The 230686-nt window shown below is 64.7% G+C and carries 196 protein-coding genes (1 of these 196 cut by a window edge); 95 read left to right on the plus strand and 101 right to left on the minus strand.

The features are described from left to right. Window positions 1-14 precede the first annotated feature (14 nt). The 10 genes from phoB to CIT40_RS31685 form a co-directional block, all read right to left on the minus strand. Window positions 15-722, minus strand: coding sequence for a phosphate regulon transcriptional regulator PhoB (gene phoB, locus CIT40_RS31640; protein WP_014491300.1), 708 nt, complete (start codon window positions 720-722; stop codon window positions 15-17). Window positions 723-745: 23 nt separating this feature from the next. Continuing rightward, on the minus strand, window positions 746-1462 hold the full coding sequence (phoU, locus tag CIT40_RS31645) for a phosphate signaling complex protein PhoU (protein WP_094892504.1): 717 nt from the start codon (window positions 1460-1462) through the stop codon (window positions 746-748). An 11-nt stretch (window positions 1463-1473) separates the two neighbouring features. Next, window positions 1474-2295 (minus strand): phosphate ABC transporter ATP-binding protein PstB, encoded by an 822-nt coding sequence (pstB, locus tag CIT40_RS31650; protein ID WP_063199660.1) that lies wholly within the window; start codon window positions 2293-2295, stop codon window positions 1474-1476. After that, window positions 2292-3143, minus strand: a complete 852-nt coding sequence (gene pstA / locus CIT40_RS31655) for a phosphate ABC transporter permease PstA (protein WP_094892505.1) — start codon at window positions 3141-3143, stop codon at window positions 2292-2294. Before pstA ends, pstB begins: the two co-directional genes overlap by 4 nt. Window positions 3144-3147: 4 nt before the next feature. Continuing rightward, on the minus strand, window positions 3148-4137 hold the full coding sequence (gene pstC, locus CIT40_RS31660) for a phosphate ABC transporter permease subunit PstC (RefSeq protein WP_162307771.1): 990 nt from the start codon (window positions 4135-4137) through the stop codon (window positions 3148-3150). A 200-nt stretch (window positions 4138-4337) separates the two neighbouring features. Further along, a complete protein-coding gene (gene pstS / locus CIT40_RS31665; protein ID WP_094892569.1) occupies window positions 4338-5351 on the minus strand; it encodes a phosphate ABC transporter substrate-binding protein PstS in 1014 nt (337 codons plus the stop codon). Window positions 5352-5495: 144 nt separating this feature from the next. After that, window positions 5496-6794, minus strand: coding sequence for an ATP-binding protein (locus CIT40_RS31670; RefSeq protein WP_094892507.1), 1299 nt, complete (start codon window positions 6792-6794; stop codon window positions 5496-5498). A gap of 29 nt (window positions 6795-6823) precedes the next feature. After that, window positions 6824-7876: a lysylphosphatidylglycerol synthase domain-containing protein gene (locus CIT40_RS31675; protein ID WP_094892508.1), complete on the minus strand. Its 1053-nt coding sequence runs from the start codon at window positions 7874-7876 to the stop codon at window positions 6824-6826. A gap of 462 nt (window positions 7877-8338) precedes the next feature. Further along, window positions 8339-8635, minus strand: a complete 297-nt coding sequence (locus CIT40_RS31680; protein WP_162307772.1) for a hypothetical protein — start codon at window positions 8633-8635, stop codon at window positions 8339-8341. A gap of 2 nt (window positions 8636-8637) precedes the next feature. Beyond that, complete coding sequence (locus CIT40_RS31685) at window positions 8638-10032, minus strand: OmpA family protein (RefSeq protein WP_094892510.1); 1395 nt, start codon at window positions 10030-10032, stop codon at window positions 8638-8640. A gap of 164 nt (window positions 10033-10196) precedes the next feature. Between CIT40_RS31685 and CIT40_RS31690 the strand changes: the two genes are divergently transcribed. Next, complete coding sequence (locus CIT40_RS31690; RefSeq protein WP_094892511.1) at window positions 10197-11255, plus strand: polysaccharide deacetylase family protein; 1059 nt, start codon at window positions 10197-10199, stop codon at window positions 11253-11255. Between the two features lie 271 nt (window positions 11256-11526). Beyond that, window positions 11527-12327, plus strand: coding sequence for an SDR family oxidoreductase (locus CIT40_RS31695; RefSeq protein WP_094892513.1), 801 nt, complete (start codon window positions 11527-11529; stop codon window positions 12325-12327). A gap of 227 nt (window positions 12328-12554) precedes the next feature. Here CIT40_RS31695 and CIT40_RS31700 read toward each other — a convergent pair whose 3' ends face one another. The 6 genes from CIT40_RS31700 to CIT40_RS31725 form a co-directional block, all read right to left on the minus strand. Next, the gene (locus CIT40_RS31700) at window positions 12555-13544 is read right to left on the minus strand and encodes an alpha/beta hydrolase (RefSeq protein WP_094892514.1); all 990 of its coding nucleotides are present in this window, start codon (window positions 13542-13544) and stop codon (window positions 12555-12557) included. Between the two features lie 130 nt (window positions 13545-13674). Then, window positions 13675-15126, minus strand: a complete 1452-nt coding sequence (gene boxB, locus CIT40_RS31705; protein WP_094892515.1) for a benzoyl-CoA 2,3-epoxidase subunit BoxB — start codon at window positions 15124-15126, stop codon at window positions 13675-13677. A gap of 161 nt (window positions 15127-15287) precedes the next feature. Then, window positions 15288-16976 (minus strand): 2,3-epoxybenzoyl-CoA dihydrolase, encoded by a 1689-nt coding sequence (gene boxC, locus CIT40_RS31710; RefSeq protein WP_094892516.1) that lies wholly within the window; start codon window positions 16974-16976, stop codon window positions 15288-15290. Window positions 16977-17087: 111 nt separating this feature from the next. Next, complete coding sequence (locus CIT40_RS31715; protein ID WP_094892517.1) at window positions 17088-17615, minus strand: DUF309 domain-containing protein; 528 nt, start codon at window positions 17613-17615, stop codon at window positions 17088-17090. Window positions 17616-17633: 18 nt separating this feature from the next. Further along, entirely contained in the window at window positions 17634-18452 is an 819-nt protein-coding gene (locus CIT40_RS31720) for an alpha/beta fold hydrolase (RefSeq protein WP_094892518.1), read from the minus strand. Between the two features lie 237 nt (window positions 18453-18689). Next, window positions 18690-20231 (minus strand): benzoate-CoA ligase family protein, encoded by a 1542-nt coding sequence (locus tag CIT40_RS31725; protein WP_094892519.1) that lies wholly within the window; start codon window positions 20229-20231, stop codon window positions 18690-18692. 134 nt (window positions 20232-20365) lie between these two features. Between CIT40_RS31725 and CIT40_RS31730 the strand changes: the two genes are divergently transcribed. Genes CIT40_RS31730 through CIT40_RS31740 form a run of 3 tightly spaced genes read left to right on the plus strand, consistent with a single transcriptional unit; the run spans window position 20366 to window position 22398 of the window. Beyond that, window positions 20366-21274: a helix-turn-helix transcriptional regulator gene (locus CIT40_RS31730; protein WP_094892520.1), complete on the plus strand. Its 909-nt coding sequence runs from the start codon at window positions 20366-20368 to the stop codon at window positions 21272-21274. A gap of 3 nt (window positions 21275-21277) precedes the next feature. Next, window positions 21278-21673, plus strand: a complete 396-nt coding sequence (locus tag CIT40_RS31735) for a group II truncated hemoglobin (protein WP_094892521.1) — start codon at window positions 21278-21280, stop codon at window positions 21671-21673. A 44-nt stretch (window positions 21674-21717) separates the two neighbouring features. After that, a complete protein-coding gene (locus CIT40_RS31740) occupies window positions 21718-22398 on the plus strand; it encodes a transglutaminase-like domain-containing protein (RefSeq protein ID WP_094892522.1) in 681 nt (226 codons plus the stop codon). A gap of 112 nt (window positions 22399-22510) precedes the next feature. Here the strand turns inward: CIT40_RS31740 and ybaL are convergent, their stop codons facing one another. After that, the gene (gene ybaL, locus CIT40_RS31745) at window positions 22511-24247 is read right to left on the minus strand and encodes a YbaL family putative K(+) efflux transporter (protein WP_094892523.1); all 1737 of its coding nucleotides are present in this window, start codon (window positions 24245-24247) and stop codon (window positions 22511-22513) included. Between the two features lie 160 nt (window positions 24248-24407). Then, window positions 24408-25193, minus strand: a complete 786-nt coding sequence (locus CIT40_RS31750; RefSeq protein WP_094892524.1) for an IclR family transcriptional regulator domain-containing protein — start codon at window positions 25191-25193, stop codon at window positions 24408-24410. Window positions 25194-25304: 111 nt separating this feature from the next. On the opposite strand from CIT40_RS31750, the gene CIT40_RS31755 reads away from it, so the two are divergent. Both CIT40_RS31755 and CIT40_RS31760 read left to right on the plus strand, forming a co-directional pair. Beyond that, window positions 25305-26663 carry an aromatic ring-hydroxylating dioxygenase subunit alpha gene (locus CIT40_RS31755; RefSeq protein ID WP_094892525.1) on the plus strand — a complete coding sequence of 453 codons (1359 nt, stop codon included), beginning with the start codon at window positions 25305-25307 and terminating at the stop codon, window positions 26661-26663. 130 nt (window positions 26664-26793) lie between these two features. Continuing rightward, window positions 26794-28230 (plus strand): glutamine synthetase family protein, encoded by a 1437-nt coding sequence (locus CIT40_RS31760; protein WP_094892526.1) that lies wholly within the window; start codon window positions 26794-26796, stop codon window positions 28228-28230. An 18-nt stretch (window positions 28231-28248) separates the two neighbouring features. Here CIT40_RS31760 and CIT40_RS31765 read toward each other — a convergent pair whose 3' ends face one another. The 9 genes from CIT40_RS31765 to CIT40_RS31805 all read right to left on the minus strand — a co-directional run bounded on the left by CIT40_RS31765 (window position 28249) and on the right by CIT40_RS31805 (window position 35786). Continuing rightward, entirely contained in the window at window positions 28249-29577 is a 1329-nt protein-coding gene (locus tag CIT40_RS31765) for a lipase family protein (protein WP_094892527.1), read from the minus strand. Window positions 29578-29684: 107 nt separating this feature from the next. Then, window positions 29685-30227: a hypothetical protein gene (locus CIT40_RS31770; protein ID WP_094892528.1), complete on the minus strand. Its 543-nt coding sequence runs from the start codon at window positions 30225-30227 to the stop codon at window positions 29685-29687. 249 nt (window positions 30228-30476) lie between these two features. Next, window positions 30477-31190 (minus strand): ABC transporter ATP-binding protein, encoded by a 714-nt coding sequence (locus tag CIT40_RS31775; RefSeq protein WP_094892529.1) that lies wholly within the window; start codon window positions 31188-31190, stop codon window positions 30477-30479. Further along, window positions 31183-31950 carry an ABC transporter ATP-binding protein gene (locus tag CIT40_RS31780; RefSeq protein ID WP_094892530.1) on the minus strand — a complete coding sequence of 256 codons (768 nt, stop codon included), beginning with the start codon at window positions 31948-31950 and terminating at the stop codon, window positions 31183-31185. Before CIT40_RS31780 ends, CIT40_RS31775 begins: the two co-directional genes overlap by 8 nt. After that, window positions 31943-32887: a branched-chain amino acid ABC transporter permease gene (locus tag CIT40_RS31785; protein WP_094892531.1), complete on the minus strand. Its 945-nt coding sequence runs from the start codon at window positions 32885-32887 to the stop codon at window positions 31943-31945. The genes CIT40_RS31780 and CIT40_RS31785 overlap by 8 nt, the downstream gene beginning before the upstream one ends. Next, window positions 32884-33801, minus strand: coding sequence for a branched-chain amino acid ABC transporter permease (locus tag CIT40_RS31790; protein WP_094892532.1), 918 nt, complete (start codon window positions 33799-33801; stop codon window positions 32884-32886). The genes CIT40_RS31785 and CIT40_RS31790 overlap by 4 nt, the downstream gene beginning before the upstream one ends. A gap of 292 nt (window positions 33802-34093) precedes the next feature. After that, window positions 34094-34312 (minus strand): hypothetical protein, encoded by a 219-nt coding sequence (locus CIT40_RS31795; RefSeq protein ID WP_094892534.1) that lies wholly within the window; start codon window positions 34310-34312, stop codon window positions 34094-34096. A gap of 1 nt (window position 34313) precedes the next feature. Then, window positions 34314-34970 (minus strand): acyl-homoserine-lactone synthase, encoded by a 657-nt coding sequence (locus tag CIT40_RS31800; protein ID WP_094892535.1) that lies wholly within the window; start codon window positions 34968-34970, stop codon window positions 34314-34316. Between the two features lie 87 nt (window positions 34971-35057). Next, window positions 35058-35786 carry a helix-turn-helix transcriptional regulator gene (locus tag CIT40_RS31805; protein ID WP_094892536.1) on the minus strand — a complete coding sequence of 243 codons (729 nt, stop codon included), beginning with the start codon at window positions 35784-35786 and terminating at the stop codon, window positions 35058-35060. Between the two features lie 167 nt (window positions 35787-35953). Here CIT40_RS31805 and CIT40_RS31810 point away from each other — a divergent pair, with 167 nt between their 5' ends. After that, window positions 35954-36130, plus strand: coding sequence for a hypothetical protein (locus tag CIT40_RS31810; RefSeq protein ID WP_094892537.1), 177 nt, complete (start codon window positions 35954-35956; stop codon window positions 36128-36130). A gap of 42 nt (window positions 36131-36172) precedes the next feature. Here CIT40_RS31810 and CIT40_RS31815 read toward each other — a convergent pair whose 3' ends face one another. After that, window positions 36173-36385, minus strand: a complete 213-nt coding sequence (locus tag CIT40_RS31815; RefSeq protein WP_148667245.1) for a hypothetical protein — start codon at window positions 36383-36385, stop codon at window positions 36173-36175. 305 nt (window positions 36386-36690) lie between these two features. On the opposite strand from CIT40_RS31815, the gene kaiC reads away from it, so the two are divergent. The 11 genes from kaiC to CIT40_RS31870 all read left to right on the plus strand — a co-directional run bounded on the left by kaiC (window position 36691) and on the right by CIT40_RS31870 (window position 48937). Further along, the gene (gene kaiC, locus CIT40_RS31820; RefSeq protein ID WP_094892539.1) at window positions 36691-38388 is read left to right on the plus strand and encodes a circadian clock protein KaiC; all 1698 of its coding nucleotides are present in this window, start codon (window positions 36691-36693) and stop codon (window positions 38386-38388) included. A 3-nt stretch (window positions 38389-38391) separates the two neighbouring features. Beyond that, window positions 38392-38679, plus strand: a complete 288-nt coding sequence (locus CIT40_RS31825) for a circadian clock KaiB family protein (protein WP_094892540.1) — start codon at window positions 38392-38394, stop codon at window positions 38677-38679. A 5-nt stretch (window positions 38680-38684) separates the two neighbouring features. Continuing rightward, window positions 38685-40163 (plus strand): sensor histidine kinase, encoded by a 1479-nt coding sequence (locus CIT40_RS31830; protein ID WP_094892570.1) that lies wholly within the window; start codon window positions 38685-38687, stop codon window positions 40161-40163. Window positions 40164-40233: 70 nt separating this feature from the next. After that, window positions 40234-41220: a LysR family transcriptional regulator gene (locus CIT40_RS31835; protein WP_244611881.1), complete on the plus strand. Its 987-nt coding sequence runs from the start codon at window positions 40234-40236 to the stop codon at window positions 41218-41220. A 143-nt stretch (window positions 41221-41363) separates the two neighbouring features. Beyond that, the gene (locus CIT40_RS31840) at window positions 41364-42242 is read left to right on the plus strand and encodes a shikimate dehydrogenase (protein WP_094892541.1); all 879 of its coding nucleotides are present in this window, start codon (window positions 41364-41366) and stop codon (window positions 42240-42242) included. 65 nt (window positions 42243-42307) lie between these two features. After that, entirely contained in the window at window positions 42308-43438 is a 1131-nt protein-coding gene (locus CIT40_RS31845; protein ID WP_094892542.1) for an ABC transporter substrate-binding protein, read from the plus strand. 270 nt (window positions 43439-43708) lie between these two features. Continuing rightward, the gene (locus tag CIT40_RS31850) at window positions 43709-44584 is read left to right on the plus strand and encodes a branched-chain amino acid ABC transporter permease (RefSeq protein ID WP_094892543.1); all 876 of its coding nucleotides are present in this window, start codon (window positions 43709-43711) and stop codon (window positions 44582-44584) included. Next, the gene (locus tag CIT40_RS31855) at window positions 44581-45579 is read left to right on the plus strand and encodes a branched-chain amino acid ABC transporter permease (protein ID WP_094892544.1); all 999 of its coding nucleotides are present in this window, start codon (window positions 44581-44583) and stop codon (window positions 45577-45579) included. Before CIT40_RS31850 ends, CIT40_RS31855 begins: the two co-directional genes overlap by 4 nt. Then, window positions 45576-46319 carry an ABC transporter ATP-binding protein gene (locus CIT40_RS31860; protein ID WP_094892545.1) on the plus strand — a complete coding sequence of 248 codons (744 nt, stop codon included), beginning with the start codon at window positions 45576-45578 and terminating at the stop codon, window positions 46317-46319. The genes CIT40_RS31855 and CIT40_RS31860 overlap by 4 nt, the downstream gene beginning before the upstream one ends. 12 nt (window positions 46320-46331) lie before the next feature. Next, the gene (locus tag CIT40_RS31865; protein WP_094892546.1) at window positions 46332-47069 is read left to right on the plus strand and encodes an ABC transporter ATP-binding protein; all 738 of its coding nucleotides are present in this window, start codon (window positions 46332-46334) and stop codon (window positions 47067-47069) included. Then, window positions 47066-48937 carry a bifunctional sugar phosphate isomerase/epimerase/4-hydroxyphenylpyruvate dioxygenase family protein gene (locus CIT40_RS31870; protein ID WP_094892547.1) on the plus strand — a complete coding sequence of 624 codons (1872 nt, stop codon included), beginning with the start codon at window positions 47066-47068 and terminating at the stop codon, window positions 48935-48937. The genes CIT40_RS31865 and CIT40_RS31870 overlap by 4 nt, the downstream gene beginning before the upstream one ends. Before the next feature lie 189 nt (window positions 48938-49126). Here the strand turns inward: CIT40_RS31870 and CIT40_RS31875 are convergent, their stop codons facing one another. After that, window positions 49127-50299, minus strand: a complete 1173-nt coding sequence (locus CIT40_RS31875; RefSeq protein WP_094892548.1) for an ABC transporter substrate-binding protein — start codon at window positions 50297-50299, stop codon at window positions 49127-49129. 298 nt (window positions 50300-50597) lie between these two features. Between CIT40_RS31875 and CIT40_RS31880 the strand changes: the two genes are divergently transcribed. Next, the gene (locus CIT40_RS31880; RefSeq protein WP_094892549.1) at window positions 50598-51860 is read left to right on the plus strand and encodes an NAD(P)/FAD-dependent oxidoreductase; all 1263 of its coding nucleotides are present in this window, start codon (window positions 50598-50600) and stop codon (window positions 51858-51860) included. A 214-nt stretch (window positions 51861-52074) separates the two neighbouring features. Here the strand turns inward: CIT40_RS31880 and CIT40_RS31885 are convergent, their stop codons facing one another. Both CIT40_RS31885 and CIT40_RS31890 read right to left on the minus strand, forming a co-directional pair. Further along, the gene (locus CIT40_RS31885; RefSeq protein WP_094892550.1) at window positions 52075-53286 is read right to left on the minus strand and encodes an ABC transporter substrate-binding protein; all 1212 of its coding nucleotides are present in this window, start codon (window positions 53284-53286) and stop codon (window positions 52075-52077) included. A 34-nt stretch (window positions 53287-53320) separates the two neighbouring features. After that, window positions 53321-54541 carry a cytochrome P450 gene (locus CIT40_RS31890; protein ID WP_094892551.1) on the minus strand — a complete coding sequence of 407 codons (1221 nt, stop codon included), beginning with the start codon at window positions 54539-54541 and terminating at the stop codon, window positions 53321-53323. Between the two features lie 83 nt (window positions 54542-54624). On the opposite strand from CIT40_RS31890, the gene CIT40_RS31895 reads away from it, so the two are divergent. Beyond that, entirely contained in the window at window positions 54625-55131 is a 507-nt protein-coding gene (locus tag CIT40_RS31895; RefSeq protein ID WP_094892552.1) for a MarR family winged helix-turn-helix transcriptional regulator, read from the plus strand. 403 nt (window positions 55132-55534) lie between these two features. On the opposite strand, the gene CIT40_RS31900 is transcribed toward CIT40_RS31895, so the two are convergent. Further along, window positions 55535-57391, minus strand: a complete 1857-nt coding sequence (locus tag CIT40_RS31900; protein ID WP_094892554.1) for a feruloyl-CoA synthase — start codon at window positions 57389-57391, stop codon at window positions 55535-55537. Window positions 57392-57533: 142 nt separating this feature from the next. On the opposite strand from CIT40_RS31900, the gene CIT40_RS31905 reads away from it, so the two are divergent. Next, on the plus strand, window positions 57534-58028 hold the full coding sequence (locus tag CIT40_RS31905) for a MarR family winged helix-turn-helix transcriptional regulator (RefSeq protein ID WP_162307773.1): 495 nt from the start codon (window positions 57534-57536) through the stop codon (window positions 58026-58028). A gap of 204 nt (window positions 58029-58232) precedes the next feature. After that, window positions 58233-60047 carry an allophanate hydrolase gene (gene atzF, locus CIT40_RS31910; protein WP_094892556.1) on the plus strand — a complete coding sequence of 605 codons (1815 nt, stop codon included), beginning with the start codon at window positions 58233-58235 and terminating at the stop codon, window positions 60045-60047. A gap of 88 nt (window positions 60048-60135) precedes the next feature. Here atzF and CIT40_RS31915 read toward each other — a convergent pair whose 3' ends face one another. The 10 genes from CIT40_RS31915 to ugpB form a co-directional block, all read right to left on the minus strand. Beyond that, window positions 60136-60858, minus strand: coding sequence for a GntR family transcriptional regulator (locus CIT40_RS31915; protein WP_162307775.1), 723 nt, complete (start codon window positions 60856-60858; stop codon window positions 60136-60138). Between the two features lie 4 nt (window positions 60859-60862). Continuing rightward, complete coding sequence (hpxZ, locus tag CIT40_RS31920; protein WP_094892558.1) at window positions 60863-61255, minus strand: oxalurate catabolism protein HpxZ; 393 nt, start codon at window positions 61253-61255, stop codon at window positions 60863-60865. Between the two features lies 1 nt (window position 61256). Then, window positions 61257-62651 carry an AtzE family amidohydrolase gene (locus tag CIT40_RS31925; RefSeq protein ID WP_162307776.1) on the minus strand — a complete coding sequence of 465 codons (1395 nt, stop codon included), beginning with the start codon at window positions 62649-62651 and terminating at the stop codon, window positions 61257-61259. Between the two features lie 7 nt (window positions 62652-62658). Continuing rightward, entirely contained in the window at window positions 62659-62838 is a 180-nt protein-coding gene (locus CIT40_RS31930) for a DUF4089 domain-containing protein (RefSeq protein ID WP_094892559.1), read from the minus strand. Between the two features lie 28 nt (window positions 62839-62866). Beyond that, window positions 62867-64636, minus strand: coding sequence for a dipeptide ABC transporter ATP-binding protein (locus CIT40_RS31935; RefSeq protein WP_094892560.1), 1770 nt, complete (start codon window positions 64634-64636; stop codon window positions 62867-62869). 94 nt (window positions 64637-64730) lie between these two features. Continuing rightward, complete coding sequence (locus tag CIT40_RS31940; RefSeq protein ID WP_094892561.1) at window positions 64731-65630, minus strand: ABC transporter permease; 900 nt, start codon at window positions 65628-65630, stop codon at window positions 64731-64733. A gap of 226 nt (window positions 65631-65856) precedes the next feature. Continuing rightward, entirely contained in the window at window positions 65857-66870 is a 1014-nt protein-coding gene (locus CIT40_RS31945; protein WP_094892562.1) for an ABC transporter permease, read from the minus strand. A 222-nt stretch (window positions 66871-67092) separates the two neighbouring features. Then, window positions 67093-68715, minus strand: a complete 1623-nt coding sequence (locus CIT40_RS31950) for an ABC transporter substrate-binding protein (RefSeq protein ID WP_094892563.1) — start codon at window positions 68713-68715, stop codon at window positions 67093-67095. Between the two features lie 381 nt (window positions 68716-69096). Next, window positions 69097-70056 (minus strand): aminoglycoside phosphotransferase family protein, encoded by a 960-nt coding sequence (locus tag CIT40_RS31955; RefSeq protein WP_094892564.1) that lies wholly within the window; start codon window positions 70054-70056, stop codon window positions 69097-69099. A 207-nt stretch (window positions 70057-70263) separates the two neighbouring features. Continuing rightward, a complete protein-coding gene (gene ugpB / locus CIT40_RS31960; protein WP_193550894.1) occupies window positions 70264-71586 on the minus strand; it encodes a sn-glycerol-3-phosphate ABC transporter substrate-binding protein UgpB in 1323 nt (440 codons plus the stop codon). Window positions 71587-71783: 197 nt separating this feature from the next. On the opposite strand from ugpB, the gene CIT40_RS31965 reads away from it, so the two are divergent. From CIT40_RS31965 to CIT40_RS32025, 13 genes are all read left to right on the plus strand, one after another. Beyond that, the gene (locus tag CIT40_RS31965; protein WP_094892572.1) at window positions 71784-72779 is read left to right on the plus strand and encodes a TRAP transporter substrate-binding protein; all 996 of its coding nucleotides are present in this window, start codon (window positions 71784-71786) and stop codon (window positions 72777-72779) included. A 6-nt stretch (window positions 72780-72785) separates the two neighbouring features. After that, a complete protein-coding gene (locus CIT40_RS31970; protein ID WP_244611882.1) occupies window positions 72786-74864 on the plus strand; it encodes a sensor histidine kinase in 2079 nt (692 codons plus the stop codon). After that, the gene (locus tag CIT40_RS31975; RefSeq protein ID WP_094892566.1) at window positions 74834-76579 is read left to right on the plus strand and encodes an ATP-binding response regulator; all 1746 of its coding nucleotides are present in this window, start codon (window positions 74834-74836) and stop codon (window positions 76577-76579) included. The genes CIT40_RS31970 and CIT40_RS31975 overlap by 31 nt, the downstream gene beginning before the upstream one ends. Window positions 76580-76589: 10 nt before the next feature. Then, window positions 76590-77327, plus strand: a complete 738-nt coding sequence (locus CIT40_RS31980) for a response regulator (RefSeq protein ID WP_094892567.1) — start codon at window positions 76590-76592, stop codon at window positions 77325-77327. A gap of 301 nt (window positions 77328-77628) precedes the next feature. After that, on the plus strand, window positions 77629-78240 hold the full coding sequence (locus CIT40_RS31985; RefSeq protein WP_094892568.1) for a sigma-70 family RNA polymerase sigma factor: 612 nt from the start codon (window positions 77629-77631) through the stop codon (window positions 78238-78240). Between the two features lie 464 nt (window positions 78241-78704). Continuing rightward, window positions 78705-79403: a cytochrome c biogenesis CcdA family protein gene (locus CIT40_RS31990; RefSeq protein ID WP_094892574.1), complete on the plus strand. Its 699-nt coding sequence runs from the start codon at window positions 78705-78707 to the stop codon at window positions 79401-79403. Window positions 79404-79435: 32 nt separating this feature from the next. After that, a complete protein-coding gene (locus tag CIT40_RS31995) occupies window positions 79436-79999 on the plus strand; it encodes a thioredoxin family protein (RefSeq protein WP_094892656.1) in 564 nt (187 codons plus the stop codon). 141 nt (window positions 80000-80140) lie between these two features. Further along, window positions 80141-81550, plus strand: coding sequence for a cytochrome ubiquinol oxidase subunit I (locus CIT40_RS32000; RefSeq protein ID WP_094892575.1), 1410 nt, complete (start codon window positions 80141-80143; stop codon window positions 81548-81550). Next, window positions 81547-82557, plus strand: a complete 1011-nt coding sequence (cydB, locus tag CIT40_RS32005) for a cytochrome d ubiquinol oxidase subunit II (protein WP_094892576.1) — start codon at window positions 81547-81549, stop codon at window positions 82555-82557. The genes CIT40_RS32000 and cydB overlap by 4 nt, the downstream gene beginning before the upstream one ends. Continuing rightward, window positions 82557-82685, plus strand: coding sequence for a DUF2474 domain-containing protein (locus CIT40_RS32010; RefSeq protein WP_094892577.1), 129 nt, complete (start codon window positions 82557-82559; stop codon window positions 82683-82685). The genes cydB and CIT40_RS32010 overlap by 1 nt, the downstream gene beginning before the upstream one ends. A 144-nt stretch (window positions 82686-82829) precedes the next feature. Continuing rightward, complete coding sequence (locus CIT40_RS32015; RefSeq protein WP_094892578.1) at window positions 82830-83804, plus strand: hypothetical protein; 975 nt, start codon at window positions 82830-82832, stop codon at window positions 83802-83804. Window positions 83805-84166: 362 nt separating this feature from the next. Next, entirely contained in the window at window positions 84167-84760 is a 594-nt protein-coding gene (locus tag CIT40_RS32020; RefSeq protein WP_094892579.1) for a L,D-transpeptidase, read from the plus strand. Between the two features lie 86 nt (window positions 84761-84846). Then, window positions 84847-85884 (plus strand): amino acid ABC transporter substrate-binding protein, encoded by a 1038-nt coding sequence (locus CIT40_RS32025; RefSeq protein ID WP_094892657.1) that lies wholly within the window; start codon window positions 84847-84849, stop codon window positions 85882-85884. A 247-nt stretch (window positions 85885-86131) separates the two neighbouring features. Here CIT40_RS32025 and CIT40_RS32030 read toward each other — a convergent pair whose 3' ends face one another. Together CIT40_RS32030 and CIT40_RS32035 are read right to left on the minus strand one after the other, a co-directional pair. After that, window positions 86132-87271: an acyl-CoA dehydrogenase family protein gene (locus CIT40_RS32030; protein ID WP_094892580.1), complete on the minus strand. Its 1140-nt coding sequence runs from the start codon at window positions 87269-87271 to the stop codon at window positions 86132-86134. 192 nt (window positions 87272-87463) lie between these two features. Continuing rightward, complete coding sequence (locus CIT40_RS32035; protein WP_094892581.1) at window positions 87464-88678, minus strand: acyl-CoA dehydrogenase family protein; 1215 nt, start codon at window positions 88676-88678, stop codon at window positions 87464-87466. A gap of 138 nt (window positions 88679-88816) precedes the next feature. Here CIT40_RS32035 and CIT40_RS32040 point away from each other — a divergent pair, with 138 nt between their 5' ends. Further along, the gene (locus CIT40_RS32040) at window positions 88817-89362 is read left to right on the plus strand and encodes a carboxymuconolactone decarboxylase family protein (protein WP_094892582.1); all 546 of its coding nucleotides are present in this window, start codon (window positions 88817-88819) and stop codon (window positions 89360-89362) included. A gap of 90 nt (window positions 89363-89452) precedes the next feature. Beyond that, window positions 89453-89947, plus strand: coding sequence for a VOC family protein (locus CIT40_RS32045; RefSeq protein ID WP_094892583.1), 495 nt, complete (start codon window positions 89453-89455; stop codon window positions 89945-89947). 96 nt (window positions 89948-90043) lie between these two features. Here CIT40_RS32045 and CIT40_RS32050 read toward each other — a convergent pair whose 3' ends face one another. Both CIT40_RS32050 and CIT40_RS32055 read right to left on the minus strand, forming a co-directional pair. Beyond that, on the minus strand, window positions 90044-91282 hold the full coding sequence (locus CIT40_RS32050; RefSeq protein ID WP_094892584.1) for an MFS transporter: 1239 nt from the start codon (window positions 91280-91282) through the stop codon (window positions 90044-90046). A 121-nt stretch (window positions 91283-91403) separates the two neighbouring features. Further along, window positions 91404-92651: an MFS transporter gene (locus CIT40_RS32055; RefSeq protein ID WP_094892585.1), complete on the minus strand. Its 1248-nt coding sequence runs from the start codon at window positions 92649-92651 to the stop codon at window positions 91404-91406. 206 nt (window positions 92652-92857) lie between these two features. On the opposite strand from CIT40_RS32055, the gene CIT40_RS32060 reads away from it, so the two are divergent. Continuing rightward, window positions 92858-94927, plus strand: a complete 2070-nt coding sequence (locus tag CIT40_RS32060; protein ID WP_094892586.1) for a prolyl oligopeptidase family serine peptidase — start codon at window positions 92858-92860, stop codon at window positions 94925-94927. Between the two features lie 174 nt (window positions 94928-95101). Here the strand turns inward: CIT40_RS32060 and CIT40_RS32065 are convergent, their stop codons facing one another. Next, a complete protein-coding gene (locus CIT40_RS32065) occupies window positions 95102-95773 on the minus strand; it encodes a DUF938 domain-containing protein (RefSeq protein WP_094892588.1) in 672 nt (223 codons plus the stop codon). A 236-nt stretch (window positions 95774-96009) separates the two neighbouring features. Between CIT40_RS32065 and soxX the strand changes: the two genes are divergently transcribed. From soxX to CIT40_RS32120, 11 genes are all read left to right on the plus strand, one after another. Beyond that, entirely contained in the window at window positions 96010-96366 is a 357-nt protein-coding gene (soxX, locus tag CIT40_RS32070) for a sulfur oxidation c-type cytochrome SoxX (protein ID WP_414645381.1), read from the plus strand. A 25-nt stretch (window positions 96367-96391) separates the two neighbouring features. After that, the gene (gene soxY / locus CIT40_RS32075) at window positions 96392-96877 is read left to right on the plus strand and encodes a thiosulfate oxidation carrier protein SoxY (RefSeq protein WP_094892589.1); all 486 of its coding nucleotides are present in this window, start codon (window positions 96392-96394) and stop codon (window positions 96875-96877) included. 13 nt (window positions 96878-96890) lie between these two features. Continuing rightward, on the plus strand, window positions 96891-97202 hold the full coding sequence (gene soxZ / locus CIT40_RS32080) for a thiosulfate oxidation carrier complex protein SoxZ (protein WP_094892590.1): 312 nt from the start codon (window positions 96891-96893) through the stop codon (window positions 97200-97202). Next, the gene (gene soxA / locus CIT40_RS32085) at window positions 97202-98065 is read left to right on the plus strand and encodes a sulfur oxidation c-type cytochrome SoxA (RefSeq protein ID WP_162307777.1); all 864 of its coding nucleotides are present in this window, start codon (window positions 97202-97204) and stop codon (window positions 98063-98065) included. Before soxZ ends, soxA begins: the two co-directional genes overlap by 1 nt. Continuing rightward, window positions 98062-98367 carry a hypothetical protein gene (locus tag CIT40_RS32090; RefSeq protein WP_094892592.1) on the plus strand — a complete coding sequence of 102 codons (306 nt, stop codon included), beginning with the start codon at window positions 98062-98064 and terminating at the stop codon, window positions 98365-98367. Before soxA ends, CIT40_RS32090 begins: the two co-directional genes overlap by 4 nt. A gap of 55 nt (window positions 98368-98422) precedes the next feature. Continuing rightward, the gene (soxB, locus tag CIT40_RS32095; protein ID WP_094892593.1) at window positions 98423-100174 is read left to right on the plus strand and encodes a thiosulfohydrolase SoxB; all 1752 of its coding nucleotides are present in this window, start codon (window positions 98423-98425) and stop codon (window positions 100172-100174) included. Next, window positions 100171-100629, plus strand: a complete 459-nt coding sequence (locus CIT40_RS32100; protein ID WP_094892594.1) for a DsrE family protein — start codon at window positions 100171-100173, stop codon at window positions 100627-100629. The genes soxB and CIT40_RS32100 overlap by 4 nt, the downstream gene beginning before the upstream one ends. A 311-nt stretch (window positions 100630-100940) precedes the next feature. Further along, window positions 100941-101978: an MBL fold metallo-hydrolase gene (locus tag CIT40_RS32105; protein WP_094892595.1), complete on the plus strand. Its 1038-nt coding sequence runs from the start codon at window positions 100941-100943 to the stop codon at window positions 101976-101978. Window positions 101979-102058: 80 nt separating this feature from the next. Next, on the plus strand, window positions 102059-102241 hold the full coding sequence (locus tag CIT40_RS32110; protein WP_094892596.1) for a hypothetical protein: 183 nt from the start codon (window positions 102059-102061) through the stop codon (window positions 102239-102241). A 118-nt stretch (window positions 102242-102359) separates the two neighbouring features. Then, entirely contained in the window at window positions 102360-103577 is a 1218-nt protein-coding gene (locus CIT40_RS32115; protein ID WP_094892597.1) for an MFS transporter, read from the plus strand. A 79-nt stretch (window positions 103578-103656) separates the two neighbouring features. Beyond that, complete coding sequence (locus tag CIT40_RS32120) at window positions 103657-105375, plus strand: N-acyl-D-amino-acid deacylase family protein (RefSeq protein WP_094892598.1); 1719 nt, start codon at window positions 103657-103659, stop codon at window positions 105373-105375. Window positions 105376-105565: 190 nt separating this feature from the next. Here the strand turns inward: CIT40_RS32120 and CIT40_RS32125 are convergent, their stop codons facing one another. After that, complete coding sequence (locus tag CIT40_RS32125; RefSeq protein WP_094892599.1) at window positions 105566-106900, minus strand: MFS transporter; 1335 nt, start codon at window positions 106898-106900, stop codon at window positions 105566-105568. 153 nt (window positions 106901-107053) lie between these two features. Here CIT40_RS32125 and CIT40_RS32130 point away from each other — a divergent pair, with 153 nt between their 5' ends. Genes CIT40_RS32130 through CIT40_RS32145 form a run of 4 tightly spaced genes read left to right on the plus strand, consistent with a single transcriptional unit; the run spans window position 107054 to window position 111654 of the window. After that, entirely contained in the window at window positions 107054-107707 is a 654-nt protein-coding gene (locus CIT40_RS32130; RefSeq protein WP_094892600.1) for an ABC transporter ATP-binding protein, read from the plus strand. Further along, entirely contained in the window at window positions 107704-110166 is a 2463-nt protein-coding gene (locus CIT40_RS32135; protein WP_094892601.1) for an FtsX-like permease family protein, read from the plus strand. The genes CIT40_RS32130 and CIT40_RS32135 overlap by 4 nt, the downstream gene beginning before the upstream one ends. Next, window positions 110156-111238: a lipocalin-like domain-containing protein gene (locus CIT40_RS32140; protein WP_094892602.1), complete on the plus strand. Its 1083-nt coding sequence runs from the start codon at window positions 110156-110158 to the stop codon at window positions 111236-111238. Before CIT40_RS32135 ends, CIT40_RS32140 begins: the two co-directional genes overlap by 11 nt. A 29-nt stretch (window positions 111239-111267) precedes the next feature. Continuing rightward, window positions 111268-111654 carry an MAPEG family protein gene (locus tag CIT40_RS32145; protein ID WP_094892603.1) on the plus strand — a complete coding sequence of 129 codons (387 nt, stop codon included), beginning with the start codon at window positions 111268-111270 and terminating at the stop codon, window positions 111652-111654. A gap of 160 nt (window positions 111655-111814) precedes the next feature. On the opposite strand, the gene CIT40_RS32150 is transcribed toward CIT40_RS32145, so the two are convergent. From CIT40_RS32150 to CIT40_RS32160, 3 genes are all read right to left on the minus strand, one after another. Beyond that, window positions 111815-113008: an ABC transporter substrate-binding protein gene (locus CIT40_RS32150; protein ID WP_094892604.1), complete on the minus strand. Its 1194-nt coding sequence runs from the start codon at window positions 113006-113008 to the stop codon at window positions 111815-111817. A gap of 182 nt (window positions 113009-113190) precedes the next feature. Continuing rightward, the gene (locus tag CIT40_RS32155) at window positions 113191-116361 is read right to left on the minus strand and encodes an efflux RND transporter permease subunit (protein ID WP_094892605.1); all 3171 of its coding nucleotides are present in this window, start codon (window positions 116359-116361) and stop codon (window positions 113191-113193) included. Next, window positions 116358-117563 (minus strand): efflux RND transporter periplasmic adaptor subunit, encoded by a 1206-nt coding sequence (locus CIT40_RS32160; RefSeq protein ID WP_162307778.1) that lies wholly within the window; start codon window positions 117561-117563, stop codon window positions 116358-116360. Before CIT40_RS32160 ends, CIT40_RS32155 begins: the two co-directional genes overlap by 4 nt. A gap of 263 nt (window positions 117564-117826) precedes the next feature. On the opposite strand from CIT40_RS32160, the gene CIT40_RS32165 reads away from it, so the two are divergent. The 7 genes from CIT40_RS32165 (at window position 117827) to CIT40_RS32195 (ending at window position 126313) form a co-directional block, all read left to right on the plus strand. Then, entirely contained in the window at window positions 117827-118981 is a 1155-nt protein-coding gene (locus CIT40_RS32165; protein WP_162307779.1) for an iron-containing alcohol dehydrogenase, read from the plus strand. Between the two features lie 18 nt (window positions 118982-118999). After that, a complete protein-coding gene (locus tag CIT40_RS32170) occupies window positions 119000-120550 on the plus strand; it encodes an AMP-binding protein (protein ID WP_094892608.1) in 1551 nt (516 codons plus the stop codon). Between the two features lie 268 nt (window positions 120551-120818). After that, the gene (locus CIT40_RS32175) at window positions 120819-122417 is read left to right on the plus strand and encodes an ABC transporter substrate-binding protein (protein WP_094892659.1); all 1599 of its coding nucleotides are present in this window, start codon (window positions 120819-120821) and stop codon (window positions 122415-122417) included. A gap of 40 nt (window positions 122418-122457) precedes the next feature. Next, entirely contained in the window at window positions 122458-123405 is a 948-nt protein-coding gene (locus CIT40_RS32180) for an ABC transporter permease (RefSeq protein ID WP_094892609.1), read from the plus strand. 9 nt (window positions 123406-123414) lie between these two features. Beyond that, a complete protein-coding gene (locus tag CIT40_RS32185; RefSeq protein WP_094892610.1) occupies window positions 123415-124308 on the plus strand; it encodes an ABC transporter permease in 894 nt (297 codons plus the stop codon). Then, entirely contained in the window at window positions 124308-125315 is a 1008-nt protein-coding gene (locus CIT40_RS32190) for an ABC transporter ATP-binding protein (RefSeq protein WP_094892611.1), read from the plus strand. Before CIT40_RS32185 ends, CIT40_RS32190 begins: the two co-directional genes overlap by 1 nt. Beyond that, window positions 125312-126313 (plus strand): ABC transporter ATP-binding protein, encoded by a 1002-nt coding sequence (locus tag CIT40_RS32195; protein ID WP_094892612.1) that lies wholly within the window; start codon window positions 125312-125314, stop codon window positions 126311-126313. The genes CIT40_RS32190 and CIT40_RS32195 overlap by 4 nt, the downstream gene beginning before the upstream one ends. On the opposite strand, the gene CIT40_RS32200 is transcribed toward CIT40_RS32195, so the two are convergent. The 8 genes from CIT40_RS32200 to CIT40_RS32235 form a co-directional block, all read right to left on the minus strand. Further along, entirely contained in the window at window positions 126270-127082 is an 813-nt protein-coding gene (locus CIT40_RS32200) for a hypothetical protein (RefSeq protein WP_094892613.1), read from the minus strand. The two genes, CIT40_RS32195 and CIT40_RS32200, sit on opposite strands and share 44 nt — an antisense overlap. Window positions 127083-127332: 250 nt before the next feature. Continuing rightward, entirely contained in the window at window positions 127333-129306 is a 1974-nt protein-coding gene (locus tag CIT40_RS32205; protein WP_094892614.1) for an acetyl-CoA carboxylase biotin carboxylase subunit, read from the minus strand. Further along, on the minus strand, window positions 129303-130919 hold the full coding sequence (locus CIT40_RS32210) for an acyl-CoA carboxylase subunit beta (protein ID WP_094892615.1): 1617 nt from the start codon (window positions 130917-130919) through the stop codon (window positions 129303-129305). The genes CIT40_RS32205 and CIT40_RS32210 overlap by 4 nt, the downstream gene beginning before the upstream one ends. Before the next feature lie 147 nt (window positions 130920-131066). Then, entirely contained in the window at window positions 131067-131933 is an 867-nt protein-coding gene (locus CIT40_RS32215) for a beta-keto acid cleavage family enzyme (protein WP_094892616.1), read from the minus strand. A gap of 198 nt (window positions 131934-132131) precedes the next feature. Beyond that, window positions 132132-132932 (minus strand): helix-turn-helix domain-containing protein, encoded by an 801-nt coding sequence (locus CIT40_RS32220; protein WP_094892617.1) that lies wholly within the window; start codon window positions 132930-132932, stop codon window positions 132132-132134. Between the two features lie 153 nt (window positions 132933-133085). Next, window positions 133086-133742 carry a glutathione S-transferase family protein gene (locus tag CIT40_RS32225; protein WP_094892618.1) on the minus strand — a complete coding sequence of 219 codons (657 nt, stop codon included), beginning with the start codon at window positions 133740-133742 and terminating at the stop codon, window positions 133086-133088. After that, window positions 133742-134905: an acyl-CoA dehydrogenase family protein gene (locus tag CIT40_RS32230; RefSeq protein WP_094892619.1), complete on the minus strand. Its 1164-nt coding sequence runs from the start codon at window positions 134903-134905 to the stop codon at window positions 133742-133744. The genes CIT40_RS32225 and CIT40_RS32230 overlap by 1 nt, the downstream gene beginning before the upstream one ends. A 17-nt stretch (window positions 134906-134922) precedes the next feature. Next, entirely contained in the window at window positions 134923-136059 is a 1137-nt protein-coding gene (locus tag CIT40_RS32235) for an acyl-CoA dehydrogenase family protein (RefSeq protein WP_094892620.1), read from the minus strand. Between the two features lie 267 nt (window positions 136060-136326). Here CIT40_RS32235 and CIT40_RS32240 point away from each other — a divergent pair, with 267 nt between their 5' ends. Both CIT40_RS32240 and CIT40_RS32245 read left to right on the plus strand, forming a co-directional pair. Then, a complete protein-coding gene (locus CIT40_RS32240; protein WP_094892621.1) occupies window positions 136327-137877 on the plus strand; it encodes an acyl-CoA synthetase in 1551 nt (516 codons plus the stop codon). A 77-nt stretch (window positions 137878-137954) separates the two neighbouring features. After that, window positions 137955-139178: an ABC transporter substrate-binding protein gene (locus CIT40_RS32245; protein WP_094892622.1), complete on the plus strand. Its 1224-nt coding sequence runs from the start codon at window positions 137955-137957 to the stop codon at window positions 139176-139178. 53 nt (window positions 139179-139231) lie between these two features. Here the strand turns inward: CIT40_RS32245 and CIT40_RS32250 are convergent, their stop codons facing one another. Then, window positions 139232-140716, minus strand: a complete 1485-nt coding sequence (locus CIT40_RS32250; protein WP_094892623.1) for a glycosyltransferase family 2 protein — start codon at window positions 140714-140716, stop codon at window positions 139232-139234. Between the two features lie 48 nt (window positions 140717-140764). Next, window positions 140765-141535 (minus strand): helix-turn-helix domain-containing protein, encoded by a 771-nt coding sequence (locus CIT40_RS32255; protein WP_094892624.1) that lies wholly within the window; start codon window positions 141533-141535, stop codon window positions 140765-140767. A gap of 187 nt (window positions 141536-141722) precedes the next feature. Between CIT40_RS32255 and CIT40_RS32260 the strand changes: the two genes are divergently transcribed. From CIT40_RS32260 to CIT40_RS32270, 3 genes are all read left to right on the plus strand, one after another. Then, window positions 141723-143975: a marine proteobacterial sortase target protein gene (locus CIT40_RS32260; RefSeq protein WP_094892625.1), complete on the plus strand. Its 2253-nt coding sequence runs from the start codon at window positions 141723-141725 to the stop codon at window positions 143973-143975. Window positions 143976-144173: 198 nt separating this feature from the next. Then, window positions 144174-144743: a class GN sortase gene (locus CIT40_RS32265; RefSeq protein ID WP_094892626.1), complete on the plus strand. Its 570-nt coding sequence runs from the start codon at window positions 144174-144176 to the stop codon at window positions 144741-144743. Between the two features lie 162 nt (window positions 144744-144905). Further along, window positions 144906-145898 (plus strand): glycosyltransferase, encoded by a 993-nt coding sequence (locus tag CIT40_RS32270; RefSeq protein WP_094892627.1) that lies wholly within the window; start codon window positions 144906-144908, stop codon window positions 145896-145898. Between the two features lie 11 nt (window positions 145899-145909). On the opposite strand, the gene CIT40_RS32275 is transcribed toward CIT40_RS32270, so the two are convergent. Further along, a complete protein-coding gene (locus CIT40_RS32275; RefSeq protein WP_244611883.1) occupies window positions 145910-147556 on the minus strand; it encodes a glycosyltransferase family 2 protein in 1647 nt (548 codons plus the stop codon). Between the two features lie 199 nt (window positions 147557-147755). On the opposite strand from CIT40_RS32275, the gene CIT40_RS32280 reads away from it, so the two are divergent. Together CIT40_RS32280 and CIT40_RS32285 are read left to right on the plus strand one after the other, a co-directional pair. Next, window positions 147756-149975 (plus strand): acetate--CoA ligase family protein, encoded by a 2220-nt coding sequence (locus CIT40_RS32280; RefSeq protein ID WP_094892629.1) that lies wholly within the window; start codon window positions 147756-147758, stop codon window positions 149973-149975. Window positions 149976-150123: 148 nt separating this feature from the next. Continuing rightward, entirely contained in the window at window positions 150124-150954 is an 831-nt protein-coding gene (locus CIT40_RS32285) for an MlaD family protein (RefSeq protein ID WP_094892630.1), read from the plus strand. A 31-nt stretch (window positions 150955-150985) separates the two neighbouring features. Here the strand turns inward: CIT40_RS32285 and CIT40_RS32290 are convergent, their stop codons facing one another. From CIT40_RS32290 to urtA, 9 genes are all read right to left on the minus strand, one after another. Continuing rightward, window positions 150986-154045 carry an autotransporter outer membrane beta-barrel domain-containing protein gene (locus tag CIT40_RS32290; protein ID WP_244611884.1) on the minus strand — a complete coding sequence of 1020 codons (3060 nt, stop codon included), beginning with the start codon at window positions 154043-154045 and terminating at the stop codon, window positions 150986-150988. Between the two features lie 307 nt (window positions 154046-154352). Continuing rightward, a complete protein-coding gene (locus tag CIT40_RS32295; RefSeq protein WP_094892632.1) occupies window positions 154353-155393 on the minus strand; it encodes an aliphatic amidase in 1041 nt (346 codons plus the stop codon). Window positions 155394-155437: 44 nt separating this feature from the next. Next, the gene (locus CIT40_RS32300; RefSeq protein ID WP_094892660.1) at window positions 155438-155815 is read right to left on the minus strand and encodes an FmdB family zinc ribbon protein; all 378 of its coding nucleotides are present in this window, start codon (window positions 155813-155815) and stop codon (window positions 155438-155440) included. A 93-nt stretch (window positions 155816-155908) separates the two neighbouring features. Then, the gene (fmdA, locus tag CIT40_RS32305) at window positions 155909-157138 is read right to left on the minus strand and encodes a formamidase (protein ID WP_094892633.1); all 1230 of its coding nucleotides are present in this window, start codon (window positions 157136-157138) and stop codon (window positions 155909-155911) included. A gap of 27 nt (window positions 157139-157165) precedes the next feature. Beyond that, window positions 157166-157855, minus strand: coding sequence for an urea ABC transporter ATP-binding subunit UrtE (gene urtE, locus CIT40_RS32310; RefSeq protein WP_094892634.1), 690 nt, complete (start codon window positions 157853-157855; stop codon window positions 157166-157168). Window positions 157856-158083: 228 nt separating this feature from the next. Continuing rightward, complete coding sequence (gene urtD, locus CIT40_RS32315; RefSeq protein WP_027531396.1) at window positions 158084-158839, minus strand: urea ABC transporter ATP-binding protein UrtD; 756 nt, start codon at window positions 158837-158839, stop codon at window positions 158084-158086. A 65-nt stretch (window positions 158840-158904) separates the two neighbouring features. After that, window positions 158905-160047 (minus strand): urea ABC transporter permease subunit UrtC, encoded by a 1143-nt coding sequence (urtC, locus tag CIT40_RS32320; protein ID WP_094892635.1) that lies wholly within the window; start codon window positions 160045-160047, stop codon window positions 158905-158907. A gap of 18 nt (window positions 160048-160065) precedes the next feature. After that, on the minus strand, window positions 160066-160992 hold the full coding sequence (gene urtB, locus CIT40_RS32325) for an urea ABC transporter permease subunit UrtB (protein ID WP_094892636.1): 927 nt from the start codon (window positions 160990-160992) through the stop codon (window positions 160066-160068). 133 nt (window positions 160993-161125) lie between these two features. After that, complete coding sequence (gene urtA / locus CIT40_RS32330; protein ID WP_094892637.1) at window positions 161126-162385, minus strand: urea ABC transporter substrate-binding protein; 1260 nt, start codon at window positions 162383-162385, stop codon at window positions 161126-161128. A 169-nt stretch (window positions 162386-162554) separates the two neighbouring features. Between urtA and CIT40_RS32335 the strand changes: the two genes are divergently transcribed. After that, window positions 162555-165926 carry a hybrid sensor histidine kinase/response regulator gene (locus CIT40_RS32335; RefSeq protein WP_094892638.1) on the plus strand — a complete coding sequence of 1124 codons (3372 nt, stop codon included), beginning with the start codon at window positions 162555-162557 and terminating at the stop codon, window positions 165924-165926. Then, window positions 165910-166836 carry a response regulator gene (locus CIT40_RS32340; protein ID WP_162307780.1) on the plus strand — a complete coding sequence of 309 codons (927 nt, stop codon included), beginning with the start codon at window positions 165910-165912 and terminating at the stop codon, window positions 166834-166836. The genes CIT40_RS32335 and CIT40_RS32340 overlap by 17 nt, the downstream gene beginning before the upstream one ends. A 230-nt stretch (window positions 166837-167066) precedes the next feature. Here CIT40_RS32340 and CIT40_RS32345 read toward each other — a convergent pair whose 3' ends face one another. Together CIT40_RS32345 and CIT40_RS32350 are read right to left on the minus strand one after the other, a co-directional pair. Next, the gene (locus tag CIT40_RS32345) at window positions 167067-168569 is read right to left on the minus strand and encodes a flavin-containing monooxygenase (RefSeq protein WP_094892640.1); all 1503 of its coding nucleotides are present in this window, start codon (window positions 168567-168569) and stop codon (window positions 167067-167069) included. A 124-nt stretch (window positions 168570-168693) separates the two neighbouring features. Further along, window positions 168694-169440 (minus strand): S1 family peptidase, encoded by a 747-nt coding sequence (locus CIT40_RS32350; protein ID WP_094892662.1) that lies wholly within the window; start codon window positions 169438-169440, stop codon window positions 168694-168696. A 100-nt stretch (window positions 169441-169540) separates the two neighbouring features. Between CIT40_RS32350 and CIT40_RS32355 the strand changes: the two genes are divergently transcribed. Continuing rightward, a complete protein-coding gene (locus CIT40_RS32355; protein WP_162307781.1) occupies window positions 169541-170176 on the plus strand; it encodes an HAD-IA family hydrolase in 636 nt (211 codons plus the stop codon). 100 nt (window positions 170177-170276) lie between these two features. On the opposite strand, the gene mtnA is transcribed toward CIT40_RS32355, so the two are convergent. From mtnA to CIT40_RS32370, 3 genes are all read right to left on the minus strand, one after another. After that, on the minus strand, window positions 170277-171383 hold the full coding sequence (mtnA, locus tag CIT40_RS32360) for an S-methyl-5-thioribose-1-phosphate isomerase (protein WP_094892641.1): 1107 nt from the start codon (window positions 171381-171383) through the stop codon (window positions 170277-170279). A gap of 13 nt (window positions 171384-171396) precedes the next feature. Further along, window positions 171397-172275, minus strand: a complete 879-nt coding sequence (locus CIT40_RS32365) for an S-methyl-5'-thioadenosine phosphorylase (RefSeq protein WP_094892642.1) — start codon at window positions 172273-172275, stop codon at window positions 171397-171399. A gap of 190 nt (window positions 172276-172465) precedes the next feature. Further along, a complete protein-coding gene (locus tag CIT40_RS32370; protein WP_094892643.1) occupies window positions 172466-172738 on the minus strand; it encodes a phosphopantetheine-binding protein in 273 nt (90 codons plus the stop codon). Window positions 172739-173094: 356 nt separating this feature from the next. On the opposite strand from CIT40_RS32370, the gene CIT40_RS32375 reads away from it, so the two are divergent. The 6 genes from CIT40_RS32375 to nusG all read left to right on the plus strand — a co-directional run bounded on the left by CIT40_RS32375 (window position 173095) and on the right by nusG (window position 181015). Beyond that, entirely contained in the window at window positions 173095-174312 is a 1218-nt protein-coding gene (locus tag CIT40_RS32375; protein WP_094892644.1) for an acyl-CoA dehydrogenase family protein, read from the plus strand. A gap of 39 nt (window positions 174313-174351) precedes the next feature. Further along, window positions 174352-175332 carry an amino acid--[acyl-carrier-protein] ligase gene (locus CIT40_RS32380; protein WP_094892645.1) on the plus strand — a complete coding sequence of 327 codons (981 nt, stop codon included), beginning with the start codon at window positions 174352-174354 and terminating at the stop codon, window positions 175330-175332. Between the two features lie 117 nt (window positions 175333-175449). Next, window positions 175450-176325 (plus strand): acyl-CoA acyltransferase, encoded by an 876-nt coding sequence (locus CIT40_RS32385; RefSeq protein ID WP_094892646.1) that lies wholly within the window; start codon window positions 175450-175452, stop codon window positions 176323-176325. 200 nt (window positions 176326-176525) lie between these two features. Next, the gene (locus tag CIT40_RS32390; protein ID WP_094892647.1) at window positions 176526-179393 is read left to right on the plus strand and encodes a PAS-domain containing protein; all 2868 of its coding nucleotides are present in this window, start codon (window positions 176526-176528) and stop codon (window positions 179391-179393) included. A gap of 690 nt (window positions 179394-180083) precedes the next feature. Continuing rightward, on the plus strand, window positions 180084-180419 hold the full coding sequence (locus tag CIT40_RS32395; protein ID WP_094892650.1) for a hypothetical protein: 336 nt from the start codon (window positions 180084-180086) through the stop codon (window positions 180417-180419). Beyond that, the gene (gene nusG, locus CIT40_RS32400) at window positions 180416-181015 is read left to right on the plus strand and encodes a transcription termination/antitermination protein NusG (protein ID WP_162307782.1); all 600 of its coding nucleotides are present in this window, start codon (window positions 180416-180418) and stop codon (window positions 181013-181015) included. The genes CIT40_RS32395 and nusG overlap by 4 nt, the downstream gene beginning before the upstream one ends. Window positions 181016-181121: 106 nt before the next feature. On the opposite strand, the gene CIT40_RS32405 is transcribed toward nusG, so the two are convergent. Next, window positions 181122-181991 (minus strand): hypothetical protein, encoded by an 870-nt coding sequence (locus tag CIT40_RS32405; protein WP_148667247.1) that lies wholly within the window; start codon window positions 181989-181991, stop codon window positions 181122-181124. Between the two features lie 72 nt (window positions 181992-182063). Further along, window positions 182064-182405: a trypco2 family protein gene (locus tag CIT40_RS32410; protein WP_148667248.1), complete on the minus strand. Its 342-nt coding sequence runs from the start codon at window positions 182403-182405 to the stop codon at window positions 182064-182066. A gap of 326 nt (window positions 182406-182731) precedes the next feature. Between CIT40_RS32410 and CIT40_RS32415 the strand changes: the two genes are divergently transcribed. The 3 genes from CIT40_RS32415 (at window position 182732) to CIT40_RS32425 (ending at window position 185856) form a co-directional block, all read left to right on the plus strand. Further along, the gene (locus CIT40_RS32415; RefSeq protein WP_094892653.1) at window positions 182732-183709 is read left to right on the plus strand and encodes a tripartite tricarboxylate transporter substrate binding protein; all 978 of its coding nucleotides are present in this window, start codon (window positions 182732-182734) and stop codon (window positions 183707-183709) included. Window positions 183710-183857: 148 nt separating this feature from the next. Next, window positions 183858-184343, plus strand: a complete 486-nt coding sequence (locus tag CIT40_RS32420) for a tripartite tricarboxylate transporter TctB family protein (protein WP_094892654.1) — start codon at window positions 183858-183860, stop codon at window positions 184341-184343. A gap of 4 nt (window positions 184344-184347) precedes the next feature. Next, window positions 184348-185856: a tripartite tricarboxylate transporter permease gene (locus tag CIT40_RS32425; protein ID WP_094892655.1), complete on the plus strand. Its 1509-nt coding sequence runs from the start codon at window positions 184348-184350 to the stop codon at window positions 185854-185856. A 220-nt stretch (window positions 185857-186076) separates the two neighbouring features. Here CIT40_RS32425 and CIT40_RS32430 read toward each other — a convergent pair whose 3' ends face one another. Both CIT40_RS32430 and CIT40_RS32435 read right to left on the minus strand, forming a co-directional pair. Then, a complete protein-coding gene (locus tag CIT40_RS32430) occupies window positions 186077-187360 on the minus strand; it encodes an IS701 family transposase (RefSeq protein ID WP_094890650.1) in 1284 nt (427 codons plus the stop codon). A 105-nt stretch (window positions 187361-187465) separates the two neighbouring features. Then, window positions 187466-189160: a bifunctional diguanylate cyclase/phosphodiesterase gene (locus CIT40_RS32435; RefSeq protein WP_162307783.1), complete on the minus strand. Its 1695-nt coding sequence runs from the start codon at window positions 189158-189160 to the stop codon at window positions 187466-187468. A 220-nt stretch (window positions 189161-189380) separates the two neighbouring features. Here CIT40_RS32435 and CIT40_RS32440 point away from each other — a divergent pair, with 220 nt between their 5' ends. Beyond that, on the plus strand, window positions 189381-189641 hold the full coding sequence (locus tag CIT40_RS32440; protein WP_162307914.1) for a hypothetical protein: 261 nt from the start codon (window positions 189381-189383) through the stop codon (window positions 189639-189641). A gap of 6 nt (window positions 189642-189647) precedes the next feature. Here CIT40_RS32440 and CIT40_RS32445 read toward each other — a convergent pair whose 3' ends face one another. The 3 genes from CIT40_RS32445 to mtgA all read right to left on the minus strand — a co-directional run bounded on the left by CIT40_RS32445 (window position 189648) and on the right by mtgA (window position 191469). Continuing rightward, on the minus strand, window positions 189648-190301 hold the full coding sequence (locus tag CIT40_RS32445) for a hypothetical protein (protein WP_162307784.1): 654 nt from the start codon (window positions 190299-190301) through the stop codon (window positions 189648-189650). A gap of 142 nt (window positions 190302-190443) precedes the next feature. Beyond that, window positions 190444-190626, minus strand: coding sequence for a 50S ribosomal protein L32 (gene rpmF / locus CIT40_RS32450; RefSeq protein WP_007598106.1), 183 nt, complete (start codon window positions 190624-190626; stop codon window positions 190444-190446). Window positions 190627-190794: 168 nt separating this feature from the next. Beyond that, a complete protein-coding gene (gene mtgA / locus CIT40_RS32455) occupies window positions 190795-191469 on the minus strand; it encodes a monofunctional biosynthetic peptidoglycan transglycosylase (protein WP_094894626.1) in 675 nt (224 codons plus the stop codon). A 161-nt stretch (window positions 191470-191630) separates the two neighbouring features. Here mtgA and CIT40_RS32460 point away from each other — a divergent pair, with 161 nt between their 5' ends. Both CIT40_RS32460 and CIT40_RS32465 read left to right on the plus strand, forming a co-directional pair. Further along, a complete protein-coding gene (locus CIT40_RS32460) occupies window positions 191631-192554 on the plus strand; it encodes a polyprenyl synthetase family protein (RefSeq protein ID WP_094894623.1) in 924 nt (307 codons plus the stop codon). 117 nt (window positions 192555-192671) lie between these two features. Continuing rightward, on the plus strand, window positions 192672-193358 hold the full coding sequence (locus CIT40_RS32465; RefSeq protein WP_094894621.1) for a DUF1345 domain-containing protein: 687 nt from the start codon (window positions 192672-192674) through the stop codon (window positions 193356-193358). Window positions 193359-193392: 34 nt separating this feature from the next. Here the strand turns inward: CIT40_RS32465 and CIT40_RS32470 are convergent, their stop codons facing one another. Together CIT40_RS32470 and CIT40_RS32475 are read right to left on the minus strand one after the other, a co-directional pair. Then, window positions 193393-195219 (minus strand): caspase family protein, encoded by a 1827-nt coding sequence (locus CIT40_RS32470; protein WP_094894618.1) that lies wholly within the window; start codon window positions 195217-195219, stop codon window positions 193393-193395. 178 nt (window positions 195220-195397) lie between these two features. Next, window positions 195398-195826 carry a GFA family protein gene (locus CIT40_RS32475; protein WP_094894615.1) on the minus strand — a complete coding sequence of 143 codons (429 nt, stop codon included), beginning with the start codon at window positions 195824-195826 and terminating at the stop codon, window positions 195398-195400. Between the two features lie 95 nt (window positions 195827-195921). On the opposite strand from CIT40_RS32475, the gene CIT40_RS32480 reads away from it, so the two are divergent. The 3 genes from CIT40_RS32480 (at window position 195922) to CIT40_RS32490 (ending at window position 199031) form a co-directional block, all read left to right on the plus strand. After that, the gene (locus tag CIT40_RS32480) at window positions 195922-196296 is read left to right on the plus strand and encodes a nuclear transport factor 2 family protein (protein ID WP_094894613.1); all 375 of its coding nucleotides are present in this window, start codon (window positions 195922-195924) and stop codon (window positions 196294-196296) included. A 209-nt stretch (window positions 196297-196505) separates the two neighbouring features. Beyond that, window positions 196506-197375, plus strand: coding sequence for a class A beta-lactamase (bla, locus tag CIT40_RS32485; RefSeq protein ID WP_094894609.1), 870 nt, complete (start codon window positions 196506-196508; stop codon window positions 197373-197375). Between the two features lie 48 nt (window positions 197376-197423). Further along, window positions 197424-199031 (plus strand): Na+/H+ antiporter, encoded by a 1608-nt coding sequence (locus tag CIT40_RS32490; protein WP_162307785.1) that lies wholly within the window; start codon window positions 197424-197426, stop codon window positions 199029-199031. Window positions 199032-199053: 22 nt separating this feature from the next. Here CIT40_RS32490 and CIT40_RS32495 read toward each other — a convergent pair whose 3' ends face one another. The 5 genes from CIT40_RS32495 to CIT40_RS32515 all read right to left on the minus strand — a co-directional run bounded on the left by CIT40_RS32495 (window position 199054) and on the right by CIT40_RS32515 (window position 203722). Beyond that, window positions 199054-199836 (minus strand): N-acetylmuramoyl-L-alanine amidase, encoded by a 783-nt coding sequence (locus CIT40_RS32495; RefSeq protein ID WP_244612025.1) that lies wholly within the window; start codon window positions 199834-199836, stop codon window positions 199054-199056. A gap of 17 nt (window positions 199837-199853) precedes the next feature. Then, a complete protein-coding gene (locus CIT40_RS32500) occupies window positions 199854-200750 on the minus strand; it encodes a TauD/TfdA dioxygenase family protein (protein WP_162307786.1) in 897 nt (298 codons plus the stop codon). 191 nt (window positions 200751-200941) lie between these two features. Further along, window positions 200942-202225: a flavodoxin-dependent (E)-4-hydroxy-3-methylbut-2-enyl-diphosphate synthase gene (gene ispG / locus CIT40_RS32505; protein WP_094894601.1), complete on the minus strand. Its 1284-nt coding sequence runs from the start codon at window positions 202223-202225 to the stop codon at window positions 200942-200944. A 12-nt stretch (window positions 202226-202237) separates the two neighbouring features. After that, entirely contained in the window at window positions 202238-203191 is a 954-nt protein-coding gene (locus tag CIT40_RS32510) for a DMT family transporter (RefSeq protein ID WP_094894599.1), read from the minus strand. A 36-nt stretch (window positions 203192-203227) separates the two neighbouring features. Then, window positions 203228-203722, minus strand: a complete 495-nt coding sequence (locus tag CIT40_RS32515; RefSeq protein WP_094894596.1) for a Fur family transcriptional regulator — start codon at window positions 203720-203722, stop codon at window positions 203228-203230. A 156-nt stretch (window positions 203723-203878) separates the two neighbouring features. On the opposite strand from CIT40_RS32515, the gene CIT40_RS32520 reads away from it, so the two are divergent. Genes CIT40_RS32520 through CIT40_RS32530 form a run of 3 tightly spaced genes read left to right on the plus strand, consistent with a single transcriptional unit; the run spans window position 203879 to window position 207090 of the window. After that, window positions 203879-204361 (plus strand): MarR family winged helix-turn-helix transcriptional regulator, encoded by a 483-nt coding sequence (locus CIT40_RS32520; RefSeq protein ID WP_094894593.1) that lies wholly within the window; start codon window positions 203879-203881, stop codon window positions 204359-204361. After that, entirely contained in the window at window positions 204354-205529 is a 1176-nt protein-coding gene (locus CIT40_RS32525; RefSeq protein WP_094894591.1) for an HlyD family secretion protein, read from the plus strand. Before CIT40_RS32520 ends, CIT40_RS32525 begins: the two co-directional genes overlap by 8 nt. Before the next feature lie 4 nt (window positions 205530-205533). After that, on the plus strand, window positions 205534-207090 hold the full coding sequence (locus CIT40_RS32530) for an MDR family MFS transporter (RefSeq protein WP_094894588.1): 1557 nt from the start codon (window positions 205534-205536) through the stop codon (window positions 207088-207090). A gap of 137 nt (window positions 207091-207227) precedes the next feature. Here the strand turns inward: CIT40_RS32530 and CIT40_RS32535 are convergent, their stop codons facing one another. The 6 genes from CIT40_RS32535 to pcaF form a co-directional block, all read right to left on the minus strand. Continuing rightward, entirely contained in the window at window positions 207228-208322 is a 1095-nt protein-coding gene (locus CIT40_RS32535) for a phosphotransferase (protein WP_094894585.1), read from the minus strand. A gap of 48 nt (window positions 208323-208370) precedes the next feature. Then, window positions 208371-210059 (minus strand): methyl-accepting chemotaxis protein, encoded by a 1689-nt coding sequence (locus CIT40_RS32540; RefSeq protein WP_094894583.1) that lies wholly within the window; start codon window positions 210057-210059, stop codon window positions 208371-208373. A 303-nt stretch (window positions 210060-210362) separates the two neighbouring features. Then, complete coding sequence (locus tag CIT40_RS32545; RefSeq protein ID WP_094894580.1) at window positions 210363-212357, minus strand: methyl-accepting chemotaxis protein; 1995 nt, start codon at window positions 212355-212357, stop codon at window positions 210363-210365. A gap of 213 nt (window positions 212358-212570) precedes the next feature. Next, window positions 212571-213173: a protocatechuate 3,4-dioxygenase subunit alpha gene (pcaG, locus tag CIT40_RS32550; RefSeq protein WP_094894577.1), complete on the minus strand. Its 603-nt coding sequence runs from the start codon at window positions 213171-213173 to the stop codon at window positions 212571-212573. Then, the gene (gene pcaH, locus CIT40_RS32555) at window positions 213174-213875 is read right to left on the minus strand and encodes a protocatechuate 3,4-dioxygenase subunit beta (RefSeq protein ID WP_094894575.1); all 702 of its coding nucleotides are present in this window, start codon (window positions 213873-213875) and stop codon (window positions 213174-213176) included. A 130-nt stretch (window positions 213876-214005) separates the two neighbouring features. Beyond that, on the minus strand, window positions 214006-215214 hold the full coding sequence (gene pcaF / locus CIT40_RS32560) for a 3-oxoadipyl-CoA thiolase (RefSeq protein WP_091964510.1): 1209 nt from the start codon (window positions 215212-215214) through the stop codon (window positions 214006-214008). 227 nt (window positions 215215-215441) lie between these two features. Between pcaF and mutS the strand changes: the two genes are divergently transcribed. After that, window positions 215442-218180: a DNA mismatch repair protein MutS gene (gene mutS, locus CIT40_RS32565; RefSeq protein ID WP_094894572.1), complete on the plus strand. Its 2739-nt coding sequence runs from the start codon at window positions 215442-215444 to the stop codon at window positions 218178-218180. Window positions 218181-218253: 73 nt separating this feature from the next. On the opposite strand, the gene CIT40_RS32570 is transcribed toward mutS, so the two are convergent. Both CIT40_RS32570 and CIT40_RS32575 read right to left on the minus strand, forming a co-directional pair. After that, entirely contained in the window at window positions 218254-219054 is an 801-nt protein-coding gene (locus CIT40_RS32570; RefSeq protein ID WP_094894570.1) for a hypothetical protein, read from the minus strand. 176 nt (window positions 219055-219230) lie between these two features. Next, on the minus strand, window positions 219231-219740 hold the full coding sequence (locus CIT40_RS32575; protein ID WP_094894567.1) for an OsmC family protein: 510 nt from the start codon (window positions 219738-219740) through the stop codon (window positions 219231-219233). Between the two features lie 251 nt (window positions 219741-219991). Here CIT40_RS32575 and CIT40_RS32580 point away from each other — a divergent pair, with 251 nt between their 5' ends. Further along, on the plus strand, window positions 219992-222781 hold the full coding sequence (locus CIT40_RS32580; RefSeq protein WP_094894565.1) for a [protein-PII] uridylyltransferase: 2790 nt from the start codon (window positions 219992-219994) through the stop codon (window positions 222779-222781). 56 nt (window positions 222782-222837) lie between these two features. Here the strand turns inward: CIT40_RS32580 and CIT40_RS32585 are convergent, their stop codons facing one another. Continuing rightward, the gene (locus CIT40_RS32585) at window positions 222838-223368 is read right to left on the minus strand and encodes a methylated-DNA--[protein]-cysteine S-methyltransferase (RefSeq protein ID WP_094894563.1); all 531 of its coding nucleotides are present in this window, start codon (window positions 223366-223368) and stop codon (window positions 222838-222840) included. A 99-nt stretch (window positions 223369-223467) separates the two neighbouring features. Between CIT40_RS32585 and CIT40_RS32590 the strand changes: the two genes are divergently transcribed. The 3 genes from CIT40_RS32590 to CIT40_RS32600 all read left to right on the plus strand — a co-directional run bounded on the left by CIT40_RS32590 (window position 223468) and on the right by CIT40_RS32600 (window position 226654). Continuing rightward, window positions 223468-223824 carry a DUF1304 domain-containing protein gene (locus CIT40_RS32590; protein ID WP_193550938.1) on the plus strand — a complete coding sequence of 119 codons (357 nt, stop codon included), beginning with the start codon at window positions 223468-223470 and terminating at the stop codon, window positions 223822-223824. Between the two features lie 133 nt (window positions 223825-223957). Then, a complete protein-coding gene (locus CIT40_RS32595; protein WP_094894560.1) occupies window positions 223958-225184 on the plus strand; it encodes an ABC transporter substrate-binding protein in 1227 nt (408 codons plus the stop codon). Between the two features lie 249 nt (window positions 225185-225433). Next, complete coding sequence (locus tag CIT40_RS32600) at window positions 225434-226654, plus strand: ABC transporter substrate-binding protein (protein WP_094894557.1); 1221 nt, start codon at window positions 225434-225436, stop codon at window positions 226652-226654. A 175-nt stretch (window positions 226655-226829) separates the two neighbouring features. Here CIT40_RS32600 and CIT40_RS32605 read toward each other — a convergent pair whose 3' ends face one another. Further along, on the minus strand, window positions 226830-227255 hold the full coding sequence (locus tag CIT40_RS32605; RefSeq protein ID WP_094894551.1) for a DUF1330 domain-containing protein: 426 nt from the start codon (window positions 227253-227255) through the stop codon (window positions 226830-226832). A 181-nt stretch (window positions 227256-227436) separates the two neighbouring features. Here CIT40_RS32605 and CIT40_RS32610 point away from each other — a divergent pair, with 181 nt between their 5' ends. Continuing rightward, window positions 227437-229650: a transglycosylase domain-containing protein gene (locus CIT40_RS32610; protein ID WP_094894549.1), complete on the plus strand. Its 2214-nt coding sequence runs from the start codon at window positions 227437-227439 to the stop codon at window positions 229648-229650. 257 nt (window positions 229651-229907) lie between these two features. Here CIT40_RS32610 and CIT40_RS32615 read toward each other — a convergent pair whose 3' ends face one another. Further along, window positions 229908-230686, minus strand: partial view of a M48 family metallopeptidase gene (locus CIT40_RS32615; RefSeq protein WP_094894546.1) — the 3' portion only. Its footprint extends 61 nt past the window's final position; only the last 779 of its 840 coding nucleotides appear in the window; its start codon lies beyond the right edge, outside the window; it ends in the stop codon at window positions 229908-229910.

The following is a 230686-nucleotide window of genomic DNA, read 5'->3' on the forward strand; positions in this document are numbered from 1 at the left end:
AACGCACGCAGCCCCTACGCCTGCTCCGCCTTGGCGAAGCGATCGTCCAGCGCGTAGCCGGCGCCACGGACGGTGCGGATCGGGTCCTGCTCGCGGCCGAGATTGAGCAGCTTGCGCAGGCGGCCGATATGGACGTCGACGGTGCGCTCGTCGATGTAGATGTCGCGGCCCCAGACGCTGTCGAGCAGCTGCTCGCGCGAGAACACGCGGCCGGGATGCTCCAGGAAGAATTCCAGCAGGCGATATTCGGTCGGGCCGAGATCGATCGGCCGGCCCGAGCGCGCCACGCGGCGCTTGTCGCGGTCGAGCTCGATGTCGCCATAGGCCAGCACGGTCGCGAGCCGCTCGGGGCTGGCGCGCCGCAGCAGGCCCTTCACGCGCGCCAACAGCTCCGGCACCGAGAACGGCTTGACGATGTAGTCGTCGGCGCCGGTCGCAAGGCCCCGCACCCGCTCGCTCTCCTCGCCGCGCGCGGTGAGCATGATGATCGGCAGCTGCTTGGTCTCGGGCCGGGTGCGCAGGCGCCGGCACAGCTCGATGCCCGACAGGCCCGGCAGCATCCAGTCGAGCACGATCAAATCGGGGATGTGCTCCTTGAGGCGGGTGTCGGCGTCGTCGCCGCGCATGACCGTCTCGACGTCATAGCCGTCGCCTTCGAGGTTGTAGCGAAGCAGCTCGGTGAGAGCTTCCTCGTCCTCAACCACCATAATGCGTGCGCCCATGGTGTCGTCGCTCCTTAAAGTCTTCAGGTATTCGGGATCGTCGTGGCGAAGGTGGTCATGTCGCCCTTCGGCCGCTTGTCGGTGATCGCCTGGCCCTCGATCATGTAGAACACGGTCTCGGCGATGTTGGTGGCGTGGTCGCCGATCCGCTCGATGTTCTTGGCGCAGAACATGAGGTGGATGCAGAACGAGATGTTGCGCGGATCCTCCATCATGTAGGTGAGGAGCTCGCGGAACAGCGAGGTGCAGATCGCGTCGACCTCCTCGTCGCCCTTCCACACCGCCATCGCCGCCGGCAGATCGTGCGCGGCATAGGCGTCCAGCACCGACTTGACCTGCTGCTGCACGAGGTCGGTCATGTGCTCGAGGCCGCGGAACAGTTTGAGCGGATGGAAGTCGGTCTCGAGCGCGGCCACGCGCTTGCCCATGTTCTTGGCGAGGTCGCCGATCCGCTCGAGGTCGGTCGCGACGCGCATCGCGCCGACGATCTCGCGCAAATCCACCGCCATCGGCTGGCGGCGGGCGATGGTGAGCACGGCGCGTTCCTCGATGCGCTTCTGCAGCGCGTCGAGATCGGCGTCGATGGCGACGACGCGCTGGCCGAGCGCGACGTCGCGGCGGATCAGCGCATCGACCGAATCGACGATCATGCGCTCGGCGATGCCGCCCATCTCGGCGACCAGGCGCGTGAGCTCCTGGAGGTCGGTGTCGAAGGCCTTTGCGGTATGTTCGGTACCCATGTTCCGTCTCCTCAGCCGAACCGGCCGGTGATGTAGTCCTGCGTGCGCCGGTCGGTCGGCGACGTGAATATCTTGCTGGTGTCGTCGAACTCGATCAGCTCGCCGAGATACATGAAGGCGGTCTTGTCGGAGACGCGCGCGGCCTGCTGCATGTTGTGGGTGACGATCGCGATCGTGTAGTTCTCGGACAGTTCCTGGATCAGCTCCTCGACCTTGGCGGTCGAGATCGGGTCGAGCGCCGAGCAGGGTTCGTCGAACAGGATCACCTCGGGGCGCACCGCGACGGTGCGGGCAATGCACAGGCGCTGCTGCTGGCCGCCCGAGAGCGACAGGCCGGAGGCGTTGAGCTTGTCCTTGACCTCGTTCCACAGCGCGCCGCCGCGCAGCGCCTTCTCGACGCGGTCGTCCATCTCGGACTTCGAGATCTTCTCGTAGAGGCGGATGCCGAAAGCGATGTTCTCGTAGATCGTCATCGGGAACGGCGTCGGCTTCTGGAACACCATGCCGACCCGGGCGCGCAGCAGATTGAGGTCGAGCTTGGGGTCGAGGATGTTGGTCTGGTCCAGCATCAGCTGGCCGGTGGCGCGCTGGCCCGGATAGAGGTCGTACATCCGGTTGAAGATGCGCAGCAGGGTGGACTTGCCGCAGCCCGACGGGCCGATGAACGCCGTGACGCGGTTGGCGCCGAGCGTCAGGTTGATGTTCTTCAGCGCGTGGTGCTCGCCGTAATAGAAGTTGAGGTTGCGCACCGTCACCTTGGCGGGCGCCTCGGGCAGCACCGGCGCCTGCGGCAGGCCGCCGGACGCGCTCATCGATACGGAAAGATCACTCATTTTGCGGTCCTCTCGGCGCCAAGGATGCGCGCGCCAATGTTCAGGGCAAGCACGGTCAGGGTGATGAGCAGCGCGCCGCTCCACGCCAACTGCTTCCAGTAGGCGTAGGGGCTCTGCACGAAGTTGTTGATGGTGACAGGCAGGTTGGCCATCGTCTTGTTCAGGCCGAGGCTGAAGAACTGGTTCGACAGCGCGGTGAAGAGCAGCGGCGCGGTCTCGCCCGCGACGCGGGCGGTGGCGAGCAGCACGCCGGTGATGAGGCCGGACCGGGCCGCACGATAGGCGATACGCTTGATCACCAGCGAGCGCGGCAGGCCCAGCGCCGAGGCCGCCTCACGCAGCGGATTCGGCACCAGCAGCAGCATGTCCTCGGTTGTGCGCAGCACGACCGGGATCACGATGACGGCGAGCGCCAGGCTGCCCGCGATCGCGGAGAAGCCACGCATGGGCACCACCACCGCGCCGTAGATGAACAGGCCGATGATGATCGAGGGCGCCGAGAGCAGGATGTCGTTGATGAAGCGGATCACCGAGGTCAGGCGGTCGTTGCGGCCGTATTCGGCGAGGTAGGTGCCGGCGAACAGGCCGAGCGGCGCGCCGATGCCGACGCCGATCACCGTCATGATGATCGAGCCGACGATCGCGTTGCGCAGGCCGCCTTCGGTCGAACCCGGAGGCGGCGTATCCGCGACGAAGAGCTCGAGATTGAGACCGGCAAGGCCGTTGAAGAGCAGCGTGATCAGGATCAGCGCGAGCCAGGTGACGCCGAAGACAGCCGCGGCGAAGCAGAGCCCGCGGATGACAATGTCCGTGCGGCGACGACGCGAATAGATCGGATTGAGGGCCATGACCTTACTTCCCCGCCTTCTTGTCCAGCCGCATCAGCATCAGCCGCGCGGCGGCCAGCACGAAGAACGTCAGCACGAACAGCAAGAGGCCGAGCAGGATCAGGCCGGACTGGTGCAGGCCGTCGCTCTCGGCGAACTCTGATGCGATCGCCGCCGAGATCGTGGTACCCGGCGCGAAGATCGATGAGGAGATGCGGAACGAGTTGCCGATGATGAAGGTCACCGCCATGGTCTCGCCGAGCGCGCGGCCCAACGCCAGCATGATGCCGCCGATGATGCCGACGCGGGTGTAGGGGATCACCACGCTGCGGACGACCTCCCAGGTGGTGCAGCCGACGCCGTAGGCGGCCTCCTTCAGCACCGGCGGCACCGTCTTGAACACGTCGACCGAGATCGAGGTGATGAAGGGCAGCACCATGATGGCGAGGATCAGCGCGGCGTTGAACGTGCTGAGATAGGACGGCGGACCCGCGAAGATCGCGCCCAGCACCGGGACGCCGTCGAAGATCTTGATCATGAAGGGCTGGAAGCTGTTGGCCAGGAACGGGCCCAGCACGAAGAAGCCCCACATGCCGTAGATGATCGAGGGAATGCCGGCGAGCAGCTCGATCGCCATGCCGATCGGGCGGCGCAGCCATTGCGGGCAGAGCTCGGTGAGGAAGATCGCAATGCCGAGACCGACGGGAATGGCGATCAGCATCGCGATGAAGGAGGTGACGAGCGTGCCGTACATCGGCCCGAGCGCGCCGAGCACCGGCGGATCGGCCGACGGCGCCCAGCGCTGCGTCCACAGGAAGGAGAAGCCGAATTCCTTCATCGCCGGGAAAGCGCCGACGATCAGCGAGATGATGATGCCGCCGAGGATCAGCAGCACCGAGATCGCGGACAGCCGCGTGATCCAGTAAAAGGTGACGTCGCCGAGCTTGAACGCGCCCAAGGCCTTGGCGCGATCATACGGTCCGGCGTCGTCGATGATATCGCTCTGAACGGCCATTTCTGCCACGCCGATCCCCTGTACTGACTATACTTGTTCTTGCCTGTTTGGTCCCGTGCCCCGGACGCGGCGCGGCGCGAAGCGCTGCGACGATGATCCGGGGCCCAGCTCTTGTGGGTCCCGGCTCTGCGGAGCGGCACACTGGACGATGCTTTGCATCGCCAGGGCCGCACCGCGTCTGGGACACGAGAGGAGAGCGCTTAGCTCTTGATATCGGCAGCCCAGGTCTTCTCGATCTGCTTGACGACGGTGTCCGGCATCGGGATGTAGTCGAGCTCCTCGGCCGCCTTGTCGCCCTTCGTGAAGGCCCAGCGGAAGAACTTGATGGCTTCCTGCGAAGCAGCCTTGTCGGTGGCATCCTTGTGCATGAGGATGAAGGTCGCCGCCGTGATCGGCCAGGACTTCTCGCCGGGCTGGTCGGTCAGGATGACGTAGTAGCCGGGCGCCTTGGCCCAGTCGGCGTTGGAGGCGGCCGCCTGGAACGCTTCCACGGTCGGCTGCACGGTCTTGCCGGCCTTGTTGACGAGACCGGTGTAGGTCAGCTTGTTCTGCTTGGCATAGGCATACTCGACGTAGCCGATCGAGTTCTTGGTCTGGCCGATGTTGCCGGACACGCCTTCGTTGCCCTTGGCGCCGACGCCGACCGGCCACTCGACCGCGGTGCCCTCACCGACCTTGCTCTTCCAGTCCGCGCTGGCCTTCGAGAGATAATTGGTGAAGTTGAAGGTGGTGCCCGAACCGTCCGAGCGGCGGACCACGGTGATGGCTTCCGAGGGCAGCTTGACGTTCGGATTGAGCTTCTTGATCGCGGCGTCGTCCCACTTGGTGATCTTGCCGAGATAGATGCTGGCGAGCGTCTCGCCGTCGAACACCATCTCGCCGGGCTTCACGCCCTCGAGGTTGACGACGGGGACGATGGCGCCCATCACCATCGGCCACTGGACGAGGCCGTCCTTCTCGAGCTGCTCGGCCTTGAGCGGCATGTCGGTCGCGCCGAAGGTCACGGTCTTGGCCTGGATCTGCTTGATGCCGCCGCCGGAACCGATCGACTGGTAGTTCAGACCGTTGCCGGTCTCCTTCTTGTAGGCGTCAGCCCACTTCGAATAGATCGGGAACGGGAAGGTCGCACCGGCACCGGTGATGTCGGCAGCAAAGGCCGCCGTCGTCGAAGCGGCGACCATGCCGGCAGCGACGATCGTTTTGAGGAAATTCATGCTGGTCTCCATACGGGGGAGCGAAGCGCCATCCGCGCCCGATCGCGCTCCCCACGCCGCCCCTTTAGGAGCGGTTGGCTGTGCTTTTACGAAGGTTTCGTGACAGTCGGATGACACACTTAAGCGATTGTAATCGCTTATTTTTCAGGTCGCCGCCGGGCTCCTCGCCTGGGGAAAACAGGCCGTGAAAGTGGCGCCCTGCTTGGGCACGCTCTCGATCAAAAGCCGGCCGCGATGGCGGTTAAGAATATGTTTCACCAGCGATAATCCGAGCCCGGTGCCGCCCTGCGAGCGGCTGTCGCCGACGTCCACCCGGTAGAACCGCTCGGTCAGCCGCGGCAGGTGCTCGGGCGCGATGCCGGGGCCGAAATCGCGCACCATGATCCGGATTTCCTGAGTTCCATCAGTGGCCGCGCCCGATGTGAGCGACACGATGACGCGTCCGCCGGAGGCGCCGTATTTGAGCGCGTTCTCGATCAGATTCTCGAACAGGCGGAGCAGCTCCTCGCGGTCGCCCGCGATCATCACCGGCCCCTCCGGCAACTGGATGTCGACCTCGACCTGGCGCTCGCGCGCCAGCGGCTCGAGCCCGTCGGCGACCTGGCGGATGATCGGCAGCAGGTCGACCAGGGTGTCGGGCCGGACATGGGCCGACAGCTCGACCCGCGACAGCGACAAGAGGTCGTCGATCAGGCGCGCCATGCGGGTGGCCTGATTGTGCATGATGCCGAGGAAGCGCTCGCGCGCCTTGGGATCGTCCTTGGCCTGGCCCTGCAGCGTGTCGATGAAGCCCGACAGCGCCGCCAGCGGCGTCCGCAGCTCGTGACTGGCATTGGCGACGAAGTCGGCGCGCATCTCCTCGACCCGGCGTAGCGGCGTCTGGTCGTGGAAGGTCATCAGCATGCATTTGTCGGCGCCGCCGAAGCTGGTCGGCACCGGCACCGGCGTGATCATGAGCTCCATCCAGCGATCGACCGGGACATGGTCGAGATAGGTCGCGCGCCGGGCCTCGGTGGTCGCGATTGCTTCGCGCAACGCCGTGATGATCTCCGGTGAGCGCAGCGCGAACTGGGCGAGTTCGTTCCGGCGCAGCGCCGGCGCGAGCTGGGCGGCGGCGGCGTTGAGGTGGATGACGCGGCCGGCGCGGTCGAGCAGCACCGCCGGATCCGGCATGCCGGCGACCACCGCGGCCACCGCCGCGCTCTCGACCGGATTGATGCGCCTGACCTCGTCGCGGGATGCGGCGGGATCATGCAGCCGCCACGGGATCAAGGCTGCCGCCGCGATGCAGAGGAACACGATCGCGGCATGAAACGCCGACAATTCGTCGAGCGAGACCACGACGGACAGCGCCAGCGCCGCGGCGATCAGGATCACGGTCGAATGCCGCAGCCGGTCGGACCAGGGCTGCGCGGAGGGAGAAGATGGGGCGTCGATCGCCATCGGGGCGGACTTCTCCTGCAGGACCGGTCCTAAGACTTGTCGCTGCGCTCTCTCACATAGGCGGCTTCAGGCGCAGGGCCAGGGTCGAGCTTGAGTGCCGCCTGCTGCAGGCGCTTCGACCGTGCGCCGATGATAACTTCGCGAAACGTCAGCAAGATTACAGAGATGACGAAGGGCGAGAGATAATAGAGGACGCGGAACAGCAGCATGCCGCCGAGCAGCTCCTCGCGGTCCATCTGCCAGAGGCCGACCAGCATGGCGGCGTCGAACACCCCGAGCCCGCCGGGCGAGTGGCTGGCGAAGCCGAGCAGGGTGGCCGAGACGAAGATGACGGCGACCACGACGAAGCCGAGATTGGGCTCGTCCGGAACCAGCACATACATCGCGAGCGCGCAGAAGCCGAGATCGATGATGCCGATCGCGATCTGGAGCAGCGTCAGCGGACCGCCCGGCAGCACCACCGTCCAGGGGCCGCGGCCGACCACGCGCGGATGGGTCCAGACCCAGACGACATAGGCGACCAGCCCCGCGATGATCATCATCGCCAGCGCCCGGTTCAGCCAGGGCGGAAGCTGGTCGATCGAGGCGGCGGCCTCCGGATGATAGGAGATGCCGAGGCCGAGCACGGCGGCATTGCCGAGCCAGAAGGTCAGGCCGGCGAGGAAGCAGATCTTTGCGACGTCGATCGCGTTCAGGCCGTAGGCCGAATAGATGCGGTAGCGCACCGCGCCGCCGGTGAAGACGGATGCCCCGACATTGTGACCGATCGAATAGCTGGTGAAGGCGGCGAGCGCGTTGATGCGATAGGGCACATGGGCATGGCCGATCGCACGCACGGCGAACAGGTCGTAGAAGGTCAGCGTGAAATAGCCGGCGGTGACGAACAGCGCCGCCATCGCAATCTGGCGCGGCTCGGTGCTCTTGATCGCTTCGAGGACTTCGTTGAAATCGATGCCTCGCAGCATGTGGTAGAGCACATAGCAAGCGATGCCGATGACCGCGACGCTGACCACAACGCCAAGCTTATGCAGGATTTGCTTCTGGCGCAGAAACGACACCGCTCTGCGTATGGCTTCCAGCATCTAGACCTCGAACAACGCTTCAGCGGCCAGGGTGGCCGACGAACAGGCAGACGACGCACAGGCACTCAACGACCGGCACTCAACGAACCCTCGCCGCCGGCTCCGGCATCGCGCATGCCCCCTGCCCCTCCACTAGCGCGTTTTAGAGCGGAGTGGAATTCGCCAATTCGAACAAAAACACGTGCATTCAATATTTTAGGCAGGGTTGCGGGCTCCTGATGCACGGTTTGGCGCCTTCGGCGGCAGGACCTGAGGCGAATCTCCGTGGCGATCCTGCGCAGGCGCCATGAAGTTTTGATGATTTCGGCCGCCCAATGTTCCTTCGCGCCTTAAGTCAACGTCAATCTATGAGCGCCGCCCGGCTGTTGAAAGAGGGGGGCGATCCGGGACTCATTCACGGATTTCCGATGCGCCGGAAGGTCGCGGCGCGACGGCAGCCCGATCCTCGCGGGGGGCGCAGGGTCAGGCCGCAGGCTGGCTGCGCGAGACCACGCGATCGCGTAGCCAGGCACCGATGGTGCAGCCGACCAGGTAGCAGGCGAACATGATCAGGCCGAGATCGAGCCAGTAGCCGAAGCGGCCGGGAACGACATGGGCGAACGAGGCCGCGACCAGGGCGACGGCGAGCGCGGCGAGCCAGCGCGCCGTCACCTTCGATGTGCCGTTGCCGCGCTGGACCACCGAGATCCAGCCCATGCAGAAGCCCAGCAGCACCGAGCCGATCAGCCAGCCCATATGAAACGACACGAGATAGGGCATCGTCACCTCACCAGAAATTCGATGCGGCGGTTCTGCGCCTTGCCGTCATCGGTATCGTTGCCGGCGACCGGCTGCGTGCTGCCATGGCCGACCGCGGTGAAGCGGCTGGCGGGCAGGCCGGCCTTGACCAGATAGTCGATCACCGCCTGCGCACGCTTCTCCGAGAGAGCCCGGTTGAAGCCGTCCTCGCCGTCGGCGTCGGTATGCCCGGCAACCTCGACATTGGTGGTGGGGCAGCGCAGCGCCGTCTCGATCAGATGATCGAGGATGGCGGCGGAATCCGGATCGATGTCGGCGCGCTTGGTTGCGAAGCGGATCTTGCCCTTGGCCAGAAGGTCCGTGAACAATTGCTGGCACACGGTGCCGTCGACCGGGCCTGCCGCGGGCTTCACCGTGATCTCGGGCTTGTACTGCCAGTTCTTCGGGAAGTCCTTGCCGAGGCCGGCGCGGATGTCGTTCGCGGCCGCCTCGTAAAGCGCATCGCCCGACAGCTTCACCTCGCGGTCGGAGACCACGAGCGTGCCGGTCGACAGCCGCGACAGCGCGCCGAGCGCTGCGATCACGGCGGTGCTGAAGGCGCCCGGCGCGCCGACGCTGGCCTTGAGGTTGTCGACGACCTTCTCGGTGAAGAATTTTCGCGAGGCGCTGGTGGCGATCGCCGCGTGGACGGTGTTGTCGGGCACGTAGCCGGTCAGCGTCACGGTCGCGGCGACCGGATCCTTGTAGGCCTGGAAGATATAGGGCGGCGCCTTGACGTCGTTGGCGGCGACCGAAAAGCCCTCGGGCAGGTTCTTCAGCGCCGCCGCGATCGCCTCGCGGCCGCCGAGATCGCGCGCCATGCCCGACAGATTGACCTTGGTGTCCGTGATCGTGATCTTGCCGTCCTTGAGCTTGCCGATCTGGTCCAGCAGCAGCATCGCGGCGGCCTCGAACCGCGGCGGCGCCCCGCGCGCCAGCCCCATCTGGTCGGCCACCTCGCCGCCGCCGACCTCCTTGCGGGCCGCCTCGGTCAGCCGGCCCTTCATCGACGGCAAGGGCGCGGAGCCCGACAGCGTCACCCGCACCACGTCGCGCTCGGCGTTCCAGACGAAGGGTTTGGCCTCGGGAACAAGGCGGGTCCGGTCGTCGACCAGGCGCACGCCGGGAACGGTCTCGACCGCCATCACGGCGTCCCGGCGCCCTTCCTCGGAGAAGGCGTCCGCGGCCAGGCTGACGTCGCGGCCGTCCACCGCGATCCGGGTCTTGTCCAGAACGGTATCCTTCAGCGCGGCCGAGCTGCGGGCCGACAGGTCGGCTTCGACCGGTAAGGTGTTATTCCAGGCCGCAAATCCCCACATGACGGCCAGGGGAATTAGCCCCAACCACCATTTGCTGGCCCACCTAAAAAGCTTCTGCATTCTACGACCCGAACTCTGGAAACGGAGACAAAACAAACCCTTGGCAGGCTGTCAAACCGGAAATGGTGCCCTTCCGAGGGCGCGGGCTCGACAATCAGACTAACTTTTTCTTCAAGGGTTCTTCCGTAAGTTGAGGGCGGAATGCCAGAGTTCGCCAGCGGATCATGAAACAACTGCGTAACAACGTCATCCGCGCCGGGCTGGGAGCTCTTTATTTCAGCGGCGCGCACCATTTGCTGCGCCCGCTCTTGTCGGGTGTCGGCGCCATTTTCATGCTGCACCACGTGCGGCCGGCCCGCGAGGCCGCGTTCCAGCCGAACCGGCATCTCGAAGTCACCCCCGAATTCCTGCGCGCGACGCTGTGCCATCTGCGCTCGCGCGACATCGACATCGTCAGCATGGACGAGCTGCATGAGCGGCTGGTGCAGGACCGGTTCGACCGCCGCTTCGCGGCCTTCACCCTCGACGACGGCTATCGTGACAATCTCGACTACGCGCTGCCCGTGCTGCGCGAATTTGACGCGCCTCTCGCGGTCTATGTCGCGAGCGATTTTGCCGAGGGCACCGGACGGCTGTGGTGGGCGGCGCTGGAGGCCGTGATCGCCAAGGCCGAGCAGATCGACGTCACCATCGGCCATTCCGCGCTGCGGCTCGATGCGACGACGCCTGTGGCCAAGCAGGCAGCGTTCGACCGCCTGCACGACTGGCTCCGCGCGCTGCCGGGCGAGCACGATCTCAAGCGGGAGATCGAGGCGCTCTGCGCGACGCACCACGTCGACATGGCAGCGCTGTGCCGCAGCCTTTGCCTGTCCTGGGCCGAGCTGAGGAGCTTTGCCGCCGATCCGCTGGTCACGATCGGCGCGCATAGCATCAGCCATTGCAACCTCGCCAAGCTGGCCGAAGACATCGCCACGCAGGAGATCGTCACGAGCCGCGCGCGGATCGAGCAGGCGCTGGACCGTCCCGTGCTGCATCTCGCCTATCCCTATGGCGATCGCGAGGCCGCAGGCGTACGCGAATTCGGCCTTGCTGCAACGGCGGGCTTCAAGACCGCGGTGACGACGCGGCCCGGCATGCTGTTCGCGGACAATGCCGCCCACATGACGGCGCTGCCGCGCGTCTCGCTCAACGGCAATTACCAGGACGCGCGGATCCTGCCGGTGCTGACCTCGGGCGCCGCGACCGCGATGTGGAACGGTTTTCGGCGGATCGCGGCGGCTTAGGCGCCGAAACTCTGCTGTCGTCCCTGCCTAGTGCGCAATTGCGCACGGGCGCAGGGACCCATACCGCGGAATTTATCGATCGCGTTTGGTAGAAGTACCGAACGACGAGTCATCGCCAAACTTCTCCCTGTGGTTATGGATCCCCGCTTCCGCGGGGACGACACCGAATTGGTTGGGCCGTTGTCGCGCCCCACTCACGTCTGAGTTAAGCGCCCTTTCCTTGACTCCCCTCCCCCGCCCGCCCAAAACACCGTCAACCAAGGGAGGTACCATGTTCAACGATCTGTTCTCGCTCAAAGGCCGCGTCGCGCTGGTGACCGGCGGCTCGCGCGGTATCGGCAAAATGATCGCGGCGGGATTTCTCGGTGCCGGCGCCGCGAAGGTCTACATCACCGCGCGCAAGGCCGGCCCTTGCGAGGCGACCGCCAAGGAGCTCACCGCGCAATATGACGGCGAATGCATCGCACTGCCGATCGACATCTCCACCGTCGAAGGCTGCGACAGGCTCGCCTCCGAGATCATCAAGCTGGAGCCCAAGCTCGACATCCTCGTCAACAATGCGGGTGCGGCCTGGGGCGCGGATTTCGACGAGTTCCCCGAAAGCGGCTGGGACAAGGTGATGGACCTCAACGTCAAGTCGCTGTTCTTCCTGACCAAGGCGCTGGCCAAGCCGCTGCGCGCGGCGGCCTCGCACGAACGGCCGGCGAAGGTGATCAACATCGCCTCGGTCGACGGCATCTTCGTCAATCCGGGCGAGACCTATTCCTACGCCGCCAGCAAGGCCGCCGTGATCCACCTGACGCGACGGATGGCGACCAAGCTGATCAAGGACAACATCAACGTCACCGCGATCGCGCCGGGCGCCTTCAAGTCCGACATGAACCGTGCCGCGCGCGACCATTCGGACGAAGTCGCCAAGCGCATTCCGTCGCGCCGGATCGGCAGCGACGAGGACATGGCGGGCGTCGCCATCTATCTCGCCTCGCGTGCGGGCGATTACGTGGTCGGAAACACCATCGCGGTGGATGGCGGCGTGGTGTACGCGAATGCCGGGCTGGAGATTGCGGGGTAGGTGTCGCGAGCCAGCAGAGCGCGCCTCACACTCAGCAGTCATGCCCCGGCTCGGCCGGGGCATCCAGAACGCCGCAGCGTCTCGATTTATCTCCGCCGCCTCTGGAATACTGGATCACCGCTTCGCGGGTGATGACACCATTCGTGCTGTGCGAGCGTTCGCCCTAACGCCTGCGACTCGATCTTCACATAGGCGAAATCGCCGGGCCTGTTGTCGCTGGAGGCCGATTACCGCACGGCTTCTTTCAGCCATCGCGCGACGCGCGGTGGCCCCTCCTCGCTGGTGACGAGCTGGAAGTGATCTATCGCCGGGATGACCTCGACGGTCGCACGCGCCAGGGGTTCGAAGATCGTGCGATAGCCCTCCGAACGGAAAATCGAGTCCCGTTCCGCCGCCAGAACCAGCACCGGACAATCGATGCGACGGATATCGTCGCGCCAGTCTGGCCGCGGCGTGACCGATGCGAACAGCCGCCAGCTGTAGAGCGGAGTCTCGATACCATCTCGCGCGGCGGGCGGCACTGCGAAACGCAGCACGGGCAGTCCATCAAAGATATGGATGCCGAACCGCTGCAACATTTCGATCCCGGCAAACCTGGGAACGAACGGCGTCGCCCAACCACCTGAATTCGGGCGGGCTGCGGGTGACCTGCGATGGATATAGGGCGCGATCAGCACCATCCCATCGGGCTTGGGCTTCTCCTGACCCGCTGCATCGCGGATGGCGAGGCCGGCCCCGATCGAATGGCCCCCGAGCAGAAAGCGGCCGGACGAATTTTGCGTCCGCAGCACTGCGATCAGATCGGCGATGTCCTGCTCTTGGCGATCGACCGCCTCGATGTCGCCGCGACGTCCCGGCTCGGAGCCATGACCGCGCATGTCGGGCGTGACGACCGTCAGTCCGGTCAAAGCGACCAGGGCATTGGCAAGGCGCGCCAGATAGCGGCCGTCGCTGCTCGATCCGTGCAGGAAAACCAGAACGTCGCTACCCGTACCGGGATAGACCCGATACAAGCGAATTGCGCCGTCTCGCGCGGCGAAGTGGCGAGGCGCAGCCGGCTCCGCGAGCTCGCCGCCTGCGACAAGGCTGTCCAGCTCGCGCGTCGCCGTGCCCGGTGCAGCCGATGGCGCCGGCGTCGGCCACGCGATCAAGACCATTGCAATCGCAAGATAGACGGCGATCGAGATCAGCGCGATTTCGACGACAAGAGGCCACATACGCAATGCTCCAGCGGGACCGCTGGAGCATTGCTATACGCACGAGGCCGTCAGGTCGTTGAGGCCGATCAAGCGCGCGGCGACCCATCGGGCGCCACGCACTCGTTCATTGCCGCATCAACGAAGCTGACTACGACTCGATCTTCACGTACTCGAAATCACCGGGCTTGTTGTCGATGCCGACTTTCGGCGGCGAGATCCAGGAGGCGAACTTGCCGCTCTCCGTGACGGGCTGCATCAAAGAGGTGATGAAGTCGCCGTCGGCGGTCGAGGGCAGCCAATCATCCTTGCGCTTCGCCCAGGTCGCATCGTCGATCAGGAGGCCGTCGGGCGTCGCGTGGACGCTCTTGAACTCGCCGATATGGCGATGGAAGGCGACGTTCGGCAGCTTGAGCTGGAAGTCGTAGCCCGCGGTCGTGATCACCTTGTTCCAGCGCAGCAGGCCCTTGACGCAATCCTGGCTGTAATCGTCGCGCAGGCGCATGTTGAGCGCGGTCAGCGCTGGCTCGTCGACAAGCTTGATCTCGCCGTCGACGAATTTGAGCACCGGATAGGTGGCGTTCTTGAGCTGGTGATCGTCCTCGATCTGAGTCTCGTGATAGCGGCCCTTGATGCCGGCGTTGAAGGCGTTCGCCGCGTTGGTCGAGACCTCCGAGCCGAACAGATCGAGCGACAGCGTATAGTGCAAATTCAGCTTCTTCTGGATGGTCGGCAGATCGATAACGCCGAGCGCGCGGACTTTCGCGATGTCGGTGGGGTCGGTGATGCCGGCCTCGCGCATGGCGTCGCAGGTGCGCTGCACGACGCGGGTGATGCCGGTCTCGCCGACGAACATGTGGTGCGCTTCCTCGGTCAGCATGAAGCGGCAGGTGCGCGACAGCGGATCGAAGCCCGACTGCGCGAGGCTGTGCAGCTGCATCTTGCCGTCGCGATCGGTGAAATAGGTGAACATGAAGAAGGACAGCCAGTCCGGCGTCGCCTCGTTGAAGGCGCCGAGCATGCGCGGGGCATCGGCATCGCCGGAGCGGCGGCGCAAGAGATCATCGGCTTCCTCGCGGCCGTCGCGGCCGAAATATTTCTGGAGCAAATAGACCATCGCCCAGAGATGGCGGCCTTCCTCGACATTGACCTGGAACAGGTTGCGCATGTCGTAGAGCGAGGGCGCGGTCTTGCCGAGATGGCGCTGCTGCTCGACCGAGGCCGGCTCGGTGTCGCCCTGGATCACGATCAGGCGGCGCAGCATGGCGCGATGCTCGCCCGGGACTTCCTGCCAGGCCGGCTCGCCATAATGCTCGCCGAACGGCACGACGCGATTTTCTTCCTGCGGCGCAAGCAGGATACCCCAGCGATAGTCGGGCATGCGGACATAGTCGAACTTGGCCCAGCCGCGCGGATCGACCGAATAGGCGGTGCGCAGATAGACCAGCGACTCCTGGAAACCTTCCGGCCCCATGTCGCTCCACCAATCCATGTAGCCGGGATGCCAGCCCTCCAGCGCCTTGAGCACCTGGCGGTCTTCGGCGAGATTGACGTTGTTGGGAATCTTGGTCGAGTAGTCGACGTTCATGATGTTCATATTCATGGCCGTGCTCCTGTCTACCGTGCTGGCATATCGGCTCGCTCCGCCGTCATCCTGAGGAGATCGCGCCCTTGCGCGAGCCTCGAAGGATGCCGGTATCGCAAACTTTCTTTCCTGCATCCTTCGAGGCTCGCTACGCTCGCACCTCAGGATGACGTCAACTCCTAGACTCGCGTCATATCGAATTTCGGCTTCTGCCCGCTGCCGTAGCGGCGAAGCGCGCCTTCCTCGCCGACGGCGTTGGGGCGCTGGAAGATCCAGTTCTGCCACGCGGTCAGGCGCGAGAAGATTTTCGATTCCATCGTCTCCGGGCCGACGAAGCGCAGGCTCGCTTCCATGCCGGTGAGGCTGTCGGGCGAGAAGCTGGCGCGTTCCTCCAGGAACACGCGGACCTCGTCGTCCCAGTCGATGTCGTCGAGCGCGAAGGTGACGAGGCCGAGCTCCTCGGCCTGCTCGGCATCTAGCGCGGTGCCCATCGTCGCTTCCGCCCGCTCCACGTCGGACGGATCGGCCTGGAAGCGCGACTCCAGCCGCGTCAGGCCGTGGCTCATCGGATAGGGGCCGAAATTCATCGCGGAGAGTTCGATCGACGGCGGCGGACGGTTGTCGCCCTGGCGCGTGCCGATCAGCATGTAGGAGCGGTCGGCGGCGAAGACGAGCTCGGCCAGCGTGCCGGCAAAGCAGGAGCCGGGCTCGACCAGCGTCACCAGCGTGCGCGAGGTGACGTCGATGCGCTTGAGCACGCGCTTCCAGTAGTGCCTGATCTCGTTGACCAGCCAGTGCGCCTTGTTGGCTTCGAGGAAAGCATCGTGCGCGAGCACATGGGCGCGCTCGCCGTGGCTCTTGAACACCAGCATCGCGATCTCGAGCTCGTTGATGCGCAGATGCAGGATGGCGTCGTCGAGCTCGCGCGCGACCTGGAGCGGCCAGAACGAGGCGCCCAGCGCCATCATGCCGTCGATGTCGGCGGGCGGAGCAGCCTCCGGCGCCTTGATCGAGATCGTGGCGATGCGGGCGGCACGATCGATGTCGACGGTGACGAAGCCGTAGCGGATGCTGGTCTCGTCGATGACGCGCTTGAGGGGGGAGAGCGTAATGCCCTTGCCGCTGCCCTTGCGCTTCGAGGCGGCCGCGAACTCCTTGGCGCGCTCGGCGATCTTGGCTTCGAGCTTGCTGTTCGGCACGATCTCGTCGACCAGGCGCCACTGCACGGCGCGCTTGCCCTTGACGCCCTCCTCGATGGTGCAGAAGAAGTCGGCGTGGTCGCGGCGCACCTTGCGCTTGTCGACGACGCGGGTGAGACCGCCGGTGCCCGGTAGCACCGCGAGCAGCGGCACTTCGGGCAGGGCGACGGCGGACGAGCCGTCGTCGGCCAGGATGATGTGGTCGGTCGCGAGTGCCAGTTCATAGCCGCCGCCGGCCGCGGAGCCGTTCACCACGGTGATGAAACGCTGGCCGGAATTCTCCGACGAATCTTCCATGCCGTTGCGGGTCTCGTTGGTGAACTTGCAGAAATTGACCTTGTGGGCGTGCGTGGAGCCCGCGAGCATGCGGATGTTGGCGCCGGCACAGAACACGCGGCTCTTGGCCGAGCGCAGCAGCACGACCTTCACGTCCGGATGCTCGAAGCGCAGCCGCTGGACGGCGTCCGCCAGCTCGATGTCGACGCCGAGATCGTAGGAATTGAGCTTGAGCAGATAGCCCTCGAACAGGCCGCCGTTCTCGTCCACGTCCATGGTCAGCGTCGCGACGTCACCCTCGACCGCGAGCTTCCAGTGCTTGTAGCGGGACGGTTCGGTCTGGAAATCGATGAATGTCGCGCCGCCTGCGAGGCGCCGATCTTCCCCGGCCATGGGCCACCCTTGAGCTCGTTCTGGTTTTAGCGTTAGATGCACAATAGTGCATCTTTTGGCACGCGTCCAGCCCTTAAGCGCGTTCACATGCACTTTGTTTCATGCAATCGGCTAGGACCGAATAATGGCGCCAAGCGCGATCCAGTCGGCCTTCGAGAGCTGCGGGCGACCGATCTTGGCCTGGAGCAGCGCCACCACGGCCGCGACCGGGAAGCTTTCGACGAAACCATCGCCGCCGACGGCGACCTTGCGCGCGCTCAGCGCCCGCAGCTCGGTCAGGGCGTCGCCGAACAGGCGCGCGGCCGAATGCGCCTTCTGCATGCGCAGCCGCAGATTGGCATTGGCGATACGGATGCAGGCGCGCAGCAGGATGCGTTCGCGGCCGCTCTGAGGGGCTGCGGCCCACACGGTCTCCAGCACCTCCTGCGCTTCCCAGAAATAGCCGCGGTCGTTGAGCGCGAGCCCGTAGCGCAGCGCCGGGTGGCGGGCCGGCACGTAGCCGCGGAAGGCCGAGGGCACCATCGCCTTGGCCAAGCCAAGCGTCTCGTCATCGGAATCGACCTCGCCGGTCTCACCCGGCACATAGGCCCAGCGCGGCCACGGCAATGGACCGCCGCTCGCATGCGAAGGCACACTCATGGATGTGCCTCCGCATGGTCATGCGGCGCGCACCCCGAGTCCCTGATCGTCGCGCAGGGCCGCTCTTGCAAATTGCTCAATCGCGTCAAGCGTCGCCCCCGGCGCTTCACGATGCGGGGAATGGCCCGCGTCTGAAATGACTTTAATATCGACCGGACAGTAGCACTCTTCCTGGGCAATTTCGACCTGACGCAGTGTCCCATATTGGTCGCCTGCCCCCTGCAGGACCATAATGGGAACGCGGATATAGGCGAGGTATTCCGAGATGTCCCAATCACGGAATTTCGGATCGAGCCAGGCGCCGTTCCAGCCGTAGAAGGCGTTGTCGACGTCCTTGTGCCAGCGCGCCAGTTTCGTCTTGAGGTCGGTGGTCTCGTAGGCGGTCTTGATCGCGGCGATGGATGCGACCGAGATGTCCTCGACGATGAAATGCGGGGCGAGGAGCACGAGGCCCTGCAGGCGGTGATCCTGATGCGCGCCGGCATAGATCGTCGCGATCGAGGCGCCGTCGGAATGGCCGAGCAACAGGCCGCGCCTGAAGCCGATCGCGTCGAGCAGCCTCGGCAGCACGTCCAGCGCCTCGCGCTGCATGTAGTCGAGCGGCCGCGGCAATTTCACCGGGCTCGACTGGCCGTAGCCCGCGCGCGAATAGGCGAAGATGCCGGCGCCGGTCGCCTGTTGCAGCTTCTCGGGGAAGTCGCCCCAGAGCCCGACCGAGCCGAGACCTTCGTGCAGCATGACGATGGTGGGGGCGTCGGCAGATGCGGGCGCGAGCCATTTATATTCGAGGCTGGCGCTGCCGATGCTGAGGAAACCGGTAGGGGTGAGGTTGGTCATGGTTGAAGCCCATTCATAACCACTGAGAAAGTGCCCACCCTCCCCTGGAGGGGGAGGGTCGCTACGCATGAAGCGAAGCGCAATGCGTAGCGGGGTGGGGTGGCGGTCTATCGACACTGAACACTGCCCGAGTGGAGAGATCACCCCACCCCGTCACGCATCTCGCTGCGCTCGATTGCGTGCCGACCCTCCCCCTCCAGGGGAGGGTAAGCAAGCGGGGCCGTCGTAAAGTCACGCTCACTGCGCCCCTTCCCGCAGCTTGAACCGCTGGATCTTGCCCGTCGCTGTCTTCGGCAAGGACTCCACCACATCGATCCAGCGCGGATATTTCCACGGGCCGATCTTCTGCTTGACGTGCTCCTTGAGCATCTCCTGCAGGTCCGTCGTGGTCGCGCCCGGGCGCAGCACGACGAACGCTTTCGGCTTCAACAGGCCTTCCGGATCGGCCTCGGGCACCACGGCGGCTTCCAGCACGGCAGGATGGGTGATCAACGCGCTCTCGACTTCGAACGGCGAGACCCAGATGCCGGAGACCTTGAACATGTCGTCGGCGCGGCCGCAGAAGGTGTAGCGGCCTTCCGCGTCGCGAACATATTTGTCGCCGGTGCGTGTCCACGGTCCCTCGAAGGTGCGGCGGCTCTTGTGGCGCTGGTTCCAGTAGCCTTCGCCGGCCGAGGGCGCATCGACAAGGAGTTCACCGACCTCGCCGTCGGCGACGTCCTGCCCGGCCTCGTTGACCAGCCGAACCGCATAGCCCGGCACGGGCTTGCCGGAGCAGCCGTATTTGATGTCGCCGGGGGCGTTCGACAGGAAGATGTGCAACAGCTCGGTCGAGCCGACGCCGTCGAGGATGTCGACGTTGAAGCGCGACTTCCAGCTGCTGCCGACGGATTCCGGCAGCGCCTCGCCGGCCGAGGTGCAGATGCGCAAATTCCCGCCGCCGCGCTCGGCCTTCATGGCCTCGTCGTTGAGCATCGCCGCGAACAGGGTCGGCACGCCGTAGAAGATCGACGGCTTGTAGCGGTTCATCAGGTCGAACATGCGCGCCGGCGTCGGGCGTTCGCTGTTGAGGATCACGCTGGCGCCGACCGACATCGGAAACGTCAGCGCGTTGCCGAGGCCGTAGGCGAAGAACAGTTTTGCCGCGGAGAGACACACGTCGCTCTCGCGGATGCCGAGCACCTGCCTGGCGTAGGTATCGGCGGTCGCCTGCAAATTGGAATGGATATGGCGCACGCCCTTGGGCATGCCGGTCGAACCGGACGAATAGAGCCAGAACGCAGGCTCGTCAGGATGCGTCGCGGCGGTGGTGAACTGGTCGCTCTCGCCCGCGAGCTCCTCGGCAAGCTGCTTGTGGCCGTTCTGCTTGGCGCCGGAGACCACGACATGCTCGAGATCGGGCATGCGGCCGACGACGTCCTTGATGACGGGGTAGAGCGCCTCGGAGACGAACAGCACGCGGGCGCGGCAGTCGGCGAGGATGTAGGCGTACTGGTCCGCGGTCAGCAGCGTATTGAGCGGCACCGGCACGATGCCGGCGCGGATCGCGCCCAGGAACACCACCGGGAAATCGACCGTGTCCAGCATGATCATCGCCACGCGCTCCTCGCGGCGGACGCCGAGCCGGCGCAGCATGTTGGCGGCGCGGCAGCTCTCGCGCTGGAGCTCGCCATAGGTGAGATGCGAGACGGTGTCGTCGAAAGCCAGCTTGTTGCCCCGGCCCTCCCTGACGTTACGGTCGAGCAGCCAGGTCACCGCGTTGTAGGATCCCTCGCTCACGGACTTCTCCCCCGAATTTAGAATTATAATTCATAGAAAGACACCGCGGCGGCTTGCTGTCAATGCCAGCAGGCACTATGTTTCATTAAAGCGCGCCGCAGGACTTCCTTCAAGAGGACATCCGTAGAAGGATCATGACCGACAGTCCCGACGCGGAATCCCATTTCCTCGAACAACTCGGCCAGCGTGTGCGTACCATGCGCGCACTGCGCGGCATGTCGCGCAAGGTGCTCGCCAAGGTCTCGGGGATTTCGGAGCGCTACATCGCGCAGCTCGAGAGCGGCAAGGGCAACGTCTCGATCGTGCTGTTGCGCCGCGTCTCCGACGCGATGGGCGCGCATCTGGAAGACCTGCTTCCCAACGCCGATCCGACGCCGGACTGGCAGATGTTTCGCGATCTCCTGCGCAAGGCGACGCCGGCGCAGATCGCGCAGGCGAAGGATCTGCTCACTGGCAGCAGCGCCACCGCGCCGCGGCGTGCGCCGTTCTGCGGCATCGCGCTGATCGGGCTGCGCGGCGCCGGCAAATCCACACTCGGCAAGATTTTGGCGAAGAAGGTCGGCTGGAGCTTCGTCGAGCTCAACAAGGAGGTCGAACAGCAGAACGGGCTCTCGGTCGCCGAGATCATCGCGCTGTACGGCCAGGAAGGTTTTCGCCGCATGGAGCAGGCGGCGCTGCAGCAGCTGCTCGCGCGCAACGAACTGATGGTGCTGGCGACCGGCGGCGGCATCGTCTCCGAGCCGCTGACCTTCGACCAGATCCTGAGCTCGTTCTACACGATCTGGCTGAAGGCCGAGCCCGAAGAGCACATGGCCCGCGTCCGCCGCCAGGGTGATCTGCGCCCGATGGCCGACGACCGCTCCGCGATGGCCGAGCTGCGCAACATTTTGTTGAGCCGCGAACCGCTGTATTCGCGCGCGACGGCGGTGGTGGATACGGCAGGGCTCAGCGTCGATGCGGCAGCCGCACGTCTGATCGACGCGGTGCGGCCGGTGCTGCAGAACGAAGCCCGCAGCTTCGGACTGCGCAGCGTGGCGCTGTAGACAATGACCTCCACCGACGCCACCACCTCCATGTTCGAACGGATCGGCGGCAGCGACACGATCGACCTGCTTGTCGATCGGTTCTACGACCGCATGGACACGCTGCCCGAGGCGAAGACGATCCGCGCGATGCATGCGGACGATCTCGGCCTGATCCGGGACGTGCTGAAACGCTATCTCACCGAATGGACCGGCGGCCCGAAACTCTACACGCCCGAGAAGGGCCATCCGCGGCTGCGCCAGCGCCATTTCGGCTTTGCCATCGGCGATGCCGAGCGCGACGCGTGGATGACCTGCATGCGCGGCGCGATGGAGGAGACGGTGACAAATGCCGCCGCGCGGCAGGACCTCGACAAGGCGCTGTCGGGCCTCGCCGACTGGATGCGCAACCGCCAGTAATGCTTGATTTGAGTTCCTCAGCGATCGCCTGCTAAGCTCCCGGCATGACCGACATCCTCCCCGACACGATCCGCCGTCTCTACACCGATCCCGGTGAGTACATCGACAGCGATCATCCCGCCGTCGCGCAGTTCGCGAACGACGCCGTGCGCGCGGATGCGAGCGAGCGGGAGAAGGCGAGCGTCCTGTACAAGGCGGTACGCGACGGCATCCGCTATAACCCCTATGTAAGCATGCGCGCCGCCGAGACGTTTCGCGCATCGAGTGTGCTCGCCGCCGGCCAGGGCTATTGCGTCGGCAAGGCTTCGCTCTATGCCGCCGCCTGCCGCGTCCATGGCATTCCCGCCCGCGTCGGCTTTGCCGACGTCAAGAACCATCTCACCACCGAGAAGCTGCGCGCGAGCATGGGCACTGACATCTTCACCTGGCACGGCTTCACCGAGGTGCATGTCGACGGCGCCTGGCGCAAGGCGACGCCGACCTTCAACGACACGCTCTGCGCCAAGGTCGGCGTGGCGCCGCTCGATTTCGACGGCCACACCGATGCGCTGCTGCATCCCTTCGACGGGGAGGGGCGCGCCTACATGCAATATGTCAACGACCGCGGCACCTATCACGACGTGCCGGCGAAGTTCCTGATGCGCGAGATGGCGCGGGATTACGCCCACATGCAGGGCGAGGATCTGTCGGGCCGCGACATGGAGCGCGAGGCGGAAGGGCGATAGGGCGAGGTGCCGTAGCCCGGATGAGCGAAGCGACATCCGGGGGCTTCTCGACGACCTACCCGGGTATCGCTTCGCTCACCCGGGCTACGACGTCGGGCGTGAGAGCCCGCGGTCAAACGACCGAACCGACCGCGAGCGCACGGCGATCTTGCTGGGCAGCATGCGGAGCCCTCCTCTCCAGCTCCTCGATCATGCCGCGCGCGATTTCCCGCTCGCCCATGATGACGACATCAGCCCCAAGCCCCTTGAGATGATCGACCTCGGCATCCGCGTGCGCCCGCGCGATGATGCGGATGTCGGGATTGGCCGCGCGCGCCTGCTGCACGATCTGTCCCGCCTCGAACGCTTCGGGGATCGCGATCACGAGATGCCGTGCCCGTGACGGATTGGTGGCGGCGAAAACTTTGGGCTGAGCAGCGTTGCCCATCACGGTCTCGATGCCGCTCTGCTTCAGCTTCGCCAGCAGGCTCTCTCCGACCTCGGCGACGAGGAACGGCAGCTGCCGCTGCTTCAGCGCATCGCCGACGAGCGCACCGACGCGGCCATAGCCGATCACGATCGTATGATCCGTCAATTCCGTGGTTCGGATCGCGTCGGTGACCGCGGCTGTCACCGCAGGCTCTTCACGCCGCGGGTCGAGACGCGGCGCGAGCCAGGTGGCGGCGGCGAACATCAGCGGGTTGAGCATGATGGAGAGGATCGCGCCCGCCATGATCAGGTCGCGGCCCTCCTTGGGCAGGATCTGCGAGGCGACGCCGAGCTCGGCCAGGATGAAGGAGAACTCGCCGATCTGCGACAGGCTCGCCGAGATCGTCAGCGCCGTGACGACAGGGTGGCGGAACACGACCACGATCAGATAGGCCGCGAGCGATTTGCCCAGCATGATGATCGCAAGCGTCGCAAGCAGCGGCCAGGGCTCGCGGACCACGCTCATCGGATCGAACATCATGCCGACCGAGACGAAGAACAGCACGGCGAAGGCATCGCGCAACGGCAAGGATTCCTGCGCGGCGCGCGCGCTGAGCGGCGATTCCCGCAGCATCATGCCGGCGAAGAACGCGCCGAGCGCCAGCGAGACGTCGAACAGTTTCGTCGCGCCGAACGCGACGCACAGCGCGATTGCCAGCACTGCGAGACGGAACAATTCGCGCGAGCCGGTATGGGCGATGTAGTGCAGGATCCACGGAATCACCCGGCGCCCCACGACGAGCATCAGGCCGATGAACACGACGATCTTGACGAGGGTCAGCACCACGATGCCGGCAAGCCCGAAGCCGGCTTGCGCGGCCAGCGGCTCGAACGCGGGCTTGCCCTCGGCGGCGCCCTGAAGGCTCGCGATCGCGGGAAACAGCACCAGCACGAGCACCATCGCGAGGTCCTCGACGATCAGCCAGCCGACGGCGATGCGTCCGCGGTCGGTCTCCATCAGGCGGCGCTCCTGCAGCGCGCGAAGCAGTACGACGGTGCTCGCCACCGAGAGCGCGAGGCCGAACACCAGCCCCGCCGGGACGCTCCAGCCCATCAGCCATCCAAGGCCTACTCCCATCAATGTCGCCGCCGCGATCTGCACGACGGCGCCGGGCACGGCGATCTTCCGCACCGAGAGCAAATCCTGCAGCGAGAAATGCAGGCCGACGCCGAACATCAACAGGATGATACCGAGCTCGGCGAGCTCGGTGGCAAGCGCCTGGTCGGCGACGAAGCCTGGCGTGAACGGACCGACCGCGACGCCAGCCAGAAGGTAACCGACGAGCGGCGGGATGCGGAACCGCTGTACGATCGTTCCGAATACGAAGGCTAGGCCAAGGCCAACGACGATGGTGGCGATCAGAGGTGTTTCATGCGGCATTTCGCCTTGTGACACAGCGAGCACGTTGGCGCACCGCGACCTGTGCGCGCGGGTCGCAACTCATTGCGGCGGCGCGTAGCCCGGATCAGCGAAGCGACATCCGGGACCTCGCTCGCAGTGTTCCCGGGTATCGCTTCGCTCACCCGGGCTACGAAGCGGCCTACAGCAATTGCGAGCGCACGGATTCCGCGGCGTCGCGCAGCAGTGGCAGGAAACGCTCGATCAATTCCTGCGCCGGCACGCGATCGACATGGGCGCCCATGTTGATGGCGGCCACGATCACATTGTCGTAACGACGCACCGGAACCGAGATCGAGCGGAAATGCGGCTCGGCCTCGCGATCGACCAGCGAATAACCCTGGGCGCGATCGGCGGCGATGCGCGAGAGCAGCGCCTTGGGGTCGGTTTGCGTCTGCGGCGTCAGCGCCTCGCGCGTCATCGCCTTGAGGCGCGCTGCGAGATCGGCATCGTCGAGCTGGCCGAGCATGGCACGGCCGACCGAGGTGCAGAACGCCGGCAGCCGGTAGCCGATTTCGAGCCCGCCGGAGAACATCCGCGCCGGGCTGCTGCGGGCGACGAAGACGACCTCGTCGCCGTCGAGCACCGCGAGCGAGGAAATCTCCTGCGCGGCGGTCGCGACGCGATCCAGCACCGGCTGAAGCACGGCGACGAGTTGGTTGGAGCGAAGATAGGACGCCGCCAGCGTCAGCACATGCGGCGTCAGCGAGAACAGCTTGCCGTCGCCGGAGACGTAGCCGCCGCGTTGGAGCGTGAACAGCATGCGCCGGGCGGTCGCGCGCGGCAGATCCGCCGCACGGGCGAGATCGCTCAGCGTCATCGGACCTGCGGTGGTGCCGAAGCATTGCAGCAGGCGCAGGCCGCGATCGAGCGCCTCGACGAAGTCCGTCGCGCGCTCGTCGTTGTCGCTCCGCTTCAGCTTGGGCATGTCTGGGACAATCCTGCAAAATACTGCTTGCTGCCGGTCCAAGGCATGTCATAATTCGCACATTCGTTCAATAGGCGAACAAGCGCCACTCCACACGAGGATGCACCCGCCATGATGAGCCAGGAGCAGAACGACCTGATCACCCGCACGGGGCCGAAGGATCCGTGCGGCAAGCTGATGCGGAGCTACTGGCAGCCGGCGGCGCTGGTGGATGAGTTGCAAGGCGAGCGACCGATCCGTCCCGTCAAGCTGCTCGGCGAGAACCTGGTGCTGTTCCGCGACGAGCGAGGGCGCTACGGCCTGATCGATCGTCATTGCGCGCATCGCGGCGCCGATCTCGCCTTCGGAAGGCTCGAGCATGGCGGTCTGCGCTGCGCCTTCCATGGCTGGCTGTTCGACGCCACCGGCCAATGCATCGAGACACCGGCCGAGCCGGAGGATTCAAAGCTCTGCCAGAACATCCGGCAGCGCTCCTATCCCGTGGTGGAGAAGAGCGGCATCCTCTGGGCCTATCTCGGCGAGGGTGCGCCGCCGGCCTTCCCGGAGATCGATTGCTTCGTCGCCCCTGGTACTCACACCTTTGCGTTCAAGGGCCACATGGCCTGCAACTGGCTGCAGGCCCTCGAAGTCGGTATCGATCCCGCGCACGCCTCCTACCTGCACCGCTTCTTCGAGGACGAGGACACCTCGACCGCCTACGGCAAGCAGTTTCGCGGCGCCTCGGCCGGAAGCGACCTGCCGATGACGAAGATCCTGCGCGAATACGACCGCCCGATCATCAATGTCGAGCACACCGAATACGGCCTGCGGCTGATCGCGTTGCGCGAGATCGACGAGGAGCGCACCCATGTGCGCGTCACCAACCAGCTCTTTCCGCACGGCTTCGTCATTCCCATGAGCACGGAGATGACGATCACGCAGTGGCACGTGCCGGTCGACGACGAGAACTGCTACTGGTATGCGATCTTCACCAGCTATTCGAACCCGGTCGACAAGCAGAAGATGCGCGACCAGCGGCTCGAGCTCTATGAGCTGCCGGATTACAAATCGCGCAAGAACCGAGCCAACGATTACGGTTTCGATCCGCACGAGCAGCAGACCGCGACCTATACCGGCATGGGCAACGACATCAACGTGCACGACCAATGGGCGGTGGAATCGATGGGCGCGATCCAGGACCGCACCCAGGAGCATCTCGGTTCGAGCGACAAGGCAATCGTGCAATATCGCCGCTTGCTGCGGCAGGAGATCGAGAAAGTCGGCGGCGGCGAGAAGCCGATGCTGTTCCTGGACGAGAGCAAAGCACGCGGCATCCAGGGGCCGGCGACCATGGACGGCATCGGGCCGACCCAGGGTTGGGAGCTCTACTGGATGGAGGTCGACGTCAAGCGCCGCCGCGGCGCTCCCTGGGCCGCACCGGTCCCGAAGGAGATCGCGGACAACGTGCACCGGCTGACGGCGGCGGAGTGACGTCCATGCACGGACCCCGTAGGGTGGGCAAAGGCGCAAGGCGCCGTGCCCACCACGTTGCTGCTCGGACGATAGAGAAGGTGGGCACGCTTCGCCTTGCCCACCCTACGGCAGTTGAGGGAGTGATGAAGTGACTTTCGTCGCGCGTCATGCGCTGTGGTCGGATGAGCAAAGGGATGCCGCGTCGCGCATGCGCCGTCTCGTCGAAGACAAGAATCTCGAGGTCATCCGCCTCGCCTTCCCCGACCAGCACGGCATCCTGCGCGGCAAGACCATCATCGCCTCGGAGGCGATCGCGTCGCTGGAGAGCGGCTGCTCCATCACCACCACCATGCTGGCCAAGGACACTTCGCACCGCACGGTGTTTCCGGTGTTCACCGCCGGCGGCGGCTTCGGCATGAAGGAGATGGAGGGCGCGGCCGACGTGCTGATGGTGCCTGATCCCACCACGTTTCGCGTCTTGCCGTGGGCACCGACCACGGGCTGGGTGCTGTGCGATCTCCATTTCCAGGACGGCCGCCCGGTGCCGTTTGCGACGCGCTCGCTCTATCGCAAGGCGCTCGACGAACTCGCCAGCCGCGGCCACGATTTCGTCGCGGGGCTGGAGGTCGAATTCCACATCTTCAAGCTCGACGATGCGCATATGCGGCCCGAGGATGCGGGACAGCCGGGCACGCCGCCCTCGGTGAGCCTGCTCAGCCACGGCTATCAATATCTCACCGAGCAGCGCTTCGATCAGATGGAGCCCGTGCTGGAGATTTTACGGCGCGACATCGTCGCGCTCGGGCTGCCGTTGCGCTCGGTCGAGGTCGAGTTTGGCCCGAGCCAGTGCGAGTTCACCTTCGCTCCGAAGAAGGGGCTGGAGCCCGCCGACAACATGGTGCTGTTTCGTTCTGCCGTGAAGCAGATCGCGCGCCGGCACGGCTACCACGCCACCTTCATGTGCCGGCCGAAACTGCCGAACGTGTTCGCCAGCGGCTGGCACCTGCATCAGTCGATCGTCTCGCGCGCCACCGGTGAGAACCAATTCATGGCGAAGGACGGCGGCGAGCCGCTCAGCGCGTTTGGCCGCGCCTGGCTCGCCGGCCTGCTCGATCACGCGCATGCATCGACCGTGTTCACGACACCGACCATCAACGGCTACAAGCGCTACCGTTCCTATTCGCTGGCGCCGGACCGCGCGATCTGGGGCCGCGACAATCGCGGCGTGATGATCCGCGTGCTCGGCGGCGCCAATGATGCCGCAACGCGCCTGGAGAACCGCATCGGCGAGCCCGCCGCCAATCCCTATCTCTACATGGCCTCGCAGATCCTCTCGGGCCTCGACGGCGTCGACCGCAAGCTCGATCCGGGCCCGTCCGCCGACACGCCCTACGAGACCAAGGCGCCGCTGCTGCCGAAATCACTGCGCGATGCGGTCTCTGCGCTGAAGGACGATCCGTTCTTCCGCGACAAGTTCGGGCCTGAGTTCGTCGACTATTACACCCACATCAAGAACGCCGAGATCGATCGTTTCCTGAGCGAGGTCACCGATTGGGAGCACCGCGAATATTTCGAGGCGTTTTGAGCTGGCGATCAGCTCCGGTCATTCTGCGCGAGGCAGCGGCATGCTCGGCACGCCTCCTGCTGCAAGAGCGAACGAATTCGCCGTGCCGACCGAGATGCGGTTCTCGCGGTCACCATTCGGCTGGCGGAAGCCGGCTTGTGTGACGTCTGCGCGCCGGGCTGTGCCAGCCGGATGCGCCGCGACGAGCCGGCCGGCGCGTCGCGCATAGGCACGTCGCAGCCCGGCATCACGCTGATTGCCTCCGCGCGCGATCAACTGCTCGTCGGCATCGGGACGATAGATGACGCCGCAACCGGCAACCAGCGTCGCCGGGGCGCGGTACCCCAACGAATTGCCTTCGTTGTAGGTGAGGTCCGCCAGATTGGTCGCGAGCAGTTCGATTCCGTGCAGTCCGATGATCGAGCCTCGTGCAGCCTTGACCTCGACCGTTCGTACTTGCGGATTGCAGCGGGAGCGCGCCTGCGGATATTCCTGAATGGCTGCGCGTGCATATGACAGCACTTCGCCGGTCTCGTAGACGCGGTCGACGACAAGACCTTGAACGTTTTCGGCCAGGAGTGCCTTGTTGACGAGGTGCGCACCGGTCACAGGAGACGGATCGAACGCGAACACCTTGGCGATCCGCGGACCGCTAGACTTGGTCGCAAGCGCGACGAACTGCGCGAGACCGCCGCCCAGCGAATGTCCCGTCGAAACGATCTGCGGCTTCCGGGCAGCCCGCTTGTAGCAATCCAGATTCTGGATCTGCTTCATGATCGTGTCCACATTGCGCTGGAGCTGCTTATAATAGTCGTCGTAGGGCGAACCGAACCGGCTGAGGTTGGAATACCAGTCACCTCCCGAGAGCCCAACCGTGCCGCGGAACGCGATGCTGACCTCGCTGCAAGACGGGCGTGCGGACGCACGCGTCCGAGCCCACACCTGGTATGTCGGGCCGCTGCCGAAATCCCAGCCGCGCCTGGCGTAAGCTGCCTTGCAAGCTTCGTCGGCGGGGTCGAGGCAGGTGAGGTAAGAGTCGCTGCCGAACTGGTAGCGCCACGGCTTGAAGACCTTCCGCGCATACCCTTTGAGGTCTTCCTGCGAGGTCGGAATCGCATTCTGCACGGCGTACTCGACTTCATCGCCGAGGCCAGCATCCCGCATCGTGTTCAGCACGCCGACCGGCTTGTAAGCCGTCGCCGACTGGATGGCGTAAGGCAAATAATACTCGGCATGTCTGTAGACATAGGCCGCCAAGATGTCGGGATCCGCGTTGGATTGAGCCGCGACGGGCTGAACCGAAGTAAGCCAGAGTGCCGCACCCGCGCTGGCAAGAACGATTCGAAATGCTGTGAAACGAAACCGCATGGCAACGTCTCCAAAAATATATAAGACAATCTATGGGTGCATGAGACCATAGTCTCTCCTGGTTGGCAATATCGGAGACGAGCAGCCGGCAGGAGGTCGATCAACAATCAGCCCAATGATCCCAAAGCCCGCCTCCTTCCACGCACATCGGCGACCACCGCAACGATTGCGTAGACAGCGAACATCCCGATCGCGAGCGGAGCCCCCTCGAGGATCCTCCAGCCCAGGCCGACCACCTGATGCGCGGCGCCGCCGACATCGCCGCCAAAGACGATGCAATCACCCACGCCGCCTTCGTTGGGTTCGCACTTTGGATTGACGAGATGGCTGATCGAAAGCATGGGGCCGAAATAGGGGACGAATGCGCAGACGAGACCGATTGCAAACGCCAGCAGCAATCGGGACCATAACCGAGGCCAGCCAAGCGTAATCAGCCAGTAGCAAGACGCGAGCCACAACACGGCGAGGCCGTCGCCAAAGCGGGAGCCCACCAAATAGCCGGCATCCAGCGCATGCCTGATGATCTCTGCAGCAGAAGGACCGATGGAGCAGCCAGCATCGCTGCCGGGTCTGCATCCCAAAAGTCCTGCAAAGAGAGAGGTGAGCAATATCACCAATTCCGGAAGGAACGGCACGACGACCAGCAGCAATAAGCCGGCTCTCCAGCGCAGACGATAAAAATTCCCGTCAGGTTTCGATGTCATGCTTGATGCGGGGTCATTATCCAAAATGATCTTCCGCGAAGACCCCAAGCCTCTACTACCTCTGATAGAGAACGATCGCAATGGACATCATCCGGTTCTTTCGGCGCTACTGACGTCGGCTTGCGCGCTGCCGGGACGCGTCTGAACTCAGGTAAGTCTGGTTGACCAGATGCCAGAACTTGCCACGCGCGAGCTCTAGATCCCCAGGTACTTATGCTGCAAATCCGGCTCGGCCATCAGCTCGTCCGACGTGCCGCTCCACACCGTTTTGCCGCGCTCGATGATAGTGTGGCGGTCGCAGATGCGGGCGAGGTGCTCGATGTTCTTGTCGACGACCAGGATCGACTGGCCCCGGCTCTTGAGCAGCGACAGGCAGTGCCAGATCTCCTCGCGGATCAGCGGCGCGAGGCCTTCGGTCGCCTCGTCCAGGATCAGCAGCTTCGGGTTGGTCATCAGCGCGCGGCCGATCGCCAGCATCTGCTGCTCGCCGCCGGAGAGCTGGTTGCCCATGTTGGCGGCGCGTTCGGCGAGGCGCGGAAACATGACGTAGATCGCGGCCAGCGTCCAGGGATTGGGGCTGCCGAAGCGATCGGCGGCAGCCGCGACCAGATTTTCGCGCACGGTGAGGTTCGGGAAGATCTGGCGTCCCTCGGGGACCAGACCGATGCCGAGTTTCGCGATCCTGTAGGACGGAAGCTGCCTGACCTCGGCGCCCGCGAAACGAATGCTGCCGGCGCGGGCCGGCGTCAGGCCCATGATGGAGCGAATGGTCGTGGTCTTGCCCATGCCGTTGCGGCCCATCAGCGAGACCATCTCGCCCGGCTTGATCGACAGCGACAGCCCGAACAGCACCTGGGAGAGGCCATAGCAGGTCTCGATGCCGTCGACCTCGAGCAGCGTGTCAGCCATGATGCGTCACCACGTGCTGGTCGCCGAGATAGGCGCGCTTGACGTCCTCGTTGGCACGGATCGCGGCTGGATCGCCCGAGGCGATGACGCGGCCATAGACCAGCACCGAGATGCGGTCGGCGAGCGCGAACACCGCCGGCATGTCGTGCTCGACCAGCACGATCGAGACTTCCTTGCGTAACTCCTGGAGCAGCTTCACCATGCCCTGCGATTCGGTGACGCCGAGACCGGCCATGGGCTCGTCGAGCAGCAGCAATTTCGGCTTGCTGGCGAGTGCGACGGCAAGCTCGATCTGGCGCCGCTCGCCGTGGCTGAGCCTCGACACCAGCACGTCGGCGCGATGAGCCAGCCCGACGCGATCCAGCGCAGCGTGCGCGGCATCGCGAAGGCCCTTCTCCTTGCGCGCATTGGCAAAGAAGCGGAACGAGGTGCCGGCATGCGCCTGCGCGGCCAGCGCGACGTTGTCGGCGGCGGTGAAGTCGAGCAGCAGCGAGGTGATCTGGAACGAACGCGCAAGGCCCAGCGCGCAGCGGCGATGGGCCGGCAAATAGGTGATGTCGCGGCCGCCGAGCGAGACGCTGCCGGAATGCGGATCGAGATGCCCGGTCAGCTGGCTGATCAGCGTGGTCTTGCCGGCGCCGTTCGGGCCGATGATGGCGTGCAGCTCTCCGGCCGCGACGTCGAGCGAGACGTTGTCGGTGGCGATGATGCCGCCGAAGCGACGCACCAGCTTTTCGACGCGGAGCAGGGGTTCAGCCACGGCCGACCCTCCCCAGCATGCCCATGATGCCGCCACGGCCGAACAGCACGATCAACAACAGCAGCGGGCCCATGATCAGCGCCCAATATTCGGTGATCTGCGACAGGAATTCTTCCAGCAGCAGGAACACCACCGCGCCCACGACCGGGCCGAACAGCGTGCCCATGCCGCCCAGGATCACCATCACCATGAGGTCGCCGGAGCGGGTCCAGTACATCACGGCCGGGCTGACGAAATCGGTGTTGTTGGCGAGCAGCGCGCCGGCGAGGCCGCACATCGTCCCTGAGATGACGAAGCAGACGAGCTGGTAGCGTTTGGCCGGAAAGCCGATCGCCTGCATGCGCTGCTCGTTGGAGCGCAAGCCCTGCACGACGAGGCCGAAGCGCGAATTGACGATGCGCCAGATCAGGAAGATGACGCCGAGCAGGCAGGCGAGGCAGAGATAATAGAACTGCGTGCGGTTCGACAGGTTGATCAGCCCGGAGAAGTCGCTGCGCTTGTAGACGGTCAGGCCGTCATCGCCGCCGTAGCGGGCAAGGCCGGAGGCGACGTAATAGGCCATCTGCGCGAAGGCGAGCGTGATCATGATGAAATAGACGCCCCGGGTGCGCAGCGACAGCGCGCCGATCACCAGCGCGTAAGTAGCGGACGCCGCGAGCGCGACCGGAAACTGGATGAAGCCTGAGCCGACACCTTCCTGCGCCAGCATGCCGACCGCGTAGCCGCCGATGCCGAGATAGGCGGCGTGGCCGAAGCTCATCATGCCGCCAAAACCCATGATGAGATTGAGGCTCGCGGCCGCCAGCGCCAGGATGACGATGCGGGTGAACAGCGTCAGGATGAAGATATTGCCGGACGCTTGCGAATACAGCGGCAACAGCACGAGGCCGGCCAGCATCAGGGCCGTGACGGCCTTGCTCACAGTAAAAGACTTCATCGACGGTTGGCCGGAAACAGCCCCTCCGGCCGCACCACCAGCACGATCGCCATCAGCAGGTAGATCAGCATGGAGGACAATGCGGGCGCGGCGGTGGAGGCAGCGGCGCCGCTCAGCACCTGCCGCAGCAGATTGGGCAGAAAGGCGCGGCCGAGCGTGTCGATCATGCCGACGAAGATCGCGGCCAGGAAGGCGCCGCGGATCGAGCCGATGCCGCCGATCACGATGATGACGAAGGCGAGGATCAGGATGTTCTCGCCCATGCCGATCTGCACGGTGAGGATCGGCGCCTGCATCAGCCCGGCGAGGCCCGCGAGCGCGGCGCCGAGGCCGAACACCAGCGTGTAGAGCAGCTTGATGTTGATGCCGAGCGCGCCGATCATCTCGCGGTTGGAGGCGCCGGCGCGGATCAACATGCCGATGCGCGTGCGCATCACGCCGAGATAGAGCAGCAGCGCCACCAGCAGCGCCACCACGATGATGGCGAGCCGATAGGCCGGATAGTGAATGCCGGGCAGGATCGGCACCGGCACCGTGAGCCAGACCGGCAGCGGCAGCGCAAGGCCGGCCGGCCCCCAGATCAACCGCACGGCTTCATTGAAGAACAGGATCAGCCCGAAGGTTGCGAGCACGTGGTCGAGATGATCCCTCCCATAGAGATGCCGCAGCGCCGACATTTCGAGCACGATGCCGAGGATCAGAGTGGCGCCAAGCGCCAGCAGCGCGCCGAGCAGGAAGCTGCCGGTCCAGGCCGCGAAGGTCGCGGCGAAATAGGCGCCCATCATGTAGAGCGAGCCGTGCGCGAGGTTGACGAAATCCATGATCCCGAACACCAGCGTCAGGCCGGCGGCGAGCAGGAACAGCAACAGGCCGAACTGCAATCCGTTCAAGAACTGTTCGACGACGAGCAGCATCAAGACTCTTTCAGGCGCACGCGGTGTTGCGCCGATGTTCGAACACGGTCGCCATCAGTGAAAGAGCTCCCCCTGCCTCATCAAGGCGGAAAAATGGGTAATGGCAGTATCGTTCCGAGGCAAGAGCGATTCGACACCGAACATGCACTTTGTTGCATGCCGGTGCATGCGGTCGAAATGGCCTTGCAAGAAGGCTGCCGCGTCGGCTGGGGCAACCTGCCGCACCCAAACGATCACCCTCCCCCCGTTGCCGGGAGGAGGGTGCTGGAAAATGTCGATCGAGGAGATGCGTCTAGTGCGACGTCATCTGCTGGGAAAGGTCATCCGTTTCGGCGAGCACGCTGTTGGCCGTCGAGGCCTCCAGCGCCGCCATCCGGAACAGATAGGCGAGCGTCGCCAATCCGGTGTCGTCCGCCATCTGCGCCAGCTCGAGCGCCATGTCGGACATGTAGCCGAGATTCTCGTCCCTGGTCTGCGCCATGATCTGGCTGTCCCGCATCATGTTCGACATCTCAGGCGCTCTTTCGTTGTGCGGCGAGGCCGCAGAGGTTGGCACGGGCGACGGCGTCGAGACGCGGGCCGTCCTGGCGCACGACATCCTTCATCCCGATACGGTCGCGCACGACATCGAGCGATTCCTGACGGACCTCGATGGACGCCGCCATGGTCCAGGAATTCTCGATCAATGCCGGCAATCCCAGCGGGGTCACGACGAAGCCGATGTCATGGAAGCGAGGCAGCCACCAAGTCTCCATGACGAGACAGAGACGCTCGATACCCTGATCCAGACAGAACTCCTGCGCCGCCGCCATCAATTGCAGATTGAACGCGCCGTCGCGGCGCTCGCGCGAAACGAAGAAGCGCGACCACTCCCAGACCAGCGGGTCCGAGGGGCAACCGCGCACCGCGGCGAGATGCGGGAAGACCTCGCTCATCATCGTCGGCTTGGTGGTCGGATACAGGCGGGAGCCGCCGAGCACCCGGCGGTTTTCGAGAGCCAGCAGGTAGATCGCGTCCTCATTATCGTAGGTGTCGATCTCGCGGCCGTCGGGCTTGCGCAGCGCCTCCCATTTCCGCTCCTCGACGAAAATCTCGTGTCGCACCCTGAAATGTTGCTCAAGAACGTCCTCGTAGAGGTGCCGGTTAACGGCAGAAATCACATGAATCATTTATTCCCCCATTTTTCGAAATAATGGGGAATCCTCACGGAAAACGGCCAGACCGACTATTGGGAAATTTCCCAGTAGGCGCGGATTTCAGGGGGAGATGATTCTGTGGCGGATCGCGATCGCGACCGCATGCGTCCGGTTGACGGCGCCAAGCTTGCGCGCAGCGGTTGAAAGATGCTCCTCGGCCGTGCGCTGCGTGATGTGCAGGATCTCGCCGATCTCCCAGGCCGACTTGCCCTGCGAGGCCCAGGCGAGCACCTCGCGCTCGCGCGGGGTAAGGCGCGTCGATGGATGCGGCTCCGGAACGAGCAGACGGCGAATGTGATCGAACCCGTACATCCCGATCAGGTGCAGCGCCGGCTTGCTGCGGGCATTGAGATCGAGATGAACGCCAGCGAGCGAGACGCCGGCCTCATAGCCGGTCAGACCGTGGATCGGAACGACGAAGCCGCGCGACATGCGGAAATCGGCAGCGCGCCGCATCACCTCCACCGCGCCGGGCTCCAGCTCCGGATCATACGGCGCTTCGGACCACTCGAAAGGATTCACCGTCTGCCGGCATTTGCGGATCACGGGATCGACACGGTCGTAACTCTTTTGGGTGTAAAGGCTGAACCACTCGGCCGGCCACCTCTTGGCGAGCACCATCTGGGAGAAGCGCTGATCGGGATTCGGCAATCCCGTCACGATGATATGCTCGAAGCCGTACCGGCCGAACGCGGTTGCAAGCGCCTCCATGGCATCCGGAACCTTGGTATAGGCTCCCAGCCCCTCAATGAAGTCCAGCGCTTCCCGGCCATAATCCACGGCGGACATCGGTGCGTTTCCTGACCCACACGGCCCTCGTATAGCACGTATTCGAGGGCTGCCTCAATTCGCTGCAGCCGTAGTTCTTCGGTGCTCATCCGGACTGAAGATTTAAACTACTTGTGGCAGAATTGACGTCACGATACACCTAAGGCGACCGAAGCGGGAAAACCACGATGGAAGACGAGGACATCGCCCTCAACAGCGTGCTCGGCCTGGAATTGAACCGCGTGTTTTTCGCCGTCCGCGAAACGGCAAACAAGCAGAAGATCATCGAGTTCGCGCGCGAGGTGCTGCAAGGCGAGCGCGAGGAACTGGCCGAAAGCGTCTTGCCGGAAGGGCCGGCGAGCTAGAACGCAATTGCAGCATAGCTCGCGCCGGCGACAGCCGGGGGCTCAAGCCCGCGACCTGGTCTCGAGATCTATAAGCGCGCGACGTCCAACCGAGATCAATTCGTCCAAAGCCGTTATGCCGGACTGAGCCGCGTCCAGCAGACGTGCAGCAACGAGCTTCCGGCTCTCGTGATCGCCGCCGTGCCTGACGTGACCGAACGCGGCCTCGAGTGCCGCATCCAGGACAGTTCGCATGCGCCCCTCGACCTCGCTCATGTCATCTCTCACAAGACGCGCCTGCATTGGCGCCGATCCGTTCATGTGATGAAGTGGCAAGATTGTATGTGCAGTTGTGAACACTTAGCGTCGGGGATCGATGGCCCGAGGTAGTGGACGGCCCCGCCAGGCCGAGCCGCCCGTGGCCGATAGATCGCGACCGGGGGCGACCGACACCAATCATCGGCCGCACAACATCGATCCTCGCGACTTGTTCCTAACCAAGCGCTGACAAATTTGCCCGCCCCCCACTAGGCGTTCTGAGGTTCTTTGCTTAGAAAATCCGGAGGGAACCAGGATGGGACATGACTGACGGTATCACCAAATCCACGACCGGCATCGAAGGCTTTGACGATCTGACGCTGGGCGGCCTTCCCACCGGACGGCCGACGCTGGTCTGCGGTTCGGCCGGCTGCGGCAAGACGCTCTTTGCTTCGACCTTCCTCTTCAACGGCGCGAAGATCTACGACGAGCCCGGCGTCTTCGTCACGTTCGAAGAGCGCCCGGTCGATATCGTCGCCAATGTGGAATCGCTCGGCTTCGACCTCCAGGGGCTGATCGATCGGTCCAAGATCCACATCGAACACATCGCCATCGATCCGTCGGAGGTGGCCGAGATCGGAGACTACGATCTGGAGGCGCTGTTCCTGCGGCTCGAATTCGCCGTCGATCAGATCGGCGCCAAGCGCATCGTGCTCGACACCATCGAGAGCCTGTTCTCGGCGTTCTCCAATCCGGCGATCCTGCGCGCCGAAATCCGGCGCTTGTTCGACTGGCTCAAGCAGAAGGGCCTGACGGCGGTCATCACCGGCGAACGCGGCGACGGCAGCCTGACGCGGCAGGGCCTCGAAGAATACGTCTCCGATTGCGTCATCCTGCTCGATCACCGGGTCGAGAACCAGATCTCGACGCGGCGGCTGCGCATCGTCAAATATCGCGGCACCGCGCACGGCACCAACGAATATCCGTTCCTGATCGACGAGGACGGCTTTTCCGTATTGCCGGTCTCCTCGCTCGGCCTCGGTCACAAGGTGTTCGACGAGCGCATCTCGACGGGGGTGCCCGACCTCGACGCCATGCTCACCGGTGGCGGCTTCTACCGGGGCAGCAGCATCTTGCTCACCGGCGTCGCCGGCTCCGGCAAGAGCTCGCTCGCCTGCATGATGGCCGACGCCGCCTGCCAGCGCGGCGAACGGGCCCTCTATCTCTCGTTCGAGGAATCCGAGGCGCAGACCGTGCGCAACATGAAGTCGATCGGCACCAACCTGGACAAGTGGCTGAAGCAGGGCCAGCTGCGCTACATCGCCGCGCGCCCGACTTTCTACTCGCTCGAAATGCACCTTGCGATCATGCTGCGCGAGATCAACAGGTTCAAGCCTCGGCTCGTCGTGCTCGATCCGATCTCCGCCTTCACCGATTCAGCCGACATCGCCGAGGTGCAGGCGATGCTGCTGCGCATCGTCGACTACCTCAAGTCCAACGGCATCACTGCCGTTTTTACCCATCTGGCAAGTGTCGAGCAGGCGGAAACCGACGCCGGCCTGTCGTCGATCATGGATGGTTGGATCCTTCTGCTCAACCGCGAGGCCAACGGCGAATTCAACCGTGAACTCTATCTCCTGAAAGCGCGCGGCATCTCGCATTCCAACCAGGTCCGCGAGTTCGTCATGTCGAATAGCGGCATCCACCTGCTGGAGCCCTATCTGGGCGAGGGCGGCGCATTGACGGGTTCGGCGCGCCGCAACGAAGAGGCGCGGGCGCGCCGAGCCGAGACCGAGCGGCAGACCGAGGTCGCCCGCGTGCAGGACCAGGTCACGCAACGGCGGCGCCGCGCACTCGCCCAGATCGAAGCTCTCAACGCGGATATCGAAGCCGACGAGGCCGAGCTCAAGCGGTTGATGACGGCCGAGGAAATCTATCAGCAACAAAGCCGGGAAAACACCGCAGCACTGGCGCGCGGACGGGGATTGGACCTCTCGACCGGCAAGAAGAAGCAGGACTAAGCCATGACCGAAGTCGACAAAGAGCCCGTCAAGCTCGTCCTCTACGTCGCCGGCGAGACGCCCAAATCGCTCGCCGCGATCCGCAATCTGGAAAAGATCTGCTCCGAGCACCTGGCCGGCAAGTACAAGGTCGAGGTCGTCGACCTCAAGAAGCAGCCGCAGCTCGCCCGGGAGCATGGCATCGTCGCCATTCCGACCCTGGTGAAGGAGCTGCCGGTCCCGATCCGCAAGATCATCGGGGACCTTTCCGACACCCAGAAGGTTCTAGTTCATCTGTCGGTGGAGGAATGATGGCGGTGGTATCGCTCGTATCTGCGTTGACCCGGGACGAGCTCGAGGCTCGGCTTTACGAAGCCGAGGAGACGCTCCGGGCCATCCGCGAGGGCGAGATCGATGCCGTCGTCATCAAAGGCGGCACCACCGAGCAGGTCTTCACGCTCGAAGGCGACGGACACTCCTATCGAACCTTCATGGAAGCGATGGACATCGGTGCCGCAGCGTTCGACGCCGATGGGCAATTGCTTTATGCCAACCAGGCGCTGTGCAACCTGCTCGACCAGCCGGCCAGCGAGCTGTCCGGGCAGGCGTTGCTCGGCATGCTCGACGCCGTCAACCAGACAACTTTCCGCCGGCTGCTCACCCAGGCGCTGCGGGAGCGGCAATCCTCTGAAATTCACGTTCGCGTCGGCGACAGCGAGCGCAGCTTCCTCCTCACCGGTGCTCCGATCGATTTCGGCATCGTGAGCGGCGTCGCAATCACGTTCACCGACATCAGCGAGCGCGAGCAGACGGCGGCCGCCAGGGAGTCCGAGCGGCTGGCGCGGTCAGTTCTCGCCTCCGCCAACGAGGCCGTCATCGTCTGCGACCGCTCCGGCATGGTCACCCACATCAATGGGGCCGCCGAACGGATCTGCGCCGAGGGTCCGATCGGGAAGCGGTTCGAGGAGGCGATCGCGCTGACCTTCGCCGATGCTGCCGAGCTGATGTCGGGTGCCGATATCGTCGCGATGGCTGTCGGGGGTACGCCGGTGCAGGGACTCGAAGCGGCAGTGAAGACATCTGCCGTCGACGTCACCGATGTCATGATCAGCGCGGCACCGCTCGTCGTATCCGGCGACCGGACCCAGGGCTGCGTGGTCACGCTGATCAACCTGTCGCAGCGCAAGGCCGCCGAGCGTCGCCAGACCCTCCTGATGGGCGAGCTCGATCACCGCGTCAAGAACACGCTGGCCATGGTGCTGGCGATCTCCGCGCGCACCGCGTCCCACGAGCGCACCATCGAGGACTTCCAGAAATCCTTTTCCGGCCGCATCCAGGCCCTGGCGGCCACCCATACATTGCTGTCCAACGCGTCCTGGGAGAACCTCCAGATCAAGGACGTGCTCAGCGTCGAGCTGGCGCCTTATGCGACGCTCTCCAGCGGACGCATCACGATAGAAGGGCTGGATATCTCCGTCGACTCCAAGACGGCCGTGTCCCTAGGGCTGGTATTCCACGAATTGACGACCAACGCAGTGAAGTACGGCGCGCTTTCGACCCGCGCCGGCAAGCTGTCGGTGCGGCGGATCGGCCTGCTTGACGACGGCGCGCTGCAGATCGAATGGGAAGAGCGCGGTGGGCCCCTGGTGACCCCGCCGACGGTCTCGGGCTTCGGCCAGACCTTGATCTCGCGCAGCCTCGGCAGCGGTCCCAACGGCGGCACGAAGCTCGAATACCGGCCGACCGGCGTGGTCTGCCAGATCCTGATTCCGAAATACGGCCACTTCCATTCCTAGAATATTGCCGCTGGATGGCCGCGCGCCTTCCGTGAGATGATCCAGGAAGACCATTCCGGGACATCCAGAGATGATGACGCTGCGCCAGGTGGAAGTGATCCGTGCCGTGATGGTGACGGGCACCATCGGCGGCGCGGCGAAGCTGCTCAACGTCTCCGCGCCGGGGATCAGCCGCCTCGTCAAATACACCGAGCGCTCGCTCGGCATCCGCTTCTTCCAGCGCCAGAACGGACGCTACTTCCCGACGCCGGAAGCCGAGAACATCTTCGAGCAGATCAACGGGGTCTACAAGAAGGTCGACGATCTCTCCGAGATCATCTCCAAGATCGGCCGCGGCGGTCTGTCCGAGCTGCGGATCGGCTCGGTGCCGAGCATCTCGCAGGTGATGGTGCCGCGCGCGATCGAGCGCGTCCGCCGCCGCTATCCTGATTTGGGCATCGACATCAACATCCTCAAGCTCGAGGAGGCCATCGACTATCTCATGCTCGGCCGCGGCGAGTGCGTGGCGATGAGCTACCGGCTCGAGCATTCCGGGCTCGACTTCATGCCGCTGGCCTCGGGCGAGCTGTACTGCATCGTGCCGCCGGGGCACGAGCTCGCCGGCCGCAAGCAGGTCTCGGCCGCCGAGATCACCCGCTATCCGCTGATCGGCATCGATCCCAACGATCCCTACGGCCGGATCATGGCCGAGATCTTTGCCCGCGACCGTCTCGCCTACAACATCACCATCCGCGCGCGCTTCGGCACCACGGTCTGTGCTCTTGTGAAGGCGGGCCTCGGCATCGCCATCATCGACCAGTTCACGGTGGCCCATGGCGGCTATCCCGGCATCGAGCTTCTGAAGATCGCCGAGCCGACGCGGTTCGACACTTACATCGCGGTCAAGCGCGGCGCGCCGCTGTCGCTCCATGCCGAGTCCTTCATCGAGTCGCTGCGCGCCGAGATGCGCGCGGTCGAGCCGTCCCGCGGCAACGGCAAGGCCGTGCCGGGCGGCAACGGAAGGGCCGTGCCGGGCGGAAACGGCAAGGCCGGCGGCACGCGCGGGCGGAAGAAATAACATCATGTTAGGTTTGCCGGATGAAAGGGTAATTGTGTTAGGCGGGGGAAAGGCTATCGTCGCGCCAGGAACTGCGCTTGGCTTGCGGGAATTTCCTCGCTAATCGCCGGGACCGAACGCTCCTTTTGAGACGATAGCGAACCATGTCGAAGCGCGGATACGCCGCCAGCAAGAAGCTCCTCACCGGACTGATCGGCGCGCCGATCGCGCATTCCGCCTCCCCCGCCATGCATGAGCGCGCCGCCGAGGCGCTCGGCCTGCGCGGCCATTACCAGCTCATCGAGGTTGCCGGCGCCGATGCGGCGGGGCTTCGCATGATGCTCGAAGGCGTGCGGCGGCTCGGCTTTGCCGGCGTCAATGTCACCTACCCCTACAAGGAAGCGGTGGTCCCGCTGCTCGACGAGCTGGCGCCGGGCGCAGCCAGCATGGGCGCGGTCAACACCGTCGTCGTCAGGGACGGCCGCCTGACCGGCCACAACACCGACACCACGGGCTTTGCGCGCGCGGTGGCGCCGTTGCTGGCGTCCGCGGGGAATGCCGTTGCGGTGATCGGCGCCGGCGGCGTCGGCAAGGCGATCGCGTTTGCGCTGGCGAGCCTGGAGGTGCGCGACATCCGCATCTTCGACAGCGAGCCGGCGCGCGCGGCGACGCTCGTCTCCCTGCTGGCGCCGCGAGGCGGCGCAAGGATCGCCGCAAGCGTCGAGGATGCGCTGCAAGGCGCAACCGGTCTCGTCAACGGCACGCCGGTCGGCATGCTGCCGGACCGGGGCATGCCGGTTGCCGCCACGCTTCTGCACGAAAAATTGTGGGTCGCGGATGCGGTCTACTCGCCGCTGATCACGCCGCTGCTGGCAACGGCCCAAGCCAGGGGCGCGCGGATCATGACCGGGCGGGAGCTCGCGATCTATCAGGCCGCCGACGCGTTCGAACTGTTCACGGGCCTTGCCCCATCGACCGATGTCATGGGAGAGGCATTCGACGAGGTGATGGCGGCACGAAGCTCGGCCTATCACGCAGCCTAACCGAAGCGGCCGGACACAAGGCCGCGAGCAATCTCGACGAAAAATGGAAAATGGGAGGAGAAACCATGAAATCGACAATCCTGGCAGGCGCCCTGCTTGCGTTCGCAGCTGCAACCGGCGTCCACGCCCAGGCGATCAAGCTCGCCGACGTCGCCGAGCTCTCGGGCGGCGGTGCCACCGTCGGCACCAATTGGAAGAACGGCATCGACCTCGCGATCGAGGAGATCAACGCCAAGGGCGGCGTGCTCGGCCGCAAGCTCGAGGTCACCCACGCCGACTCGCAGTCCAACCCCGGCGTTGCCCGCGCCCAGGTACAGAAGGCGCTCGACGCCGAACCCTATGTGCTGCTCGGGCCCGGCTATTCCGGCTCGGTCAAAGTCACCGCGCCGCTCGCGGCCGAAGCCGGCATCGCACAGATCATGGGTGGCGAAGCCGCCGAGTTGACGCAAGGAGGCAACAAGTTCCTGTTCCGCACCTCGTTCGGCCAGCAATCCTCGATGCCGAAGGTCGCGAAATACATCCATGACGAGATGAAGGCGAAGACGGTCGCGGTGGTCTGGGTCAACAACGATTTCGGCCGCGGCGGCCGCGACATGGTGACCAAGGAGCTCGAACGTCTCGGCTCCAAGGTGGTGGCCGATCTCTCGACAGAAGCCGGCCAGGCCGATTTCGCCGCCGACGTCGGCAAGATCAAGGCTGCCAATCCCGACGCCGTGTTCGTGTACCTCAACGAGGAAGAGAGCGCGCGCATCCTGAAAGAGCTGAAGCGCCAGGGCGTCACCGCGCCGCTGATGGGCGAGACCACGCTGATCGGCCAGAAGGTGATCGAGCTCGCCGGCGACGCCGCCAACGGCGCCCGCGGCCATGTCGGCCTCACCACCGATGCGCCGGTCGATCTGATCAAGGCGTTCCGCGAGAAGTTTGCCAAGAAGTACAATTACGTCCCTGACCATAACGGCCTGAAAGGCTACCTCGCCGTCTACATGGTGAAAGCCACCACCGAGAAGATGGGCAAGGTCGACCCGAAGAAGTTCGCCGACACGCTGCACGGACTGACCATCAAGGCCGCGGACGAGCCGGGCATTCTGATGGACGTCACCTTCAGCGATACCGGCGATATCGACCGCCAGAGTTTTCTGGTCGAAGTGGTCGAAGGCAAGCAGGTCGTGAAGCAGGTGCTGCCGAAGGTGAAGTGATCTGAGCCTCTCTCCGCAGGCGGAAGGGCTATCGCGTATCGACGTTTTGCGAGATCTGAGCGCGCGCCTCGTCCTTCGAGACGACCGCTTCGCGGTCTCCTCAGGATGAGGCTAAGCGGCAGCGATGCTCGTTGAAACGATTGCCGCGCACTCCGCCCTCATCCTGAGGGTCCGCCAACGGCGGGCGTCTCGAAGGATGGCTACAGGCAAGATCGCTCCCATATGCGATTGCCCTAGCGCTCGCGGGAGCGGGAGAGAAAAGAGGGGAAAATGTCCAACCTGTTCGATCTTCTAGTCGCGGGGCTTGCCACCGGCGCGATCTATGCACTGGTCGCGGTCGGCTTCACGTTGCTGTGGCAGACCTCGCAGACCATCAATTTCGCGCAAGGCGAGTTCGTGATGCTGCCGGCGTTCCTGATGCTGGCGGCGATGCATGCGGGCGCGCCGTTCTGGCTCGCGATCATCCTCGGCATCCTGCTGTCGATGATCCTGCTCGGGCTCGGCTTCAAGATGCTGCTGGTCGACCCGATGATGCGCCACGGCGTGCTGCCCCTCGCCATCGCCACCATGGCGCTGGCGATCGGCCTCAAGGAAGCGGTCAAGCAGTTCTTCAGCGCCGAGGCCTCGCCTTTCCCGTCGATCGTGCCGACCGGCGACATCTCCATCCTCGGCCACGCGATCTCGCTGCAAAGCATCGGCGTCCTCGTCGTCGCGATTCTGGCCGTGTTCGGCCTGACCGCGCTTCTCAACCGCACCTCGCTCGGCCACCAGATGCAGGCGGCTGCACAAAACCCGACGGTGGCGCGCATCATCGGCGTGCCCGTGGAGCGGATGATCCTGCTGACTTTCCTGATCAATGCCTTCCTGGTCGCGCTGGCCTCGCTCTTGATCACGCCGATTTATTTGGCAAAATTCTCCTCCGGCGAGGTGCTGGGCCAGGCCGCTTTCATCGCCGCGATCGTCGGCGGCTTCAACCAGGTGCGCGGCGCGATCGCCGGCGGCCTGCTGATCGGCGTGCTCGACAATCTCGCGGCCAGCTACGTCTCCACCCAATATCGCGCGGCGGTGCCGCTGATCTTCCTGATCGTCGTCATCCTGTTCCGGCCGCAAGGGTTGCTGGGCCGCGCCGAGGAGCGCACGGTATGATCGGCTTCGGCAAACCCCTGAAGATCGCGCTCGGCCTGATCGTCATCGCCGGCCTGATCGTCATCCCCATGAACTTCAACCGCTACGGCCTGTTCATCCTCAGCCAATGGGCGGTGATGAGCATCGCCGCGATGGGCCTCAACCTCACGCTCGGCTATGCCGGCCAGGTCTCGCTGGCGCAAGGCGCCTTCGTCGGCATCGGTGCCTATGCCGCCGCCATCATGACCACCCATGGCTGGCCGCTGCCGGCGGCGATCGTCGTCGCCATCGTGCTGGGCTTCGCGGTCGGCTGGGTGCTCGGCTATCCCGCGCTGCGCGTGCAGCACCACTACCTTGCCTTCGTCACGCTGGCCTTCTCCACCCTCGCCTTCCTGGTGTTCCGCAACGAGAGCTGGCTGACCGGCGGCATCTACGGCATCTCCAACATCCCGCGTCCGCATGTCTTCGGGATCGCAACCAACAAGCCCCTGCCGTTCTACTATGTCTGCCTCGGTTCGCTCGCGATCGTGTCGGTCGCGGTATGGTGGCTGATCCGCTCGCCCTGGGGCCGCGCCTTCATGGCGCTGCGCGAAAACCCGCTTCGGGCGCAGTCGCTCGGCATCGACACCCGCCGCTACACGCTGATGGCGTTCGCGATCGGCTCGGCGCTCGGCGGCGTCGCCGGCGCGCTCTACGCGCCGCTGACGCAATATATCGATCCCGTGCCTTTCAACCTGTCGCTTTCGCTCGACCTCCTGATGATGGTGATCGTCGGCGGCGCGGGCTTCTACTTCGGCCCGTTCCTCGGCGCGATGATCGCGGTGCTGCTGCCGGAATGGCTGCGCTTCACCGAGGGCTATTACCTGATGCTCTACGCGATCGCCGTGATGGGGCTTCTGATCTGGTCACCGACCGGCATCCTGGGAATCCTCGACCGTTACCTTGCCGAGCGCCGCACCAAGGCGGCCTCCGCGCTGCGCGCCGTCGCGAAATCCCGCCTGGAGACGGCGCAATGAGTTCGGTCCTCGAAGTCACCGAGATCAAGAAGAACTTTGGCGGCATCAGCGCCGTCGACGGCGTCTCTTTCGACGTCCGAGAGGGCGAGATCCTCGGCCTGATCGGGCCGAACGGCTGCGGCAAGTCGACCCTGTTCAACTGCATTCTCGGCCAGCTCACGCCAAGTGGCGGCGAGGTCAAGCTCGACGGCAAGGTCGTCACGGGCCTCCGCCCCTCCGAGCTCAACAAGCTCGGGGTCAGCCGCACCTTTCAGCTGCTGCAGGTGTTTCCAAAACTCTCGGTGCGCGAGAACCTGATCCTCGCGGGCCAGGAGCACCAGGGCAACATGGCCTCGCGCCTGGTCGGCCGCTCCGATGCCGGACTGACCGATGCCGCCAACCAGATGATCGGCTTCTTCAAGCTCGACCATCTCGCCGACGAACCCGCCGGCGGACTGTCCTATGGCCAGCAAAAATTGCTCGACGCCGCCATGGCCTTCATGGGCGGCCCGCGCCTGGTGCTGCTCGACGAGCCCGCCGGCGGCGTCAACCCGTCGATGCTTGCGGATTTGAAGGACCGCCTGGTCGCGATCAACCGCGAGAAGAACGCCACCTTCGTCGTGATCGAACACAACATGGAATTCGTGATGTCGCTGTGCTCGCGCGTGATGGTGATGGCGGAAGGCAAGGTGCTGGCAATGGGACGGCCCGACGAGGTGCGGAAAAACCCCGCCGTGATCGAAGCCTATCTCGGACATTAGGGAGCGCGAGCCATGAGCGACCCGATACTCTCGGTTCACAATCTCGTCGGCGGCTACGGCAAGATGACGATTTTGAACGGCACCAATTTCTCGGTGCCGCCTGCGACCATCACCACCATCATCGGCCCGAACGGCGCCGGCAAGTCCACCGTGTTCAAGGCGATCTTCGGCCTGCTCAAGCTGCGCGAGGGCAAGGTCAGCTTTGCCGGCCGTGACGTCACCGGTTTGAGCCAGCGCGCGCTGCTCAATGCCGGCATCTGCTACGTGCCGCAGGGCCGCAACATCTTCCCCGAGCTGTCGGTGCGCCACAATATCGAGCTCGGCGGCGTCGCTGCCGGGAAGGGCCTCGATCTGCCGAAGCGTATCGAGGCGGCACTCGACTTGTTTCCCGCGCTGCGCCGCAAATCCACACAGCAGGCCTCGACGCTCTCCGGCGGCGAGCAGAAGCAGCTCGAGATCGCCCGCTCGCTGCTGCTCGAGCCCAAGCTGGTGCTGATCGACGAGCCCTCGATCGGCCTGTCGCCGCTGATGGTGCAGCAGACCTTCGACATCCTGAAATCCTTGCGCGACCGCGGCGTCACCATCCTGATGATCGAGCAGAACGCGCGCTCGGCGCTGGAGATCTCCGACATCGGCATCGTGCTCGAGCTCGGCCAGACCCGCATGGTCGACGACGCCAGGCGCATCCTGAACGATCCGCGCATCGGCCAGCTCTTTCTCGGCGGCGCCATGGAGGAGAGTGCGGCATGAACGAGCGCTCGATCGCAACCGTCTCCCTCTCCGGCGCCCTCGACGAGAAGCTCCGCGCCATCGCATCCGCCGGCTTCGACGGGGTCGAAATCTTCGAGAACGATCTGCTGTCGTTCGGTTCCGGCCCGCGCGACATCGCAAAGCTCTGTGGCGATCTCAACCTGAAGATCTCTGCGTTCCAGCCGTTTCGCGATTTCGAGGGCATGCCGGAGCCACAGCGTGCGCGCAATTTTGCCCGCGCCGAGCGCAAATTCGATTTGATGCAGGAACTCGGCACCGATTTGCTGCTGATCTGCTCCAACGTCTCGCCGGCTTCGCTCGGCGGCATCGACCGCGCCGCCGATGATTTTCGGGAGCTGGGCGACCGCGCCGCCAGGCGCTCCTTGCGCGTCGGCTACGAGGCCTTGGCCTGGGGCCGCCACGTCAACGACTATCGCGACGCCTGGGAGATCGTACGGCGCGCCGATCATCACGCGATCGGAATCATCCTCGACAGCTTTCACGCACTGGCACCGGGATTTCCCACCCGCGCGATGGCCTCGATCCCCGGCGACAAGATCTTTCTGGTGCAATTGGCGGACGCGCCGAAACTCGAGCTCGACATTCTGTCGTGGAGCCGTCACTTCCGCTCTTTCCCCGGCCAGGGCGACCTGCCGGTCGGCGAGTTCATGGCCGCGATCGCGGCGACCGGCTATGCCGGGCCGCTGTCGCTGGAGATCTTCAACGACCAGTTCCGCGCCGGCTCGGCCACGCAGACCGCGCTCGACGGCCTGCGCTCGCTGATCCTGCTGGAGGATCAGCTTGCGCCGGACTGGCCGAACTTCGCCACCGAGCCGCTGGCGCCGAAGGCGAAGAGCCGCGGCACCGGCTTCATCGAGTTTGCCGTCAACGAGACCAAGGCCGGCGAACTCGGCCGCCTGTTTGCGCAACTCGGCTTCCGCAAGTCCGGCGCGCATCGGAGCAAGGCCGTGGAGCGCTGGTCGCAAGGCGACGTCGAGCTCGTCATCAACAGCGAGACCGACGGCTTTGCACATTCTCACTATGTGACGCACGGCCCCGGCGTTTGCGCCATTGCGCTCGATGTCGACAATGCCGGCCTTGCCATGCAGCGCGCCGAGACGCTGAAGGCGCGCACCTTCTACCAGCCGGTAGGGCCGGGCGAGCTCGAGATTCCCGCGATCCACGGCGTCGGCGGCAGCCTGCTGTATTTCCTCGATCAGGCCGGCAGGAACTGGGACACCGATTTCGAGCCTGTCCCGAGCAACGCAAGCGGCGACGCCCTGCTCGCCGTCGACCACATCGCACAATCGATGCCCTATGACGAGATGCTGTCCTGGCTGTTGTTCTACACCGGCATCCTCGATTTGAAGCGGCTGCCGCAGATGGAGATCTCCGATCCCAGAGGCCTCGTGCAGAGCCAGGCCATCGTCAACGCCGATCAGAGCCTGCGCTTCGTGCTCAACGGCTCCTCGGCCAACCGCACGCTGCCGGCGCGCTTCATTTCGGAGTTCTTCGGCTCGGGCGTGCAGCACGTCGCGTTCTCGTGCCGGGACATCTTTGCGACGGTCGCGCAGATGCGCAAGCGCGGCGCGGACTTCCTGGATATCCCTGCCAATTACTACGACGACATCGAAGCCAAATACGATCTTGCGCCCGAGCTGATGGCGCAGCTGCGCACCAACCACATCCTCTACGACCGCGAGGGCGACGGCGAGTTCTTCCAGGTCTACACCCACATCTTCGACGAGCGCTTCTTCTTCGAGATCGTCGAGCGCAGGGATTATCAGGGATTTGGCGCGGCCAATGCCGGCATCAGGCTCGCGGCCCAGGCCCGCGAGGTGCGGCCCGCGAGCATGCCGCGGGCGTAGGCTCTTGTTTTCCTCGCCCCTTGTGGGAGAGGGTGGCTCGCCGCGCAGCGGCGAGACGGGTGAGGGGTCTCTCACCGCGAGCACGTCTCTCGCAGTTGAATACGCGGATACATACCCCTCATCCGGCGCTTCGCGCCACCTTCTCCCACAAGGGGAGAAGGGGCTGCGTCATTCGTGGCTACCAGCGGCTCACTTCATCGCGCACTTGTCGTGGAAGCGATCCTGGTCGTTCTCGACGATCGTCGCGACCGTCTTCAGCGAGAGCTGGCCTTCGCCGTCTTTCACCACGTCCTGCAGATAGAAGTTCTGCACCGGGATGTGGTTCTTGCCGTATTTGAAGGGGCCGCGCAGCGACTTGAAGTTGGCCTTCTCCATCTCGGCCTTCATCGCGTCCTTCTTGCTGGTGTCGCCCTTCACCGCGATCACCGCACTGTTGATAAGCTGTGCCGCGTCATAGGCTTGCGCACCGTAATAGGTCGGACGCAGGCCGGTATATTTCTTGCGATAGTCGGCGACAAAGCGCTTGTTCTGCTCGTTGGGGAGGTCGTTGACCCATTCCTGCGCGCCGGGAACGCCGAGCGCGTTTTCCTTCTGCAGCGGCAGCGACAGCTCGTCGACGGTGAACGCCGTGTAGAGCGGCATCGTGCTCTTCAGGCCCGCCTGGGCATATTGATTGAGGAACTGCACACCGGCCGCACCGGGATAGAACACGAAGATCGACTCGGCGCCGGAGGCGCGGGCCTTGGAGAGCTCGGCGGAGAAGTCGAGCTGGCTCGGCCAGACCGTGTATTCCTCGCCCTTGACCTCGCCCTTGAAGGTGCTCTTGACGCCCGCGAGCATGTCCTTGCCGGCCGCGTAGTTCGGCCCGATCAGGAACACGCTCTTGACGCCCTTCTGGTTCATGTAGAGGCCCATCGCGGCAGGCGTCTGGTCGTTCTGCCAGGAGGTCGAGAACACGTAAGGCGAACACAGCTCGCCGGCGAGCTGCGACGGGCCTGCATTGGCCGAGATCAGGAAGGTCTGCGAGTCCACGGCGGTCTTCAGCGAGGCCAGCAGCACGTTCGACCAGATATAGCCGACGATGAAATCGACCTTGTCGGACTGCACCAGCTTCTCGGTCTTCTGCTTGCCGACATCGGGCTTCTGGCCGTCATCCTCGTAGATGACCTCGACCGGCTTGCCGTCCATTTTGCGGCCCATGTGATCCAGCGCCAGCTCGAAGGAGTTGCGCATGTCGTTGCCGATCACGGCGGTCGGGCCGCTGAAGGTCGAAACGAAACCGATCTTGATGGTGTCGCCGGCGAACGCCGGGTTCGCCAGCACCAGCGCCGCTGCGCCCGCCAGCCAGAATGCCGTCCTCATAACCACTCCCCTCCACATTATTGAGCCCGGAAACGGGGTGATCGCCGCCCCGGGTCTATCTCTATTGAACGCAAAATCCGTCGCGCCGCCAATGGCTCAGTGCCTGCCCTGCACCATATTTCGCCCCAATCGGCGAAGGCAAGAAATATAATTCTACATACTTCGGCCAACCCTGCGGCGCTTTCTCGCGCCTGATCGATACATCCGGCCTATGCGGCGATTGATGACGGCTATTGGACCGCAGCGCCCGATCCGCACTTAAATGGGGAAGTCGAGCAGCGAGATTCGAGGGTGCATCATGGCCGCCAATCCCCACCGCGTCGTCATCGTCGGAGCCGGCTTCGGCGGGCTGGAGGCGACGTATCGCCTCGCGGGCGCGCCGGTCGAGATCACGCTGATCGACCGCCGCAACCACCATCTGTTCCAGCCCCTGCTGTACCAGGTCGCGACCGCCTCGCTCGCCACCAGCGAGATCGCCTGGCCGATCCGCCACCTGATGCGCGACCGGCCCGAGGTGACGACGCTGTTCGCGACGGTCAGCGGCGTCGACGCGGCCAGGCGCTGCGTGCTGATCGACGACGGCAGCGAGGTCGCTTACGACACGCTGGTGCTGGCGACCGGCGCGCGTCACGCCTATTTCGGCCACGACGAGTGGGAGCAATGGGCGCCCGGCCTGAAGACGCTGGAGGACGGCACCACCTTGCGCCGGCACATCCTGGTGGCGTTCGAGCGCGCCGAGCGCGAGACCGATCCAGCCAAGCGCGCGGCGCGGCTGACCTTCGTCATCGTCGGCGCCGGTCCCACCGGCGTCGAACTCGCCGGCACCATCGCCGAGATGGCGCGTCACACGCTGCCCGGCGATTTCCGCAACATCGACACGACCAAAGCCCGCGTGGTGCTGATCGAGGCGGGGCCGCGCGTACTCGCGGGCTTTGCCGACGACCTCTCGGCCTATGCACAGGCCTCGCTGGAGAAGATCGGCGTCGAGGTCGTGCTGGGACAGGCCGTTACCGAGATCAATCGCGAGGGCGTCGTGTTCGGCGGCAAGCTGCTCGAGGCCAAGACACGGATCTGGGCCGCCGGCGTCCGGGCCTCGCCCGCCGCCGAATGGCTGGGCGCACCAGCCGATCGCGCCGGGCGCGTTCAGGTCGAAGACGATCTGACCATCCCAGGTCATCGCGAGATCTTCGCGATCGGCGACACCGTCAGCATCAACGCCTGGGAGGGCAAGCCGGTGCCCGGTATCGCGCCGGCGGCCAAGCAGCAGGGCCGGCATGTCGCCGAGACCATCAAGGCGCGGCTGCGCGGAGCTGCCACGGGCCCGTTCCGCTACAAGCACGCCGGCAGCCTCGCCCAGATCGGCAAGCGGCTCGCCGTGATCGACTTCGGCCGCTTCAAGCTGCGCGGCACCATCGCATGGTGGATCTGGGGCATCGCCCACATCTACTTCCTGATCGGCCTCCGCCACCGGCTCAGCGTTGCCTTGAGCTGGCTCTGGATCTACGCGCGCGATCAACGCGCGGCGCGGCTGATCACGCAGGGATCAAGCAAGGTGATGTAGGAGTGCTGCTCTTACCCTCCCCTGGAGGGGTCCGGGACGAGCGTAGCTCGCCCGTGGGTCGGCATGCGACCGAGCGAAGCGAGATCGCGTGACGGGGTGGGGTGATCTCTCAGCACGGGCAGTCGTCGTGTTGAGAGATCACCCCACCCCGCTCGCGCTGCGCGCCATCGACCCTCCCCCTCCAGGGGAGGGTGAAAGTAGCCTCGCCGCTCCCCTACTTCACCAGCTCGCACCCGCCTTCCGACAGCGGGCGGAACGCCTGCTCCGCCGGAATGGTCGAAACCAGCTTGTAATAATCGTACGGATATTTCGACTCCTCCGGCTTCTTCACCTCGAACAGGTACATCGGATGCACGACGCGGCCGTCTTGGCGGATCGCGGTGTCGCCGAACAGCTTGTCCTTGCCCTTGAATTTCTTCATCTCGGGCACGGCGTCCCTGGCATTGTCGCTGCCGGTCGCCGCGACCGCATTGAGATAAGCGAGCGTCGAGGCATAGACGCCGGCCTGGTTGCCGCTCGGCATCTTGCCGTTCATGCCGGGCCGCGCGGCGAACCGCTTTGCGAAGGCGCGGGTATCGTCGTTCATGTCCCAGTAGAAGGCTTCCATGACCTGGAGGCCCTGCGCGACCTTGATGCCCATGCCGTGAACGTCGTTGATGAAGAGCAGGAAGGCGACGAGCTTCTGACCGTTCTGCTGGATGCCGAATTCGGCGGCCTGCTTCACCGCGTTGATGGTGTCACCGCCGGCATTGGCAAGGCCGATCACCTGGGCCTTCGACCCCTGCGCCTGCAACAGGAACGACGCGAAATCAGAGGTGCCGAGCGGATGCTTGGAGGAGCCCAGCACCTTGCCGCCGTGGCCCTCGATATATTTCTGTGCTTCCGCCTCGATGCCCTTGCCGAGCGCGTAGTCGACCGTGAGGAAATACCAGTCTTTGCCGCCGCGCGACATCATCGCGGCTGCAGTGGTGTTGCCGGTCGCCCAGGTGTCGTTAACCCATTGGATGGTGTTGGGCGAGCAGGCCTTGCCGGTGAGGTCCGAGCTTGCCGTCGAAGACGCCAGGAAAGTCATACGGCTGTCGCGCAGCAGCGTGTTGATGGAGAGGCCGACCGCCGAGTTCGGCACGTCGACGATGGCATCGACGCCTTCGACATCGAGCCATTTGCGCGCGATGGCGTTGCCGACATCGGCCTTGTTCTGATGGTCGGCATAGACGATCTCGACCTTGATGTTCTTGCCGCCGCCGTTGAAATCCTCCGCAGCCATACGCGCGGCTTCCACCGAGCCCATGCCGTTGGTGTCCTGGAAGATGCCGGAGATGTCGTTGAGCACGCCGACGCGCACGACATTGTCCGAGATCTCCGCGCTCGCCGCGCCGGTCATGAGGCTTGCGGCCAGCGCAAGCGTCCACTTCAGATTTTTCATTGGTCCCTCCCCTGCTTTATTGTTTCCGGTCGTGTCAGGCCGGCGTGATCGTCACCGGCAGGCTGTCCAGCCCGCGCAGCGTGTTGTTGAAGCGGCGCTTCGGCTCGCCCGTGATCTCGATGCTGGCGATGCGGCGCGCCAACGCCGAGAGCATCGTCTCGCCTTCCAGCCGCGCCACGAGCTGGCCGACGCACATGTGGATGCCGGAGCCATAGCCGACATGGCCGGAGGTGCGGCGGGTGATGTCGTAGCTGTCGGGCTCGTCCCAGCGCCTGGGATCGCGATTGGCCGCGGCGAGGAACATCAGCACTTTCTCGCCTTCGCCGATCGTCGCGCCGGACAGCTCGACGTCACGCGTCGTGGTGCGGAAGAAGGTCTGCACCGGGCTTTCGAACCGCACGGCCTCCTCGAAGGCGTTGCGCGCCAGCGTCAGATCATCGCGCAAGCGCTGCCATTGCTCGGGGAAACGCGCCAGGCAATAGACGGCGGCACCGATGCCATTGACCGTGGTGTCGAGGCCGGCCGACAACAGCGAGCGCACCAGGAGCGGCGCTTCAGTCGCGGTGATCGCGCCCTCATCGACATGGGCGTGGATGCAGGCCCCGATGCCGCCAGGCGTAAGATTGTCACGCTGGCATTGCGCGGTGACATAGGCTTGATGCGGCGACGAGCGCGCGATGGCTTCCTGGCGCAACTCGTTGGGCGGGCCGAACGCGTTGAACACGACGCTCGCATAAGGGATGAGATGCTCGCGGCCTTCGGGCTTCAGCCCCAACGCGTCCGGGAAGATCGAGAGCGGATAGGCTTCCGCCAGATCCGTGATGGCGTCAAAACTGCGCTTGGCAAGCAACATATCGACTCGTTCTTCGGCTGCCGCCGCAAAGCGGTCGCGCAGGCCCTTCATCACGGTCGGTGACAGCACCTTTGACAGCACGGCGCGGGTGCGGGTGTGCGCGGGCGGATCGGCCTCGAGGATCAGGCTCGGCGGCCGCCACGGCGTCTCCTTCTTGAAATCGCTGAGGCCGACACCGCGGCTGGAGCAGAAGGTCGCGGGATCGTTCAGCACCGCATGGACCTCGGCATAGCGCGCCACGCCGTAGACGTTCCACTTGTCGAGATAGACCACCGGCCCCGCCTCCCGCAGCCGCTGATGCGTGGGGTAGGGATCGGCGAAAAAATTCATGTCGAAGGGATCGACGTCGAGATGCGGGACGGAAGCCGTTGCCGGCGATGCAGGCGTGCCGGATGCGGTCATGGGAGACCTCCCTCATTTTGGTCTTGTGAAAGGACGGCGCATGCCCTTAGGTCGGTGGCCCCACCGCGAGTCAGACCCCCGACATGCCTGCGCCTTCGACCAGATCCCGCCAAAAACCCGCGCCTGGCGATGCGGGACCGACGCTCGATCTCGACCGTTACGTCCCGGCGTTCGTCACCTTCATTGCCAACAAGCTCTCGAACAGCGCAACCGCGTTCTATCAGCGGGAGTTCGGCGTCAACGTCACGGAATGGCGGATCATGTCGCTGCTGGCGATCGAGCCCGGCATTCCGGCATCGCGCATCTGTCACGTCATCGGTTTCGACAAGGGGCCGGTGAGCCGGACGCTGGCGGGCCTCGAGAAGCGCGGGCTGGTCTCGATACGCACCGATCCCCATGACGGCCGCACCCATTCGATCTCGCTGACGGCGAAGGGCCGCGCCACCCATGACAAGGTGATCGTCGCAGCGCTCGAACGCGAGCGGCGGCTGTTGTCCTGCCTGAACAAGGACGAGCGCGAGGTGCTGATCGATCTGCTTCGCCGGCTGCACGAGAATCTCGGCGCGGTCACCGGCGGCATCGATCCCTGACAGGTCGCAAGCGGCGCGCCAGCTGCCGTCACGTCCACGCATGCGCCGGCGTTGGCCGACGGCACCATTCGGGCCGAGCATCGTTTCCTCCAGGACCGGACGCGGCGGTTTCCCCGCCGTCATCGCTCCCTGGACGGTTCGCATAAATTAGTTGCTTGGGCAACAAAATAATCGGAAGGATATTGCTGCAGGCTTCCTGGCCTATTGGGCATCCCCAGCTCTCGTGTCCCGGACGCGCTGCAGCGTGGAAACGCTGCTGCGCAGAGTCGGGACCCATGCGGCCGCGCGTCATGTGAGATGGGCCCCCGGCTCTGCAGCGCATCACACCGGACAATGCTTCGCATCGCCGGGAGTGCTGCGCTGCGTCCGGGGCACGAGAGCAGCTAGCGGTCGACGGGACGGCCTATCCGACGCACCCAATCCACTCCGCCGACGCATCAGCATTCAACCGCGTCACCGCATCGGCTCGCCGCGTCAGTACCGCGCGCTGGTTGATGTAGCCCTTGTCGGTGATCTCGCCGCCGTCGACCGAGGGCGGCTCGGCGAGCAGCAGCGCACGAGTGGCGTGACCGGAGGAGTTGGGACCCTGTTGCCTCAGTTTCGCCAAGCCCTGCGCGATCGCGGTCCTGACCTTGTCATGCGCGAGCACGTCATTCACGCTTGCCGTCTCGGGCAGGCCGGCGTGGGCGCGGCAGGCCGCGATGTTCGGGATCACGAGGAAACGCACCTCGTCACCGCCGTGCCCTGACACGACGATGTCCTGCGCCAGCGGCGCCAGCGCGGCGATGCCGGCGACGCGCAGCGTGCCGACATTGACCCAGGTGCCGGAATTGAGCTTGAAATCCTCGGCGACGCGGCCGTCGAAAAACAGGCCGCGCTCCGGCCGCGCGGTGTCGGCAAGCTTCACGGCATCGCCGATCAGATAGAAGCCTTCTTCATCAAAAGCCTGCGTGGTCAGCTCCGGCGCCTTCCAATAGCCCGGCGTGACGTTGGGGCCGCGCACGCGGACCTCGAGCTTGTCGCCCGAGGGGACCAGCTTCAGTTCGGTGCCGGGGATCGGCACGCCGATATTGCCGGAACGCTCGGCGAGGAAATGACAGTCGGTGGCGAGCGGCGACGTTTCCGTCGAGCCCCAGGCCGAGACCATCGGCAGCGCACGGCCGACCGTCTTGAGCGAGAGCTCTTCGAGCGCATCCCAGAGATTCTGCGGCAGCGCGGCGCCGGCATAGAAGGCGAACTTCACCTCGCCGAAGAAGCGGCGGCACAACGCCTCGTCGCCGCGCAGCGCCGCGATCAGCATGTCGAAGCCGCGCGGCACGTTGAAATAAACCGTCGGCATCACGCTTCTGAGGTTCGCCAGCGACGTCGCGAACAAGCCGGGCGCGGGCTTGCCACCGTCGATATAGAGCGAGCCGCCATTGCGCAGAACGAGGTTGAAATTGTGGTTGGCGCCGAAAGTGTGGCTCCAGGGCAGCCAGTCGAGAATGACGAGATTGCTGCCGGCCTGCTCCAGAAAGGTCCAGGTCTGCGCCTTCGCCTGCTGGCTCGATGTCAGCATGCGCTGGGTATTGATGACGGCCTTGGGCGTGCCGGTCGAGCCTGACGTGAACAGGAATTTGGCGATCGTATCGGGCGCGACCGCGGCGAAGGCTTTGGCGACATCGGCTGTTTCGGGCGTCGCCGCGACCGTCCGGAAGCCGAGCGCATCGCCATCGCCGGCGTTGCCGCTGATGATCTGCGCCTGGTGTAGCGGCTCGATCGCGGCCAGCGCCGCCGCGAATGACTTGGTCGCCGAGACATAGATCGCGCCCGGCTCGAGCAGCGCGATCATGCCCTTGAGCTTGTCAAAGTCTTTCGACATCAGCGAGTAGGCCGGCGAGATCGCCGCCGAGGGCACGCCGACATGCTGGGCGCCAAGCGCGAGCAGCGCATGGTCGATGCTGTTGTCCGAGAGGATCGCGAGCGGGCGTTCGGCGCTGAGACCCTGCGCCAGAATCCAGGACGCGACCGCACGCACCTGGCGCAGCGCCTGCGCATAGGTGACGGTGGTCCAGGGCTCCTCGACATCGCCGCGCTCGGCCAGGAAGATCGCATCCGGCGTCTGCTGCGCCCATTGCTCCAGCCAGTCGCCGACGCAGCGCGCACCATTGCGCAACGGATCCGGCGAGCTCAGCACGATGCTGCCGTCGGCGCGATGCGCCGCGACGGTTCTGGGTGTTGCGAACAGGCTTGCAGCATCACCGCGTGCGGCGGTTGTCATGGTTTCCCCCTCCGCCCGGATCGGCGGCAGCCTCGTTCCGGGCTGCTTTGAGCATAATGTTGGGCATGACAATTGTTGTCGTCAACAACAATCTTTCGCGACAGCGCCCGAAGCGTTAAGCTTGCCTGGCAGGAGACACGATGTGACAGCCACCGCGCCCCGGACCTCCCCACGCAGACAAGCGAGCAACGGCACCGCGCGGCGGATCGACGCCGACGAGATCGGCCTCGACGCGCTGGTGGGGCACGCCGGCTATGCGGTGCGGCGCTTCCAGATCTGGATCTTCCAGGACTTCATCAGGACACTGGGCGATGTCGACATCCGGCCGACGCAATATTCGGTGCTGACGCTGATCGGGGCCAATCCGGGCCTGTCGCAGATGGCGGTGGCGAAACGGCTCGGCATCGAGCGCGCCCGGCTGGTGCACCTGCTCGACAGCCTTGAGCAGCGCAAGCTCGTGAAGCGGGTCAAATCGAAGGCCGACCGCCGGTCGCATGCGCTGCATCTCACGATCCAGGGCGAGACGGCACTGGCGAAGTTCAAGCGCCTCGCGGCCGAGCACGAACGGCATGTCGAGGCGAAGATCGGCAAGGAAAACCGGGCGCAGCTGCTGCGGATCCTCGCCGGCTTCACCTGATCTCGACTGCCCATTATTTGAGCGGCTGCCCGTCACAGGGCGTCGACACAATCGTCCGTCCGCCTGTCGAAATTTCCCCCAAGCCACTGATCAGACGGATAATATCCGAAGCAGCCGGCTGCCCGGATAATGTACACAATGGCACATCGCTTGCTTCACTCCGGGTGAAGCAGTTGCCGGAGTTTTGTCGCCATGAGGGCCGAAATGGGGGCTGAGCAGCCCGAAACGATCGCCGCGATCGTGGCCGCGCATCGCGCGGGCACGATGACGCCTGCACAGACGATCGCGCGGACCTATCAGCGCATCCGCGACCACAACGATCCCGCCATCTTCATCAGCCTGTGTGACGAAAAGGATGCGATCGCGGAGGCCGAGAGGCTTGCGACGAAAGACGCCGCCAGCCTGCCGCTCTACGGCGTGCCGGTCGCCGTGAAGGACAATATCGATGCGCTGGGCTTTCCGACCACGGCGGCCTGCCCCGCCTTCTCCTTTACGCCGACACACGATTCGACGGCGGTGGCGCGGCTGCGCGCCGCCGGCGCGATCATCATCGGCAAGACCAATCTCGACCAGTTCGCGACCGGCCTCGTCGGCGTGCGCTCGCCCTATGGCATCCCCAGAAATTCGATCCGCGAGGATCTCATTCCCGGCGGCTCCAGTTCGGGCTCCGCCGTCGCCGTCGGCGCCGGCCTCGTTCCGCTCTCGCTCGGTACCGACACCGCCGGCTCCGGCCGCGTGCCGGCGATGCTCAACAACATCGTCGGGCTGAAGCCGAGCCTCGGCATGATCTCGAACGCGGGCCTCGTGCCGGCCTGCCGCACGCTCGATTGCATCTCGGTGTTCGCCCTGACGGTCGACGACGCAGCGCTGGCGCTCTCGGTGATGGCAGGTCCCGACGCAGCCGATCCGTTCTCACGCGACCGGCCGCTGGGCGATATCACGCCGTTCCCGACAGGCTTGCGTCTCGGCGTGCCGCGCAAGGGTCAACTGATCTTCTTCGGCGACAAGAAGGCGGAAGCCGCCTACGCCGATGCGTTGAAGCGCTGGACTGCGCTCGGCGCGACGCTGGTCGAATTCGATCTCGAGCCGTTCTATGAGACGGCGCGGCTGCTCTATGAGGGTCCATGGGTCGCCGAGCGCTATCTCGTGATCAAGGATCTGCTGGCATCCGCGCCTGATTCCATTCATCCGGTCACGCGCGAGATCACCGCCGCGGGAGCGAGGCTCACCGCCGCTGAGACGTTCTCGGCGCTCTACCGCCTGCAGGGCCTGCGCAAGATCGCCGAGCGGACTTTTGCCAATATCGACGCGCTGGTGCTGCCGACGGCGCCGACCGCCTATACCACCGCGCAGGTGCTCGCCAATCCGATCGAGCTCAACAGCCGGCTCGGCACCTACACCAATTTCGTCAATCTGCTCGACCTCTGCGGCCTCGCGCTGCCGGCAGAGATGCGCGCCGACGGCATTCCGTTCGGCATCACGCTGCTTGCTCCCGCGGGGCATGACGCACTGCTGGCGAGCATCGGCCGTGTGTTTCACGCGAATACGAAATTGACCGTCGGGGCGAAGGGCGCGGCACAGGCGCCGCTCGCGCCGCTGCCCGCAAGTGGCGGCGACGAGATCCCGATCGCGGTGGTCGGTGCACATCTCTCCGGCATGGCGCTGAATGGTGAACTGACGGCGCTGAATGCCACGCTGATCGAGGCGACGATGACCGCGCCCGACTACAAGCTTTACGCGCTGAAAACCACACCGCCGAAGCCCGGCCTGCTGCGAGTCGCGGCCGGCACGGGCGCGTCGATCGCGCTGGAGATCTGGTCGCTGTCGTCCTCCGCCTTCGGCAAGTTCGTCAACGCCATTCCCGCGCCGATGGCGATCGGCACGGTGCGCCTTGCGGATGGGCGCAGCGTCAAGGGATTTCTCGTCGAGCCCGAGGCGCTGGGCGACGCGCGGGACATCACGGCGTATGGCGGCTGGCGGAAGTTCATGGCGGAAGCTGCAACAAAGCAGGTCTCGTAGGGTGGGTTAGCGCAGCATAACCCACCTCTTTAGTTTCCGCGGAGACAGAAGTGGTGGGTTGCGCCTTCGGCTAACCCACCCTACGACTTCACACCGACACCGCGTAGATCTCGTACTCGCCGCGGACCAGCTCGATATGTGCGCGCATCGCGGCGGCGGCGCCCTGCTTGTCGCCGCGCATGATGGCGACGACGACGCGGTCGTGCTCGGCTTGCGACTTTGCCAATCGGCCGAGGTTGCGGAACTGGGCGCGGCGGAACGGCTGCACGCGGACCCGCGTCGCCAGCGTGATCTCGGCGATGTAGCCGTTCTGCGATCCCGCGTAGATCGCGTTGTGGAAGCGCTCGTTGACCTCGTGGAAACGCTCGGGATTGCCGGCGTAGCTCAGCACCCGCAGTTCCTCGTGCACGGCCTCCAGGCCGTGGCGCTCGGCCGCCGACATGCGCTCTGCGGCAAGGCCGGCGCACATCGCCTCGAGCTCGGCCATCGCCTCGAACATGCCGGTCAGCCGTTCGAACGAGGGCTGCGCCACCACCGCGCCGCGATGGGCACGCGCCTCGACGAGGCCGCTGGCCACCAGCTGACGCAGCGCCTCGCGCACCGGCGTCCGCGAGACGCTGAAGCGGCGCGCGATGTCGGTCTCGTCGAGGGCCGAGCCGGGCGCCAGGGTGCCGCGCACGATCTCGTCGGCGAGTTGAAGACGTAGCTCCTCGGCGCGCGTGACCTTCTGCACCGATGGCGAGGCACGGTCGACGCGGGGCACCACCGGCTCGGCCGGAAGTGTTCCGGGCGGAAAGTCGTCAAGCGTCATACGGTCAGGTCTCTTTCGGCTCGTCGATGATGCTGACATGGGCGGCGACGACGCGCCAGCCCTCCGGGAAGCGAATCCAGGTCTGCATCTGCCGGCCGACCTTGCCGGGCGCCGTGTCGCGATAAAACAAGGTGGAAGCCACGGCCGTATCGCGGCCATAGCTGGAGATGATGGTCCTGGCGGTACGGCGATTGAGGCCGACCGGCGAGCGCGCGGCGCGGAAGCCGTTGATCGCCTCATAGCCGTAGAGGTTCTCGCCGATGCCATAGCGCAGCGTGCGGGGATCGTTGCGGAAGAGCTCGCCGAGCACGGCGACGTCATTGGTGATGAGCGCCTGCTCATATCGGTCGAACGCGGCTTTGACTTCCGCGATCACCTCGGGGAGATCGATCTCCATCTCAAATTCCTCTCGGCGCGGGCGCCGACACCACGCCCATCTTTTCCAAGGCGTGCGCGACGCGGAGCGCGATGTCCTCGCGCCACGGCGCGGCGATGATCTGCACGCCGATCGGCATCGGCTCGAGCGGCACCGGGACTGCGACCACCGGCAGGCCGATGAAGGAGATCGGCTGGGTGTGGATGCCGATATTGGCGCGGACCGGCAGCTCGACGCCGTCGAGGTTGAAGTTCACCTGGCCGAGCTTCGGCGCGGTGCAGGGCGTCGCCGGCGCGAGCAGCACGTCGACCGACTTGAATATCTCGGCGAGTTCAGCGCGATACCAGCGGCGGAATTTTTGCGCGCGGTCGACCAGCGCTGCCGGCACCATGGCGCCCGCGATCAGGCGGTCGCGCACGGCTGGATCGAAATCGTTCGCGCGCTGGCGCAGGCGATCGAGATGCAGCGAGGCGCCTTCGGTGGTTGAGATGACATAAGCCGCCGCGCGGGCGCGCGCGGCTTCCGGAATGTCGACCATTTTAGTCGCGCCGAGCGCCTTGGCGACCCGGCTGACGGCCTCGACCGCTTCCGGAAACACGTTCTTCTGGAAGTACCCGCCGGCGATGGCGATGCGCAGATCCGAGACCGGATTGGCGATCAGCGGCAGCGTCGGCTCCAGCCCGCGCGTCGTGCAGGCGCTGTCCTCGGCGTCCGGGCCCTGCATCGCATCGTAGGCGAGTGCGAGATCGGCAACGGAGCGCGCGAACGGACCGAGATGATCGAGGCTCGCCACGAACGGGAACGAGCGCGCCCGTGACAGCCTTCCATAGGTCGGCTTCAAACCAAAAATGCCGCAGAACGAGGACGGCACGCGGATCGAACCATTGGTGTCGGAGCCGAGTGCGATCGGCACCAGCGCGCCGCCGACGGCGCTGCCCGAGCCGCCGGACGAGCCGCCGGTCATGCGCGTGGTGTCGTGCGGATTGCGCGAGGGACCGTCATGGACGTTCTCGCCGGTGAAGTCGTAGGCGTATTCGCCCATGTTGAGCGCGCCGACGAGAACGGCGCCGGCGGCTTCCATGCGCTCGATCAGCGTCGCGTCGCGGCTCGCGGGCGCGCGATCGCGATTGATCTTCGAGCCTGCGCGGGTGGGCAGCCCGGCGACGTCGAACAGGTTCTTCACCGCGAAGGGCACGCCGGCGAGCGGGCCGATCTCCTTGCCGGCGGCGATGTCGGCATCGATCGCGCGGGCCTTGGCGCGGGCGCGGTCGGCGGTGACGTCGGTGAAGGAATTGAGGATGCCGTCGTGCTGCTTGATGCGCGCGAGAGCGGCTTCGGTCGCATCGAGCGCGGACATCTTGCCACCCGCAACCGCCTTCGCGATTTCGGCGGCCGTCATCTCTGGCTTGCTGGTCATGGCAGCATCAAGCGGTGAAGATCGGCGCCGGCTCGGTCTCGTCCGGCAGCGCGAATTCGTCGACCAGGCGGCCAAGCCGCAGCGACACTTCGAGATTGGCGCGCACCGCGGGCCTCCAGGCCTCATCGACCGGCAGCGCCAGCGCTTTCGATACGGCGTCGATATAGTCGTCCAGCGGCTCGGCCATGTCTCTCTCGGCTCAATACTCTCTCGGCTCAATGCACCTGCAACGGCGGATGCGGGATCGCCGTCAGCAGCTCCTTGGTGTAATCGTCCTGCGGATCGCTCAAGACCTGCTCGGAAGAGCCTTCCTCGACGATTCGACCCGTCCGCATGACAATGACACGATCGCACAGCAAGCGCACCACATTCAAATCATGCGAGACGAACAGATAGCTCATACCTAGGCGTGCTTTCAGATCCTGCAGCAGGTTCAGAACGACCGCCTGCACCGAGACGTCCAGCGCCGCGGTCGGCTCGTCCAGGATGACCAGCTTCGGATGCAGCGCGATGGCGCGGGCGATGCCGACGCGGGCCTTCTGGCCGCCGGAGAGCTGGTGCGGGAAGCGATCGAGCAGATTGTGCGGCAGGCCGACCATGGTGGCCAGCTCCTCGCAGCGGGCGCGGAGGGCATCACGGCCTCTGATATCGCTCAATTGCATGATGGGATCGGCGATGGCGCGCGCGGCGGTGAAGCGCGGGTTGAGGCTGTCGGTCGGATCCTGGAACACCATCTGGATGCGGCTGCGCTGTGGCAGCCGGGCAAAGTTGGCAGGCGCAATGCCGCCGATGTCCTCGCCGTCGAACTGGATCAGGCCGGAGGTCTGGTCGAGCAGCCGCATCACCATCATCGACGTGGTCGATTTGCCGCAGCCGGATTCGCCGACCAGGCCGACACTCTCGCCATGGCCGATCGAGAAGCTGATGCCGTCCACCGCGCGGAACACATCGGGCTCCACGGGCGGCTTGCGGCCGAACAACTTGCCGAGCGTCGCCGTGGCGCCCTGGCGGGGATATTCCTTGACGAGCTTTTCGATGAGCAGGAGCGGTTTTGTATTCTCGTCACCCCCGGGCTTGACCCGGGGGCCCATCGACTGAGACTGGTCTTGCGCAGTGTGATGGATGGCCGGGTCAAGCCCGGCCATGACGGCTGAACTCTCCTCTTCTGGCAGCAAATCTCTCAGCGATACGCCGAGCCGCGGCGTCGCGCGCATCAGCTTCTTGGTGTAGGGGTGCTGCGGGTTGGCGAAGATGTCGGCGGCCTTGGCGGTCTCGACCACGCGGCCCTTCTCCATCACCACGACGCGATCGCAATAGGCGGCGGCGAGGCCGAGATCGTGCGTGATCAGGATGGTCGACATCGCCTTGCGCTTGGTCAGCTCGACGATCAGGTCCATCACCGCCTTCTGGGTGGTGACGTCGAGGCCGGTGGTCGGCTCGTCCGCGATCAGCAGCTGCGGATTGCAGGCGAGCGCGAGCGCGATGACGACGCGCTGGCACATGCCGCCCGACAGTTCGAACGGATAGGCATGATAGCGCTCGCGCGGGCGGGCGATCTTGACCTGCTCCAGCGCCTCGATCGCCTTCTCGCCGTGATCGGCGACCTGGGCCTGCTGTACATGGGTGCGCAGCACGTCCTCGATCTGGTCGCCGACTTTCCGGATCGGGTTCAGCGCCGCGCGCGGGTTCTGGAAGATCATCGAGACTTCGCGGCCGCGCAAATCGCGCATCTGGTCTTCGCTCGCGGCCTTGACGTCGATGCCGGAGAACATCACCGAGCCCTCGGCGATCCGCCCGGCGCGGTCGAGGATGCGCATCACCGCGTAGGAGGTCACCGACTTGCCGGAACCGGACTCGCCGACGATGGCGAGCGTCTCGCCCTTGGCGACGGAGATGTTGACGTGCTGCACGGCCTTGACGATGCCGCGGCGGGTTGAGAATTCGACGGTGAGGTCCTGGACGTCGAGCAGTGGCTGGGAAGTCATGCGGGCCTGCCGTGACTCAAAAAGTGCGAAAACAACCCCATGCACAGTAGAATGCTATTGGAATCGTTGGAGAATTTTCGACGAAAAGTGGCCATCACGTCCTCCGCTGAGGGTCGACGATGTCGCGCAGGCCGTCGCCGAGGAGGTTGAAGCAGAACACGGCGATCATCAGTGCGAGCCCGGGGAACAGCGCAATCCACCATTCCCCCGACACCATGAAGCCCGCGCCTTCGGCGACCATGATGCCCCATTCCGCCGTCGGCGGGCGGACGCCGAGCCCGATGAAGGAGAGGCCGGCGGCGTTGAGGATGGCGTAGCCCATGGTCAGCGACATCTGCACGATCATGATCGGCATGATGTTCGGCAGGATGTGCACCAGCAGGATGCGGAATTCGCCGTTGCCCGAGAGACGCGCGGCCTGAACGAAGCCGGCGTTGCGGCGGACATTGGCCTCGGCGCGCGCGACGCGGGCATAGAGCGGGAAGTTCACGATCGCGGTGGCCAGGATGATGTTCTGCACGGTGTTGCCGAGTGCGGCAACGATGCCCATCGCGAGCACGAACAGCGGGAAGGCCATGATGGTGTCGGCGATGCGGCCGACGATGCGGTCGGTCCAGCCGCCGAAATAGCCCGCCGCGATGCCGGCGAGGCCACCCATCAGAAACACCAGCACGACGGAAGCGACCGCGATGAAGGTGTCGAGCCGCGTCGCCACGATGACGCGGCTGAAAATGTCGCGACCGAGCTGGTCGGTGCCGAACCAGTGCGCGGCCGACGGCGGCTTCAGAGCAGCAGCGGTATCCGAGGCGAGCGGATCGTAGGGCACGACGTAGGGGCCGAAGATCGCGGCGACCAGGATCAGGATCAGCAAGGCGAAGGCGAAGCCGGTGACCTTGTTCTCGCCGAGCACGTAGCGGGTTTGGTCGAGGATCGCAGTCAACCCGGATGTGCGCGCGGGACCGGCAGGTTCGACAGCGGGGGCGACGGAGCTCATGGCTTCACTCCTGGAGCTTGATGACGTCAGGACGCCGGCGAGCGGCGGCTTGCTTTACCTCTCCCGCTTGCGGGAGAGGTCGACGCGCTCGCAGAGCGCGGCGGGTGAGGGCTCTCGCCTCTTGGGGGTTCTCGATTGCGGAGACACCCTCTCCCCAGCCCTCCCCCGCAAGCGGGGGAGGGAGCGCACCGTCCGCGCGGCTCGCACCAGACGCGATCATCATGCGCTATCCCTCCAACCTGACACGCGGATCGATCACGCCGTACAAAATGTCGATCACGAGATTGAGCAGCACGTACATCACCGCCATGGTCAGGACGAAACCCTGCACCGGCGCGAAGTCCGACGAGATCAGCGCTTCCACAGCGTAGGAGCCGATGCCGGGCCAGGCGAACACTTTTTCGACCAGCACGTTGGCCCCTAACAGGAACGAGAACACCATGCTGAGCGTGGTGATGACGGGCAGCATGGCATTGCGAAATGCGTAGGTGACAATCACGGTCGCCGGCGACAGGCCGCTGGCGCGGGCGGTGCGGACGAATTCCGACGACAGCACCGCCAGCATCGAGGCGCGCGTCATGCGCGCGATCGGCGCCAGCGAGAAGATCGCCAGCGTCGTCGCCGGCAGGATGAGTTGGCTCAGCGCCGAGCGGAACGCCTCGAGATCGCGCGCGAGCAAGGTGTCGATCAGGTAGAAGCCTGTGACCGTCGGTGGCGCGCTATAGAACACGTCGAGACGACCGAGCGGCGCAGGCGACCAGCCGAGCCGGAAATAGAAGACATACACCAGCACGAGGCCGGTGAAGAACACCGGCAGCGAGACGCCGGCCGTGGTCGTTATCCGACATAAATGATCGACCCATGATCCCGGCCGCGTCGCTGCCAGCACGCCGAGCGGAATCGCGATGACGACGGAGACGATGAGCCCGAGCAGCGTCAATTCGGCCGAAGCCGGCAGGCGATTGCGGATCTCGGCTGCGACCGGCTGGCCCGTCGTCAGCGAGTTGCCGAAATCGCCGTGGGCGAGGTCGTTGGTGTAGCGGAAGAACTGCTCGATCAGCGGCTTGTCGAGGCCGAGCTTCTTGCGGATCTGCTCGACGGCCTCCTTGGTCGCGGCGGGACCGGCGAAGTAAGCGGCGGGATCACCCGGCAGCGCGCGCGTCAGCAGGAAGGTGACGATGACGACGCCGATCAGCGATGGGATCGCGAACATCAGGCGCTTGCCGATCATGGTCAGCATGGGAGCGCTCTCCTTCCAGTTATTAATTGAGAGCAGGTTCGCGCCACTCGCTCCGCTGCGCCCCCTCTCCCCTTGTGGGAGAGGGTTGGGGTGAGGGGTAGCCACGGGCGAGGTCGGAGTTCGTGGCTACCCCTCACCCGTCTCGCCGCTACGCGGCGAGCCACCCTCTCCCACAAGGGGAGAGGGTATGAGAGAGCCGTGCTCACCTCACCCAGCACGCTCTCACCCCTTCACCAGCGCACGATAATCCAACCGGCGGTGGAACCAGTATTGATAGCCGCTGATGTTCTTCTGCATCGCGACGTTGACGAAGGGCTGGTAGAGCGGGATGCGCGGGATGTCGGTAAAGGCGAGATCGACGAAGCCCTTCACGTCCTTGTCGTAGGTGGCGGTGTCGCCGCTTGCCGCCGCGGTACGCGCGCCGTCGATCAGCCTGTCCATCTCCGCCGACTTGTAGCTCATGGTGTTGAAGACGGAATTGTTGCCGTGATAGCACCAGTAGAAGAAGTATTCGGGGTAATCGAGCCAGCCCGAGAACACGTTGGTGAAGAGCGGCATCTCCTTCTTGTTCAATTCGGTGCGCCAGTTGGCGCCGGGCACCTTGTTGATGGTGGTCTTGATGCCGATCTGGGCCAGGCTCTCCTGCACCAGCACGCAGAGCGGCTCGTTGACGCCGGCGAAATTCAGGTCGAACGAGATCGTGGTCTCGAAGCCGCCTGCCATGCCCGCTTCGGCCATCAACGCCTTCGCCTTCTCGATGTCGGTGTTGTATTTGTGCGGCTGCGGCCAGGCGACCTCGGTGGCCTTGTCCTTTGGCGCGCCGAACATCGGGTTGGCGAGGCCGAACATCACCGCATCCATGATCTTCTGATAGGGCAGCGCGTAGGCGACGGCCTGGCGCACCTTCGGATTGTCGAAGGGCGGCTTGGTGACGTTCATGCCGATATACTGGATGCCGTTGGAGAACGGCAGCGACACCACGTTGAGCTTGCCGTTCGCCTTCATCTCCTGGAAGTCCTTGTTGGGCAGCTCGTAGGAGATGTCGGCGTCACCGCGTTCCAGCAACGCCCGGCGGTTGCCGGCCTGCGGCACCATGCGCCAGATCACGCGCTTGATCTTCGGCAGCGGACCGCAAACCCAATCGTCGTTGCGCTCCATGATCACTTCGGTGCCGGCGGTCCACTTCGTCACCTTGTAGGCGCCGGAGCCCGCGGTCTGCTGCTTGGTGAATTCGAGACCCCAGGGATCCTTCTCGCTGGCGTTCTTCTTCACGAGTTCGGAGTTGACGATGCAGGGCACGATCACGGCGAGATCGGGAATCGTCAGCCTGTCCTTCTTCAGGAAGTCGACGCGCACGGTGTGGTCGTCGATGACGACGAACTGCTCCGGCTTGGTCAGCGAGCCCGCGCTCATCTGGAAGGTCGGAAAGCCGCCGACGCTGACGGCGCGATCGAGCGACCACTTGACGTCCTTGGCGGTGACGGGCGTGCCGTCGTGGAATTTGGCGTTCTTGCGCAGCTTGAAGGTGACCGACATGTCGTCGATCTTGAACTCCTCGGCGAGTTCGCCCTTGAACTTGTCGCGGTCGTAATAGGGCACGCCGCCCGGGCCGCTCTTCATCTCGTGGCTGATCAGCCGGTCGTAGCAATTCCACGACACTTCATAGCCGGGCACATTGGTGCCGACGCCGTGGATGTCGAGATTGTTCGGACCGCCCTCCGAGACGATCAGCAGCGTCTCCGAGCGGGCGTCGGCATAGGCGGTGGAAATCACCTGCGGCATGGCCGGAAGCGCCGCTCCGGCGGCCAATCCGGAAACGGACTTGAGGAAATCGCGGCGCTTCATGGCAATTGCTCCAACACACGGTTTTTGGTTGGAACTGGATTCGCAAGGTTTGTGCCAGAGCCTAACGGCCGGTTAAATCGAACTAATATACTGATATTACTTATGAATAGCGATTTTGGCGGGTGCGCGGCCTTGGCCTCGCTCTCGGGCCATTGCATACAAAGATGCAGATTTGCTCATTTAATGATCGTTATTTAATGGGCGCTCTCTCAATAAGCACCGCCGTCATTCCGGGGCGATGCGCAGCATCGAGACTGGATCCGTCAGGCAGCTGTACGCGCGGGACAAGGGATTCTCAGGTGCGCAATTGCGCACCATAGCTCGCCGCTTTGCGGCGCCCCGAAATGACGAAGAGGGGGGAGAGAGGCTGAGCGCGCCCGCTCAACCCGCCCAGATCAGCTCCTGCAGCTCGACCAGATCAGCTGCCTGCTCCTGCCAGCCCTCGATGCAGATGTGGCTGTTGAGATCGCTGGCGCGGTGCAGCAGCATCAGCGCCATCAGCCGGCGCTTGAGCGTGGTGTCGAGCTTGGCATAGCCGAAACCTTCGAGCAGGCTCTTCACCCTGCCCGGCCGGCCCGCCGCCATGAACGCGCTGGGGCCGAGCAAATCGTAGTCGCGCCATCCCGCCATGACGTCGCCGAAGTCGAACACGCCAGTGAGCGACCACTGCCCGTCATCGCGGGCGAGCAGGAAGTTCTCCGGAATGTATTCGCCGACCAGAAAGACCGGCGGCGCATCCATCGGAATGAGCTGTTCGGCATCGCGCAGGAGGTCGTCGAGGCCTTCCAGGAATTTCGGCGCGAGGCCGAGACGGGTGTGCCGGGCCTTGCAGCCCTGCATCTGGGCCCGCATCAAGTCGCCCCAGCGCGGCTCGATATTCGCGAGCGGTCCGAGCGGGACGCGCTGGACGCTCGCGATGGTCGCGCCGATCTGGCGCAGCAGGCGCTCTTTCTGCTCTTCAGGGAGGTGCGGCCAGACCTCCGAGCCGAGCGTGCCTGTTAGGCGCGTGATGACGAGATAGGGCCAGCCGTCGCGCGTTCCTTCCGCAACGATCTCGGGGATCGGCAGATCGAGACGGCCTTTCAGTTGCGCCAGCGAGCCGCGCTCGGAGACGAACTGCGCGCGGAGCAGCGGCGGGAAGATCTTCAGGATCAGCTTGTCGCCGAGGCTGATAACGAGATTGGTGCCGGTCGCAAACACGTGCGGCGCGCCGGCATCGAGGCCGTGGCTGCGCGCGATGTCGAGCGCAATGGGGAGCCATTGCGCGGGATCGGCGCGAAAGGCGCGAAAGCTTTCGGCGTCGGTGAAGCGGGGCAGTTCTTGTGACGAAGCCATGGTCATTCGGCTGCTTTTGGCAGGCTCGGTCCGAGCCAGGAAGACGGTGCACCTCTCCCGCTTGCGGGAGAGGTCGACGCGAAGCGTCGGGGGAGGGCTTTCTCCTCTGGGGGATTGTCCCGTTGCGGAGCCACCCTCTCCCCAGCCCTCCCCCGCAAACGGGGGAGGGAGCGCACCGCCCGCGCGGCTGCAGCGGTGGTCAATCGCTCCACGCTACCTGTCCGGACTTGCACGCTCGAACTGGCGGAGCAGCTTGTTGCCGCGCTCGACTGCGGAATCCAGCGCGGCTTGTGCGCTCTTGTGGCCGGCGAAGGCCTGCTCCAGCTCGTCCTCGATCGCGCCGCGGATCAGCACGAAGGAGCCGAGCCGGATGCCCTTCGAGTTCTCCGTCGGCGGATTGAGCGTGATCTCCTCGAACGAGATCGCCGCGCCCGGATTGCGCTCGTAGAAGCCCTGCGCGCGCGTCAGCTCGGAGGCGGCGCGGGTGATCGGCAGGTAACCCGTGTTCTGGTGCCAGGCGGCCTGCACGCCGGGCTGCGACAAATAGGCGAAGAACCGCGCCACGCCCTTGTATTCCTCGCGCGGGCGGTCGCGCAGCACCCACAGGGTCGCGCCGCCGATGATCGAGTTCTGTGGCGCGCCCTTCACGTCGGGCCAATACGGCATCATGCCGTAGCCGATCTCGAATTTCGAATTCGCCTTGATGTCGGCGCGCGTCGCCGAGGAGCCGATGAAGATGCCGCATTCGCCGTTCTGGAAGCGCGGCTCGGCAGACTGCCCGCGGCCGCTGTAGTCGAACGATTTTGTCTTCTGCCATTCGGCGAGCTGGGCGATGTGCTTGACCACGACCGGATTGTTGATGGTCAATTCCGCGTCCAGCCCGGCAAAGCCGTTGCCGCGCGTCGCCAGCGGCAAATTGTGGAAAGCCGAGAAATTCTCGACATGGATCCAGGACGGCCATGACGTGGTGAAGCCGCACGCGACGCCACGGTCGCGCAGGCGCTTGGCGGCGGCGCCCAGTTCCGGCCAGGTCTTCGGCGGCGTCTCCGGATCGAGGCCCGCATCGCGGAACATGGTCTTGTTGTAATAGAGGATCGGCGTCGACGAATTGAACGGGAACGACAGCAGATTGCCGGCGGCATCGGTGTAGTAGCCGGAGATCGCCGGCAAATAGTCGGCCAGCGAGAACGGCTCGTGCTGGTCGCGCATCAGGCTGAACACCGGATAGATCGCGCCCTTGGCCGCGGTCATGGTGGCGGTGGCGACCTCGTTGACCTGGACGATGGCGGGCTGGCTGCGCGAGCGGAAGGCGAAGATGGCGGCTGTCACCGTCTCGGTGTAGTTGCCCTTGTAGACCGGAACGATGCGGTAGTCGGACTGCGAGGCGTTGAAGTCGGAAGCGAGCTTCTCGAGCTGGCGACCAAGCTCGCCGGACATCGCGTGCCACCAGGCGATGTCGGTGGCGGCGCGAGCGGGAGCCGCCAGAGAGAGCGCCGCAAGGATGGCGAGCAACAAGAGGCGCGATGCTGACGTCACGATGGCTTTTCTCGTTTTCCGCGCCAACCGGCGGCGCCCCTGCTTACGGCGCCTCCCCAGCGGTTTCAACCGGCAATGCGTCCCGGCCGCGCTGCACAATCGGCCGTACCCGCAGCTTGTAGCCTTGTCCTTCCCATCTGCTAGATTGCAATGAACCTTTTGCTCCCGCCATAGACTCCATCACCGAGGGGTTGAGTGTGCCAGTGCTGAACCGTGCCGAACTCTCGCGGACCGGGGTGATCTTCGTCGCGCTTCTGTTTGCCGTCTGCATGACGGGCGCCGTTGCACGCGAGTTTCGCGCCGCCGATACCCAGACCGAGGATTACCCGACGGTCCAGGCGCTGCGCTACATGGGCGCCCTGATCGCCGAGCGCAGCGGCGGCCGCCACGAGATCAAGGTGTTCCACTCCCGCCAGCTCGGCGAGGAAAAGGAGACCATCGAGCAGACCCGGGCCGGCGCGATCGACCTCAACCGGACCAACGTCGCGCTGATCGGCAATTTCGTGCCGGCGATGAACGTGCTCGCCATGCCGTTCCTGTTCCGGTCCATCGAGCATATGCAGAAGGTGCTGGACGGACCCGTCGGCAGCGAGATCCTCGACAGTTTCGAGCCCTATGGCTTCGTCGGGCTCGCCTTCTACGATTCCGGGGCGCGGTCGATCTACAACGGCGTCCGGCCGGTGAAGTCCCTCGCGGATCTCAAGGGATTGCGGATCCGGGTGCAGCAGTCGGAGTTGATGAGCCAGATGATCCGCGCGCTCGGCGCCGAGCCGGTCGAGCTGCCCTACGGACAGGTGCTCACCGGGCTCGCCAACCATCTGATCGACGGCGCCGAGAACAATTGGCCATCTTTCGTGACGACGGACCATTACAAGCATGCCGGCCATTACACGCTCACCGAGCACACGATGAGCCCCGAAGTGCTGGTGATCTCGCTGAAGGCCTGGCAGAGCCTGTCGCCTGAGGACCAGCAGATCTTCCGGGAGGCCGCGCAGCGCTCCAGCCGGTTCATGCGCGAGAAATGGCGCGACCTCGAGGAGCAGTCGCAGCGCAAGGCGGAGGAAGCCGGCGTCACCATCATCAGGGAGATCGACCGCAAGCCGTTCGAGGATGCGATGGCCCCGATCTACGCCAAGGCCGCAAGCGATCCCGCCGCGGCCGCGCTGATCGAACGCATTCGCAAGGTGGAGTGAGGCCTGTTGACCGGGCTTGGACACAGCGAGCACGCAGAGCGGCCGTCGGGCCCGATCGGACGGCTGCGCGCGCGCCTCGTCGGCGTGCTGCGCGCGGTGCCGATCCGCTGGCGCATCCTGTCGATCGCGGCGCTGAACTCCGCCGTGGTGGTGGTGCTGGTGGCGATGATCTGGAACGGCGCGCAGGTGCTGGGCTCGGCCTGGGACGACGTCCGCCAGGTGCGCGAATCCGACCGGATCCTGGCGCTGCTCGAAAGCGAGACCGGGCGGCTGCAGAACCTGATCCACCGCTACATCAACCAGCCGAGCCCGGACCTGTTCGCCGAGATCCTGCTGCTGCGCGAGGCGGTGCTGGGCACGCTGAGCAACCGCGCCGCCAAGGACCCGATGCTGTCCGGCTCGGTCGAGGAGCTGGAGCGCACCACCGACCGCTTCCTCAACGGCTTCGGCGAGCTGCGCAGCGTGCAGGCGACCATCGCCAAAACCTATGAGGAGCAGGTGCAGGGGCCTGCCCGTGACATGGCCGGCCTCTATTCCATCATCGAAGGCGCCACCGGCCATCGCGACGCGCTGATCTGGCCTTCGCTCGGCAAATCCCGCGAGGCTTTCACGGCGATGCTGGTGGCGGCCAATTCCTATTACCTTTCGCTGTCGACGGGCGCGGCCGACGACGCGCGCCGCAACACCGAGACGATCGAGAAGACCATCCCCGTGATGATCGATCTCGCCGACAATGATTTGCAGAAGATGGCCTTGCGGCGATTGGGCACCCGCACCGCCGCGCTGCGCGAGGGCTTTGCAAAGCTCTCCGAGCAGCTTGCGAGCCGCACCGAGCTGCTCCGCAACACCATCGACGCCAGCCAGGCCGAGGCGATCGGCGCCATCGACGACCTCTCCAGCAAGATGCGCCAGCGCGAGCAGAAGGCGCAGGAGACCTTCGACCGCACGCTGGCGGATATTTCTCGCCGGGTCCTTTCCATTGCGGTGATCTTCCTCGGCATCATCCTCACCGCCGGCGTCCTGATCGCGTTGTCGATCCGGCTGCCGCTGCAGCAGATCATGGCGGCGATGCGCGCGATCACGCTCGGCGATCTCGGCCGCGAGGTGCAGGGCACCAAGGCCCGCGACGAGGTCGGCGCCATGGCGCGCGCGGTGGAAGTCTTCCGCGAGAACGCGATCGCGAAGCGCCAGACCGAGGACGAGCTGCGCGCGTCCAAGGAGAAGGCCGAAAGCGCGCTGCTCGAGCTCAATACCGCCCAGCAGAATTTGATCGATGCCGAGCGGCTGGCGGCGCTCGGCGGCCTCGTCGCCGGCGTCGCGCACGAAGTCAACAACCCGATCGGCATCAGCCTCACGGTGGCTTCGAGCTTTGCCCGGCGCAGCGAGATCTTCGAGGCCCAGCTCAGGGGCGAGGGCGGCCTGCGCCGCTCGCAGCTGGAGGAATTCGTGCAATCCTCGCGCGACGCCTCACAGCAGCTGGTCGCCAATCTGCAGCGCGCCGGCGAGCTGATCCAGTCGTTCAAGCAGGTCGCGGTCGACCGCTCCCATGCCGAGCGGCGGCAATTCTCGCTCAGCGAGGCCACCGACCAGATCATCGCGAGCCTGAGGCCCGTGCTGAAGCGCGCGCCGATCACGCTTCAAGTCGACGTGCCCGAAGGGCTGCTGCTCGACGGCTATCCCGGCTCCTACGGCCAGATCCTGACCAACCTCTTCCTGAACGCCGCCAACCACGCCTTCGCCGACGGGCGCGCCGGCACCATCATCATCTCGGCGCGGCCGCGCGGGGCCGACGACATCGAGATCATCTTCACCGACGACGGGGCCGGCATGACCCCCGACGTGCAGCGCCAGGCCTTTGACCCTTTCTTTACCACCCGGCGCAATGAAGGCGGCACGGGACTCGGGCTCCATATCGTCTATAACCTCGTCACCCAGCAGCTCGGCGGGCGCATGATGCTGGAATCCAAGCTGGGACAAGGCACCACTTTTCGCATTATCATGCCCCGGGTTGCCAAGGGCGGCGCGCAGAGCACAGAAAGTGACGGGACTTCTCAATGGCCGAACAGGACGATGTCCTCCACCTGATCGACGATACCGGTACCGCGTCGGAGGATGCCAACGCCCGGAAATGGAAGATCGCCGTCATCGACGACGATCCGGCCGTGCATGACGGCACCCGTTTCGCCCTTTCGGATTACAGCCTGAACGGCCAGGGCCTGGAGATCCTCTCGGCGCATTCCGCCGCCGAAGGCCGCAAGCTGATGGCTGCGCACAACGACATCGCCGCGGTGCTGCTCGACGTCATCATGGAGACTGACGTCGCCGGCCTCGAGTTGGTCGAATACATCCGCAACGAGCTCAAGAACGAGACCGTGCGCATCATCCTGCGGACGGGACAGCCCGGCCAGGCGCCGGAACGGCGCGTGATCGTGCAATACGATATCAACGACTACAAGGCCAAGACCGAGCTCACCGCCGACAAGCTGTTCACCTCGCTGACCGCGGCGCTGCGCTCCTATCAGCAGCTCGAGCGCATGCTGCAGACACGGCGCGGGCTCGAGATCATCATCGATGCCGCCTCGACGCTGTACGACTTCAAATCGATGCAGCGGCTCGCCGAGGGCGTGCTGACGCAGCTCGCCTCGCTGCTCAATGTCGACTGCGCCGGCATCCTGGTGCTGCGCGACAATGGCGGCATCGACCCCGAACTCTCGGTGCTCGCCGGCAGCGGCTGCTACAGCCGCTTCATCGGCACGACGTCATCTAAGGCGCTCGACCCCGATCTGCGCGCGATGGTGGAAGCCGCCTTCCAGGGCCGCAAGAACGAATTCGCCGACCACCGCAGCGTGATCTATCTGCGCACCGGATCCGGCCGCGAGGTGGTGGTGCTGCTGCAGGCCGAGCGCGAATTGTCCGAGACCGACCGCTCGCTGGTCGAGATCTTCTCCTCCCGGCTCTCGATCGCCTTCGACAACGTCATCCTCTATCAGCAGCTCCAGGACGCCAACAGCCAGCTGGAGGACCGCGTCGCCCAGCGCACCCGCGCCCTGATGCAGGCCAACCGCCGCCTGTCGGCGCAATGGCTGCGGCTGCAGCGCGCCAACGGCTTCAAGAACGAGATCCTGGGCACGGTCGCGCACGATTTGAAGAACCCGCTCGGCGTCATCCTCGGCCGCACCGAGATGCTGAAGGAATTGATCTCGACCGGCGCCTCGGAAAGCGGCGTGGTCGCCCAGGTCGACCACATCCGCGACGCCACCAAGCGCCTGACCACGATGGTCGACCATCTGATCTCGGACGCGATGGCCGATGCCTTCGACATCACCATCCGCCGCGAGCCGGTCGACGTCGCGGCCCTGGTCAAGGAGGTCGCCGAGGCCAACCAGCCGCTCGCCGTCAACAAGCAGCAGGCGATCGGCGTCACCGCGCCGACCAACATCGTCACCATGTGCGACACCGATCGCATCCGCGAGGCCATCGACAACCTCATCAGCAACGCCATCAAATACTCGCCGATCGGCGGCAGGATCGACGTGGTCGTCAGCCACGAGGGCAGCGAGACCATCGTCCGTGTCAGCGACGAGGGCGCCGGCCTGTCGCCGGAGGATCTCGGCCGCCTGTTCGGCCGGTTCCAGCGGCTCTCGGCCAAGCCGACCGCGGGCGAAAGCTCGACGGGCCTCGGGCTGTCCATCGTCAAGCGCATCGTCGACATGCATGGCGGCGAGGTGACCGCCGACAGCGAGGGCCCCGGCAAGGGCTCGACCTTCACCATCACCCTCCCCGCGACCGAAATGCCGTGACTGAGAGACCATGACCCAAAGCCAGCACATCATGATTGTCGACGACGAAGCCCCGGCCCGGGAGATGGTCGGCGATTATCTCAAGATGCACGGCTTCACCGTGACGCTGTGTGACGGCGGCAAATCGTTGCGGACCGCGATCCAGGGCGGCATGCCCGATCTCGTCGTGCTCGATCTCAACATGCCCGAGGAAGACGGCCTCTCGATCATCCGCGACCTCAAGAGCCGCATCAACGTGCCGGTCATCATGTTGACGGCGACGGCCAGCCCGATCGATCGCGTGGTCGGGCTCGAGCTCGGCGCCGACGATTACGTGGCAAAACCCTGCGAGCTGCGCGAGCTGATGGCGCGCATCCGCTCGGTGCTGCGCAGGAGCGTGCCGGCCAAGGCCGCCGCGCCGGAAGCTGCAGCTGCGAAGTCGGACAAGGAGCAGCTGGTGCGCTTCGGCACCAAATGGCTCGACCTCGAAGCCCAGGCCTTGCGCGACGACGAGGGCAACGAGCATCCGCTGACCGCCTCCGAATTCGGGCTCTTGAAGGTGTTCGCGGCCAATCCGAAGCGCGTGCTGTCGCGCGAGCGCCTGCTCGAACTCGCCAATGCGCGCGACGCCGAAGCCTTCGACCGCGCGGTGGACCTGCGCATCATGCGCATCCGCCGCAAGATCGAGCCCGATCCGGCCAAACCCGCCGTGATCCGCACCATCCGCGGCGGCGGCTATTTGTTCTCGCCGCAGGGCGAGAAGGCGTAAGCAGCGGGCGGCGCAGGCAGGTGCCGTAGCCCGGATGGAGCGCGAGCCGGCCGAACGCAATCCCCCGCAATACGTTCCCCGCGGCTTCAAGCGCCTCCAAACCCTCCCCCCGTATTTTCCGTACATTGAAATTCCACGACTTTTTGCCGCGAATGTTTCGTCGTAGCCTCTCCGACGAAACAATTTGGCGGCGCACGAAACCATTTTCCGCTTTTCGTGCAGACGTCCCGAAACGTTGGCTCATTAACACTTTGGTCCAAGGAAACGCCGCTCGGTTGCGGCGCTACGGGGAGCCAAGTCAATGCGGAACGTCATCGCCATCAACGCCCAGGCCAGCCAGAGCATCATCGCCGCTCAGGCGACTTCGGACGATATGCTTCTCGAAAGCATTGCCGACGGCAACCGGACGTCGATGCACATCCTTTATTGCCGGCACAATGTGCGGGTGTACCGCTTCATCCTGCGCATCGTGCGTGACGCCACCGCGGCCGAAGACCTCGTCAGCCAGGTGTTCCTGGACGTGTGGCGGACCGCCGGCCAGTTCCAGGGCCGCTCGCAGGTTTCGACCTGGCTGCTGTCGATCGCCCGTTTCAAGGCGCTGACCGCGATGCGCCAGCGCCGCTTCGAGGACATCGACCAGGAGGACGTGCGCCAGATTCCCGATGGCTCCGATACGCCGGAGACCTCGCTCGACCGCAGCGACACCAGCGCCATCCTGCGCGCCTGCGTGCAGAAGCTGTCGCCCGCGCATCGCGAGATCATCACCCTCGTCTACTACCACGAGAAGTCGGTGGAGGAGGTCGGCCAGATCATCGGCATCCCCCAGAGCACGGTGAAGACGCGGATGTTCTACGCCCGCAAGCAGCTGGCCGAATTGCTTAAAGGCGCCGGCGTCGAGCGCTTCGCCGCCTAAGGCGAATCAATTTAGAGGGATAGGGTCGCCGCTCTGGCCCTCTCCCCGGACACGGAAGTGTTACCGCCGACGAAACAATTGAAACAAACCACAACATCAGGCGGAAAAACTTCTCCCCTATAAAGCTCACATACGGTTTTGCTTAAACCTCCCAAGGACCTCCAACGACCCGGACGATGCCCCCGTCCGGGTCGTTTTGTATTTGGGGCCCGAGGTGGCCGCCGCAGGCTCCCGCCTCTCCCGCTTGCGGGAGAGGCCGACGCGTAGCGGCGGGTGAGGGTTCTCTCCTCTGGGGGAGTATCCCGTTGTGGAAGCACCCTCTCCCCAACCCTCCCCCGCAGGCGGGGGAGGGAGCGCACCGTCTCCGTGACCCGAGCGCCGCTTCCGTCACGAACGTGTGACGCCGCGTAACGACTGGCGCCTCGTGTCCGAACCAACCTCGTGACCTTCATCACGAGTGCCCCATGCTCGAACTTGTATTCGCTCTCCTCGCCGGCATCCTCACCATCGCCGCGCCCTGCACGCTGCCGATGTTGCCGATCCTGCTCGGCGCCTCGATCGGGCGCGCGGGACATTTGCGGCCGGCGATGATTGCGCTCGGCTTCGTGCTGTCCTTCTCCGCGACCGCCCTGCTGCTCGGCGCGATCACGCGGCTCTTCGATTTCGATCCGAACGTGCTGCGCGAGGCGGCTGCGATCCTGCTGCTCGGCTTCGGCCTGTTGATGCTGTGGCCGGCGCCGTTCGAATGGCTGTCGATCCGGCTCAACGGCTGGCTTGATCTCGGCAATTCCAGCGCCACCCAGCGTGAGGGCGCGCTTGGCGGGCTGATTCTCGGCACCACGCTGGGCCTGGTCTGGACGCCCTGCGCCGGTCCGGTGCTCGGCTCGATCCTGACGCTGGTTGCGACCTCGAAGAATCTGGCCTGGGCCGGCACGCTACTGATCGCCTACGCGATCGGCGCGGCGATCCCGATGCTTGCGATCGCCTATGGCGGACAGGCCGCGACCACGCGGGTGCGCAGCCTCGCGCGGATCTCGCCACGGCTTCAGCAGGGCTTCGGCGTGGTCGTGATCGCGTTCGCGGTCGCCGCCTATTTTCAATACGACACGCTGATCGTGGCGTGGCTCACCGGCTTCTACCCCACCGGCCAGATCGGCCTGTGAACAATCTGCAACTCGAACCGGAGGACTCGTTCATGACCATCAAACTGCTCGCCGTCTCAGCCGCGCTCGTCGGCCTCGCCGTGACCGGCGCCGTCATCCCCGGCTTCTGCGACGAGGCCACGCCCGCCGCACCGATCCAGGTCGCCGCCGCAAGCCAGCAGACCGCGCCTGATTTCGCCGGCATCAACAATTGGTTCAACTCGAAGCCGCTGAGCCTGGCCGACCTTCGCGGCAAGGTCGTGCTGGTCGATTTCTGGACCTATGGCTGCGTCAACTGCGTCAACACGCTGCCTCATGTCACCGATCTCTACGCCAAGTACCGGAACAAGGGCCTCGTCGTGGTCGGCGTCCACACGCCGGAATTCCCGTTCGAGCGGTCGGCCTCCAACGTCCAGGCCGCGCTGAAGCGCCACGGCATCACCTATCCGGTGGCGCAGGACAATGAGTCCAGGACATGGAACGCCTACAGCAACCGGTACTGGCCGGCGCAATACATCATCGACCAGTCCGGCAAGATCGTGTTCCAGCACGAGGGCGAAGGCGGCTACGACCAGATCGACCGCACCGTGGCCAAGCTGCTGAACGTCAATAGCTAAATTCGTGTCATTGGACAAAGAGTCCTATAGGACCCGAGCAGCGCATGAGTCATCTATGGAGTGGTCGGGCGCAAAGGCTTAGCTGAGCAGCCAGATCGGCGCCCGCATCGCCACGACTTGTCGTGTTGTACGGGAGCGCCGATGCTGTCGAACCTTGATCCCATCGTGCTGGCACGCGCGCAGTTTGCCTTCACGATGTCGTTCCACATCGTGTTTCCGGCGTTCTCGATCGGGCTCGCAAGTTATCTCGCGGTGCTGGAAGCGCTCTGGCTGTGGACCGGCCGCGAGGTCTTCATCAATCTGTTTCACTACTGGCTGAAGATCTTCGCGATCGCGTTCGGCATGGGCGTGGTGTCGGGCATCGTGATGTCCTACCAGTTCGGAACCAACTGGTCGGTGTTCGCCGACAAGACCGGACCGGTGATCGGTCCGTTGATGGCCTACGAAGTGCTGACCGCGTTCTTCCTCGAGGCCGGCTTCCTCGGCGTCATGCTGTTCGGTCTCGAACGCGTCGGCCCGCGGCTGCACTTCGTCGCGACACTGATGGTTGCGATCGGAACGCTGATTTCGGCGTTCTGGATCCTCTCCGCCAATTCGTGGATGCAGACGCCGGTTGGCCACGCCGTCAATGCCGACGGCCAGTTCGTCGTTGTCGACTGGTTCAAGGTGATCTTCAATCCGTCCTTTCCCTACCGGCTCGTGCACATGGTGCTCGCCGCCTATCTGACGACGTCACTCGTGGTCGGCGCCGTCGGCGCCTATCACCTGCTGCGCGACCCGCATCTTGCCGGCCCACGGGTGATGTTCTCGATGGCGATGTGGATGGCGGCGCTGGTGGCGCCGATCCAGATCCTGGCCGGCGACCAGCACGGCCTCAACACGCTGGAGCATCAGCCGGCCAAGGTGATGGCGATGGAAGGGCATTACCAGAGCCATCCCGACGGCGCACCGCTGGTCCTGTTCGGTCTGCCCAATCAGGCGGCCGGCAGGGTCGACTACGCGATCGAGATCCCGAAACTGTCCTCTCTGATCCTGAAGCATTCGCTGAATGCACCGCTCGCAGGCCTCGACACCGTGCCGCGAGAGAACTGGCCGCCGGTACCGATCACGTTCTGGTCGTTCCGCGTCATGATCGCGTTGGGCTTCCTCATCTTTGGGCTGGGGTTGTTCAGCCTGTGGGCCCGCTGGCGCGGCACCCTGTTCCATTCCCGGCCGCTGCATATCTTCGCGCTGACGATGGGTCCGGCGGGCTTCATCGCAGTGCTCGCGGGCTGGATCACCACAGAGACCGGCCGGCAGCCTTTTACGGTCTATGGCCTGCTGCGAACCGCAGACGCCGCCTCGCCACTGGCCGCGCCCGCAGTCGGCTCGTCATTGCTGGCGTTCGTCGTCGTCTATTTCATCGTGTTCGCGGCGGGCGCCATCTACATTCTGCGCCTGATGGCGGCCTCGCCTCATCACGGCGAACAGGGTCCACGCGGCGACGTGCCGACACGCGCCGCCGGCATCACCCCCGCCTCGGGCGTGGCGGGACAGGGTGCGCTGTCATGATCGCGGGCATCGACCTGGCCACGCTCTGGGCCTTCATCATCGCCTTCGCGGTATTCGTCTATGTCGTGATGGACGGATTCGATCTCGGCCTCGGCATGCTGTTTCCGTTGTTTCCGGCCAAGGCCGACCGCGACGTCATGATGAACAGCGTGGCGCCGGTCTGGGATGGCAACGAGACCTGGCTGGTGCTGGGCGGCGGCGGCTTGATGGCGGCCTTCCCGCTCGCCTACGCGGTGCTGATGCCCGCGCTCTACACGCCTGTTATCGCGATGCTGATCGGGCTGGTCTTCCGCGGTGTCGCATTCGAATTCCGCTGGCGCACCACCGCGGCACGAAACCGCTGGGACTTGGCCTTCGCCTTGGGATCGCTGGTGGCGACGCTGGCACAGGGCATTGCCCTCGGCGCCATCCTGCAAGGCGTCCATGTCGAGGGCCGGCATTATGCCGGCGGCTGGTGGGACTGGCTGTCGCCGTTCAGCCTGCTGACCGGACTCGCCCTGGTGATCGGCTATTCCCTGCTGGGCGCCACCTGGCTCATCCTGAAGACCGAGGGCGCGTTGCGCGAGAAGGCCTACCGGCTGAGCTGGGGTCTGCTGTTCGCGATGCTTGCGGCGATCGCACTGGTCAGCATCGCCACGCCGTTTCTCAGCATTCAATACGCGCAGCGCTGGTTCGCCTGGCCGAACGTCGCCTTGGCCGCGCCGGTGCCGATCGCGGTCGCAGCCGTCACCGCACTCCTGATCCGCAGCCTCGGGCAAAAGCAGGACTCCCGGCCGTTCTTTCTCGCACTGGCCCTGTTCGCGCTGTCCTATGCCGGGCTGGGTATCAGCATGTATCCTTTCATCGTGCCGCAGAGCATCACGATCTGGCAGGCGGCCGCGCCGCAGAACAGCCAGATCTTCATGCTCGTCGGCGTGGCCGGACTGGTGCCTCTCATTCTTGGCTACACCGGCTGGGCCTATTGGGTCTTCCGCGGCAAGGTCCGGGCCGGGAGCGGTTATCACTGATGCCGCACAAAGCAGAGGCAAGGCCGCTGGGGCGACGGCTGATATGGTTTGCCGTTCTCTGGCTCGGCGGCGTGGGCGCCGTCACCGTGATTTCCTTCGGTCTCAGGCTGTGGCTTGCGCCGAAATGATCTGACACGGCCACCACCCAGAGCGGAACCTCGTTCTCCGCTGCTCAACGCCACCAGGTGATCCTGGATGAATCTGGCCTCGAGGCTGCTTGACTCTACGGACCCGTCCGTGGAGTTTCGCGGCATCGAAATCAGCCGCCCGCAATGGACGACGCGACCACCAGCACCGACATTCGCCTTCGCGAAGGTTCCTCGATCGCGCAGCGGCTGATCGTGGCCGGCTGCGCGGCGGCCGTGGCGCTGTGTTTCACGCCCGGCCTGCTCACGCACGACATCCTGGAAATCATCATCTCGGTGGTGGCGCTGCTCGTGGGGGCGGGATTCGTCGTCGGCATCATGGTGGCGCCGGCGGTGGTGTGGATCATCACGCCGAATGAGATTCTGATCGGGCGGCAAAGTCCGTTCGGCAAGCTCCGCACGCGGATCGTCGCGAAGGACGACGTCACGGCGCTACAGGTTCCCGGCAGCAAGCGGGTGAAGGCCCGTTTCCAGCTGGTGTTCACGCTGGCTTCCGGGGAACGCCTGACCTCCCCGCCGATCTCCGACGTCACGCATGTTCGCGACACCGTGGCCCGGATCGCGGCGCAGTTCGAAGTCCCCAATGTCGAGGATCCCGTCAATCCGCTCGACGCCAGCAATGCCGAGATGCAGCTCGGCGAGCCGCTGGAGGCGTTTTCCGCACGAGACATCAGGATCGTGTCGCTGATCGCTGTCGCATTGTCCGCTCTTCCCTACGCCTACAAGCTCTGGCGCGGATGGCCGCCGAGCCATGTCGACATCCTGCTGCTGCCGCTCGGCGTGCTCGCCGCGTTCGCCGTGCACCGCTACGCCAATCTCGTGACCGGCGCTTTCTGGATCATCCGCGAGAGCGATATCCGCGTCGAACGCCTGTGGGGTGACGGCAGCTTGCGCACCGATCACATCGAAGGGCGCGACGTGAAGACGATCACGGTCGAGCGCCGCGGACGGTCCGAGGACGAGCACTGCATCGTGGTGATCCGGCTGCACTCCGGGCGACGGTTTCGCAGCCCGCGGATTGGTTCGAGGGTGGAGGCGCGCGCGGTGGGGACGGAGATCGTGCGGCGGCTGGGGATCGCGGCGGAGAGCAACAAGATCTGATTGGCCAGTGCCAATTATCCAACTTGATCTCACCGCGCACTCGGTCTGCGCCTCTCCCGCTCGCGGGAGAGGTCGCGCCGAAGGCGCGGGTGAGGGTTCTATCCTCTGGGGGTATCCCACTGTGGAGACACCCTTCCTCCCCCGCAGGCCCCCGCAGGCGGGGGAGGGAGCGCACCGAGCCAAGCCGCCACGACCTGTGCTTTTCGCGCCATCCCCTGTTTGTGGCATTGCCCCGGCCCCGTCAAAAAACCAAAGCATTCTCGTGACATATCAGGGCGGCGCGCCATCAACTTGCCATGAACATGCCCCTCAGGTTTGATGGTTCCGAATGATTTGCGCCGTGGCAGTGGGGAGAGCTTGAAATGACGGATTTTCGTCGCCTGACCGGGATGTTCGTGGCCGCGATCGGCCTGATCCTGTCCGCACCACAGGCCATCGCGCAGCAGCCGGACCGCGGCGACGAGCCGGGTCTGGTCGCCGATGACGCCTACCAGCTCGACCCGGAATGGCAGAAGCAGGTGGTCTATTTCCGCACCACCGAGGCGCCGGGCACGATCATCGTTTCGACCGCCGAGCGGCATCTCTATCTGGTGCAGCCGGGCGGGCGTGCGATCCGCTACGGCATCGGCGTCGGCCGCGACGGCTTCCAGTGGCAGGGGCTCGTGACCATCACCAACAAGAAGGAATGGCCGGACTGGACGCCGCCGACGGAGATGATCCAGCGCCAGCCCTATCTGCCGCGCTTCATGGCCGGCGGCCCCGGCAATCCGCTGGGGGCCCGCGCGATGTATCTCGGCACCACCGTCTATCGCATCCATGGCACCAACCGCCCCGACACGATCGGCACCAAGGTGTCCTCGGGCTGCTTCCGTCTCGTCAACAACGACGTCGCCGATCTCTACGACCGCGTCCCTGTCGGCACCAAGGTCGTCATCCGGCAGAAGCCGGAACTCTGAGGTCTCGATCCGGGCATGGTCCGTCGGGCCATGCTCGCCGTGTTCCGTCCCAAATCCTTTTCCCGATTTTTCGAGAGCAAAACATGATGCGCACCTTTCGTGGCGGCCTGCTGATCGGGCTCGCCGTCGCCGTGCTGGTCGCCGTTGTGGCCATCATCTATGAATTCTACGACACCCGCACGCTGAAGCGCACCGTGCGCCGCGGCGAAGTGCTGTGCGGCGTCAACAAGGGCCTGCCGGGCTTCTCCTACTCCGAGGACAACAAGACCTGGAACGGCTTCGACGTCGATTTCTGCCGCGCGGTGGCCGCGGCGATCTTCAACGACCCCGGCAAGGCGAAGTTCATCCCGCTCGATGCCAGCGAGCGCTTCAAGGAATTGCAGAGCCGGAAGGTGGACATCCTCTCGCGCAACTCGACCTGGAGCATGGCGCGCGAGCTCGATTACGATCTCTATTTCCCCGCTGTCGCCTATTACGACGGCGCCGGCTTCATGCTGCCGCGTTCGCGCAACAAGGAGACTTCGCTGGACCTCGACGGCAGCAAGGTCTGCGTCCAGGCCGGCACCACGACCGCGCTCAACGTCGCCGACTACTTCCGTGCCAACAACATGAAATATGACGAGGTGAAGTTCGACAAGCTCGACGAGGTCGTGAAGGCCTACGACAGCGGCAAGTGCGACACGCTCTCCGCCGACGTCTCCCAGCTCTACGCGCTGCGGATCAATCTGGCGAAGCCCGGCGACCACATGATCCTGCCGGACATGATCTCCAAGGAGCCGCTCGCCCCCGTGGTGCGCCAGCGCGACGACGACTGGATGATGATCGTGAAGTGGACGCTCTATGCGATGATCAACGCCGAGGAGCTCGGCGTCACCTCGGAGAACATCGACGAGGCGCTGAAGTCGAAGAAGCCGGAAGTGATGCGGCTGGTCGGCACCGAAGGCAATTACGGCGAGCAGCTCGGCCTCACCAAGGACTGGGCCGTCCGCATCATCCGCCACGTCGGCAATTACGGCGAGATGTACGAGCGCAACATCGGCGAGAAGTCGAAGCTCAAGATCCCGCGCGGCATGAACCAGCTGTGGAACGCGGGTGGCGTGCAGTACGCGCCGCCGATGAGGTAGGACGGTCTATCGGCCGTCGTTGCGAGCGCAGCGAAGCAATCCAGAATCCCTCCGCGGTGACAGACTGGATTGCTTCGTCGCAAGGGCTCCTCGCAATGACGAAGTTGATACAGAGTCGCGCCACACTCTCCGTCGTCATGCCCGCACCGTAGCCCGCATGAGCGAAGCGATATGCGGGGCCGGCCGCGCGACATTCCCGGATGTCGCTTCGCTCATCCGGGCTACAAGCTCTACCCGATGGCCAGCCTCAATACCCCCGCGCCCGCGCCAGCTGCTCGGTGTGGTAATTGGCGTCCCCGAACAATTCCTCGCACACGCGGGCGCGCTTCATGAAGAAGCCGATGTCGAACTGATCGGTCATCCCCATGCCGCCATGCATCTGCACGCCTTCCTGCACCGCGCGGGTGGCGGTGGTGCCGGCGCGGGCCTTTGCCACGGCGACGCTCGATGCGGCCTTGGCAACATCCGCGTCCAGCGCCTGAAGCGCCTTCATGGTGGCGGCGCGGGTGATCTCGATGTCGACATAGAGCTCGGCTGCGCGATGCTGCAGCGCCTGGAATTCTCCGATCAGCTTGCCGAACTGCTTTCTGCTCTTGAGATACTCGACGGTGCGATTGAAGACTTCCTCGCTCAAGCCCACCATTTCGGACGCCACCGCGCCCCGGCCGATATCGAGCACGCCGTCGAGCAGGGCTGTGCCCTGATCGACCTCGCCGAGCACATGATCGGCAGTGACCTCGACATTGGTGAGTTCGATCCGCGCCGCATTGTGCGAATCGACCATGATGGTGCGCTCGATCGCGACACCCTTGGCCTTGGGATTCACCAGGAACAGCGTCAGGCCGTCGCGCTCGCCGGCGGAGCCCGAGCTGCGCGCGGCGACGATGAGGAGATCAGCGACATGGCCATCAACGACCAACGCCTTGGCGCCGGAGAGCTTGAAGCCGTTGCCGGCGCGCACGGCCTGCAGATTGATCTGAAGCGGACGGTGCTTTGCGCCTTCGTCGACCGCCAGCGTCGCGAGCAGCGAGCCGCTCGAAATCTTCGGCAGGTACTCCGACTTCTGCGCGGCATTGCCGCCGCGGCTCAGCGCCGAGGCCGCGACCACCGAGGTCGCGAGGAAAGGCGACGGCATCAAGGTGCGGCCGATCTCCTCCATGACGACGCCAGCCTCGACATAGCCGAGCCCGCTGCCGCCGAATTCTTCCGGCACCAGCAAGCCGGCGAAGCCCATCTCGGCGAAAGCGTGCCACAACTCTTTGGAGAAGCCGGTGGGGTCCTTGCTGTCGCGCAAGCTGCGCAGATGCGACACCGGCGCCTTGTCGCTGATCAGCCCGCGCGCTGAGTCGCGGAGCATCGATTGTTCTTCGGTGAGGACAAGGGCCATGTGCGTGTTTCCGAATGTCAAAGTCTGTTCTGGTTCGTCATTCCGGGATGGCTCGAAAAGCCAGGCCCGGAATCCATTTCACAGCAGAGAATGCGGCCCGATGGATTCCGGGCTCGCGCTTCCGCCTTCGCTCTTCGAGCTTCGGCGGACAAGCCGCGCGCCCCGGAATGACGGGTGGTGAGAGCGTGCGCCTTACGCCCCCGGCAGATCGAGGATCCGCTTGGCGACGATGCCGAGCATCACCTCGGTGGTCCCGCCCTCGATCGAATTCGCCTTGGTGCGCAGCCAGGCGCGCGGGCGGGCGCCCTGCCTGGAGCGATCGCTCTCCCATTCCAGCGCATCGACGCCGCCGGCCGACATCAGGATCTCGTAGCGGCGTTTGTTGAGCTCGGTGCCGTAATATTTCATCGCCGAGGAAAACGCCGGATGCGCCTGCCCCGCCTTGGCGAGATCGACCGCGCGCTCGGCGCAGGCCGCAAGCGCAGCTTCATCGACGTCGAACGTCGCGATCTTGCCGCGGAGCATCGCGTCATCGAGCTTGCCTTGCGCATCGGTGCCGACGGAATCCGCCGCGATCTGGCCGAGCGGACGGCCGACGCCGCGCTCGCCCATTCCTGAAATCATCGCACGCTCGTGCTGCAGCAGATATTTCGCGACGTCCCAGCCGCGATTGACGGTGCCGACCACATGCGATTTCGGCACGCGGACGCCGTCGAAGAAGGTCTCGCAGAACGGCGAATAGCCGGAGATCAGGAGGATGGGCTTGGTCGTCACGCCCTTCGAGGTCATGTCGAACAGGATGAAGCTGATGCCGTCGTGCTTCTTGGCGGCGGGATCGGTGCGGACGAGGCAGAAGATCCAGTCGGCATAGTTGGCGTAGGAGGTCCAGATCTTCGAGCCCGTGATGACGAAATCGTCGCCGTCGCTCTCGGCCCGGGTCTGCAGCGAAGCAAGGTCGGAGCCCGCGTTCGGCTCGGAATAGCCCTGGCACCAGCGGATCTCGCCCGCCGCGATCTTCGGCAGGTGCTCCTTCTTCTGCGCGTCGTTGCCGTATTTGAGCAGCGCCGGTCCGAGCATCCAGATGCCGAAGCTCGACAGCGGCGGGCGGGCGCCGATCTTGCCCATCTCGGCGCGCAGCACCTTGTGCTCGGCAGCACTGAGGCCACCGCCGCCGTACTCTTTCGGCCAATCCGGCACGGTCCAGCCCTTGTCGCGCATGCGCTCGAACCAGACGCGCTGCGGCTCGGACGAGAATTTGGCATTGCGCCCGCCCCAGAACACGTCTGCGTCCGAGGTTGCAGGCTTGCGCATCTCCGGCGGACAATTGGCTTCCAACCAGGTGCGCGCCTCGGCGCGGAACGTTTCGAGCTCGGCGGATTCAGGGTCACTGGTTTTGGAGTCGGACATTGGTCGTTTCCATCAATCAAATCGACTTGTTGGGCGCGACTCTGGGCCAAGCCTCCGTGGAATTCAACCACTTCCGCAAGCCCACGTTCGGCTATAGTCGCATTCAACAGAGAGCTTGAAAACACGGAGGAAACGACCATGCGCCTGAAGCTTCTTTCGCCTGGCGAAATGAACGAGAGCCAGCGGCAGACCTATGACGAGTCGATCGCCGGCAAGCGCGGCAAGCCGCCGGCGCCGATGATGGCCTGGCTCAACAGCCCGGACATGGCCCGTCACGCCACGCGGCTCGGCGAGGTGCTGCGCTACGACACGATGTTTCCCGCAAGACTTTCGGAGATCGCGATCCTGGTGACGGCGCGGCACTGGACCGCGCATTACGAATGGTACGCGCATAAGCGCCTGGCGCTGGCCGGCGGCATGAAACCTGCGATCATCGACGCCATCCGCGACCGCCGCACGCCCGAGTTCGACGACCTGGAGGGCAAGATGATCTACGACCTGGCGAAGTCGCTGCACGAGGGCCACGGCGTCGAGAAGGGGCTCTATGACGAGGCGGTGAAGCTGCTCGGCGAGCGCGGCGTGGTCGAGGTGATCGGGCTGTGCGGCTATTACACGATGGTGTCGATGACGCTGAACACGTTCGCGTTCGAGCTGCCGGAGGGCGAGGTCGCTGAGCTGGCTTAGTCGCTTATCCGGAAACGCTGGGTTTCGGGACGGGGCCGTAGCGCCGTCCCGAGGTCCGCCTTATGTGGGTTTGGTCAACGGAGCAGCCAAATGTCGCAAAGCCCAGCCGTCGCCGCCGGCACCAGGATCGGCCACGTCCACCTCAAGGTCGCCGATCTCGATCGCGCGCTCGGCTTCTATTGCGGCGTGCTCGGCTTCGAGCTGATGCAGAAGATGGGCTCAGGCGCGGCCTTCATCTCGGCCGGCGGCTATCATCACCACATCGGGCTCAACACTTGGGAGAGCAAGGGCGGCTCGCCGCCGCCGCCCGGAACGACGGGGCTGTACCACACCGCCATTCTCTATCCGACGCGCGCGACGCTCGCCGATGCGCTGCACCGCGTGCTCACGGCCGGCATCGCGCTGGACGGCGCCAGCGATCACGGCGTCAGCGAGGCGCTGTATTTGCGGGATCCGGACCAAAACGGGGTAGAGCTCTATCGCGACCGGCCGAAAGAGGAATGGCCGCTCGGGCCGGATGGCAAGCTCGCGATGTTCACCAAGCGGCTGGATGTGGAAGCGTTGCTGCGAGAACGGGAGGCGTGAGGCCGTAGCCGTAGGGTGGGCAAAGCGAAGCGTGCCCACGCAATCTTGCGATGTAGCGACAGATGGTGGGCACGGCGCCTTGCGCCTTTGCCCACCCTACGGGAGCGTCGCTTTTGGCTTCCCCCGCACCATGATCAATGCCGCTGCCGCCACCTCCAACGCGATGCAGAGATAGAACGGCAGCGCGTAGCCGCCGGACCAGTCACGCAAGGCCCCGACCACGCCCGGGCCGAACGCGTAGGTCACCTGGTTGATCGCGGTGTTGAGGCTGATCAGCACGCCGAACGACGCCGAATCGAACTCCCGCTGCACGATCAGCGACGGCAGCGTGATGAGGTTGCCGACCGAGAAGCCGAACAATGCGCAGGCCGCGATCAGCACATAGTCGTCGTGCAGGTTGATGACGACCAGAAGCGCCACGGCCTGGCTGAGGAACGACAGCGCGGAGGCCAGCCGCTGGTTGAGGCGGTCGATCACAAGCGAGAACAGCACGCGGCCGACCACCGCCATCGCGGTCAGCACCGCGACCGCAACGGCGGCGCGCTCGCGGCCGATCACGGGATCGAGGAACGAGATCAGGTGCACGATGAAGCCGACCTGCGCGAACAGCACCAGCGCGAACGCAATCGTCACCGTGAGGAAGCCGACGTCGCGGAGCGCCCATGCGCGGATCTGCGTCGATGATTGCGGCTTCGCCTTCGCCGCCGCGTGCCGGCCGTGGTGATCGGGCGGCCGGCCGACGACGAGAAGGATCACCGGCAGCAGCAGCACCAGCATGGCGCCGGCGGCGGCGTACATCGCGCCGGCGAAGCCGACATGGCCGATCAGGGTCACCAGCAGCGGCACGCCGACGATGCCGCCGAAACTGGCGCCGTTGAGCGCGAGACTGATCGCCATGCCGCGCTTGCGGTCGAACCACAGGCTGATCGTGTTGGTGATCATGGCAAGACTGGTGCCGGCCCAGCCGAAGGCGAGCACGGCGTCGGCGAGATAAAGCTGCCAAGGCTCGCGCACCGCGCCGATCGCGACGCTGGCTGCCGCCATCGCGAGCGTGCCTGATATCAGGCAGAGGCGCGGGCCGTATCTCCTCACGGCCTCGCCGACGAACACGACGAGCAGCGCGCCGAACAGATAGAAGAACGTGGTGCCTGACGAGATGAGCGTGGTCGGCCAGCCCCGCGCGCGCTGCAACTCGGCGACATAGACGCTCTGGCCGTAGAAGCCGAGCCCCCAGCCGAAGGTCGCCAGCAGGAAGCAGACCGCGACGATGCGCCAGCCTTCGTAGCGGGAGGAGGCTTCGTCGATGCGAGCGTCCTGCCGGGGATTGTCGAGCATTCGCGCTTGTCCTTCGCTGTCCCCACGCCGGGTTCATGACGAGCATCATGTAACGGTGCGGGACCAGAAAATCACTTCGACAGCGATCGAAGTATCAACGCTGCTGACAGCCTCCCGCCACTCAGACCGCGTCCGGGAACTCACCCATCACAGCCTCCAGCCGCGCCTTGCGGCGGCGCGCATACGAGACCAGCGAGAGTACGGCGAGGCCGAGAACGACCGGCGGGAACACCACCAGGTTCACCGCCGACCAGCCGTAATTGGCGAGCAATTGCCCGGAGGAGAACGAGCCGATCGCCATCATGCCGAACACCAGGAAATCGTTGAAGGCCTGCACCTTGTTGCGCTCCTGCGGGCGGTGCGTCTCCAGCACCAGCGCGGAAGCGCCGATGAAGGAGAAATTCCAGCCGACACCGAGCACGATCAGCGTGGCCCAGAAGTGCATCGCGGTGAGGCCGGAGAGGCCGATGCCGGCGGCGGCGGCCTCCAGCAGCAGGCCGGCGGCGACGATCTTCGGTGCGTTGAAGCGCGAAATCAACGCGCCGGTGAAGAAGCTCGGCCCGTACATCGCGACGATGTGCCATTGAATGCCGAAATTGGAATCGGACACGGACAGGCCGCACAGCTTCATGGCGAGCGGCGCCGAGGTCATCACCAGATTCATCATGGGATAGGAGATGACGCCGCACAGCGCCGCGGCGATGAAGCGCGGCTGGGTCACGATCGTGAGCAGCGGGCGACCACCATGCAGATCGGCCGGCGCGGGCTTGGGCATATCGACGCCGGCGACAATCCCCATCGCGATCAGTGCGACGGCGGCCTGGACCAGGAAGCTGAAGGCGAACAGATAGGGTTGCCAGACATCCATGGTCCATTGCACGAGCTGCGGACCGAGCACGCCGGCGAACACGCCGCCCGCCATCACCCAGGACACCGCCTTGGGCCGATAGGCCGCGCTGGCGCCGTCGGCGGCAGCAAAGCGATAGGATTGCGCCACGGAGCCGTAGAGGCCGCCGAGGAAGGTCGCGACGCAGAACAGCGCGAACGAGCTGTGCAAGATCGCGAACGAGCCGAGCAGGCCGGTGAGCGTGCCGAGGCCGGTGCCGATGACGAAGGCCGCGCGGCGGCCGAAGCGGCGCGAGATCGCGCCGGTCGGCAGCGTGCCGGCCGCAAGTCCGACCACGTACATCGAGATCGGCACCGTCGCGAACGACATGTCCGGCGCGAGCGTGGCACCGACGATGGCGCCGGTGGCGAAGATCACGGCCGAGTTGGCGCCGGTCAGCGCCTGGGCTGCGGCCAGGCGCACCACATTGGCGCGCACGCGGGCGTCATCGGCGATCTCATGGGCAGACGTCACGTCAAGCATCGGCGTTTCCACCCCCAAGGGACTATCAAGGGGCTCAAGGACTTCGTTGATTCGCGGCACTATGGAGGGCTGCGGAAGGGCGGGCAACCGGCGCAAACGGGCGCAGGCCATGCCTCTGACGCAATCGGTGCGATGATAGCGGCCCGCGCGCTTGACGGCTTGCGCTCGATCAAATCCTATCCTGCGCAGATTTCGGAGTTTCGTTCATGACCATCGACGACAGGCCCACGCTCAGCGCTCCCGACGACGATCCCTTTCTGTGGCTGGAGGAGATCGAGGGCACGCAGGCGCTCGATTTCGTCGAGCGGCAGAACCAGCTGACGCTCACGGCGTTCGGCGGCAAAGCGTTCGAGCACGACCGCGACGTGCTCGCGGCAATCTACGATCGCCCGGACAACATTCCCTATGTCAGCCGGCGCGGCAACGAGTTGCACAACATCTGGAAAGACGCGGCCAACCCACGCGGCCTGTGGCGGCGCACCACGCTGACTGAGTTTCGCAAAGCCGCTCCTGCATGGGAGACCCTGCTGGATATCGACAAGCTCGCAGCGCAAGAAGGCGAGGATTGGCTGCTCAGCGCAATCGTCACGACGCCCGGAAGCTCGCGCGCGATCCTGAGCCCGTCGCGCGGCGGCAGCGACGCCGTGACCTTGCGGGAATTCGACCTCGTGACGAAGAGCTTCGTGGCGGACGGCTTTACGCTGCCGGAAGCCAAGGGCGGCGCGGACTGGCTCGATGCCGATACGCTGCTGTTGTCGAGCGCCCATGGCGAGGGCATGGCGACGAGTTCGGGATATGCGCGAACGGTTCGGCTATGGCGGCGCGGCCAGCCGGTCGAACAGGCCGAGGTGATCATCGAGACCACCCCGGATCGCATGATGATCTATGGCATGGCCGACGACACCGGACCTGAGCCGCGGGTCTGGATCGTCGAGCAGATCGACTTCTTCAATCATGCGGTCTGGCTGCGCGATGCGGCAGGGAGCATCACGAAGCTCGATCTGCCGACCGGGATCTGGCTGCAGGCCCATGGCGACTGGTTCGCGATGAAGCTGCGCACGGACTGGACGGCCGGGGGGCGGACCTACGCCACCGACACCGTGCTCGGAATCTCGCTGTCGGCTTTCCTCAACGGCAGCCGCGATTTTGCCGTGCTGTTCGAGCCGGCGCCCCGGCGTGCCTTGCAAGGCCTGTTCTGGGCGGCGGGCAAGCTCGTGCTGTCGATCCTCGATGAACTGCGCCCGCGCTTCGAGATCTGCACGCCGTCCGCCGCGGGCTGGAGCCGCGAGACGCTTCCCGCCCTGCCCGAGATCGGCGTCGTCGACGTCTGGCCGCTGGATCGTCATCCCAGCGAGAGCAATGGCGATCTGCTCGCCAATGTGCAGGATCCGCTCACGCCATCCTCGCTGCTGTTGCTCGCGCGCGGCGTCGCGAGCCCGGTCGTGCTGAAGCAGGCGCCGAAGACCTTCACCTCGGACGGGCTCGTGGTGACGCAGCACGAGGCGATCTCCATCGACGGCGAGCGCATTCCCTATGTCCAGACCGGCCCGGAAGGCGAGACGGGCGATGCGCCGGTCTATATGAGCGCCTATGGCGGCTTCGGGCTTGCCGTGAAACCTTATTACAATTCCTCGCTCGGCAAGCTGTGGCTGGAGCGCGGCGGCACCATCGTGCAGGCCAATTTGCGCGGCGGCGGCGAGTTCGGCACGCGTTGGCACGATGCCGGCCGGCTCGCCGGCAAGAAGCTCTCGCATGACGACTTCGCTGCCGTCGCCGCCGATCTCGTCCGCCGCGGCGTGACGAACGCAAGACGGATCGCGGCTCAGGGCGGATCGAACGGCGGCATCCTCATCACCAACATGCTGGTGCGCTATCCCGAGCGCTTCGGCGCGCTGTTCTGCACCATCCCGCTGATCGACATGCGCCGCTACACGAAGCTGCTGGCGGGCGCGAGCTGGATCGCGGAATATGGCGATCCCGACAAGGCCGAGGAGTGGGAGTGGCTGAAGACCTACTCGGCCTATCACAACGTAAAGGCCGGCCAGTCCTATCCGCCGATCCTGATCGCCACCACGCGCCGCGACGACCGCGTCCATCCCGGCCACGCCCGCAAGATGGCAGCGAAGCTGCAGGCGATGGGCTACGAGGCCTGGTTCTACGAGCCGGCCGCCGGCGGCCACGGCTACGGCAAGGACAACCGGGAGCGCGCGGGCTTCGAGGTGCTGGGCTTCCGGTTCTTGAAGGAGAAGATCGGGTGGAAGGATGGCGAGGGGTGATCCCTGTTGATGCGTAACGCAGCGTTGCGGGTGGTGCACCTCTCCCGCTTGCGGGAGAGGTCGGCGCGTAGCGTCGGGTGAGGGCTCTCTCCTCTTGGGGAATGTCCCGTTGCGGAGACACCCTCTCCCCAACCCTCCCCCGCAAGCGGGCGAGGGAGCGCACCGGCCGCGCAGCTACCGCTCAAACGCAAGTGTCAGATTGTTCGCAGGCATGTCGACGGAATCGACGAGGCGAAGACCCGCGGCCTTCGCGAGCAGCACGACATCGCTGATGTCGCGCACGCCCCAATCGGGATTGCCTTCACGCAAGGAGGTGTCGAACACCGCATTGCTGAGCGCGGTGTGCTTGCCGTCTCGCTTGAACGGGCCGTAGAGGAACAGCTTGCCGTCGGGTCGCAGGTAACGGCCGGCGCCGGCGAACAGACCCTCGGCCACCGCCCAGGACGCGATGTGGATGACATTGGCGCAGAACACGGCCGCAAGGCTCGTCGGCCCCTGCCCGCTTTTCATCTCCTGACACCAGTCGGGATCGGTGAGATCGATCCGCAACGGGCTGCGGATGTTTGGCAGGCCCGCATGGACGCGCCAGGCTTCGATGCTCTTGAGGTGGCGCTGGTTGAGGTCGCTGGGCCACCAGATCAGGCCGGGCGTATGGCGGGCGAAATGGACCACGTGCTGTCCTGTTCCACTGCCGAGCTCGACCACGTCGCCGGTCATCCCGGTGAGGGGCTTTTCCAGCGCCGCCCATAGCGGCTCATGATTGCGATGAAATGCCGGAGCATCGAGCCGCCCATCCGGCTCGACCCGTCCGCCGTCCCTGCCAAATTCGACGACATATTCAGCCAAGTGAGTCCCCAATGAATGCGAAACAGAAAAGCCGGCCCGAAGGGCCAAACGCCCTAGAATAATTTGCTAGTACCGACCTGGTAGATGAACGAACTTATCTCACGGGTTGCAATGCGGAGGATATTAACTCCATTTTGCCGCGTGCATAGTCTTGATTGTCAGGCGATGCCCTTTGTGCTTTGGAACGCTTATATTTCCGCAAACGAGATCATCGACATAACGCTTGGGACGATGCCTTGACCGCTTTTCCTTGCAAGCTTGCCGTCCTGGTGGCGCTGGTTCTCTCCGCCGGCGCGGCTGCGGCTCCTGCGCGGGCACAATCCGCTGCTCCCGACGGTGAGAGGCTCGCTTTCGATCGCGGCAAGGGCAATTGCCTGACCTGCCACGTCATCAAGGGCGGTGACCTGCCGGGAACGATCGGGCCGGAACTGAAGGACCTCAAGACCAAATACCCCGATCGCAGCGAACTCACCGCGATCATCTTCGACGAGACCAAGCGCAACCCGCAGACCATGATGCCGCCGTTCGGCCGGAACCGGATTTTGACCGAACAGGAGATCAGCGCGATCGTTGATTTCCTGCAAACCCTGTAACGGCCGGCTGCCCAGGAGATTTGAGATGACCACGACCAGCGGCCCGCTTGCGACAAGGCGCCTGATCCTTCAGGGCGCGGCCTCCGTCGCCCTGCTCGGCCTCGGCAATCTGCCGTTCGCGCCTGCGCATGCCGCGGCCAACGACAAATATCCGGAAGAGGCCTTCAAGCAGAAGAACGAGGCCGACGCGATCAAGGCACTCTACGGCAGGAATGCCGAGCCCTCCGACAAGGTCAAGCTGGATGCGCCCGAGATCGCAGAGAACGGCGGCGTGGTCCCGGTGTCGGTGACGACAACTCTCGACAAGGTGAGCTCGATCTCGTTCTTCGTGAGCGAGAACCCGTTCGCGCTTGCCGCATCCTACAAGATCGCCGAGGGCACCATTCCGGGCGTCGCCAACCGGCTGAAGATGGCCAAGACCACCAAACTGGTCGCCATCGTCGAGGCTGACGGCAAGCTCTATAGCGCGACCAAGGAAGTGAAGGTCACCGTCGGCGGCTGCGGCGGCTAGGAGGATCGGTCCGATGGCATCAAGCATTCGCGTGCGCGCAACATCCAATGGCGACATCACCGAGGTGCAGACGCTGATCCAGCACCCGATGGACACCGGCCTGGTCAAAAATCCCGCCGGCGAGTTGATCCCGGCGCACTACATCCAGCAGCTCAAGTTCGAATGTAACGGCAAGGACGTCTTCGTCGCCGATTGGGGCACTGCGGTCTCCAAGGACCCCTACGTCAAATTCAGCTTCAAGGGCGCCAAGAAGGGCGACGAGCTCAAGATCTCCTGGACCGACAACAAGGGTGCGTCGGATACGACCACCGCGAAGATCGCGTGATGCAGACCCGCCTCTCCCTCCTGCTTGGCTCACTCAGTGCCGCGCTGGTTGCGTTCGCCCTCACCTCGCCGCGCGTCGTCGCGGCGGACAAGGTCGATCCCGTCGCCGACGCCAAGGCGTTTCGGAACTACTTCTTCCAGAAATTTCCTGACGTGAAGCACGAGGACTTCGTCAACGGTCCGTACTCCATGAACGCGGACATGAAGCGGCAGTGGCAGGAGAAGGAGGAATTCCCGCCTTACGAGTTCGCGCTCGACGCCGGCAAGGAGATGTTTGCCACCCCGTTCAAGAACGGCAAGACCTATGCCGACTGCTTCCCGAACGGCGGCATCGGCGTCCGCCAGAACTATCCATACTTCGACGAGAAGGAAGGCAAGGTCGTCACGCTGGAGCTCGCGCTCAACCGCTGCCGCGAGGCCAATGGCGAACAGCCCTATTCCTACGTCAAGGACGAGATGGCCTCGCTCACCGCCTACATGGCCTTCACCTCGCGCGGCAAGCCGATGGACGTCAGGATTCCCGACGATCCGCGCGCGCTCGCAGCGTTCGAGAACGGCAAACGCTATTTCTACACGCGGCGCGGCCAGCTGAATTTCTCCTGCGCCAGCTGCCATGTGCAGAGCCCGGGCGAACGCATCCGCGCCGAGATCCTGGCGCCGGCGCTCGGCATTCTCAACGCGATGCCGATCTACCGCTCCGAATGGAGCGGCATGGGCACCATCAGCCGCCGCTTCGTCACCTGCAACAGCCAGACCCGCGCGGTTCCGCTGGAGCCGCAATCGGACGAATACCGCGACGTCGAATATTTCCTGTCCTACGTCGCCAATGGCCTGCCGATCTCCGGACCGGGAGCACGGCCATGAAGCGGTCACTTCCTCTCGCCATGCTGCTGGCGTTGAGCCTCGCGCCAGCGGCGCGCGCGGCCAATGAAGCGGATTACAAGGCGGCCTATGCCACCGCGGAAGCCGCATCGAAGGAGGCTGCAGGCTTGCGCAATCAGTGGACCGTGACCGTCTCGACGCTGGCCGCGGCGAGGAAAGCGGCGGATGGCGGCGATTTCGACCGCGCCACAGCCGCAGCCAAAGAGGCCGAGGCGCTGGCAAAAGCGTCGATCTTCCAGGCGACGTCTGAAAAAGAAGCCTGGAAAGCGATGGAAATCCGCTAGACTGGGCCTTAAGTGGAACAGTCTTGCGGTCGTTGAGGGCGCGGAGAATTTTTGGATGGCGATCCGCCGCCGTGATTTCCTGAAGAGCGCGGGCCTTGCGGCCGCTTCTCTCGGTCTGCCGAGGCTTGCGCGGGGCGCCGAAACCGCAGGCATCTACGACCTCGAACGGTTCGGCAATGCGCGGATCCTGCACATTACCGACACGCATGCGCAGCTGAACCCGGTTTATTTCCGCGAGCCCAGCATCAATATCGGCATCGGCGAGATGGCCGGACGGCCGCCGCATCTGGTCGGCCGCGCCTTCCTCGACCGGTTCGGCATCCGCCCCGACAGCGCCGATGCCTATGCCTTCACCTGTCTCGAGTTCGACAAGTCCGCGGGCCGCTTCGGCAAGCTCGGCGGCTTTGCCCATCTGAAGACGCTGGTCGATCGCTTGCGTGGCGAGGTCGGCGAGAAGCGTTCGCTCCTCGTCGACGGCGGTGATCTCTGGCAGGGCACCGGGCTTGCCAACGTCATGCAGGGCCGCGACATGGTCGAGGTCGCCAATCTGCTCGGCATCGAGGCGATGACCGGGCATTGGGAGTTCACCTATGGCGAACAGGTCCTGCGCGACAATCTGGAGCGCTTCAAGGGCGAGTTCCTGGCGCAGAACGTTTTCCTGACCGAGGAAGCCGCGTTCAACGACGCTCCCGCCTTCGACAAGGCCACGGGGCGCGTGTTCAAGCCCTCCGTCATCAAGGAGATCGGCGGTCATCGGATTGCGATCGTCGGCCAGGCCTTCCCTTACGTGCCGATCGCGCATCCCAAACGGTTCACGCCGGACTGGACTTTCGGCATCCGCGAGGAGGAATTGCAAAAGCATGTCGATGCCCTGCGCGGCACCGACAAGGTCGATGCGGTCATCCTGCTCTCGCACAACGGCATGGATGTCGACCTCAAGCTCGCAAGCCGCGTCACCGGCATCGACGTCATTCTCGGCGGCCATACCCATGACGCCGTGCCGCAGCCTATGCCAGTGAAGAACGCCGCCGGCACCACGCTCGTCACCAATGCCGGCTCCAACGGAAAATTCCTCGCCGTGCTCGACCTTGCGATCGACAAGGGCAAGGTCGGCGACGTTCGTTATCATCTGCTGCCAGTCTATTCCGAGTTGCTGAAGCCCGATCCCGCCATGGCCGAGCTGATCGGCCGGGTGCGCGCGCCGCACGTGACCGACTGGTCGGAGAAGATCGCAACGCCAGACCGCCTGCTCTATCGCCGCGGCAATTTCTCCGGACCGGTCGACGAGTTGATCTGCACCGCGCTCCGCACCGAGCTCGACACCGAGATCGCGCTGTCGCCGGGATTCCGCTGGGGCGTCACCGCGCTGCCCGGCCAGCCGCTGACCATGGAGGATCTGCTGGCGGAGACCGCGATCACCTATCCCGAGACCTATGTGCAGGAGATGACGGGCGCAGAGATCAAGAGCGTGCTGGAAGACGTCTGCGACAATTTGTTCAACGCCGACCCCTATTACCAGCAGGGCGGCGACATGGTGCGCGCCGCCGGGCTCAGCTACACCTGCACGCCGGCAGCCGCGATCGGCGGCCGCATCTCGGAGTTGAAGCTCACCGGCGGCAAGGCGCTCAGCGCCAACCACCGCTACAAGGTCGCAGGCTGGGCTTCGGTCAACGGCCAGCAGGGCGCGCCGGTGTGGGATGTCGTCGGCAAATATCTGCGCTCGGGCCGGATGTTTCAGGAGCGGCTCGGCTCCGGCGTGACGCTGAGGGGCGTCGAGAACAATCCGGGCATTGCGGGACAGGGATGAGGCGGAGGCGGACCCTCCTTGCGCTGATGCTGGCGCTGCTGGTCCGAGCCGCGATTTCGCCGGTCTCGGCGCAGCAGGTGCCGCTTCAGGACAAGCCGTTCGCGGAGCACAGAATCGTGCTGCAGCTCTCCGACGGCGATGCCAGGAAGCAGGCGCTGGTGCTGAGCGTCGCCAACAATCTCTTGAAGGCCTACGACCCCGACAAGATCGCGATCGAGGTGGTGACGTTCGGCCCCGGCATCGATCTTCTGCTGTCCGGCAGCGAGCATCGCAAGCAGGTCGAGAGCCTGATTGCGCAGGGCGTGCGGTTCGACATCTGCCTCAATACGGTCGATACGATCGAACGCGAGACCGGCAAGCGGCCGGAGTTCATCCCTGCCGCGACACCGGTGCAGGTGGGCGTCGGGCAGATCCTGTTCCTGGCGGAGAATGGATATACGGTGGTGAGGCCGTAGGGCCTATCCGGAGTTCCCAGCACGTCCCTGCCACACATTCGGTGTCATCGCCCGCGAAGGCGGGCGATCCAGTACTGCGTGACCGCCGGTGGATGAATCGAGAAGCTGCGAAATACTGGATTCCCCGCCTTCACGGGGAATGACAGCGGCGGGTGGGCGTGCCGCCATTGCGTGGCTGACTGATCCCGACATCCCTCAACCGACAATAAAGATCTTCCAAATTTTACTTCTTACGCAGTGAATTGCTTCTCTTTCTGGCCCCCGGCGTAGTAGAATCCTCGAAAATCAGTTCCATCGCCGGACCTTCTGCCATGATCTTCCGCCAGCTCTTCGACAGCGTTTCGGGCACCTACAGCTACGTCCTCGCCAGCCGCCACGGCGGCGAGGCGCTGATCCTCGATCCGGTGCTCGAGAAGGTCGATCGCTACTGCCAATTGCTGCGCGAGCTCGACCTCAAGCTGGTCAAGGCGGTCGACACCCATCTGCATGCCGACCACGTCACCGGCCTCGGCGAGCTGCGCGACCGCACCCATTGCATGACCGTGATGGGCGACCAGACCAAGGCCGACGTGGTGGCGATGCGGGTCGCCGACGGCGACAAGGTGACGATCGAGGGCCTGTCGCTCGACGTGATGTACACGCCCGGCCACACCGACGATTCCTATTCCTATCTGATGGGCGATCGCGTCTTCACCGGCGACACGCTCTTGATCCGCGGCACCGGCCGCACCGATTTCCAGAACGGTTCTTCACGCGCGCAGTACGATTCGATCTTCAACCGGCTGCTCAAGCTGCCCGATGAGACGATGGTGTTTCCGGCACACGACTACAAGGGCGACACCGTCTCCACCATCGGCGAGGAGAAGCGCTACAACCCGCGGCTCCAGGTGCGCTCGGTCGACGAATATATCGAGTTGATGGCCAACCTGAAACTGCCCAACCCGAAGATGATGGACGTGGCGGTGCCCGCCAACATGCATGTCGGCCTGCACCAGGAGGAGTTGGAGAAGGAAGGCCGCGCGCTCAGCGCGGTCGAGGCGATCCGCGTCCTCGGCCGGCCCGACATGCTGCTGGTCGATCTGCGCGAAGCCAACGAGCGGATGAAGCACGGCATGCTCGAAGGCGCGCTGCATACGCCCTATCCGTCCGTCGAGGAAAGCCTCAAACCGGGCGGCATGCTGCGCGAGGTCGCCGCCGCCACCGGCCGCCGCATCGTGTTCTTCTGCGCCTTCGGCGAGCGCTCGGCGATGGCGGTGGCAGCGGCCAAGGCGGCCGGCCTGTCCAACACCGCCCACATCGCCGGCGGCGTGGACGCCTGGAAGAAGGCAGGCGGGCCGCTGGTGCACTGACGGCCCTGCTTGCGATAGGTCAGAAACTGCACATATCTTCCGGATAGGATCGGATGCAGCATCACCATCCGGGACCAGCCATGACCAGGATCTGCAAACCAAGCGAGCCGCCCAAGGTCGCCGAGAACAAGATCGCCGAGAAGAAGCCGACGGAACTCAAGGTGAAGACACCTCCGCCGCCTCTCGATGACGACGACGACGAGGACGGCGACATCGCAACGCCCAAGCGCGACCGCTATGGCCCGGATGACGAGCCGTTGTGAGCGGCCCTCGCCGGGGTCGCCCCCAGCCGCACTAGCTGCCATGCGCCTGCGTTCATGGACAAATAACCGCTCTCCCCGATAGTTTGCGCGACTTCCAGGGAGTGAAACCGAAACTGCAATGGTCGACGTTCTTGCCGCACCGCAGCAAGGCAGGGCGGACAGCGCGCTACGCACGCTGACCGGAATCTCGATCGCGCATTGGGTCAGCCATTTCCATCTGCTGGTCCTGCCGATGCTATTCCCGTTCCTCAAGGACAAGCTCGGCGTCGGCTATGTCGAGCTCGGCTTCTCGCTGACCACTCTTGCCGTCGTCTCCGGTTTGACCCAGGCCCCGACCGGCTATCTCGTCGACCATTTTGGTGCGCGCAAAATCCTGCTGATCGGGCTGACGCTCGGCGGCTGCGCGCTGATCCTGCTCGGCCTGCATGTGAGCTACGCTTCGCTGATCGCGTGCGCCGTACTGCTCGGGCTCGCCAACAGCGTCTATCACCCCGCCGACTATGCGATCCTGGCCGAGCACATGGACGAGGCACGGATGGGCCGCGCTTTCTCGATCCACACCTTTGCCGGCTATCTCGGCGGCGCGGTGACGCCGGCCATCGTCGCCGCGCTGGTCATCGTGTCGGGCGGGGTCGGCGCGCTGATCGCATCCGGCGCCATCGCCATTCTGGTGGCGCTGCTGCTGGTGGCCATCGGCATCCCCGAGGCCGGCGCCCACAAGAAGAAGCCGGGCCACGAGAACGCGCCAAGGCAGGCCGTCGTCACCCCGGCCCTGATCACGCTGACCGCCCTGTTCATGCTGCTCAGCCTGTCGGTGGCCGGCATCAACAATTTCGGCGTGGTGGCGCTGATGAGCGGCTACGGCACCTCCTATTCGATCGCGAATGTCGCGCTGACCGCGTTCCTCGGCGCCAGCGCCGCCGGCGTGCTGGCCGGCGGTTTCCTCGCCGATCACACCGAACGCCACGGCTATGTCGCCGCGGCCTGCTTTGCCGCGAACGCGGCGATCGTGCTGCTGATCGCGCTGGTGACGCTGCCGGGCTGGGCCTTGACCGCGACCATGACCGCTGCAGGTTTCCTCTCCGGCGTGATCGCACCCTCGCGCGACATGCTGGTGCGCAATGCCGCGCCGGCAGGCGCCGCGGGACGCGCCTTCGGCATCGTCTCCACCGGCTTCAACCTCGGCGGCATCGTCTCGCCGCTGCTGTTCGGCTGGATCATGGACCAGAGCGCGCCGCACTGGGTGTTCGGCGCGTCGGTGGTGTTCATGGTCGCGACCGTGCTGCTGTCGCCGTTTACGGAGCGGAAGCCGGCCAAGGCCGCAACGCAACCCTGAGCGCACTTCCCCGCGGTTGACACTGCGACTGCGCAACCGAAAATGCGCCCAAGCAAAACAACCATCGGGAAGAAGCACCATGAGCAATCCTGACCTCGTGATCCGCGGCGGCACCGTTGCGGACGGTCGCGGCGGCGAGCTGTTCGAGGCTGATGTCGCCATCACCGGCGGCAAGATCAGCGCGGTCGGCAAGGTTGCCGCGAAGGGCCGCGAGGAAATCGACGCGCGCGGCAAGTTGGTGACGCCTGGTTTCGTCGACGTGCACACGCACTATGACGGCCAGGTCACCTGGAGCCAGGACATCACGCCATCCTCGCAGAACGGCGTCACCACCGCGATCATGGGCAATTGCGGTGTCGGCTTCGCCCCATGCAAGCCTGCCGATCATACAAGGCTGATCCAGCTGATGGAAGGCGTCGAGGACATTCCCGAGCCTGTCCTGAGCGCCGGCATTCCCTGGGCGTGGGAAAGCTTTCCGGACTACATGGACTGGCTCTCGAAGCGCGATTTCGACATCGATGTCGGCGCGCAGCTGCCGCATGCGGCGCTGCGGGTCTATGTCATGGGCGAGCGCGGCGCCCGCCGCGATCCCTCGACCGCGGAGGACAATGCGGCGATGGCCAAGCTCGCGGGCGAAGCAGTGCGTTCCGGAGCTCTCGGCTTCTCGACTTCGCGGACGCTCAACCACCGCACCTCGACCGGCGATTTCACGCCGACGCTGAAGGCGGGCGAGGACGAGCTCACCGCGATCGCCGGCGCGATGCACAGCCAGGGCCGCAGCGTGCTGCAATTCGTGCTCGACCTCTCCACCATCCACGAAGACCTGCCGATGATGCTGCGGGTCGCCGACACGACGAAGTGTCCGATCTCGTTCTCGATCACGCAGAACGACAAGGCGCCCAACCGCTGGCGCCAGACGCTGGACGAGATCAACGCGGCCGCCAAACGCGGCCTCTCCATCACTGCGCAGATCGCGGCGCGGCCCGTCGGCCTCCTGCTCGGGCTCGAGCTGTCGCGCAATCCGTTCCAGACCCATCCGAGCTACAAGGCGATCGCGCATCTGCCGTTGCAGGCGCGGCTGGCGAAGCTGCATCAACCGGAGGTGCGCAGGGCGATCCTGAGTGAGACGGCGACCGCCACCGACGATCCGCTGTTCTTCCGGCCCAACTACGACAAGATGTTCCTGCTCGGCGTTCCCCCCGATTACGAGCAGCCGCCGGAGAACGCGCTGGGGCCGCAAGCGCGCCGGCAAGGGCGCCAGCCGGAAGAGCTCGCCTATGATGCGATGCTGTCGGACGAGGGCCGCGGCATGCTCTATGTGCCGTTCCTCAATTATTCCGACGGCAATCTCGATGCGACGCGCGAGATGCTGTCAGACCCGCAATCGGTGCCGGGCCTGTCCGATGGCGGCGCGCATTGCGGCATCATCTGCGATGCCAGCTTCCCGACCTATCTGCTGACGCACTGGACGCGCGACCGCACCCGTGGCGAGAAGCTGTCGATCCCCTTCGTGGTGGCGGCGCAGTCGCGCAAGACCGCACTGTCGGTCGGCCTCACCGACCGAGGATTGATCGCGCCCGGCTACAAGGCCGACGTCAATGTGATCGATTATGACCGGCTGCATCTGCATCCGCCCAAGGTGCATTACGATCTGCCGGTGGGCGGACGGCGGCTGTTGCAGGACGTCGACGGCTACGAGGCGACCATCGTCTCGGGCGTGGTGACGCGACGGCACGGTGAAGCGACGGGTCGGCGGCCGGGGAAGTTGATTCGCGGCGCGCAGGGGATGGCAAGCTAGGGCGGCGTTGCCGCTTGACCCTCCCCTGGAGGGGGAGGGTCGATCGCGCGCAGCGCGAGCGGGGTGGGGTGATCTCTCCACTCGGGCACTGTTCGTCGCGGAGAGACCGTCACCCCACCCCGCTACGCATTCCGCTTCGCTACATGCGTAGCGACCCTCCCCCTCCAGGGGAGGGTAAGAAGGCCAGCCCTTACGTCAGAGTCACAGCGCCCTTCAGCTCCGCGCTTTGCGTCGTGGCGCCACGCGTCAGCCTGGCCTTTTCCGTGTTCGGCCACAGCAGCAGCAGGCCGAGCAGGCCGGAGCCGACCATGATCACGGCGTTGATGGTGAAGCCGGTCATGTAGCCGTCGATCGTGCTGCCGGCACGCTGGATCATCGCTCCCATCACGGCCGGCGCGATGACGCCGGCCAGCGTGTAGAGCGCGCCGTAGATCGCGAGCACGGCGCCGCGCTGCGACGTCGGCGTGAACTCGCCGAGCATCGGCGGGCAGACCACGTAGATCGCCCCGCACAGGCCGGAGCCGACCACGAGCAATGCGATCTGCAGGCCTGCACCCTGGACATGCGGCATCATCGCCAGGATCAGCCCGCCGATCACCAGCGGCACCGAGCCGAGCACGCCGCGCGCCACGCGGGTGTTGTAGCCGCGGGCCATCATCACCTGCGAGATCCAGCCGGTGAGAATGACGATGGTGGCACCGAACACCCAGGGCAGGATCGAGATGAAGCCAGCCTGGCTCTGCGAGAAACCGAGACCCTTGACGATGAACGGCGTGAACCAGGTCAGGCCGAGCGACAGAGCCCAATACGCGCCGAAGGTCGCGGCGACACAGCCGATGAAGGTGCGAGAGGTGAGAAGCTGCAAATAAGGGATCTTCTGCTCGGTCGCGGCCAGGACCTGCGTGTCCTCCAGCGGGCCTTCCTTGCCGAGCGCGAGCCAGGCACAGACCCAGATCAAACCGACGATTCCGAGCGCGCCGAAAGCATAGTGCCAGGAATGATTGACGATGACCCAGTTCAGCGCCGGTACCGCCAGGATCACGCCGAAGGCCGAACCCTGCGACAGCAGCGCGGTGGGCAGCGTGCGCTTCTCGTCAGGGAACCATTTGTAGATCGCGTGTGCCGCGACCGAGAAGGCCGGGCCTTCACCGGCGCCGAGAACGATGCGGCAGATCAACAGGGTCGTGAAGGAGACGGTGCCGACCATCGGAAACTGCGCCAGCGCCCAGATCACCGCGAGCACCAGCAGCACCCAGCGCGTCGGCACCTTGTTGACGATGAAGCCGACCACGATGGCGGCGATCGAGAACAGGAAGAAGAACGAGGAGCCGAGCAGGCCGAACTGCTCCGGGCTGAGCTTCAGATCGGTCATGATCGGTACGCCGGCGAGACCGACGACGATCTTGTCGGCGAAGTTCACGACCATGAAGAGAAAGAGGAGAAACGTGACGGTCCAGGCGCCCTTCGGCGTTGCCTTGGTCCCGATCGTCTTGCCGGTCACCCCCGTCGTTCCCTCAACACTCATGATTCTCCCCTGTCGTGTCTTTTTTGGTTTTGGCACTTTTTTGATTTGGCCGTCTTGGGAGCTAACAACGGCTTCGAGACCAACGCAACCCGGCATTTCCGCAGCAAGTGTGCTACGCAGCAATCCCGCTAATTCCGCCCGGCGCCATTCATCGTGTTGAGCATCAAGAATCTCTCCAAGACCTTCTCCTCGGCCGGCGAGCCGGTGCATGTGCTGCGCGGCGTCGATCTCGACCTCAGGGCCGGCGAGCGCGTCGCGCTGACCGGCGAGTCCGGCAGCGGCAAGAGCACATTGCTGCATTTGATCGCGGGGCTGGACGCCGCCGATGGCGGCACGATCCGGCTGGAGGATATCGAGGTCACCGCACTGTCCGATGCAGGGCGCGCCCGCTTGCGGCGCGACCGGATCGGGCTGGTTTTTCAGCAATTCAACCTGATCCCGAGCCTGTCGGTCGCGGACAATCTGGCCTTTCAGGCGCGGATCGCCGACCGTCACGATGCGGCCTGGACCAAGGAGCTGGTCGAACGGCTCGGGCTCGGCGCGCTCCTGAAGCGCTATCCCGAGCAATTGTCCGGCGGTCAGCAGCAACGGGTCGCGATCGGCCGGGCGCTGGCGACGAAGCCATCACTGCTGCTGGCGGACGAGCCGACCGGCAATCTCGACGAGGCCACTGCCGAGAACGTGCTGGCGCTGACGCGCGACCTCGTCGCGCGCACCGGCTGCGGCTTCCTGATGGTGACCCATAGCCTGCATCTGGCAGCCACGCTCGACCGCCATCTCACCTTGCATGCGGGGCGGATCGCATGAGACGCGCGCTGTGGGTGCTCGCGGTGCTGCTCAGCCATTGGCGGCGTCACAAAATGCAGTTCGCGACGCTTCTGGTCGGGCTGATCGCGGCGACCGCGCTGTGGAGCGGCGTGCAGGCCATCAACCAGCAGGCCCGCACCGCCTATGACCGCGCGGCGGCGACCTTTGGCGGCGCACGCACCGCGATGCTGGTCGCGCCTGACGCGGCGACCTTTCCGCAAGAGCTGTACGTGAAACTCCGCCGCGCCGGCTGGCCGGTGTCGCCGACGCTGGAGGGCCGCGTCCAGGTCAACGGCCGCTCGGTGCGACTGCTCGGCATCGAGCCGGTAACGCTGCCGGTCGAAATCGGCAACGCACCGCGCCTCGGCGCCTCCGACCTGAGCAGCTTCGTGGCGCCGCCGGGCCAGACATTGGTGGCACCGGAGACGCTGAGCGACCTGCAGGAAGCCGAAGGCGCGTCGCCGCCGATCAGCAACGGCGCAAGGCTGCCGCCGCTGCGCGTGCTGTCGCAGCTCGCCCCCGGCGTGCTGGTGGTCGATATCGGCGTGGCGCAGCGTCTGCTCAACAAGCCGGATCAGCTGTCGCGGCTCCTGGTCGGCAAGCCCAAGAGCAAGCCCGCGGCGCTCGCCAGCGTGGTCGGCGACCGGTTGCAGCTGGTCGAGCCGAATGCGGAGACGGAACTGGAACGCCTCACCGACAGCTTCCACCTCAACCTCACGGCGTTCGGCCTGTTGTCGTTCTTCGTCGGGCTCTTCATCGTCAATTCGGCCGTCGGCCTCGCCTTCGAGCAGCGGCTGCCGATGCTGCGGACGCTGCGCGCCTGCGGCGCCTCGGCGCGGCTGGTCAACACCGTGCTGGTGGTCGAGCTCGTTGCACTGGCGCTGGTTGCAGGCCTGATCGGGCTCGTGTGCGGCTATTTCATCGCGGCCGTGCTGCTGCCCGACGTCGCGGCATCGCTGCGCGGACTCTATGGCGCGCAGATCCCGGGGCAGCTCAGCTTACGGCCCGAATGGTGGCTAGCCGGCATCGGCATCAGCGTCGCCGGCGCGCTCGTTGCGGCGACGACCAGTCTGATCAAGGCGATCAGGATGCCAGTGCTGGCGACGGCGCAGCCGCGCGCGTGGCAACAGCGGCAGCGCCGCTGGCTGGTCCTGCAGAGTCTGGCCGCCTGCGCCGTGTTCGCGGTTGGGCTGCTGCTGCTTGGCTATGGCGAATCGTTGATCGCAGGCTTTGGCTTGCTGGCGGCCTTGATGCTCGGCGCGGCGCTGATCCTGCCGGCCTTCCTCGAACTTCTCCTGCTCGCAGGGCAACGCATCGCGCGACGACCGCTTGCGCTGTGGTTCTGGGCGGACAGCCGGCAGCAGCTCTCCGGACTGTCGCTGGCGCTGATGGCGCTGCTGCTTGCCCTCGCCGTCAATGTCGGCGTGTCCACCATGGTGGAGACGTTCAGCCGCACCTTCCTCGGCTGGCTCAACGGTCGGCTCGCAGCCGACGTCTACATCAGCGCCTCCGACAATGCGCAAGGTGTCGCCATCCGCAACTGGCTGAAAGAGCGCAGCGACGTGCAGGCGATCCTGTCGGGCGGCCGCGCCGAAACGCAGGTCCGGGGCCAGCCGGTGGAATTGCTCGGCCTGCCCGATCACGCGCTCTATCGCGAGCGCTGGCCGCTGCTGGAGGCCGCGCCGCAGGCCTGGACCCGGCTCGTGCCGGGCAATGCCGCCTTCATCAGCGAGCAGCTCGGCCGCCGTCTCAACGTCCGCATCGGCGACGTCGTCGAGGTGCCGGCGCCAGGCGGGAGCTGGGAGCTCGACATCGTCGGCATCTATGCCGATTACGGCAATCCCAAGGGGCAGTTGACCGTCAACGTCGCCGCACTGATCCGGCAGTTTCCGCAGACGCCGCAGACGCGGATCGGGCTGATCGTCGCCAGGGACAACATCCCCGGCCTGATCTCGGATTTGCAGAGACAATTCGCGCTCGACGATCGCAGCGTCGCCGACCAGGCCACGGTGAAGGCCGAATCGATCCGGATCTTCAACCGCACCTTTGCCGTCACGTCAGCGCTGAATGCTTTCACGCTCGGCGTCGCCGGCATCGCGCTGTTCACGAGCCTGCTGACGTTGGCGAATTCCCGCCTGCCGCAGCTTGCGCCGCTGTGGGCGATCGGCATCACGCGGCCGCGCCTGGCCGCGATCGAATTGACCAAGACGCTGGCGGTGGCGCTGTTCACGGCGCTGCTCGCCGTGCCGCTCGGCCTGCTGGTGGCGTGGTGCCTGATCGCGATCGTGAACGTGAAGGCGTTCGGCTGGCGGCTGCCGTTCCATGTATTCCCGCTGCAGCTGGTCGAGCTGGTCGCGGTGGCGTTGGTCGCGTCGCTGCTTGCGGCGCTGTGGCCGGTGATCCGGCTGGCGCGGATGCAGCCGGCCAGCCTCGTCAAGGTGTTCGCCAATGAGCGCTGATCGGATCTCACGCCGGGCCCTCGCCGGCGGCATCGCCGCGCTGACGCTTGCACGCCGCGCCGGCGCGCAAGGCTATGCCGGGCTCGGAGAGAGCGCGGACGGATTTGCGAAGGTCGTACCGGGAAAGACCTTCACATTTCCAGGCGATCACGGTCCGCATCCGGAGTTCCGTATCGAGTGGTGGTATCTGACGGCAAACCTCGTCGATTCCCGCGGCGCGGCTTGCGGCCTGCAATGGACGCTGTTCCGGCAAGCTGCGCAGCCGGACCCGCAGCGCGAAGGCTGGGCCAACCAACAGGTGTGGATGGCCCACGCCGCCGTGACGCGCACGGACACCCACCGCTTCAACGAGGTCTTTTCGCGCGGCGGGGTGGGTCAGGCCGGCGTCGTAGCCAAGCCGTTCGACGCCTGGATCGACGATTGGGAGCTGAAGGGTTTTGACCGCACCGACGATCGCACATTGGCGCCGCTGGCGCTGAAGGCGTCCAGCACCGATTTCAGCTACGCGTTGACGCTTGATGCCGATCGTCCGGTCGTGCTGCAGGGCGACCGCGGCTACAGCCGCAAATCCGAGCGCGGGCAGGCCTCGTACTACTACAGCCAGCCGTTCTACCGCGCACACGGCACGCTCACCATCGACGACAAGCCGGTCGATGTCTCGGGCCAGGCCTGGATGGACCGCGAATGGAGCAGCCAGCCGCTCGACACCGATCAGACCGGCTGGGACTGGCTGTCGCTGCATCTCGCGTCCGGCGACAAGCTGATGCTGTACCGGCTGCGGCAGAAGGACGGCAGGGACACTCCGTTCGGCAACTGGATCAGCGCCGCCGGCGAGACGCAGATGATCGCGGGCGGCGACATCCAGATGATCCCGAGGGCGACGGCGGAGGTCGCGGGACGCAAGCTGCCGGTGGAATGGCAGATCGCGATCCCGTCGCGATCGTTCTCGATCCTCTGCAAGCCGCTCAATCCAAAAGCCTGGATGGGGACTGGTTTCTCCTACTGGGAGGGCCCGATCAGTTTTGCCGGGACGCATGAAGGCGTTGGTTATCTCGAGCTGACCGGCTATTGAAGCCGCGACCTCTTCAAAGGGATTCCGCGATGTACCATTTCACCGCTCTCGTCACGCTGCTGGCGATCGCGTTCTATTTCTTCACCTGCATCAACGTCTCGCGCTCGCGCACCAAGACCGGCATCAAGGTGCCGGCAATGTCGGGCCATCCGGATTTCGAACGCGCCTTCCGCATCCAGATGAACACGCTGGAATGGATGCCGATCTTTCTGCCGGCGCTCTGGCTGTTCGCGGTCTATATCGGCGATGCCGCCGCGGCCGGACTCGGCGTGGTCTGGATCATCGGCCGCGTCGTTTATTTCATCGGCTATTCGAAGGCGGCCGCCAAGCGCGGCCCGGGCTTTGCGATCCAGGGCATCGCGGCGATCGCATTGTGGGCGGGGGCGATTGGGGCAGTGGTGTTGAGGTTGGTGTGAGAGATTTACGGCATCGTGCGTGCTTGTGTCCCGGGCGCGGTGCAGCGTGTAACGCTGCGCCGCTGAACCGGGACCCAAGTAGCATCGAACGCGGAGGTGCATGGGTCCCGGCTCTGCGCAGCAGCGTTTCACGCTGCAGCGCGTCCGGGACACCAGAGCCCTACTTCGTCAGCGGGCAGCCGCTGTCCTTGGCAGTGAAGAAGGCCTTGTCGCCGGGAACGGTGGCGAGCAGCTTGTAATAATCCCAGGGCTTCTTCGATTCCGAGGGCTTCTTGACCTCGAATAGATACATGTCGTGGACCATGCGGCCGTTCTCGAGAACCTTGCCGCCTTGCGCGAAGTCGTCGTCGACCGGCAACTCCTTCAGCTTTTTGGCGACCGCATCGGGATCCTTGGTGCCTGCCGCCTTGACCGCCTTCAGGTAGCTCAGCGTCGCCGAATAGGTGCCGGCCTGGATCATGTTCGGCATCCGACCGGTGCGCTTGAAGAAGCGTTCACCGAGATGGCGGCTCTTGTCGTTGACATCCCAATAGTAGCCTTCCGTCAGCACCAGGCCCTGTGCCGCCTGCAGGCCGAGGCCGTGAACTTCGGCCACGGTCATGAGCAAACCGGCGAGCTTCTGGCCGCCGGCGACGATGCCGAACTCGGAGGCCTGCTTGATCGAGTTGGTGGTGTCGAGGCCGGCATTGGCAAGGCCGACGATCTTCGCCTTCGAGCTCTGCGCCTGTAGCAGGAAGGAAGAGAAGTCCGAGGAGTTGAGCGGCACGCGCACCGAGCCGACCACCTTGCCGCCATTGGCGGTGACGATCTCGCTGGTGTCCTTTTCCAGCGCGTAACCGAAGGCGTAGTCTGCCGTGAGGAAGAACCAGGTGTCGCCGCCGGCCTTGGTCAGGGCGCCGCCGGTGCCGACGCCGAGCGCGCGGGTGTCGTAGGCCCAGTGAAAGCCGTAGGGCTGGCAGGCATCGCCGGTAAGGCGCGAGGTCGCAGCACCCACGACGATGTCGATCTTCTTCTTTTCCTTGGAGAGCTCGTGAATCGCGAGCGCAACCGAAGACGTCGTCAGCTCCGTGATCATGTCGACGTTCTCGACGTCGTACCAGCGCCGCGCGATCGAGGTCGCGAGATCGGGCTTGTTCTGGTGGTCCGCGGTGACGAGCTCGATCTTCTGGCCGAGCACCTCGCCGCCAAAATCCTCGATCGCCATCCTGGCCGCTTCCACCGACCATTTGCCGCCGTAATCGGCGTAGACACCGGACTGGTCGTTGAGAATGCCGATCTTGACGCCTTGCGCGGACGCCGGCGCCGCCAGCACCAGGGCGGAGGTTGCGACGGCGGCCAAAAGTGCTGACTTCATCTGTTAGCTCCCAGCAGTTTTCTGTTTTGAAATCGCGCGGATACTAGTCAAGAACCCCGCGCCTGCCCATCCATTTCACGTTGGCCGTTAGTATGGAGGTCGCCACAAAGAAAATGGGGTTATGGATCCCCGCGTTCGCGGGGACGACACCGAGGGTGTGGCACCGCAGGTGACCACAATGGTCAGCCCGCCACGCCCCCCGGCTTCTTCCCCTCGTTCCGCCCCTCGGCCAGGTTCCGCACCAGCACATAGAAGATCGGCGTGAACAACAGGCCGAACAGGGTGACGCCGATCATGCCGAAGAAGACGGCGACGCCGACGGCCTGCCGCATCTCCGAGCCGGAGCCGCTCGATATCACCAATGGCAGCACACCCAGGATGAAGGCAAAGGACGTCATCAGGATCGGCCGCAACCGCAGACGGCAGGCCTCGATCACGGCCTCCAGCCGGGGCCGCCCCTCGTTCTCGATGTCGCGCGCGAACTCGACGATCAGGATCGCGTTCTTGGCCGCCAGCCCCACCAGCACGACGAAGCCGATCTGGGTGAGGATGTTGACGTCCTGGCCCATGATGCGCACGCCGATGGTGGCCGCGAGCAGGCACATCGGCACGATCAGGATCACCGCGAACGGCAGGGTCCAGCTGCCATATTGCGCGGCGAGCACGAGGTAGACGAACAGCACGCAGATCGGGAACACGTAGAGGCCGGCATTGCCGCCGGTGATCTGCTGATAGGACAGGTCGGTCCATTCGAAGGTGAAGCCGCTCGGCAAGGTGTCGTCGGCCAGCTTCTTGATGGTGTTGAGCGCCGTGGTCGAGCTGGTGCCCGGCGCCGGTTCGCCCTGGAGCTCGGACGCGGCATAGAGATTGTAGCGCGCGACGCGGTCGGGACCCGAGACATCCCTGAACTCGACCACGCTGCCGAGCATCACCATGTCGCCGGAAGCATTGCGCGTGCGCAGGCGTGCGAGATCGCTGGGCTCTTTCCGGAACGGAAAGTCGGCCTGCGCGGTGACGTGATAGGTGCGGCCGAACAGGTTGAAGTCGTTGACATAGGTCGATCCGAAATAGCTCTGGATCGTGTCGTTGATGTTCGAAATGGGAACGCCGAGCTTCTGCGCCTTGGTGCGGTCGATGTCGACGAACAGTTGCGGCGTGTTGGCCGAGAACGGCGAGAACACCGTGGGAGCGAGCAGCGACGGCGATTTGCGCGCCGCGGCGACAAGCTCGTCGGTGGCTGCGGCGAGCATCTCCGGTCCGCGGCCCTGGCGGTCCTGGATGCGGATGGTGAAGCCGCCGCCGGTGCCGATGCCCGGCACGGCCGGCGGCGGGATCACGATGATGAACGCGCCCTGGATCGCGGACAGGCGCTTGCGCAGCTCGGCCGTGATCGCATTCGCCGTGAGCCCTTTCTTGATCCGAGCCTCGGGCTCATCGAACACCGGGAACAGCGCGGCCGCATTGCCGGCCTGCGTGCGGGTGGCGCCCGAGAAGCCAGCGAAAGCGGCGACGCGGACGATGCCCGGCGTATCGAGCGAGATCCGCTCGATCTCGCGCACGACCTCCGTGGTGCGCGCCAGCGACGCGGCCCCCGGCAATTGCACGGAGATGATGACGTAGCCGCGGTCCTGCGCCGGAATGAAGCCTTGCGACGTGGTCCCGATCAGCCAGCCGGCACTGCCGATCAGCACGACGTAGATCAGGATCATCACCACCGAATGCCGAATGACGAAATTGGCAAGCCCGGCATAGCCGTGCGCCAGCCGGTCGAACACGCGGTTGAACACGCCGGTGAAGGCACCCCACGCCCGCGCGATGACATTCCAGCTCGCCGGCGGCCGCTTCTCCACATGCGGCGTGAGGATCTGCGAGGCCAGCGCGGGCGACAGCGTCAGCGAGCAGAAGCAGGAAATCGCGGTCGCAACCGCAATAGTGACGGCGAATTGCTGGAAGAACTGGCCGGAGATGCCGCCGAGGAACGCGGTCGGAACGAACACCGCGCAGAGCACCAGCGCGATCGAGACCAGCGCGCCGCCGACCTCCTCCATCGTCTTCAGCGCCGCGTCGCGCCGGCTCATGCCGTGCTCGAGATGGCGCTCGACGTTCTCGACCACCACGATGGCGTCGTCGACCACGATGCCGACGGCGAGGACGAGGCCGAACAGGGTAAGGTTGTTGATGGAGAAGCCGAGCGCTGCCATCACCGCGAAGGTGCCGACCAGCGACACCGGGATCGCGATGATCGGAATGATCGCGGGCCGCCATCCCTGCAGGAACACCAGCACGACGATGACCACGAGCAGCATGGCTTCGTAGATGGTCTTGATCAGTTCGTGGACGGACTGGGCGATGAACTCGGTGGGATTGTAGCCGATATTGTAGTCGAGGCCCTTCGGAAAGCTCTCCTTCAGCCTCGTCATGGTATCGGTAATGTTCTTGGAGGTAGCGAGCGCGTTGGAGCCGGGCCGCTGCGTCACCAGCATCGCGACCGCGGATTTGCGCAGCAAGAAGCTGTTGGTGGTGTAGGAGAGCGCGCCGAGCTCGATACGGGCGACGTCGCGCAATCGCACGATACGGCCGTCGGAGCCGGCCTTGATCAGGATGTCCTCGAACTGCTTCTGGTCCTTCAGGCGGCCGGTGAAGGTGAGATTGGGCTGGAAGGCGCGGTCGGCGATCGGCGGCTCGGCGATCTGGCCGCCGGCGATCTGCACGTTCTGCGCGCGGATCGCAGCCAGCACCTCGGCCGAGGTCAGGCCGAGATTGGCAATTCTATCGGGGTCGAGCCACAGCCGCATCGAATAGTCGCGCGCGCCGAACATCTGGATGTCGCCGACGCCGTCGAGACGCAGCAGCTGGTCGCGAACCTGGAGCAGCGCATAGTTGGAGATGTAGAGCTGGTCGAACGTGTCGTCGGGCGACAGCATGAACACGACCATCAGGATGTCGGGCGAGTTCTTGCGGGTGGTGACGCCGTTGCGCTGGACTTCCTCGGGCAGCCGCGGCTGCGCGATCGCAACGCGGTTCTGCACCAGCACCTGGGCCTTGTCGAGATCGGTGCCGAGCTTGAAGGTGACGGTGATGGTGAGCTGGCCGTTCGAGGTCGCCTGGCTGTAGAGATACAGCATGTCCTCGACGCCGTTGATCTCCTGCTCGATGGGGGCGGCCACCGTGTCGGACACGGTCTGCGCGGAGGCGCCGGGATATTGCGTGGTGACGACGACGGTCGGCGGCACCACTTGCGGATATTCGGACACCGGCAGCGTGGTGTAGGCGAGCGCGCCGACGATCAGGAGCACGATCGACAGCACCATCGCCAGGATGGGCTGGTTGATGGAGAGACGGCCGAGATTCATGACTTGCCACCGGCTGGGGCTTGCGCCGTCTGCGGCGCGACCTTGGCGCCGACACGGGCGCGCTGGATGCCGTTGACGATGACGCGGTCCTCGGCCTTCAATCCTTCGCGGATCACGCGCAGACCGTCATCCAGCGGCCCGAGCACCACGGGGCGCGCCTCGACGGTGTCGTCGGGCTTGACCACGAACACGATCTTGCGGGACTGATCGGTTGCAACGGCGACGTCCGGAATCAGCAGCGCCTCATAAGGCGCGCTGCCGATCAGCCTGACACGGCCGAACTGGCCGGGCAGGATCGACAGATCCGTGTTCTTGACCACGGCGCGGCTGCGCAACGTGCCGGTCGAAACGTCGAGCCGGTTATCGAGGAAGTTGATGGTGCCTTCATGCGACGGCTTGGTTTCGCCGGCCAGCGTCACCTGCACCGGATTGGCCGTGTCGCGCGAGCTCGGGCGCCGGCCTTCGAACCACAGCTTGCTGTATTTGATGAAGGTCGCCTCATCCATGTCGAAATAGACGTAGATCGGGTCGAGCGTGACGATCGAAGTCAGGAGGGTCGAAGAGCCATTGTCGCTGCCCTGCACGAGATTGCCGGGGCTGACGAGATGGCGGCTGACGCGGCCGGTCAACGGTGCCGTCACATGGGTGAATTCGATGTTCAGTCTGGCGGCTTTCAGCGCGCCTTCCGCCTGCACCTCCGCGGCATGCGCAGCTTGCAGGGCTTGACGACGCTGGTCGACGACCTGCTCGGAGACCGCGCTGGTCTGCACCAGGCTAAGGCCGCGGTCGAGCTCGCGCTTGGCCAGCTCCACCTTGGCGCGGGCATCCGACAGCTGGCCCTCCGCCTGCTCTGCCACCGCCTCGAACGGACGCGGGTCGATCACGTAGAGCAGATCGCCCTGATGCACGATGGCGCCGTCCTGGAATTCGACCGAGTTGACGAAACCGCCGACGCGCGGGCGCACCTGCACCTCCTCGACCGCCTCGAAGCGGCCGGTGAACTCGTCCCAATCGGTGACGGTGCGCTTGACCGGCTGGGCGACCGTCACGGGCGGCGGCGGCGGGGCGGCTGCTTGCGAGGTGGGCTGCCCGCAACCGGTGAGCGCGAACGAAGCGACGAGGAGACCCGCTATTGCGTAATGCCGCGGCTGAACGAGTTCGTGCTTTTTGACAAGTCGCTCGCTTCCATCCGGTCCAGCCATCCCAGGTCCTCGCATCGTCCTTTTGTCAAAAGCCGCGGAAAAGCAGGGTAGGCATTTACCCGCGGGCGTCCCAAGATGGGTGGAGTTGATGAACACTTCAAGACCAAAGCGCGGGCAGGCCGTCCATGCGCCCCCTGACCGGATGGCGGGTTGACGGGCCCGGGTGAAGCTCTCTCAAGCCAGCGCCTTCGCACATGACGGGAGCTGGCGGCTCGGCTAGATTAGTTTCGCAAGAACAAGACCAATTGTCCGGGAGGACAGGCGTGCACCAGGGACGTGTCGTTTTCGGCGCGATCGAGGAGGTCGTGTTCGGCCATCCTGCAACTGAGGCCATCGTCGCGCAGATGGACCGGCTGGGAACTCATCGTGCCTTCCTGATGGTGTCGGGCACGCTCAACAGGCAAACCGACGAAATCGAGAAGATCAAGCAGGCCCTGGGCTCCCGCTGCGCCGGCCTGTTCGACGCAATGCCGGCGCATACGCCGCGCGAGGCGGTGATCGCAGCTACCAATGCCGCGCGCGAGGCGGGCGCCGATCTGATCGTCACCGTCGGCGGCGGCTCGATCACCGACGGCGCCAAGGCGGTGCAGCTTTGCCTCGCCAACGGCATCACCGACGTCGACGGCATCGAGCGCATCCGCGTGCATAAGGGCACAGCACCGGAAATGAATGCGCCGACGGTGCGGCAGGTCAGCGTGCCGACCACGATCGCCGGCGGCGAGTTCAGCGCGATCGCGGGCGTCACCGACCGCACTGCGCATATGAAACAGATGCTGCGGCACCCGCTCGCCGTGCCGCGCGCGACCATCCTCGATCCCGCCATCACCGTGCACACGCCGGAATGGCTGTTCCTGTCGACCGGCATCCGCGCCATCGACCATTGCGTCGAGGCGATCTGCTCGCGCGAGACGCATCCTTACGCCGACGCGCAATCGGTGAAGGGCCTCGCCATGCTCGCCGACGCCTTGCCGCGGGTGAAAGCCGACCCCGCCGATCTCGACGCGCGGATGGATGCGCAGATCGGCACCTGGCTGTCGATGGGCGCGCTCGCGGCCGGCGTTCCCATGGGTGCGAGCCACGGCATCGGATACGTGCTGGGCGCGGCCTTCGACGTGCCGCACGGCTACACCTCCTGCATCATGCTGCCTGCGGTGATGCGCTGGAATGCGCGCGACAATGCCGAGCGGCAGATGATCGTCGCCGCCGCCATGGGCTTTCCCGGCCACGCCGCTGCCGACGTGCTCGATGCCTTCATCCGCTCGCTCGGCATGCCGCGCAGCCTCGCGGACGTGCGCGTCTCGCCCGAGCATTTCGATGATATCGCCGAGCAGGCGATGCGCACGAACTGGATCCCGCGCAATCCGCGCAAGATCGAGAGCGCGGCGCAAGTGCGCGAAATCCTGCTTCTCGCCGCGTAGTTCACAGCCGGAGGATAGATGTATCCAGGTCAGCATGCCCGCCTACGCCCGCTGCAGCCCGCCTTCATCATGGCGGCAACCGGCGAGGCCGTCACCTATCGCGAGCTCGATGCGCGCAGCAACCGGCTGGCCCATCTGTTCCGCAAGCACGGCCTGAAGCGGCTCGACCACTATTCGATCTTCATGGAGAACAATTCGCGCTATCTCGAGGCCTGCGGCGCCGGCGAACGCTCCGGGCTGTACTACACCTGCATCAACTCCTTCCTGACGCCGGGCGAGCTCGCTTATCTGCTCGCGAACAGCCAATCGAAAATCTTGATCACGTCGATGGCGAAGCTGGATATCGCCCGCGAGGCGCTCCAGGCTTGTCCCGACATCAAGCTCTGCATCGTCGCCGACGGCCCGGGCGAGAGCGAGCGCATCGTCGGGCTTGCGGACGTGACCGCGGATATGCCGACAACACCGATCGCGGATGAACGGCTCGGCACCGCCATGCTCTATTCGTCCGGCACGACGGGGCGGCCGAAAGGCATTCTGCGGCCGCTGCCGGAGGAGCCGCCAAGGCACAATCTGCCGCTGTTCGATTTCCTGACAAAACTTTGGCACTACCGCGAGGGCATGGTCTATCTGTCGCCGGCGCCGCTCTATCATTCCGCGCCGCAAGCCGCCGTGAACCTCACGATCCGCATGGGCGGCACCGTGATCGTCATGGAGAGCTTCGATCCCGAGCGCTACCTCGAGCTGATCCAGCGCTGGGGCATCACGCACACCCAGCTGGTGCCGACGATGTTCTCGCGCATGCTGAAGCTGCCGGAAGAGGTGCGCGGCCGCTACGACCTGTCCTCGCTGGAGATCGCGATCCATGCAGCGGCGCCCTGCCCGGCGCTGGTGAAGGACGACATGATCAAATGGTGGGGGCCGATCATCCACGAATATTACGGCGCGACCGAAGGCCTCGGCTTCACCGCCTGCAACAGCGAGGAATGGCTGAGCCATCGCGGCACCGTCGGCAGGGTGCTGCTCGGCGACCTCCACATCCTCGACGAGAACATGCGGGAATGCCCGACCGGAACGCCCGGCCAGGTGTGGTTCAAGACCGCCTCGCCGTTCGAATATTTCAACGACCTTGAGAAGACCAAGGAGGCGCGCTCGGCCGACGGCAGCATGAGCACGGTCGGCGATGTCGGCTATGTCGATGCCGACCGCTTCCTCTATCTGACCGACCGCGCGACCTTCATGATTATCTCCGGCGGCGTGAACATCTATCCGCAAGAATGCGAGAATCTCCTGATCACCCATCCTGAGGTCGCCGATGCCGCCGTGTTCGGCGTGCCCAATCCCGATCTCGGCGAAGAGGTGAAGGCGGTGGTGCAGCCGATGCCGGGCGTGGTGCCTGACGCGGCATTCGCCGAGGAGCTGATCGCGTTCTGTGCAAGATCGCTGTCGCGGCAGAAGGTGCCGCGCTCGGTCGATTTCGAGAAGGAATTGCCGCGGCTGCCGACGGGCAAGCTGTACAAGCGCCTGCTGCGGGACCGGTATTGGGGCAACAAGGCGTCACGGATCGTGTGAGGGCGGAGCGGCAATCTTGCTGTCGTCCCGACGAACACCGGGACGACAGCTGAGATGGGCGATATCCTTGCGCGCAACATCTCCACAAGCAGCACAGGAACCGTCTCTTCGCACTGCACTCTCGCATCGCGAGAGGACGAAGCCGATGCAGCCTTGCGTCATCCAAATTGCCGAGGCGGCAAGTGGCCTTACCGGTTGCCTCCTCCGACTTGCGTGCTATCGTCAGCACAAACAGGCCGCAAAAGGCCGATCTCCAGGGAGGATGAGCATGCGGAGCGTATGGGCGCTCGCCGCGATGGCGGCGCTATCTGTGCTGACGGCCTCGACCATCACGCTCGCCGGCGAGCCCAAGCAGGGCGGCGTCTTGCGAATGTATCACCGCGACAGTCCGGCCAACGCATCGATCCTCGAAGGCGCGACCTATTCGGTCAACGTGCCGTTCATGGGCGTTTTCAATAACCTCGTCATTTACGACCAGCACATCGCGCAGAACAGTCCCGACACCCTCCGGCCCGAGCTTGCCGAAAGCTGGTCCTGGGGCAACGACAACAAGAAGCTGACGTTCAAACTGCGCCAGGGCGTCAAATGGCATGACGGCAAGCCGTTCACATCCGCCGACGTCAAATGCACCTTCGATCTCCTGATGGGCAAATCTCAGCAGAAGCTGCGGCAGAATCCGCGCAAGGCCTGGTACAGCGAGGTCAACGAGATCACGACGAGCGGCGATTTCGAGGTCTCCTTCGACCTGAAGCGGCCGCAACCCTCGCTGCTGGCGATGCTGGCGTCCGGCTATACGCCGATCTATCCCTGTCACGTCTCGCCGGCGGACATGCGCACCCATCCGATCGGAACCGGGCCGTTCAAGTTCGTCGAGTTCAAGGCCAATGAATCGATCAAGCTGACGCGCAATCCGGACTATTGGAAGAAGGGCCTGCCGCATCTCGACGGCATCGAATACACCATCATCACGAACCGCTCGACCGCGATTCTCGCCTTCGTCGCCGGCAAGTTCGACATGACCTTTCCAACCCACATCACGATCCCGCTGCTGAAGGACATCAAGTCGCAGGCGCCGAACGCAACTTGCGTCGTCGAGCCGACCAACGTCTCGACCAACATCATCGTCAACTCGGCCTCGGCGCCGTTCGACAACATCGATATCCGCCGGGCGGTGGCGCTTGCACTCGACCGCAAGGCCTTCGTCGACATCCTGTTCGAAGGCCAGGCCGATATCGGCGGCACCATGTTGCCGCCGCCTCAAGGCATTTGGGGCATGCCCAAGGACAAGCTCGAGACCATTACGGGCTACGGGCCGAACGTGAATGCGAACCGCGAGGAGGCAAGGAAGCTAATGCAGAAGGCGGGCTACGGCCCGGACAAGCATCTCGCGGTGAAAGTCTCGACCCGGAATATCGCGGAATATCGCGACCCCGCCGTGATCCTGATCGACCAGCTCAAGAGCATCTATATCGACGGCGAGCTCGACGTCGTCGAGACCGCGAACTGGTTCCCGAAAGTCGCGCGCAAGGACTACATGCTCGGCCTCAACCTGACCGGCAATTCCGTCGACGATCCCGACCAGTCCTTCTACGAAAACTATTCCTGCGGCTCCGAGCGCAACTACACCAATTACTGCAACAAGGAGATCGAAAAACTGTTCGACGTGCAATCGCAGCAGATCGATGTTGCGAAGCGCAAGGAGCTGGTCTGGGACATCGACAAGAAGCTGCAGGAGGATGTCGCCCGCCCGATCATCTTCCATGCACGGGCCGGCTCGTGCTGGCAGCCCTATGTCAAGGGCGTCACGATCATGTCGAACAGCTCCTATAACGGCTTCCGCTACGAGGATTTGTGGCTCGACAAGTAGTGCGGCAGGCTGAAGATTAGCGGCTCGCGGAGGGCGAAGGATGTTTGCCTATCTGGTGCGACGCCTGTTCCTGATGCTCGTGACCCTGTTCGGGATCTCGATCGTCATCTTCCTCCTGCTGCGCATCGTGCCCGGCAACATCGTCGACATCCTGTTCGCCGCAGCCGGCTATGTCGATCCCGCCGACAAGGCCAATCTGGAAAAGGAACTCGGCATCGACCAGCCGCTGATCGTGCAATATTGGCACTGGATCTCGGGTTTTCTGCGCGGCGATTTCGGCTACTCCTACGTCTCCGAGAAGCCGGCGCTGCAGGAGATCTTGCCACGTATCCCGATCACGGCGCGGCTCGCCGGCCTCGCGCTGTTGTTCTCGGCCTCGATCGGCATCCCGCTTGGCGTCATCAGCGCCGTGAAGCAAGGCACGCGGCTGGATTACGCCTTGCGTGTCGTCAGCCTCAGCGGCTTGTCGCTGCCCTCGTTCTGGCTCGGCCTGCTCATCCTGACAGCGTCGGTGGCGATGTTCGGCCAGATGCCGATCTTCAATCCGAATCCGCAGACCTGGCTCGAAGCGTTCACAACCTATGCCGTGCCGGCCGCTGCCGTCGGGTTCCGCAGCGCGGCCCTGACCATGCGCATCACGCGGTCCTCGATGCTGGAGGTGCTGCGCCAGGATTACATCCGCACCGCCCGCGCGAAAGGCGCCTCCGACGCCGCCGTGAACTATCGGCATGCGCTGAAGAATGCGATCCTGCCCGTCATCACCGTGATCGGCATCGAAGCGGCATTCCTGATCGGCGGGCTGATCGTCACCGAGACGGTGTTCAACATCCCCGGCGTCGCCCGCTTTCTGGTCGAGGCGATCCGCTGGCGCGACTATCCGATCGTGCAGAACCTCGTGATGCTGATCGCCGTCGTGGTGGTGAGCGCGAATTTCATCGTCGACATGCTCTATGCCGTGTTCGATCCACGTATCAGGTACACGGACTAGGAGATCAGCTTGGCTGCGATCGACTTCGACGTTGAACTGAGGCGGGCCGGCGCGCATGCGACCGGCGGCTGGCGACGCGTGCTGTTTCTGGCACAGCGGCATGTGCTTGGCGCGGCCGGGCTCGTCATCATGGCGCTGTTCGTGCTGACGGCGATCTTCGCCGATGTCATCGCGCGCTATGATCCCCTGACGATCGACTCCACCCGCGCGCTGGCTCGCCCGAGCCTGGCGCACTGGATGGGAACGGACTCGTTCGGCCGCGACGTGTTCAGCCGCATCATCCATGGCGCGCGGATTTCGCTTGCGGTCGGGATCGGCTCGACCGCGCTCGGCGGCACGATCGGCGTCATCGTCGGCCTGACCTCCGGCTATCTCTCCGGCTGGGTCGATCTCGTATTCCAGCGCGTCTCCGACGTCCTCCAGGCGCTGCCGCTGCTGGTACTGGCGCTGGTGATGACGGCGGCTCTCGGCCCGTCGCTGCCGAACGTGATCATTGCGATTGCCATTCCGCTGATCCCGACGGTCGCGCGCGTCATCCGTGCCAATACGCTGGCGCTGCGGGAACTCCCCTTCATCGAAGCCGCCAAGTCGATCGGCATGAGCGAGGTGCGCATCGCGCTCCGCCACGTGCTGCCGAACACGCTGGCGCCGCTGATCGTGCTCGCCACGGCCCAGCTCGGCTCGACCATCCTGACCGAAGCCTCGCTGTCGTTCCTCGGCCTCGGCATTCCCGAGCCTTATCCATCATGGGGCCGCATGCTCTCGGAGTCAGCCGCCGAATATGTCCGCACCGCGCCGTGGCTGGTGATCTTCCCGGGCATCGCCATCAGCCTCGCCGTGTTCGGCGCCAATTTGTTCGGCGACGCCCTGCGCGACATCCTCGATCCCCGGCAGCGCGGCTGATGGCTGACAAATCCGATCTCGTGCTCGACGTGAAGAACCTGAAGACGGTGTTCTTCACCAACTCCGGCCTGTTCAAGGCCGTCGACGACCTGTCCTTTACCGTGAAGCGCGGCGAGACGCTGGCCATCGTCGGCGAATCCGGCTGCGGCAAGAGCGTCACCGCGCTGTCGCTCATGCGGCTCGTCCCTGATCCGCCCGGCCGCATCGTCGGCGGCTCCATCTCGCTCGAAGGCACCGATCTGCTGGCGCTGAACGAAGCGGAGATGCGCGCGGTCAGGGGCAACCGCATCTCCATGATCTTCCAGGAGCCGATGACCTCGCTCAACCCGGTGATGCGGATCGGAGACCAGATCGTGGAGGCGGTGCGGCTGCATCGGAACATTCCGGCCAAGGAGGCCCGCAATATCGCGGTCGAGATGCTGCGTTTGGTCCGCATTCCCGAACCGGCGCGGCGCGCGAAGGAATACCCGCATCAACTCTCCGGCGGCATGCGCCAGCGCGCGATGATCGCGATGGCGCTGGCTTGCCGGCCGGCGCTGCTGATCGCGGACGAGCCGACCACCGCGCTCGACGTCACCATTCAGGCGCAGATACTGGCGCTGATCCTCGACCTGCAGAAGGAGCTCGGCACCGGGCTCGTGCTGATCACGCACGATCTGGGCGTCGTCGCGCAGACTGCACAGCGCGTGATCGTGATGTATGCGGGGCGGAAGGTCGAGGAAGCCAGCGTCGAGGCGCTGTTCGCCGCGCCGAAGCATCCCTACACGCGGGGACTGATGGCCTCGATTCCAGCGGTCCCTGTACCCGGAATCGCCGCGCCGGCGCGACTGAACGAAATCCCCGGCACCGTGCCGTCGCTGGTGCGGCTGCCGAAGGGTTGCGCCTTCGCGCCGCGCTGCAAGCTCGCGATCAAGCGCTGCGAGGCAGAATATCCGCCGCTGGCGGATTGGGGTAGCGGCCATCTTGCCGCCTGCTGGCGCGCGGAAGAAGTCGCGGAGGTGGCATGAGCGAGGTCCTGCTCGAGGTCACCGACCTCAGGAAGTACTACCCGGTGCGCGCCGGCGTGCTGCGCCGGCAGGTCGGCACCGTGCATTCGGTCGACGGGGTTTCGTTCTCCGTCGGCGCCGGCGAAACGCTCGGGCTCGTCGGCGAATCCGGTTGCGGCAAGTCGACGGTGGCGCGCAGCGTGCTGCGGCTGGTCGAGCCGACTTCGGGCCGGATTCGGCTCGACGGAGAAGACATCACCCATCTGTCCAAGACGGCACTGCGCCCGCACCGGCGCTCGATGCAGATCGTGTTTCAGGACCCGTTTGCCTCGCTCAACCCGCGCATGACTGCCGGCGACATCGTCGGCGAACCGCTCCTCGTGCACGGGCTCGCCAGCGGCAAGGACCTGGAGGCGCGGGTCGCCAAGCTGTTCGAGCAGGTGGGCCTGCGCTCCGACCAGATGCGCAACTTCCCGCATCAATTCTCCGGCGGCCAGCGCCAACGCATCTGCATCGCACGCGCGCTCGCACTCGAGCCGCGCCTGATCGTCTGCGACGAGCCGGTCTCTGCGCTCGACGTCTCGATCCAGGCGCAGGTCATCAACCTGCTGATCGACCTGCAGCGTGAGCACGGCTTCTCCTACCTCTTCATCGCGCACGACCTCGCCGTGGTCGCCCATATCAGCCACCGCGTCGCGGTGATGTATCTCGGCCGAATCGTGGAAATCGCAGACAAGGACGAGCTGTTCCGCGATCCGCGCCATCCCTACACGCAGGCCCTGCTCGCCTCGGTGCCGATCGCCAACCCGCTCGCGAAGAAGCTCGCGCCGCTGGTCGACGGCGACGTGCCGAGCCCGGTCAATCCGCCGCCCGGCTGCGCGTTTCACACCCGCTGCCGGTTCGCGATGGATCGATGCAAGACGGAGCGGCCGGTGCTGATGGATGCCGGCGATGGGCATCAGGTGGCCTGCCTGCTCAATGAGGGGACGGGACGAAGCCAGTTGGCGCCAACGACCTGATCACCGGCCAGGCCGCCAGCGCGGCAGCCAGATGCTTGAGCGTGTGGCCCGACACGATGTGTCCTGTCGCTTCGAAAATGAGCGCGTCACCCAGCTCGAAAAGCTTGGCCAGCACATAAAAGAAGATCACCCCACCGAGCGGCACGCCGAGCGCGCCAGGCCGGGGGCGCGTCAACGCCAGTGCCACGGCGAGTGCCATGCCGCCGAACTGCACGACGACCCATGGCGTGAGATTCTCGCGTGCCACCCAGGCAGCCAGCAGGCCCGCGATCATCATCAGCACGAGCACCGCCTCTGCGGCGCGCACGCTGACGCGCTCGCTGGCTGCGATGCCCAGAAAGCCCGCGAACGCCACCGCCATGCCGAGCCGATCGGCCACGAGCCGTTGCGGCATGTCCGGGTCCAGGTGATAGAAGCCAGAACCCAGGCAAGTGAGGATCAGTCCCACGAAGAACCAGCTTGCACCCACGGGCGCGTCATTGCGGGCGCGCAGCCGCTCCGAACCCCAAACGCCCATTGCAAGGAAGGCGAGATTGCTCAGCACGTCGCCGGCGTTGGGCACGCCAAGCCAAGTGCGACTGTCGACGAAGTGCGGGACGTGCCAAGCGGCGGCGGGCAGCGCGGGGGCGAGGAGCGCCGTCAGCGTCAGAACGCAGAGTGCGCCGATCAGATAGGTCTCGCGGCGTTGTGGCGCGGCGAACGGGAGACGGCGGGATACCGACGGGAATGTGGGATTGGTCGCTTGGGCGGGATCATTGGGGCGCAACATGCCGGCTCCACAATTGAACAATGTTCAATATATGTAGCCGAAGAATGAACAACGTTCAAAATAAATTTTGGATTTCGTACAAAATTAGAATAACCTTCTGAAATATCACAGAATTTTTGGGCGAACGGCGCGCCGCAGGGGGTAGGCAGAGCCAAGCGGCTCCCACCATGCCTCTCCACCACTTTGAACATCGAAGTTGCGCCTGACGCTTTGCGCCTTTCCCCTACCATCTCGGAGCTCGTGGCGCCGACTACGCTCCGATCTCGGCGACGATCCTGCCCGTGGTGACCTGCTCGCCCTCAGCGACCTCAATCGCGGCGACCACGCCGTCGATGCCGGCCTTGTGGACGTGCTCCATCTTCATCGCTTCCAGCGTCAGCACCGGTTGGCCGGCTTTGACAGAGTCCCCCGGCTTGACCAGCACGGCAACGACGCGCCCGTTCATAGCGGCGCGCACCTTGCCGTCACCGCCATTGGCGGCAATGGCCTTGGGCGCGGCGAGCGTGAGATCGGTGACCGCGAGCGGGATGCCTCGGTGCTGGAAGTAAAGCCGATCGCCATCGCGCAGGAATTTTGCGCTGTCCATCACGCCGTCGTGGCGAAAGCGGATGGCGTCGGAATCGAGTTGATCAATCTCGAATTTGTCTTGCTGGCCGTCGCTGGCGACAGTGTAGCCACCATCGCGCTCGCGCGTGACCTCGAGTTCGTATGTCTGACCGGCGATCTCGATTTTCACCGGCAGGGGAAACGTCGCCGCGAGGCTCCGGCCATCCCGCCATGACGGCGCGCGCGGATTGGTGACGTAGAGCAGCAGGCCCGCCAGCGCGGTGTCGAAGGCGGCACCGGCGCGCGGTGCCAGCAGCTCGTCGCGATGCGCGCCGATGAAGGCTGTCGTTGCCTCGCCCCTGGCAAATCCGGGATGACGCAGACACGACATCAGGAACGCCTGGTTGGTGGTCACGCCGAACGCCGTGAGCTGCTCGAGGCCGACAATCAGCCGCCCCCGCGCTTCCTCGCGCGTGGCGCCATGGCTGATCACCTTGGCGATCATGGAATCGTAGAACGGCGGGATCTCCGAACCCGATTGCAGCGCGTGCTCGACCCGGATGCCGCCTGGCACCTGCCAGCGCGCCATGCGGCCCGATTGCGGCATGAAGTCGTGCGCAGCATCTTCCGAGCAGAGCCGGACCTCGATGGCATGGCCGGAGAACTTGATGTCGGGCTGCTTCACCGGCAGCGCCTCGCCGCGCGCGACGCGCAGCTGCAGCTCGACCAGATCGAGCCCGGTGATGGCTTCAGTCACGGGGTGCTCGACCTGGAGCCGCGTGTTCATCTCCATGAAGTAGAATTCGCCGCTGGCATCGAGCAAAAATTCCAGCGTGCCGGCGCCTTCGTAACGCAGCGCCTTCACGGCCGCGACAGCGACCTCGCCCATCTTCGCCCGCAGCTCCGGCGTGACCGCCGGCGATGGTGCCTCCTCGATCAGCTTCTGATGGCGCCGCTGCACCGAGCAGTCGCGCTCGCCGAGATGGACGGCATTGCCATGGCTGTCGCCGAACACCTGAATTTCGATGTGCCGCGGGTTCTGGATGGCGCGTTCGAGGATCACGGTGGGATCGCCGAAGGCCGCATTGGCTTCCGACCGTGCGCTGCGCAGCGCATCCGGGAAGGAGGCCGCGTCGGTGACGAGCCGCATGCCGCGGCCGCCGCCGCCGGCGACGGCCTTGATCATCACGGGGAAGCCGATCTTCCTGGCTTCCGCGAACATGACCTCGTCGCCCTGGTCGGCGCCCTGATAGCCGGGCACACAGGGCACGCCGGCCTTCTTCATGATCTCCTTGGCGCCGGCCTTGTTGCCCATCGCCTCGATCGCCTGCGGCGAGGGCCCGATGAAGACGAGCCCGGCATCCTTGCAAGCCTGCGCGAAATCTACGTTCTCGGCGAGGAAGCCGTAGCCGGGGTGAACGGCATCCGCGCCACTTGCTTTCGCGGCAGCGATGATCGCGGGAATGTTGAGATAGGACTGCGCCGGCAAGGCTTCGCCGATGCGCACGGCCTGGTCGGCCTCTCGCACGTGAAGCGCATCCCGATCCGCATCCGAATAGACCGCGACGACGCCGAGGCCGAGCTGCCGTGCACTGCGCATCACGCGGAGCGCAATCTCGCCGCGATTGGCGACCAGGACCTTGGAGAACGGGCGGTGCTGCACTGATCCGTTCCTCATGGGCGGGCCACCGAGAACTGCATGCGCTGCGGTGTGCGTGCATCGCCCTCGCGGCAGATCGCAAGCACTTCGGACAACACCGCGCGGGTATCGCGCGGATCGATCACGCCGTCGTCGAGTACGCGGGCGCTGGTGGAGAACACGTCCATCTGGCCGTCGAACACGCCGATGATCTGCGCCTTCATGGCGTCCAGCTTGTCCTTCTCGATGGGCTTGCCGCGCCGCGCGGCAGCAGCCTCGGTCACGATCGCCATGGTCTCGGCGGCCTGCTCGCCGCCCATCACGGCGGTCTTGGCGTTCGGCCAGGAGAAGCAGAAGCGGGGATGGAAGCCGCGGCCGCACATGCCGTAATTGCCGGCACCGAACGAGGCGCCGCAATAGATGGTGATCTGCGGCACCGTTGCGGAAGTCACCGCCTGGATCATCTTGGAGCCGTGCTTGATCATGCCGGCCTCCTCGTAGGCCTTGCCGACCATGTAGCCTGTCGTGTTGTTGAGATAGAGGATCGGCGTGCGGGTCTGGCAGCAGGCCTGGATGAAATGCGTCGCCTTGTTGGCCCCGGCGGGATCGAGCGGACCGTTGTTGGTGATGATGCCGATCGCCTGTCCCTCGATACGGGCATGGCCGCAGACCGTGGCGGGCCCGTAATTCGGCGCCATCTCGGTGAAATCGGAGTCGTCGACGATGCGCGCGATCACCTGCTTCATGTCGACGGAGCGCTTGTGATCCATCGGCATGATGCCGAGCAATTCATCCCTGTCGTAGCGCGGCGGCTTGAACTCCCGAGCCGCCTTGCCTGGCCGCTCCCATTGCAGCGCCGCCATGATCTCGCGGGCGATGCGCAACGCATCGCGGTCGTCTTCGGCAAGGTAGTCGCCGAGGCCGGACACTTGCGTATGCATCTCGGCGCCGCCGAGCTCCTCCTCGGTCGCGATCTCGCCGGTCGCGGCCTTGAGCAGCGGCGGGCCCGCGAGGAAAGCACGGGTGCGGCCGCGCACCATGACGATGTAGTCGGACAGGCCGGTCTGGTACGCGCCGCCCGCAGTCGAGGAGCCGTGTGTCACGGTCACGACGGGCAGGCCCGCGGCCGAAAGCCGCGCCAGATTGCGAAAGATATTGCCGCCGCGAACAAAATCCTCAACGCGGTAGCGCAACAGATTGGCTCCGGCGCTTTCGACGAGCTGGACGTAAGGCAGCTTGTTTTCCAGCGCGAGTTCCTGCACGCGGATCGTCTTGTCGAGGCCGTAAGGCTGCAGCGCGCCGGCGTCGATGCCGGAATCGCTGGCGCTGACCATGCAGCGGATGCCGGAGACGAAGCCGATGCCGCCGATGACGCCACCGCCCGGCACGCTCTTGTCCGCATCCGGCACGTCGAACATGTAGCCGGCGAGCGTCGACAGCTCGATGAAGGGCGCTCCGGGATCGAGGACCAGCGCGACGCGCTCGCGCGGCAGCAGCTGCCCGCGTTTGTGGAAGCGATCCTTTGCCGCCGCCGACGCCGTGCGCGTGCGCTCTTCGAGCGCGCGCATGCGGTCGATCAGGCCGAGCATGCCGTCGCGGTTGGCGTGGTAGGCCGCGCTACCGGAGGAGATGGTGTTTTCGAGAATGGACATGACGTTATCCTGCTCGTCATTGCGAGGAGCGAAGCGACGATGCAATCCAAACTGCCTCGGCGGAAAGACTCTGGATTGCTTCGCTTCCGCCTTCGCTCTTCGAGCTTCGGCGGACAAGCCGCTCGCAATGACGGATGAGGCGATACCTTACCGATTCGTCCCGAAGATCTTCCGCGCCTCGGCGGGGCTTGCGATCTCGCGGCCCGCGCGCCTTGCGCAGGCGGCGATGGCTTCGATCAACTGGCCGTTCGAGGTCACTTTCTTGCCGTCGGCGAGATAGAAAGTGTCTTCGAGACCGGTGCGCAAATGGCCGCCAAGTTCGGCGCAGCGCTGGTGCAGCGGCCAGATTTCTTCGCGGCCGATCGCGGTGACCTGAAAATGCGCCTCGGGGCGCTTCAGCTTGATCAGGATCGGCAGCAGCTCCGGGTCCGCTGGCATTCCCGAAGCGACGCCCATGACAAAATTATACTCGAGCGGTCCCTTGTACATGCCGACCTGGGTGTACATGCCGACGCAGCGGACGATGCCGACGTCGAAACACTCGAACTCGGGGATGGTGCCGACCGCGTTCATGACGTCGAGATAGTCCTTCACTTTCTCGACCGCGTTGTCGAACATCATCGGCGGCCAGGCCCAGCTATTGTCGGCCTTCACCTTCAGATAGTTCAGCGAGCCGGCGTTGCAGGCGGCGATCTCCGGCTTCGTCTCGCGGATGCAGTCGAGCGCGCCGGAATAGTTCGGCCCTGACACGCCCGAGGTGTGGTTGATGATCACGCCGGGACAGGCTTCGCGGATCGCCTGCTGGATCTCCTTGCTGACGGCGACCTCCCAGGACGGTAGGTGGCCCTTTCCAGGCGCCTGCTGGCGAAGATGGATGTGCATGACGGATGCGCCGGCATCGAAGGCGGCCCTGGCTTCGCGCGCCATCTGCTCGGGCGTGACCGGCACGTTGTGCTGCTTGGGGTCGGTGAGCACGCCGTTCAGCGCGCAGGTGATGACGGCCTTGTCGCTCATGCCAAAAATGTCTCGCACGTTGAGAATTCAACGCTTGCGATCATGGGATGGGTGGCATGCGGCTTCTTGCGCGGAGAAGCTGGAAAAAACGACGAATTCGTAGGGTGGATTAGCCGAAGGCGTAACCCACCACTTCTGTCGTCGCGGGGACCAAGAGGTGGATTACGCCTTCGGCCAATCCACCCTACGGCAGCGGCGTCAGCTCGCCTCTGCGAGCCGCACCGTCTCGGTGCTGCGATAGATCGCAAGGTCGCGCGAGCCGACGAAGATCGCGCGGGGCTTCAATCCGTAGAAGCGGCGGATCGAATGGCTGAAATGCGTGGAGTCGGGATAGCCGATGTCCTGCGCGAGATGAGCGAGGTTGAGGTCCTGATTGGCGAAGTGCAGCAGATGCCGCGCGCGCTTCCAGGCGCGGAAGGAACGGAAGGAGATGCCGGTCTCTTCCTTGAAGAGATGCAGGAATCGCGAGGCCGAGAGGCCGGCTTCGGCTGCGCAGGTGTCAGCCGTGACCGGCTCGCCGGAGAACCGCCCGATGCGGGCCACAGCGCGGGTCACGCGCGGATCGAGCACGCGGCGGGCAAGCGCCTCGCCGAAGCACATCTCGTCGAACTCGGCGGTGGTGATGTCGCCGTAGCGACGTTGGCGCAGCAGCGCGTAGGCGGCCAGAATCTTGCGGGCATAGGCGGCCTTGTCGGGCCCTCGCAGCCGCTCGGCCAAGGCCTCGATCACGCCATCCGGCATGCTCTCGGGCTCCAGCGTCACGCTGATGACGGTGCGATAGTCGCTGGCGATGGTGTGGCGCTGGTTCGGCAGGGTCACGATCAATTCGTCCGACGTCTGGACGTCGTCGATGGTCAGATGCAGGCGGCCTTTCACCGCGACGTAGATGTGGCAGCAGCCGGGGGTCCGCTTGCGAGGGCGACCGAGCAGACCGGCATAGAATACCCGCTCCGGCGTGATCAGCATCAGATGGTCGGATTCGCGACCTTTATCTTCCATTGGGATCCTCCTCGCGCGGCTCTATGGCCGCTGCGGACGGAGGTCACCTTAGCGGAAATCTGGGCGCTGTCACGGCGCGATAGCGCTGTCATGGCGCAAAGCGTTGGCATTCCAGGACGGCGCTGTGCCAGTCCCGGAACCTTCTGCGGAGGTTCACGCCCTCACGCGCGGTGCAATATCCTGCTCGACGCCAGCCTTTTGCTCCGCAGCAACCGCGCGCTTGTAACCGTCGCGCTGCTGCAGGCGCGCCCAATAGGCCGCGACATTTGGCCCAAAATCCTTGGCGAGCCCGATATTGTCGGCCAGCCGAAGCGCATAACCGATGACAATGTCCGCGGCGGTGAAGCGGCCGGCGCACAATGTTTCAGCATTGGCCGTCGCTGCCTCGACAGCGCGCAACCGGCCCAGAAACCATTTCGCGTAATCGCCGGCGACCTGCGGGTTGCGGCGCTCTTCCGGCTCGAGCTGGGTGTAGCGGAGCACCAGCGTCTGCGGGAAGGTTAACGTGGCGTCGCTGAAATACATCCAGTTCAGGAACGCGCCATAGGCGGGATCTTCCGGGCCGACCATCAGCGGCGTCGGGCCGTGCTTGATGCCGAGATAGTGGCAGATGCCGGAGGATTCGGTCATCTTCGTCTCGCCGTCGACCATGAAGGGAATGGTGCCGAGCGGATTGAGCGCGAGATATTCCTTGGCGAAGACCCTCGGCGGGAACGGCAGCATCTTCAGTTCATAGGGCAGCCCCATCTCCTCCAGCATCCAGAGCGGACGGAACGAGCGCGCGGCGTCGCAGTGATAGAGCGTAATCATCAGGAACTTCCCTTGCTGCCGGGCAGCGTGCCCATCATCTTGCACAGGACCATCAGCATGACTTCGTCGGCACCGCCGCCGATGGAGGTCAAGCGGCTGTCGCGATAGGCGCGGCTGACCGGCGTCTCGTTGGTAAAGCCTATTCCGCCCCAATATTGCAAGCAGGCGTCGGTGAGTTCGCGGCCGAGCCGGCCGGCCTTCAGCTTGGCCATGGTCGCAAGCTTGGTCACATCCTCGCCAGCGACCAGCTGCTCGGCGGCGCGATAGATCAGCGCGCGCAACAGCTCGACCTCGGTCTGCATCTCCGCCAGCTTGAAGTGCACGACCTGGTTGTCGAGGATGCTCTGGCCGAACGCCTTGCGGTTGCGGGTATATTCGATGGTCTGGTCGATGATGTATTCATGCGACTTCAGGCAGGCCGCAGCACCCCAGAGCCGTTCCTCCTGGAACTGGATCATCTGGTAGGTGAAGCCTTTGCCTTCATCGCCGATCCGGTTGCGCTTGGGCACCCGGACATTGTCGAAGAAGATCTGCGCGGTGTCGGACGAGCGCATGCCCATCTTGTCGAGCTTGCGGGCGATGGTGACGCCCTTGCTCTTCATGGGCACGCAGATCAGCGACTTGTTGCGGTGAACGGGCCCGTCGCCGGTGTTGGCGAGCAGGCAGATCCAGTCGGCCTGGGTGCCGTTGGTGATCCACATCTTGCCGCCGTCGATGACGTAGTCGTCGCCGTCGGAGCGCGCCTGGGTCTTGATCGAGGCGACATCGGAGCCCGCGCCGGGCTCGGAGACGCCGATACAGGCGACGAAATCGCCCGAGACCGAGGGCGCCAGAAACTCGCGCCGCACCTCGTCGGAGCCGAACCGCGCCAGCGCCGGCGTCGCCATGTCGGTCTGCACCCCGATCGCCATCGGCACGCCGCCGCAAGTGATCGCGCCGAGCTCCTCCGCCATCATCAGCGCATAGGAATAATCGAGGCCCGAGCCGCCGAACTCCACGGGCTTGTTCAGGCCGAGGAAGCCGAGGCTGCCCATCTTCTTGAACAACTCGTGCGCCGGGAAGATGTCGGCCCTCTCCCAGTCATCGACATGAGGGTTGATCTCGTTCGCAATGAACTTTTGCAAGCTACGGCGGATCTCGTCGTGGTCGGCGGTGAACAGCATTTTTGTCCCTTTGTCCGTCACAACCCCATCTGCCGGCTGGCAAGGTCCTTCATGATCTCCTCGGTGCCGCCGCCGATGGCGTTGACCTTGACCTCGCGGTAGATACGCTCGGCCTTGATACCGCGCATGAAGCCGGCGCCGCCGAAGATCTGCACGGCTTCCGAGGCGCAGAACGCCATGGTCTGCGTCGCCTGGTTTTTCATCATGCAGATTTCGGCAACCGGGCTCTCGCCCTGCTCGAGCCGCCACGCCAGCATTTCCAGCATCGCCTGAGAAGCGGCGACCTTCTGGGCCATGTCGACGATCTTGTGCCTGATGACCTGGTGCTGCGCCAGCGGCTTGCCGAACGTCTTGCGCTCTTTGGCATAGGCAACCGCCTCGTCGAGACAGACCCGCGCGAAGGCGGTGCAGCCGGCCGCCATGCCCATGCGCTCGCTGTTGAAGTTCTGCATGATGATCTTGAAGCCCTGGCCCTCTTCGCCGATCAGATTTTCGGCGGGCACGCGGCATTCGTCGAAATGCAGCGTCGCGGTGTCGGAGGCCCACCAGCCCATCTTCTTCAGCTTGGTCCGCGACAGGCCGGGAGTGTCGCCTTCGATCAGGAGCAGGCTGACGCCGCCGGCACCTTCGCTGCCCGTACGCACCGCAACGGTCAGATAGTCGGCGCGCATGCCCGAGGTGATGAAGGTCTTCTCGCCGCTCACGACGTAGTGATCGCCGTCGCGCCGCGCCCTTGTGGCGAGATTCGCGACATCGGAGCCGCCGCCGGGCTCGGTGATCGCCAGCGCCGAGATCTTGTCGCCCGACAGCACCCGCGGCAGCACGCGCGCCCTCACCTCGGGTCGCGCCGCCCGCGCGATCGGCGGCGAGCCGATGGTGTGGCTCATCAGGCTGGCGCTGACGCCTCCGACGCCCGCCCGCGCCAGTTCCTGGCTGGCGACGATCTTCATGAACTGGTCAGCGGCGATCCCGCCATATTCCTCCGGGAATCCCAGCCCCAACAGGCCGATCTCGGCCGCCTTGCGGTACAGCGCGCGCGGGAATTCGCCGGCCTCGTCCCATTCATGGGCAAACGGGGTGATTTCTTTCTCGACGAAGCGGCGCATCATGTCGCGGAAGGCGTCGTGCTCGGCGGTATAGAACGGGCTTTTCATCGCAGTCTCGCCTCGCGGACGGATTCGTCTCGCTCACCATGGCCGGAACATCGGCGGCTCACTTGCGCAGAGTGGCTGACCGGGTCAACCACTCCGGTGCAGGCTCCGGCCTAGCAACTCAACGCAAGACGATTTTGACCCCTCGCGCGCCAACTCCAAATCAAAAAAAGACGTCGATGCACCAACTCCGGCTGGCCCCAGGGCCACGCCGGGCATGGGGCGCGGCAATTGGAATGCAGGCGGCACAAGCCGCCGAGGGAGGAATTTTTGGCCGTTCGTTACTACGACTGGATCGTTCATCATGGCCGCCGCACGCCTGAGAAGGTCGCGGTGATCGACCTCGCGAGCGAGCGCCGCTTCACTTACGCGCAGCTGGACGGCCGTGTCTCCCGCCTCGCCTCTTTCCTGCGCCACTCGCTGAAGGTCTCACGCGGCGATCGCGTCGCTGTGCTGGCACTGAACACGACCGATACGCTGGAGGTGCAGTTCGCCTGCGGTCGCCTCGGTGCCATCTTCGTGCCGCTGAACACCCGCCTCACTGTCCCCGAGCTTCAGTTCATCACGGCCGACTGTGCGCCGAAGGTGATGATCCACGACACCGATCTCGCCGAGACCGCTCTCGCCGTCGCCAGGCTCTGCGGCATCGCGACCAGCCTGCTGCTCGGCCCCGGCGGGTCCTATGAGGCCGGCATCGCGGCCGCCAGGCCGCTGGAGACAATCGAGCAGGTCACGCTCGATGACGTCTCGACCATCATGTACACGTCGGGCACGACGGGACATCCGAAGGGCGCGACCATCACCCATGGCATGACCTTCTGGAATTGCGTCAATCTCGGCGGCCCCGCCTGCATCGGGCCGGCCTCGGTGCTGCTCACCGTGCTGCCGCTGTTCCACACCGGCGGGCTCAATTGCTACACCAATCCGGTGCTGCATGCCGGCGGCACCGTGATGATCATGCGCGCGTTCGATCCCGGCACCGCGCTCGGCCTGATCAACGATCCCGCGCAGGGCATCAACGTGTTCTTCGGCGTGCCCGCGATCTACCAGTTCATGGCGCAACACCCCGCCTTCGCGACGACCGATCTCAGCCGGCTGATCGTCGGTGGTGTCGGTGGAGCGCCGATGCCGGTGCCGCTCCTGAAAGTCTGGGAAGCGCGCGGCGTGGCGCTCCAGCAGGGTTACGGCATGACCGAGACCTCGCCGGCTGTCCTGGTGCTCGACCGCGAGGATGCAGCGCGGAAGGCCGGCTCCGCCGGCAAGCCGGTGCTGCACACCGAAGTGCGCATCGTGCGGCCCGACGGCAGCGACGCCGATGTCGGCGAGCTCGGTGAGCTCTGGGTGAAGGGGCCGAACATCACGCCGGGCTACTGGAACAGGCCCGAGGCGAACAAATCTTCCTTCACCGACGGCTGGCTGCACACCGGCGACGCCACCCGCGTCGACGAGGAGGGCTTCTACTACATCGTCGACCGCTGGAAGGACATGTACATCTCCGGCGGCGAGAACGTCTATCCGGCCGAGGTCGAGAACGTCCTGCACCAGCTGACGGCCATCGCGGAAGCCGCCGTGATCGGCCTTCCGGATCCGCAATGGGGCGAAGTGGGCCTCGCCATCGTTGCAGTCAAGCCAGGCCAAAAGCTGACCGAGGCCGACGTCTTTGCGCATTGCGCGGCCAATCTGGCGCGCTTCAAATGTCCGCGCCAGATCCGTTTCGTCGAGGCGCTGCCGCGCAACGCCACGGGCAAGATCCACAAGCCGACCTTACGAAAGGAATTCTCGGTGGCCTCCGAAGTCGACAAGAAAGTCGCCAACGCCTGACTCCAAGCGCCCCTCGCGGGCGCTTTTTCTTTTTGAAGTGCCTGCTCCATCCAACAAGAAACCCCAAGGAAATTTCCATGAAGAACAAGAAACTCGTCCTGCTCGCCGCGGCAACTGCCCTGACGGTGCTCTCCACCCAGGGCGCTTTCGCGCAGAAGAAATACGACACCGGCGTCACCGACACCGAGATCAAGATCGGCAATGTCGAGGCCTATTCCGGTCCCGCTTCGGCCTACGGCATCATCGGCAAGACCGAGGAAGCCTATTTCAAGATGATCAACGACCAGGGCGGCATCAACGGCCGCAAGATCAACTGGATCTCTTATGACGACGGCTATTCGCCGCCCAAGACCGTGGAGCAGGTCCGCAAGCTGATCGAGAGCGACGAGGTATTTTTGATCTTCAACGCGCTGGGCACGCCGACCCAGACCGCTGTGCAGAAATATCACAATGCCAAGAAGGTGCCGCAGCTGTTTCTCGCCACCGGCGCCAGCAAGTGGAACGACCCCAAGAACTTCCCCTGGACCATGGGCTTTCAGCCCAGCTATCGGGTCGAAGCCCAGATCTTCGCCAAGTACATCCTGAAGGAAAAGCCGGACGGCAAGGTCGCGATCTTCTATGCCAATGACGATTTCGGCAAGGACTACCTCGCAGGTATCAAGGAGGTGTTCGGCGACAAGGCATCCAAGATGATCGTTGCCGAAGAGAGCTACGAAACGTCGGAGCCTTCGATCGACGCCCATATCGTCAAGCTCAAGGGCACGGGCGCCGACGTTTTCGTCAACATCGCAACCCCGAAATTCGCGGCACAGGCGATCAAGAAGATCGCCGAGCTCGAGTGGAAGCCGATGCACCTGATGACCGACGTCTCGGTTTCCATCGGCGCGGTGATGAAGCCGGCGGGCTTGGAGGCCTCCGAAGGCGTGCTCTCGGCCGGCTATCTCAAGGATCCCTCCGATCCCCAGTGGAAAGACGATGAGGGCATGAAGAAGTTCATGGCGTTCATCGACAAATACATGCCCGGCGCCAACATCTCGGACGCCAATCTGGCCTATGGCTACGCCGCATCACAGACCATGGTGCAGGTTCTCAAGCAGGCCGGCGACAACCTCACCCGCGAGAACGTGATGAAGCAGGCCGCCAGCCTCAAGGACTTCGCGCCCGATACGCTGATCCCCGGGATCAAGATCAACACCTCCGCGACCGACTTCGCCCCGATCGAACAGCTCAAGATGTGGCGGTTCAAGAAGGGGCAATGGGAGCTGTTCGGCGACATCATCAGCGCCGAGACGGGCGGCTAGCTTTCGCGCATGTCCCGGCACCAACATGCTGAGCCGTCCACGATGGGGACGGCTCAGGGCTGACTTGAAGCTCCGGCATCCCGGCTCACCTCGATTGATGCCACGGAAAGACCGAGGCGGCGGGGATCGTCAATGCCCGTCATCACGGGGCATGACCATGCCAGGATGGCGATGCCTGAGGGCGGCAGATCGAGGCCCATCGTATAGCTGTCAGGGCCGATAGCGATCGCAGAAGGGTCAATGCGCACACCATCGAGATAGAAATGCGCACCGATCTCGCGCAGCGGTGCGCGCAAGGCGGGGCTTCGGACCAGGACGGTGTTGCGCCCCGCACGCCCCAGGATGCGAACGGCGGCCTGCGGCTCGCTCCAGCGGAAGACGTGCCCCGCCGACGATTCGAGGCCATGGAATCCGGCTTGCCCCAGAACGCGATCTCCCAGGAACCTCGCCGCCGGCCCGGCGTGGCCGCGCATGCGACGAATGCATTCAAGCCGCTGCAGATGGATCAGCGAGGCGATGTAGCGCCTCATCCATCGTGCTATTGCTTCGCTCGACCCGATCACCGTCAGCGCGCTCAGACAGAGATGCGCCTGCATCGCGGCCAGGCGCGCGGCGACGCGGACGAGACGATCGCCGCACAAAGCCAATGCACCCCAACGCCAGAAGGCGCGCAGCTTTTCATCGGGCCGCTTCCAGCCGCGGCCTTTGAGGCTGTAATGCACGAGCGCATTCAACGCCGCGCTGGCGAGCGATACGTCGAATCCGACCCATTCGACCCATTCGACCGGGACTTCGAGCAGCTCGCTGCCGGGATCGCGGCGCGCCTCCCCGAGATAGCGGATCTCGCCCTCGACGAAATCGAGCGTGAACGCTTTGAGCTCGCCGATCTCGCCGATGTAATAATGATGGAAGCGCGCCTCCTCCAGATAACCGATGGCATAGCCCTTGGCGTGATAGGCCGCGGCCAGCACCCATTCGGCGAAATGGCCGAGCTCTTCGCGCAGGCCGCCGCATTCCCAATAGACGTCGCGCCGCGTCACGAAGCACTGATCGAGCACCTTGCGCCAAGGATGCTGCCTCATGCCGAATTCGATGTCGGCCTGATACATCGCGGCTTCGGCTTCCGAGAGCCTGTTATGGCAGATCGGCACCGACCGGCAGGAGAAGGCGACCCAGTCGGGATGCGCGTCGGTCGCGCGAATGCACAGCTCGATCACGTCGGGCTCTGGCCGGCAATGCGACTCCGTGAAGAACAGATAGAGGCCGCGGGCTTTGGTGGCGCCAAAGGCGCACAGCCCGATATCGTGATCCGAAGCGGTGAATTCCAGGCGGGCCTGTTCGCCGGCCAGTGCCTTCAGCTCGTCGCGCGCGACGAAATCCGGCGGCACCACCAGGATGATTTCGTAGAGCGATTTGTCGACGGTCTGCGATATCCAGCCGAGCCAGGACTGCTCCCATTGCCCGCGGTGATATTCGAGCGGGATGATGATGGAGAACAGCGGCGCTTCGCCGCCGTATCGCGCGGACGCGTCCTGCATGCCCCCTTATAGACGCATATGACGCCGGTCCGTACGATTTCTCGCGGACTATAGCGTCAAAAACAGCGCGAACGATTCCTCCGACGTGCGACGCAGGTGCCTTCGATACAACGCGTGGTTGGCATCTTCAGGCCCGACCCGTCCCAAAGACGGCTTCGGGACGTTTCGGAGCGGCACGTAGGCGATCGGCGCCGCGATCGGCGTCAGTTGCGAGCCGGGGCCGGCGCGCAGCGTCGAGATGATTCCGTACATCTCGCCGGCGACCGTCGGCCGCGACACCGTGATCACGCGATGCTGGCCGTGCTTGATGATGACGAGGTAGATGAAGCCTGACTGATGGGGGACGGCAACCTCGCCGGTATGCTCGTAGGCCGCATCGGTCCGATCGCCCTCCCGAAAGACCAGCGAAGAGACCTTCGGCTCCCAGACGATCTCGGTGCGGTACGCAAAGATTGCTTCCTTGTCGCCGAAGGACGGCCGCAGCGTGACGTAGACGTCCTCCAGCCAGGTCACGGCGCGATGCGCATAGGAGCCGAGACTGTCAGGAGCGACATCGTTGGCGGCTTGAGGCGCCGCCACGACCGCGTTTTTGCGCAAGGAGACGCCCAGCGCCTGCTCCAGCCGGACCGTCGTCGCCAGCGTGAACGGTCGCCGGCCGCCGAGCACCTTCTCCAGCGTCGACAGGCTGAGCTTGGCCTGCTCGGCCAGCGTCTGCCGGGAGATCCGGCGCCTGGCGAGCTCCTCGCGAATCGTCTCGGCGATCTCGCGGCTCTGCTCGTCCGAAAGCTGCTTGTCGGTGATCTTGTCTTGCATCTGCATCGCTAGCCCTGCTCCAGCACGGCCACTCTAGCAGGGCGGACAAACCAGCACAAAACCGCACATGAGCGTCCCATGGCGGCCTGCCCGGGCCGGCCGCGGCGGAACATGACCGATCATTCTGCTCGCGAAATCGGGCCCTCCCGGCGAATGCTCAGAGCCAGCAAACGTCCCTCCGGGAGCAGACCAAATGGACACCTACGACACAGCCGACAACGAAGAGCACCCCGTGTTGAAGGGGCTGATCAAGCTCGGATTGTTTCTTCTCGCGCAAGGCGTCGCGGTGTTGCTGATGGCCTTCGTCGCCCTGCTCGTCAGTTTCGGGACCAGTTGGTCGGCAACGAATGAGCAGGCGAGCCTGCTTCAGCCTGGCGACGCCAGGTCCGGCTCCCTGCTCCTGAAGGAGGACGGCGCCACCACCGAAGCGATCCGCCTCGGCACCGACATCGACGTCACGGTCTCCGGCCCGACGCTGCGCGCGCGGGTCACGCAGATCTTCCGCAACCCGACCAAGGACTGGGTCGAAGCGACCTATGTCTATCCGCTCGCGACCGGCGGCGCCGTCGATACGCTGAAAATGGTGGTCGGCGATCGCGTCATCGTCGGTAACATCAAGGAACGGCAACAGGCCCGCGTGATCTACGAAGAAGCACGCCGCGCCGGCCAGAAGGCGGCACTCACCGAGCAGGAACGGCCGAACATCTTCACCAATTCGGTCGCCAATGTCGGCCCCGGAGAGACCGTGCTGGTGCAGATCGAATATCAGGAGCCGGTGCATCAATCCGGCAGCGAATATTCACTGCGCCTGCCGCTGGTGGTCGGGCCGCGCTACAATCCGGCGCCGATCGTCCAGAGCGTCGACTTTCGCAAGGATGGATCGGGCTGGGGCGCGGCGACCTCGGACCCCGTGCCGGACCGTGACCGCATCTCGCCGCCTGTGCTGGATCCCGCCAGGAATGCACCGGTCAATCCGACCAGCATCACGGTGCGCCTGAAGGCCGGCTTCGCGCTCGGCGAGGTCAAGAGTTCTCACCATAAGGTCAAGATCGAGAGTCCGGACAACATGGCGCGTATCATCACGCTCGCCGATGGTGCCGTTCCGGCGGACCGCGACTTCGAGCTGACCTGGAAGCCCGCTGCCGAGAAGGCGCCGTCGGTCGGCCTGTTCCGCGAACATGTCGGCGACGCCGACTACCTGCTCGCCTTCGTCACTCCGCCCAGCGCAGAGCAGACGGCCCAAAAGCCGCTGCCGCGTGAGGTCGTGTTCGTGATCGACAATTCGGGCTCGATGGGCGGCACGTCGATCGTGCAGGCCAAGGCGAGCCTCGCTTACGCTCTGTCCCGGCTCCAGCCGACCGACCGCTTCAACGTCATCCGCTTCGACGATACCATGGACCTGCTGTTTCCCGCCTCGGTCCCGGCAGACGCCGCCCATGTCGGCGAGGCGACCTCGTTCGTGAGCGCGTTGCAGGCGCGCGGCGGCACCGAGATGGTGCCGGCGATGCGCGCCGCACTGGCCGACAAGCTCGGCGACACCGGCATGGTTCGCCAGGTCGTCTTCCTGACCGACGGCGCAATCGGCAACGAGCAACAATTGTTCGAGACCATCACGGCGATGCGCGGCCGCTCGCGCGTCTTCATGGTCGGCATCGGATCGGCGCCCAACACCTATCTGATGACTCGCGCCGCCGAGCTCGGCCGGGGCACCTTCACCCATATCGGTTCGGTCGAGCAGGTGGAGGAGCGTATGCGCGGCCTGTTCGCCAAGCTCGAAAATCCGGCCGTGACCAGCCTCACCGCGAAATTCTCCGAGGCCAAGGCCGACGTCACCCCGGCGATCATCCCCGACGTCTATCGCGACGAGCCGCTGGTGCTGGCGGCAAAGCTCGACAATCTCGCAGGCTCGCTCGAGATCAAAGGGCGCGTCGGTGATCGTCCATGGTCGGTGACGTTGCCACTGCAAAATGCCGCCGAAGGCAACGGCCTGTCGAAACTCTGGGCGAGGCGCAAGATCGGTGACGCCGAAGTGGCGCGCGCGATGCGGGAGCTCGCGCCCGAGGAGGCCGATAAGGCGATCCTGGCGCTGGCGCTCGACCATCAGATCGTCTCGCGCCTGACCAGCCTTGTCGCCGTCGACAAGACGCCGAGCCGGCCTGAAGGCGCGCCGCTCAAGCTCAGCGAATTGCCGATCAACCTGCCGGCCGGCTGGGACTTCGAGAAAGTGTTCGGCGAACGGCAGCAGATCCCGGCGCAGCTGCGTGAACGCCATGCCGACGCGCGTACCGCACCGGCAGCGCGGCGTCCGGCGCCTGATACGATCCGTCTGCCCAAGACGGCAACCTCGGCCGAATTGAAGATGATCGCAGGCCTGATCCTGATCGTGCTCGCCTTAGCCCTGTTCGTGTTCAACCGGCGTCGGCTCTTGCTCACCGACGCCGCTTGAGAGAGGAGCCTCCCCAAACTCCTCTGTTAGCGCGCGCGGCTGCCCGTCCCATACCAACGGCCGCGCGCGCCTTTTTTAATAGGTCATTGAAATCGAATGCGTCATTGCGAGCGAAGCGAAGCAATCCGGGGACTTATCCGTTGAGAGATTCTGGATTGCTTCGTCGCTTCGCTCCTCGCAATGACGGGAAGTGGTAAAATGCTCCGCTCCATCCCTCTGCTGCTTGTCGCCCTGATCGGCCTCATCCTGTTTGGCGACGGCGCCTACATCCATGCCAAGGCGTGGCTGGCGCAGGTGCTGCTGGAGCGCGCCTTCGACAAGAGCCTTGCGACGGGCGAGACGGTCAAACCGTGGGCATGGGCGGACACCTGGCCGGTCGCGCGGATCGAGGTAAAGCGGATCGGCGCCAGAGCGATCGTGCTCGAAGGGACCAGCGGCCAGGCTCTCGCCTTCGGGCCGGGCCATATCCCCCAAACGGTCGATGCGGGCGAGCGCGGTGTCGCGGTATATGCAGCGCATCGTGACACCCATTTTCGTTTCCTGCGGAATGTTGTCGTCGGAGACGTGCTCGAGATCACCCGCCGCGATGGCAGGCAGTTTCGGTATCGGGCGGATTCTTCGGCCGTCGTCCGTTTTGACGCGTCGGGCATCGATCCCTCGACGCAGGGCGTGGAGCTCGTGCTCACGACGTGCTGGCCGTTCGGCGCCGTCACGTCCGGCCCGGAGCGCTACGTGCTGCATGCGACCTTGGTCGAAACGCGTGAATAGCGGTTCGCAATCGGCCCGTCCCGGACCAATCGAGCCCTCCCAAATCGCGCCGGACACGCCGGTCCATCGCGTTTGACGCGACCGTGAACTGGCGCCGCCGAACGGAGACCTGTAAGAAGGTCTCATCAATTTTTGGACGTACTGATTGCGGAAGAACGATAGATGGACGACGAGTTCAGGCAGCGCCTCGAACAGCGATTGGAGCAGCTTGAGAATCGCGTCGCGCTGCTGGAAAGGAATCAGGATCTCATCGCGGCCGGGCAAAGGCGATCTTCGCTCCGGAGCCTCTGGCGGCGTCCGCCGATGTGGACCTTCGAGCAATACCCACCGCGCCTGCTCAACCTGACGGCTTTCCCGCCGGCACCCTCGACCCACGGTAATGCACCGCGGATCGCGATGGTCACGCCGAGCTACAACCAGTCGCAATATCTCGGCGCCACGATCGACAGCATCGTGAGCCAGAACTATCCGAACCTGTATTACCACGTGCAGGATGGCGCCTCGATCGACGGCACGGTCGATCTCCTGAAGAGCCGCGGCGAGACCTTCAGCTGGAAGAGCGAACCTGACAGTGGGCAGTCACATGCCATCAATCTCGGTTTCGCCGGTGTCGACAGCGAGATCATGGCCTATCTCAACAGCGACGACATGCTGCTGCCGGGGACGCTGGCCTATGTCGCCAACTACTTCATGGCGCATCCACATGTCGACATCGTCTATGGCCATCGCGTCTTCGTCGATCGCGAAGGCCTCGAGGTCGGCCGCGCCGTGCTGCCGCCCCATGACGGACGCGCGCTGCAATATGCCGATTACATCCCGCAGGAAACGATGTTCTGGCGCAAGCGCGTGTGGGACAGGATCGGTCCGATCGACGAAAGCTTCCACTACGCGATGGATTGGGACTTCATCCTGCGGGCGCAAGAAGCGGGCTTCAAATTCGTGCGCCTGCCGCGATTCCTTGCCTGCTTCCGAATCCATGATGCCCAGAAGACGGCGTCGACCTACGCGATCGGCGTCAGGGAGATGGGCATCTTGCGTCGCCGCACGCTCGGCTTCGACCCGACGCAGATGCAGATCCGGCGCGCCATCGCGCCCTATCTGGCGAGGCAGGCCGTCTGTCATTACGCCCACAAGCTGGGCCTGCTCCGGTACTGAGCGGGCGGCGATCACGGGCCTCGTGTCGCGCCGACATCGTGTTCGAGCCAGATCCGTTCGAGACCGATGCCGAGGGGGCGCGCGTCGGAGCTGAGTCCGAGATCCGCGGGCGAGCGTGGATCGGATAGCGACAGGCTGATCGTCAAGGTCCCGTCGGCGGCAATCGCGGCGGGATCGAGCCGCAACCTGCGCAAGCCCGCGAACGCCTCTTTCGAGAACGTTAGTTGCTGCGGCGCTCCGTTGCCAACGCGGCAAGCCGCCTGCAATTGCGGATTTCTGTCGGACACGAAGGCCCGGCACGCCAGCACGAGCTCGACCGGTCGTGAAGGAATCGGGTGGACCTCGAAGCGGAGCACGCAATTCCTGGCAATGGACCAGGTGCCCCATTGCTCCGGCTCGCTCCATCCCTCGATCAACGCGGCGACGCCGGCTCCGCCATGCGCGAATTCGAGCTGCTTTGCGCCGAGGACCGGCGCGGACACAGGGGCCTTCAGCACCATCGCATCGAGCGGCCCTTGATCCGGAACGAACTGCGCGATGACGCGCACGGCATCCGCAATCGAATTGAGCCCGAGCGCAAAACCATCCAGCTCGTAAAGCACGCGGTTCTGCCCGATGACGGAAACACCCTTTCCGGGCGGCGGCCGATCCGCAAGGCGGGCAGGAATGATGATGTCGGCGACGTCGAACCCGTGCGTGCGGGCGAGTTCCCCGATGGTCTGCACGGTTCGATCATACAGCGGCGGCCGATGGTTGATGTCGGTCGCGAGCGCCTGTGCCAGCGCCTTGAAGTCGAGCCGCACATCATCGTCATTCGCCAGCAACAGGCGTTTGAGGACAAGCATGTCCTTGGCGATGAAGAGCTGAAGGGCATTGAGATCGGGGAGTTGGGGCTCGTCGTCGATGGGCCCGAAATCGCGCGACCCACGCGGCGTCTCGAGCAGGTCAGTGGTCTCGAAGAACAGCGCGTGACCGGTGCTGTGCTGCGAGATTCCGGACATGCTTAGAGGCCGCGACAGCCGGACGAAACTGTCGGTGAGCGCAGCATTGGCGATACCGGAGGCCACGTCGGGCGACAGGCCGATGAAATAGCGGCCACCGATCGCACGCATTCGATCGATGACGTTACGGCGAACGAACGAATTGTAGATCATCGGCAGATGCGCATAATGCGCCTGGAACCCGAAGATGCGCGCCAGCTCGCCCCGCGACGAAACTCGCTGCGCGGACGAGGTCAGGTCGATCTCGGCGAGCAGCCGGTTGCGGAAGGCCGGATGGTAGTAGCCCGGCCAGTGATAGGTGTAGGCGCTCCAGCTCAGGAGGTCGATGTTTCGGCCGGCGAGCATCTCCGATGCCGTGGCACATGCATAGGGCATCAACCCGTCATCGTCGCCGATGAAGGCGATGTACTCGCCCGAGGCGTGGCCGAGCGCCGCCTCCCAATTGTCGGTCATTGTCAGAACGGTCTCGCTGGCAAAATGCCTGAAGCGCTCGTCCTGGAGATCTGCGACCATCTTCGCGATCTCGGGATTGCCGCCATTGTTCTGAACAATGAACTCGCAATCTGCATGCGCAGGCTGGCACGCCATGGTCGCGAGCGCGTGGCGAAGCGTCTCGGGACGATCGAGGGTCGGCACCACGATGGACAGCAGCGGCATGATGACCATTTGAGAGAATGAGGGTCACGGTTTCCTAGCATCTTGCCGGACCGTTCGCACTTTCGCCAAAAGTCTCGTGATGCTAGCCTTGTCGTCACATCCTGCCCATTCCGTCTCGCGGCATGGAGCGGCGACGATCAGCCCCCGAAGCCGGCGCGCGACAGCGCGTTGCAACAAGAACAAGAAGTGAAGGAAGCGCATGGAAGCTCAAGTGCCCGCCGCATCGGTTTCTCCGCGCCCTTGGTCTCCATCACCCGACGCCGGGGACATCGTCAAGGGCATCCACGCCATGCTGCACCCGCACAACATCGTGCTGGTGGGCGCGACCGACAAGCCCGGCAATTATGCCGAACGCATCTGGAATAATCTGGTCAAGTACGGTTACGAGGGCGGCCTCTATCCGGTCAACGCCAAGCGGGACGCCATCTGGGGCGTGCCCTGCTACAAGGACTTCGCCAGCCTGCCGGAGAAGCCGGACCACGTTCTGGTGCTGGTGCCGGCGCGCTTTGCGGTGCAGGTGATCCGCGACGCCGCGGCAGCAGGCGCACGTTCGGCCACCATCGTCACCTCCGGCTTCAGCGAGTTGCAGGACGAGGAAAGCCAGAAGCTCGCGGTCGAATTGCAGACGGCGATACGCGAGACGGGACTTGCCGTCACCGGCCCGAATTGCCTCGGCAATCTGAGCGCCGGCGAAAGGCTCTTCACCAACATCGACGACCGCATCGTCACCATGGAGCAGGGTGCGGTGGCGATCGCCGGGCAGTCCGGCGCCATCGTCATGGCGATCCGCCAGGCGCTGGAGGATCGGGGCGTCGGCGTCGGCTACATGGTGACGACCGGCAATGAGGCCGGGCTCGAGACCCCGGACCTGATGCGCTATTTCGCCGAGGATCCGAGCATCAAGGTGATCGTCGTCTATCTTGAGGGCGTGCGCAACACCAAGGCGTTTCGCGACGCTTGCAAGGCGGCGCGCGCCGCGAGCAAGCCCGTGATCGCGCTCAAGCTAGGCGCCTCCGAAGGCGGCCGCGCCGCGGCGATGGCGCACACCGGCGCGCTCGCGGGCTCGATCGAGACGTTCGACGCCGTAGCGACGCGCGAAGGGCTGATCCGGGTCGGCGGCCTCGACGAGCTGATCGAGACCACCGAGTGCTTCGTTCATTCCGCCGTGCCCAAGGGCGACCGGCTCGCCGCCGTCACGCTGTCGGGCGGCAAGCGCGGCATGCTGCTGGATGCCTTCTATGCCGAGGGCCTGAACTTTGCGCCGCTCAGCCCGCATGTCGGCGCCGAGCTGGCGAAAATGCTCGGGCCAGGCTCGATCGTCGGCAATCCGCTCGACGCCGGCTTTGCAGCGGTGGTCGATCCCTCGGTCTACATGAGGTCGATCAAGCTGATGATCGACGATCCCGATATCGACATCGTCATCGTCGATGCCGAGCTGCCGAAGGCTCCGCACGAGCTGCGCGAGCGCAATTTGCGCATCGTCGACGAGATGGCGCGCCAGGGCGGCAAGCCCGTGATCTATATCAGCGCGATGTCGATCGGCTTCACCGAGTTCACCAAGTCCCTGCGCAAGTCGCTGCCGCATCTCGCAGTCATGCAGGGCATGGACCGCGCGGTGACCGCAATCAAGTCGCTGCTCGACTACGCCAGACTGCGCAAGGAGGTACCCGATATCGCCTCGAGCTCGAAACCTGCCGCGCGCGCCGTGCTGGAGAAGGTGCTGAAATCGGCCAGCGGTGCCGCGCTCGACGAGGTCGCCTCGAAGAAGCTGCTGAAGGCCTATGGCATTCCGGTCTCGAAGGAGGCGATCGCACAGACGGCCGCCGAGGCGGTGAAGATCGCCAAGCAGATCGGCTTTCCCGTCGTGGCGAAACTCGTCAGCGCCGAGATCCTGCACAAGTCCGACATCGGCGGCGTGGTGTTGAACCTGAACAGCGCCGCCGAGGTGAAGAAGGCGTTTGCGGACGTCACCGCACGGGTCGCGAAGCTGAAGGGCAAGCCGAAGCTCGACGGCATCCTGATCGCGCAGCAGGTCAAGGCCGAGCTGGAGCTCGTGGTCGGCGCCTCACTCGATGCCGAGATGGGGCCGGTCGTGCTGTTCGGCACCGGCGGCATCGACATCGAGCTGATGAAGGACGTCGCGCTCGCCGGCGCGCCGCTGGACGAGGCCGAGGCGCGGCTCCTGATCGGCCGCACCAAGGCCGGCATCAAGATGCGCGGCTATCGCGGCAAGCCGGCCCTGCACGAGGCCTCCGCGGTGAAGGCGCTGGTCGGCCTGTCCAATCTGATCGCGGATGCCGGCGACCGGATCGCCTCGATCGACGTCAACCCGTTCCTGATCAACACCAGGACGGGCGTAGCGGTCGACGCCCTGATCGTGTTGAACAATGCCGCAGCGAGGCGCGCGGCCGGGCATTGAGGCGCCAAAAGCCCATGGGGCGGATTAGAGCGTAATCCGCCACCCTGTCCGACAAGAAGAATGCGGCGGGTTACGCTTCGCTAACCCGCCCTTCTTACCATTGTGGCCTTCTTCCAACTTTCCGGCTTTGGTCGTAAAACCATCCCGCATGGCACGAGCGAGTAATCTGGTGATCGGAACCGCAACGCTGGCGATGATCGCCGTGGCGTTCGGTGGTGTGCTCGGCGTGCAGAAATGGCGCACCACGCAAAGCCGCAGCCAGTTGCGCGTGGTATTCGAGGGCGGCTCGGCCTCCGGGCTGCGCCGCGGCGGACCGGTCAATTTCGACGGCGTGCCCGCGGGCCAGATCCTGTCGATCAAGCTGGACAATCCGCGCAAGATCGTGGCGCTGGTGATGCTCGACAACACCGCACCGATCCGCAAGGACACCGTGGCGGGCATCGAGTTCCAGGGCCTCACCGGCGTCGCCGCGATCTCGCTGATCGGGGGAGCGCCCTCCGCGCCGCCGGTGCCGCTGGACGCAGACGGCGTCCCCGTGCTGACCGCCGACCTCAGCGACGCCGAATCCATCGTCGACACCCTGCACAGCGTCGACCGCACGATCGTCAGCAACGCCCCCGCGATCAAGGAGGGCCTGCGCACGTTCGAGGACTACACCGCCGACCTCCGGAGCAAGGGCGGCGAAATCGACACCGTCATGGCCAAGGTGGACAGCGCCTTCGCGGGCTTCGACAAGGCGGTCACGAAGATCGAGGGCGTGGTGCCCGGCTTCGTGGACGGCAAGGCAGACGAGTTGTTCGAAAAGATACAGGGGCTGCACGAGCTCGCCGACACCATGAGGAAGAAATCGGCCGGCTACCTCGAGGACATCCGTCGCTCGCTGCTCGACGTCAGCGAGGCCGCCAACAAGATGAGCGGGACGCCCACGCCCGCCGCCGCGCCGCGGCCGCCGCGCAAGCCGCCACAGAAGAAGCAGTGACGCTGTTCGCGCCCGATCTGGCGACCACGCCTCACCAGGCGTAACGCACGAGGCCCTTGCCGGCGTAGGAGCGCGTGAGGTTCGAGAACTCGCCCTCGAAGGTCGCCGACGCAGACCAGCCGTTCATCCAGTTCATCTGCGCCGATGCCGTGGTCAGAGCGGAATCGCGCGCCTGCGCGGCACCGTTCACGACGAAGGCCGATCCCGGCAGCGTCTGGAACACCGCGCCGACGGCGCGGTCCGGGCTGTAATCATGCGCCCAGGCGAGGCGGCCGCGCAGGGTCATCAGGCCGTCCGCCGCGGCGAACGACCTGTCCGCGCGCAGGCCGAGCTCGGTGCGGGTGCTGGTCACGTCCTTGCCGGCATAGTTGAGCGCGAAGACGTTGCTTCCGACCACGGCTGCCTCTGCATAGCTCGGAAGGCTGAACAGGGTGGCCTGAAGCGCGGCATAGGGCGTGACTCCGGCCCATTGCATGGCATAGCGATAGCCGCCCTCGACGCGGCCCGAGATCGCGCTGGCGTTGAATTGCGCCCGCAACTGGTCGTAACCGCCAGCCGTCACGATGCGGTTGGTCGTGACGTCCTGCCAGCTATAGGCGAGCGCCGCCGTGATGTAGGCAGGTCCCGCCGTATGGCGCACGAAGGCGCCGGCCTGGAAAAGATCCGAGCGCCCCCAGCCGAGCCCGTTGACGTTGAAACCGGTGCCGCCGCCTGCGAGTGCAAAGCCCGCAATCGTCGACGGCGAGAAGCGGTAATCGAGGCCCACGGCCGTGCCATAGACGCTGCTGCTCGTGTCGTTCGAGCCGAGGCCGGCGTTGCCGTCGGTAGTCTGCGAGCCGCCATAGCCGGCCGCCCAAACATCCCAGCGCTGCTCGAACGTGGTCGCCGGGGCCTTGCGCTCAATCGAAGCGAAGGCTTCGCGCGCGCTCTTGTCGTGCGCGCTCTTGCCGGACGCGGCGTAGGCACTCGCGTTCATCTCGTCGGCATAGGGCGTCGCACCCGATACTCCGCCGCGCGCCGCGCCGACGACGTCGGTCAGCAGGCTCATGAACAGGTTCATCGCATTGAACGTCGTCTGCTGCGATCCCGTTGCGGATTCGCCCGAGGCCTGCGTCAAGCCCTGCGGCGTGAGATTGGCGAGCGCAACAGGCAGGCTTCCGGTGGTGTTGAAGATGCGCGTCAGGGCGTTGGCGACATTCTGCTGATTGATATTGAGGCCGCCGCCATAGCCCAATGCGAGATCGAGGAAGACGTTGTTGGGATCGTAGCTCAGGGTCGCATGCAGGTTCGGCGACAGACCCGTGACGACCGGATTGAACGTGTCGGGCAAATTGTTCGCGGTCAGGATCGTGTAGTGCTTGGCGATCGTACCGATCGGAGCGACCGCGACGGTTGCGCCATTGAGCGTGGAGGTCCCGGTCACGACCGCGACGCCGTTGCTCGCACCCGAGACCTGCACCATGTAGGTCGATGCGCTGGTGAAGGTGAGATCGCCATTGACGTTGAGCACGCCGGTCGGAAGTCCCGGCGCCACCGTGCCGCCATTGACGTTGATGGTGTTGACGTTGCCGACACCACCAAAAGTGCCGCCGGTGGCGACGGCCACATTGCCGTTGATGGTTCCGGCGAGAATGAGCGCACCGCCCAACACGTTCCAGTCTTGGTTGCCGGTCCCGGTCACGGTCCAGGTCGAGCTGTCGATCTTGTTGAAGGTCGAGAAGCCATCATATTGGAGACCGACGCCGATCAGGCCGAGGTTAAACGTGTCCTTGCCGGTGCCGCCAAGCTGGAACGTGTCGGTGCCGGCGGCGAACACCTGGCCGTTGATCACACTCCCCGGACCAAGCGTCAGCGTGTTGACGCCGCAGCCACAAAGATCGATCGCCGCAAAACCGGTCGCAGCATTGATCGTGCCGGAGTTGAAGACGGTGCCACCATTGGTGGTGCTGATGCCGACGCCATTGGCGCCGACATTGATGACGCCGGTATTGATCACCGCATTGCTGGTCGACAATGCCGTTACCGAAATTCCGGTGCCCGTGTCGCCGACGGTGATGGTGCCGCGATTGGTAATGACGTTGTCGTCGCCCAGCAGGGCGATGCCCTGCGCGAAATCCGCGCCGATAATCCTGCCATTGTTAGTGATCGTGCCGGACGAGCCCGACAGACCGACGCCCAGAGCCCCGATGCCGACGGTGACCATTCCACTCTGGGTGATGATCGCGTTGTTGCCCTGGACCTGTATGCCGGCGGAGGAACCGATGGTCGTGATCGATCCGGTGTTGGTCACATTCGCGCTGCTGCCGATCACAGCGATGCCAATGCCAAACTGCGCAGCATTGATGACACCGGCGTTGCTGACGGTCTCGGCGTTGCCCTGCGCGAAGATGCCGGCTGCGCTCTGGCCGACGGAGATCGTGCCGGTCGCCGTGTTGGTGACCGTGTTGCCGTCGTTGATCGCAAAAATACCGCCGGAAAATCCCGTCGCGACGCCGACGGTGACCGCGCCGGCATTGGTTACGGTCGTGTTGCCGAAAACGTAAATGCCGATCGCGCCGTCGAGGCCGGTGATGGTACCGCTGGCCGTATTCGTGATGGCGTTGCCGAGGCCGGCAAAGATGCCCGAGCCGTTGGCGCCGACCGACAGCGCGCCGGCGTTGGTGATGACATTGTTGTCCTGAACCGAAATCGCGGAGCCGCCATCACCCGTGGTGATCGTGCCGCCATTGGCGATGGTGTTGTTGTTCAGCATCGAAATGCCGAAGCCGTTATCGATCACCGTGATGCTGGTGTTGGTGGTGACGGTGTTGAAATTGCCGCCGTTGATACCGGTGAGACCCGAGCCTGCCGTCACCGTACCGTTGTTGATGACGACGTTGGTGTCGTTGACATTGATCGCCGCGGTGCCGTTGTCGTTGACGGTCGCGCCCGTCAGCACGTTCACGGTCAGATTGGTAACGCCGCCGCCGGCAGCAAAGCCGTTGGCATCGGTGCCGCTGCAGGTGACGGTCTGTCCGCTTAACGCTGCGTCGGGCTGGCAATCCGCTCTCGCCGACGTCGCCGAAAGGCCGAGGCTGACAGCGATTGCCAAAACACACAGCGGTGCCACGCCAAGGCGCAGCTCAACCCGCCAGCTCTTTGGCAATCGAAATTCCACCCGAGGCCCCCGCTCCGGCGCTCCCGGCGGCGCCAAGGGCAAATTAGGCGACCGGCTTGCCCCGTGAAACTACGGAATCGGCAGAATCACGTCTCCGAGGCTCGGCTGAGGTTGTTTCAGCAATCCATGTTGCAGCGGCGACACGTTTTAACGCGGTGAGCTCCCAACCCGCGCACGCGAAGCTGCATCAGAATGGCCGATCATATGGACAGCCATTCACATCCGGCCGCCCGGCCGCGACCTAGTAATTGCTAGGCGCAGCCCCGTTCGGGATGCCGTCGATCGGACATTCGTCAGTCCCCGGCGTCGAGCGCGTCATCGCCTCGACCATGTCCCGCGTGCCCTCGGGATCGGCGATCCAGTTCTTGTAGAAATCATACGGGCAAGCTGCGACGCCGCGCGGGCTCTCGCCGGAATTGATCATGCCGGTGTAACCGCGGTGCACCAGCTTGTAGAGATGGTTCTGCGACTGGCCGTTGCGCCGCGCATCGCGGATCAGATGCTTCGACAGCTGTGCGTACTGGATGCCGTAATCCTCCTCGCCGCACTCGCCGAGTGTACGGCCGTCGAAGCCGATGATCGCGGAGTGGCCGAAATAGGAATAGACGCCGTCGAAGCCGGCGGCGTTGGCGACCGCGACATAGACGTTGTTGGCCCACGCCATGGCTTTCGAGATCAGGACCTGCTGCTCCTTGGCCGGATACATGTAGCCCTGGCAGCGCACGATCAGCTCGGCGCCCTTCATGGCGCAGTCGCGCCAGATCTCGGGGAAATTGCCGTCGTCGCAGATGATCAGGCTGACCTTCATGCCCTTCGGACCTTCGGAGACGTAGGTGCAATTGCCGGGATACCAGCCCTCGATCGGCACCCATGGCATGATCTTGCGGTACTTCTGCACGATCTCGCCCTTGTCGTTCATCAGGATCAAGGTGTTGTAGGGCGCCTTGTTCGGATGCTCCTCGTGGCGCTCGCCGGTGAGCGAGAACACGCCCCACACCTTGGCCTTGCGGCAGGCTTCGGCGAAGATCGCGGTCTCCTCGCCGGGCACGGCGCATGCCGTCTCGTACATCTCCTTGGAGTCGTACATGATGCCTTGCGTGGAATATTCGGGGAAAATCACGAGATCCATGCCGGGCAGGCCGACCTTCATGCCCACCACCATGTCGGCGATCTTGCGGGCATTGTCGAGCACCTCGGCCTTGGTGTGCAGGCGTGGCATCTTGTAATTGACCACCGCGACGCCGACGGTGTCGTTGCTGCTGGAAATGTCGCCGTGAAGCATGTTGAGCGCTCCTGTCTTCTATTCGTTCGAGGTCGTCGCGTCCGTCAGTGGCTGATCATCCAGGGACGCGCGGTTGGAAAGCCCTTGGCGCCGCTCTTGGTCTTGGTCACGAGCCGCGCCGGCTTCTGCTTGTCGGACGAGCTCTTGTTCCTCGCGGTTTTTCCCGTGGAGCAACAGCCGCAACCCGGGCCGTGCGAAGCCTTGTATTGCGCAAGTGTCTGCGGCGCGTGCGTGCTGCGCTCGTTGACAGCATGCGCCTTGCGCTTGTCCGACGGCATGCAGAAGAAGTTCGGCGCGGTGAGGATCACCCGCGGCGCGGACGTCGCACAATGCGGACAGTCCTGCGGATCGTCGCATTCCGCCATTGGACGCAGGTCCTTGAATGGACCGCAATCGTCACAGAGATATTCATAGACCGGCATCGCATCATCCCCACGCCATGACTGTTTCAACACGTCCGAGCGGCGGATGCGGGGCGGCAGATACGCGCCGACCCGCATCCCGTCGCGCGGGGATTACTTGTCCGGCGAAATCGGCATCTGGATATCGCCCTTGATGTGCTTGATGGGACCTGCCGACGACGGCATCACGTCGAAGTCGAAGATCTCCGTCGGCAGCCACAGCGTGGCGCAGGCGTTGGGCACGTCGACCACGCCGGAGATGTGGCCCTGACACGGCGCGGTGCCGAGGATCGAATAGGCCTGGGCGCCGGAGTAGCCGAACTTCTTCAGATACTCGATCGCGTTGAGGCAGGCCTGCCGGTAGGCGATGTGAACATCGAGATAATGTTGCTTGCCGGCCTCGTCGACCGAGATGCCCTCGAAGATCAGATAGTCCTTGTAGTTCGGCGTGATCGGCGACGGCTTGAAGATCGGGTTCTTGATGCCGTATTTCGACATGCCATCCTTGATCACCTCGACCTTCAGATGCAGCCAGCCGGCCATCTCGATGGCGCCGCAGAAGGTGATCTCGCCGTCGCCCTGGCTGAAGTGCAGATCGCCCATCGAAAGACCGGCGCCGGGCACGTAGACCGGGAAGTAAATCTTCGAGCCGCGGGAGAGATCCTTGATGTCGCAATTGCCGCCGTGCTCGCGCGGCGGCACGGTGCGGGCGCCCTCCGCGCCGATCTTGGCTTTCACATCGCCCTTGGCGCGGCCGCCATGGGCCGTCGCCGCGAACGGCGGGTTGGCCAGGCCAGGCACGCGCGTCGGATCGGTCGAGATCAGCTCGGCCTCACGCTTGTTCCAGGTCTCCAGCATCTTCGGATCGGGCAGACAGCCGATCAGGCCGGGATGGATCAGGCCGGCGAAGTTGACGCCGGGCACGTGGCGCGACGACGTGTAGAGGCCCTTGATGTCCCAGATCGACTTCTGCGCCAGCGGGAAATGGTCGGTCAGGAAGCCGCCGCCGTTCTGCTTGGAGAAGAAGCCGTTGAAGCCCCAGAGGCTCTCCTTCATCGGGCCGACGTCGAGCAGATCGACCACGAGAAGGTCGCCGGGCTCGGCGCCCTTGACGCCGATCGGGCCGGACAGGAAGTGCACGATCGACAGGTCGATGTCGCGCACGTCGTCGGCGGAATCATTGTTCTTGATGAAGCCGCCGGTCCAGTCATAGGTCTCGATGATGAAATCGTCGCCGGGATTGACCCAGGCCACGATCGGGATATCGGGGTGCCAGCGATTGTGCACCATGTCGTTTTCGTAGGCCGACTTGGTGAGATCGACCTTGATCAGTGTCTCTGGCATCGAGAAGCTCCCCTTTTACACGGTTGGTTAGACGGACAGATATTTCGAGACCTGCGCGGCATCGACGCTGTCGCGCGGGTCATCACGCACGATCGCACCGTTCTCGATGACCAGCACGCGGTCGGCGATATCGAGCGCGAAGCTGAGGACCTGCTCGGACACGACGATCGACAAGCCCTTCTCGTCGCGGATGCGCTTCAGCGTGCGCGCCATCTCCTTGATGATCGAGGGCTGGATGCCTTCGGTGGGCTCATCCAGCAGCAGGACCTTGGGCTTGGTCGCCAGCGCACGCGCGATGGCGAGCTGCTGCTGTTGTCCGCCGGAGAGATTACCGCCGCGGCGGCCCTTCATCTCCAGCAGCACCGGGAATAGTTCGTAGATATCGGCGGGGACCTCGGTCCCGCCGGAGACGACGAGACCGGTCTCGATGTTCTCCTTCACCGTCATGGTGGAGAAGATCATGCGGCCCTGCGGCACGTAGGCGAGGCCCTTGGCCACGCGGTCATAGCTCGGCAGGCCGCCGAGCTCGGCGCCGTCCATGGTCACCGAACCGCTCTTCATCGGCAGGATACCCATGAGCGATTTCATCAACGTGGTCTTGCCCATGCCGTTGCGGCCCATGATCGCAACGATCTCGTTGGGCGCGACCTTGACGTTGAGGCCGTGCAGTACCTCGCTTTGGCCGTAGGCGACGTGAAGATCGGAAATTGCCAGCATCAGGATGCTCCTAGGCGCGGTTTGCCTCCCTTCTCCCCTTGTGGGAGAAGGTGGCGCGGGCGAAGCCCGCGACGGATGAGGGGTCTGCATCCACAGATGCACGAGACAGTTTGACCCGCGGAGAGACACCCCTCACCCGGATCGCATCTGGCGATGCGATCCGACCTCTCCCACAAGGGGAGAGGTGGAGCGTCATTGCCGCAGCAGATTCACGCGCCTTCGCCATCGTCAGTGCCCCAGATAGACTTCGATGACCTTGGGATCGTTCTGCACCTTCTCCATGGTCCCTTCCGAGAGGATCTGGCCCTGGTGGAGCACGGTGACCTTGTGCGCGATGTCCTCGACGAACTTCATGTCGTGCTCGATCACCAGCACCGAGCGGTTCTTGATGATGCGGTTGAGCAGCTCCGCGGTCTTGGTGCGCTCCGACACGCTCATGCCGGCGACCGGCTCGTCCAGCATCAGAAGGTCCGGATCCTGGATCAGCAGCATGCCGATCTCGAGCCATTGCTTCTGGCCGTGGCTGAGCAGATCGGCGCTCATGTTCAGCCGATCCTTCAGGAAAATCATCTCGGCGACCTCATGCACCCGGTCGCGCACCGCGGCATCGCGGGTGAAGGTCAACGCACCAAACACCGAGCGTCCGCGCGGATAGGAAATCTCGAGATTTTCGAACACCGTGAGATCGTCGTAGATCGACGGGTTCTGGAACTTGCGGCCGACGCCGGTCTTGACGATCTCGTTCTCCTTCATCCGCGTCAGCTCCTTGCCGCGGAACTGGATCGAGCCCGACGTGGCTTTGGTCTTGCCGCAGATCAGGTCGAGCACCGTGGTCTTGCCGGCACCGTTGGGACCGATGATGACGCGGATCTCGTTCTCGTCGACGTAGAAGGAGAGATCGTTGACCGCCTTGAACCCGTCGAACGACACCGTGAGGGCCTCGACAGCGAGCAGGAATTCCTTGGGCTGATGACCGACGAGCATAACCTATCTCCTCACTGCCAGCGTGCCATCGGCATCGTGATGACCGACGAGCATGACCTGTCTCCTCACTCTGCCGGAGCGCCGTCGGCGACCGAGCTATCGGTCCAGCCGTCGGGTTTCGATTTGCGCGACGGCATCAGGCGGTCGATGCGCGGCTGCACATAGTCGCCCCAGATCCCGGCAAGGCCGTTCGGGAATGCGAGCACCACGGCGATGAACAATCCGCCGAGGCCGAACAGCCACAATTCGGGAAACGTCTCCGACAGGCTGGTCTTGGCGAAATTGACCAGCAGCGTGCCGTAGACCGCGCCGAGGATCGACAGCCGCCCGCCGACCGCGGTGTAGATCACCATTTCAATCGACGGAACGATGCCGACGAAGGACGGCGACATGAAACCGACATTGAGCGCGAACATGGCGCCGCCGATCGCGGCAAACACGGCGGCGATGCAGAAGGCGAAGATCTTGAAATTCGCGACGCTGTAGCCGGAGAACCTGACGCGGTCCTCCTTCTCGCGCATCGCAACCAGGATGCGCCCGAGCTTGGAGCGCCGGATGAACTGCGCGATCATGATGCAGACGAGCAGGCATCCGACCTCGAAGAAGTACAGCACGACCTTGGCGTGATCGGGCCTGATGTCCCAACCCTTCAGCGTCCGCAGATCGGTCATGCCGTTGATGCCGCCGGTATAGCCCTGCTGGCCCACGATCAGGATGGTGAGGATGGCCGCAACCGCCTGGGTTATGATCGCGAAATAGGTGCCGCCGACCCGGCGCTTGAACATCGCCGTGCCGATGATGAAGGCGAAGATGCCGGGCACGAGGATGATGGCAGCGATTGTGAACGTAAGACTGTTGAACGGCTTCCAGAACAGCGGCAGCGCGGTGATCTGATTCCAGTCCATGAAATCGGGGATGCCGGGGGTCGACTGGATCTTGGTGTTCTCCACGCTCGAGGCCTCGAGCTTGAGGAACATCGCCATGCAGTAGCCGCCGAGCCCGAAGAATACGCCCTGGCCGAGGCTGAGAATGCCGCCATAGCCCCAGCAGATCACCAATCCCAGCGCAACGAAGGCATAGGTCAGATATTTCGCGACGAGATTAAGCCTGAAGACGTCGAGCGTGAGCGGCAGCACCACCACCAGGAAGACCGCGAGCACGAGAATCCCGATGAGTTCCGAGCGATTGAAGAACCGATTGTCGGTCATTGCATCAGCCTCTATTTCTCACTTGCGGACCTTGAGGGCGAACAGCCCTTGCGGCCGCAGCATCAGGATTCCGACAACGGCAAGCAGCGTCAGCACCTTGGCCATCGAGCCCGACATGAAGAACTCGAGGGTGGATTGCGTCTGCGAAATCGAGAAGGCGGAGGCGATGGTGCCGACCAGGCTCGCCGCGCCGCCGAACACGACCACGAGGAACGTGTCGACGATGTAGAGCTGTCCGGAGGTCGGGCCGGTCGAGCCGATCATCGTGAAGGCGCTGCCGGCAATTCCGGCGATGCCGCAGCCGAGACCGAAGGTGTAGCGATCGACCTTTTCGGTGTTGATGCCGACCGCGCCGGCCATGATGCGGTTCTGCACGACGGCGCGCACCTGGCGACCCCATCGCGATCTGTACATGACATAGGCGACACTGATGGTGATCAGCACGGTGAGACACATCACGAAGACGCCGTTGATCGGGACTTCGATACTGTCGGTGACGTGCAGCGATCCCAGCATCCACTGCGGCAACTCGACGCCGACCTCGCGCGCGCCGAACACAGAGCGGTAGGCCTGCTGCAGGATCAGGCTGAGGCCCCAGGTTGCCAGCAGCGTATCGAGTGGGCGCTTGTAGAGGTGCCGTATCAGCACCCATTCCACCAGCATTCCCAACGCACCGGAGGCGATGAAGGCCAGGATCATCGCGAGAAAGAAGTAGCCGCTGAACAGACTCGGTAGATAGGACTGGAAGAAGCTTGAGGTCATCCAGGTGACGTAGGCTCCGAGGATCATGAACTCGCCATGGGCCATGTTGATGACGCCCATCTGGCCGAAGATGATGGCAAGCCCGAGCGCCATCAGGACGTAGACCGAGAACAGGATCAGTCCTGCAAAGCCCTGCATGACGAAGATTGAGCCGAGATCACCAAGCGAGTAGTCGCCGAACATCGATGTCCTCCGTCGGGGGATAAGGTCCCCGCGCCGCGAGCAGGTTCGCGACGCGGGGGTCTTGGGCGTGGATTTGCTGTCCACGCCAGGGAGAGGCTTGGTGTTTGGAAGAATGCGCGACTGGTAGCGCTTCTTACTGGTAGCCCTTGGGGAACGGATCGGGCTCGACGAGATCGGCGGTCTCGTAGATCAGCTCGAACTGGCCGTCGAGCTTGGCGCGTCCGACCCGGGTCTTCGACCAGAGGTGATGATTCTCGTGGATGCGCACATAGCCTTCCGGCGCGCCCTTGAACTCGACGCCGGGCGAAGCCGCCGCGATCTTGTCGACGTCGAAGGAACCGGCCTTCTCGACCGTCAACTTCCACAGCCACGGGCCGAGATAGGCAGCCTGGGTGACGTCTCCGATGACGGTCTTTTCGCCCCACATCTTCTTGAACGCCGGCACGAAGGCCTTGTTGTTGGGATTGTCGAGCGACTGGAAGTACTTCATGCAGGCATAGGAGCCTGCGATGTTCTCGCCGCCGATGCCGTCGATTTCGTCTTCGGTCACCGAGATCGTCAGCAGCGCCTGCTTGGAGAGGTCGATGCCGGCGGCCTTGAGCTGCTTGTAGAAGGCGACGTTGGAGCCGCCGACGACGTCGGTGAAGATCACGTCGGGCTTGGTCAGCTTGATCTTGTTGATGACCGAGTTGAACTGGGTGTTGCCGAGCGGATAGTATTCCTCGCCGACGACCTTGCCCTTCAGCACGTTCTCGACGTGCTTGCGCGCGATCTTGTTGGAAGTGCGCGGCCAGATGTAGTCGGAGCCGATGAAGAAGAAGCTCTTCGCGCCCTTCTCCTTGGCGATCCAATTCAGGCCGGCGAGGATCTGCTGGGTCGCTTCCTGACCGGTGTAGATGACGTTCTTGGACTGCTCGAGGCCTTCATAGAAGGTCGGGTAATAGAGCATGCCGTTATACTGCTCCATGACCGGCAACACTGCCTTGCGCGAGGCCGAGGTCCAGCAACCCATGATTGCCGCGACCTTGTCGTTGACGAGCAGCTTCTTGGCCTTCTCCGCGAAAGTCGGCCAGTCGCTGGCGCCGTCTTCCTGGATGAACTTGATCTTGCGGCCGAGCACGCCGCCCATGGCGTTGATCTGCTCGATGGCGAGCTTCTCGGCCTCGATCGAGCCGGTCTCGGAGATGGCCATGGTGCCGGTAGCCGAGTGCAGGATGCCGACCGTCACCTCGGTGTCGGTGACCGCAAGGCCGGTGGTGTTGACAGCCGAGGTCGCCGGGGCCTGCGCAAAGGACGCCCGCGGCAGCATCGTGATGGCGGGCACGGCGGCCATTCCCATCAATAGTTTGCGCCGGAGCGGCGACAAAAGGCCCTTATTTGGTTCGTCTGACATGAGCACCCCACTTTTGTTCGAGGACACGCGATTGGTGCCTTGAGGATGGCTCGGATCCGGGCGGCGGAAGCATACGCAAGATCGCGTATACTGCACCGCAAAATGCCGACGTAGGCTTTGGTACGGAATTTGCGAGGGATCCAGGTCCGTATCGGGAGTGGGGTAAAGCGTGGCAGGGCGGCAGCGAATTGACCGCGTCAGGCGACAGTACAACCAATGGGTCGCCAACCAGACGCTGGAAGACTATGCGCTGCGCTTCACCGCCAAGAGCGCGCGGCGCTGGTCCGCCGCCCGCGTCGCCAACACGGCGCTGGGCGCGATTTCGTTCCTGGCGATGGAGGCGATCGGCGGCACCATTACCCTGAACTATGGCGTCACCAACGCGACTGCCGCCATCCTCGTGGTCTCCCTCATCATCTTCTGCTGCGGCGTGCCGATCGCCTATTATGCCGCTAAATGCGGCATCGACATCGACCTGCTGACGCGCGGCGCCGGCTTCGGCTACATCGGCTCGACCGTCACCTCGCTGATCTACGCTTCCTTCACTTTCATCTTTTTTGCGATCGAAGCCGTGATTCTCGCCTCCGCGCTCGAGATGTGCTTCGGGATTCCGCGGCCGGTCGGCTATCTCATCAGCGCCGTCGTCATCATCCCGCTGGTGGCCTACGGCATCACGCTGATCAGCCGTTTCCAATTGTGGACCCAGCCGCTGTGGATCGTGCTCCACATCATTCCGTTCGCGGCGATCGCCTGGCACAACCCGCACTCCTTTACGGAGTGGCGCAAGTTCTCGGGTGAGCACGGCGATCTCAACGGGCATTTCGACCTACTCCTGTTCGGGGTTGCGGCCTCGGTCGTGTTTTCGCTGGTGGCGCAGATCGGCGAGCAGGTCGACTTCCTGCGATTCCTTCCGCGCGACCGCCGCGCGTCCAGGGCCTCCTGGTGGATAGCGATGATGAGCGCTGGCCCCGGATGGATCGTGCTTGGCGCCCTGAAACTCCTGGCGGGCTCATTTCTCGCCTTCTTCGCGCTCAGCCACGGGGTGCCACCCGAGGAGGCCGCCGAGCCGGCGCATATGTATCTCGAAGCGTTCCGCTACGTACTGTCGCAGCCGGACCTCGCGCTGGCGTTGACCGGCACATTCGTGATCCTGTCGCAGGTGAAGATCAACGTCACAAACGCCTATGCCGGCTCGATCGCCTGGTCGAACTTCTTCTCGCGCCTGACCCACAGCCATCCCGGCCGCGTCGTCTGGCTGGTCTTCAACGTCATCGTGGCGCTGCTGTTGATGGAGATCGGCGTCTACAAGGCACTCGAGCAAACCCTGGCGCTCTATTCCAACGTCGCGATCGCCTGGGTCGGGGCGCTGGTCGCCGATCTCGTCATCAACAAGCCGCTCGGATTGCGGCCACAGCAGATCGAATTCAAGCGCGCGCATCTCTACGACGTCAATCCGGTCGGCGTCGGCGCGATGACGATCGCGACCATCGTCTCGATCAGCGCCTTTTACGGCCTGTTCGGACCTACCGCGAAGGCGCTGTCGGCCTTCATCGCGCTCGCGGTTGCTTTCATCGTCGCCCCGTTGATTGCCTGGGCCACGGACGGCAAGTACTACATCGCGCGCAAGCCGAAGCGGAGCTGGCAGAACCTCGAGGCGATCCAGTGCTGCATCTGCGAGCACTCGTTCGAGCCGGAAGACATGGCCTCCTGCCCCGCTTACGCCGGACCGATCTGCTCCCTGTGCTGCTCACTGGATGCCCGCTGCCACGATCTCTGCAAGCCGCATGCGCGAATCCAGGCGCAGGTCTCGGAGACGCTGGGCAAGCTGATGCCGCAGCCGATCTACGCGCGCATCAACTCGCAACTCGGTCACTATGTCGGCGTGTTCGTGGTCTCCGCCGGGCTCGTCGCGCTGGTGCTGGGCCTGATCTATCTGCAGACCTCGGCAAGCGTGCATGGCGAGAACACACTCGTCTCCAACGTGCTCTGGAAGGTGTTCTTCTCGCTCAGTATCATCATCGGCGTGGTGGCGTGGCTGTTCGTGCTGGCACAGCAGAGCCGCCGCGCCGCCGAGGAGGAGACCCGAAGGCAGACCGCGCTGCTGATTCAGGAGATCGACGCGCACAAGCGCACCGACGCCGAGCTGCAGCGGGCCAAGGAGGTCGCCGAATCCGCCAACCTCGCCAAGAGCCGCTACGTGGTGGGCCTGAGCCACGAGCTGCGTTCGCCGCTGAACGCGATCAGCGGCTATGCCCAGCTCCTGGAGCAGGACACGACGCTGAGCACCAAGCCGCGCGACCAGGTTCGCGTCGTCCGCCGCAGCGCCGATCACCTCTCCGGCCTGATCGACGGCATTCTGGACATCTCCAAGATCGAGGCCGGGCGGCTGTATCTGTCGCGCGACGAAGTGCGCCTCAGCGAATTCCTCGATCAGCTGGTCGGCATGTTCCGCCTGCAGGCCGCCGCCAAGGGCATCGACTTCGTGTTCAAGCGGCCGTCGTATTTGCCGCTCGTGGTCTACGCCGATGAGAAGCGACTGCGTCAGGTGCTGATCAATTTGCTCTCGAACGCCATCAAATTCACCCAGACCGGCAGCGTGCAGTTCGTCGTGCATTATCGCAGCCCTGTCGCGGAGTTCGAGGTGATCGACACCGGTCCCGGAATCCAGGGCGACGATCTCGAACGCATCTTCGCGCCGTTCGAACGCGGCGCGCTCGGCGTTTCGCAGCCGCAGACCGGAACCGGACTCGGCCTGACCATCAGCCGGCTGCTCGCCGGGGTGATGGGCGGCGACATCAAGGTCATGAGCACCGTTGGCACCGGCTCGACGTTCAAGGTCAAGATCCTGCTGTCGGAGGTCACCAATCCGCGGCGCATCGCGCCGGTGGAGGCGCCGATCTCCGGTTATCACGGCGCGCGCAAGACCATCCTCATCACCGACGACGATCCCGTGCATCGCGACCTGCTGCGCGAGGTACTGACGCCGCTCGGCTTCATCCTGCTCAGCGCGCCCGACGGCCCCGGCTGCCTCGCGCTGGCCCAGCATTGCCGGCCCGATCTGTTTCTGCTCGACATCTCGATGCCTGCCATGGACGGCTGGGCTGTCGCCGAGGCCTTGCGAGCGAACGGCCATCACCAGGCCCGCATCCTGATGGTGTCGGCCAGCGCGATCGAGGCCCACGGCGCGCCGCTGGCGCAGCCCTTCCACGACGGCTATTTGATGAAGCCGATCGACATCCCGCGGCTGCTGGAGACGGTCCGCCAGCTCCTCAAGATCGAATGGCAATATGGCTCGGACGAGATTCCGGTGTCGTTCTGGCACCCCGAAAGCGGATCAAGGCCCCCGGCGCGGCATATCGAGGCCCTGATCGGGCTCGGCCAGATCGGCTACGTCAGAGGCATCCAGTTGAAGCTGGACGAGATCGGCAACGAGCACCCCGAACATGCCGACTTCGTTGCACAGATGCGGTCCCTGGTCGACCGCTTCGATCTCGACCAGTACATGGCCACATTGAAGACGTTGCATGCGCATGAACATTGAGTCGAAGAAGCGCGACGTCGCGCTCGTCGTCGATGACTCTCCCGAGACGCTGCGGCTGCTCACCGACGCGCTCGACGGCGCCGGCATGACGGTGATGGTGGCACTCGACGGCGCGGCGGCGATACGCATCATCGACCAGATCACGCCCGACATCGTCCTGCTCGACGCCATGATGCCCGGCATCGACGGCTTCGAGACCTGTCGCCGGCTCAAGCGCGATGCGGGCCTTGCCAATGTCCCCGTGATCTTCATGACGGGGCTTGCCGATACCGAGCATATCGTTCGCGGGCTCGAGGCCGGCGGCGTCGATTACGTGACCAAGCCGATCGTGATCGAGGAAATGCTGGCGCGCATCCGCGTCCATCTCGGCAATGCCCGCCTGACGCAGAGCGCGCGCGCTGCGCTGGACGTCTCCGGCCGCTTCCTGTTCGCGGTCGATCGCCGGGGCAATCTGCTGTGGGCGACGCCGCAGGCGCAGAAACTGCTGTCCAACCATCACGGCGCGCAGGCCGACGACTTCGTCCTGCCGCCGTCGCTGCTGCAATGGCTGGAGCAGGCCAAGGCCAAAGGCAGCTCGAAGTCCCAGGCGGTTTCCCTGCCGGACAATCCGCAGCTTCGGCTCTATTACATGGGCGAAACCGCGCCGAACGAATTTCTGCTGCGGCTCTCCAGGGAGTCCGGCACCGCGCTTCCCCCTGAATTCACCAGCGAGCTCGGCCTCACCACCAGGGAAGGCGAGGTGCTGGCCTGGCTCAGCAAGGGCAAGACCAACCGCGACATCGCGCAAATCCTGGGCCTCAGCCCCCGCACGGTCGACAAGCATCTCGAACAGATCTACGCCAAGCTCGGCGTGGAGAATAGGACGGCAGCAGCGGCGATCGCGGCGAACGCAACGCGAAGGAATTCGTAGCGGTGATGGATGTAGTGAGTTGGTACGCGCTCGCCCAACCAACGGTGTCGTCCCGGACAAGCGAAGCGCAGATCCGGGACCCATAACCACAGGAAGCCATTTGGCGAAGACTCGGAGTGACCCGCTCGCTCCACAACCACTTCCTGAGAGTATGGGTCCCGGGTTCGCTTCACGCCCCGGGACGACGGCGGAGTTTGTGGCGATCACCGCCAGCTTACATCGACAACGCCTCAGCCGTAAACGAACGCCTTGTCATCCAGATCCGTCTTCGGAATCTCGTCCTTTTCGGTCCAATAGTCCTGGCTGTGCTGCCATTCCGGCTTGTCGCCGCGCTTGGGAAGCAGGTCCATGTTGCGCATCATATAGCCGGGGTTGAAGTTTTCCGGATCGATCCAGGGCAGGATCGGCATGTTGTGATCCTCGGCGCGCAGTTTCACCTCGACCTTCTTCTTGCCCTTCGCCTTCATATGGCCAAGCAGCCGGCAGACGAAATCTGCGACCAGATCGACGCGCAGCGTCCAGCTGGCGCGGAAATAGCCGAACACCCAGACCATGTTCGGAACGCCGGTGAACATCATGCCGCGATAGGTGACGGTGTCGCCGAAGGCCAGCGGCTTGCCATCGATCTGGAAGGCGATGTCGCCCAGCGCGGCGAGATTGAAACCGGTGGCGGTGACGATGACATCGGCTTCCAGCAGCTTGCCTGACTTGAGCTGGATGCCGTTCTCGACGAAGCATTCGATCTCGTCGGTGACGACGGAAGCCTTGCCGCTGGCGATGCCCTTGAACAGATCGGCATCCGGCACGAAGGCGATGCGCTGCCGCCACGGCCGGTAGGTCGGCGTGAAGTGTTTATCGACGTCGTAATCCGGGCCGAGCACCGCGCTGATCTGGCCGATCAGCTCCTTCTTCACCTGCTCGGGCTTGGACAGGCAGAGTTTCGTGAACGCATCCTGCTCGAACAGGATCTTGCGGCGGACAATCTCGTGGATCCAGGTCTCGTCGACCTGAAGCCGGCGCAGCTCCTCCGCGATCTCGATGGCGTTGCGGCCGAGCCGGAAATAGGTCGGCGATCGCTGCAGCATGGTGACATGCGCGCACTTGTCCGCAATGTTCGGCACCAGCGTTGCGGCAGTGGCGCCCGAGCCGATCACGACGACCTTCTTGTTCGTGAGGTCGAGATCATCAGGCCAGGTCTGCGGGTGGACGATGCGGCCCTTGAAGCGATCGGCGCCCTTCCATTCCGGCGTGTAGCCTTCCGAATGCCGATAGTAGCCCTGGCACATCCAGAGGAAGTTCGCGGTGAAGGTCCGGGCCTCGCCAGTGTCTGTCGTCACGGCCTCGATGGTCCAGAGATTCTGCTCGCTCGACCAGCTGGCGGAACTGATCTTGTGCTTGTAGCGGATGTGCCGAGCGATATCGTTGTCGTCGATCACTTCCTTCATGTAGGCAAGGATTTCTTCGGCGGTCGCGATCGGCGGCCCCACCCAGGGCTTGAAGCTATAGCCGAACGTATGGAGATCACTGTCCGAGCGGATGCCGGGATAGCGATGCGTGCTCCAGGTGCCGCCGAACGTCGCCTGCGTTTCCAGGATCACGTAGCTCGTACCGGGAAGCTGCTTGTCGATGTGATAGGCGCTGCCGATGCCGGAGATGCCGGCGCCGACGATCAGCACGTCGAAATGTTCAGAAGCCTGTTTGGCCGTGGCGTGACTGCGAACAGCGACATTCATTGTTGCTTCTATGCCTTGCTTGTTTTTGTGGCCACCCTTGGTGGACGGCGCGTTTCCTCCGCGGCCGGCATGATCACCCGCCGCGCTTCCGCTTCAAAATGACATAGATCAAGTCGCGGTCAAATCACAGCGCCGCACCCCAGCTCCGCGCAGTCTGCACGATCCAGTCGCGATAGAGCGTGAGCGGCGTGACCCCCGTCAATCCGCCGCAGCCATCGCCGGAGTTGGGTCCCGTCGCCCAGCTGATGACCCCGACAAGCACGGCGCCGTTCGGCTTGTCTTCGAACACGGGACCACCGGAATCGCCGGTACAAGCTCCAATTCCGTCGCGAACACCGTTGGTTACGGGATCGACCAGGCGGATCTGAAGCGTGCCGGGCTGGCCCGTGACGACGAGTCCCGCGACGCGCGTGGCCCCGCCGCTCCTGCCATCACCGCGCACGGTGACCCCGGTACCGGCGATGACGAAACGGCTCCCGACCCGGATCGGAATGTTCGGCGTGCCGACCGGCACCGTCGATTTTCCCTTGAGTGGAATTTCCAGCTGCAACAGCGCCACGTCTGCACCGGCGCGATGGACTTGCGCCTTGTAGCCCGGATGGATCGCAATGGCGCGAACGTTCAGCAATTGAGGTTCGCCGCCGCTGCGGTCGACGATCTTGTAGTCCGCGCCGGGCGGCACGCAGTGCGCGCCGGTCAATACGATCTTCGGCGCGATCAGAGTGCCGGTGCAGGAATTACCACGCGAACCGACGATGGTGACGACAGCGCGCGCGGCGCCGTCGGTCTGCGGCGTGCCGCCTCCGACGATTGCATGAGCGGGTGCGGCGAGCAACAACACAGGCGCGATGAACGTGGCAAGCTTCTTCATGGGAACATGCTTCATATTGGCGGCGGCAGATTGCTTCGGACTGGTTCTTGCCGATACCCCATGCTAGCCCTCTTGGAAAGGAACTGACGAGGGCAGGATAGTGGCGATCGAGGCTGTGATCTTTGATTTTGGCGGCGTGTTGACGAGTTCGCCATTCGAGGCCTTCGCGCGATTCGAGACCGAGCGCGGCCTTCCCGCCGACATCATCCGGCGCACCAATGCCGCCAACCATTTGGAAAACGCCTGGGCCAGGTTCGAGCGGGCCGAGGTCGATATCGACACCTTCGACCAATTGTTCGCCACGGAATCGCTCGCACTCGGCGCGGAGGTGCGCGGCCGCGACGTGCTGCCGCTGCTGCAGGGCGATCTGCGCCCTGAAATGGTCGAGGCGCTGAAGCGCATCAAGGCGCAATTCAAGACCGGCTGCATCACCAACAATCTGCCCGCCAACGCGATCGGCAGCCGGACCGGACGCTCACTCTATGTCGCCGAGGTGATGGTGCTGTTCGATCATGTCATCGAGTCCGCCAAGATCGGCCTGCGCAAGCCTGATCCGCGCATCTATCAGATGATGATCGAAACCCTGAAGGTCGATGCGAACAACTGCGTCTATCTCGACGATCTCGGCGTCAATTTGAAGCCGGCGCGCAAGATGGGCATGACCACCATCAAGGTCGCCAGCGGCGCGCAGGCAATTGCCGAGCTGGAGGCGGCGACGGGATTGAAGCTGAGCTAACGTAATTTATTCCGCGGCCGTAGGGTGGGCAAAGCGGAGCGTGCCCACCATAAACAGATGGTGGGCACGGCGCCTCGCGCCTTTGCCCACCCTACGAGACCTACTCCGCTGCGGCAGCGATCCGTTCCGGAAATGCCGCTGCCAACGAGGCGCGATCCGGCTTCAACACACCGCGCTCGGTGATGAGGCCTGTCACGAGCCGTGCCGGCGTCACGTCGAAGGCATAATTCGCGACCGGCGATCCCTCGGGCACGATGCGCACCGTCTCCAGTCTTCCATCCGCGGTGCGGCCGGTCATGTCGGTCACCTCAACGCCGCTGCGCTGCTCGATCGGTATGTCGCGGATACCGTCATGGACGGCAAAATCGATCGTCGGCGACGGCAGCGCGACATAGAACGGCACGCCGTTGTCGTGGGCGGCAAGCGCCTTCAGATAGGTGCCGATCTTGTTGCAGACGTCGCCGTTGGCGGCGACGCGGTCGGTGCCGACGATGGCCAGATCGACCATGCCGTGCTGCATCAGATGGCCGCCGGTGTTGTCGGGGATCACCGTGTGCGGCACGCCGTGATGACCGAGCTCCCAGGCGGTGAGCGAGGCGCCCTGGTTGCGCGGACGCGTCTCGTCGACCCAGACATGGATCCTGATGCCGCGCTCATGCGCGAGATAGATCGGCGCCGTCGCCGTGCCCCAATCGACGGTGGCGAGCCAGCCGGCATTGCAATGGGTCAGCACGTTGACGGTCTCGCCCGACTTCTTCGATGCGATCGCCTCGATCAGCTTCAGGCCGTTGCCGGCGATGCCGCGGTTGATCTCGACGTCCTGCTCGACGATCTCGTCGGCACGCGCATACGCCGCTTCGGCCCGCTCCAGCGGATCGATCGGCGCGAGCGCCATGCGCATCTCGTCCAGCGCCCATTTCAGGTTGATCGCGGTCGGCCGCGCCACCACGAGCGTGTCGTAGGCTCGTTTCAGGCCGGCGTCGGAGGCGTCCTCGCGCATGGCAAGCGCCATGCCGTAGGCCGCGGTCGCACCGATCAGCGGAGCGCCACGCACCAGCATGTCGCGGATTGCGACGGTTGCGTCTTCGCACGATTTCAGCTTCGCGACGACGAACTCGTGCGGCAACCTGCGCTGGTCGATCGCGCCGATCGACCAGCCGTCATGCTCGCGCCAGATGCTGCGGAAATGCTTGCCGTCGACCTTCATGGCATTCTGCCTTTCACTTCACGCGCAGGATGCGCCCGGCCACCGCATCGAGCTTCTTCAGAAGCTCGGGATCGCGCGCCTCGGGCGCCGTGATCAGCGCGGTGTCGAGCGCGCGGTCGGAGCCGATCGGGCACAGCTCATGCTCGCGCGGAAAATCCTTCGCCAACCGTGCCACCAGGGCCCTGGCCTTGTCGGCGTTCGACGTTAACACGCGGATGATGTCCTGCACGGTGACGGCATCGTGATCGGGATGCCAGCAGTCGAAATCCGTCACCATCGCCACCGTGGCGTAACAGAGCTCCGCCTCGCGCGCGAGCTTGGCCTCGGGCATGTTGGTCATGCCGATCACGGAATAGCCCAACGTCTTGTAGGTCGTGCTCTCCGCATAGGTGGAGAATTGCGGTCCTTCCATGCAGACATAAGTGCCGCCGCGCGCGACCGCGATGCCTTCGGCTTCGGCGGCTGCGGCAAGATGGATGCGCAAACGTGGGGAGACCGGATGCGCCATCGACACATGCGCGACGCAGCCCCGGCCGAAGAACGAACTCTCGCGCTTGTGGGTGCGGTCGACGAACTGATCGACGAGAACGAAGGTGCCCGGCGGCAATTCCTCCCTGAAGGAACCGCAGGCCGATAGCGAGATCAGGTCGGTGACGCCGGCGCGCTTCAGCACGTCGATATTGGCGCGATAGTTGATGTCGGAGGGGGAGAGACGGTGGCCCTTGTCGTGCCGCGGCAGGAACACGATCGGTAACCCTGCGATGGTGCCGCGGCGCACGGCCGCCGATGGCTCCCCCCACGGGCTCGTGATCACCTCTTCGCGCGCACCCTCGAGACCCGGCAGGTCATAGATGCCCGAGCCGCCGATGATGCCCAATACCGCCTGCGTCATACCTGCTCCACCTGCTCGCCACGTGCGACATGGTTAAGCTATGCCAGTTTTGCGGCGGTTTTGGAACGGGGGTGACAGTCTTGATGACCGTCATTGCGAGGGGCGTAGCGACGAAGAAATCCAGACCGCGGCCTCAGAGGTAGTCTGGATTGCTTCGCTTCGCTCGCAATGAGGGAGGATAGAGCGGTGACTATGCCGCGTTCGCCAGGTGCAGCTGCGTCGCCACCATCCGCTCCAGCGTCTCGACGGACTGGAAATTCTCCGGCGTGATCTCGGCTTGCGGGATGGTGAAGTCGAATTCGGCTTCGACGCCGAGCATCAGATTGACCATATCCATCGAGGTCAGGCCGGCATCGACGAGCTTGGCGGACGGCGTGACGTCCGCGGCGAGCGAATTCTGTTCGAGGATGCCCTTCACCAGCTTGATGATGCGATTGCGCAATTCGGTATCGAAGGCTTGCATCGGCAAATTCCCGTCTGTCTGTCAAAGGTCGGACCGGCTTGCCGCTACGATGGGCACGGCCAGCGGGTCCCGCAATGGGCGACACCATTACTTCGCGTTTCTTAGTAAACGATGACTCAGATTGTCTGGAATTCGACCTTCTTCCAGATCCCTAACGCGATGCCGGAAAAACGGCGGATGCAAACAACCGGACCTTAACTGTTCGTTCGGAATTGGGCTTTGTTTACCCTCTATTTCATCGACGAATTTGAATTAAATCCGTAGCCTCATCTCACAAGCAAGATGGCCGGAGGATCGCTTACGCGCATCGCGAATGATGCCGGCGATCTCGAACGGCAAACCGGAGGCGGACGAGTATGAACGTGCGTGAAGCAGTCCTCACTGTCGACGAAACCGAAACGAGCTTCCTCGAGCAGGGCCCCTCCCTGATCGAGCGCGCCGCCCGGACCGCCGCGGCGGCCGCAGCCGACGCAGACGGAGTCGATCGCGACGCCCGCTTCCCCCACAAGGCTTTCGAGGTCGCGCGCGAGCAGAAGCTGCTCGGCGTCATGATCCCGGTCGAGTTCGGCGGCTTCGGTGCCTCCATCTACGACGTCACCGACATCTGCTACACGCTCGGACGGGCCTGCGCCTCGACCGCGATGATCTACGCGATGCACCAGACCAAGGTTGCCTGCGTCATCCGGCACGGTCACGGCATCCCCTGGATGGAAACCATGATGCGCCGGGTCGCCCGCGACCAGTGGCTGCTCGCCTCCTCCACCACCGAAGGCCAGAACGGCGGCAACATCCGCGCCAGCGCCGCTGCCGTCGACCACGCCGGCGATACCGTTTCACTGGTGCGCGATGCCACCGTGATCTCCTACGGCGCGGAAGCCGACGGCCTCGTCACCATCGCCCGCCGCGCCACCGAGGCCGCCGCGTCCGACCAGGTTCTGCTGGCGCTCGCCAAGGACGACTACTCGCTGAAGCGGACGCTGGGCTGGGAAACGCTCGGCATGCGCGGCACCTGCTCGACCGGCTTCGAGCTGAAAGTGGATTGCCCCGCCGATCGCGTCTTCCCGGAATCCTATGACAAGATCCACGCCCAGACCATGACGCCGTTCGCGCATCTGTGCTGGTCGTCGGCCTGGACCGGCATCGCCGCCGCAGCCGTGACCCGCGCGCAGGCCTTCATCCGCAAGGCGGCCCGCAGCTCCGGCGGCCAGATGCCGCCAGCCGCGGCGCATTTCACCGCCGCCAAGATGTCGCTGGCGAAGCTTCGCGCGCTGCTGTCGGCCAATATCGATGCCTTCGCCCGCGCCGAGCATGACGAGCGTGCGCTGAGTTCGCTCGACTTCCAGTCGTCGATCACGCTTCTGAAGGTGCAGGCCTCCGAACTCGCGGTCGAGACCGTGATGCATGCGATGCGCACGGCCGGCCTCTCCGGCTACCGCAACGACGGCGAATTCACCATGGGCCGGCATCTCCGCGACGTGCTGTCGTCCCCGATCATGATCAACAACGACCGCATTCTGGCCAATGCGGCGACATCGACGCTGATGAGCGGCGTGCCGACAAGCCTTCGCGACTGAATCAATAACAACAAATTCAAGATAGCAGGACATCGCGCCATGAATATTGCCATTCTCTCCGACTCGCCCGCGACCGCGCCGCAAATGGTCGATCCGCTCGATCATCTCGCCGACAAGCTGTTCCACCGCATGGGTGCCGACGGCGTCTACGCCCGCACCGCACTCTATGAAGGCGTCGTCGAGAAGCTCGCCGCGCTGATCACTGGCCATCGCGAGAGCGGCACCGAGGTGATGCGCTTCCCGCCGGTGATGAGCCGGGCCCAACTGGAGAAATCCGGCTATCTCAAGAGCTTCCCGAACCTGCTCGGCTGCGTCTGCGGCCTGCACGGCACCGAACGCGAGATCAACGCTGCGGTGAGCCGCTTCGATGCCGGCGGCGACTGGACCACCTCGCTGTCGCCCGCCGACCTCGTACTGTCGCCCGCCGCCTGCTATCCGGTCTATCCGATCGCGGCGAGCCGCGGACCTTTGCCGAAGGGCGGCCTGCGCTTCGACGTCGCCGCGGATTGCTTCCGCCGCGAGCCGTCGAAGCATCTCGACCGGCTGCAATCGTTCCGGATGCGCGAATATGTCTGCATCGGCACAGCCGATGACGTCTCCGATTTCCGCGACCGCTGGATGGTGCGCGCGCAGGCGATCGCGACCGACCTCGGCCTGACCTTCCGTGTCGACTACGCCAGCGATCCTTTCTTCGGCCGCGTCGGCCAGATGAAGGCGGTGAGCCAGAAGCAGCAGCAGCTCAAGTTCGAGCTGCTCATTCCGCTGCGCTCGGAAGAGCAGCCGACGGCCTGCATGAGCTTCAACTATCATCGCGAGCATTTCGGCACGACCTGGGGAATCCAGGATGCCAATGGCGAGCCGGCCCATACCGGCTGCGTCGCCTTCGGGATGGACCGGCTGGCGGTCGCCATGTTCCACACCCACGGCACCGATCTTTCCGCCTGGCCCGCCAAGGTGCGGGACGTCCTGGGCCTGCAGCCGCAGGTCGCGGCCGACGCCCATGTCGAAGGTTGGCGCTAACAGCTTGAACCAGATCCGGAGGACCGCATGAGCGAAGAGTGCGGAGCGGTTCTCCGAAAAGATCATGCTGAAACAACAGACCAAACGAGGCCTGTCATTTCCACGGGTAAGACGAGCGTGATTCACACCAAGGTGCGATGCCGCGAGATCACCGAGTCGGACGCCGAAGCGGTCGCGGATCTGCTGTCGCGCGGCTTCGTCGGTCGCTCACGGAACTATTGGATCCAGGGTCTGCGCCGGCAGGCCTTCCGATCCGTTCCGGAGGGTTATCCCCGCTTCGGCTACATGCTCGATAGTGACGGCACGCCAGTCGGCGTGCTGCTACTGATCTACACGGCGCGGAAGAACGGCGAAGAGACCACCATCCAGTGCAATCTGTCGAGCTGGTATGTCGATCCCGCCTACCGCAATTATGCCCCGCTGCTGACCAAGATCGCGCAGCGGCACAAGGACGTGACTTATTTCAACATCAGCCCGGCGCCGTGGACCTGGCCGATCATCGAAACGCAGGGCTTTCGCGCCTATTGCCGCGGCATATTCTTCTCGGTGCCTGCCCTGGCGCGGCCCCCGCGCTGGAGCGAGATCGAGGTCATCCCGCCTCACGCCAAGACGATCGAGGGGCTTTCCGAAGCCGAAGCCGAACTGCTGACGCGGCATGCGCGCTACAATTGCCTCAGCCTCGTCTGCCGCACGCCGAAGGGAACATTCCCCTTCATCCTGCAACCGGTGCGCATCCGCCGCGGCTTCCTCGCGCCCCCTGCGATGAAGCTGATCTATTGCCGCAGTGCTGCGGAATACGCCCTCTGTGCAGGGCGCATCGGCCGCCTGCTGCTGCGGCTCGGCAAGATCGCGGTGACGATCGATTCCAATGGGCCGATTCCCGGCCTGGTCGGTTTCTATACCGAGCGGCGCGGCCGCAAATATTTCAAAGGACCGCACCGGCCGCAACTCGGTGATCTCACCGATACGGAACTGGTGCTGTACGGGCCGTAACGAGGGCTGTCGGACCCAACTACCGCTGTGCCGCGCGATGGCGACCAACTCTTGCAGGCACCTCAGCAATTGGGACGGGATCCTCATCGCCGGTCACCCTCCGTAAACTACTGCGCTTAAGGGAATTTTCCGGCCTCTTCGCTACACTCGGTGGTTGAATTAGGTTGCGTTAGGCCTATTGCCGAGATCCCGCCGAACCCATGATGTCGACCCACGACAACGAGCTTGGTGCACACCGCGAGCAAGGCCCGGAAGCCCTGGTCGCGCTGAGCCAGCTTGCGCTCGACCGCATGGAGCAGGGCGTCTGCGTCTACGACGCCGATAACCGGATCGTGCTGGTCAACCAACGCTATCTGTCGCTGTTCGACATGTCGGCCGACATCGTGCGGGTGGGCACGAGCTACCGCGAGGTGCTCGCGCATAGTGCGACGCGCGGCAATTTTGCCCAGGATCAGCTCGACACGCTGTATTCGTCCCGGATCGCGCAGATCGCAGGCGGAAAGCCGTTCCGCACCGAGCAGCGGCTTGCGAGCGGCCTCGTCATGTCGCTCGAGATGAAGCCGCTTCCCGGCGGCGGCTGGATGACGATCTGCGACGATGTCACCCGCCTCGCCCGGCTCGAAAGCGAATTACGCGTGCAAACCGAGCGCAGCCAGCACGCGCTCGCCAACATGTCGCACGGCCTCATCATGTACGACGCCGACAGCCGCGTCGTCGTTTGCAACGAACGCTTCCTGAACCTCTACAATCTCGATTCCGACGTCGTGAAACCAGGCGTCCCGCATCGTGCGGTGCTCGACCATTGGGTCTCGCGCGGCAATCAGCCGGGCATGTCTGCCGACGAATTTCACGTCTCCAGGTTGGAGGACGTGCGCACCAGAAGGGCGAAATCCCTGCTGGTGATGCGTTACGACGGACGCATGGTGCAGACGGTCTCCCGCTTCCTGCCCGACGGCGGCTGGGTCACCGTGCACGAGGACGTCACGGAGCGGTTGCAATACGAGGAAACGCTGAGGCAGCAGAATGTCATGCTCGATGCGGCGTTGGAGAACATGGCGCACGGGCTCGCCTTCTACGACAGCGACATGCGGCTGCGGATCTGCAACACCACCTATCGCAAACTCTACCGGTTGTCGCCAGAGGAGACCAGGCCCGGCACGCACCTGGCCGAGCTGATCGAGCGTTCGATGGCGAACGGCGCGTTCTCTTCCGAATACAGCCCGCAGCAGCTGCTGGAAGCCGCCAGTGCCAGGATCGCCGATCGCGACGCCTCTCCGATGCGCCGACGGATGTCGGACGACACCGTGATTTCGGTCAGGTACTGCGCTCTAGCGCAGGGCGGCTTCGTCGCCACCTACGAGGACATCACCGAGCGCGAACATGCGATCGGGGAACTGAGCGAGCAGTATCGCCGCTTCGACGCCGCACTGAACAACATGAGCCAGGGCCTGTGCATGCTCGATGCGAGCCTGCACGTCATCGTGTGCAATCGCCGCTACATCGAGATGTACGGCTTGTCGCCCGATATCGTGAAGCCCGGCGTCTCGATGCGCGAGATCATGGAGCACAGCTGCGAGCTCGGCATCCACCAGAACACCACAGCCGCGCGGCTCTATGCCGATTACGTCGAGCGGCTGCGCGAGGGCGAGCATACGCTGCACCGGCATCTGAGCGACGGCCGCATCATCAAGCTCAATCACAAGCGGATGGAGCACGGCGGCTGGGTCGTCACCTACGAGGACGTCACCGAGCGCCACAAGGCCCAGGCGCGCGTTGCGCACATGGCGCAGCACGATTCGTTGACCGATCTGCCCAACCGCACATTGTTCCGCGAGAAGATGAGCGAGGGACTGAACCAGGTCGCGATCGCCGGCGGCGCGATGGCCGTGCTGTGCTTCGACCTCGACAATTTCAAGACCGTCAACGACCGCCTCGGCCACGCGGCCGGCGACCGCCTGCTGCGCTGGGTCGCGGCGCGGCTGAAGGAGAATGTCGGCGAGCACGACACCGTCGCGCGCCTCGGCGGCGACGAATTCGCCGTCCTGCAGCGCGGACCGCAGCCGCAATCGGCGGAGCGGCTGGCCAGAAGGGTGGTCGAGGTCATCGGTCATCCGCCGCCGCTGGAAAATCAGTCGATCCATGTCGGCGTCTCCATCGGCATCGCAATCGCACCCGACCACGGGCTCGATGCCGACGAGTTGATGAAATGCGCCGACCTCGCGCTGTACCAGGCCAAGGCCAAGGGCCGCGGCGCCTATCAGCTGTTCGAGCCCGAAATGGAGGAAGAGGCGCGCAGCCGGCACGCGCTGGAGCAGGATCTCCGCGGCGCGCTGGAAGCAGGCGAATTCCACCTGGTGTTCCAGCCGCAGGTGCGGCTCGATACATCGGAACTCACCGGATTCGAGGCGCTGCTGCGCTGGAAGCATCCCTCGCGCGGCTTCGTCTCGCCGGCCGAGTTCATTCCAATCGCGGAAGAGAACGGGCTGATCGTTCCGATCGGCGAATGGGTGCTGCGCTCCGCCTGCGCGACCGCCGTGTCATGGCCCGAGGTCACCGTCGCGGTGAACCTGTCGCCGGTGCAGTTCCGCTCGCGCGGGCTGGTGGCGATGGTGACGAGCGCGCTGGCCGAGGCCGGCCTGCCGCCGCAGCGGCTCGAGCTCGAGGTCACCGAAACGGCGCTGCTCGACGACAGCGAGGCCACGATCGAGATCCTGCATCAGCTGCGTGCGTTGGGAGTGCGCGTCAGCCTCGACGATTTCGGCGTCGGCTATTCCTCGTTGAGCTACCTGCGCAAGTTTCCATTCGACCGCATCAAGATCGATCGCTCCTTCGTCGGCACGCTCGGCGAAAGCCCGGAGAGCGTTGCCATCGTCCGCACCATCGCGAGCCTCGGCTCCGTACTCGGCGTCGAGACGACGGCAGAGGGTGTGGAGACCGAGGAACAACTCGACTTCGTCCGCGAGTGCGGCTGCACCGCCGTGCAAGGCTATTATTTCGGCAGGCCATGTCCCGCATCCGAGGTTGGCCGCATCATCGAGACGCTGAGCACGGTCCGGCGCGTGGCGTAACCGCTTTCTGCTCCCGCAAATTCCGCCTCTCGGCACAGGGCCCAACGACGAATTGTCGCCGAGCTGGGCTGCGGCCGCGCGGCGCGATCATTGGCGGCCTGAAGATTCCGCTCGGTCGTCGAGCTATGCGTATCGCGTGAAGCTCGACCGCGACGATTTCGACATGAAAGGCCTCGCGAGCGAGCCTGATGACGCTGATGAGGCGAGCCATGCAGAAATCGCGGAAGTGCAGGAAAACGAGCGGGGGTGCCCGCTGGTGGGCATGGGTGCCCGCCCGTGGGCAGGGGTGCCCATCCTAGCGCGGGCACGGGTGGCCACACATACGCGGGCACCAGTAACGCCCCCTTAGAACGACCCCTTAAAACGATTGAGAGAGACGCGAGCGCGCGCGAAGGATCGCAAGGATCGCTTCAAGGCCGAGTTCCGCAAGCGCTGGCCTACTGCTGCTGTCGACGACCGCAGCCGGACCGACTACGCCGCCGAGGCGCTCACGGCCGAGGAGGAAAAAGCGGCGCTTGATGGGCTCGAACCGTTCCTCGAGGAGCTGAAGCGACAAGGCCGCAAGACCGTGCCGTCGGGCTGGCGCTACCTCGAGGATAGGCGCTGGACCTTGCTGCGCAGCGCCGGCGAAGGCTCTGCGGAGGTTGGCGCAAATCATCTGCGATCGAGGGCTCGGAGGCGGGCAGGGCCGTGCTTGCGCTGTACGCCGTCGCCAAGGTGCGGCCTTTCGTCAACCGCGGCCAGGTGATCTATCCGGGGACGGTCACGCCGCAGCTGCTCGCCTTCGCGAGCTGCGCCGAAAGAGCGGAATGGCAATGGACCTCTGATCGCCGACAGATCGCGGCCTCGCAGGAGTTTCTCGGCGCGCACGTGTTCGGCGCGCGCGCCCCGCTGCTCGAGCAGCGCGGCGAAGAGACCGGCTTCTTCGCACCACACGACTGGCCTCCGCGTGTTGATGGCACATGGTCGGCGGCCGTCGAGCAGCAAGCATCACCGGAAGCATCACAGGCAGGGGGAGACGAATGAACATGCGAGTGCAGCAGTCGAAAATGCTGTTGGCAGAGCCCGTGCCGTCGTGCTGGTATCTGCTCGACGTCTATCCGGGGCGTGAGCGCGACGTCATGCGCTGGTTTGGGTACTATGGCCTGTCGGGGTGGTATCCGGCCGAAATCAGCTATGTGAGGCGCCGCGGCGGCGAACTTGCGCGCAAGCCTCATCTCGGCCGGCGCGTGGTCAAGCCGTTGGTGCCTGGACTGATCTTTGTCTCCGACGTCGATGCATCCGGCACGAAGGATCAACTGATGCTGTCGATCCCGATGGTCGACGGTTTCCATCGCATTGGCGATTGCTGGGCGCGGATGTCTCCTGCCGACATGGCGCCGCTGCGGGACATCGAAGCGTATCTCAACACGCCACGTTCTCTTCGCAGACAGAGAGGCAAGCTGAGGATTGGCGAACTCGTGCGCGTCGTCGACGGTCCGTTCTCTGCCTTCGTTGGTCGCCTAGAGCGGCTTGACTCGAAAGGCCGACTCACGGTCTTTCTTGACGCGTTCAAGCGCGGCGTCTCGGTCCAGATGAACGAGACGCAGATCGAACCGATCACCAGTACGCCACGCGGCTGAGGTCGTTCGATGTCAGGGAAAAGCCTGATGCGCAGCGCCTGATTTCAGATAGACGCGCGAAGCGTGAGAAACGGCAAACATCTTTCCAGGTTGTTTAGACGAAAGGTTAGTTTGCCCTTTGCGTTGGCTTGATGCGAAAAAGTATGTCTTGGACGCTCGCGAACGCGAGACCAGTTATACCTCCAACGGCTAACGCCATGGCCGGGGACTTTTTTGCAAAATCATTCAGGAGAAGGCTGCCGAGTCCCACTTGTACTGCGTCAAAGGCGAGCAGAAATGCAAAGATAAATGCTATGACCACCGTGATTAGCAATCGCTGACCCGGCCGCCAGCGGCTGGGATCTAGTACTAGGAGTTGGTCATAGGTCAAACCTGATTGCATTCGGAGCGCGAATTCACCCCAAACACAAAATGCTGCTCCCGCGGGGATCCAACAGGCTGCGATGACCCAAACTAAGGTCGGGTCAAAAGTTCCTCCGGCAGCTGGCTTGCTCAGCAACCCAAAAGCTCCGGTATGATAGATGAGCGCGCCCAGCAAAAGCGGTGTCACGCCAAAACAGACTAGCAGTACCGTGTATTGCTTTAGCAAACGCGTTCGTACGGGATGTGCATAGTCCACGATGGCGTCTCGGACTTCGGCAAGATTGGCCTTGCCATCGGCGATGCTCCAGGCTGGTCCTCTAAAGCCTCTGTCTGCCGCCTGATGCAGAAGATCAAAGACCGCTTTCCGAGTTGGGAGGTCATCCTCGAGAAGTACCGAAGCGACCCTTGCGGTCTTTTCGTAGTCCTGTCGCATCAGCAACAATTCTTCTGGCACCTCGGGTGCTCCGGTGGGTGCAACGAAAACCAGTCGTCGGGGATCTTCGGTCGAAGGAGATATTTCGATCGAGCGATAATAGACTGGCCTGGGTGCAGACACAGCTTTGGCGGGTTCAGCCGGCTTGACGGAATCCTGAGCGGGAGGGTCTTGATCCATTTAATGCCTCGTTCTGGCCGACCACGTTGAGTGGAGGGGAACGCAAGTTAGCAATCTCGATGAGAAATACGTCTACGGTCGTGTCGGCGGCGAAGGTGGAATGTAATCCTCATTTTTCGACAACCACACCTCGCTTGGGGCGTCGAAGTGAGCATCGAATCCTGCTTTGTCTAATGGTTCCACCGGAGCTACAGAGAACTCGCCCGAGGAGCGCAGATGAAGTTTGATCTTGTGAATATCGTTGCCATGCGCTGCGACAACCCAAACGGAATGTCCGGCAGCGTCTTCCTCTAGAGCGATAGTCAATTCCACTTCGACATCCGAGACTGAATATCCTAATTCATCAGATGAACGTTCCTCGTTCCGCAATCCCTGGATCAGTTGCTCAATTGCTTCTTTGACAGTCAGCGGCATAGTCGCCTCCCGGTTCAAAATGCGCTAAAGGTGCATCATTTTATTACAAGTTGCAATCGCAGTTTATGTACCACTCGTGCTGCAACCTTTTTGTCCTGCGGCCTCGAATTGTTTGTAAGTTGTCTCGGGATTTGCGCCCCTTCGTAACTCGCCATCGTCCGCTCGGACGCAAACGAGCATGTGCCGCCACTGCCGGGATTGCAGCACCGCCCGGCGCCGACGGCCCGCGCAATGCGCTTTTCTTCTCGCTCGATTTCAGGAACAATCGCCTCGCAAGAACGAGAAAAGGCGGCCCGCAAAGAGGCCGCCGCGAGGGAGGGGTTTCGATGCCGCAATACGGGCTGAAGACGATCGTATTTGCCGCGATGCATGCCGTCATGGGCGCATTGCTCTCGACTGCCGCCAGTGCGCAGGACTATCCGAGCAAACCGATCACGCTGATCGTGCCGTGGCCGGCCGGCGGGTCGACCGATATATCGATGCGCGCCATCGCCGACAGCGCCTCGAAGGTGCTGGGGCAGCCGATCGTGATCGACAACAAAGCCGGTGGCGGCGGCACGGTGGGACCTGCGACCATGGCAGCCGCCGCGAAACCGGACGGCTACACCATCGCACAGATACCGATCACCGTGTTCCGCCTGCCCTTGATGCAGGACGTGTCGTGGGATCCTGCCAAGGATTTCACCTACATCATCCATCTCACCGGCTACACCTTCGGTGTGACCACCAGCGCGGAATCGCAGTTCAAGAGCTGGAAGGACGTGGTGGAGTTCGCGAAGGCGAATCCAGGCAAGGTGACCTATGCCACGCCGGGCGCCGGCACCTCGCTGCATATCGGCATGGAGCAGATCGCCGCGATGTCCGGCATCAAGCTGACGCAAGTCCCTTTCAAGGGCGGCGCGGAGACCAACGCTGCGGTGCTGGGACAGCACACGATGCTTCAGGCGGATTCCACGGGATGGCGGCCGCTGGTCGATGCCGGCAAGCTGCGGCTGTTGATGGTGTGGACCGGCGCGCGCTCGCCGAACTATCCCGACGCGCCGACGCTGAAGGAGCTCGGCTATCCCATGGTCTATGACTCCCCGTTCGGCATCGCCGGCCCGAAGGGGCTCGATCCGAAGATCGTCGCCAGGCTGCACGATGCTTTCAAGAAGGCGGTCGAGGACCCGGCGGTTGTCGCGACACTCGCCAAATACGACATGGTGCCGAACTACAAGAACACCGAGGACTACAAGAAGTTCGTCGTCGAGGTGACAGCGTCCGAACGCAAGGTGATCGAGACGCTCGGGCTGGCGAAGAAGTAAAGCCGAGCTGCTTGTGTCCCGGACGCGCTGCAGCGTGCAACGCTGCTGCGCAGAGCCGGGACCCATCTTCTTCGGCCGCACTGATGGGCTCCGGCTCTGCAGCGCACCGCTTCGCGCTGCGCCGCGTCCGGAGCACGAGAGAGAATCGATGAACGATCAAACCAACGTCAAACTCCGGCTCAGCAACTCCGAACTCTGGGGCGGGCTGATCGGGCTCGCGCTTGGCGGCTTCGTAATCTGGTCCGGCATGAAGCTCAAGCTCGGCACCATCAACGATCCCGGCTCCGGTTACGTGCTGTTCTACACGGGCATCCTGATGTGCGTGTTCGCAGGCACCATCATCGTCTCGGCGGTGACCGAGGGCGCGCCGACGCTGGCCTCGCGCTGGGAGAATGTTCGCTGGAGCAAGCCGCTGCTGCTGATCGCCTGTCTGGTGGCATTCTCCGTCGCGCTGGAGCCGCTTGGCTTTCTGCTGTCGTCGATCCCGTTGATGCTGCTGCTGTTGCGGCTGATCGATCCCGTGCGCTGGACGCTGGCGATTCCGATCGCCGTGCTGGCGCCGACAGGCATGTGGTGGGTGCTCAAGCGGCTGCTGTTGATCCAGCTGCCCTCAGGCCTGTTCGGGATCGGTTGAACGCATGGATACGCTTGTCAATGTCGCCCATGGGTTCGGCGTCGCGCTGCTGCCGGTCAACCTGCTGTATTGCTTCATCGGCGTCTTCATCGGCACGCTGGTCGGCGTGCTGCCGGGCATCGGGCCGATCTCGGCGATGTCGCTGCTGTTGCCCGTGACGCTGTCGGGCACACCGGAATCCGGCATCATCATGATGGCCGGCATCTATTACGGCTCGATGTATGGGGGCTCGACCACCTCGATCCTGGTCAACATTCCCGGCGAGGCCGCTTCTGTCGTCACATGCATCGACGGCCACCAGATGGCGAAGCAGGGCCGCGCGGGCCCTGCGCTCGGCATCTCCGCCTTCGGCTCCTTCATTGCCGGCACGTTTGCGCTGATCGCCTTGATGCTGGTCGCGCCGAAGCTCGCCAGCGTCGCCATCGCGTTCGGACCGGCCGAGTATTTCAGCCTGATGGTGCTCGGCCTCGTGGTGCTCACCTTCCTCACGCAGGGCTCGATGCCGAAGGCATTGCTGATGGCGTGCATCGGCGTCGTGCTCGGGTTGATCGGGCTCGACAGCATCACGGCGCAGCCGCGCCTGACCTTCGGCCGCATGGAGCTGATCGACGGCATCGGGCTCGTGCCCGTGGTGATGGGCCTGTTCGGCGTTGCCGAGGTGCTGCTCAACACCGAGCAGGCGATCAAGCGCGACATCATCAACACCAGGATCACCCAACTCCTGCCCACCAAAGAGGACTGGAAGGCAAGCGCAGGTCCGGTCGGCCGCGGCACCATCCTCGGCTTCTTCCTCGGCATCCTGCCGGGCGGCGGCGCGGTGGTGGCGTCCTTTGCCTCCTATGCGCTGGAGAAACGGCTGTCGAAGACGCCCGAGCGCTTCGGCCATGGCGCGATCGAAGGCGTCGCCGGGCCGGAATCGGCGAACAACGCCGCGGCGGGCGGCGCCTTCATTCCGTTGATGACGCTGGGCATCCCGCCGAATGTGGTGATGGCGCTGCTGCTCGGGGCCTTCGTCATTCACGGCCTGCAGCCGGGACCACTGCTGATCACGCAGAACCCGGGCCTGTTCTGGGGCATCGTCGCCAGCATGTATATCGGCAACGTCATGCTGCTGGTCCTGAACCTGCCGATGATCGGCATGTGGGTGCAGCTGCTCAAGCTGCCCTACAACATCCTGTTCCCCCTGATCATCCTGTTCACGATCCTGGGCGTCTACTGCTCCAGCAACAACGTATTCGACGTCTATGTGATGATCGCGTTCGGCATCATCGGCTATTTCATGCGCAAGCTCGGCTACGAGCCGGCGCCGCTGGTGCTGGCCTTCGTGCTGGGGCCGATGATGGAAAACAATCTCCGCAAATCGCTGATCCTGTCGCAGGGCGATCTCTGGACCTTCGTGCAGCGGCCGATCTCGGCAGTGTGCCTCGCATTCGCAATGGTGCTGCTGATCGCGCCGCTGCTGCCGTCACTGCGCAAGAAGCGCGAGCTGGTGGCGCTGGATGAGGGGGCGTAGCTTCGTAGGGTGGATTAGCCGCAGGCGTAATCCACCTCTTCTGTCCCCGCGGATATGAACAGTGGTGGGTTACGCCTTCGGCTAATCTTACTGCGTCACGGTCGTTCGTCGGGTTCTAGGTGGGGCGATGGCTCCGCAGCAGGGACACCGTGACAAGGTTTTGATGAGATCGTAAATCAGTCGCACGCGCACGGTTGCGATCGAGTTTGGGACGTGGCGTTCAGGCCGCGCGGGCAGAGCCTCTGGGTCGATAATCGTCGGGTAAGGCAGGGACCTGGAGCGGCGTGACGGAACGAGGTCCTGAGGGGGGAATCATCGCCTGCTCGGCGATCAAGAACCCATAAGCCGCGATGCACAGGGTCGCGTGGTGATGGAAGCCGCGCCAGCCGCGTCCCTCGTAGTGACCGAGTCCGACCTCCTGCTTCAGCTCCTGATAGTCGCGCTCGATGCGCCAACGCAGCTTGGCCATGTCGACGAGCTGCTGGATGTCGATAGTCTCGGGCAAGGTCGAGAGCCAGTATCTGGTGGGCTCTGCTTCGCCCTCCGGCCATTCGATCAACAGCCATTCGGGCGATGATGTCTCGGGGATCAGCTTGTTGTACCCGACGCGGACGCGCACATGCGCGAAGCGCGAGGACAACTTCTCAGCCGAGCCTTCGCGCCACGTCACCGTGCGCCAGGCCTGCTTCGGCAAACCGAGCGCCACCTTCTTGGCCGAGATCAGATCGGGCTCGTCGCGACGGCCCGTGTTGTTCATCGGCTTGTCCATCCGCCGTGGGCCGCTGCCTGGGGCCCACATCAATATGGTCGGCACGATGCTGACCACGTAAGGCACCCCCAACTCCGTCATGCCCGCGCGCAGTTGCGAGTCCCTGCCATAGGCCGCGTCCATCAGTCCAACGCCGCGCGGCAGGCCGGCCTTGCAGGCCCATCTGATCTGCTCCAGTGCTATTTGCGACTTTGTCTTGAACTTGACCTCCTTCGGAACGCCTGCCTTGTTCCGTCGGACACGGTCCTTGGCCCACTCCTGTGAAAGATAGAGCCGATAGGCGACCGGCAAGCTGGCAGAGCGGTTGGCGATCGACAGCGACACTGCCACCTGGCAATTGGCCTGCTTGCCGAGTTGCCCGCAATATTGGTGATGTACGCCGACCGAATGCTTGCCTTGCTTGGGGAACGAGGTGTCGTCGATGATCCACGCCTCGATCGGTCCGCTCCTCTCGATCGCAGGCAGCACAAGCTCTCGCACCTTGGCGAGCACATCCTCGTCCGACCAGGTCGCGTCGGCGACAAAATGCAACAGAGATTGGTGCTGGGCGGACGCTCGAGCCGGTGCCGTCCGCGCTGCCATCGGCTCCACGCTCTTGCGCTCACCCGGCAGTATCAGGCCGGTGCAGTAGTCACGCAGCTGCCTCGTCCGATCCGCGTGACCGATCACGCTCCCAAGACCCGCTACGTACTTCCCAAACCGCGCTTCGCAATCTCCGCCCTGATCGAGATCCATCTGGCCCTCCAAGTGCCAAATAACGAATCTCCCCAAATACTTGATTCTCAGTCTCAATAGACCGCGACAGGCTGACTCAGTAGTACTAACCCACCCTACGACACCTCAGCTTGCCGCCGGCAGCACATTGTCCGGCGGTGCGCCCCACGGCCGCTCGGCCGATGCCAAGCCGATCAGCCGGCCCTGGATATAGTCGCAACCCCAGTCGCGCAGCATGTTCGCGGCCTCATCGTCCTGCACCCATTCGGCCACGGTCTTGATGTCGAGGCGGCGGGCGAGGTCGATCAGGGTCTGCACGAAGGCGCGATCATCGGCGGAATGGGTGATGTTCTGCACGAACGCGCCGTCGATCTTGACGATATCGACACCGAGCTTGCGCAGGTTTCGGAACGAGGTGTAGCCCGCGCCGAAATCGTCGATGGCAATGCGGCTGCCGAAATTCTTCAGCCGCGTGACGAAGCCGCGGACATCGTCGATGTCCTGGATCGCGACCGTCTCGGTGATCTCGACGATCAGCCGCTCGGCGACGCCGGGATGGGCCAGCATCAGCGACTCGATTCCCGCCCACCAGTCCGGATCCATGGTCGTATCGGGCGAGATATTGAGACTGAGGCTGATGTCGGGCGCGGCGGCGAGCTCGGCGACCACGAGCTCGAGCACGCGGTGATCGACCAGGCGGATCAGGCCGAGCCGCTCGGCGACCGGCACGATGTCGGGCGCGAGCAGCACCTGGCCGTCGCCCTGGTCCATCCGCACCAGGCATTCGTGGAAGGCACGCTCGCGCGAGGCGGCCGACACCACCGGCTCGTAGGCGAGCTTGATGCGGCGCTCGTTCAGCGCAGTGACGATCTCGTCGGTGACGCGGATGTTGACGCGGCGCTGCGCGTCACGTGTGGCATCCGGACGCCATGCCGCGAAAGAGCCGACGCGGCGGCGCTTGGCGGCATCCAGCGTCTCGTGGGCGCGATTGACGGCCTCGTCGGTGTTGCGGGCATAGCGCGGAACGCTGACCGCGCCGATCGAGGCGGTGACCGAGACCGGGCCGGACTTGGTCGGCACAACCTCGTCGCGGATGCCGGCAAGGAAACGTTCGGCGGCGACGTTCATGTCGTCGACGGTGCAGTTCTTCAGGATCAGGCCGAACTTGTTGCCGGAAAAGCGGCCGAGCACGTCGCCGCCGCGCAGGCGCGAGCGGATGCGCTTGGCGATGTCGAGGATCACGGCGTCGGCGACGTCGAAGCCGAAGGCGTCGTTGACGCGGGCGAGATGGTCGATGCCGACCAGCATGAAGGCCGCGGTCGAACGGAAGCGGGTCGTCTCCTCGATCGCCTCGGCCAGCGCGGCGATCAGATGAGAGCGGTTGAGCTCGCCGGTCAGCGGATCGAGCCGGGCCAGCTTGGTCAGTTCCTCGTCGCGGGCGTGGCGCTCATTGTTGATACGGACCGAGCCGATCGCGCGCACCGGGCGGCCGTCGGGGCCGGCGAACCAGCGGCCGGTCTCCTCGATCCAGATCACCGGATCGGCGGCGCTCATGCGGACGCCGTACTCGACCCGGTAGGGCGTGCCGTCGGCGCCATGCACGGCATGGGTTTGCGCCAGCGCCGCCGTCCGCAGCGATGGCGCGGGCTCGATCAGCTTGGCGAATTCGGCGCCCGCCGCCAGCCGCTCGGCGGGAATGCCGGGAAAGACGCTGGCGACCTGATCGCCCCAGACGATCGCATCACTGCCGATGTCCCAGGCGAACACGGCCTGGCCGAGGGCAGCCAGGATGTCAGAGGCTTGCGGTAATGCGGGGGTCAAAGTCGCCTCGTTTCGGGACAGCGGGAAGTCCTGAGCTGACACAGGATAAAGCCAGATTCGTCGCCAACCCTAGGCAAAGTTGATAAACAATTTGGAAACCACGTTTCTGCGGGCGGAGGAACCACACCGGCCCGTCCGGCATAGGCCTTGCGAGTACTGACACGCCCCGGCACCAGCGTCCCGAAACGCGACAGGCTCTGCCGGATCAACGGTGATTGCGATGTTGAGTACGGATCGATCGGACGCGACGGAAAACGGCACAGGCACGGCCCTGGTGCCGGTCCTGCCGGTTCTGCAACTGGTTTACAAGACGCCGTTGCCGCGTCCCGATCCGAGCTTCGTCGCCCAGCTGATCGCCAATGCCGAACATCTGCCCCAGGCGAACCGGCTGCGCCGCGCCTCTTCCGAAGATGCGCGGACGGCCTATGGCGGCAAGCGCCCGCTGCAAAGCGTCAGCGCGCGGACGCGGCAGGTGGCTTGAGATCGATCAACGCGCCGGCGTGTCGGGGGACGGAGACGTGCCGTCGCCCGGCTGCAAATGCGGCGAGGAGACTTCCGGCGAGGGCGCGCTCTGCACCGGCTTCGGCGTGGGAGGATCCATCAAGACGGATTCGGCGACCGACTGTGCCGAGGGCGCGGGCGGCGTTACCGGTGCCGCGAGCGGCGCGGATACCGGCTCGAACTTGGGCTCGGCCACGGCATCGTCCGCCGGAGCCTCCACCTGGCGCTTGGCCTTGCGCGGCGCCGGCACGGTTGTCTCGGCGACATAGGTGACGCGGCGGCGCGTGCGCTGGGCGATACCGCCAAGGAAATCGGCCATCGCGAGCAGCACCAGCAGGAAATAGGTCGAGTTGCCGAATTTGGGCCACATCACGAATTCGGCCGCGGCGGCGCCGAACACGATCAGCGACAGCAGATGATCCATCAGGAATTTCGAGCCCGGCCGCGCACCCTTAACCACTTCGAGCAGCAGCAGCACGATACCGAGCGCCAGCATCACATCGGCGAGCGTCACCGGCCAGGCCTCGCCTGACACCATCGGCACCTTGAACAGCACATCCGTGAAGGACACGGTTGGCATCAGGAAGGCGATGATGTTGTAGACCGCGAGCGGAATCAGAAGCAGCGGGAAACCGACCATCGGCGAAATGCCTTCTCGATCAAGATATCCAGACAGGACAATGCGGCGGCGAAGCATTAGCTCCGCCGCCGCCACTGTCATATCTCGTGGGTTGGCCGAAATCAGGCAGGCGAATGATCCTGCCTGGAGAAAGGTCCTTAACTCAGGACTCTTTCTTCTTCAGGACCTGACGGCCCTTGTACATGCCGGTCTTGAGGTCGAGATGATGCGGACGACGGAGCTCGCCGGAGTCCTTGTCTTCCACATAGGTCGGCTTCTTGATGGCGTCTGCCGAGCGGCGCATGCCACGGCGCGACGGCGAGGTTTTTCTTCTCGGAACAGCCATTTCTACATCCTCTAGGGATTGGTGTTATCAGGGCATCGTCCGCGAGGGACGGCTCAGCACCCGCAATCCGAGGCGAGCTGAATGCCGATCAAGGCCGCGCTTATAGAGGAAGGCTGGCCGCAAAGCTAGGCTCTTGGGCCGGAAAATACGCCCGAAAAGGGCCCAAAATCAGCGATTTTCCCGCCAGCAGGTCGCGAGCGAGTTCGCCTGCGCCCTCGCCACATAGGTCCCTGCCAGCCGCCGGACGCCCGGGCCGGGGGTTTTGGCGCTGCGCTTCACCGGATTCGGCAGGATCGAGGCCAGAAGGGCCGCTTCGCGCGGGGAAAGGCTGGCGGCGGACTTGCCAAAGGCATAGGTGCTGCCCGCCTCGACGCCAAATTGGCCCCGCGGGCCGAACTCGGCGATGTTCAGGTATATCTCCAGGATCCGCGCCTTGGGCAGGATGAGGTCGATCCAGAGCGCCAGCGGGAATTCGAGCGCCTTGCGGACGAAGTCCCGGCCCTGCCAGAGGAATAGGTTTTTCGCGACTTGCTGGGTGATCGTGGAGGCGCCCCGGAACGGCGTACCATCCTCCTGGGCGTCGTCGATCGCCTCGCGCAGCGCGCCCCAATCGATGCCGTGATGCTTGCAGAAATGGGCGTCCTCGGCTGCGATCACCGATCGCGGCAGTGCGGGCGACATCGCCGCCAGGTCGATCCATTCCCGCTGCATCGGCGCGCCGCGAAGCGAGCGCCACGCCATCAGCGTCGAAACGGGATGGCCGATGCGGTAGAACGGCGCGATCACATAGGGCGCGAGAATGACGACCGCGAGCGCTACCAGCAGGATTTTGACGATGCGCAAATCGACCTCTCCGGCCCCGAACCAGAAGCGGCCACGGATCCTGCCATTAAGTCTGTGATAATTCGGACCTTTTCCAGCACTTTTTAGGCCTTCCAAACGATTGACTGGGGCGGGCTCATAAAGGATTGTCCCGCCGAATTTTAGTTCTGGAGCCCTTCTTGATGACCGGCACGTCCCCGTCCGATTTCGCCAAACGTCTGGACAAGACCGCTGATGATACCGAGGCCCTGCTCAGCCGGCTGCTGTCGGACGACATCCTGCATGATGAGATCGCCCGGCCCAAGCGACTGATGGACGCAATGCGCTATTCAAGCCTGAACGGCGGCAAGCGTCTGCGGCCGTTCCTGGTGGTCGAGAGCGCGGCCGTGTTCGGGGTTCCCCGTGAAGCCGCGCTGCTGGTCGGCGCTGCGCTGGAATGCATCCACTGCTATTCGCTGATCCACGACGATCTGCCGGCCATGGACAATTCGGATCTGCGCCGCGGCCGCCCGACCCTGCACAAGAAGACCGATGACGCCACCGCGATCCTGGCCGGCGACGGCCTGTTGACGCTCGCCTTCGACATCGTCACCCGCGACGAGATCCATCGCGACGCCAATGTGAGGCTGCTGCTGACGCGCGCGCTGGCGCGCTGCGCCGGCATCGGCGGCATGGTCGGCGGCCAGATCCTCGATCTCGCCGGCGAAGGCCGCTTCGGCGGCAACGAGCCGATCGACGTCGCCCGCATTCAGCAGATGAAGACCGGCGCGCTCTTGCGTTACGGCTGCATCGCCGGCGCGATCCTCGGCCAGGCCTCGCAGAAAGAATACCAGGCGCTCGACGATTACGGCCGTGCGCTCGGCGAAGCTTTCCAGATCGCCGACGATCTGCTCGATGTCGAGGGCGACGCGGCGGCTCTCGGCAAGCCGGCCGGCGCCGATGCCGCCCTTGGCAAGACCACTTTCGTCACCCAGCTCGGCATCGAAGGCGCCAAGCAGCGGGTGCGCGACCTGCTCGCCCGTGCCGACAGCGCCGTCTCGATCTTCGGCGACCGCGCCGCCGTGCTGCAGGCCGCCGCACGCTTCGTCGCCGAGCGGAAGAACTAGTAGCTCCGGACTCCCTCACCTCTCCCGCTTGCGGGAGAGGTCGGATCGCGACAGCGATCCGGATGAGGGCTCGCGATGCGGCGACAACGAAGGTTGAGCGAGAGAGCTGGCGTCACCATGGCCTCTGACAAAGAAGATCCCGCCCTCGCCCGCTTCCGCAAGATGTCGCGGCCGATGCGGCTGATCTATGCGCGGCCGCGGACGTTCATCGCGCTTGGTATCGGCATCCTCGTCGGCCTGCTCCTGCCGGGCTCCCCCCGGCTGGCAACGCGGCTCGTGCTCGGCTGGGACGCGCTGATCGCGGTCTATCTCGTGCTGGTCTATGCGATGATGCTTTGCAATGACCATCAGCATATCCGCCGCGCCGCCGCGATGCAGGACGACGGCCGCTTCGTGATCCTGCTGGTCACGGCGATCGGTGCGTTCGCGAGCATCGCGGCGATCGTCGCCGAACTCGGCGTCCATCGCGGCGCCACGGAACTCACGATCGCGATCACCACGATCGTGCTATCCTGGGCCGCCGTGCATACCACTTTCGCGCTGCACTACGCGCATGACTATTACCGGAACGCCAAGCCCGGCGGCCTGCAATTCCCGGGCAGCGGCAAGGAAGACCATGCCGACTATTGGGACTTCGTCTATTTCTCGTTCGTGATCGGCATGACCGCGCAGGTTTCCGACGTCGGCATCACCGACAAGACGATTCGCCGGACGGCAACGGCGCATGGGATCGTCTCGTTCATCTACAACACGGCCTTGCTGGCACTGACGGTCAACATCGCCGCGAGCGCCATCTCGAACTGACATCGTCCCGGCACGGCCGGGACGATCTGCATCGTCAGTTGCAAACCTCGGCATTGGCGTCGTTGCCGGGACCGCCACCGCCGCGATATTCGAGATGGCAGCCGCGGTTGACCGGGCGGCAGCCGGTGTTGTTGCAGTACATCTGCCCGCCCCCCGAACGACGGCTGGCGCCGGCTGCGGCGGCAATGCCAGCCGCACCATCATAACCACCCGCAGCTCCGGCAGTGGTATCACCGGCCTGACGACGCTGCCGGGCGGGACGCTCGTCACCGTCGTCGCGCTTCGCCGTTGCGGGCTTGGCCGGCTTGGCGGCGCGCTGTTTCTCGCACTCGTTATCGTCGTTGACCGCGTAGCCTTCGCGGCAGACGATTTTCGTGCACTTGTCGCCATCGGCCTTGAAACCGTGCTCGCAGACCAGCGGGCAGACCCGCGACGGCTTGGCCTTGACTGCATCCAGCGCGTCCGTGCTTGCCACCTTCACGTCGAGCTTGGTGCCGGCATAGCGGTTGAACTGCGACAGCGAGCGCTGCGATGACGTATTCCAGTTGCCGTCGGCCTGCCCGGAGTAGCAGCCGACGCGGCCGAGCTCGGTCTGCACCGTGCGGCTGAGATCGGCCGGCGCGGTCGCCGGCGTCAGGGAGGCGACGTTGGTGCCGGCCGGGCTCGCCGTGCTGGTCGGCGCAGCGCTCGGCGCTGCGGCGGCGAGGTTGACGCGCTGCTGCTCGGCGGCAGCGGCCTGCTGCTGCGCCTGCTCCTTGGCCTTCTGCGCGGCGAGCTGCGCCTGCTCGGCGGCCTTCGCATCGGCCGCCGCCCTGACCTGTGCATCCTTCTGCGCGCCAAGCGCGGCGAGACGATCGCGTTCTGCCTCGGCCTGTTTCGCCTTCTCGGTGGCAGCCGCGTGGGCCTGCTCGGCACCAATCTTCTCGACTTGAAGCTTGGCGAGGCTCGCATAGAAGCCATCGGGATGCTGGGCGAGGAAGGCAGCCCACGCCGCCTTGTTGCCGACCTGGAGCGCGAGCTCGTAATCGCGGCGGATGTCGGCCTGCGGGTTCGGCGCGGGCGCAACGGTTGCTGCGGCCGTCACCTTGACCGGAACCAGCGGCACGTCCTCACCACCGAGCGAACCGTAAACGAACGGCTCCTGCTTGTTACCGGTCGACTTGAGCACGTCATCACGCACGAAGCCGAAGGCGCGGCGGACATCGAGACCCGGCGTCGCCAGATGCTTCGACAACGCGACCGTAAATGGGCTGTTGGCGCCGTCACCGTCCTGGGCCGTGAAGCCGGCCTTGGCCGAATAGGCGATCAGGGTGTTGGGGCTGGTCGGCTCGACCTGGGCGAGGCCCCGACCGATGCCGCGCGAGGCCACCGTGCGTTTCATGGTCTTGCCGAACGGATTGTCGCGGCAGGCATCCAGGATCACCAGACGGAGCTGCTTGGCAGGTTCGACCGCGACCAGAACGCGGTCGAGGGACAGCGCTTCGTCATAGACGTCGGTGTCGCGCTCGAGCTTGGCATCGACAGGAATCAGATAGTTCGAGCCCTCGACCTCGATGCCGTGGCCGGCATAGTAGACCACTGCGATGTCGGCGCTTCGGGTCGCGTCGGCGAACTCGCGCAGCACGCGCCGCGTCTCCTGCGCCGACAAATCGTGCCGGGAATCGACGACATCGAAACCGGCGTCCTTCAGTGTCTTCGCCATCACCGCACCGTCATTGACGGGGTTGGCGAGCGACGGCGCGTGCTGATACGCCGAGTTGGCGATCACCAGAGCGACCCGCTTTCCGGCGAAAGCGGGCCCGGCGCCGAACAGCAACGCGGCAGCGAGGAGGAGAGGGCAAAGTCTGAGCAGATTGCGCATGACACGACTTCCGAAATTCAGGCCATCTGGCCCCTTTGGGATCGCTTTAGCAGGATCTGGTGCCGGCACTTGTGATGGAGGTCACGAAGGCCGTGCCGGCGACGACCAGAGAGCCCCCTTAGTTTGTCGCACCAGCGCGGTCGCGGTTCGCCGGCCGATGCGGGCGAACCGGTTTCCCTCAGACAACCCCGATATGCCCCCGATATTGCGGCAGATCGTCCGTAATGTCATGCCAGGGCGCCTTCGAGCCCACGAAGATGTGGGCGCTCGGCCGGATCGAGGGGGCATCGACCAGGGTTCCCATGGCGACATGAACCCATTGTCCTTCCCGCACTCGAGAATAGAGCAGCGAGCCGCATCGCCCACAATGGGCATCATGGGTCGTGTCGTCGCCGAAGATCATCCTCTGGTCGCCGCCCCGGACAATGCGGAGCTTGTCCTGCGCGATGCCGGCGAACGGCTTGAACGCGGAGCCGGTGGTGCGACGGCAGTTCGAACAATGGCAGTTCATCGCATAGGAGAACGCGTCGACGACTTCGAACCGCACGGTGCGGCAGTAGCATTCGCCGATCAGGATACGAGCGTTCGAAGTTTCTGATCCGGTCATTCCAACACCCTCGCGCGATTGGCGAGAGACACCCATAGCGCATTTCGATGTGTACGACTAAGTTCCGCCCAAGCCATCATTCAAAAGGATGACCCATGAGCCAGAACCGTTCGAGCGTCGAAGCCGTCGTGCAATCCTATTTCGACGGGCTTTACGAGGGCGACGCCGAGAAGCTCGGCACCATCTTCCATCCCTCCGCTGACTTGCGCTGGGTCGAGAAGGGCGAGCTCCAGGTCCTGACCGTGCCCGACTGGCTCGACCGCGTCCGCAAACGCGCCTCCGCCAAGGCCGAAGGCAAGCCGCGCGAGGATTTCATCGTCACCATCGACCGTTCGGACGACAAGACCGCCTTCATCAAGGTGCGATGTCAGCTGCCGCCGCGTTTCTTCACCGACTACTTGGTCGCGATGAAGCTCGCCGACGGCTGGCAGATCGTGTCGAAGTCGTATCGTTATGATCTGAGGGAGTGAGAGCGGCAAAGCCTTCCACAGTCCGACTTGGGAGGCATTCTCTTAGGAGTGAGCCCAACTCTAGCCACACGTCATTGCGAGGAGCTCTTGCGACGAAGCAATCCAGAATCCCTCCGCGGAGAGATTCTGGATTGCTTCGCTGCGCTCGCAATGACAGCGCAAATAGCGAGTCCGTTTTAGCTCGACCTTCGCTCGCCTGAAAGCCTCCCATGCCGCTCGATCGCCGTTCCCTGCTCGCCTCGCTATGCTGGATCGCCGCCTCCCCCGCGTTGGCCGCCGAACCTCCAGCGGAACTCGAAACCTATGAGCGCGAGAGCGGCGGACGGATCGGGGTCTATGCGGAGAACCTTGCGACCGGCAAGAAGCTCGCCTGGCGCGCCGACGAGCGTTTCGTGATGTGCTCGACCTTCAAGGCCTCGCTCGCGGCCTGCGTGCTGGCTCGGGTCGATCGCGGCGAAGAGAAGCTTGCGGCCACGATCGCTTACGGCAAGGCCGACCTGCTGGAGTATGCGCCGGTCGCCAGGCAGAACCTTGCGGCCGGCGCGATGTCGGTCAGCGACATGTGCAAGGCGATCGTCGAGCTCAGCGACAATACCTGCGCAAATCTGCTGCTGGCGCGGATCGGCGGCCCCGCCGCGCTCACCGCGTTCTGGCGCTCGCTCGGCGACACCACCTCGCGGTTGGATCACAACGAACCCGAACTCAACCGCTCGCCGCCCGGCGATCCCCATGACACCACGACGCCGGCAGCGATGGCGGGAAATTTGCGGCGCCTGGTGGTGGGCGAGGCACTGACGCCAGCCTCGCGTGGCCTGCTCACGGAGTGGATGGTGAACTGCAAGACCGGCGCCAACCGGCTGCGCGGCGGCCTGCCCGCAGGCTGGACCATCGGCGACAAGACCGGCAACAACGGCAAGGACGCTTCGGGCGACATCGCGGTCGCCTGGCCCAGACCCGACAACAAGCCCGAGACGCCGATCCTGATCACGGCCTATACCCAGGGCGGCACGCCGAACGCGGCGCAGATCGAAGCCGCCTTTGCACGCATCGGGCGGATGGTGGCCGAACGCCTGGCGTAAGCGGCACGCATTGACGCAGCCGTCGCTTCCGGGTCAAGACAGACCATCATGGAAGCGAAATTTCAGACCTTTCTCATCCTGCTCGCCGTACTGGCAGGCGTGGCTCTCGCCGCGCGGCGCTTCAACATCGCCCCTGCCATCCTGCTGATGCTGGCTGGCGTCGGCCTCGCCTTCGTGCCGGGCATGCCGGCGGTGGAATTGCCGCCGGAACTGGTGCTGCTGATGGTGCTGCCGCCGCTGATCTACTCGGCCAGCGTCGCCATGAGCTGGCGCGAGTTCCGGAAGAATCTGCGCCCCATCGTGCTGCTCGCGGTCGGTGCCGTGATCTTCACTGCGGCGCTGGTGGCGGCCGCCACGCACTACATGATCGGCCTGCCCTGGACCATCGGCTTCCTGCTCGGCGCCATCGTCGCGCCGCCCGACGTGGTGGCGCCGCTCGCGATCGCGCGCCGGCTCAACATGCCGCGACGGCTCCTGGTCATCCTCGAGGGTGAAGGGCTCGCCAATGATGCCACGGCGCTGATCCTCTACCGCTTCGCGCTGGCCGCGATCATGGTCGGGCATTTCTCGCTGCCGCTGGCGGCCGGCGAGTTCCTCCTCATCGTCGCCAGCGAGATCGCCTTCGGCATTGGCGTCGGCTGGCTCTCCCTTCGCTTCCGCAAATGGTCCGGGGATCCGCAGGTCGAGCTGACGCTGTCGTTGATCACCCCCTACGTCTCCTACTGGCTGCCCGAGCATCTCGGCGGCTCCGGCGTGATCGCGACGGTGGCCTGCGGTCTCTATGTGAGCTGGAACGGCCCGCTGCTGATCTCGTCGGCGACGCGCCTGCAAGGCATCTTCTTCTGGGACCTCGTTATCTACCTGATCGAGGGCGTACTGTTCCTGCTCACGGGCTTCCAGATGCGGGCGCTCTACGAGAAGTCGAAGGCGTTCCCGCTCGACGACATCCTGATCGCAACCGCATTGGTCCTGGTCATCATCGTGACCGCACGCTTTGCCTGGCTCTATCCCGCAACCTACCTGCCGCGGATGCTCAGCAAGTCGCTGCGCAAGCGCGATCCGGCGCCGCCATGGCAGTGGCCGTTCGTGCTCGCCTTCACCGGCGTGCGCGGGGCGGTGTCGCTCGCGGCCGCGCTGGCGCTGCCGTTCACGCTGCCCGACGGCGATGCATTTCCGTACCGCGACCTGATCCTCTTCGTGGCCTTCGGCGTCATCTTCGTCACGCTGATCGGCGTCGGCCTGACGCTGCCGCCGGTCGTGCGCTGGCTCGGGGTCGCCGAGGCCGGCCGCAACGAGCATGCCGCCGAGCACGAGGCCGAGATCGCGGCGAGACGCCAGGCCCTCGATGCCGCGTTGAAATCGCTCGACGCGCTGACCGAAGAGAAGGACGTCTCCGACGAAGTGATGCGGCTGCTGCGCGCCCGCCATGAGATCCGTATCAGTCAGCTGCCCGATTCACTCGACCCCACCCACCACGACGTCTCCGCCGCCGGCACCGCGCTGACCCGCGACCTGATCGCCGCCGAACGAAAATTCATCCACGATCTCCTGCGCGACGGCCAGATTACCGACGAGACGCGGCGGCGGATCGAGCGCGATCTGGATCTGGAGGAGGCGAGCCTGGCGAACCGCGAGTATCGGCGGATGCCACTGTAGACCATCCGTCAGTGCGACAAACCTACCGCTTCGCGCAAAACTGCCCTATGGCCGACGCCACGGCCGCCGCAATCGTCTCGTGCCGATCCGGCGAGTTCATCGCCATTTCCTCGTCGCGGTTGATGATGGAGCCGGCTTCGAGCAGCACGGCCGCACTGCTCGTCCGCGAGAGAACGACGAGCCCGTCATAGCGATAGACGCCGACATCCTTGTCGAGCAACTGACGGCGGTAACGACCCATCACCGGCAAGGTGTACTGGCTGGCATAGTGCAGGCCCTGCTCCTTCAACTGCCTGCCGATCATCCGGGCCAGCATCAGGCTGGTGGCGAAGTGCGAGTTCTGCCGCGACACGAACAGGGAGTGGCCCGAAAAGCGGTCGCTGAAATAGCTCTTCGCGCCATCGAACTCCCAGGTCTCCAGCAATGTGTCCGGGACCGAATCATGGTGGATCGACAGGAACAGATCGGCTCGGCCGTCGTTCGCGGCACTGACCCGCTTGAACAGGCTCGGCCGCGCCTTGCCGTCGGTGACCAGCAGGCGGGTTGCGGCAAAGCCTTCGTGCCTGAGTTTGGACGTGACCAAGCTCGCGAGCCTGAAATTGAAGCCGAACTCGGGATCATTGCGAGCGCTCAGCGCGCCGTAGGAATCCGGGGTGTGGCCGACATCCACGACGATTCGAAATTTGCGCGGCTCACATGCCTCCGGCGCGGCCGCTCTCGACCTCGCCTTCGCAAGCTTGGGCGCGCCGGCTGCCCACGCAACGTCGATCGGCGAAAGCAAAAGCGGGATCAGCGAAACCGCGATAGCACGCCACGACGTTCTCACACCGGCCGCTCCCCCTTCACCGTCACCCGCGTCCCCGAGCGCGTATGCGGCCAGTAGTCCCACATCGCGCGGTGCTGGGTGCAGCGGTTGTCCCAGAACGCGATGGCGTTCTCGGTCCAGCGGAAGCGGCACTGGAACAGCGGGTTTTCGGCGTGCTGGTAGAGATAGGCGAGCATCGCGTCGCTCTCGTCGCGCGGGACGCCGTTGATGTGGCGGGTGAAGCCGCGGTTGACGTAGAGCGCCTTCTTGCCGGTGACCGGATGCGTGCGCACCACCGGATGCTCGGCGCTCGGATAGGACGGGCGGTCGGCAACGCCATAATTCGCGTAGAGTCCGCGATAAATCGGCTCGCCATCATGCAGCGCGGTGAGGCCATCGAGATAGGCCTTCATCCGGTCCGACAGCGCCTCGTAGGCCGCATACATGTTGGCGAACAGCGTGTCGCCGCCGCGTGGCGGGCATTGCTTGATGTAGAGGATCGAGCCCATCGGCGGCTCGAGATCGCAGGACACGTCGGAATGCCAGCCCTCGCCATTGGCGCGCGGCGAGTTCTTGTCGGCATAAATCTTCATCAGCGCGGGGTCTTCGTCTTCGTGCGGGGCGGCCGGATGAAAATGCAGCTCGCCGAACTTGCGGCCGAAGGCGAGATGCTGCTGCGGCGTGATGGTCTGGTCGCGGAAGAAGATGACGAGGTTTTCGGCGAGCGCGCGATGGATCTCGTCCATCTGCCGGTTGGGGCGGGCATCGCCGTCGACGAGCGCGCCGATGTCGACGCCCGAGATTTCCGCACCGATGATGGGCGTGAGCTTTTCGACCGCGATGGTCTCGTAAGGCACGCCGTCATCGGACGTGTGGCGGTAACGCGGGCCCTGCTTGCCGGCGAGTGAGCTCATGGCGGTTCTCCCGATCGTTTTGATTGGGGCCATCGTAGCTCGGATGGAGCGCAGCGCAATCCGGGAATGGTTTCTTGGCTCGCGCGAAGGCCCCGGATTTCGCTGCGCTCCATCCGGGCTACGATCGCGCAAAAAATAAGGCGGGCTTCGCTTCGCGAACCCGCCTTACGATTCCGATGTGTGGAAGACGCCTACTCCGCCGCCGTCACCGGCACCTTGGCGCCCTGGCCATAACGCTGCTCGATATAGTCGATCACCAGCGCCTTGAAATCGGCGGAGATGGTCGGGCCGCGCAGCGTGCGGAACTTCTTGCCGTCGACGAACACAGGCGCGGCCGGGGCTTCGCCGGTGCCGGGCAAGGAGATGCCTATATTGGCGTGCTTGGATTCGCCGGGCCCGTTGACGATGCAGCCCATCACCGCGACGTTGAGCTCTTCCACGCCGGGGTATTTCGTCTTCCAACTCGGCATCTCGTCGCGGATGAAATCCTGGATCGAGCGTGCCAGCTCCTGGAACGTGGTCGAGGTGGTGCGGCCGCAGCCGGGGCACGCCGCGACCAGCGGCACGAAGGTGCGGAAACCCATCGTCTGCAGCAGCTCCTGGCCGACCTGCACCTCGCGGGTGCGGTCGCCGCCGGGCTCCGGCGTCAGCGAGATGCGGATGGTGTCGCCGATGCCCTGCTGCAAGAGGATACCGAGCGCGGCGGAGGAGGCCACGATGCCCTTGGTGCCCATGCCGGCCTCGGTGAGACCGAGGTGGATGGCGTAGTCGGAACGCGACGCGAGATCCTGATACACGGCAATCAGATCCTGCACCGCCGAGACTTTTGCGGAGAGGATGATGCGGTTCTTGGGCATGCCGAGCTCTTCGGCGCGCGCCGCCGAGAGCAGCGCGGACTGCACCATGGCTTCGCGCGTCACCGCGCGCACGTCGCGGGGATTGGCGGACGCGGCGTTCTCGTCCATCAGCTTGGTCAGCAGTTCCTGGTCGAGCGAGCCCCAATTGGCGCCGATGCGGACCGGCTTGTCGTTCTTGTTGGCGATCTCGATGATGTCGGCGAACTGGGTGTCGCGCTTGTCCTTGAAGCCGACATTGCCGGGATTGATGCGGTACTTGGCGAGCGCCTCGGCGCAGGCCGGATAGGCCGCGAGCAGCTTGTGGCCGATATAGTGGAAGTCGCCGATCAGCGGCGTGGTGATACCGCGCTTGGCGAGGCCGTCGCGAATATGCGGAACGGCGGCAGCGGCTTCCTCGCGATCCACGGTGATGCGGACCATTTCGGAGCCGGCGCGCGCGAGCGCTGCGACCTGGGCAATGGTACCGTCGATGTCGGCGGTGTCGGTGTTGGTCATCGACTGCACGACGATCGGCGCGCCGCCGCCGACGGCGACGTCGCCGACCTTGACCTGGGTGGTGTGATGGCGCGGCGCGGGGCCCGCGATGTCGGAATCGATGGTGGTTTCGGGCTTGTTCATGGGGTCCAAATATCAGGTTTTGGTGACGTTCAGCAATGCATCGCGTGGCGCCGCAGCGACTTGGCTCGGACGGTTAACCAGGAAAAGTCCAGCAATTACAAGGACGGCCGCCGCCCCGAATGCCAGGCTCAAGGTGTCGTGCATGATGAAATAGCTACCGACCACGCCAAACAAAGGGGTGATGAAGGTAAAAGCAGACAATTTGCTGGCCGAATAGGTCTTCACCAGGGCGAACCAAAGCGTGAACGTGGTTCCAACCACCCAGATCGCCTGGAACGCCATCAGGCCGAGCGACAGCGGCGCGGGCGTGTGCGTGATGGTCTCGCCGAACAGCCAGGCCGCCAGCCCCAGGATCGGGATCGAGATCGCAACCTGATAGCCCAGCGCCTTTTCGGGCGCGGCGAACCGCAAGCGCGTCCCCTTGGCCACCAGCGTGGTCGCCGCCCACAGCGCGGCGCCGCCGACGATCATGAGGTCGCCGAGCAGGACATGCGAATCGACATTGGGCTGCGGCACGCCAATCGCGAGGGCGACGCCGGCAAAGCTGATGGCGAGACCCAGCCATTGCGAGGCGCCGAGCCGCTCGCCGAGCACCTGGTAGGAGCCGAGCGCAACGAAGAACGGGGCGGTGTAGAGGAACACCACCGCGCGCGAGGCCGAGGTGAGGCGCAGCCCCTGGAAGATCAATACGAATTCGATGCCGAACATCAGCCCGGCGATCAGGCCCGGCTTCCACGTGCCGTCGTTCTCGAAGAATTTGACGCCGCGAAGCGTGCCGATGATGAACAGCACCGGCAGCGCGCCCGCCGACCGGATCGTGGCCTGCAGCATCGGCGGGATGTCCGGCAGCACCAGCTTCACCGCGATCTGGTTGAACCCCCAGGTCAGGCAAAGCATGAGCATCAGGGCGATGGCGCCGGCACTGAGGGGACGTGCGGCGGATGGGTTGGCTTGTGGTGAGGGCATATCTTCCCGAAAAACCGGCTTTGCGCCGTTGTTTGCTTATGCAGCTTTCTGGCAATGAGTGCAGACGCCCGTGATTTCCACCACGGACAACTTGGGTGCGAAGCCTGAACTGCGCGCGGCAACGTTGATATCGTTGGCAAAGGACGCCGACGAAATCTCGCCGACCAGGCCGCAGCGCTCGCAGATCAGGAACGCCACCGCCGAGGTCGCGTCGTGGTCGTGGGCGGCACAGGCGAGATAGGCGTTGCGGCTTTCGATGCGGTGCACGAGGCCGTTGGCCATCAAAAAATCGAGAGCGCGATAGACCGTGATCGGCGCCGGACGCGCCATCGATTTTGCCAATTCGTCGATCACCTCGTAGGCGCCGAGCGGGCGGTGGCTGGAGAGCAAGGCTGCCAGCACGTGACGACGGATCGGCGTGAACTTCTGCGCGCGCTGCTGGCAAACGGCCTCGGCATGCGCCAGCGCATCCGCGGTGCAGCGGCCGTGATCATGGTCGGGCGCGGGAAATGCCGGCTTTGCGAGGGTCATGCGACCGGCGTTCTAGCATTTCAGCCGGGGAACCCAAAGCACGACCGCCGACGTGGCGGTCAGCCATGCTCTTGCTGCGGGACAGCGTCCCGCAAACCCGGCGTGAAATAATCATAAGCTTGCTTATTATATTCAAGCTCATTGGAGACAAAGCTTATGACCCGCGGGTCCGTCGACCAGAATTTCCTGTTCACGCTGGGCGAACTCTACCGCCTCTTGCGCGTCTATGCCGACAAGGAGGCGTCCCGCTTCGGCATCACCCGCGCGCAATGGGCGGTGCTGGCCAAGGTCGAGCGCAGCGAGGGCATGAAGCAGTCGGAACTCGCCGAGCTGCTGGAGATGCAGCCGATCACACTGACCCGCCTGATCGACAAGCTCTGCGACAGCGACTGGATCGAGCGCCGCAACGATGCCTCGGACCGCCGCGTCAAGCGGCTTTATCTCAAGAAAGCCGGCCGGCAATTGCTGGGGCGGATGAGCGGGCTGAAATCCGAGCTGACGGCCAACGCGCTGGACGGCATCACGCCGGCCGACGCCCATCGCCTGCTGACACAACTCGAAACCATCAAGGAAAACGTGCGCACCGCGATCCAGACCAGCAGCGCGGAACAAGCGCGCAAGGAGCAGCGCTATGGCTGATCAAGTCCTCAAGTTCCAGCCCGAGCAGAAGACCGACAGCGGCAAGCCGACCAAGAAAGCCGGCACCGATCCGCGCCGCCGCCTGGTCGCGGGCCTGCGGCGCTACCGCCGTTTCCTGCTTCTGGTCGTGCTGCCTCTCGTCGCAGTCGTCGGCGGCCTCACCTTTTATCTGCATGGCGGCCGCTATGTCGGCACCGACGACGCCTATGTCGGCGCGCAGAAAGTGCTGGTGACGCCCGATATCTCCGGCAAGATCCTGAAGGTGGTCGTGAAGGAAGGCCAGTCGGTCAAGCACGGCGACGAGCTGTTCGAGATCGACCCCGTTCCGTTCCGCCACGCGGTCGACGAGGCCAAGGCCCAGCTCGCGCAAACCCGCACGACCTATGACAATCTCGTTGCCAACATCAAGATCTATGGCGACATGCTCAACCTTGCCCAGCAAGGCATCGATCTGAAGCAGCGCGACGTCGAGCGCAAGCAGGCGCTGGTGAAGAACAATTTCGGCTCGCAGCTCGATCTCGACAACGCTTCGAATGCGCTGGTCACAGCCGGCGCGCAGGCGCAATACATCAAGCAGCAACTCTCGAACGCCAAGACGCAGCTGCTCGGCGATTCAGCGTTGCCGCTGGAGCAATTCCCGCCTTACGCACAGGCGAAAGCCAGGCTGGACGATGCCCAGCGCAACCTCGACCACACCGTGCTGCGCGCGCCGATGGACGGCGTGGCTACACAGGTCGAGCAGATCCAGCTCGGCCGCTTCGTCACCGCGGGCACGCCCGTCTTCTCCATCATCGACGTCGCCCATCCCTGGGTCGACGCCAATCCGAAGGAGAGCGACCTCACCCACGTCACCGAAGGGCAGCCCGTCACGCTCGAGGTCGACGCCTTCCCGAACCACGTCTTCAAGGGCAAGATCGGATCGCTGTCGCCCGGCACCGGTGCGCAATTTGCCATCCTGCCGCCGCAGAACGCCACCGGCAATTTCGTCAAGGTGGTGCAGCGCGTGCCGATCCGCATCTATTTCGACGAGACCGACAAATATGTGCGGAAGCTGAAGGCCGGCATGAGCGTCTACGCCACCATCGACACCGGCCACAAACGCTCCCTCGCCGGCCTGCTCGGCCTGTCGGCGACCGCGAGCCAGGATAAAGACCAGGACAAGGACTGATCTGATGGCGGAGTCCAATCCCGCTCTGATGGTTCCCGGCCTGCGCCGGAACATGGTGACGATCTGCGCCATGACCGCGACCATCATGCAGGCGCTGGACACCACCATCGCCAACGTCGCCCTGCCCTACATGCAGGGCACGCTGTCGGCCTCGCAGGACCAGATCAACTGGGTGCTGACCTCCTATATCGTCGCCGCCGCGATCATGACGGCGCCGGTGGGCTGGATCTCCAACCGCTTCGGCCGCAAGCGCATCTTCATCACCTGCGCGGCCGGCTTCACAATGGCCTCGGTGCTGTGCGGCCTCGCGCAGGACATCAACCAGATGGTGCTGTTCCGGCTGCTGCAGGGCGTGTTCGGCGCCGCCCTGGTGCCGCTGTCGCAATCGGTGATGCTCGACTATTACACGCTGCAGGAACGCGCCAAGGCGATGTCGATCTGGGGCATGGGGGTGATGATGGGTCCGATCATGGGCCCCTCGCTCGGCGCCTGGCTGACCGAGACCTATTCCTGGCACTGGGTGTTCTTCGTCAACCTGCCGTTCGGCTTCATCACCGTGCTCGGACTGATCGTCTTCATGGACGAGACCGACAAGAATCTCAGCCTCAAATTCGACTGGTTCGGCTTCGCCGCGCTGGCGGTGGCGATCGGCTCGCTGCAGCTTGCGCTCGACCGCGGCGAGCAACTGGGCTGGCTTGAATCGAACGAGATCCTGGCGGAATTCATCGTCTCGGCCGTCGCCTTCTATTACTTCCTCGCGCACTCCTTCACGACCTCGACGCCGTTCATCCGCTTCGGCCTGTTCCGCGACCGCAACTTCGTCACCGGCTGCATGTTCATGATCGTGATGGGGCTCGTGCTGTTCTCGACCATGGCGCTGGCCTCGCCCTACATGCAGAACGTGATCGGCTATCCCATCATCACCGCCGGCCTCTTGCTGGCGAGCCGCGGCTTCGGCACCTTCTTCGCCATGATGCTGGTCGGCCGCATGATGCGCTATGTCGAGGCGCGCACGCTGATCATCTCCGGCCTGACGCTGACCGCCGGCTCGCTGTTCCAGATGACCGGCTGGACCGATTTGACCCAGGTGCCGGAGATCGTCGCCGTCAGCGTGATCCAGGGCTTCGGCTTCGGTCTCGTCTTCGTGCCGCTTTCGACCGTGGCGTTCCTGACGCTCTCGAACGAGTTGCGTACCGACGGCACCGCGATGCTGACGCTGATGCGCAACGTCGCGAGCTCGGTCGGCATCTCCGTCGTCATCGCTCAGCTGACCCAGGGCACGCGGCGGACCTACGCGATCCTGTCCGAGAACATCAACCCGTTCAACCATGCACTGCAGATGCCCGACGTCAGGGGCCTGATCAACCTGTCTACCGATGCCGGCCGCGCCATGGCCGACAGGATGGTGAGCGTGCAGGCGCAGATCATCGCTTTCGCACACGACTACCAGCTGGTGATGCTCTTCGTCCTCTGCACCATCCCGCTCGCCTTGCTGATCGGCTCGACCAAGGCCACGCTGCGCAAGCAGGCGGCGGGGCCTGAGCATGCGGTGATGGAGTAGATGGCAAGTCTCGTGCCCCGGACGCGGCGCAGCACGTAGTGATGCGCTGCTGAGCCGGGGCCCATGCTTTCGGCAGGCTGGGTCCCGGTTCTGCGGCGCAGCGTTACACGCTGCACCGCGCCCGGGACACAACAGCATTACCCCAACAACTCCTCGCAGCCCAGATCGTCCACGGCCGCGAATATCCGCTCCAGATTATTCCACCAGATCACCGGCGGGATGTTGATGCTCCACTGCCAGATGGGCTTGGTGATGTGCCACAGCACCGACCGACGATAGTCTTGGTCGAGTGCGCCGCGCGTGTAGCCGGTGACACCGTGCGCGATCAGCATCTCGTAGTAGCGGTTGAGCAGTGGACGTTCGAGCGCCTGCCTGCGCTCTGGATACCATTGCGTCGCTATCATATAGGCGAGATCGTGGGTAGGAACGTTGATGCGCCACTGATCGAAATCGAAGATGCGCACGGCGTCCGCGACGCCCGCGCGCGGCAACAGGAAATTCCAAGTATGGGCATCGCCGTGCGCGATGGTTACGTGGCGATGCGAATGGTAGCGCTGCAACAGCTGCTCCGCTTTCTCGATGAAGCGTCGGTAGAGGATACGTCGCTCCTCACTGAGGCGATCACCAAGCAAGTCAGCAAAGCGGTCGTAATGACCTGCGAACGTTTCCATCAGGCTCGCAGTGTCATCGGCGCTCAACCAAGTACCGACGGTTTCGCCGAAACCGGGATGGTCCCACCAGCATGCATGCCAACGGGCCAGCGCCGTGACGATCGCCATCGCCTGATCGCGCGAGGGCGGCAACGGCCAAGCAGCCGCAACCTCATGGCTATCGGTGAGATCCTCGAGCAGGAGATGCCAAGCCTGGCTCTCGTCATCGAAATGGCCATCGTAGCAGCGAGGAACGATCTGCGACGGCATATTTGGCGCAAGGCGGGTGTAGAAGGCCACTTCCTGCCGACCAGAATTGGCCAGCGACTTGGCGTAGGCCGAATGCGGCATCTTGAGGATGACGGAGTGCGGGGCCCCGGCGGATTCTCCGACATAGCGCAGCCCAAGTCGGATGACGTGCGACACCAGGGCCGGGTGCTGATGCAGCACCTTCACCTCGCGGACCGCGCCGGCGTCCAGCACGCCGCCTCGCCGTAGCGCGGCCGTCAGTCGGGCGGGCTCAACGACATCAGGCAGTTGTGGAGGTGTCATGAAATTCACGATGCCACTGTCCCGCGCCATATTGCACGATCATAACCCCACGCACCAGCGGCCGAACCGATGCCGCGCTCAAGCCGCCGCGGTCGAGTCGCGCACGGTCCGCACCACGACCGACCGGAGCTGCTCGAGATTGGCCGCCATGCCTGCGATCGCCTGCCTGACCTCAGCCGCGCGCTCGTCGACGGAAGCGGCGTCGCGGCTGACATTGCCGATCTTGGCCGAGACCTCCTTCGCTGCGGAAGCCGATTCGGAAATCGACCGCGATATCTCCCGCGTCGCGGCGTCCTGCTCTTCCATCGCGGCGGCAACCGAGGTCGCCACGCCGTCGATCTCGACGATGTGGCCGCCCATGGTCTCGACGGCGTCGACCGCGGCCTGCGTCGAGGTCTGGATCTCGGCAATGAGCCGACCGATCTCCTCGGTGGATTTGGCCGTCTGGTCGGACAGGGACTTCACTTCGGCGGCGACCACGGCGAAGCCGCGGCCGGCCTCGCCGGCGCGCGCCGCCTCGATCGTGGCGTTGAGTGCCAGAAGGTTGGTCTGGCCGGCGATGCCGCCGATCAGGTCTGAGACCTCGGCGATCTTCTTCACCGATCCGGCCAGCGCCTGGATGGTCGATCGCGCCTGCTCACGGCCGGCGACCGCGGATTTTGTGACGGTGCTGGTGCGCGCGACCTGACTTGCGATCTCGCGGATCGAAGCGCTCAATTCTTCGGCCGCGGCCGAAACGGTCTGCGAGCTGCCGAGGGCCTGGGTGGAGGCCGCCGCGACGGCCTGCGACTGCGCGGAGAGCGACCTTGCGATCTCGGACAGGCTGGAGGCGGCCCGCTCGACGCCTTGCGTCGCCGTCCCCGCGCTGTCGACCGATCGGCCGGTCTCGCGCTCGACGGTCTCGGCCATCTGGTGCAGGGCGGAGCGCTTGGCAAGCGCAGCCGCCTGCTCCTGCTGCAACTGCTCCTCGCGCAGGCGGGAATTCTCGACCGCCGCCTGCTTGAATACCAGCAGCGCACCCGCCATCGAGCCGATCTCATCCCGGCGCTGCGCGAACGGAATGTCGGCGGCCAGATCGCCGGTCGCGAGCTTCTGCATCGTGTCTGTCATGCGCACGATCGGGCGTACCACCCCGACGGCAACGCCGAGCAGGCCCGCAGCAATGAAGGCCAGGACCGCGGCGGAGACGCCGAGGAGGATAAAGAGCATGGAGCTGTCGCGGTCCGCGGCCAGCTTCTCCATGTCGGCATTCTGCTTGTTGGCGCTCTCAACGATGCTGTCGATCACGGCGCGATGCGCGGTGTAGGCGTCCTTGAGCTGGGTATAGACGCGCTCGGACGCAGCTGCGTCCTTGGCCTTGAGGGCCGGCAGGAGTTGGTCGGACGCCTTCCAGAATTTCTGCACCTCGGCATCGGATTTAGACACCAACGCCGTCTTCAGGTCGGCCGAAAGGCTGGAGGCAACCCAGAACGCCTTGCGCTCGTCGTAATCCTTGCGGAGCTGGATCAGGCGTTCGCCGTGGGCCGCCAGCTGGTCCGGCTCGCGCATGGCCAGGGTCGCCTCGAGATAGGCCTCGATGACATATTCCGGCGGCGGCAGGATGTCCGCGATGAGGTCGTTGCCGAGCTTGATGTCGGAGTAAAGCGGACCGCCGACCTTGAGCTCCCGCAGTGCATAGAGGCTGGTGGAGACCACCGCCGTAAAGCCGATGGCGAGCACGATGCCGAACGCGACGATCGCGGAAGATACCGACAAACGAATTTTCATGAGGCAATCCGGTAGCACGCGTCAGATCTGCGCCCACCTTAAAGCACCGTGGTAAATACAGACTTGCCTGGCGGTAAATTCACGACGGAAAAGACCGCAAAACTACGGAAGCGCAAGCTTGAGCGAACGGTTTTGCGTCAGCCAAACTGACGTAAAGGCACCGCGGCAGATAACGGCCCCGGTCCGATGCCCTCGCGCGGCGCGCCCGATGAGAAGCGAGTGCCGGCAACTCGCCTCGGCGGCCCGCATCGTCCGCCGGCACGCGTCACGGGGCGAGGATCGCTCGTTGATCTCGCGCTGCGATCAAGCGGCTCTGGCTTCGCCAAACTGTCGGTTGAACCAGCCCAGAAACTCGGACTTCTGAGCAGCGTCCAGCGCGAAGGAGACGTGCGAGGCCTCGCCTTGCTGGGACCGCACATCGAAGGGCAGCGCCAGATCGAGGCCCTTGATTCGAAGCACACCGGGTTCGCCGGGATTGAGTTTCGGCGCACAGCGAATCCAGGCGCCGCCTTCCGAAAGATCGACCAGCGTCGTGCCATGCACGGCATTCCGGCTGTCGGTCACCGAGACCTGCAGGTCCGTCGGATGGCGCGGCGAGGAACGGCGATCCACATCCGCCGTCGAGCTGCGTACCGTGCGTACCAGGACCGACTTGAGCGAGGAGAGATCCACCGACACGCCGGCAATCGCATCGTGCATCTCGCCGGCGCGCTCATTGACGGAGTCTGCATTGCGGCTCACATGGACGATCTTGGCCGAGACCACCTTGGCCGCGGATGCCGACTCGGAAATCGAGCGAGCGATCTCGCGCGTGGCGGCGTCCTGCTCTTCCATGGCGGCAGCGACGGAGGTCGCAACGCTATCGATCTCGACGATATGGCCGCCCATCTCCTCGACGGCCGTCACGGCTGCATCGGTAGAGGCCTGTACCTCGTCGATCAGGCGCGAAATCTCCTCGGTCGACTTGGCAGTCTGGTTGGACAAGGATTTGACCTCGGCGGCGACGACAGCAAAGCCGCGACCAGCCTCCCCGGCACGCGCCGCCTCGATTGTGGCATTCAGGGCCAGAAGGTTGGTCTGGCCGGCGATCCCGCCGATGAGATCGGAAACCTCGGCAATCTTCTTCACCGCGCCGGACAGGGCCTGGATCGTCGTGCGTGCCTGCTCGCGGCCAGCGACGGCCGATTTCGTCACCTCACTGGCCCGCGCGAGCTGGCTCGCGATCTCGCGGATCGAGGCCGTCAATTCCTCCGCCGCGGACGACACGGTTTCCGCGCTGGCCAGCGCCTGCTCGGAAGCGGCAGCGACCGCTTGCGATTCGGTCGACAGATCTCGTGCGATCCCCGAAAGGTCGGACGCACTTCTCTCCACGCCCTGCGTTGCCGCAGCGGCCTTCTCGACCGAAGCGCCGGTTTCCCGCTCGACCGTCTCCGCCATGGCGAGAAGCGCTTCGCGCTTGGCCCCAGCCGCCTCCTTCTCGGCACGGATTTGCTCGTCGCGCATGTTGGCGCTATCGAGCGCGCCCTGCTTGAAAACCGCCAAGGCACTTGCCATGGAGCCGACTTCATCGCGGCGATCGGCATAGGGCACGTCGGCCGAGAGATCGCCGTTCGCGAGCTTCTGCATTGCACCGGTCATGCGGACGATTGGGCGGACGACTCCCAGCGCGACGAACGCAAGGCCACCGGCGATCAGCACGAGCACGGCGAATGAGACGCCCCAGACAAAATAGGACATCGAGGCATCGCGTTCCGCCGCAAGCTTCTCCATGTCGGCGTTCTGCTTGTTGGCACCCTCGACAATCGTGTCGACGATACCGCGATGCGCATTGTAGGTCTCCTTCAGCCGCGCATAGGCGTTCTCGGCGGCGGCCGCATCCTTGCTCATGAGCGCCGGCAGGAGCTGGTCAGAGACGAGCTTCCAGAACTTCTGTACTTCGGCGTCGGATTTCGAGATCAGCGCCATCTTCAGGTCGGGAGCCAGGCTGGATGCACTCCAGAATTTCTTGCGGTCCTCGTAATCCTTGCGGAGCTGGACAAGACGCTCACCATGAGCGGTCAATTGATCCGGCTCACGCATCGCCAATGTTGCGACCAGGTAAGCTTCGAGGACGTATGCCGGTGGTGGCAGGATATCGGCGACGAGATCGTTTCCGAGCTTGATGTCCGAATAGAGGGAGCCGCCCACCTTGAGTTCACGCAACGCATAGGCCCCGCTCGCGACCACAGCCGCGAAGCCGAGCATGAGCAGAATTCCAAACACGATGATGGCCGTGGAAATCGACAGACGAGGCTTCATGGACGTTACCCGCAGCATGAGTTGCAAACCTCATATCGCGTTAGCGTCAAAGGACCCTGAATCCATCTATCGGAAACTGGCAGAAAAAACCTACGTATGATTCCGGAGTAGCGAAGGTTGTGAGCGCGAGCCACACTACCTCGATACCCGAAAGCCGAAATGCGGCGCCCGAAGAGATACCCGGGCACCGCAAGAGGACAGGTCGCTGGTGAGCTAGACGTCGAAGAACACCGTCTCGTCGTCGCCCTGGAGCCGCAGGTCGAGCCGGTAGGCCGGCTTGCCCGCCTCGCGTACCGCGGTCAGCGTGGCGCGGCGTTCAGTGGGCACCAGCGCCAGCACGGGATCGGCGGCGTTGCCGGCCTCGTCGCTGAAATAGATCCGGGTATAGAGATGCCGCAGCATGCCGCGACCGAACACGGCAAGGAGGACGTGCGGCGCCTGCGGCTTGCCGTCGGGATCCGGCACCGTACCCGGCTTGATGGTCTCGAACGCGTAATTGCCGTCCTTGTCGGTGCCGCAACGGGCAAAGCCGCGGAAGCTCGCATTCGGCAGCGCACGCTTGTCCTGCGGGTCGGCGAAGCGGCCTTGCGCATCCGCCTGCCAGATCTCCAGCATGCAATCCGGCACGGCAACGCCGTCGCCGTCGAACACGCGACCCTCGATGCGGATGCGCTCGCCGGTGACGTCGGGCGTCAGCGTCGAGTTGGTGAAGGCGTCGTTCCAGGCATATTCGCCGTTCGGCGTGAGGCCATATTTGAAGAACGGGCCGACGGTCTGCGATGGCGTGATCCCGTCGGGCTTCACAGAATCCTGCACTTAATGGTTCTCCATGGGGGTGGCGTTCCTGCCGCGCAGCACGATGTCGAAGCGGTAGCACAGCGCCCATTCGGGCTGGGTGTTCTCGAGATCGAACGAGGAGACCATGCGAGCCCGCGCCTTTTCGTCCGGCACCGAGTTGAAGATCGGATCGAACGGAAACAGCGGGTCGTTCGGAAAATACATCTGCGTCACGAGGCGTGTGACGAAGGAATGGCCGAACACCGACAGATGGATGTGCGCGGGACGCCACGCATTGTGGTGATTGCCCCAGGGATAGGCACCCGGCTTGATGCTGACGAAGCGGTAGTAGCCGCTCGCATCGCTCACGGTGCGGCCCGCGCCGGTGAAATTCGGATCGAGCGGCGCAGGGTGCTGGTCGCGGACGTGAACGTAGCGACCACAGGAATTGGCCTGCCAGATCTCGACCAGCGAATTCGGCACGCCGCGGCCGTCCTCGTCGCGCACATGGCCGTGCACGATGATGCGTTCGCCGATCGGCTCGCCCTTGTGCTGGGTGGTGAGGTCGTTATCGCCCTCGCGCACGGTCTCGTGGCCGTAGACGGGACCGGTGAGTTCCGACAGCGTGTGACGCATCGGGATCAACGGCTTGTTCGGCGCGCGCTTGATCGAGCTCTTGTAGTCGGGCGACAGCGGCAGCGGATGCGCCTTGTTGCTGTCAGTGGGATAGATGAATGTCATTGGCGAATTCCTCCCCGGCCAATCGTAGTCCGGCCGGACAACTTCGCCAATCATTATAGGATATAACTAATTAGGGAAAGCAGTTCCTTTCGCCTCTCCCCGTAGGCGGGGAGAGGGAAAGCACAGAGTCCTAATTCAGCTTCTCGATCGCAACCGCCACGCCCTGGCCGACGCCGACGCACATGGTGGCGAGCGCGAGCTTGCCGCCGCGCTTCTCCATGCCGTGGACGGCGGTGAGCGCGAGACGCGCGCCGCTCATGCCGAGAGGATGGCCGAGCGCGATGGCGCCGCCATGCGGATTGACGAAATCGGCATCATCAGCCACGCCGAGTTGGCGCATGCAGGCGATGCCTTGCGAGGCGAACGCCTCGTTGAGCTCGATCAGGTCGAAATCGCTGATCTTCTTGCCGAGCCGCTCCATCAGCTTGCGGGTCGCGGGCACCGGGCCGATGCCCATGATGCGCGGCGGCACGCCGGCCGAGGCAAGGCCGAGGATGCGCGCGCGGGGCGTGAGACCATGCTTCTTCACGGCAGCCTCTGAGGCCAGGATCATCGCGGCCGCACCGTCATTGACGCCGGAAGCGTTGCCGGCGGTGACCGTACCGGGGTTGCGCACGATCGGCTTCAGCTTTGCCAGACCTTCCAGCGTGGTCTCGGGACGCGGATGCTCGTCCTTGTCGACGGTGACAGGGCCGGCCTTGCCGCCGGGAATGGTGATCGGGATGATTTCTTCCGCAAAATAGCCGGCCGCGATCGCGGCGCCCGCGCGCTGCTGCGAGCGAATCGCGAAGGCGTCCTGGTCGGCGCGCGAGACCTGGAATTCCTCGGCGACGTTCTCGCCGGTCTCCGGCATGGCATCGACGCCGTACTGCGCCTTGAGCAGCGGATTGATGAAGCGCCAGCCGATCGTGGTGTCGAAGATCTCGGCGGAGCGCGAGAAGGCCTCTTGCGCCTTGCCCATCACGAACGGCGCGCGCGTCATGGATTCGACGCCGCCTGCGATCGCAAGCTCGATCTCGCCGGAGCGGATGGCGCGGCCGGCGGCACCGACCGCGTCGAGGCCGGAGGCGCAGAGCCGGTTCAGGGTCTGGCCGGGAACCGAATCCGGCAAGCCCGCCAGCAGCAGCGCCATGCGCGCGACGTTGCGATTGTCCTCGCCGGCCTGGTTGGCACAGCCGAAGAAGACCTCGTCGACCTGCGCCCAGTCGAGGTTGGGGTGCTTGGCCATCAGCGCCTTGATGGGCGCGGCAGCCAGATCGTCGGCACGCACCTTGGCGAGTGAGCCGCCGAAACGGCCGATCGGGGTCCGCACGGCATCGCAGATAAAGACGTCACGCATCGTTGTTCTCCCTGAATGCCGCGGTCCGGCCAGAATTCTTCCAGAATTCTTCAATGACGGCGGAGTTTTAGGAGGGCGCCCGCGGCAGGTCAATTGACCGATACACGCGTGTTCCGAGGGGGCCACACGCCGGCCACGCATGCCGCAATGCGGACAACGTGGAAAACCCGCCCTCGCCGGCCAAAGCGATAGGAGCACGGGACGAAATTTTGTAGGTTGCGCCGCCCATGACGATGCAACAGCCCATCTCCGCTCCAGAGCCCGAATCCACGCCCGCGCCCCAGGCGGAAGCCGCCGCGCGAGTCACGCCGATGATGGAACAGTACCTGGAGATCAAGGCGGCGCATCAGGGCCTCTTGCTGTTCTACCGGATGGGCGATTTCTACGAATTGTTCTTCGAGGACGCCGAGATCGCTTCCAGGACACTCGGCATCGTGCTGACCAAGCGCGGCAAGCATCAGGGCGCGGACATCCCGATGTGCGGCGTGCCGGTCGAACGGTCCGAGGACTATCTGCACCGTCTGATATTGGCCGGCCACCGCGTCGCGGTGTGCGAGCAGACCGAGGATCCCGCTGCGGCCAAGGCACGCGGCAACAAGAGCGTCGTGCGCCGCGGCGTGGTGCGGCTGGTGACGCCGGGCACGCTGACCGAGGACACCCTACTCGACGCGCGCGCCAACAATTACCTGCTGGCGATCGCGCGGGCCCGCGCCTCCGGCGGCGGCGATCGCTTCGGGCTCGCCTGGATCGACATCTCGACTGCCGAGTTCACCGTGATGGAATGCTCGGGCGGCGAGCTCGCCGCGACGCTGGCGCGCATCAACCCGAACGAGGCCATCGTCACCGACGCACTCTACAACGACAGCGAGTTCGGGCAGACCCTGCGCGAACTGCCGGCGGTGACGCCGCTGACCCGCGACGTCTTCGACGGCGCCACCGCCGAAAAACGGCTGTGCGATTATTTTGCCGTCGCGACCATGGACGGTCTGGCGCAGCTCACGCGTCTCGAAGCCACCGCCGCAGCGGCCGCCGTCACCTATGTCGACCGCACCCAGGTCGGCAAGCATCCGCCGCTGTCGCCACCCGCGCGCGAAGCTTCCGGCGCGACCATGGCGATCGATCCGGCGACGCGCGCCAATCTCGAGCTGACCCGGACGCTCGCGGGCGAACGCCGCGGCTCGCTGCTCGATGCGATCGACTGCACGGTGACCTCGGCGGGCTCGCGTCTGCTCGCCCAACGTCTGGCGGCGCCGCTGACGGATGCGCCGGCGATCGCGCGCCGGCTCGATGCGGTCAGCGTCTTCGTCGCCGATTCAGCTGCGCGCGAAGACATCCGCAGCATCTTGCGTGGCGCGCCCGACATGTCGCGCGCGCTGGCGCGTCTGTCGGTCGGCCGCGGCGGCCCGCGCGATCTCGCGGGGCTGCGCGACGGCATCATCGCCGCCGACCAGGTGCTGGCGCGGCTCGGCGAGCTCGATCAGCCGCCGCAGGAAATCGCAGCGGTGATCGTGGCGCTGCAGCGTCCTTCACGTGAGCTCGCAACCGAATTCGCCATTGCACTCGACGAGCAGCTGCCGCTGATCAAACGCGACGGCGGCTTCGTTCGCGCCGGCTACGAACCCGCCCTCGATGAGACGAGAAGCTTGCGCGACGCATCGCGCCTCGTCGTCGCCTCGATGCAGGCGCGCTATGCCGATCAAACCGGCGTCAAGGGCCTCAAGATCCGACACAACAACGTGCTCGGCTATTTCGTCGAGGTCACCGCGCAGCACGGCGACAAGCTGATGTCGGCGCCGCTGAACGCCACCTTCATCCATCGCCAGACGCTGGCGGGCCAGGTGCGCTTCACCACCTCCGAACTCGGCGAGATCGAAGCCAAGATCGCCAATGCGGGCGACCGTGCGCTCGGGCTCGAGCTCGAAATTTTCGAGCGGCTTTGCGCGAAGGCGCTGGCCATCAGCGACGACCTGCGCGCGGCCGCCCACGCCTTCGCCCTGCTCGACGTCGCGACATCACTGGCGAAGCTCGCGGTCGACGATCATTATGTGCGGCCGGATGTGGACAATTCGCTCGGCTTTGCGATCGAGGCCGGCCGCCATCCCGTGGTGGAGCAGGCCCTGAAGCGCAATGGCGAGCCGTTCATCGCCAATGCCTGCGATTTGTCGCCGACACCCGCACAAAAATCCGGCCAGCTCTGGCTGCTCACCGGTCCCAACATGGCCGGCAAATCGACGTTCCTGCGCCAGAACGCGCTGATTGCCCTTCTTGCCCAGATCGGCAGCTTCGTGCCAGCCACGCGCGCGCGGATCGGCATCGTCGACCGCCTGTTCTCGCGCGTCGGCGCCGCCGACGATCTCGCCCGCGGCCGCTCCACCTTCATGGTGGAAATGGTCGAGACGGCTGCGATCCTGAACCAGGCCGGCGAGCGCTCGCTCGTCATCCTCGACGAGATCGGCCGCGGCACCGCGACCTTCGACGGCCTCTCGATCGCCTGGGCCGCGATCGAGCATCTGCACGAAAGCAATCGCTGTCGGACGCTGTTCGCGACGCATTACCACGAGCTGACCGCGCTCTCGGCCAAGCTGCCGCGGATGTTCAACGCCACCGTGCGGGTGAAGGAGTGGCAGGGCAACGTCGTGTTCCTGCACGAGGTGCTGCCGGGTTCGGCCGACCGCTCCTACGGCATCCAGGTCGCCAAGCTCGCCGGCCTGCCGCCGGCGGTGATCACGCGCGCGAAATCGGTGCTCTCCAAGCTGGAGGCGCAGGACCGCGGCCAGACCGCACGGGCGCTGGTGGACGATCTGCCGCTGTTCGCAGTCCCCTCCCGCGCAGCGGCCGAGGCCGCGCCGCCGAGCGAGGCGGAGCTGCTGATGGAAGCCGTGAAGGCGCTGCATCCGGACGAGATGTCGCCGCGCGAAGCGCTCGATGCGTTATATGCGCTGAAGGCCAAGCTGCCGAAGCAATAGACGGTGCCGTAGCCCGGATGAGCGAAGCGACATCCGGGACGATCATTCCCGCATATCGCTTCGCTCATGCGGGCTACGCGGCCGCCACCCGCTTCCGCCGCCCGATTCCCCACAATGTCAGATTCCACGCGATGCAGGTCGCGAGCGCGAGGCTGAGGCCGATCGCCGAGCCGAAATTCGCCGCGCCGACATGTACCACGGCGATTGCCGTGCCGAATCCGAGCAGACCCCAGGCGGAGTTGGCGAGCACGGCGGCGGTCGGCGGGCCACCGATGCGCGGGTGCAGGATCAACATGATGCTGGAGAACACCACGGGATAGAGCGCGATGATGCCGCTGATGCGGGGGCCGACCCAGCCCGAGGTCGAGACCACGATGGCAACGAGGGTCGCGACCAGCGAAGCGCGCATCGGCACGTCATACCAGCGGCGCGTCACCAGCGGCATCTTCACATGGCGATAGCCGGCCAGCAGCGGAATGCAGATGCCGAACGCGATCAGATTGGCGGCGAGCCCGGCGGTGAGCGACCAGTCGAACTGGCGGATGATGGAGGCAAGCACGATCCAGACGGCAACCGCGCTCCCACAACTCACCGCGAGATTGTGCCGCTGCGCCAGCACGACGTAGGTGAGGCACATGAAGATCGTCGCCGCATTGATCGGCAGGCTCGCCAGCGAGCCCTGCGCGATGAAGGCAGCGTCGTGATCGAGCGCGAGAAAGACGTAGGAGGGACCGGCCGAGATCGGCAAGGTCGCGACCAGCGCGCCGATCACCGGACCCGCGCGCTCGGCGATGATCGAGGCCGACACGACGAACGCCGCCGAGATCGCCATGCGAAGGAGGAGGATGAGGAGGAAGTGGAGATCGAGGGACATTCTGGCTTCTTACCCTCCCCTGGAGCGGGAGGGTCGGCTCATATGGAGCGCAGCGAAATATGAGACGGGGTGGGGTGACGGTCTCTCGACGGATACGGCGCCCGAGTGGAGAGATCACCCCACCCCGCTCGCGCTGCGCGCGATCGACCCTCCCCCTCCAGGGGAGGGTTAGAAAGTCACATCCGCTGCATCGACACCGACACCTTCGGGCCGTTCTTGATGGTCTGATAGACCACGCAATAGCGTTCGGTGAGCTTGAGCAGGAGATCGAGCTTGTCCTGCGGCGCTGACGTGTCGACCTCGAAGCGCAGGCGAATCTCGGCGAAGCCGACCGGAGTCTCCTTGTCGACGCCGAGCGTGCCGCGGAAATCGAGATCGCCCTCGGCATAGACGTTGCCGGTCTTGAGCGGCACCTCGATCGCGGTCGCGACCGATTTCAACGTGACGCCGGCACAGGCGACCAGGGCTTCCAGCAGCATGTCGCCGGAGCAGAGCTCGAGACCGGAGCCGCCGGTCGCCGGATGCAGGCCGGCCATCGCGATGGCGCGGCCGGTCTCGACCTTGCAGGCGATGCCTTCGCCATCGGTGGAGCCCTTGGCCTTCAGCGTGATCAGCGCGGTCTTGGGATCGGTCTTGTAGCGCTCCTTGATCGGAGCCTGCATCTGGCGCAGCTCTGCAGCGTCCATTTTCGTTCTCTCCCGGAAAAATCGCGTCTGACGAACGGTATAGAAGGCGATCCGCCACGTGTCAGCCCATGATCGATGGAAGCTGCCATGAAGGCCCGGAGTTCAAACCCGAAAATCCAGTAAATTCATCGTGTTACGCCTTCCCATCGCGGCAGGTCCCGGGCCCGTCCGATCGGTGCGACCAGGCTCGTGCGTGACCCTCTGACGAATGCCTCGTGACAGCGCCTGTCACCTCTTATATCCGGTGAGACATGGACAGCATCGCGACTGAGCATAAGGCCGAGGGGGACGATCGTTTCGACACTGCGCGGATCACCGCTGCGGTCGATGCGCTCGCCGAAAAGCACCAGGGACGCGAAGACGCGTTCCGCACGGCCATGGCGCAATTGCTCAAGGCCGAGCTGATCGCGGCGCGCGCCGCGGCACAGGAAATCCTTCTGAAGGACCGCCACGGCCGTCACTGCGCCGAGCGGCTGTGTCACGTGCAGGACGAGATCATCCGCATCCTGTATTCGGCGGCGACCCGCCATCTCTACCGCTCGCCGATCCCGAGCGGCGCCGAGCGCATGGCGGTGGTCGCGACCGGCGGCTACGGCCGCGGCCTGATGGCGCCCGAATCCGACATCGACCTGTTGTTCATCCTGCCCTACAAGCAGACCGCCTGGGGCGAGCAGGTGGCCGAGGCGATCCTCTATTGCCTCTGGGACATGGGGCTGAAGGTCGGCCACGCCACCCGATCGGTGGACGAGTCGATCCGGCAGGCGCGCGGCGACATGACCATCCGCACCGCGATCCTGGAGACGCGCTTCCTCACCGGCGACAAGCCGCTCTATGACGAGCTGGTCGCGCGCTTCGACAAGGAGGTGGTGCAGGGCACCGCATCGGAATTCGTCACCGCAAAGCTCGCCGAGCGCGAGGAGCGCCATCGCCGTGGCGGCCAGTCGCGCTATCTGGTCGAGCCCAACGTCAAGGACGGCAAGGGCGCGCTGCGCGACCTGCACACGCTGTTCTGGATCGCCAAATACGTCTACCGCGTGCGCGACACCGGCGAGCTGGTCGAGCGCGGCGTGTTCGATGCTCAGGAATACCGCAGCTTCCGCCGCTGCGCCGACTTCCTCTGGTCGGTGCGCTGCAATCTGCACTTCTACTCCGGGCGGCCTGAAGAGCGTCTCTCCTTCGACCTCCAGCGCGAGATCGCGGTGCGGCTCGGCTACACCTCGCATCCCGGCATGCAGGACGTCGAGCGCTTCATGAAGCACTACTTCCTGGTCGCCAAGGAAGTCGGCAACCTCACCGCCATCCTGTGCGCCAAGCTCGAGGACCAGCAGGCCAAGCCCGCGCCGGTCTTGAGCCGGATGATGGCGCGGCTGCGGCCGACCGCAGCGAAGCGGCGCGTCCCCGACAGCGACGACTTCATCGTCGACAACAACCGCATCAACGTCGCCGCACCCGACGTGTTCAAGCACGACCCGGTCAATCTGATCCGGATCTTCCGCCTCGCGCAGAAGAACAACCTCGCCTTCCATCCGGATGCGATGCGCGACGTGACGCGCTCGCTCGGCCTGATCAACGCGCAGATGCGCGAGAATCCCGAGGCCAACCGGCTGTTCATGGAGATCCTGACCTCCGACAATGCCGAGATCGTGCTGCGGCGGATGAACGAGACCGGCGTGCTCGGCCACTTCATCCGCGCCTTCGGCAAGATCGTCTCGATGATGCAGTTCAACATGTATCATCACTATACGGTCGACGAGCATTTGATCCGCTGCGTCGGATTCCTCCAGGACATCGAGCGCGGCGGTCTCGATGAATTCGTGCTTGCGAGCGACCTGATGCGCAAGATTCGCCCCGAGCATCGCGCGGTGATCTACATCACGACACTACTGCACGACATCGCCAAGGGCCGGCCCGAGGATCATTCGATCGCCGGCGCCAAGGTAGCGCGGCGGCTCTGCCCGCGGCTCGGCTTCAGCGCCGCCGACACCGAGCTCATCGCCTGGCTGATCGAGGAGCATCTGACGATGTCCACGGTCGCACAGTCGCGCGACCTGTCCGACCGCAAAACCATCGAGAATTTCGCCGCCGTGGTACAGTCGGTCGAGCAGATGAAGCTGCTGACGATCCTGACCACCGCCGACATCCGCGGCGTCGGTCCCGGCGTGTGGAACGGCTGGAAGGCGCAGCTCTTGCGCTCGCTGTACTACGAGACCGAGCCGGTGCTGACCGGCGGCTTCTCGGAAGTCGACCGCGGCAAGCGCCTCACCGCCGCCTACGCCGAATTCCGCAATGCCTTCGCCGAATGGCCGGCGGAGGAGCTCGATGCCTATATCGGCCGGCATTATCCGGCCTATTGGCTCAAGGTCGAGCTGCCGCGAAAGATCCGCCACGCCCGCTTCGTCCGCTCCAGCGAACAGGCCGGCCACAAGCTCGCGATCAATGTCGGCTTCGACGAGGTGCGCGGCGTCACCGAGCTGACGATCTTCGCGGCCGACCATCCCTGGCTGCTGTCGATCATCGCCGGCGCCTGCGCTTCGGCCGGAGCCAACATCGTCGACGCCCAGATCTACACCACGACCGACGGCCGCGCGCTCGACACCATCTCGATCTCCCGGGAATACGACCGCGACGAGGACGAGGGACGCCGCGCCACGCGCATCGGCGAGATGATCGAGGACGTGCTGGAAGGCAAGCTGCGCCTGCCCGAAGTGGTGGCGCGGCGCACCGTGCGCAGCAAGGCGCGGCCTTTCGTGATCGAGCCGGAAGTCACCATCAACAACCAATGGTCCGACCGCTACACCGTGATCGAGGTGTCCGGCCTCGACCGCCCCGGCCTGCTCTACGAGCTGACCACCGCGATCTCGAAGCTCAACCTCAACATCGCCTCGGCCCACGTCGCGACCTTCGGCGAGCGCGCCCGCGACGTGTTCTACGTCACCGACCTCCTCGGCGCGCAGATCAACGCGCCGACACGGCAGGCCGCGATCAAGAGCGCGCTGACCCATGTGATGGCCAGCGACAAGGCGGTACAGCCGGCGGCGTGACCGTCATTCCGGGGCGGCGCGCCGCGGCGAACCCGGAATGACGACGGGGAGAGAACCTAGATCTGCACGCCTTCATGCCGCAGCAGCCAGCGCTTGCGCTCCAGCCCGCCGCCGTATTTCACCAGCGAACCGTCCGCGCCGATCAGGCGGTGGCAGGGCAGCACCACGCTGATCGGGTTGGAGCCGTTGGCATGACCGACGGCACGAATGGCGTTCGGCAAATCGATCTTTGCGGCGAGCGCGCCGTAGCTCATCGTGGTTCCGGCGGGGATGTGAGCCAGCGCGTTCCAGACCTTCTGCTGGAACGGCGTACCGGCGATCCGCCATGCAATGGCCGAGAGCTGACTGAGATCGCCGTCGAAATAACCCGACAGCGCAATCCGCATCGCCATCGGCGCAGACCGGTCGCTCAGATCGACCGCGCCGTAATGCAGACGCAGAAGCTCACGCATGCGGTGCTCGTAGTCCTCCCAGTCGAGCGCACGTAGCGCACCCTCCGCATCGGTGACGAGCAGCGCGACGCCGATCGGCGTCGTCACGCGATCAAGGCCGAAGCTTACGGACGGTCTGGTCGATCGGCTGGCCATCGCGGCACCATTGCATCGAAACACACCCATCGCACTTGCCATGCCGGCCGTGCTACCGTCCACCCGAAAGCTGACGCTTTGGGGGAGCTCAACTTGATTCTGGTTGCCAATATCCTGGTGGCGCTGGTCGCCGCACTGCACGCCTACTTCCTGATCCTGGAGATGTTTCTCTGGGACAAGCCGCTGGGCTTGAAGACATTCCGCAACACTCCGGAGAAGGCCGAGATCACGAAGGTGCTCGCCGCCAATCAGGGGCTCTATAACGGCTTCCTCGCCGCGGGCCTGATCTGGGGTCTGGTCCACGGCAACCCGGCCTTCGCATTCCAGATCAAGGTGTTCTTCCTGCTCTGCGTGATCGTGGCCGGCGCCTACGGCGCCGCGACTGTCAGCACGCGCATCCTGATCGTGCAGGCCCTGCCGGCGGCGATCGCGCTGGTAGTCCTGTTCCTGACCTGAGGCGCTAGAGCGCAGCACCGCGATCCTTGCGCGCGGCCTGCCCTTCCTCCACACTCTTCGGCAGCGATGGCGACCGTTGGCAACCAACGGGAAAAGACCGTCGACCGGAAAATTCCGTCAGGAGGAACAACCCATGAGCAATCGCAGAGCCTTCTTAGCTGCCACGGCGGCGCTCGCCTTCGCGTTCTCCGCCACTCAAGCACTCGCACAAAAGAAATACGACACCGGCGCGAGCGACACCGAGATCAAGATCGGCCAGACCGTGCCGTTCTCCGGCCCCTACTCCGTCTACGCCAATATCGGCAAGACCCAGGCCGCCTACTTCAAGATGATCAACGATCAGGGCGGCATCAACGGCCGCAAGATCAACCTGATCCAGTATGACGACGCCTATTCGCCCCCGAAGACCGTCGAGCAGGTGCGGAAGCTCGTCGAAGGCGACGAAGTGCTGTTCACTTTTCAGATCATCGGCACGGCAGCGAACGCCGCCGTGCAGAAATATCTGAACGGCAAGAAGGTGCCGCAATTGCTGGCCTCGACCGGCGCCGCGCGCTTCAACGATCCCCAGAACTATCCCTGGACCATCGCCTACAATCCCAACTACGTGTCCGAGGGCCGCATCTACGCCAAATACATTCTCAAGGAGCATCCCAACGCCAAGATCGGCGTGCTCTACCAGAACGACGACATGGGCCGCGACTATCTCGCGGGGCTCAAGAGCGGCCTCGGCGACAAGGCCGCCAGCATGGTCGTCGGCGAGGTCTCCTACGAGGTCACAGACCCGACGGTCGACTCCCAGGTGGTCAAGCTGAAGTCGATGGGCGTCGACGTGTTCTTCGATGCTTCGACGCCGAAATTCGCGGCACAGGCGATCAAGAAGCTCGCCGACCTCGGCTGGACGCCGGTTCATATTCTCGACATCAATGCGAGCCCGATCTCGGCGACGCTGAAGCCGGCCGGCCTCGATATCTCCAAGGGCATCATCTCGACCCAATATGGCAAGGAGCCCAGCGATCCCCAGTGGAAGGACGATCCCGGCGTGAAGGCCTTCTTCGCCTTCATGGACAAGTATTTCCCGGAAGGCGACAAGCTCAACACCGTCAACACCTACGCCTATTCGGTGGCCGAGCTGCTGACGCAGGTGCTCAAGCAATGCGGTGACGATCTGACGCGTGAGAACATCATGAGGCAGGTCGCCAACATCAAGGACTTCACGCCGAGCTTCGCGCTGCCCGGCATCAAGATCAACACCGGGCCCAACGACTTCCGCGTCAACAAGCAGATGCAGATGATGAAGTTCAACGGCGAACGATGGGAGCTGTTCGGACCCATCATCGAGGATTCCGGACCCGCGGGTTGAAGTCTCGTAGGGTGGGTTGGCCGAAGGCGTAACCCACCACTGCTCCGATCCACAGAGTCAAAAGAGGTGGGTTACGCCCCGTGCACTGCGCTTCGCGCGGTCCACGGAGCTAACCCACCCTACGAACGGCTTGTCTCCGCACACCTTGCGTTGCAACACCCGTTCCTCCACACTCCCCCTCAGCGATGGCACGGGACGCGCAAGCGCGCGCCGAGAGATCATCGGCAATAACAACTGAGGGAATTGCGAATGAGGAATGGAAAGCTGCATCTGGCCACGGCGCTCGCTCTGGCGCTGTCGATTTCAGCGGCCAATGCCCAGAAAAAATATGATCCGGGCGCCAGTGACACCGAGATCAAGATCGGACAGACCATGCCGTTCTCGGGGCCGGCGTCGGCCTATTCGTCGATCGGCAAGACGCAGGCCGCCTATTTCAAGATGATCAACGACCAGGGCGGCGTCAACGGCCGCAAGATCAATCTGATCCAGTACGACGACGCCTATTCGCCGCCGAAGGCCGTGGAGCAGATCCGCAAGCTGGTCGAGAGCGACGAGGTGCTGCTGACCTTCCAGATCATCGGCACGCCGGTGAACGCGGCCGTGCAGAAATATCTCAACGCCAAGAAGGTGCCGCAGCTGTTCGCGGCGACCGGTGCATCGCGGTTCACGGACCCCAAGAACTTCCCGTGGACCATGGGCTTCAATCCCAACTACTTCGTCGAGGGCCGCATCTACGGCCAGTACATCCTGAAGGAGCATCCCAACGCCAAGATCGGCGTGCTCTACCAGAACGACGACCTCGGCAAGGACTATCTGAACGGCATCAAGGCCGGCCTCGGCGACAAGGCTGCCAAGATGATCGTGACTGAAGCCTCCTACGAGGTGTCCGATCCCACCGTCGACTCGCAGATCCTCAAGATCAAGGATGCCGGCGCCGATTTGTTCTTCAGTGCGAGCACGCCGAAGCAGGCCGCGCAGGCGATCAAGAAGATCGCCGAAATGGGCTGGCATCCGGTCCAGATCGTCGACATCAACGCGACCTCGGTCGGCGCGGTGCTGAAGCCCGCAGGCCTTGACGCCGCCAAGGGCCTGATCAGCGTCAATTACGGCAAGGAACCGCTCGATCCGACCTGGAAGGACGATGCCGGCCTGAAGAAGTATTTCGACTTCATGGCGAAGTACTATCCCGACGGCGACAAGGACTCGAACTTCAACACCTACGGCTACAGCACGGCACAGCTGCTGGTGCATGTGCTGAAGCAGTGCGGTGACGATCTGACCCGTGAGAACGTCATGAAGCAGGCGGCCTCGGTGAAGGACTTCGCCACCGACACCGCACTGCCCGGCATCAAGGTCAACACCTCGCCGACCGACTACCGCGTCAACAAGCAGCTTCAGATGATGAAGTTCAACGGCGAGCGCTGGGAGCTGTTCGGCCCGATCCTGGAGGATTCGGCTCCCGCGGGTTAGTTCTCGGAAATAGCGGACTCAACGACGTCATGCCCGGGCTTGTCCCGCCTGCGCGGCCGAAGCCGCTTCGGCGCGGCGAAGGCCCGGGCATCCACGTTCTTGGGACGCAAAGAAGGGCGTGGATGGCCGGGTCAAGCCCGGCCATCACGGTTGTAAGGGATTCGCGCCACAGCATTCAGGCCGGTATCTCCCCAAAGTTCTTGCCCACCGGCAGCACGGCATGCCGGATCAGGCGCGAATCCTCCACCGCGGCCTGGCGGTGCTTGACCGCCTCGCGATAGACGGGATCGCGGATCATCTCGACGAAGGCTCCAACGCTCGGGTATTCGGCGATGAAGCAATGGTCCCAGCGCTCGTCCTGCGGGCCGATCAGCATCAGCTCGAATTTGCCCTGCCAGACGATGCGGCCGCCGAGGCGTTCGAACACCGGGCCGCTCTCGCGGCCATAGGCCGCGTAGGCTTCCGCGCCGCTCGCCTTGCGGCCGTCCGGGTAGGCCGCCTCCTCGCGCAACCGCACCAAATTGAGCATGTGGATCGGGCCCGGGCGGTTATTGTCCCGGAACTGCGCGAAGATGTCCTTGGTCGGATCGATATGGCCCATGTGGGTTTCCTCTGCGTGTTGTCTCGGGTTTTGTGCCGGCGATCCTAGCTCCGTCGTGCCATCAGCGGAACTGCGGCGGGCGAATGCCGCACCTCCTAATCGTGCGTTAACGTCGGGGTAACCGGGCCTTAAACAGCGACCGCTAGCGTGCGGCGGGGCAGGCTGACCGGGCGTATTGCGTATGGCGTGGGGAAAGAAAAAGGGTGGGCGGAAGGAGCCGCTGTTCGGCTTGCCCGCGGCGCTCGCCGATCTGCGCCTGACCCCGGCGGATCGCATTCCCGGCGGCGAGAACAAGCCGAAGAAATCGACGAAATCACCCGCCAAGCGCAAGAGCGACGATTCCAACGACGAGCCGCCGCGCGAGCGGAAGGCACCGGCCAGCCGCAGCGGCGCCAAACGCCGGTCGAAGTCCCGCATCGGCGCCAGCCTCGGCCGCATGGTCTATTGGGGCGCGGTGCTCGGCCTGTGGGGCGCCATCGCGGTGATCGGCGTCGTGATCTATGTCGGCGCGCATCTGCCGCCGATCCAGTCGCTGGAAATCCCCAAGCGCCCGCCGACGATCCAGATCGTCGGCATCGACGGCAGCATTCTGGCGCAACGCGGCGAGATGGCCGGCGCCAATATCGCGCTGAAGGATTTGCCGCCGTATCTGCCCAAGGCCTTCATCGCCATCGAGGACCGCCGCTTCTATTCGCATTTCGGCATCGACCCCGTCGGCATCCTGCGCGCCCTCGTCACCAACGTCATGCATCGCGGCGTCTCGCAGGGCGGCTCGACGCTGACGCAGCAGCTCGCCAAGAACCTGTTCCTGACCCAGGAGCGCACCGTACAGCGCAAGCTGCAGGAGGTGGAGCTCGCGATCTGGCTCGAGCGCAAGCATTCCAAGGACGAGATCCTGGAGCTCTATCTCAACCGCGTCTATTTCGGCTCCGGCGCCTACGGCGTCGAAGCTGCCGCGCAAAGATATTTCGGCAAGTCGGCGAAGAACGTCACAATCGCCGAGGCGGCGATGCTGGCCGGCCTCGTCAAGTCGCCCTCGCGCCTCGCGCCGAACCGCAATCCCGAAGGCGCCGAAGCGCGCGCACAGATCGTGCTTGCGGCGATGGCGGATGCGAAATTCATCACCGATGCGCAGGCGCAGGCCTCGATCGGCCATCCCTCGTACAATGTGAAGCCGGTCGGCGCCGGCACGATCAACTACGTTGCCGACTGGATCGGCGAGGTGCTGGACGATCTGGTCGGCCAGATCGACGAGAGCATCAAGGTCGAAACCACGATCGATCCGAAGCTGCAGAGCGTGGCGGAGGCCGCCATCATCGACGAGCTCGCGGCCAAGAGCGTGAAGTTCAATGTCAGCCAGGGCGCGCTGGTGGCGATGACGCCCGATGGCGCGGTGCGCGCCATGGTCGGCGGACGGAACTATGCCGAGAGCCAGTACAACCGCGCCGTGACCGCAAAGCGCCAGCCGGGCTCTTCGTTCAAGCCGTTCGTCTACCTGACCGCGCTCGAGCAGGGCCTGACGCCCGACACGATGCGCCAGGACGCGCCGATCGAGGTCAAGGGCTGGAAGCCTGAGAACTACACCCATGAATATTTCGGCGCGGTGTCGCTGACGCAGGCGCTGGCGATGTCGCTCAACACCGTCGCGATCCGCCTCGGCCTCGAGGTCGGGCCGAAGAATGTGGTGCGCACCGCCCACCGGCTCGGCATCTCCTCCAAGCTCGAACCCAACGCGTCGATCGCGCTCGGCACGTCGGAAGTTTCGGTCGTCGAGCTGGTCGGCGCCTATGCACCCTTCGCCAATGGCGGCCTCGCGGTCACGCCGCATGTCGTGACGCGGATCAAGACGCTCAGCGGCAAGCTGCTCTACATGCGCCAGCCAGAGGAGCGTAACCAGGTCGTCGATCCCCGCTATGTCGGCATGATGAACGCGATGATGCGGGAGACGCTTGTTTCAGGCACCGCCAAGAAGGCGGAGATCCCGGGCTGGCCGGCCGCCGGCAAGACCGGCACCAGCCAGGATTATCGCGACGCCTGGTTCATCGGCTACACCGCCAACCTCGTCACCGGCGTCTGGCTCGGCAATGACGATAATTCGCCGACCAAGAAGGCCACAGGCGGCGGCTTGCCGGTGGAAGTCTGGTCGCGCTTCATGAAGACGGCGCACGAAGGCGTGCCGGTGGCGGCGCTGCCGAGCACACAAGGCGGCTGGGGCCTGTCGAACCTCGCGCAGGCGGCATCGCAGGTATCGCCGCCGACGCCGGCTGCGCCCGGACCGGCGGTTGCCAACAACGGCGGCTATCGCCCGCCGCCGACGCGCGCCAATGCGCGGCCGGAGGCTGCCGCAGGGCTCGATGGCTGGCTGATGGACCGGCTGTTTGGCGGAAATCGATAGGCTTGGGTAAAGGGCATTCAGCCCCTCAGAGCAAAAAGTGCGAAAACAACCCCATGCACAGTAGACGAGGATAGCAAAATCAAAGGCTTGCGCGGGCGGTGTTGTGGGGAACGAACCTCGCGCCGCGCGCCCGCCGTCATTCCCCGCGAAGGCGGGGAATCCAGTACGCCGCGGCGCATCGGTTCAACAATAACGCGTGGTGGAATACTGGATCGCCCGCCTTCGCGGGCGATGACAGCTTCCTGAATGGCGAGGCCCTAATCCTCGACCCCGTACCGGTGCAGATCATTGCCGTAGGTGTCGAGCCACTTCTTGGCGCGCTCCATCGAGGGACATACCTTGCCGCAGACGCGCCAGAACTTCGCCGAATGGTTCATCTCGACGAGATGGGCGACTTCGTGCGCGGCAAGGTAGTCGAGCACGAAGGGCGGCGCGAGGATCAGGCGCCAGGAGAACGACAGCGAGCCGGCCGAGGTGCAGGAACCCCAGCGGCTGGACTGATCGCGGATCGAGAGCCGCTTGACCTTGACACCGAGTTCGGCGGCGTAAGCCTCCGACGAACGCTGCAGATCGTGGCGCGCCTCGCGCTTGAGGAAGTCACTGACGCGGCGATCGACATGCTCGAGACCGCCGGCGACGCAGAGAATTTTTTCACCGCTGTCGCGCGTCTCGGTCCACACGGTACCGCGCGTGCCGGCGCGATGAACGATGCGATGCGGCGTGCCACGAAGCGGTATCACCGTGCCCGGCTGGAACGGCGCGGCCTTCGGCAAGCGGCCGAGGCGCGCGGCGATCCAGGCACCGTGGCGCTGCGCGAAGTCTTTGGCCTCGGCCAGCGTGCCGCGCGGCGGCATGGTGAGGATGGCTTCGCGATCGCTCGGATGAATTCTCAGCGTGTAACGGCGCGCGCGTCGGTGCCGCCGCAATCGGATGGCAAAATATTGCGATCCGTGGGTGATCAGGACGGTCTTCGGTTCGTGGGGACGCCGATAGAGGAGAGCGCGAGTGGCCATGTCTGTCAGTCCGGGGAGCAAGA

The organism is Bradyrhizobium amphicarpaeae (assembly GCF_002266435.3).
Lineage (GTDB): Bacteria > Pseudomonadota > Alphaproteobacteria > Rhizobiales > Xanthobacteraceae > Bradyrhizobium > Bradyrhizobium amphicarpaeae.

Coding starts and splice junctions, on each gene's coding strand:
- phoB (WP_014491300.1), bottom strand. CDS start 722: ATGGGCGCACGCATTATGGTGGTTGAGGACGAGGAAGCTCTCACCGAG.
- phoU (WP_094892504.1), bottom strand. CDS start 1,462: ATGGGTACCGAACATACCGCAAAGGCCTTCGACACCGACCTCCAGGAG.
- pstB (WP_063199660.1), bottom strand. CDS start 2,295: ATGAGTGATCTTTCCGTATCGATGAGCGCGTCCGGCGGCCTGCCGCAG.
- pstA (WP_094892505.1), bottom strand. CDS start 3,143: ATGGCCCTCAATCCGATCTATTCGCGTCGTCGCCGCACGGACATTGTC.
- pstC (WP_162307771.1), bottom strand. CDS start 4,137: ATGGCCGTTCAGAGCGATATCATCGACGACGCCGGACCGTATGATCGC.
- pstS (WP_094892569.1), bottom strand. CDS start 5,351: ATGAATTTCCTCAAAACGATCGTCGCTGCCGGCATGGTCGCCGCTTCG.
- CIT40_RS31670 (WP_094892507.1), bottom strand. CDS start 6,794: ATGGCGATCGACGCCCCATCTTCTCCCTCCGCGCAGCCCTGGTCCGAC.
- CIT40_RS31675 (WP_094892508.1), bottom strand. CDS start 7,876: ATGCTGGAAGCCATACGCAGAGCGGTGTCGTTTCTGCGCCAGAAGCAA.
- CIT40_RS31680 (WP_162307772.1), bottom strand. CDS start 8,635: ATGCCCTATCTCGTGTCGTTTCATATGGGCTGGCTGATCGGCTCGGTG.
- CIT40_RS31685 (WP_094892510.1), bottom strand. CDS start 10,032: ATGCAGAAGCTTTTTAGGTGGGCCAGCAAATGGTGGTTGGGGCTAATT.
- CIT40_RS31690 (WP_094892511.1), top strand. CDS start 10,197: ATGAAACAACTGCGTAACAACGTCATCCGCGCCGGGCTGGGAGCTCTT.
- CIT40_RS31695 (WP_094892513.1), top strand. CDS start 11,527: ATGTTCAACGATCTGTTCTCGCTCAAAGGCCGCGTCGCGCTGGTGACC.
- CIT40_RS31700 (WP_094892514.1), bottom strand. CDS start 13,544: ATGTGGCCTCTTGTCGTCGAAATCGCGCTGATCTCGATCGCCGTCTAT.
- boxB (WP_094892515.1), bottom strand. CDS start 15,126: ATGAATATGAACATCATGAACGTCGACTACTCGACCAAGATTCCCAAC.
- boxC (WP_094892516.1), bottom strand. CDS start 16,976: ATGGCCGGGGAAGATCGGCGCCTCGCAGGCGGCGCGACATTCATCGAT.
- CIT40_RS31715 (WP_094892517.1), bottom strand. CDS start 17,615: ATGAGTGTGCCTTCGCATGCGAGCGGCGGTCCATTGCCGTGGCCGCGC.
- CIT40_RS31720 (WP_094892518.1), bottom strand. CDS start 18,452: ATGACCAACCTCACCCCTACCGGTTTCCTCAGCATCGGCAGCGCCAGC.
- CIT40_RS31730 (WP_094892520.1), top strand. CDS start 20,366: ATGACCGACAGTCCCGACGCGGAATCCCATTTCCTCGAACAACTCGGC.
- CIT40_RS31735 (WP_094892521.1), top strand. CDS start 21,278: ATGACCTCCACCGACGCCACCACCTCCATGTTCGAACGGATCGGCGGC.
- CIT40_RS31740 (WP_094892522.1), top strand. CDS start 21,718: ATGACCGACATCCTCCCCGACACGATCCGCCGTCTCTACACCGATCCC.
- ybaL (WP_094892523.1), bottom strand. CDS start 24,247: ATGCCGCATGAAACACCTCTGATCGCCACCATCGTCGTTGGCCTTGGC.
- CIT40_RS31750 (WP_094892524.1), bottom strand. CDS start 25,193: ATGCCCAAGCTGAAGCGGAGCGACAACGACGAGCGCGCGACGGACTTC.
- CIT40_RS31755 (WP_094892525.1), top strand. CDS start 25,305: ATGATGAGCCAGGAGCAGAACGACCTGATCACCCGCACGGGGCCGAAG.
- CIT40_RS31765 (WP_094892527.1), bottom strand. CDS start 29,577: ATGCGGTTTCGTTTCACAGCATTTCGAATCGTTCTTGCCAGCGCGGGT.
- CIT40_RS31775 (WP_094892529.1), bottom strand. CDS start 31,190: ATGGCTGACACGCTGCTCGAGGTCGACGGCATCGAGACCTGCTATGGC.
- CIT40_RS31785 (WP_094892531.1), bottom strand. CDS start 32,887: ATGAAGTCTTTTACTGTGAGCAAGGCCGTCACGGCCCTGATGCTGGCC.
- CIT40_RS31790 (WP_094892532.1), bottom strand. CDS start 33,801: ATGCTGCTCGTCGTCGAACAGTTCTTGAACGGATTGCAGTTCGGCCTG.
- CIT40_RS31795 (WP_094892534.1), bottom strand. CDS start 34,312: ATGTCGAACATGATGCGGGACAGCCAGATCATGGCGCAGACCAGGGAC.
- CIT40_RS31800 (WP_094892535.1), bottom strand. CDS start 34,970: ATGATTCATGTGATTTCTGCCGTTAACCGGCACCTCTACGAGGACGTT.
- CIT40_RS31805 (WP_094892536.1), bottom strand. CDS start 35,786: ATGTCCGCCGTGGATTATGGCCGGGAAGCGCTGGACTTCATTGAGGGG.
- CIT40_RS31810 (WP_094892537.1), top strand. CDS start 35,954: ATGGAAGACGAGGACATCGCCCTCAACAGCGTGCTCGGCCTGGAATTG.
- CIT40_RS31815 (WP_148667245.1), bottom strand. CDS start 36,385: ATGAGCGAGGTCGAGGGGCGCATGCGAACTGTCCTGGATGCGGCACTC.
- kaiC (WP_094892539.1), top strand. CDS start 36,691: ATGACTGACGGTATCACCAAATCCACGACCGGCATCGAAGGCTTTGAC.
- CIT40_RS31825 (WP_094892540.1), top strand. CDS start 38,392: ATGACCGAAGTCGACAAAGAGCCCGTCAAGCTCGTCCTCTACGTCGCC.
- CIT40_RS31835 (WP_244611881.1), top strand. CDS start 40,234: ATGATGACGCTGCGCCAGGTGGAAGTGATCCGTGCCGTGATGGTGACG.
- CIT40_RS31840 (WP_094892541.1), top strand. CDS start 41,364: ATGTCGAAGCGCGGATACGCCGCCAGCAAGAAGCTCCTCACCGGACTG.
- CIT40_RS31845 (WP_094892542.1), top strand. CDS start 42,308: ATGAAATCGACAATCCTGGCAGGCGCCCTGCTTGCGTTCGCAGCTGCA.
- CIT40_RS31850 (WP_094892543.1), top strand. CDS start 43,709: ATGTCCAACCTGTTCGATCTTCTAGTCGCGGGGCTTGCCACCGGCGCG.
- CIT40_RS31855 (WP_094892544.1), top strand. CDS start 44,581: ATGATCGGCTTCGGCAAACCCCTGAAGATCGCGCTCGGCCTGATCGTC.
- CIT40_RS31860 (WP_094892545.1), top strand. CDS start 45,576: ATGAGTTCGGTCCTCGAAGTCACCGAGATCAAGAAGAACTTTGGCGGC.
- CIT40_RS31865 (WP_094892546.1), top strand. CDS start 46,332: ATGAGCGACCCGATACTCTCGGTTCACAATCTCGTCGGCGGCTACGGC.
- CIT40_RS31870 (WP_094892547.1), top strand. CDS start 47,066: ATGAACGAGCGCTCGATCGCAACCGTCTCCCTCTCCGGCGCCCTCGAC.
- CIT40_RS31875 (WP_094892548.1), bottom strand. CDS start 50,299: ATGAGGACGGCATTCTGGCTGGCGGGCGCAGCGGCGCTGGTGCTGGCG.
- CIT40_RS31880 (WP_094892549.1), top strand. CDS start 50,598: ATGGCCGCCAATCCCCACCGCGTCGTCATCGTCGGAGCCGGCTTCGGC.
- CIT40_RS31885 (WP_094892550.1), bottom strand. CDS start 53,286: ATGAAAAATCTGAAGTGGACGCTTGCGCTGGCCGCAAGCCTCATGACC.
- CIT40_RS31890 (WP_094892551.1), bottom strand. CDS start 54,541: ATGACCGCATCCGGCACGCCTGCATCGCCGGCAACGGCTTCCGTCCCG.
- CIT40_RS31895 (WP_094892552.1), top strand. CDS start 54,625: ATGCCTGCGCCTTCGACCAGATCCCGCCAAAAACCCGCGCCTGGCGAT.
- CIT40_RS31900 (WP_094892554.1), bottom strand. CDS start 57,391: ATGACAACCGCCGCACGCGGTGATGCTGCAAGCCTGTTCGCAACACCC.
- atzF (WP_094892556.1), top strand. CDS start 58,233: ATGGGGGCTGAGCAGCCCGAAACGATCGCCGCGATCGTGGCCGCGCAT.
- CIT40_RS31915 (WP_162307775.1), bottom strand. CDS start 60,858: ATGACGCTTGACGACTTTCCGCCCGGAACACTTCCGGCCGAGCCGGTG.
- hpxZ (WP_094892558.1), bottom strand. CDS start 61,255: ATGGAGATCGATCTCCCCGAGGTGATCGCGGAAGTCAAAGCCGCGTTC.
- CIT40_RS31925 (WP_162307776.1), bottom strand. CDS start 62,651: ATGACCAGCAAGCCAGAGATGACGGCCGCCGAAATCGCGAAGGCGGTT.
- CIT40_RS31930 (WP_094892559.1), bottom strand. CDS start 62,838: ATGGCCGAGCCGCTGGACGACTATATCGACGCCGTATCGAAAGCGCTG.
- CIT40_RS31935 (WP_094892560.1), bottom strand. CDS start 64,636: ATGACTTCCCAGCCACTGCTCGACGTCCAGGACCTCACCGTCGAATTC.
- CIT40_RS31940 (WP_094892561.1), bottom strand. CDS start 65,630: ATGAGCTCCGTCGCCCCCGCTGTCGAACCTGCCGGTCCCGCGCGCACA.
- CIT40_RS31945 (WP_094892562.1), bottom strand. CDS start 66,870: ATGCTGACCATGATCGGCAAGCGCCTGATGTTCGCGATCCCATCGCTG.
- CIT40_RS31950 (WP_094892563.1), bottom strand. CDS start 68,715: ATGAAGCGCCGCGATTTCCTCAAGTCCGTTTCCGGATTGGCCGCCGGA.
- CIT40_RS31955 (WP_094892564.1), bottom strand. CDS start 70,056: ATGACCATGGCTTCGTCACAAGAACTGCCCCGCTTCACCGACGCCGAA.
- CIT40_RS31975 (WP_094892566.1), top strand. CDS start 74,834: ATGGCCGAACAGGACGATGTCCTCCACCTGATCGACGATACCGGTACC.
- CIT40_RS31980 (WP_094892567.1), top strand. CDS start 76,590: ATGACCCAAAGCCAGCACATCATGATTGTCGACGACGAAGCCCCGGCC.
- CIT40_RS31985 (WP_094892568.1), top strand. CDS start 77,629: ATGCGGAACGTCATCGCCATCAACGCCCAGGCCAGCCAGAGCATCATC.
- CIT40_RS31990 (WP_094892574.1), top strand. CDS start 78,705: ATGCTCGAACTTGTATTCGCTCTCCTCGCCGGCATCCTCACCATCGCC.
- CIT40_RS31995 (WP_094892656.1), top strand. CDS start 79,436: ATGACCATCAAACTGCTCGCCGTCTCAGCCGCGCTCGTCGGCCTCGCC.
- CIT40_RS32000 (WP_094892575.1), top strand. CDS start 80,141: ATGCTGTCGAACCTTGATCCCATCGTGCTGGCACGCGCGCAGTTTGCC.
- cydB (WP_094892576.1), top strand. CDS start 81,547: ATGATCGCGGGCATCGACCTGGCCACGCTCTGGGCCTTCATCATCGCC.
- CIT40_RS32010 (WP_094892577.1), top strand. CDS start 82,557: ATGCCGCACAAAGCAGAGGCAAGGCCGCTGGGGCGACGGCTGATATGG.
- CIT40_RS32015 (WP_094892578.1), top strand. CDS start 82,830: ATGGACGACGCGACCACCAGCACCGACATTCGCCTTCGCGAAGGTTCC.
- CIT40_RS32020 (WP_094892579.1), top strand. CDS start 84,167: ATGACGGATTTTCGTCGCCTGACCGGGATGTTCGTGGCCGCGATCGGC.
- CIT40_RS32025 (WP_094892657.1), top strand. CDS start 84,847: ATGCGCACCTTTCGTGGCGGCCTGCTGATCGGGCTCGCCGTCGCCGTG.
- CIT40_RS32030 (WP_094892580.1), bottom strand. CDS start 87,271: ATGGCCCTTGTCCTCACCGAAGAACAATCGATGCTCCGCGACTCAGCG.
- CIT40_RS32035 (WP_094892581.1), bottom strand. CDS start 88,678: ATGTCCGACTCCAAAACCAGTGACCCTGAATCCGCCGAGCTCGAAACG.
- CIT40_RS32040 (WP_094892582.1), top strand. CDS start 88,817: ATGCGCCTGAAGCTTCTTTCGCCTGGCGAAATGAACGAGAGCCAGCGG.
- CIT40_RS32045 (WP_094892583.1), top strand. CDS start 89,453: ATGTCGCAAAGCCCAGCCGTCGCCGCCGGCACCAGGATCGGCCACGTC.
- CIT40_RS32050 (WP_094892584.1), bottom strand. CDS start 91,282: ATGCTCGACAATCCCCGGCAGGACGCTCGCATCGACGAAGCCTCCTCC.
- CIT40_RS32055 (WP_094892585.1), bottom strand. CDS start 92,651: ATGCTTGACGTGACGTCTGCCCATGAGATCGCCGATGACGCCCGCGTG.
- CIT40_RS32060 (WP_094892586.1), top strand. CDS start 92,858: ATGACCATCGACGACAGGCCCACGCTCAGCGCTCCCGACGACGATCCC.
- soxY (WP_094892589.1), top strand. CDS start 96,392: ATGACCACGACCAGCGGCCCGCTTGCGACAAGGCGCCTGATCCTTCAG.
- soxZ (WP_094892590.1), top strand. CDS start 96,891: ATGGCATCAAGCATTCGCGTGCGCGCAACATCCAATGGCGACATCACC.
- soxA (WP_162307777.1), top strand. CDS start 97,202: ATGCAGACCCGCCTCTCCCTCCTGCTTGGCTCACTCAGTGCCGCGCTG.
- CIT40_RS32090 (WP_094892592.1), top strand. CDS start 98,062: ATGAAGCGGTCACTTCCTCTCGCCATGCTGCTGGCGTTGAGCCTCGCG.
- soxB (WP_094892593.1), top strand. CDS start 98,423: ATGGCGATCCGCCGCCGTGATTTCCTGAAGAGCGCGGGCCTTGCGGCC.
- CIT40_RS32100 (WP_094892594.1), top strand. CDS start 100,171: ATGAGGCGGAGGCGGACCCTCCTTGCGCTGATGCTGGCGCTGCTGGTC.
- CIT40_RS32105 (WP_094892595.1), top strand. CDS start 100,941: ATGATCTTCCGCCAGCTCTTCGACAGCGTTTCGGGCACCTACAGCTAC.
- CIT40_RS32110 (WP_094892596.1), top strand. CDS start 102,059: ATGACCAGGATCTGCAAACCAAGCGAGCCGCCCAAGGTCGCCGAGAAC.
- CIT40_RS32115 (WP_094892597.1), top strand. CDS start 102,360: ATGGTCGACGTTCTTGCCGCACCGCAGCAAGGCAGGGCGGACAGCGCG.
- CIT40_RS32120 (WP_094892598.1), top strand. CDS start 103,657: ATGAGCAATCCTGACCTCGTGATCCGCGGCGGCACCGTTGCGGACGGT.
- CIT40_RS32125 (WP_094892599.1), bottom strand. CDS start 106,900: ATGAGTGTTGAGGGAACGACGGGGGTGACCGGCAAGACGATCGGGACC.
- CIT40_RS32135 (WP_094892601.1), top strand. CDS start 107,704: ATGAGACGCGCGCTGTGGGTGCTCGCGGTGCTGCTCAGCCATTGGCGG.
- CIT40_RS32140 (WP_094892602.1), top strand. CDS start 110,156: ATGAGCGCTGATCGGATCTCACGCCGGGCCCTCGCCGGCGGCATCGCC.
- CIT40_RS32145 (WP_094892603.1), top strand. CDS start 111,268: ATGTACCATTTCACCGCTCTCGTCACGCTGCTGGCGATCGCGTTCTAT.
- CIT40_RS32150 (WP_094892604.1), bottom strand. CDS start 113,008: ATGAAGTCAGCACTTTTGGCCGCCGTCGCAACCTCCGCCCTGGTGCTG.
- CIT40_RS32155 (WP_094892605.1), bottom strand. CDS start 116,361: ATGAATCTCGGCCGTCTCTCCATCAACCAGCCCATCCTGGCGATGGTG.
- CIT40_RS32160 (WP_162307778.1), bottom strand. CDS start 117,563: ATGGCTGGACCGGATGGAAGCGAGCGACTTGTCAAAAAGCACGAACTC.
- CIT40_RS32170 (WP_094892608.1), top strand. CDS start 119,000: ATGTATCCAGGTCAGCATGCCCGCCTACGCCCGCTGCAGCCCGCCTTC.
- CIT40_RS32175 (WP_094892659.1), top strand. CDS start 120,819: ATGCGGAGCGTATGGGCGCTCGCCGCGATGGCGGCGCTATCTGTGCTG.
- CIT40_RS32180 (WP_094892609.1), top strand. CDS start 122,458: ATGTTTGCCTATCTGGTGCGACGCCTGTTCCTGATGCTCGTGACCCTG.
- CIT40_RS32190 (WP_094892611.1), top strand. CDS start 124,308: ATGGCTGACAAATCCGATCTCGTGCTCGACGTGAAGAACCTGAAGACG.
- CIT40_RS32195 (WP_094892612.1), top strand. CDS start 125,312: ATGAGCGAGGTCCTGCTCGAGGTCACCGACCTCAGGAAGTACTACCCG.
- CIT40_RS32200 (WP_094892613.1), bottom strand. CDS start 127,082: ATGTTGCGCCCCAATGATCCCGCCCAAGCGACCAATCCCACATTCCCG.
- CIT40_RS32205 (WP_094892614.1), bottom strand. CDS start 129,306: ATGAGGAACGGATCAGTGCAGCACCGCCCGTTCTCCAAGGTCCTGGTC.
- CIT40_RS32210 (WP_094892615.1), bottom strand. CDS start 130,919: ATGTCCATTCTCGAAAACACCATCTCCTCCGGTAGCGCGGCCTACCAC.
- CIT40_RS32215 (WP_094892616.1), bottom strand. CDS start 131,933: ATGAGCGACAAGGCCGTCATCACCTGCGCGCTGAACGGCGTGCTCACC.
- CIT40_RS32220 (WP_094892617.1), bottom strand. CDS start 132,932: ATGGAAGATAAAGGTCGCGAATCCGACCATCTGATGCTGATCACGCCG.
- CIT40_RS32225 (WP_094892618.1), bottom strand. CDS start 133,742: ATGATTACGCTCTATCACTGCGACGCCGCGCGCTCGTTCCGTCCGCTC.
- CIT40_RS32230 (WP_094892619.1), bottom strand. CDS start 134,905: ATGCTGTTCACCGCCGACCACGACGAGATCCGCCGTAGCTTGCAAAAG.
- CIT40_RS32235 (WP_094892620.1), bottom strand. CDS start 136,059: ATGAAAAGCCCGTTCTATACCGCCGAGCACGACGCCTTCCGCGACATG.
- CIT40_RS32245 (WP_094892622.1), top strand. CDS start 137,955: ATGAAGAACAAGAAACTCGTCCTGCTCGCCGCGGCAACTGCCCTGACG.
- CIT40_RS32250 (WP_094892623.1), bottom strand. CDS start 140,716: ATGCAGGACGCGTCCGCGCGATACGGCGGCGAAGCGCCGCTGTTCTCC.
- CIT40_RS32255 (WP_094892624.1), bottom strand. CDS start 141,535: ATGCAGATGCAAGACAAGATCACCGACAAGCAGCTTTCGGACGAGCAG.
- CIT40_RS32260 (WP_094892625.1), top strand. CDS start 141,723: ATGGACACCTACGACACAGCCGACAACGAAGAGCACCCCGTGTTGAAG.
- CIT40_RS32265 (WP_094892626.1), top strand. CDS start 144,174: ATGCTCCGCTCCATCCCTCTGCTGCTTGTCGCCCTGATCGGCCTCATC.
- CIT40_RS32270 (WP_094892627.1), top strand. CDS start 144,906: ATGGACGACGAGTTCAGGCAGCGCCTCGAACAGCGATTGGAGCAGCTT.
- CIT40_RS32275 (WP_244611883.1), bottom strand. CDS start 147,556: ATGCCGCTGCTGTCCATCGTGGTGCCGACCCTCGATCGTCCCGAGACG.
- CIT40_RS32280 (WP_094892629.1), top strand. CDS start 147,756: ATGGAAGCTCAAGTGCCCGCCGCATCGGTTTCTCCGCGCCCTTGGTCT.
- CIT40_RS32285 (WP_094892630.1), top strand. CDS start 150,124: ATGGCACGAGCGAGTAATCTGGTGATCGGAACCGCAACGCTGGCGATG.
- CIT40_RS32295 (WP_094892632.1), bottom strand. CDS start 155,393: ATGCTTCACGGCGACATTTCCAGCAGCAACGACACCGTCGGCGTCGCG.
- CIT40_RS32300 (WP_094892660.1), bottom strand. CDS start 155,815: ATGCCGGTCTATGAATATCTCTGTGACGATTGCGGTCCATTCAAGGAC.
- fmdA (WP_094892633.1), bottom strand. CDS start 157,138: ATGCCAGAGACACTGATCAAGGTCGATCTCACCAAGTCGGCCTACGAA.
- urtE (WP_094892634.1), bottom strand. CDS start 157,855: ATGCTGGCAATTTCCGATCTTCACGTCGCCTACGGCCAAAGCGAGGTA.
- urtD (WP_027531396.1), bottom strand. CDS start 158,839: ATGCTCGTCGGTCATCAGCCCAAGGAATTCCTGCTCGCTGTCGAGGCC.
- urtC (WP_094892635.1), bottom strand. CDS start 160,047: ATGACCGACAATCGGTTCTTCAATCGCTCGGAACTCATCGGGATTCTC.
- urtB (WP_094892636.1), bottom strand. CDS start 160,992: ATGTTCGGCGACTACTCGCTTGGTGATCTCGGCTCAATCTTCGTCATG.
- urtA (WP_094892637.1), bottom strand. CDS start 162,385: ATGTCAGACGAACCAAATAAGGGCCTTTTGTCGCCGCTCCGGCGCAAA.
- CIT40_RS32340 (WP_162307780.1), top strand. CDS start 165,910: ATGCGCATGAACATTGAGTCGAAGAAGCGCGACGTCGCGCTCGTCGTC.
- CIT40_RS32345 (WP_094892640.1), bottom strand. CDS start 168,569: ATGAATGTCGCTGTTCGCAGTCACGCCACGGCCAAACAGGCTTCTGAA.
- CIT40_RS32350 (WP_094892662.1), bottom strand. CDS start 169,440: ATGAAGAAGCTTGCCACGTTCATCGCGCCTGTGTTGTTGCTCGCCGCA.
- mtnA (WP_094892641.1), bottom strand. CDS start 171,383: ATGAAGGTCGACGGCAAGCATTTCCGCAGCATCTGGCGCGAGCATGAC.
- CIT40_RS32365 (WP_094892642.1), bottom strand. CDS start 172,275: ATGACGCAGGCGGTATTGGGCATCATCGGCGGCTCGGGCATCTATGAC.
- CIT40_RS32370 (WP_094892643.1), bottom strand. CDS start 172,738: ATGCAAGCCTTCGATACCGAATTGCGCAATCGCATCATCAAGCTGGTG.
- CIT40_RS32375 (WP_094892644.1), top strand. CDS start 173,095: ATGAACGTGCGTGAAGCAGTCCTCACTGTCGACGAAACCGAAACGAGC.
- CIT40_RS32380 (WP_094892645.1), top strand. CDS start 174,352: ATGAATATTGCCATTCTCTCCGACTCGCCCGCGACCGCGCCGCAAATG.
- CIT40_RS32390 (WP_094892647.1), top strand. CDS start 176,526: ATGATGTCGACCCACGACAACGAGCTTGGTGCACACCGCGAGCAAGGC.
- nusG (WP_162307782.1), top strand. CDS start 180,416: ATGAACATGCGAGTGCAGCAGTCGAAAATGCTGTTGGCAGAGCCCGTG.
- CIT40_RS32405 (WP_148667247.1), bottom strand. CDS start 181,991: ATGGATCAAGACCCTCCCGCTCAGGATTCCGTCAAGCCGGCTGAACCC.
- CIT40_RS32410 (WP_148667248.1), bottom strand. CDS start 182,405: ATGCCGCTGACTGTCAAAGAAGCAATTGAGCAACTGATCCAGGGATTG.
- CIT40_RS32415 (WP_094892653.1), top strand. CDS start 182,732: ATGCCGCAATACGGGCTGAAGACGATCGTATTTGCCGCGATGCATGCC.
- CIT40_RS32420 (WP_094892654.1), top strand. CDS start 183,858: ATGAACGATCAAACCAACGTCAAACTCCGGCTCAGCAACTCCGAACTC.
- CIT40_RS32425 (WP_094892655.1), top strand. CDS start 184,348: ATGGATACGCTTGTCAATGTCGCCCATGGGTTCGGCGTCGCGCTGCTG.
- CIT40_RS32430 (WP_094890650.1), bottom strand. CDS start 187,360: ATGGATCTCGATCAGGGCGGAGATTGCGAAGCGCGGTTTGGGAAGTAC.
- CIT40_RS32440 (WP_162307914.1), top strand. CDS start 189,381: ATGTTGAGTACGGATCGATCGGACGCGACGGAAAACGGCACAGGCACG.
- CIT40_RS32445 (WP_162307784.1), bottom strand. CDS start 190,301: ATGGTCGGTTTCCCGCTGCTTCTGATTCCGCTCGCGGTCTACAACATC.
- rpmF (WP_007598106.1), bottom strand. CDS start 190,626: ATGGCTGTTCCGAGAAGAAAAACCTCGCCGTCGCGCCGTGGCATGCGC.
- CIT40_RS32460 (WP_094894623.1), top strand. CDS start 191,631: ATGACCGGCACGTCCCCGTCCGATTTCGCCAAACGTCTGGACAAGACC.
- CIT40_RS32465 (WP_094894621.1), top strand. CDS start 192,672: ATGGCCTCTGACAAAGAAGATCCCGCCCTCGCCCGCTTCCGCAAGATG.
- CIT40_RS32470 (WP_094894618.1), bottom strand. CDS start 195,219: ATGCGCAATCTGCTCAGACTTTGCCCTCTCCTCCTCGCTGCCGCGTTG.
- CIT40_RS32475 (WP_094894615.1), bottom strand. CDS start 195,826: ATGACCGGATCAGAAACTTCGAACGCTCGTATCCTGATCGGCGAATGC.
- CIT40_RS32480 (WP_094894613.1), top strand. CDS start 195,922: ATGAGCCAGAACCGTTCGAGCGTCGAAGCCGTCGTGCAATCCTATTTC.
- bla (WP_094894609.1), top strand. CDS start 196,506: ATGCCGCTCGATCGCCGTTCCCTGCTCGCCTCGCTATGCTGGATCGCC.
- CIT40_RS32490 (WP_162307785.1), top strand. CDS start 197,424: ATGGAAGCGAAATTTCAGACCTTTCTCATCCTGCTCGCCGTACTGGCA.
- CIT40_RS32500 (WP_162307786.1), bottom strand. CDS start 200,750: ATGAGCTCACTCGCCGGCAAGCAGGGCCCGCGTTACCGCCACACGTCC.
- ispG (WP_094894601.1), bottom strand. CDS start 202,225: ATGAACAAGCCCGAAACCACCATCGATTCCGACATCGCGGGCCCCGCG.
- CIT40_RS32510 (WP_094894599.1), bottom strand. CDS start 203,191: ATGCCCTCACCACAAGCCAACCCATCCGCCGCACGTCCCCTCAGTGCC.
- CIT40_RS32515 (WP_094894596.1), bottom strand. CDS start 203,722: ATGACCCTCGCAAAGCCGGCATTTCCCGCGCCCGACCATGATCACGGC.
- CIT40_RS32520 (WP_094894593.1), top strand. CDS start 203,879: ATGACCCGCGGGTCCGTCGACCAGAATTTCCTGTTCACGCTGGGCGAA.
- CIT40_RS32525 (WP_094894591.1), top strand. CDS start 204,354: ATGGCTGATCAAGTCCTCAAGTTCCAGCCCGAGCAGAAGACCGACAGC.
- CIT40_RS32530 (WP_094894588.1), top strand. CDS start 205,534: ATGGCGGAGTCCAATCCCGCTCTGATGGTTCCCGGCCTGCGCCGGAAC.
- CIT40_RS32535 (WP_094894585.1), bottom strand. CDS start 208,322: ATGGCGCGGGACAGTGGCATCGTGAATTTCATGACACCTCCACAACTG.
- CIT40_RS32540 (WP_094894583.1), bottom strand. CDS start 210,059: ATGAAAATTCGTTTGTCGGTATCTTCCGCGATCGTCGCGTTCGGCATC.
- CIT40_RS32545 (WP_094894580.1), bottom strand. CDS start 212,357: ATGAAGCCTCGTCTGTCGATTTCCACGGCCATCATCGTGTTTGGAATT.
- pcaH (WP_094894575.1), bottom strand. CDS start 213,875: ATGACATTCATCTATCCCACTGACAGCAACAAGGCGCATCCGCTGCCG.
- pcaF (WP_091964510.1), bottom strand. CDS start 215,214: ATGCGTGACGTCTTTATCTGCGATGCCGTGCGGACCCCGATCGGCCGT.
- mutS (WP_094894572.1), top strand. CDS start 215,442: ATGACGATGCAACAGCCCATCTCCGCTCCAGAGCCCGAATCCACGCCC.
- CIT40_RS32570 (WP_094894570.1), bottom strand. CDS start 219,054: ATGTCCCTCGATCTCCACTTCCTCCTCATCCTCCTCCTTCGCATGGCG.
- CIT40_RS32575 (WP_094894567.1), bottom strand. CDS start 219,740: ATGGACGCTGCAGAGCTGCGCCAGATGCAGGCTCCGATCAAGGAGCGC.
- CIT40_RS32580 (WP_094894565.1), top strand. CDS start 219,992: ATGGACAGCATCGCGACTGAGCATAAGGCCGAGGGGGACGATCGTTTC.
- CIT40_RS32585 (WP_094894563.1), bottom strand. CDS start 223,368: ATGGCCAGCCGATCGACCAGACCGTCCGTAAGCTTCGGCCTTGATCGC.
- CIT40_RS32595 (WP_094894560.1), top strand. CDS start 223,958: ATGAGCAATCGCAGAGCCTTCTTAGCTGCCACGGCGGCGCTCGCCTTC.
- CIT40_RS32600 (WP_094894557.1), top strand. CDS start 225,434: ATGAGGAATGGAAAGCTGCATCTGGCCACGGCGCTCGCTCTGGCGCTG.
- CIT40_RS32605 (WP_094894551.1), bottom strand. CDS start 227,255: ATGGGCCATATCGATCCGACCAAGGACATCTTCGCGCAGTTCCGGGAC.
- CIT40_RS32610 (WP_094894549.1), top strand. CDS start 227,437: ATGGCGTGGGGAAAGAAAAAGGGTGGGCGGAAGGAGCCGCTGTTCGGC.